General features: G+C 37.4%; 197 protein-coding genes (2 of these 197 cut by a window edge). 105 read left to right on the forward strand and 92 right to left on the reverse strand.

Features of this window, described 5'->3' with window-relative positions; all coding sequences use genetic code 11:
• A protein-coding gene (locus C4F49_RS15570) for a GIN domain-containing protein (protein ID WP_196936759.1) crosses the window boundary here: on the forward strand, nt 1-585 show its 3' portion. The gene continues 84 nt to the left of window position 1, outside the view; only the last 585 of its 669 coding nucleotides appear in the window; its start codon lies beyond the left edge, outside the window; the stop codon is at nt 583-585.
• 23 nt (nt 586-608) lie between these two features.
• Here C4F49_RS15570 and C4F49_RS15575 read toward each other — a convergent pair whose 3' ends face one another.
• Nucleotides 609-3,080, reverse strand: a complete 2,472-nt coding sequence (locus C4F49_RS15575) for a DUF5686 and carboxypeptidase regulatory-like domain-containing protein (RefSeq protein WP_196936760.1) — start codon at nt 3,078-3,080, stop codon at nt 609-611.
• Between the two features lie 191 nt (nt 3,081-3,271).
• Between C4F49_RS15575 and guaA the strand changes: the two genes are divergently transcribed.
• From guaA to C4F49_RS15590, 3 genes are read left to right on the forward strand one after another with little or no spacing between them, the layout of a single operon-like run.
• Entirely contained in the window at nt 3,272-4,822 is a 1,551-nt protein-coding gene (guaA, locus tag C4F49_RS15580) for a glutamine-hydrolyzing GMP synthase (protein WP_196936761.1), read from the forward strand.
• Nucleotides 4,779-6,077, forward strand: a complete 1,299-nt coding sequence (locus C4F49_RS15585) for an ABC transporter substrate-binding protein (RefSeq protein ID WP_231388337.1) — start codon at nt 4,779-4,781, stop codon at nt 6,075-6,077. The genes guaA and C4F49_RS15585 overlap by 44 nt, the downstream gene beginning before the upstream one ends.
• Nucleotides 6,078-6,083: 6 nt before the next feature.
• The gene (locus tag C4F49_RS15590; RefSeq protein WP_196936762.1) at nt 6,084-7,259 is read left to right on the forward strand and encodes an RsmB/NOP family class I SAM-dependent RNA methyltransferase; all 1,176 of its coding nucleotides are present in this window, start codon (nt 6,084-6,086) and stop codon (nt 7,257-7,259) included.
• Nucleotides 7,260-7,261: 2 nt separating this feature from the next.
• On the opposite strand, the gene C4F49_RS15595 is transcribed toward C4F49_RS15590, so the two are convergent.
• Nucleotides 7,262-7,729, reverse strand: coding sequence for a universal stress protein (locus tag C4F49_RS15595; protein ID WP_231388338.1), 468 nt, complete (start codon nt 7,727-7,729; stop codon nt 7,262-7,264).
• 80 nt (nt 7,730-7,809) lie between these two features.
• Between C4F49_RS15595 and C4F49_RS15600 the strand changes: the two genes are divergently transcribed.
• Entirely contained in the window at nt 7,810-8,571 is a 762-nt protein-coding gene (locus C4F49_RS15600; RefSeq protein ID WP_196936763.1) for a C40 family peptidase, read from the forward strand.
• A 48-nt stretch (nt 8,572-8,619) separates the two neighbouring features.
• On the opposite strand, the gene ychF is transcribed toward C4F49_RS15600, so the two are convergent.
• Nucleotides 8,620-9,720: a redox-regulated ATPase YchF gene (ychF, locus tag C4F49_RS15605; protein ID WP_196936764.1), complete on the reverse strand. Its 1,101-nt coding sequence runs from the start codon at nt 9,718-9,720 to the stop codon at nt 8,620-8,622.
• 144 nt (nt 9,721-9,864) lie between these two features.
• Between ychF and C4F49_RS15610 the strand changes: the two genes are divergently transcribed.
• The 8 genes from C4F49_RS15610 (at nt 9,865) to C4F49_RS15645 (ending at nt 16,412) form a co-directional block, all read left to right on the forward strand.
• A complete protein-coding gene (locus C4F49_RS15610) occupies nt 9,865-10,521 on the forward strand; it encodes an outer membrane beta-barrel protein (RefSeq protein ID WP_196936765.1) in 657 nt (218 codons plus the stop codon).
• 10 nt (nt 10,522-10,531) lie between these two features.
• The gene (locus tag C4F49_RS15615) at nt 10,532-11,239 is read left to right on the forward strand and encodes a hypothetical protein (protein ID WP_196936766.1); all 708 of its coding nucleotides are present in this window, start codon (nt 10,532-10,534) and stop codon (nt 11,237-11,239) included.
• 232 nt (nt 11,240-11,471) lie between these two features.
• Nucleotides 11,472-13,262: a translation elongation factor 4 gene (gene lepA / locus C4F49_RS15620; RefSeq protein ID WP_196936767.1), complete on the forward strand. Its 1,791-nt coding sequence runs from the start codon at nt 11,472-11,474 to the stop codon at nt 13,260-13,262.
• 181 nt (nt 13,263-13,443) lie between these two features.
• The gene (locus C4F49_RS15625) at nt 13,444-14,328 is read left to right on the forward strand and encodes a bifunctional 5,10-methylenetetrahydrofolate dehydrogenase/5,10-methenyltetrahydrofolate cyclohydrolase (protein WP_196936768.1); all 885 of its coding nucleotides are present in this window, start codon (nt 13,444-13,446) and stop codon (nt 14,326-14,328) included.
• 49 nt (nt 14,329-14,377) lie between these two features.
• Nucleotides 14,378-14,914 carry a DUF1090 family protein gene (locus C4F49_RS15630; protein WP_196936769.1) on the forward strand — a complete coding sequence of 179 codons (537 nt, stop codon included), beginning with the start codon at nt 14,378-14,380 and terminating at the stop codon, nt 14,912-14,914.
• 58 nt (nt 14,915-14,972) lie between these two features.
• On the forward strand, nt 14,973-15,422 hold the full coding sequence (locus tag C4F49_RS15635) for a GreA/GreB family elongation factor (RefSeq protein WP_196936770.1): 450 nt from the start codon (nt 14,973-14,975) through the stop codon (nt 15,420-15,422).
• A 65-nt stretch (nt 15,423-15,487) separates the two neighbouring features.
• Nucleotides 15,488-15,967: a BON domain-containing protein gene (locus tag C4F49_RS15640; protein WP_196936771.1), complete on the forward strand. Its 480-nt coding sequence runs from the start codon at nt 15,488-15,490 to the stop codon at nt 15,965-15,967.
• A 22-nt stretch (nt 15,968-15,989) separates the two neighbouring features.
• Nucleotides 15,990-16,412: an SH3 domain-containing protein gene (locus C4F49_RS15645; protein WP_196936772.1), complete on the forward strand. Its 423-nt coding sequence runs from the start codon at nt 15,990-15,992 to the stop codon at nt 16,410-16,412.
• Between the two features lie 31 nt (nt 16,413-16,443).
• On the opposite strand, the gene C4F49_RS15650 is transcribed toward C4F49_RS15645, so the two are convergent.
• Nucleotides 16,444-17,430, reverse strand: a complete 987-nt coding sequence (locus C4F49_RS15650; RefSeq protein WP_196936773.1) for a helix-turn-helix transcriptional regulator — start codon at nt 17,428-17,430, stop codon at nt 16,444-16,446.
• Between the two features lie 29 nt (nt 17,431-17,459).
• Here C4F49_RS15650 and C4F49_RS15655 point away from each other — a divergent pair, with 29 nt between their 5' ends.
• Nucleotides 17,460-17,843, forward strand: coding sequence for a Rieske (2Fe-2S) protein (locus C4F49_RS15655; protein WP_196936774.1), 384 nt, complete (start codon nt 17,460-17,462; stop codon nt 17,841-17,843).
• A gap of 45 nt (nt 17,844-17,888) precedes the next feature.
• Here the strand turns inward: C4F49_RS15655 and ygiD are convergent, their stop codons facing one another.
• Both ygiD and C4F49_RS15665 read right to left on the reverse strand, forming a co-directional pair.
• Nucleotides 17,889-18,770 carry a 4,5-DOPA-extradiol-dioxygenase gene (gene ygiD / locus C4F49_RS15660; RefSeq protein ID WP_231388339.1) on the reverse strand — a complete coding sequence of 294 codons (882 nt, stop codon included), beginning with the start codon at nt 18,768-18,770 and terminating at the stop codon, nt 17,889-17,891.
• A 65-nt stretch (nt 18,771-18,835) separates the two neighbouring features.
• On the reverse strand, nt 18,836-19,669 hold the full coding sequence (locus C4F49_RS15665; RefSeq protein ID WP_196936775.1) for a helix-turn-helix domain-containing protein: 834 nt from the start codon (nt 19,667-19,669) through the stop codon (nt 18,836-18,838).
• 246 nt (nt 19,670-19,915) lie between these two features.
• Between C4F49_RS15665 and C4F49_RS15670 the strand changes: the two genes are divergently transcribed.
• A complete protein-coding gene (locus C4F49_RS15670) occupies nt 19,916-21,193 on the forward strand; it encodes an ammonium transporter (RefSeq protein ID WP_418895780.1) in 1,278 nt (425 codons plus the stop codon).
• 141 nt (nt 21,194-21,334) lie between these two features.
• Here C4F49_RS15670 and C4F49_RS15675 read toward each other — a convergent pair whose 3' ends face one another.
• Both C4F49_RS15675 and C4F49_RS15680 read right to left on the reverse strand, forming a co-directional pair.
• Nucleotides 21,335-23,374: a TonB-dependent receptor gene (locus C4F49_RS15675; protein WP_231388340.1), complete on the reverse strand. Its 2,040-nt coding sequence runs from the start codon at nt 23,372-23,374 to the stop codon at nt 21,335-21,337.
• A 74-nt stretch (nt 23,375-23,448) separates the two neighbouring features.
• Entirely contained in the window at nt 23,449-24,342 is an 894-nt protein-coding gene (locus tag C4F49_RS15680) for a 1-aminocyclopropane-1-carboxylate deaminase/D-cysteine desulfhydrase (RefSeq protein WP_336244707.1), read from the reverse strand.
• Nucleotides 24,343-24,383: 41 nt separating this feature from the next.
• Here C4F49_RS15680 and C4F49_RS15685 point away from each other — a divergent pair, with 41 nt between their 5' ends.
• From C4F49_RS15685 to C4F49_RS15700, 4 genes are all read left to right on the forward strand, one after another.
• Complete coding sequence (locus C4F49_RS15685; protein WP_196936778.1) at nt 24,384-25,427, forward strand: RluA family pseudouridine synthase; 1,044 nt, start codon at nt 24,384-24,386, stop codon at nt 25,425-25,427.
• Between the two features lie 15 nt (nt 25,428-25,442).
• Nucleotides 25,443-26,294, forward strand: a complete 852-nt coding sequence (locus C4F49_RS15690; RefSeq protein WP_196936779.1) for an aminotransferase class IV — start codon at nt 25,443-25,445, stop codon at nt 26,292-26,294.
• Between the two features lie 262 nt (nt 26,295-26,556).
• The gene (locus tag C4F49_RS15695; protein ID WP_196936780.1) at nt 26,557-28,260 is read left to right on the forward strand and encodes an FAD/NAD(P)-binding protein; all 1,704 of its coding nucleotides are present in this window, start codon (nt 26,557-26,559) and stop codon (nt 28,258-28,260) included.
• A 48-nt stretch (nt 28,261-28,308) separates the two neighbouring features.
• Entirely contained in the window at nt 28,309-28,761 is a 453-nt protein-coding gene (locus C4F49_RS15700; protein ID WP_196936781.1) for a ferritin-like domain-containing protein, read from the forward strand.
• A 172-nt stretch (nt 28,762-28,933) separates the two neighbouring features.
• Here C4F49_RS15700 and C4F49_RS15705 read toward each other — a convergent pair whose 3' ends face one another.
• Both C4F49_RS15705 and C4F49_RS15710 read right to left on the reverse strand, forming a co-directional pair.
• Entirely contained in the window at nt 28,934-29,410 is a 477-nt protein-coding gene (locus tag C4F49_RS15705; RefSeq protein ID WP_196936782.1) for a hypothetical protein, read from the reverse strand.
• Nucleotides 29,411-29,532: 122 nt separating this feature from the next.
• A complete protein-coding gene (locus C4F49_RS15710; protein ID WP_196936783.1) occupies nt 29,533-30,393 on the reverse strand; it encodes an alpha/beta hydrolase in 861 nt (286 codons plus the stop codon).
• Between the two features lie 166 nt (nt 30,394-30,559).
• Between C4F49_RS15710 and C4F49_RS15715 the strand changes: the two genes are divergently transcribed.
• On the forward strand, nt 30,560-31,861 hold the full coding sequence (locus C4F49_RS15715; RefSeq protein ID WP_196936784.1) for a Gfo/Idh/MocA family protein: 1,302 nt from the start codon (nt 30,560-30,562) through the stop codon (nt 31,859-31,861).
• 8 nt (nt 31,862-31,869) lie between these two features.
• On the opposite strand, the gene C4F49_RS15720 is transcribed toward C4F49_RS15715, so the two are convergent.
• A complete protein-coding gene (locus C4F49_RS15720; protein ID WP_196936785.1) occupies nt 31,870-32,475 on the reverse strand; it encodes a hypothetical protein in 606 nt (201 codons plus the stop codon).
• A gap of 3 nt (nt 32,476-32,478) precedes the next feature.
• Entirely contained in the window at nt 32,479-33,294 is an 816-nt protein-coding gene (panB, locus tag C4F49_RS15725; protein WP_196936786.1) for a 3-methyl-2-oxobutanoate hydroxymethyltransferase, read from the reverse strand.
• A gap of 118 nt (nt 33,295-33,412) precedes the next feature.
• On the opposite strand from panB, the gene C4F49_RS15730 reads away from it, so the two are divergent.
• From C4F49_RS15730 to C4F49_RS15790, 13 genes are all read left to right on the forward strand, one after another.
• A complete protein-coding gene (locus C4F49_RS15730; protein WP_196936787.1) occupies nt 33,413-34,156 on the forward strand; it encodes an RluA family pseudouridine synthase in 744 nt (247 codons plus the stop codon).
• 11 nt (nt 34,157-34,167) lie between these two features.
• A complete protein-coding gene (locus C4F49_RS15735) occupies nt 34,168-34,761 on the forward strand; it encodes a TlpA family protein disulfide reductase (protein WP_196936788.1) in 594 nt (197 codons plus the stop codon).
• A 1-nt stretch (nt 34,762) separates the two neighbouring features.
• Nucleotides 34,763-35,596: an orotidine-5'-phosphate decarboxylase gene (gene pyrF, locus C4F49_RS15740; RefSeq protein ID WP_196936789.1), complete on the forward strand. Its 834-nt coding sequence runs from the start codon at nt 34,763-34,765 to the stop codon at nt 35,594-35,596.
• A 107-nt stretch (nt 35,597-35,703) separates the two neighbouring features.
• Nucleotides 35,704-36,441 (forward strand): hypothetical protein, encoded by a 738-nt coding sequence (locus C4F49_RS15745; protein ID WP_196936790.1) that lies wholly within the window; start codon nt 35,704-35,706, stop codon nt 36,439-36,441.
• Nucleotides 36,442-36,447: 6 nt separating this feature from the next.
• Nucleotides 36,448-37,032 (forward strand): hypothetical protein, encoded by a 585-nt coding sequence (locus C4F49_RS15750; protein ID WP_196936791.1) that lies wholly within the window; start codon nt 36,448-36,450, stop codon nt 37,030-37,032.
• A gap of 253 nt (nt 37,033-37,285) precedes the next feature.
• A complete protein-coding gene (locus C4F49_RS15755; RefSeq protein WP_196936792.1) occupies nt 37,286-38,497 on the forward strand; it encodes an MFS transporter in 1,212 nt (403 codons plus the stop codon).
• Between the two features lie 317 nt (nt 38,498-38,814).
• Nucleotides 38,815-40,470, forward strand: a complete 1,656-nt coding sequence (locus C4F49_RS15760) for a peptide MFS transporter (protein ID WP_196936793.1) — start codon at nt 38,815-38,817, stop codon at nt 40,468-40,470.
• A gap of 192 nt (nt 40,471-40,662) precedes the next feature.
• Nucleotides 40,663-42,258, forward strand: coding sequence for a peptide MFS transporter (locus C4F49_RS15765; RefSeq protein WP_196936794.1), 1,596 nt, complete (start codon nt 40,663-40,665; stop codon nt 42,256-42,258).
• A gap of 237 nt (nt 42,259-42,495) precedes the next feature.
• Nucleotides 42,496-44,400, forward strand: coding sequence for a S9 family peptidase (locus tag C4F49_RS15770; RefSeq protein ID WP_196936795.1), 1,905 nt, complete (start codon nt 42,496-42,498; stop codon nt 44,398-44,400).
• An 86-nt stretch (nt 44,401-44,486) separates the two neighbouring features.
• A complete protein-coding gene (locus C4F49_RS15775) occupies nt 44,487-45,977 on the forward strand; it encodes a peptide MFS transporter (protein ID WP_196936796.1) in 1,491 nt (496 codons plus the stop codon).
• A gap of 121 nt (nt 45,978-46,098) precedes the next feature.
• Entirely contained in the window at nt 46,099-46,821 is a 723-nt protein-coding gene (locus C4F49_RS15780) for a polyprenol monophosphomannose synthase (RefSeq protein WP_196936797.1), read from the forward strand.
• A 26-nt stretch (nt 46,822-46,847) separates the two neighbouring features.
• Nucleotides 46,848-47,870, forward strand: a complete 1,023-nt coding sequence (gene ruvB, locus C4F49_RS15785) for a Holliday junction branch migration DNA helicase RuvB (RefSeq protein ID WP_196936798.1) — start codon at nt 46,848-46,850, stop codon at nt 47,868-47,870.
• 9 nt (nt 47,871-47,879) lie between these two features.
• The gene (locus C4F49_RS15790) at nt 47,880-48,758 is read left to right on the forward strand and encodes a hypothetical protein (RefSeq protein WP_196936799.1); all 879 of its coding nucleotides are present in this window, start codon (nt 47,880-47,882) and stop codon (nt 48,756-48,758) included.
• Here the strand turns inward: C4F49_RS15790 and C4F49_RS15795 are convergent.
• The 3 genes from C4F49_RS15795 to C4F49_RS15805 form a co-directional block, all read right to left on the reverse strand.
• Nucleotides 48,735-49,223, reverse strand: a complete 489-nt coding sequence (locus tag C4F49_RS15795) for a hypothetical protein (protein ID WP_196936800.1) — start codon at nt 49,221-49,223, stop codon at nt 48,735-48,737. The genes C4F49_RS15790 and C4F49_RS15795 overlap by 24 nt on opposite strands.
• Nucleotides 49,224-49,280: 57 nt before the next feature.
• A complete protein-coding gene (locus tag C4F49_RS15800) occupies nt 49,281-51,764 on the reverse strand; it encodes a S9 family peptidase (RefSeq protein ID WP_196936801.1) in 2,484 nt (827 codons plus the stop codon).
• Between the two features lie 95 nt (nt 51,765-51,859).
• The gene (locus C4F49_RS15805; RefSeq protein WP_196936802.1) at nt 51,860-53,278 is read right to left on the reverse strand and encodes an ATP-dependent DNA helicase; all 1,419 of its coding nucleotides are present in this window, start codon (nt 53,276-53,278) and stop codon (nt 51,860-51,862) included.
• 90 nt (nt 53,279-53,368) lie between these two features.
• Between C4F49_RS15805 and C4F49_RS15810 the strand changes: the two genes are divergently transcribed.
• From C4F49_RS15810 to coaD, 3 genes are read left to right on the forward strand one after another with little or no spacing between them, the layout of a single operon-like run.
• Nucleotides 53,369-54,166 carry a DUF3822 family protein gene (locus tag C4F49_RS15810; RefSeq protein ID WP_196936803.1) on the forward strand — a complete coding sequence of 266 codons (798 nt, stop codon included), beginning with the start codon at nt 53,369-53,371 and terminating at the stop codon, nt 54,164-54,166.
• Nucleotides 54,154-54,696 carry an RsmD family RNA methyltransferase gene (locus C4F49_RS15815; RefSeq protein ID WP_196936804.1) on the forward strand — a complete coding sequence of 181 codons (543 nt, stop codon included), beginning with the start codon at nt 54,154-54,156 and terminating at the stop codon, nt 54,694-54,696. The genes C4F49_RS15810 and C4F49_RS15815 overlap by 13 nt, the downstream gene beginning before the upstream one ends.
• A 6-nt stretch (nt 54,697-54,702) precedes the next feature.
• Nucleotides 54,703-55,173 (forward strand): pantetheine-phosphate adenylyltransferase, encoded by a 471-nt coding sequence (coaD, locus tag C4F49_RS15820; RefSeq protein ID WP_196936805.1) that lies wholly within the window; start codon nt 54,703-54,705, stop codon nt 55,171-55,173.
• Here the strand turns inward: coaD and C4F49_RS15825 are convergent.
• Nucleotides 55,170-56,474 carry a DEAD/DEAH box helicase gene (locus C4F49_RS15825; RefSeq protein WP_196936806.1) on the reverse strand — a complete coding sequence of 435 codons (1,305 nt, stop codon included), beginning with the start codon at nt 56,472-56,474 and terminating at the stop codon, nt 55,170-55,172. The genes coaD and C4F49_RS15825 overlap by 4 nt on opposite strands.
• A gap of 1,459 nt (nt 56,475-57,933) precedes the next feature.
• Here C4F49_RS15825 and C4F49_RS15830 point away from each other — a divergent pair.
• A complete protein-coding gene (locus C4F49_RS15830; protein WP_196936807.1) occupies nt 57,934-58,812 on the forward strand; it encodes an OmpA/MotB family protein in 879 nt (292 codons plus the stop codon).
• A gap of 113 nt (nt 58,813-58,925) precedes the next feature.
• On the opposite strand, the gene C4F49_RS15835 is transcribed toward C4F49_RS15830, so the two are convergent.
• The 5 genes from C4F49_RS15835 to C4F49_RS15855 form a co-directional block, all read right to left on the reverse strand.
• Nucleotides 58,926-59,369 carry a hypothetical protein gene (locus C4F49_RS15835; protein ID WP_196936808.1) on the reverse strand — a complete coding sequence of 148 codons (444 nt, stop codon included), beginning with the start codon at nt 59,367-59,369 and terminating at the stop codon, nt 58,926-58,928.
• Nucleotides 59,370-59,452: 83 nt separating this feature from the next.
• Nucleotides 59,453-60,115 (reverse strand): HAD family hydrolase, encoded by a 663-nt coding sequence (locus tag C4F49_RS15840; protein WP_196936809.1) that lies wholly within the window; start codon nt 60,113-60,115, stop codon nt 59,453-59,455.
• Nucleotides 60,116-60,295: 180 nt separating this feature from the next.
• Nucleotides 60,296-60,709, reverse strand: a complete 414-nt coding sequence (locus C4F49_RS15845) for a lipocalin-like domain-containing protein (protein WP_196936810.1) — start codon at nt 60,707-60,709, stop codon at nt 60,296-60,298.
• A gap of 180 nt (nt 60,710-60,889) precedes the next feature.
• Nucleotides 60,890-61,129, reverse strand: a complete 240-nt coding sequence (locus tag C4F49_RS15850; protein ID WP_196936811.1) for a lipocalin family protein — start codon at nt 61,127-61,129, stop codon at nt 60,890-60,892.
• A 43-nt stretch (nt 61,130-61,172) separates the two neighbouring features.
• On the reverse strand, nt 61,173-61,310 hold the full coding sequence (locus C4F49_RS15855; protein WP_196936812.1) for a hypothetical protein: 138 nt from the start codon (nt 61,308-61,310) through the stop codon (nt 61,173-61,175).
• A 189-nt stretch (nt 61,311-61,499) separates the two neighbouring features.
• Here C4F49_RS15855 and C4F49_RS15860 point away from each other — a divergent pair, with 189 nt between their 5' ends.
• From C4F49_RS15860 to C4F49_RS15880, 5 genes are all read left to right on the forward strand, one after another.
• Nucleotides 61,500-62,501, forward strand: coding sequence for a ligase-associated DNA damage response exonuclease (locus C4F49_RS15860; RefSeq protein ID WP_196936813.1), 1,002 nt, complete (start codon nt 61,500-61,502; stop codon nt 62,499-62,501).
• The gene (locus tag C4F49_RS15865; RefSeq protein ID WP_196936814.1) at nt 62,498-64,090 is read left to right on the forward strand and encodes an ATP-dependent DNA ligase; all 1,593 of its coding nucleotides are present in this window, start codon (nt 62,498-62,500) and stop codon (nt 64,088-64,090) included. The genes C4F49_RS15860 and C4F49_RS15865 overlap by 4 nt, the downstream gene beginning before the upstream one ends.
• On the forward strand, nt 64,087-66,534 hold the full coding sequence (locus tag C4F49_RS15870) for a ligase-associated DNA damage response DEXH box helicase (protein ID WP_196936815.1): 2,448 nt from the start codon (nt 64,087-64,089) through the stop codon (nt 66,532-66,534). The genes C4F49_RS15865 and C4F49_RS15870 overlap by 4 nt, the downstream gene beginning before the upstream one ends.
• Nucleotides 66,527-67,168: a ligase-associated DNA damage response endonuclease PdeM gene (gene pdeM / locus C4F49_RS15875; RefSeq protein ID WP_196936816.1), complete on the forward strand. Its 642-nt coding sequence runs from the start codon at nt 66,527-66,529 to the stop codon at nt 67,166-67,168. Before C4F49_RS15870 ends, pdeM begins: the two co-directional genes overlap by 8 nt.
• 336 nt (nt 67,169-67,504) lie before the next feature.
• Nucleotides 67,505-68,374 carry a DUF4145 domain-containing protein gene (locus tag C4F49_RS15880; protein ID WP_196936817.1) on the forward strand — a complete coding sequence of 290 codons (870 nt, stop codon included), beginning with the start codon at nt 67,505-67,507 and terminating at the stop codon, nt 68,372-68,374.
• A 166-nt stretch (nt 68,375-68,540) separates the two neighbouring features.
• Here the strand turns inward: C4F49_RS15880 and C4F49_RS15885 are convergent, their stop codons facing one another.
• The 8 genes from C4F49_RS15885 to C4F49_RS15920 all read right to left on the reverse strand — a co-directional run bounded on the left by C4F49_RS15885 (nt 68,541) and on the right by C4F49_RS15920 (nt 76,156).
• Nucleotides 68,541-68,792 carry a hypothetical protein gene (locus C4F49_RS15885; RefSeq protein WP_196936818.1) on the reverse strand — a complete coding sequence of 84 codons (252 nt, stop codon included), beginning with the start codon at nt 68,790-68,792 and terminating at the stop codon, nt 68,541-68,543.
• Nucleotides 68,793-69,704: 912 nt separating this feature from the next.
• On the reverse strand, nt 69,705-70,319 hold the full coding sequence (locus tag C4F49_RS15890) for a hypothetical protein (RefSeq protein WP_196936819.1): 615 nt from the start codon (nt 70,317-70,319) through the stop codon (nt 69,705-69,707).
• Nucleotides 70,320-70,846: 527 nt separating this feature from the next.
• Nucleotides 70,847-71,290: a hypothetical protein gene (locus tag C4F49_RS15895; protein ID WP_196936820.1), complete on the reverse strand. Its 444-nt coding sequence runs from the start codon at nt 71,288-71,290 to the stop codon at nt 70,847-70,849.
• 176 nt (nt 71,291-71,466) lie between these two features.
• Nucleotides 71,467-72,498, reverse strand: coding sequence for a quinone-dependent dihydroorotate dehydrogenase (locus C4F49_RS15900; protein ID WP_196936821.1), 1,032 nt, complete (start codon nt 72,496-72,498; stop codon nt 71,467-71,469).
• 200 nt (nt 72,499-72,698) lie between these two features.
• Nucleotides 72,699-73,544 carry a hypothetical protein gene (locus tag C4F49_RS15905; protein ID WP_196936822.1) on the reverse strand — a complete coding sequence of 282 codons (846 nt, stop codon included), beginning with the start codon at nt 73,542-73,544 and terminating at the stop codon, nt 72,699-72,701.
• A gap of 213 nt (nt 73,545-73,757) precedes the next feature.
• Nucleotides 73,758-74,492, reverse strand: a complete 735-nt coding sequence (locus C4F49_RS15910; protein ID WP_196936823.1) for a hypothetical protein — start codon at nt 74,490-74,492, stop codon at nt 73,758-73,760.
• A gap of 170 nt (nt 74,493-74,662) precedes the next feature.
• Nucleotides 74,663-75,376 carry a hypothetical protein gene (locus C4F49_RS15915; RefSeq protein WP_196936824.1) on the reverse strand — a complete coding sequence of 238 codons (714 nt, stop codon included), beginning with the start codon at nt 75,374-75,376 and terminating at the stop codon, nt 74,663-74,665.
• A 99-nt stretch (nt 75,377-75,475) separates the two neighbouring features.
• Nucleotides 75,476-76,156, reverse strand: coding sequence for a VOC family protein (locus tag C4F49_RS15920; protein ID WP_196936825.1), 681 nt, complete (start codon nt 76,154-76,156; stop codon nt 75,476-75,478).
• A gap of 323 nt (nt 76,157-76,479) precedes the next feature.
• Between C4F49_RS15920 and C4F49_RS15925 the strand changes: the two genes are divergently transcribed.
• From C4F49_RS15925 to C4F49_RS15935, 3 genes are all read left to right on the forward strand, one after another.
• The gene (locus tag C4F49_RS15925) at nt 76,480-76,770 is read left to right on the forward strand and encodes a hypothetical protein (RefSeq protein WP_196936826.1); all 291 of its coding nucleotides are present in this window, start codon (nt 76,480-76,482) and stop codon (nt 76,768-76,770) included.
• 688 nt (nt 76,771-77,458) lie between these two features.
• The gene (locus tag C4F49_RS15930) at nt 77,459-77,647 is read left to right on the forward strand and encodes a hypothetical protein (protein WP_196936827.1); all 189 of its coding nucleotides are present in this window, start codon (nt 77,459-77,461) and stop codon (nt 77,645-77,647) included.
• Between the two features lie 27 nt (nt 77,648-77,674).
• Nucleotides 77,675-79,525 (forward strand): hypothetical protein, encoded by a 1,851-nt coding sequence (locus tag C4F49_RS15935; RefSeq protein ID WP_196936828.1) that lies wholly within the window; start codon nt 77,675-77,677, stop codon nt 79,523-79,525.
• 7 nt (nt 79,526-79,532) lie between these two features.
• Here the strand turns inward: C4F49_RS15935 and C4F49_RS15940 are convergent, their stop codons facing one another.
• The 10 genes from C4F49_RS15940 to C4F49_RS15985 form a co-directional block, all read right to left on the reverse strand.
• The gene (locus tag C4F49_RS15940; RefSeq protein ID WP_196936829.1) at nt 79,533-80,246 is read right to left on the reverse strand and encodes a phytanoyl-CoA dioxygenase family protein; all 714 of its coding nucleotides are present in this window, start codon (nt 80,244-80,246) and stop codon (nt 79,533-79,535) included.
• 70 nt (nt 80,247-80,316) lie between these two features.
• On the reverse strand, nt 80,317-80,760 hold the full coding sequence (locus C4F49_RS15945) for a DinB family protein (protein ID WP_196936830.1): 444 nt from the start codon (nt 80,758-80,760) through the stop codon (nt 80,317-80,319).
• Nucleotides 80,761-80,800: 40 nt separating this feature from the next.
• A complete protein-coding gene (locus tag C4F49_RS15950; RefSeq protein ID WP_196936831.1) occupies nt 80,801-81,688 on the reverse strand; it encodes a hypothetical protein in 888 nt (295 codons plus the stop codon).
• A 53-nt stretch (nt 81,689-81,741) separates the two neighbouring features.
• Nucleotides 81,742-82,086, reverse strand: a complete 345-nt coding sequence (locus C4F49_RS15955; RefSeq protein WP_196936832.1) for a low molecular weight protein tyrosine phosphatase family protein — start codon at nt 82,084-82,086, stop codon at nt 81,742-81,744.
• A 5-nt stretch (nt 82,087-82,091) separates the two neighbouring features.
• The gene (locus C4F49_RS15960; protein ID WP_196936833.1) at nt 82,092-82,739 is read right to left on the reverse strand and encodes a DUF4272 domain-containing protein; all 648 of its coding nucleotides are present in this window, start codon (nt 82,737-82,739) and stop codon (nt 82,092-82,094) included.
• A gap of 43 nt (nt 82,740-82,782) precedes the next feature.
• Nucleotides 82,783-83,754: an SRPBCC family protein gene (locus C4F49_RS15965; RefSeq protein ID WP_196936834.1), complete on the reverse strand. Its 972-nt coding sequence runs from the start codon at nt 83,752-83,754 to the stop codon at nt 82,783-82,785.
• A 76-nt stretch (nt 83,755-83,830) separates the two neighbouring features.
• Nucleotides 83,831-84,847, reverse strand: a complete 1,017-nt coding sequence (locus C4F49_RS15970) for a cytochrome d ubiquinol oxidase subunit II (protein WP_196936835.1) — start codon at nt 84,845-84,847, stop codon at nt 83,831-83,833.
• Nucleotides 84,844-86,187 (reverse strand): cytochrome ubiquinol oxidase subunit I, encoded by a 1,344-nt coding sequence (locus tag C4F49_RS15975; RefSeq protein ID WP_196936836.1) that lies wholly within the window; start codon nt 86,185-86,187, stop codon nt 84,844-84,846. The genes C4F49_RS15970 and C4F49_RS15975 overlap by 4 nt, the downstream gene beginning before the upstream one ends.
• Nucleotides 86,188-86,368: 181 nt before the next feature.
• Entirely contained in the window at nt 86,369-86,758 is a 390-nt protein-coding gene (locus tag C4F49_RS15980) for a VOC family protein (RefSeq protein WP_196936837.1), read from the reverse strand.
• Nucleotides 86,759-86,762: 4 nt separating this feature from the next.
• A complete protein-coding gene (locus tag C4F49_RS15985) occupies nt 86,763-87,542 on the reverse strand; it encodes a hypothetical protein (protein WP_196936838.1) in 780 nt (259 codons plus the stop codon).
• Between the two features lie 290 nt (nt 87,543-87,832).
• Here C4F49_RS15985 and C4F49_RS15990 point away from each other — a divergent pair, with 290 nt between their 5' ends.
• From C4F49_RS15990 to C4F49_RS16030, 9 genes are all read left to right on the forward strand, one after another.
• Nucleotides 87,833-90,949 (forward strand): SusC/RagA family TonB-linked outer membrane protein, encoded by a 3,117-nt coding sequence (locus C4F49_RS15990; RefSeq protein WP_196936839.1) that lies wholly within the window; start codon nt 87,833-87,835, stop codon nt 90,947-90,949.
• Between the two features lie 31 nt (nt 90,950-90,980).
• Nucleotides 90,981-92,744 (forward strand): RagB/SusD family nutrient uptake outer membrane protein, encoded by a 1,764-nt coding sequence (locus tag C4F49_RS15995; RefSeq protein WP_196936840.1) that lies wholly within the window; start codon nt 90,981-90,983, stop codon nt 92,742-92,744.
• Nucleotides 92,745-92,859: 115 nt separating this feature from the next.
• The gene (locus C4F49_RS16000) at nt 92,860-93,273 is read left to right on the forward strand and encodes a DUF1801 domain-containing protein (RefSeq protein ID WP_196936841.1); all 414 of its coding nucleotides are present in this window, start codon (nt 92,860-92,862) and stop codon (nt 93,271-93,273) included.
• Nucleotides 93,274-93,298: 25 nt separating this feature from the next.
• Nucleotides 93,299-93,673: a helix-turn-helix domain-containing protein gene (locus C4F49_RS16005; RefSeq protein ID WP_196936842.1), complete on the forward strand. Its 375-nt coding sequence runs from the start codon at nt 93,299-93,301 to the stop codon at nt 93,671-93,673.
• A gap of 72 nt (nt 93,674-93,745) precedes the next feature.
• The gene (locus C4F49_RS16010) at nt 93,746-94,501 is read left to right on the forward strand and encodes an SDR family oxidoreductase (protein ID WP_196936843.1); all 756 of its coding nucleotides are present in this window, start codon (nt 93,746-93,748) and stop codon (nt 94,499-94,501) included.
• A gap of 602 nt (nt 94,502-95,103) precedes the next feature.
• The gene (locus C4F49_RS18115; RefSeq protein WP_196936844.1) at nt 95,104-95,736 is read left to right on the forward strand and encodes a TetR/AcrR family transcriptional regulator; all 633 of its coding nucleotides are present in this window, start codon (nt 95,104-95,106) and stop codon (nt 95,734-95,736) included.
• Nucleotides 95,723-97,039: a TolC family protein gene (locus C4F49_RS16020; RefSeq protein ID WP_196936845.1), complete on the forward strand. Its 1,317-nt coding sequence runs from the start codon at nt 95,723-95,725 to the stop codon at nt 97,037-97,039. The genes C4F49_RS18115 and C4F49_RS16020 overlap by 14 nt, the downstream gene beginning before the upstream one ends.
• Before the next feature lie 11 nt (nt 97,040-97,050).
• On the forward strand, nt 97,051-98,160 hold the full coding sequence (locus C4F49_RS16025) for an HlyD family secretion protein (protein WP_196936846.1): 1,110 nt from the start codon (nt 97,051-97,053) through the stop codon (nt 98,158-98,160).
• 10 nt (nt 98,161-98,170) lie between these two features.
• Nucleotides 98,171-99,748 carry a DHA2 family efflux MFS transporter permease subunit gene (locus C4F49_RS16030; protein WP_196936847.1) on the forward strand — a complete coding sequence of 526 codons (1,578 nt, stop codon included), beginning with the start codon at nt 98,171-98,173 and terminating at the stop codon, nt 99,746-99,748.
• Between the two features lie 77 nt (nt 99,749-99,825).
• Here the strand turns inward: C4F49_RS16030 and C4F49_RS16035 are convergent, their stop codons facing one another.
• Nucleotides 99,826-100,212, reverse strand: a complete 387-nt coding sequence (locus C4F49_RS16035) for a hypothetical protein (RefSeq protein WP_196936848.1) — start codon at nt 100,210-100,212, stop codon at nt 99,826-99,828.
• 187 nt (nt 100,213-100,399) lie between these two features.
• Between C4F49_RS16035 and C4F49_RS16040 the strand changes: the two genes are divergently transcribed.
• The 12 genes from C4F49_RS16040 to C4F49_RS16095 all read left to right on the forward strand — a co-directional run bounded on the left by C4F49_RS16040 (nt 100,400) and on the right by C4F49_RS16095 (nt 116,804).
• Nucleotides 100,400-101,902, forward strand: a complete 1,503-nt coding sequence (locus C4F49_RS16040) for a SulP family inorganic anion transporter (RefSeq protein ID WP_196936849.1) — start codon at nt 100,400-100,402, stop codon at nt 101,900-101,902.
• 167 nt (nt 101,903-102,069) lie between these two features.
• Entirely contained in the window at nt 102,070-102,672 is a 603-nt protein-coding gene (locus tag C4F49_RS16045; protein WP_196937298.1) for an RNA polymerase sigma factor, read from the forward strand.
• A 78-nt stretch (nt 102,673-102,750) separates the two neighbouring features.
• Nucleotides 102,751-103,932, forward strand: coding sequence for a FecR family protein (locus tag C4F49_RS16050; protein ID WP_196936850.1), 1,182 nt, complete (start codon nt 102,751-102,753; stop codon nt 103,930-103,932).
• A gap of 199 nt (nt 103,933-104,131) precedes the next feature.
• Nucleotides 104,132-107,434 (forward strand): SusC/RagA family TonB-linked outer membrane protein, encoded by a 3,303-nt coding sequence (locus tag C4F49_RS16055; protein ID WP_231388341.1) that lies wholly within the window; start codon nt 104,132-104,134, stop codon nt 107,432-107,434.
• A gap of 19 nt (nt 107,435-107,453) precedes the next feature.
• The gene (locus tag C4F49_RS16060; RefSeq protein ID WP_231388342.1) at nt 107,454-109,016 is read left to right on the forward strand and encodes a SusD/RagB family nutrient-binding outer membrane lipoprotein; all 1,563 of its coding nucleotides are present in this window, start codon (nt 107,454-107,456) and stop codon (nt 109,014-109,016) included.
• A gap of 24 nt (nt 109,017-109,040) precedes the next feature.
• The gene (locus C4F49_RS16065) at nt 109,041-110,171 is read left to right on the forward strand and encodes a glycoside hydrolase family 18 (RefSeq protein ID WP_196936853.1); all 1,131 of its coding nucleotides are present in this window, start codon (nt 109,041-109,043) and stop codon (nt 110,169-110,171) included.
• A 21-nt stretch (nt 110,172-110,192) separates the two neighbouring features.
• Nucleotides 110,193-111,323: a DUF1735 and LamG domain-containing protein gene (locus tag C4F49_RS16070; RefSeq protein ID WP_231388343.1), complete on the forward strand. Its 1,131-nt coding sequence runs from the start codon at nt 110,193-110,195 to the stop codon at nt 111,321-111,323.
• Between the two features lie 188 nt (nt 111,324-111,511).
• A complete protein-coding gene (locus tag C4F49_RS16075) occupies nt 111,512-112,813 on the forward strand; it encodes a D-alanyl-D-alanine carboxypeptidase/D-alanyl-D-alanine-endopeptidase (protein WP_196936855.1) in 1,302 nt (433 codons plus the stop codon).
• A gap of 145 nt (nt 112,814-112,958) precedes the next feature.
• A complete protein-coding gene (locus C4F49_RS16080; RefSeq protein WP_196936856.1) occupies nt 112,959-114,281 on the forward strand; it encodes an MFS transporter in 1,323 nt (440 codons plus the stop codon).
• Nucleotides 114,278-115,009: a (Fe-S)-binding protein gene (locus C4F49_RS16085; RefSeq protein ID WP_196936857.1), complete on the forward strand. Its 732-nt coding sequence runs from the start codon at nt 114,278-114,280 to the stop codon at nt 115,007-115,009. The genes C4F49_RS16080 and C4F49_RS16085 overlap by 4 nt, the downstream gene beginning before the upstream one ends.
• Nucleotides 115,010-115,027: 18 nt before the next feature.
• On the forward strand, nt 115,028-115,906 hold the full coding sequence (locus tag C4F49_RS16090; protein WP_196936858.1) for a sugar phosphate isomerase/epimerase family protein: 879 nt from the start codon (nt 115,028-115,030) through the stop codon (nt 115,904-115,906).
• Between the two features lie 7 nt (nt 115,907-115,913).
• Complete coding sequence (locus C4F49_RS16095) at nt 115,914-116,804, forward strand: hypothetical protein (RefSeq protein WP_196936859.1); 891 nt, start codon at nt 115,914-115,916, stop codon at nt 116,802-116,804.
• Nucleotides 116,805-117,584: 780 nt separating this feature from the next.
• Here C4F49_RS16095 and C4F49_RS16100 read toward each other — a convergent pair.
• Together C4F49_RS16100 and C4F49_RS16105 are read right to left on the reverse strand one after the other, a co-directional pair.
• Nucleotides 117,585-117,983, reverse strand: a complete 399-nt coding sequence (locus C4F49_RS16100) for an NUDIX hydrolase (protein ID WP_196936860.1) — start codon at nt 117,981-117,983, stop codon at nt 117,585-117,587.
• Between the two features lie 4 nt (nt 117,984-117,987).
• The gene (locus tag C4F49_RS16105; RefSeq protein ID WP_196936861.1) at nt 117,988-118,641 is read right to left on the reverse strand and encodes a CHAP domain-containing protein; all 654 of its coding nucleotides are present in this window, start codon (nt 118,639-118,641) and stop codon (nt 117,988-117,990) included.
• A 50-nt stretch (nt 118,642-118,691) separates the two neighbouring features.
• Here C4F49_RS16105 and C4F49_RS16110 point away from each other — a divergent pair, with 50 nt between their 5' ends.
• Complete coding sequence (locus tag C4F49_RS16110) at nt 118,692-119,621, forward strand: DMT family transporter (RefSeq protein WP_196936862.1); 930 nt, start codon at nt 118,692-118,694, stop codon at nt 119,619-119,621.
• Between the two features lie 7 nt (nt 119,622-119,628).
• On the opposite strand, the gene C4F49_RS16115 is transcribed toward C4F49_RS16110, so the two are convergent.
• Nucleotides 119,629-120,021: a DUF5367 family protein gene (locus C4F49_RS16115; protein WP_196936863.1), complete on the reverse strand. Its 393-nt coding sequence runs from the start codon at nt 120,019-120,021 to the stop codon at nt 119,629-119,631.
• Nucleotides 120,022-120,062: 41 nt separating this feature from the next.
• Entirely contained in the window at nt 120,063-120,569 is a 507-nt protein-coding gene (locus tag C4F49_RS16120) for a DUF4199 domain-containing protein (protein WP_196936864.1), read from the reverse strand.
• 311 nt (nt 120,570-120,880) lie between these two features.
• On the opposite strand from C4F49_RS16120, the gene C4F49_RS16125 reads away from it, so the two are divergent.
• On the forward strand, nt 120,881-121,699 hold the full coding sequence (locus C4F49_RS16125; RefSeq protein WP_196936865.1) for a ZIP family metal transporter: 819 nt from the start codon (nt 120,881-120,883) through the stop codon (nt 121,697-121,699).
• Here C4F49_RS16125 and C4F49_RS16130 read toward each other — a convergent pair.
• The 4 genes from C4F49_RS16130 to C4F49_RS16145 form a co-directional block, all read right to left on the reverse strand.
• The gene (locus C4F49_RS16130) at nt 121,696-122,982 is read right to left on the reverse strand and encodes an anthranilate synthase component I family protein (protein ID WP_196936866.1); all 1,287 of its coding nucleotides are present in this window, start codon (nt 122,980-122,982) and stop codon (nt 121,696-121,698) included. The two genes, C4F49_RS16125 and C4F49_RS16130, sit on opposite strands and share 4 nt — an antisense overlap.
• Nucleotides 122,983-122,984: 2 nt before the next feature.
• Nucleotides 122,985-124,259 carry an adenylosuccinate synthase gene (locus C4F49_RS16135; RefSeq protein WP_196936867.1) on the reverse strand — a complete coding sequence of 425 codons (1,275 nt, stop codon included), beginning with the start codon at nt 124,257-124,259 and terminating at the stop codon, nt 122,985-122,987.
• 120 nt (nt 124,260-124,379) lie between these two features.
• Nucleotides 124,380-124,874 carry a Fur family transcriptional regulator gene (locus C4F49_RS16140; RefSeq protein WP_196936868.1) on the reverse strand — a complete coding sequence of 165 codons (495 nt, stop codon included), beginning with the start codon at nt 124,872-124,874 and terminating at the stop codon, nt 124,380-124,382.
• 79 nt (nt 124,875-124,953) lie between these two features.
• Nucleotides 124,954-127,161: a RelA/SpoT family protein gene (locus C4F49_RS16145; protein WP_196936869.1), complete on the reverse strand. Its 2,208-nt coding sequence runs from the start codon at nt 127,159-127,161 to the stop codon at nt 124,954-124,956.
• 130 nt (nt 127,162-127,291) lie between these two features.
• On the opposite strand from C4F49_RS16145, the gene C4F49_RS16150 reads away from it, so the two are divergent.
• Genes C4F49_RS16150 through bshB1 form a run of 3 tightly spaced genes read left to right on the forward strand, consistent with a single transcriptional unit; the run spans nt 127,292 to nt 129,210 of the window.
• Nucleotides 127,292-127,930: a DUF4294 domain-containing protein gene (locus C4F49_RS16150; RefSeq protein WP_196936870.1), complete on the forward strand. Its 639-nt coding sequence runs from the start codon at nt 127,292-127,294 to the stop codon at nt 127,928-127,930.
• A gap of 9 nt (nt 127,931-127,939) precedes the next feature.
• A complete protein-coding gene (locus C4F49_RS16155; RefSeq protein ID WP_196936871.1) occupies nt 127,940-128,434 on the forward strand; it encodes a glutathione peroxidase in 495 nt (164 codons plus the stop codon).
• 53 nt (nt 128,435-128,487) lie between these two features.
• On the forward strand, nt 128,488-129,210 hold the full coding sequence (gene bshB1, locus C4F49_RS16160; RefSeq protein ID WP_196936872.1) for a bacillithiol biosynthesis deacetylase BshB1: 723 nt from the start codon (nt 128,488-128,490) through the stop codon (nt 129,208-129,210).
• Between the two features lies 1 nt (nt 129,211).
• On the opposite strand, the gene C4F49_RS16165 is transcribed toward bshB1, so the two are convergent.
• The 5 genes from C4F49_RS16165 to C4F49_RS16185 are packed head-to-tail and all read right to left on the reverse strand — an operon-like array spanning nt 129,212 to nt 132,884.
• Nucleotides 129,212-130,192 (reverse strand): bifunctional riboflavin kinase/FAD synthetase, encoded by a 981-nt coding sequence (locus C4F49_RS16165; RefSeq protein WP_196936873.1) that lies wholly within the window; start codon nt 130,190-130,192, stop codon nt 129,212-129,214.
• A 27-nt stretch (nt 130,193-130,219) separates the two neighbouring features.
• A complete protein-coding gene (gene truB / locus C4F49_RS16170) occupies nt 130,220-130,927 on the reverse strand; it encodes a tRNA pseudouridine(55) synthase TruB (protein WP_196936874.1) in 708 nt (235 codons plus the stop codon).
• Nucleotides 130,928-131,722: an undecaprenyl-diphosphate phosphatase gene (locus C4F49_RS16175; RefSeq protein ID WP_196936875.1), complete on the reverse strand. Its 795-nt coding sequence runs from the start codon at nt 131,720-131,722 to the stop codon at nt 130,928-130,930.
• A 5-nt stretch (nt 131,723-131,727) separates the two neighbouring features.
• Nucleotides 131,728-131,976 (reverse strand): DUF3098 domain-containing protein, encoded by a 249-nt coding sequence (locus C4F49_RS16180; RefSeq protein WP_196936876.1) that lies wholly within the window; start codon nt 131,974-131,976, stop codon nt 131,728-131,730.
• Between the two features lie 29 nt (nt 131,977-132,005).
• The gene (locus tag C4F49_RS16185) at nt 132,006-132,884 is read right to left on the reverse strand and encodes a cell division protein FtsX (protein WP_196936877.1); all 879 of its coding nucleotides are present in this window, start codon (nt 132,882-132,884) and stop codon (nt 132,006-132,008) included.
• A 238-nt stretch (nt 132,885-133,122) separates the two neighbouring features.
• On the opposite strand from C4F49_RS16185, the gene leuS reads away from it, so the two are divergent.
• Nucleotides 133,123-136,356: a leucine--tRNA ligase gene (gene leuS / locus C4F49_RS16190; protein WP_196936878.1), complete on the forward strand. Its 3,234-nt coding sequence runs from the start codon at nt 133,123-133,125 to the stop codon at nt 136,354-136,356.
• On the opposite strand, the gene C4F49_RS16195 is transcribed toward leuS, so the two are convergent.
• The 8 genes from C4F49_RS16195 to C4F49_RS16230 all read right to left on the reverse strand — a co-directional run bounded on the left by C4F49_RS16195 (nt 136,291) and on the right by C4F49_RS16230 (nt 144,619).
• Nucleotides 136,291-136,740 carry a hypothetical protein gene (locus C4F49_RS16195; RefSeq protein WP_196936879.1) on the reverse strand — a complete coding sequence of 150 codons (450 nt, stop codon included), beginning with the start codon at nt 136,738-136,740 and terminating at the stop codon, nt 136,291-136,293. The two genes, leuS and C4F49_RS16195, sit on opposite strands and share 66 nt — an antisense overlap.
• A 204-nt stretch (nt 136,741-136,944) precedes the next feature.
• Nucleotides 136,945-137,679, reverse strand: coding sequence for a GIN domain-containing protein (locus C4F49_RS16200; RefSeq protein ID WP_196936880.1), 735 nt, complete (start codon nt 137,677-137,679; stop codon nt 136,945-136,947).
• Nucleotides 137,680-137,792: 113 nt separating this feature from the next.
• Entirely contained in the window at nt 137,793-138,227 is a 435-nt protein-coding gene (locus C4F49_RS16205; protein WP_196936881.1) for a hypothetical protein, read from the reverse strand.
• The gene (locus C4F49_RS16210; RefSeq protein ID WP_196936882.1) at nt 138,212-138,475 is read right to left on the reverse strand and encodes a hypothetical protein; all 264 of its coding nucleotides are present in this window, start codon (nt 138,473-138,475) and stop codon (nt 138,212-138,214) included. Before C4F49_RS16210 ends, C4F49_RS16205 begins: the two co-directional genes overlap by 16 nt.
• Before the next feature lie 87 nt (nt 138,476-138,562).
• A complete protein-coding gene (locus tag C4F49_RS16215; protein ID WP_196936883.1) occupies nt 138,563-139,861 on the reverse strand; it encodes a TolC family protein in 1,299 nt (432 codons plus the stop codon).
• A 43-nt stretch (nt 139,862-139,904) separates the two neighbouring features.
• Entirely contained in the window at nt 139,905-142,304 is a 2,400-nt protein-coding gene (locus tag C4F49_RS16220; RefSeq protein ID WP_196936884.1) for an ABC transporter permease, read from the reverse strand.
• Between the two features lie 142 nt (nt 142,305-142,446).
• The gene (locus C4F49_RS16225; protein ID WP_196937299.1) at nt 142,447-143,145 is read right to left on the reverse strand and encodes an ABC transporter ATP-binding protein; all 699 of its coding nucleotides are present in this window, start codon (nt 143,143-143,145) and stop codon (nt 142,447-142,449) included.
• 238 nt (nt 143,146-143,383) lie between these two features.
• The gene (locus C4F49_RS16230; protein WP_196936885.1) at nt 143,384-144,619 is read right to left on the reverse strand and encodes an efflux RND transporter periplasmic adaptor subunit; all 1,236 of its coding nucleotides are present in this window, start codon (nt 144,617-144,619) and stop codon (nt 143,384-143,386) included.
• Nucleotides 144,620-144,779: 160 nt separating this feature from the next.
• Here C4F49_RS16230 and C4F49_RS16235 point away from each other — a divergent pair, with 160 nt between their 5' ends.
• Together C4F49_RS16235 and C4F49_RS16240 are read left to right on the forward strand one after the other, a co-directional pair.
• Nucleotides 144,780-146,132 (forward strand): sigma-54-dependent transcriptional regulator, encoded by a 1,353-nt coding sequence (locus C4F49_RS16235; RefSeq protein ID WP_196936886.1) that lies wholly within the window; start codon nt 144,780-144,782, stop codon nt 146,130-146,132.
• Nucleotides 146,125-147,453: a sensor histidine kinase gene (locus tag C4F49_RS16240; RefSeq protein WP_196936887.1), complete on the forward strand. Its 1,329-nt coding sequence runs from the start codon at nt 146,125-146,127 to the stop codon at nt 147,451-147,453. Before C4F49_RS16235 ends, C4F49_RS16240 begins: the two co-directional genes overlap by 8 nt.
• A gap of 38 nt (nt 147,454-147,491) precedes the next feature.
• Here the strand turns inward: C4F49_RS16240 and C4F49_RS16245 are convergent, their stop codons facing one another.
• Entirely contained in the window at nt 147,492-148,082 is a 591-nt protein-coding gene (locus tag C4F49_RS16245) for a riboflavin synthase (protein ID WP_196936888.1), read from the reverse strand.
• A gap of 638 nt (nt 148,083-148,720) precedes the next feature.
• On the opposite strand from C4F49_RS16245, the gene C4F49_RS16250 reads away from it, so the two are divergent.
• The 8 genes from C4F49_RS16250 (at nt 148,721) to C4F49_RS16285 (ending at nt 162,539) form a co-directional block, all read left to right on the forward strand.
• Nucleotides 148,721-150,865 carry a glycoside hydrolase family 2 TIM barrel-domain containing protein gene (locus C4F49_RS16250; RefSeq protein ID WP_196936889.1) on the forward strand — a complete coding sequence of 715 codons (2,145 nt, stop codon included), beginning with the start codon at nt 148,721-148,723 and terminating at the stop codon, nt 150,863-150,865.
• A gap of 9 nt (nt 150,866-150,874) precedes the next feature.
• Complete coding sequence (locus C4F49_RS16255) at nt 150,875-152,482, forward strand: beta-N-acetylhexosaminidase (protein ID WP_196936890.1); 1,608 nt, start codon at nt 150,875-150,877, stop codon at nt 152,480-152,482.
• A 6-nt stretch (nt 152,483-152,488) separates the two neighbouring features.
• The gene (locus C4F49_RS16260; RefSeq protein ID WP_196936891.1) at nt 152,489-153,988 is read left to right on the forward strand and encodes an alpha-L-fucosidase; all 1,500 of its coding nucleotides are present in this window, start codon (nt 152,489-152,491) and stop codon (nt 153,986-153,988) included.
• Nucleotides 153,989-154,216: 228 nt separating this feature from the next.
• Complete coding sequence (locus C4F49_RS16265; RefSeq protein ID WP_196936892.1) at nt 154,217-157,408, forward strand: SusC/RagA family TonB-linked outer membrane protein; 3,192 nt, start codon at nt 154,217-154,219, stop codon at nt 157,406-157,408.
• 12 nt (nt 157,409-157,420) lie between these two features.
• Nucleotides 157,421-158,992, forward strand: a complete 1,572-nt coding sequence (locus C4F49_RS16270) for a RagB/SusD family nutrient uptake outer membrane protein (RefSeq protein WP_196936893.1) — start codon at nt 157,421-157,423, stop codon at nt 158,990-158,992.
• Nucleotides 158,993-159,037: 45 nt separating this feature from the next.
• A complete protein-coding gene (locus C4F49_RS18215) occupies nt 159,038-159,211 on the forward strand; it encodes a RagB/SusD family nutrient uptake outer membrane protein (RefSeq protein ID WP_196936894.1) in 174 nt (57 codons plus the stop codon).
• A 220-nt stretch (nt 159,212-159,431) separates the two neighbouring features.
• Nucleotides 159,432-161,750, forward strand: a complete 2,319-nt coding sequence (locus C4F49_RS16280; protein ID WP_196936895.1) for a TonB-dependent receptor — start codon at nt 159,432-159,434, stop codon at nt 161,748-161,750.
• A gap of 3 nt (nt 161,751-161,753) precedes the next feature.
• Complete coding sequence (locus C4F49_RS16285) at nt 161,754-162,539, forward strand: DUF4249 domain-containing protein (RefSeq protein ID WP_196936896.1); 786 nt, start codon at nt 161,754-161,756, stop codon at nt 162,537-162,539.
• Here the strand turns inward: C4F49_RS16285 and C4F49_RS16290 are convergent.
• On the reverse strand, nt 162,534-163,142 hold the full coding sequence (locus C4F49_RS16290) for a polysaccharide deacetylase family protein (protein WP_196936897.1): 609 nt from the start codon (nt 163,140-163,142) through the stop codon (nt 162,534-162,536). The two genes, C4F49_RS16285 and C4F49_RS16290, sit on opposite strands and share 6 nt — an antisense overlap.
• Before the next feature lie 71 nt (nt 163,143-163,213).
• Here C4F49_RS16290 and C4F49_RS16295 point away from each other — a divergent pair, with 71 nt between their 5' ends.
• The 3 genes from C4F49_RS16295 to C4F49_RS16305 are packed head-to-tail and all read left to right on the forward strand — an operon-like array spanning nt 163,214 to nt 165,442.
• Nucleotides 163,214-164,116, forward strand: a complete 903-nt coding sequence (locus C4F49_RS16295) for a ComEA family DNA-binding protein (protein WP_196936898.1) — start codon at nt 163,214-163,216, stop codon at nt 164,114-164,116.
• 8 nt (nt 164,117-164,124) lie between these two features.
• Entirely contained in the window at nt 164,125-164,658 is a 534-nt protein-coding gene (locus C4F49_RS16300) for an adenine phosphoribosyltransferase (protein ID WP_196936899.1), read from the forward strand.
• A 10-nt stretch (nt 164,659-164,668) separates the two neighbouring features.
• Nucleotides 164,669-165,442, forward strand: coding sequence for a TerC family protein (locus C4F49_RS16305; RefSeq protein ID WP_196936900.1), 774 nt, complete (start codon nt 164,669-164,671; stop codon nt 165,440-165,442).
• 52 nt (nt 165,443-165,494) lie between these two features.
• Here the strand turns inward: C4F49_RS16305 and C4F49_RS16310 are convergent, their stop codons facing one another.
• The 4 genes from C4F49_RS16310 to gpmI form a co-directional block, all read right to left on the reverse strand.
• Nucleotides 165,495-166,715 (reverse strand): DUF3999 family protein, encoded by a 1,221-nt coding sequence (locus C4F49_RS16310; protein WP_196936901.1) that lies wholly within the window; start codon nt 166,713-166,715, stop codon nt 165,495-165,497.
• Nucleotides 166,699-169,137 carry a DUF2339 domain-containing protein gene (locus tag C4F49_RS16315; RefSeq protein WP_196936902.1) on the reverse strand — a complete coding sequence of 813 codons (2,439 nt, stop codon included), beginning with the start codon at nt 169,135-169,137 and terminating at the stop codon, nt 166,699-166,701. Before C4F49_RS16315 ends, C4F49_RS16310 begins: the two co-directional genes overlap by 17 nt.
• Before the next feature lie 73 nt (nt 169,138-169,210).
• The gene (locus C4F49_RS16320) at nt 169,211-169,795 is read right to left on the reverse strand and encodes a hypothetical protein (RefSeq protein WP_196936903.1); all 585 of its coding nucleotides are present in this window, start codon (nt 169,793-169,795) and stop codon (nt 169,211-169,213) included.
• Nucleotides 169,779-171,317 (reverse strand): 2,3-bisphosphoglycerate-independent phosphoglycerate mutase, encoded by a 1,539-nt coding sequence (gene gpmI, locus C4F49_RS16325; protein WP_196936904.1) that lies wholly within the window; start codon nt 171,315-171,317, stop codon nt 169,779-169,781. The genes C4F49_RS16320 and gpmI overlap by 17 nt, the downstream gene beginning before the upstream one ends.
• Before the next feature lie 133 nt (nt 171,318-171,450).
• Between gpmI and C4F49_RS16330 the strand changes: the two genes are divergently transcribed.
• The 6 genes from C4F49_RS16330 (at nt 171,451) to C4F49_RS16355 (ending at nt 178,932) form a co-directional block, all read left to right on the forward strand.
• Nucleotides 171,451-171,834, forward strand: coding sequence for a DUF4783 domain-containing protein (locus tag C4F49_RS16330; protein ID WP_196936905.1), 384 nt, complete (start codon nt 171,451-171,453; stop codon nt 171,832-171,834).
• Nucleotides 171,835-171,902: 68 nt separating this feature from the next.
• Complete coding sequence (nadC, locus tag C4F49_RS16335) at nt 171,903-172,760, forward strand: carboxylating nicotinate-nucleotide diphosphorylase (protein WP_196936906.1); 858 nt, start codon at nt 171,903-171,905, stop codon at nt 172,758-172,760.
• Nucleotides 172,761-172,781: 21 nt separating this feature from the next.
• The gene (gene plsY / locus C4F49_RS16340; RefSeq protein ID WP_196936907.1) at nt 172,782-173,432 is read left to right on the forward strand and encodes a glycerol-3-phosphate 1-O-acyltransferase PlsY; all 651 of its coding nucleotides are present in this window, start codon (nt 172,782-172,784) and stop codon (nt 173,430-173,432) included.
• 58 nt (nt 173,433-173,490) lie between these two features.
• Nucleotides 173,491-174,285, forward strand: coding sequence for a M48 family metallopeptidase (locus tag C4F49_RS16345; protein WP_418895781.1), 795 nt, complete (start codon nt 173,491-173,493; stop codon nt 174,283-174,285).
• 121 nt (nt 174,286-174,406) lie between these two features.
• Complete coding sequence (locus C4F49_RS16350) at nt 174,407-175,285, forward strand: ABC transporter ATP-binding protein (RefSeq protein WP_196936909.1); 879 nt, start codon at nt 174,407-174,409, stop codon at nt 175,283-175,285.
• Complete coding sequence (locus tag C4F49_RS16355; protein ID WP_196936910.1) at nt 175,285-178,932, forward strand: ABC transporter permease/M1 family aminopeptidase; 3,648 nt, start codon at nt 175,285-175,287, stop codon at nt 178,930-178,932. Before C4F49_RS16350 ends, C4F49_RS16355 begins: the two co-directional genes overlap by 1 nt.
• Before the next feature lie 48 nt (nt 178,933-178,980).
• On the opposite strand, the gene C4F49_RS16360 is transcribed toward C4F49_RS16355, so the two are convergent.
• From C4F49_RS16360 to C4F49_RS16380, 5 genes are all read right to left on the reverse strand, one after another.
• Nucleotides 178,981-180,177 carry a class I SAM-dependent methyltransferase gene (locus C4F49_RS16360; protein WP_196936911.1) on the reverse strand — a complete coding sequence of 399 codons (1,197 nt, stop codon included), beginning with the start codon at nt 180,175-180,177 and terminating at the stop codon, nt 178,981-178,983.
• A 194-nt stretch (nt 180,178-180,371) separates the two neighbouring features.
• Complete coding sequence (locus tag C4F49_RS16365) at nt 180,372-181,640, reverse strand: aspartate kinase (RefSeq protein ID WP_196936912.1); 1,269 nt, start codon at nt 181,638-181,640, stop codon at nt 180,372-180,374.
• An 18-nt stretch (nt 181,641-181,658) separates the two neighbouring features.
• On the reverse strand, nt 181,659-182,480 hold the full coding sequence (locus tag C4F49_RS16370; protein ID WP_196936913.1) for a DUF3298 and DUF4163 domain-containing protein: 822 nt from the start codon (nt 182,478-182,480) through the stop codon (nt 181,659-181,661).
• Nucleotides 182,473-182,934: a GNAT family N-acetyltransferase gene (locus C4F49_RS16375; protein WP_196936914.1), complete on the reverse strand. Its 462-nt coding sequence runs from the start codon at nt 182,932-182,934 to the stop codon at nt 182,473-182,475. The genes C4F49_RS16370 and C4F49_RS16375 overlap by 8 nt, the downstream gene beginning before the upstream one ends.
• 2 nt (nt 182,935-182,936) lie before the next feature.
• Nucleotides 182,937-183,629 carry a YggS family pyridoxal phosphate-dependent enzyme gene (locus C4F49_RS16380; protein ID WP_196936915.1) on the reverse strand — a complete coding sequence of 231 codons (693 nt, stop codon included), beginning with the start codon at nt 183,627-183,629 and terminating at the stop codon, nt 182,937-182,939.
• 82 nt (nt 183,630-183,711) lie between these two features.
• Here C4F49_RS16380 and C4F49_RS16385 point away from each other — a divergent pair, with 82 nt between their 5' ends.
• From C4F49_RS16385 to C4F49_RS16400, 4 genes are all read left to right on the forward strand, one after another.
• The gene (locus tag C4F49_RS16385; protein ID WP_196936916.1) at nt 183,712-184,383 is read left to right on the forward strand and encodes a DUF4296 domain-containing protein; all 672 of its coding nucleotides are present in this window, start codon (nt 183,712-183,714) and stop codon (nt 184,381-184,383) included.
• A gap of 3 nt (nt 184,384-184,386) precedes the next feature.
• A complete protein-coding gene (locus tag C4F49_RS16390) occupies nt 184,387-186,774 on the forward strand; it encodes an endonuclease MutS2 (protein WP_196937300.1) in 2,388 nt (795 codons plus the stop codon).
• 500 nt (nt 186,775-187,274) lie between these two features.
• Nucleotides 187,275-190,562 (forward strand): TonB-dependent receptor, encoded by a 3,288-nt coding sequence (locus C4F49_RS16395; protein WP_196936917.1) that lies wholly within the window; start codon nt 187,275-187,277, stop codon nt 190,560-190,562.
• A gap of 290 nt (nt 190,563-190,852) precedes the next feature.
• A complete protein-coding gene (locus C4F49_RS16400; RefSeq protein ID WP_196936918.1) occupies nt 190,853-194,137 on the forward strand; it encodes a TonB-dependent receptor in 3,285 nt (1,094 codons plus the stop codon).
• 71 nt (nt 194,138-194,208) lie between these two features.
• On the opposite strand, the gene C4F49_RS16405 is transcribed toward C4F49_RS16400, so the two are convergent.
• Nucleotides 194,209-194,913, reverse strand: a complete 705-nt coding sequence (locus C4F49_RS16405; protein WP_196936919.1) for an LOG family protein — start codon at nt 194,911-194,913, stop codon at nt 194,209-194,211.
• A 131-nt stretch (nt 194,914-195,044) separates the two neighbouring features.
• On the opposite strand from C4F49_RS16405, the gene recR reads away from it, so the two are divergent.
• On the forward strand, nt 195,045-195,659 hold the full coding sequence (recR, locus tag C4F49_RS16410) for a recombination mediator RecR (RefSeq protein ID WP_196936920.1): 615 nt from the start codon (nt 195,045-195,047) through the stop codon (nt 195,657-195,659).
• Between the two features lie 10 nt (nt 195,660-195,669).
• On the opposite strand, the gene C4F49_RS16415 is transcribed toward recR, so the two are convergent.
• On the reverse strand, nt 195,670-196,134 hold the full coding sequence (locus C4F49_RS16415; RefSeq protein ID WP_196936921.1) for a hypothetical protein: 465 nt from the start codon (nt 196,132-196,134) through the stop codon (nt 195,670-195,672).
• Nucleotides 196,135-196,313: 179 nt separating this feature from the next.
• Between C4F49_RS16415 and ligD the strand changes: the two genes are divergently transcribed.
• Entirely contained in the window at nt 196,314-198,812 is a 2,499-nt protein-coding gene (ligD, locus tag C4F49_RS16420) for a DNA ligase D (RefSeq protein ID WP_196936922.1), read from the forward strand.
• Nucleotides 198,813-199,664: 852 nt separating this feature from the next.
• Here ligD and C4F49_RS16425 read toward each other — a convergent pair.
• Complete coding sequence (locus tag C4F49_RS16425) at nt 199,665-200,681, reverse strand: YCF48-related protein (protein WP_196936923.1); 1,017 nt, start codon at nt 200,679-200,681, stop codon at nt 199,665-199,667.
• A 27-nt stretch (nt 200,682-200,708) separates the two neighbouring features.
• The gene (locus tag C4F49_RS16430; protein WP_196936924.1) at nt 200,709-201,365 is read right to left on the reverse strand and encodes a YceH family protein; all 657 of its coding nucleotides are present in this window, start codon (nt 201,363-201,365) and stop codon (nt 200,709-200,711) included.
• A gap of 68 nt (nt 201,366-201,433) precedes the next feature.
• On the opposite strand from C4F49_RS16430, the gene C4F49_RS16435 reads away from it, so the two are divergent.
• Genes C4F49_RS16435 through C4F49_RS16455 form a run of 5 tightly spaced genes read left to right on the forward strand, consistent with a single transcriptional unit; the run spans nt 201,434 to nt 206,196 of the window.
• Complete coding sequence (locus tag C4F49_RS16435) at nt 201,434-202,372, forward strand: histone deacetylase family protein (protein WP_336244710.1); 939 nt, start codon at nt 201,434-201,436, stop codon at nt 202,370-202,372.
• Between the two features lie 12 nt (nt 202,373-202,384).
• Nucleotides 202,385-203,440 carry a nucleoid-associated protein gene (locus C4F49_RS16440; protein ID WP_196936925.1) on the forward strand — a complete coding sequence of 352 codons (1,056 nt, stop codon included), beginning with the start codon at nt 202,385-202,387 and terminating at the stop codon, nt 203,438-203,440.
• Entirely contained in the window at nt 203,441-204,517 is a 1,077-nt protein-coding gene (locus C4F49_RS16445) for a DUF3810 domain-containing protein (RefSeq protein WP_196936926.1), read from the forward strand.
• Entirely contained in the window at nt 204,504-205,379 is an 876-nt protein-coding gene (locus C4F49_RS16450; protein ID WP_196936927.1) for a hypothetical protein, read from the forward strand. The genes C4F49_RS16445 and C4F49_RS16450 overlap by 14 nt, the downstream gene beginning before the upstream one ends.
• A gap of 4 nt (nt 205,380-205,383) precedes the next feature.
• Nucleotides 205,384-206,196, forward strand: a complete 813-nt coding sequence (locus C4F49_RS16455) for an alpha/beta hydrolase (RefSeq protein ID WP_196936928.1) — start codon at nt 205,384-205,386, stop codon at nt 206,194-206,196.
• A 144-nt stretch (nt 206,197-206,340) separates the two neighbouring features.
• Here the strand turns inward: C4F49_RS16455 and C4F49_RS16460 are convergent, their stop codons facing one another.
• The 8 genes from C4F49_RS16460 to C4F49_RS16495 all read right to left on the reverse strand — a co-directional run bounded on the left by C4F49_RS16460 (nt 206,341) and on the right by C4F49_RS16495 (nt 221,746).
• Complete coding sequence (locus tag C4F49_RS16460) at nt 206,341-206,721, reverse strand: hypothetical protein (RefSeq protein ID WP_196936929.1); 381 nt, start codon at nt 206,719-206,721, stop codon at nt 206,341-206,343.
• Nucleotides 206,722-206,939: 218 nt separating this feature from the next.
• A complete protein-coding gene (bglX, locus tag C4F49_RS16465; RefSeq protein WP_196936930.1) occupies nt 206,940-209,222 on the reverse strand; it encodes a beta-glucosidase BglX in 2,283 nt (760 codons plus the stop codon).
• 12 nt (nt 209,223-209,234) lie between these two features.
• A complete protein-coding gene (locus C4F49_RS16470; RefSeq protein ID WP_231388345.1) occupies nt 209,235-210,842 on the reverse strand; it encodes a family 43 glycosylhydrolase in 1,608 nt (535 codons plus the stop codon).
• Between the two features lie 114 nt (nt 210,843-210,956).
• The gene (locus C4F49_RS16475) at nt 210,957-212,324 is read right to left on the reverse strand and encodes a glucoamylase family protein (protein ID WP_196936932.1); all 1,368 of its coding nucleotides are present in this window, start codon (nt 212,322-212,324) and stop codon (nt 210,957-210,959) included.
• Nucleotides 212,325-212,327: 3 nt separating this feature from the next.
• Complete coding sequence (locus C4F49_RS16480) at nt 212,328-213,971, reverse strand: glucoamylase family protein (RefSeq protein ID WP_196936933.1); 1,644 nt, start codon at nt 213,969-213,971, stop codon at nt 212,328-212,330.
• A 58-nt stretch (nt 213,972-214,029) separates the two neighbouring features.
• Nucleotides 214,030-215,454, reverse strand: coding sequence for a RagB/SusD family nutrient uptake outer membrane protein (locus C4F49_RS16485; RefSeq protein ID WP_196936934.1), 1,425 nt, complete (start codon nt 215,452-215,454; stop codon nt 214,030-214,032).
• 18 nt (nt 215,455-215,472) lie between these two features.
• Nucleotides 215,473-218,589, reverse strand: a complete 3,117-nt coding sequence (locus C4F49_RS16490; RefSeq protein WP_196936935.1) for a SusC/RagA family TonB-linked outer membrane protein — start codon at nt 218,587-218,589, stop codon at nt 215,473-215,475.
• 283 nt (nt 218,590-218,872) lie between these two features.
• The gene (locus C4F49_RS16495; RefSeq protein ID WP_196936936.1) at nt 218,873-221,746 is read right to left on the reverse strand and encodes a helix-turn-helix and ligand-binding sensor domain-containing protein; all 2,874 of its coding nucleotides are present in this window, start codon (nt 221,744-221,746) and stop codon (nt 218,873-218,875) included.
• A gap of 93 nt (nt 221,747-221,839) precedes the next feature.
• Here C4F49_RS16495 and ispE point away from each other — a divergent pair, with 93 nt between their 5' ends.
• Nucleotides 221,840-222,643 carry a 4-(cytidine 5'-diphospho)-2-C-methyl-D-erythritol kinase gene (gene ispE / locus C4F49_RS16500; protein ID WP_196936937.1) on the forward strand — a complete coding sequence of 268 codons (804 nt, stop codon included), beginning with the start codon at nt 221,840-221,842 and terminating at the stop codon, nt 222,641-222,643.
• Here ispE and C4F49_RS16505 read toward each other — a convergent pair.
• Nucleotides 222,638-223,489: an ATP cone domain-containing protein gene (locus C4F49_RS16505; RefSeq protein ID WP_196936938.1), complete on the reverse strand. Its 852-nt coding sequence runs from the start codon at nt 223,487-223,489 to the stop codon at nt 222,638-222,640. The two genes, ispE and C4F49_RS16505, sit on opposite strands and share 6 nt — an antisense overlap.
• 106 nt (nt 223,490-223,595) lie before the next feature.
• Here C4F49_RS16505 and C4F49_RS16510 point away from each other — a divergent pair, with 106 nt between their 5' ends.
• Nucleotides 223,596-223,895 (forward strand): DUF2892 domain-containing protein, encoded by a 300-nt coding sequence (locus C4F49_RS16510; protein ID WP_231388346.1) that lies wholly within the window; start codon nt 223,596-223,598, stop codon nt 223,893-223,895.
• 100 nt (nt 223,896-223,995) lie between these two features.
• Nucleotides 223,996-224,685, forward strand: a complete 690-nt coding sequence (locus C4F49_RS16515) for an SIR2 family NAD-dependent protein deacylase (RefSeq protein WP_196936939.1) — start codon at nt 223,996-223,998, stop codon at nt 224,683-224,685.
• Nucleotides 224,686-224,871: 186 nt separating this feature from the next.
• Here the strand turns inward: C4F49_RS16515 and C4F49_RS16520 are convergent, their stop codons facing one another.
• The 7 genes from C4F49_RS16520 to C4F49_RS16550 all read right to left on the reverse strand — a co-directional run.
• Nucleotides 224,872-225,063, reverse strand: coding sequence for a hypothetical protein (locus C4F49_RS16520; protein ID WP_336244711.1), 192 nt, complete (start codon nt 225,061-225,063; stop codon nt 224,872-224,874).
• A 163-nt stretch (nt 225,064-225,226) separates the two neighbouring features.
• Entirely contained in the window at nt 225,227-226,561 is a 1,335-nt protein-coding gene (gdhA, locus tag C4F49_RS16525; RefSeq protein WP_196936941.1) for an NADP-specific glutamate dehydrogenase, read from the reverse strand.
• A gap of 103 nt (nt 226,562-226,664) precedes the next feature.
• Nucleotides 226,665-227,981, reverse strand: coding sequence for an acyltransferase (locus C4F49_RS16530; protein WP_196936942.1), 1,317 nt, complete (start codon nt 227,979-227,981; stop codon nt 226,665-226,667).
• A gap of 7 nt (nt 227,982-227,988) precedes the next feature.
• On the reverse strand, nt 227,989-228,342 hold the full coding sequence (locus C4F49_RS16535; protein WP_196936943.1) for a DUF4180 domain-containing protein: 354 nt from the start codon (nt 228,340-228,342) through the stop codon (nt 227,989-227,991).
• Nucleotides 228,343-228,451: 109 nt separating this feature from the next.
• Nucleotides 228,452-229,096 carry an NAD-dependent epimerase/dehydratase family protein gene (locus tag C4F49_RS16540; RefSeq protein WP_196936944.1) on the reverse strand — a complete coding sequence of 215 codons (645 nt, stop codon included), beginning with the start codon at nt 229,094-229,096 and terminating at the stop codon, nt 228,452-228,454.
• A 546-nt stretch (nt 229,097-229,642) separates the two neighbouring features.
• Nucleotides 229,643-230,320 carry a hypothetical protein gene (locus tag C4F49_RS16545; protein WP_196936945.1) on the reverse strand — a complete coding sequence of 226 codons (678 nt, stop codon included), beginning with the start codon at nt 230,318-230,320 and terminating at the stop codon, nt 229,643-229,645.
• On the reverse strand, nt 230,320-230,686 hold the final stretch of the coding sequence (locus C4F49_RS16550) for a cyclic GMP-AMP synthase DncV-like nucleotidyltransferase (RefSeq protein WP_196936946.1). The gene runs 632 nt beyond the window's last position; only the last 367 of its 999 coding nucleotides appear in the window; its start codon lies beyond the right edge, outside the window — the gene reads right to left on this strand; the stop codon is at nt 230,320-230,322. The genes C4F49_RS16545 and C4F49_RS16550 overlap by 1 nt, the downstream gene beginning before the upstream one ends.

Here is a 230,686-nt window from a genome sequence, read left to right on the forward strand (position 1 = left end):
GAATTGGAAGTAACCGACAAAATCCCTGTAACTGTTATTTTAAGCGACAAAGATTCGCTGATTATTAAAGGCGAATTGGCCAGTCAAGTTGAAGTCATTCAAGGCGATAACATTCTACGCCTGAAAATGGCTGCAGGCAATCTGATGAAGGGCGACCAAGTAGAAGCAACTTTATATACTTCTAATTTTCAGAAAGTTTCGGCGCGCAAAGGCGCAATCGTGCTTTCTGGAAACAGTACATTTACACCCGATTCATTATCTGTTGTAGCGAATGAAGGTGCGAAAATTGATTTATCCGTAAAGACTAATCATGTAGAGATTTACAGCAATTCGGGCTCTAGCATTGAGCTTTATGGAACCGCAAAGCGTCAGAACATTAATATTTTCGCCGGCGGCGCATACGATGCTAAAGCTTTGGTTTCAGAATCAGTTACTGCGAGAGTGAATGCAGGAGGAAAATGCATCGTGCATGCGACAGAATTTGCGGACGTTCAAACTAGAGCGGGCGGAAGCATCCAAGTTTACGGAAGTCCGAAGGAGAAAAAACAAAAGAAACTTGCAGGAGGCTCCATTAGCTTTCTTTAATCATTCGAATCATGGATTTGTTTTTAGAAGTTAATTCCGAAAACAAATCCATCATTAACTTTATTAGCCGCTGGGTGACTATTGAATGACCGTACGTAATCTATCCTAAATAGCCGATATTTTCCAAATCCAACGTTACTAAAACCTATCGTAAATTCTTGATAATTCATTTCTTCTGTTGCAAAGAAGTTATGTCCAAGATTCAAATGCCATTGCAATTCGCTGATTACCGGAATTTTGTTCATGATAAACCCTTTGAAATTATGATTTAAATGTGTTTCGATATAGGGTTTATTGGTGCTGTAGTCATAATAAGGAAGCAAAAAGAACGACTGTATATAAGGTTTGGAGATAATCGTAGTCACTTGGTTTCCATTGAAATGCTTATAATCCATAAATGCAGCATTCTCCCCATTAAATAACTTTCCTGCTATCAAATTGTATTCAAAAACACCTTTATTGCCTAATACAATGCTTTGCCTAAGTCTAGCTTCGATCTGGCTATAATTGTAATCGTCAAGAGAAGAAGCAAAAGCTTGGGTATAATCGATTTCAAAGATTGGGTATTTACGATTTGAAATGCTCACTTTTCGATCAGGCCTTTGAACAAATTTTTCTCCAAAATTAATCACCGCTCCAATATTAAATTTGAAAATTGAATGGTCTGAAAATGCCGCTGTCGTGTAATCATCCGGCAACAATGGATTATTGGAAGAATAGCTCCGTTCTTTATTCCAGAATGAATAATCCGTTGTGTTAAAAAGATTTTGACGATTTTGATAAGATAACGAAGCATTCATAGATAAACCAGCCCAAACATCTTGGCGATAATTTATTTTTGCAAAGCTGGATTCATATAGTTTGATGTAATTGCGCTTCTCAACAAGCGATGTAAACATGTTTACAATTGGAATTACAGGGTTATCTGAATTAAATTGAAATACTTTATTTCCGGCGCTCAATTCTAAAGTTGAATAATTTTGCGTGTTGAATCGATGCCTGAAAAGTCCGTCTGCACGAAGTCTTTGGTCGGAAAATCCATATTGGATCGTACTTTGGATTGTAGATAATTTCCCTTCATCTGATTGTCCAAATCGTGCATCGAAGCCAATTCCAGCATTCCATCCTTGAATGGTATTGAAATTTATCGATGTGACGTTTAGCAGACCGCTATAATGAATGGAATATTTCGAAGGTGTATTTTGATAAGTGTATCCTAAAAAGAGCTTAGACAATTTGAATTTATTAATCGAGCGATCAACAGAATCGATATATGCTGGCGAATTACGAACTTTTTGAACGCTGTCTTTTTTAAAATAATCTTTTATTTCCGTAGTCAATAAAGGAATTGGGCGGTTGCTCTCCCAAAAGGCGCTATCTTTTAAATTCGCTTCCTTTTCTATATTGACCACAGTTTTCCCAAATGTTCCTTTTTCGAAATCACTCACAAATTCGTAATTACTGAAATTACTAGAGAATGAACCTCTAAATTCAAAGCCTAAAAATCCAGCATCAAAATCTAAAAACTGCGAATTTTTCACCCAGCGATTATCCGATTGATTAAATGAGTAATGCTGTGTGATTTTCATCTGATTCATGAAAGGTTGATTCATGCGGTAGCCTTTCAGGTTAAAATCTACTGCATAAATTTCGTAGGTGTCATCGGCAATGTAAACATACCCTTCAACCACAGGCTCCTTGTCGCGCTTTGCGATTACTTTTATTTTATAAATTGTTTTGTTTTCTGCTTCGAAACTGCTTTCTAATCTAAATGAGTAATAGGTAAATGCAATATCCGCTAACGGCGAAATGATAGCCGTACCGAGATTGACATAATTGGTGTAGAAATCAAAATTTGAACCAATTGCCGTATTGAAACTGTATCCACGGTCATTACCGCTTAATTTTGAAGCAATAATATTTTCGTAAAGTTTGTTAGGTTTTTGAAAGGAGATTTTAGAAAAAGTTTCTGATAAATAAATGTAGCCCGAATTGGTTGTATCCATCAGTTCTTTGACTTCCGGACTTTTGTCGTTTTGAACGACTTTTGGCATTTTCGTTAATTTAATATTTCCACGAGAATAAAAATCTGCATCATATTTATCATTCTTGGCTGAGTTCTTCTCTTTTTCGGCAATTGCTTTGCGCATAATCCGGTCGGCAGGGTTTTCGTTATTTTGAATAACAACTTCTTCAATCGTTAGGTTTTCTTGTTCTAAAACTGCATTTTGGACAAATGGAAGTTCGTTTGCTTGAATAGTTAAGCGAGTTGTCTTGTACCCTAAACTTTGAAACAGCAAAACATACTTGCCGGCCTTTGTGATTTTTAGTTGGTAATTTCCATCACTATTTGTAGACGTTCCAATATAAGTCCCTTCAACAGTTACGCTTACATAGGGCATCGGCAAACCTTCATTATTTGTCACTTTTCCCAAAACTTGGGCTAAAAGAGGAGCTGGAAATAGAAATACCAGAAACCAAAAAAACTTACTCATGTATACTAGGTTAAACAATCAAATTTAATTGAAAATTCGAAAACATATCATTTCTTCGGCCCTAAATCTTGTTAATATATGTTAATAATTTCCTTCGTAGGTTTTGACGCTAAATCTAAAATTCATTTTTATTCTAATTTCAACATAAAAATTCCTAAAAAAAATCCACCTCGATTATGTAACTTTGCGCTATGTTAGAAAAAATTATCATTCTTGATTTTGGTTCCCAATACACCCAATTAATAGCGAGACGTGTTCGAGAATTAAATGTTTATTGTGAAATTCATCCTTTTAATAATATTCCTGAATTTGATGATTCCGTTAAAGGAGTTATTTTTTCCGGAAGTCCTTTTTCAGTACGTCAAGCGGATGCGCCACAAATTGATTACGATAAAATTTTAACTAGTTACCCTGTTTTAGCTGTTTGTTATGGTGCCCAATACCTAGCGCAGCAGTTAGGCGGAGAGGTTTTGCCTTCCGAAATCAGAGAATACGGCCGTGCAAACTTGCAGTTTGTATTGCATGAAAATAGGTTATTAAAAGACATTCCATTACATTCTCAAGTGTGGATGTCACATGGAGATACGATTAAAGAAGTTCCTGAAAATTTCGAAATTATTGCGAGCACGGATAAAGTACGCGTAGCAGCTTTCCAAATAAAAGGCACGAATACATACGGAATTCAATTCCATCCCGAAGTGACCCACAGCACAGATGGGCAAATTTTATTGAAAAACTTTGTCGTCGATATCTGTGAGTGTGTTCAAGATTGGACGTCGGATGCATTTGCCGAAAGCACAATTGCAGAACTTAAATCTCAGTTGGGCAATGATCATGTAATTATGGCTTTGTCCGGAGGAGTAGATTCAACCGTTGCTGCAGTTTTGTTGCATGAAGCTATCGGAAAAAATCTCCACTGTATCTTTGTTGACCACGGTTTATTGAGAAAAGATGAATACGAACAAGTGTTGGATTCATACAAAAACATGGGATTGAATATCAAAGGAATCAATGCTAAAGAGCTTTTCTATTCTCGTTTAAATGGTGTTTCTGAACCAGAGCAAAAGCGGAAAATAATCGGTGCTTCATTCATCGACGTGTTCGATGAAGCGTCTAAAGAAGTTCAGAGTCAGTTGCCTGAAGGCGTTGAAGTGAAATGGTTGGGTCAAGGAACAATTTATCCAGACATCATTGAATCTATTTCTGTAAAAGGTCCTTCAGCAACGATCAAATCACATCATAATGTTGGTGGTTTGCCAGATTTCATGAAATTGAAAGTTGTCGAGCCTTTGAAGACTTTGTTTAAGGATGAAGTTCGTCGTGTTGGAAAAACGTTAGATGTGGATCCTAAGATTTTAGGAAGACATCCTTTTCCTGGACCGGGTTTAGCAATTCGTATTTTAGGCGACATTACAGAAGATAAGGTACGGATTTTGCAAGAGGCTGATGATATTTATATTCGTAACTTGAAAGAGTCAGGTTGGTACGATAAAGTATGGCAAGCTGGAACGATTTTCCTTCCGGTGCAGTCGGTAGGAGTAATGGGCGATGAGCGTACCTACGAGCACGTTGTTGCATTGAGAGCCGTTGGTTCTTTGGATGGAATGACCGCAGATTGGATTCATCTACCTTATGATTTATTAGCTAAAATTTCAAACGAAATTATTAATCATGTCAAAGGAATTAACAGAGTTGTGTATGATATTAGTTCAAAACCGCCAGCAACGATTGAGTGGGAATAAAATACAAATAGTAAAATTTTCGTTTTTCGCGTTTATTTTTCTTTTTGTAATCGCTTCTTGTGCGCCGAAAAAAGGTGTACTTCGTTCGCCTGATCCTCGGGCTGGAACCGCAGGGCAAGTAAAGGATGGGGATTCTCCATCTAAAACGGTGACTGAAGTTACTCCTGAAGAAGTTAAGGTCGTTGGGAAAAAGAATTACGAAAATCAGATTGCTTTAGTTTTGCCCTTTCAATTGGACAAAGTTGGCACTGATTCTTTGGGTGCTGATGATATAAAACGTTCTTCTTTAGCTCTTGATTTCTACCAAGGATTTCAGTTAGGGTTGGATGAATTAGCAAAATCTGGAACAAATTTTACGTTAAATATCTTAGATTCTCGAGACAACGTTTCTCAGAATCAAACTTTAGCAAGGTCTGAAGATGTTCAAAATGCATCAATAATTATCGGGCCTGTTTATCCAACTGAAATAAAAACATTTGGATCGAACTTAACGGACAAAAACATTCTGCAGGTAAATCCACTGGCAGCTTCGATGCCTTCCGAATTTAATTTACCAAACCTGGTTTCGTTGACTCCGTCAATACGATCGCACACACGTGCCATTGCAGGACAGGTCGCGAAAGCGTACGAACCTGGAGATGTCGTTATTATTTACAACACTTCTGATGCCGACAACCGCCAGTTTATCAATGGGATGCAATCAGAAATCAAACGTCTTGACGTCAATGCGAATATTATTACCGTAAGTACGATTGAGCAATTAAATGAAAAACTTGTTATTGCAGGTACAAATATTATCGTTACAGGCACAACAAATAAATTTCAGATTAATGCGTTGCTGAATAATTTAGATTCCAAATCGTCTGAAGGATTGAATACATTCAAGTTGTTTGGTCATCCGCTTTGGTCTAAATTTGATTTTTCTGCTAATCAGAATTTCGCGAATTATTCTCCTGTTATTAGTTCGGAATCGATTTTGAAAAAAAGTTCTTCACCGGTCAGAGCGTTGGATGAGTTATATCGCTCGACATACGGCGTCAGTCCTTCGGATCATTCGTATAAAGGATATGATGCTGCTCGATATTTCGGAAAGCTAATCGCGAAATATGGAGATGACTATGCCGCACATGTCGTTGATGAAAATTACAGCGGTATTTTTAGCTCCTACAAATTTTCGAAAAACAACGTTTATGGCTATGTCAATGAATCAGTTTCTTTCTTGCAATTTAGAAACGGTTCATTTCAGCTGCGCTAAATATTAATGGATATTCTAAACGAAAAAAAATTATTCCAATATTATAGAAATTTCGAAAATGCGATTTCTAATTATCGGTTTGATATGCCTTTTTCTAGGTATCTGACTCAGTTTTATAAAGAGAATAGACAGATGGGCTCTTCCGATCGAAGAATGAATACCCGTTTATGCTATGCTTATTTCCGTCTAGGAAAAGCTCTACCTGAATTAAATCGCAAAGACCGCCTATGCGTTGCTGAATTTTTAGTGGAACAGGAAAGTGATTTCGTGAAGTTTCACTATCCTGAATGGGTTGCTCATCAGTATAAATCAATTGAGAACAAATTGGCTTTTCTTGAAGAAATCAATCTTTCCGTTTTGCCGGATAATTTTCCTTTAATTGACGAGGCATCTGACGCAATTGAAAAAGAAAAATTTATAGTCAATCAGTTTGCGCAACCCGATCTCTTTATTCGGATAAGGAGAGGATTTGAAGAAGAAGTTTTAAGAGAATTTGATTTACATTCGATAGCCTACAAGAAAATATCCAATCAAACTATTTCTTTAAGTAATGGCTTTAACCTTCAACAATTCAAAAGGTTAGAAGGTAAATTTGAAGTTCAGGATTTGTCATCACAACGAACTTTTGAATCTTTTGGAGCAAAGCCAAATGAATCATGGTGGGATTGTTGCGCAGCATCAGGAGGAAAATCTTTGATGCTTTTGGACGGCATTCCTACGGTCAAGCTTTTGGTTTCTGACGTTCGGTTAAGTATTTTACGCAATTTAGATGAGCGGTTTGACAAGGCAGCTATTAAAACCCCTTATCGCAAAAAAATCATCGATCTGACTAAAGATGCTTCATCCATTTTATACGACGAAAAATTTGACGGAATTATTTTAGACGCTCCATGTTCGGGTTCGGGAACTTGGGGAAGAACTCCGGAAATGGTTTCAAAATTTACCAGAAAAGATATTAGCTATTACACAAATCTTCAAAAATCGATTGCTGGAAATGCTGTCAAGCATCTTGCAACTGGTAAACCATTGATTTATATTACCTGTTCAATCTTTAAAGCAGAAAATGAAGACATTGTTGACTACTTAACCAATGAACTTCATTTAAAGCTAGAGTATGCAAAAGTATTAAAAGGATATGAAGAGCACGCCGACAGCATGTTTATTGCTCGTTTAATCAAATAAATTTAATCGCATTTTCCTGGAATGACCAATACTGGAACGGTTGATTTTCTTATGATCGATTCGGAAACGCTACCTGAAATAAAATGTTCAAAACCAGTCCGCCCATTGCTTCCGATAATGATTAAATCAGCAGTCCATTCTTGAGCCGTTGTTAAAATTTCTTCCCTAACTGAACCGATTTTATTGAACGTGAACACCTCTGCTGCCCCTAAAAATTCAGCTGCAATCGTATCTAAATAATCTTGCGCAGTACGTTGCTGGATTTCAGAAACTTCGGGAATGATAATGGGTTGCTGCCCTAACAAAGGATCTGCTCCATAACTTGCTGGCGATGTTGGTGGAACAACCGTAATCAAGGCCAAAGTAGATTTAAATTCTGCTACTAGATCTTTCGCATACTCGATTGCTTTTTGTGAGCAAGGAGTATCATCGACTGCCAAAAGAATTCTATTAAATTTTCTGTTGCTCATAACAATTATTTTTTAAGGTATATTTGATGTATAAAACGACTGTATGGGTCGTTTTGTTTTAAATATAAGCATATTATTTTATGAACTTAGCAATTTGTACGCTTTCATTAATTCCGCTTCGCGCCGATAAATCGCATAGGAGCGAGATGGTTTCTCAGCTTTTATTCGGTGAACTTTTTGATGTCTTGAAACAAGAAAAGGAGTGGAGCTATATTAAAATTCTGGAAAATGGCTACGAAGGCTGGCTTCAGAATGGGCAATTCGAATCCATTTCTGCTAACAATTCAAATAAGAAAGTTAAAATTGTTGGTATAAATCAAGCTCGTGCTGTCGAAAATCAAAATTCGATCAACTTAATTCATGGATCTCCCATTGAACTTACAGGAACTGATTCAGTCCTGATCAATGAGAAATCCTATAAGTTAGATGGAGAATTACGTACGCCTAGCCAAGATGATTTTGCCATTGAATTTCCCAATTTAATTGCGCATTATTTGAATGCACCTTACTTGTGGGGAGGGCGTTCTGCTTATGGCATTGACTGTTCTGGACTGTCTCAGCTTGTATATCGGCATTTCGGAATTGTTATTCCGCGAGATGCCTGGCAGCAAGCAGAAGGCGGAATTGTTGTTGATTTTGTTTCAGAAGCGAAAGCTGGTGATTTAGCTTTCTTTGATAACGAAGAGGGAAGGATAACGCATGTCGGGATTATGATTGATTCTGAAACTATCTTTCACGCTTCTGCAAAAGTGCGAATCGACAAATTTGACAGCGAAGGAATTTATAACCAAGACTACAAACATTATTCTCATAAATTCAGAATAATGAAGCGATACTTTTAAACAGAAATAGCTCCAAAAAGGAGCTATTTCTGTTTAAAATATAGTTAATTAAACGTTGAATCGGAAGTGCATGATATCGCCATCTTCAACAACATATGTCTTTCCTTCAACGGATAATTTTCCAGCTTCTTTCACTGCTGCTTCAGAACCTAATTCTACAAAGTCAGCATATTTAATTACCTCGGCACGAATGAAACCTTTTTCAAAATCCGTGTGAATGACGCCTGCAGCTTGAGGAGCTGTAAAACCTTTTTCAATTGTCCAAGCACGAACTTCTTGAACACCTGCCGTAAAATAGGTCGCCAAATCCAATAACGAATAGGCTGCGCGAATCAATTTATGTACACCTGATTCTGTTAATCCTAAATCATCTAAGAATAATTGGCGCTCTTCGTAACTGTCCAAACCTGCAATTTCAGATTCGATTTGTGCAGATATAATCAACACTTCCGCATTTTCTTCTTTCACCGCTTCTTTAACACGGTTCACATAGTCATTTCCATCAACCACAGAACCTTCATCTACATTACAAACGTAAAGAACAGGTTTTATAGTTAGCAACGATAAATCTTCAATAAATTCAAAATCTTCTTCAGAAATTGGAGATGTGCGCGCAGATTTTCCGGACTCTAAATGAGCTTTGACTACTGAAAGAATTTCAAAAGTCTTTTTAGCATCTTTATCGCCTCCAGTTTTAGCCATTTTCTCGACTTTCTGAATACGCTTAACAACAGTATCCAAATCCTTCAGCTGCAATTCTGTATCAATAATTTCTTTATCACGAATCGGGTCAACCGAACCATCTACATGGATTACATTTCCGTCATCAAAACAACGCAACACGTGAATGATTGCATTGGTAGCACGGATGTTTCCTAAAAACTGATTTCCTAAACCTTCGCCTTTTGAAGCGCCTTTAACTAATCCTGCGATGTCTACAATTTCAATTGTATTCGGAACAACTTTTTGAGGAACAACCAGTTCAGCTAATTTATTCAATCGTTCATCAGGAACGGTGATGACACCAATATTAGGTTCAATTGTACAGAATGGAAAATTCGCCGCTTGTGCTTTTGCATTCGACAAACAGTTAAATAGGGTAGATTTACCCACATTTGGTAAACCAACAATACCACATTGTAAAGCCATAGAGTTTTAATCTTTTTTGGAAAAGCACAAAGATATGAAATTTAAGGGCTGTAGGCAGTAAAAAAGTTTTATGTTTTGTCTTTTTGACTCTTTTAAAATCATTGCGAGTTTTTATATTTGTTTTAAATTATAAAATTTTAAATTATGAAAAAAATCCTTACAATTATTTTGTTGCTAGCCTGTTCAACAATTTATGCGCAGCAATCGTCTTTTAAGCCTAGATTCTCTAACAACGTAAGTTTCGGGTTCGGCGTTGCAACTTCGAATACAGATGTAGCTTTTTATGATGATTCTTACGACGACGATGATGATACTTATTTAATGGGGTTACAGTTCGATTATGTCGGTTTGATGCATATTTCTCCCAAAGTTGGGTTGGGGGTAGGAACTGGAGTTCGCCAACTAATTAATTTTGAAGATTATTTTGATAATACAACGACGTTAAATAATTACTTTATCCCATTGTATGCTCAAGCACGCTTTAGATTTATGGATCGCAAAGTTAGTCCTTATTTAAACGTATCCTTAGGTTACAATTTTAACGTTGGAAGTAATTCCGAAGATTTTTTTGATGATGGGGATTCTTACAATGACGTGAAATATAAGCTAGAGTCGGGAGTAATGGGTAATTTATCTGGCGGCGCTTCCATTAGATTTAAGCGTAACATGGCTTTGCAGGTTGGTCCGTACTTGGAATACCAAAGAACAAATGAAAGTTTTGTTTATGATAATGTTACATCTGAATACAATAATGACCTTGACCTTTTTCAATTTGGTTTAAAAGTCGGGTTTTCATTCTAAAAAATCAGCAATGAAATTACATGTATTATTTGCTATCATTATATTGATGGCAGTGCAAACCATGTCTTTTGCTCAACAAAAATTGACATACACTAATCAAGTAAGTTTTGGTTCTAGTTATGGAAAAGGTTCTTATTCGGGTTCATTAAACAATCCAAACGGGACTATCAATTTTGTAAATCTAAATTTTGAGTATGTTGGATCGCTAAAGTTCGATGAAAAATTTTCTATCGGATTAGGAACAGGAATAAAGCATTTCGTGGAATTTTCGAATGATTATAGAACGGATGTGGAATCTCCGAATCCGCAGTATTTGTTTGTTCCTGCATTTCTACAAGCTCAATATCGATTTTCTGACACTAAAGTTAGCCCATTCGCTTCTACAAGTATTGGATACTTATTTAGCTTAGGAGAATGGGAACACGAATACACGCTTAATTCAATGAACTATTCTAACAGTTCTAAATTAGATAACACGGGCTTTGCCAATTTGCATGTAGGTGCTTCGATGAGAATTAATAATAAATTGAACGTATTTGGTGGCCCATATTTAGAATATCTCAGGACTAGAAATACATACAAGTCTGCAGGCGCAACAGATATCACCGAATTGAATATTGACGATTTGCAAAATGAACCCATTTCAATGTGGATGAGAACAGATGAGTATACAATTAATCTGATGCAGTTTGGGTTAAAAGTTGGTTTGATATTTTAGCTTGTTGTATTTAAAACATTCTTTTCTTATTAGATATAGTATGCAATTTTTGCGGTGGATTTTTTTTTAAACACACGATTAAGGTAGTTTAGGTTTTGTGTTGCCGCATACTATTTCAAATTTTAAGAGAATTCGATTAGAGTTTAGCGGAGGCATATTCCAAAATATTTCCCAATAATATCTTCTCTAAATAACCTATCTTTGCAAATTAATAGATTGAATTTATCCCTTTATGAAGCATATTCGTAATTTTTGTATTATAGCACATATTGATCATGGCAAAAGTACTTTAGCAGATCGATTGTTGGAATTTACCAAAACTGTTACCCAACGAGAATCTCAAGCACAATTGTTAGATAATATGGATTTGGAACGCGAACGTGGCATCACGATCAAGAGCCATGCAATTCAGATGGAATATGTCTACGAAGGAGAAAATTACATTTTAAACTTAATCGATACGCCAGGACACGTGGATTTCTCTTATGAGGTTTCGCGTTCCATTGCGGCATGTGAAGGTGCATTGCTGATCGTTGATGCTTCGCAAGGAATTCAGGCGCAGACGATTTCCAATCTCTATTTAGCACTTGAGCACGATTTAGAAATTATCCCTATCCTAAATAAAATGGATCTTCCGGGTGCAATGCCTGAAGAAGTGAAAGATCAGATCGTTGACTTAATTGGTGGCAAACGCGAAGATATTATTCCAGCATCAGGTAAAACGGGTTTGGGAATTCCAGATATTTTAAAAGCAATTATTGAACGAGTGCCAGCGCCGGTTGGTGATCCAGATGGCCCATTGCAAGCGTTGATTTTTGACTCGGTTTTTAATTCGTTCCGAGGAATTATGGCATATTTCAAAGTAGAAAACGGCCAGATTCGCAAAGGTGACCGGGTAAAATTTGTCGCTACTGGAAAAGAATATAACGCGGATGAAATTGGTACCTTAAAGTTAAATCAGGTAGCCAAAGACGTGATCAAGACAGGTGACGTTGGCTATATTATTTCTGGGATCAAAGAAGCCCGAGAAGTAAAAGTAGGGGATACGATTACGCATAAAGACCGTCCTTGCGCAAATGCTATTCAAGGATTTGAAGAAGTAAAACCAATGGTTTTCGCTGGGATTTATCCTGTTGATACAGAAGATTATGAAGAACTGAGAGAATCCATGCATCGCTTGCAGTTAAATGATGCTTCATTGGTATTCGAACCAGAATCTTCTGCCGCTTTAGGCTTTGGTTTCCGTTGTGGATTCTTAGGAATGCTCCATATGGAAATTATCCAAGAGCGATTGGAGCGCGAATTTAATATGACCGTAATTACTACGGTTCCGAACGTATCCTACAAGGCTTTTTTAAGTAAAGATAGAGAAGAAATCATCGTTCATAATCCGTCAGATCTTCCGGATCCGAGCAAGCTGGATTTTATTGAAGAACCATATATTAAAGCAAACATTATTACCAAATCTGAATTTGTTGGTCCTGTAATGTCCTTGTGTATCCAAAAAAGAGGTGCGATTGTCAACCAGTCATATTTGACTTCAGACCGCGTTGAATTGGTTTTTGAAATGCCAATGGGCGAGATTGTCTTCGATTTTTATGATAAATTAAAAACGATCAGTAAGGGTTACGCGTCATTTGATTACCATCAGATTGGCTACCGCCAATCGGATCTGGTTAAATTGGATATCCGCTTAAATGACGAACCTGTAGATGCTTTGTCTTCACTGATACATAGAAGCAATGCTTATGATTTTGGTAAAAAAATATGTGAGAAGTTAAAAGAATTACTTCCTCGCCAACAATTCGAAATTCGTATCCAAGCATCTATCGGCGCAAAAATCATTGCCCGAGAAACCATTAGCGCTTTACGTAAAGATGTGACAGCCAAATGTTATGGAGGTGATATTTCCCGTAAACGTAAATTGTTGGAAAAACAGAAAAAAGGTAAAAAGCGCATGCGTCAAGTAGGTAATGTGGAAATCCCACAATCTGCTTTTATGGCGGTCCTGAAATTGGACTAATCTAAAATTCAAGACGAAATAATTTTATTTATTACTAACGAATAGATCGATTTTATATCGATCTATTAAGTTTAAAGACTATTTATTAAGAATACTTTAACAGAATTTTGATTATTATCCAATAGTTCTGTATTTTTAAAACTTATATCAAATCTACATTCTCAAGCTCTTATTTTATACAATGAAGTTATTAGACGGAAAAGAAGTCTCTGCAAAGATTAAACAAGATATTAAAGAAGAAGCAGCAGCTTTTACTGCCGAATTTGGAAGAAGGCCACATTTAGTTGCTATTTTAGTCGGAAATGATGGCGGTAGTGAAACGTATGTTGCAAGTAAAATGCGCAACTGCGAGCTTGTTGGTTTCGAATCTACAAATATTCGATACGAAAGTGATATTACAGAAGATGCACTGATTGCAAAGATTCAAGAAATCAATAAAGATGAAACAATTGATGGTTTGATAGTTCAATTGCCATTACCAAAACATATTGATCCTGAAAAAATTACTGAAGCAATCGATTATCGCAAAGATGTTGATGGTTTTCATCCAATTAATCTGGGTAGAATGCAACGCAATTTGCCTTGCTTTATTCCTGCCACCCCTTACGGTATATTATTGATGCTGGAACATTATGGAATTGATACCTCCGGTAAAAAAGCAGTTGTTGTCGGAAGAAGTAATATCGTTGGTTCCCCAATGAGTATTTTATTAGCGAGAAATACGAATCCTGGAAATTGCACAGTTACATTAACGCACAGCCGAACTGCAAACTTGAAAGAGGAAGTTTTAGCTGGGGATATTGTTGTTGCTGCAATAGGAAAAAAGAATTTCGTTACGGCAGATATGGTCAAAGATGGAGCGATTGTTATTGATGTAGGTATAAATAGAGAAGATTCAACAGAAACTAAATCAGGTTTTAAGTTGTATGGAGATGTTGATTTTGAGGAAGTTTCGAAAAAAGCATCATGGATTACACCTGTTCCCGGTGGGGTTGGGTTAATGACAATCGTTGGTCTGCTTAAAAATACTTTGCAAGCGGCTAAAGCGGAAGTGTACCCAAGGTAATGTTTGGCTTAAAATTTGTAATCTAACTTAAACTTAAAATAATTAAAACATGAGAAATTTTGCATTATTAGCATTAGTGGCAGCAGGATTAACATTTGCTTCTTGCAACAATGAGAAAAAAACAACGGAAGAAACTCCAGGTGAGCAACTAGATAATACTTTAGCAACTGTAGACTCAACGACAAACGCAATTCAAGTACAGACAAATGCTGAAATTGCCGAAGCGGAAGCTAAAGTTAAAAAGGCACAAGCTGATTTAGACGAAGCGGTTCGTAAGGGCGACAAAAAAGCAGAAACTGAAGCGCAAAAGGCATTGGACGAAGCAAATACATTTTGGGAAAAGACTAAAGCTTCAGCGATTCACACAGCTGACAAGGTTGAATCAGGTGTAACAAATGCAGCCGAAAAAACAGGTGAAGCAGTTGATAAAGCGGCAGAGAAAACAGGTTCAGCTCTAGAGAGAGCAGCGGATAAAACTGGAAAAGCAATTGACAATGCAGTTGATGCAACGGGAAGAGCGGCAAATAAAACGGGTGAAGCGATTGACAAGACAGTAGATAAAGCTAAAAAGGATTTAAAAGATTAATTTTATTTATCATTAAGATAAGCTAATGCGCTATATTGTATAGCGCATTTTTCATTATATGGATTCAATCAAAGAAAAGTTAAAACAAATCTGCCTTGATTTGACAGAAAAGAGGATTCAAGAAATTGAAGTTGGAATTGCGTCTGCCCAGGAAGCCATATTCAGCGATACGAAGAATAGCGCTGGCGATAAATATGAAACTTCTAGAGAAATGTTGCAGCAAGATTTAACGCGCTTCGAAAATCAGCTTTCGTTAGCAAAGGAAGATTATGCAGTATTATCCAACCTGGAAAGTTCTCCAAATAAATTGATTGGCTTAGGCTCATTAATCGAAACTGACCAAGGTTTCTTTTATATTGCTGTGGGTATCGGCAAAGTCATGTTAGATGATGCAACCTATTACGCGGTTTCTCCACAATCGCCGCTTGCCAAAGAGTTCTTAGGAAAGAAAAAGGGCAATAAAGTTAACTTTAACCAAAAAGAATTTTCTGTAAAAGAAATTCTTTAGCGTGCAAACAATTAATGTCATGTTTCGTTTAATCATTAACATAAACGAATTTAAATGATATGATTATGAAATTAAAACAATTCATTCCCCTGCTAATGCTGGTTTTTTGTTTTGCACTGGTTACGTCCTGCAAATCAAAAGTTTCTGATGCTGATATTAAAGCAAAAGTGGAAACAGCAATGAGTCCTAATCCAACAGTTATGGTGGATGTAAAGGACGGCGTTGTGACTTTAACAGGCGATGTGCAAACCGATGAGGACAAACGAAATCTAGAAAATGCGGCAAAAGCAGCTGAACCCAAAGCGATAAAATCAATTGTCAATAATTTAACGGTAGCTCCGATTGAAATCAACACAGACGATGCTGACTTAACGGCGAAAGTTGTGGATGCTACGAAAGATTTTCCAAACGTAAAGGCTACAGTCGCTGATGGCGTTATTACCGTAACCGGTGAGGTAGAACAGGCACGTGTTCAAACCTTGAAAATGAGCCTAGATGCGTTAAATCCTAAGAAAGTAGATTTTACAGGTCTTCAAGTCAAATAATTGGATAATTAAATTTAATAGTATGTCATTAACAACAAAATATCAAGCATTGATTGCGGAAGCAAAATCCGCTGGAATCGATGATTTACAGATTGCAGAAATCGATGGTGTTTTACAAATCCGCGGAACTGCGCCATCTGCAGATGTGAAGAATAAATTGTGGGATATCTATAATCAGATTGACCCAAATTTTCTATCAAGCGATGTGGTCATGAATGTGGATGTTTCCACAGCTGTTGCCGGAAGTAAAGTTAGAGTAATTACCAATAATTCGAACTTGAACATTCGAAAAGGGCCCGGAACGGACCAGCCTATTATCGGAAAGGCAGCTAAAGATGAAATTATCAATCTGATTTCCCGAGCGAATGACCAGTGGTGGTTAGTTCGTACAGAAGATGGCGAAGAAGGATATTGCTATGCGCAATATTTGGAACCCGTTGAATAATTAAATTTATTAACATGGAAAGCTCTTTATCTTAATTTGATAAAGAGCTTTCTTGTTTTGGCTGTGCATCCATTTGATTCATAATTGCTTGCGCCATGGATTTTACTTTCGTCTTTAATTCTTGAGGCTCTAAAATTTCTGCAGTATCGGCAAACATCAAAAACCAGCGTGAAAAATCATGGTCAATGTTGGAAGACTCAAAATGCATCAAAATGTCATCACCAGATTCTTGTTCAGAAACAAAGCCGAAAAAATTACGCTCCCAAATCAAATGCCTTGCGACTTCTTTGCTCACCTTAATTCTTATCGTTGTGGTAACTTTTTTTTCTTTTCTGTTTAAATAGTAAGCTAGGTTTTTATGCTTTTTTGAGTATTTATCTTCTAGTTTTTCAATGTTTTCTATCCTGTCCAATCGGAATTGTCTGTAGTCTTTTCTTAAATGACAAAAAGCCATGAAATACCAGAAATTGCTTTCATGAAATACACCGACAGGTTCTACAATTCTAGTTTCTGCAAATGCAGAGTTTGATGAATGATATGTTATTTTAATTACTTTTTGCGCTGCAATGCTCTCAAATAAGATTGCCAACGCTGAAGGAACTTTTTGATTAAAAACGGGAATCGTCGGTTTCATGTAGACCTCACTTTCCAGAATCATGATATTTTCTTTATCCGATGAGCGAAGAATGGATTTCATTTTATTTAAAGCGGAACTGAAATAACTACCTAAGTCTTTGTCAAAATATTTCTGAACGAGTTTTTCGGCTGCGACAAAACTTAGTGCTTCTTCCTTTGAAAATAAGGTTGGGGGAATTTTATAACCGTCCACTAAGGAATATCCGACAGTTGGTTCACTGACAATTGGAATCCCTGCAAGTTCCAATGATTTCAGGTCTCTATAAATGGTACGCAAAGACACGTCGAACCGCTCAGCTAAATCTTGTGCTTTGACAATCGGTTTAGCTTGTAATTGAAAGTAAATAGCAATTACTCGATTAAATCTTTTCGTTATGTCCATGATTTGCGAATACTTTAAAATTAATTAAGATGCGTAAATTTATGGATTATGTATTTGTTGCGCTAATGATGAAAGACGAAAATTTAGAATGGATTGAAATTCCACCTGATAAACTTGTAAAGGATGGTAAGATTCATTCCCTAACTGTGAATAATAAATCGTTTTGTATTGTATTTACAACAGAATGGCACGCTTTTGCATCGAAGTGTCCGCATGCTTCTGCGCCAATGGCGAATGGATGGTGCGAAAAAAACAAAGTTGTATGCAGTTATCATCGTCGAAAATATGATTTAGATTCAGGAAAAGGAGATGAAGGGCAAGGCGATTTCTTAAAAATTTTCCCATTAAAGGAAATAGGTGACAAAGTATTTATTGGCTTTGCGAAAGGATTTTGGAAGAATCTATTTAAGTAATACTGTGTATTTCATTTGAATAAAATACACAGCATCGTTTGCGTCTTAACCAATTTTGAAGGATGTCATTGTTAGTGCGCCAGCAACAGCTTGGTCATTGAAAATTTGCAACTCTTCATTTTTCTCTTGCAAAGCAATCGCATAAAGCATGGGCATGTAATGTTCTGGCGTTGGGATTGCAGTCTGGAATGCCAATCCTTGTTTTTCGAAATGAATCAATGCCTCATGATTTCCATTTCGCATAAATTCTTTCATTCTCGTGTCAGCTTCCAGAGCCCAGTCGTACGCATAGCCTACGGCGTTTAGATGTTTCCAAGAAACCAAACGAAGATTATGCACAATATTGCCGCTTCCAATGATTAAAACGCCTTTTCGGCGCAACTCGGCAAGTTCTCGGCTCAATGCATAATGATAAGATGCAGGTTTGGTATAATCAATGCTCAGTTGAATGACTGGAACATCGGCATCTGGATAGAGATGGCGGACAACGGACCATGAACCATGGTCTAATCCCCATTTGTCATCCAAATGAACATCTGTGCTCTTAATCAATTCCTGTGTCTCCAATGCTAATTCTGGACTTCCCGGAGCTGGGTATTGTACGTCAAATAATGCTTGAGGAAATCCTCCAAAATCATGGATTGTTGACGGATTTTTCATAGCAGTGACAAACGTTCCTTGCGTTTCCCAATGTGCAGAAACGACCAGGATGGCTCGAGGTTTTTCAATTTCTCGACCTATTTTTCGAAAACCTTGAACAAATTCATTTTCTTCAATCGCATTCATTGGGCTTCCATGACCAAGAAATAAAACGGGCATTTTATCCGAATATCCCAGCGTGTCCGAAAATTTTTTCAATTCTTGCAATTTAGAAGCCGATTGCGCAACATTGTTAGTTGTTAAGCTATTCATTGTGTAATTCTCCATGTCTAGTAACAAAGGTCGCATTAAATGCTCGTCGATAGGTATAAGAAATTGGTAAAAAGGTATAACTATTTTGAGGTTTCACCACGAATTTCATTTCTAAATTCAGAAGGCGTCTGTCCCGCTTTCTTCTTAAATACATGTGTGAAATATGCTTTATCAGAATATCCCAAGTCAAATCCGATTTCAGATATGGTTTTGTCGCTAGTCAGCAATAAATTTTTAGCTTCAATAAGCTTTCGTGTCTCAATCAATTCTGATACAGATTGATTTAAAATGCTTTGAGTAATTTTATTCAGGTTTCTAGCACTCATAAATAATTTTTCCGCATAAAAAGCCACGCCTTCCGGTCTCCGGAAATTTTCTTCTAGGATGGCTAAAAAATTTTTGAAGGTGATGTTCTGATTGCAAAGCAATTCATTGCTGTCGCTTTCCTGTAGTTTTCTTTCGGCTTCAATATTAATAAAGATGGTAACTAATAACTGCCGGACAATAGCTAATTCCGAATCTTCTTCCGCCATTTCATCTTGAATAAGTTTTGCCAATGTATTAATCCGTTCAAATCTATTTTTAGATGTAAACATAAGGCTTGCTTGGTCGTGGTAATATTGATAGAGCTGAAATGTCGTTTCTGGAATAAACTCGCTTTTGAAACGGATTACCCAAAAATCACAGTCATCATCAACTAGTATTGGGTCGACCTGATGAATTTTCCCTTTGGAAACGAAAGAAATAAAAGGGGAGGTGTAGATTTTTGCTTTAAAATCGATAAAATGGCGCAATTGTCCTTTGATTCCGATAATCAATTCTTCATAATTATGCACATGCGGCTTATTTGGACTGTTATTTACTTTAATTGCCTCCGCTCGGTCAACTTTACGAATTGAAAATAATAAATCCATTTATCTTAACGTCTCTGATTTAAAAATCTTAAGATAAGAAAAAATATTTCGTATGCATAATTAAGTTTTTTATAAAATTTTCTTCTAAAATTTGAAAAATAATTCATTCCATTAGCTATTTGTTGACATAAAACTTAAAATTTAAAATATTTTATTAAAATTTTTGATTTTAATTATATATTTGCTCAAAGTTTAGAATTATTTATGCAATCTCTTAAAGTAAAATCATCGTTTCCCTTTATATTAATGCTTTTATTAGTTGTTTTAGCATTATTTTTCCCTGGTTTGCCAAAAAATGGTCAGGATTACACTTATAACAACGCGGATATTGCTTGGATGTTAGCTTCGACAGCGCTTGTTCTGATAATGACACCAGGTTTAGCTTACTTTTACGGAGGTATGGTCAAGAAAAAAAACGTTATTTCTACCATGCTCCAAAGTTTTATCTGTATGGCAATCGTTGCAGTTATTTGGGTAGTCTTTGGTTTTAGTTTAGTCTTTGGCGAATCAGTAGGTGGAGTCATTGGAAATCCTAGTTCATACTTTATGTTTGCCAATGTATTAGATGGTGCGCCCTGGGCAGGCGCACCATCTATTCCGCTTACTTTATTTGCAATATATCAATTGAAATTTGCAATTATTACTCCAGCATTAATAACTGGGGCATTTGCAGAGCGGATTCGATTTACTTCTTACATTTTATTTATTTGTTTATTCTTTATATTTATTTATGCACCATTAGCGCATGCCACTTGGCATCCGGATGGGCTATTGTTCAAATTGGGGGTGTTGGATTTTGCAGGAGGAACGGTAGTTCACATGTCTGCAGGATTGACTGCTTTGGTTTCTGCAATCTATTTAGGACAAGGAAAAAACTACAGAGAACATACACCTGCTAGAATTACCTACGTATTATTAGGGACTGGTTTGCTATGGTTCGGGTGGTTTGGATTTAATGCCGGTTCAGCGTTCGGAGCCTCGGCTTTGGCTGCAACAGCATTAGCAACTACATCAACCGCGTCAGGAGCTGCAGCATTGACTTATATCTTTTTTGATGCAGCGCGAGGCATTAAGCCTTCAGCAATGGGCGTATGTATCGGAGTGGTCGTCGGTCTCGTAGCGATTACACCCGCTGCAGGATTTGTTACTATTCCTCATTCCTTGATTATTGGTGCAGTAGCTGCGATAATCAGTCGCTTATGCATTGCTTGGCGTACAAAATCCAAATTGGATGATACTTTAGATGTATTCCCAAGTCATGGAGTAGGCGGTATGGTTGGAATGTTGTTGACTGGTGTCTTTGCGAATAAAGCAATTAACGGAGCTGTCGAGCATAACGGATTGTTCTATGGAGAAACTGAGTTGTTTACCGCTCACGTAATCGGACTTGTTGGAGCGACGGCTTTTATTGTTATTGTCGCTTATATCTTATTAAAACTTACTGATGTCATAACTCCTCTTCGCGTTTCCGAAGAAGAAGAAGAAATCGGTCTAGATATTTCTCAGCACGGCGAGAAATTATAAAAATATCCCATCATGTTTAACCTAAGTAAAAACCCCACATCTTCCAAAGATGTGGGTGTTTTTTTTATGTTCAGTTGCCATATTTTATTTATTTGCTTAAAATGATAACCTTAAAAAAATGTTAGGTATAACTAATTGGGTTTACCTTGTGATTCTTATCCCCAAATAGTAGTTTCTTGGCATCGAAGCATTGTAATATCTTCCTCCAAATGCATTGATGTCATTTCCCAAGCTATAAGTTTCATTAAAGAGATTATCAATGCCCGCATAAATTTGTAGGACATATTTGGAATTGAGTTTCGTATTCCAAAATGCTTTCGCCTGCATTAAATGATAGTCGTCTGCAAATACAGTATTTGCATCGTCTAATGGGATTCTCGATGTGAAATTATGTTGCAAGTTTAGCCCAAAACCTTTGGGAAATGCAGCAGAAAGGGTATGGGTAAGCATCCATTTTGGAACGGAAGTTACGGCATTACCTGTAAAATCTTTTTCGTCCACTTGATAAGCCTTAAATTTATAATCCTGATGGGTGATGTTGCTGGATAGTGAAAGGTTTTTGAAAAATCCAGAAGAATTCGAAATCAATTGACCAAAAATCATCAGTTCGACGCCTTTCTGGTCGATGACTCCTGCATTCACAAAATATTCAGCTCCAACATCATTTAGCTGTCTAACAATGCCATCATTTAATTGATACGTATAAGCACTGATGTCAGCGATTAACCGCCTGTTTTTTGTTTCAAATCGATATCCAAGTTCGTAATTTGAGCCTGACTCCGGATTTAGATTCGTGTTTAAATTATTGTCTGAAGAACGCACCTCCGAAATCGTAGGGGTAGAAAATCCTTTTGAATAGGAAGCGCGCAAAGCCATTTGCCGCGTAAGCGCATACGAAGCGGCTAATCTTGGCATCCATTGAGAATCAAAATCTAAATTTCCACTTGGATTATTTACGGTTGGAAATAATTTGGTATAAGCAATTGAATTAAAGTTTAGGCCAATGGAGCCTTCTAAAGTCAATTTATCTTTTAGTTTTACCTGCGTTCTATAGAAATAGAAATGCTGGCCGTTGGTTAAATCGTCCTCTGCTTGGGCATCGCCGGGAGTTCCTCCGTTGTTATCGAAATTTCGAATAGCATACCAGCCTTTCTGCCCTTCAGCCCCCAATTGCATTTCTACTTGGATATTATCTGAGGCAGAATGGCTATAGGTAAAATAGGTTCGGAAACCGATATTTTTCTCATCACGAAATTCATAATTTGAAATAAATGGATTTTCAAAATCAGTTTTTGTTCCAAATAAGGTAATACTGTGCGAAAACGAATTATTTATTTGATAGGTATTCGTCAGTCCCGCGAGAAATGTTTTATTGTAAATAGTGGCTTGCTGTTCCACTGCTCCAGGGTTCGGCCCAGCAGCTGGTCTTGCCATCCTCGGGTTTTCCTGATATTGAGCTAATGTTAATCCTCCGGGAGTCTGATACATCAAATCCGAATACAAAACCAACCCTTTTAAATTTCCTCTGGGGCTATAATCCCATTGATGTGCAGTCTGGAAATACTTTTTATTCAAAGCAGTTTGTTCACGGTACCCATCGGAACGCAGAAAAGCTTGGTCAAATGAGAATTTATAGTTTTCGCTGACTTGATAATTTGTTGAAAACTGCTGATGAAACGTGCCGTAGCTTCCAGCGTTCAGGTTGATGGAAGTTTCATTTTTGGCTACGCCAAAGCCATTGGACGAAATGGAAATCACACCACCTGTATTTGGCCCATACAATGAACCATCGGGACCTTTGATGATTTGGATTTGCCCTATTCCGACAGGGTCTAAACTGTTGAAGTAGGTATTGCCTCCGGCATCAGTCAATGGAATTTCATCCAGGTATATTTTGATATTCCGAACGCCAAAGGGAGAACGAATCAAGCTTCCGCGCATAGCAATCCGATAACTTCCAGGCGAACGCTCTTCCATTCGAATACCGGGCGTGCTGTTCATTGCCGATAAAAGTGTGGCGGAATATTGAGATTGAATCTGTTGTTGGGTGATGACTTTTGCAGAACTGGTGCTCGTCAGAATGGGTTGAGATGTGAAATAGGCTTTTATATCTACCGGATAAATTGAATTGATTACACTGTCTTTTTTCTCGTCTTGAGAAAAGGCAAGGTTGTTAATCAACGATAAAAGTGGAAGAAGAAATATAATTTTAATGTGTCGAAAATGCATCGGGTTTGGTGTGTGTTTTTATAGGTTTAGAATGTAAATCGCTCATACATTCCTAGAAATCCAGTTAATCCTCCGGTATGGAGAATTAAAATTTTGTCGTTGGGTCGAAAATAGTCTTTTTGTATCAAATCATCAACAGCATAAAATAATTTCCCAGTATAAGTGGGTTCAATCAGTATTCCTGTCTGTGCAACAAACGTTTTGATAAACTCCAGCAATTCAGGTTTTGACTTTGCATATCCGCCAAAATGATAATCTGTATGAAATTCAATCTGTTGGCTTGAAACACCTAAAGATTCAATTTCAGTTCGAATGAACTCGCCATTTTTTAATACGGGAACGGTATGCAGTGTAGTGGTTAAATTGCTGTTGTTAAGTCCTTTCTGCAAGCCAGCAGTCGTTGTTCCAGTTCCACTAGCCACAAATAGGTGGTTATACTTGTTTGCTAATTCATAAATCAGCTCTTCGCATCCATTTAATGCCAGTGGCCCAAATCCTCCTTCTTCAATAATAAATGTGTCTTTGTCTTTTACAATAGATTTTAATTCTTCTTTATTGCGATAGCTTTCTCTTGAAACAAACTCAAGTTCCATTCCGTAGACTTGACATAAAGATAAAACAGGATTATTTACTTGTTCGCCACGAACAAATGCCTTTGTTTTAAAACCAAAAAGAGCTCCGGCGCATGCAGTTGCCAAGAGGTGATTAGACCAAGCGCCTCCAAATGTGCAAAGTTTTTTTTTCTCTAAGCGCTTAGCCTCAATGAGATGGTATTTTAACTTTCTCCATTTATTGCCTGAAATAAACGGGTGTATTAAATCATCACGTTTTACAAAAACCCGAACACCCTTAGCCAGGTATTTTGTGGAATGTATTTCTTGTTCAGGACTATGGATATCGAATGACAACATATAATCCATAAAGGTAGGGGATTTTGGGCTAATTCAATTACTTTTGTACAATGGCTGATGATTTGGAATTTCAAGAGCAAGAAGATCAGGATTTGTATGAACACCTGAATATAGTGGTCGATAAGGGCCAAGCTCCATTACGTATAGATAAATTTTTATTAAATAGAGTTGAGAATGCGTCTCGAAACCGCATTCAAAATGCAATAGATGCTGGTTCTGTTTTGGTGAATACCAAAATAATCAAAGCAAGCTATAAAGTTAAACCATTGGATGTCATATCGGTTGTGATGTCTGAACCTCCTCGTGACACGGAAGTTTATCCAGAAAATATCCCCTTGGATATTGTATATGAGGACGATGATTTATTGGTTGTGAATAAAGAAGCTGGAATGGTTGTCCATCCAGGATACAATAATTACACCTCAACGTTAGTCAACGCATTAACGTACCACTTTTCACAATTGCCAACCATGCAGGGCAATCATGGACGTCCGGGACTTGTACACCGGATTGACAAAGATACTTCAGGTTTATTGGTGATTGCTAAAACCGAATGGGCAATGACTTATTTGGCTAAGCAATTCTTCAAGCATAGCATCGAACGCAAATATGTGGCTTTGGTATGGGGAGACATCGAAAAAGATGGAACCGTTACAGGCTATATTGGAAGACATCCCAAAGATCGCCGTGTAATGACGATGTATGAAGAGCCTGAACAAGGCAAATGGTCGGTAACACATTATCGGGTTTTGGAGCGTTTGGGTTATGTGACTTTAATTGAATGTGAATTGGAGACTGGAAGAACACATCAAATTCGCGCGCACATGCAATCAATTGGTCATCCATTATTTAATGACGCAAGTTATGGGGGTGACAAAATATTGAAGGGAACAGTCTTTAATAAGTACAAACAATTTGTCCAAAACTGTTTTCAATTGTTGCCTAGACAGGCATTGCATGCTCAAGTGATTGGATTTGAACATCCGACAACTAAAGAATCCGTGCGGTTAGAAGTTCCTATGCCAGAAGATTTTCGTTTAGCATTAGAAAAATGGCGCAATTATTCCTCGCTTTCGCAGGATGGAATTAAGTAATGATTTAAATAGAGCATGTCAGCACAATATATAAATTTTAATGGGAGCCTAGTCTTAGATACGGAAACCATTCTGACAAGTGAAAATAGGGCTTTTCGCTATGGAGATGGTATTTTTGAGACCATGCTTTGGCAGGATGGAACTATCCGCTATTTGCATTTGCATGTAGCGCGTTTGCAGGATAGTTTGCGCATGCTGTACATGGAAGATTTCCAGAAGTACGATGGATATTTTATCAAATCCAAAGTCGAAGAACTGATACGGAAGAATAACTTTATCGGACAGAAAGTCCGCGTTCGTCTGATTGTTTACAGAGAAGGTTCAGGATTGTACAGTCCTGATACCAATCGTTCGGCTTATGTTTTGCAGGTTAGCCGTATGCCAGATACTATACGAGATAAAAAATTAGGTTTGATTGTCGACTTGTATACAGAATATAAAAAACCTTACAGCGAGCTGTCCAAGCTAAAATCAAATAATTCATTGATTTATGTGATGGCTGGATTGTATAAAAAGAAGCATGCTTTTGATGAAGTTTTGATTCTGAATCAAGAAGGTTTTTTGTGTGAAGGGTTATCATCGAATCTTTTCGTTTATTACGAGAAAACTTTATATACACCTGCGCTATCCCAAGCTTGTGTAGCAGGAGTGATGCGTTCAGTGGTAATGGATATGGCTACCGATGAGCAAATTCCAGTCGTTGAAGCTGAAATTAGTCCAGAAATTATGAAGCGAGCCGATGAAATATTCTGCACAAATGCCGTTCAAGGCGTTCAATGGGTAATGGGCTATAAGCAGAAGCGTTATTTCAATAAAATTTCCAGAATTCTTCAAGAGAAATTGACGACTTGGAAATATGAAGATTAGAGATGCGCAATGCGCATCTCTAAAATTGAATTATTTTAAAAAAAACTCTATCAAAGTTTTCGTGAAACCATCAAAATTTTCGATACTAAATATTGTTTTATCCTAAGGTCGTCAATCCCTTATCTTATAACGACTATTGCATTTTAAAGATATGGATAGCATTGGAGATCAACTAAAATTCTTTCATTAGCATAATTATTTATTGATTGGTTAAACTTATTGTTGAAACTATTGTTTACAAGAAAATAATTATTGCCGAACAATGTTTAATCACCAAATTGCTATCGTCGGGACAGGTCCCGCAGCGTTGTATTTTTTACACCATCTTTCACAAAAAGATGCTATCATAGAGAATATTATTTTATTTGAGAAGGGAAATCGCATAGGGTGTGGAATGCCTTACAGCAAATATGGAGCGGGTTTGGAGCATGTTACCAATGTTTCTGCAAATGAAATCCCTCTTCTTTCGGAAAAGCTGGAATCATGGGTTCATGAGCTAACAGATCCTGAGCTAAAGAAATTCAACATGGATAGAAACCAGTTCAATGAGTACAAGGTATTGCCTCGCTTATTCTTTGGAAATTATTTAGAAGACCAGTTTAAGTTGGTTTTGGAAGCGTTGACAAAGAAAAATATCCGAATCGATTTACGTCTAGAAACGGAAGTTGTTGATATTGAAGAACAAGCTGATAAAAGAGGTTTTTTAATTTTGACAAATAAGTCAGAAACTTTTGAAACCGAAAGAGTAGTCATATGTACAGGCCATGTTTGGCCAAGAAAAAATGAGACTAAAATTCCCAATTATTTTGATTCTCCATATCCTCCAAGCAAGATTGATTTAGAAGTAAATTTTCCCGTAGCTTTGAAAGGATCCTCCTTAACTGCGGTTGATGCCATCCGAACTTTAGCCAGAAAAAATGGGAATTTCACAAAATTGGATTCAGGCTATTTAACCTATGCTAGACATAAAGAAAAACCAAATTTCAAAATTTGTATGCATTCCCGTTCCGGACTTTTGCCCGACGTACGAATTCACCTCGACAATGCCCAACTGGGCTTGGCGACTTCTGGTTGGGATATGGAATTTGTTGATGAAAGCAAATCGAGAAACGGAGGCTTCGTTAGTTTGGATGAAGTATTCGATCAGAAATTCAAAAAGCAGATTTTCGAGGAGGATCCAGATTTTTACGAACTAATTAAACATGATACGCTTGAAGGATTTGTAAAGCGGATTATGAATTTTAGGAAATCTATCGATCCATTTGATTTGCTAGCTGGAGAATATATTCAAGCACAGAAATCTATCGAACGGAAAATGGGCATAAGCTGGAAAGAGTCTTTAGCGGTTTTAAGTTATTCGCTGAATTATCCAGCCAAGTATTTTTCTGCTGAAGATGTACACCGCATGAATACGCATTTAATGCCTTTGATTTCGATTATTATTGCATTTTTGCCTCAAGAATCGACGCTCGAGTTATTAGCACTGCATCAGGCTGGAGCTTTGGATATGATTGTTGTCGATGATTCAAGCTGGGTTGAAGCCGATGAAGCAGGTGGCGCAACCTATCATTATGTTTCAGAAAGCAATCAAAAGCATAGCCAATATTATTCCTTATACATTGATTGTACAGGACAAAGTGCGCAATCATATGAAGAATTTCCTTTCCCAGCTTTGCGAGAATCTCAAACGGTAAGTCCTGCCAGAATCAAATATAGAAATCAAACTTACGCGGAAATGCTATTAGAAAATAAAGATCCTCGAATAGAACATATCCAGGATGACCAATATTACTTAAGAGTTCCTGGCGTAGCGATCAACGATTATTTCCAGGCAATCAATCAATACGGAGCGGTTAACGAGAATCTCTATGTCATGGCGGTTCCTTTGATTGCGGGATATAATCCAGATTATTCCGGACTTGATTTTTGCGACACAGCTGCGAGAAAAATTTTTGAAAAATTCTAAACATTTATGCTAATCCGTTGTTGAATAGGTAAACTAATAACAAATACTATGGGACTACAGGAAAAAACAAATTCGATTTTAAATGATTTAATTGAGATTAATAACGACCGTGTTGCTGGATTTGAAAAAGCAATCGAAGATATTGATGATGCCAATCTAGACTTAAAAGTTTTGTTTGAAGCATATATTTTGCAAAGTAAAAAATATGCGGTTGAATTAAGTGCGATTGTTTTGAAGCATGGCGGAAATCCAGAAGATGGAACGAGCGTAAGCGGTGGATTGCATAGAGCTTGGATTGATGTGAAAGCGTTGTTCGGCGGATCAGATCGCAAAAGCATTTTGAGCGAAGCTGAACGCGGTGAAGATGCCATCAAAAAAGCGTACAAAGAAGCTATCGAAAGCCCAGAGATTGCACAAGAAGTTTTGCCTACTTTGTTAGATCAGTCTAAAGGAATTCAAGATTCGCATGATAAAATCAAAGCTTTGCGCGACAGCGCATAAGCGACAAATTATAAAGTAAATGAAAGCCACAAAATTTTTGTGGCTTTTTTGGTTTCAGTATATAATTTACAAAACCAACTTTTGGACTTGATAATAATTGCATAAATAGTCATTAACATAAAAAGCCCTAAATGCAAGGTGCATTCAGGGCTTTATTCTTTTACGAAAAGTACTATTGCAATCCTGCAGCAGTTTTAGCAGCAGCAATCATATCATCACCGTATTTTAAGATCGCATCTCTATCAGCCGTAGTAATCTTGTTATCTAAAGCTTTTTGATTGATTTTAGAGCGTTCTTCAGCGATATGAGTTTCCGCTTTTGTTGCATCTTCTACAGTGGTAGCATTGATTCGCTTAATGATTAAATCCGCTAAAGATTTTGCTAAATCTTTAGACTCATTTTTCTCTAAAGCAGGAGTTTGAATTGTTGATACAGCGTTGTTTGCAGCTGCAATATCCGAATAAAGAATCGCTGCAGCAGCGTTGTTTACAGCAACATCTTCAGCATTAGCCGCTCTAGTTGCAGCAGCATCAGCATGGCTTGCTGCACTTTCGCTAGCATTTTGCGCTTTCTCTTGTGGACTATTATTACAAGCGACTACGCTTCCAATCATGGTACCTAACAATGCAATTTTGACTAAATTTTTCATAATTGTTATATATTTATATTTATAACATAAAATTACATTATTATATTTTAATTTTATTAAGAGTATAAAAAATTTTTGTTAAATATTTTTGATTTGTAGTTATTGAATGATAATTAGCTATTTCAGTTCAGGAATGATTTTAAATCTGCTAAAAGTTTGCTGAGCGAGCCTTCGCCGATTCCATGATTATCTTGATGATAGAATGTTAGCACTGAAACATTTTGCTGTTTCAACCGAGCTTCAAAAGCGGTAGCTTGCCCAATTGAAACCAATTCATCATTTGTCCCATGGACGATATAAAATTTAGGGCTATTGGCAGAAACATAATGTATAGGGCTCGCATCCTGATATTCTTTTGCTTTTTCTTCCTTTGTACCACCTAGAAATTGTTCGACAAACCTCCGTGCATCATCGCTTTCGTTTTCTAAATCTGCTGTAAAATCATACACGCCCGACATCGCTATGCAACCTTTGATGTAACCTCGATCATTGTGTTTCAATGTATGCAAGGCTGCCAGATGCGCGCCTGCGCTGAATCCCGCCATATATGTTTCAGTTGAAACCTGGTAGGCATCTAGGTTTGAATAGATAAAATCCATTGCCATCTGCACATCAATCTCTGCTGCAGGATATTGGTTTTGATTTCCTTTCACTAAGCGGTAATTGAGATTTACCAACGCATAGCCCGGAAATTCTTGCATAAGGCCATTGATTATTTCTTGATTTAGTATGAGATCGTCTTTGTCACCGCCTTCCCATCCACCGCCATGGATAAACACAGCTATTTTAGTCGTGTTCATTGATCTTCCTGGTGGTAAATAAATATCCATTTTCTGAAGTGGATCTTGTCCATAACTTACGTTTTTAAGCGAATAGAGTTGATTCGTAGGGTATATTTCAATATGCTCGTCTTTGCTGCAGGATACAGAAAGCAAATAAATGATCAATATATTAAGGAATTGGAAGGCTCGTAATTTTGTCATAATCATGGATTTATGCAAAAACACGCACAATTATAATGCCGATTTATGTTAAATTCTAACAGCGTAAAATTGATAAATTTTTAAAAAATGCATATAATTATTACATTTAATATGGCATTTATGGCTCTTTCTTTCTTAAATTCGTTAAACCAAAAAACTAAAATGTATGTTTGATTCCAGAAGGGAATTTATCAAAAATTCTTCGCTATTGCTTGCTTCAGCAGGTTTAAGTTCGCTTTATTCAACGAGTTTTGCAGGTCCGCAAGGACAAAAAATCCGGATTGGTGCAATTGGGATCAAAGGAATGGGTTGGTCCAACCTAAGTTCATTTTTGAAATTAAAAGATGTTGAATGCGTAGCCATCTGTGATATCGACCAACAGGTTATTGATGATCGATTGAAAGAATTAGCAACAAAAAATATAAGACCCAAAGTCTATCATCATCATAAAGATTTATTGGCAGACCAATCGATCGACGCCGTTATTATCGGAACACCCGATCACTGGCATTGCCTGCAAATGATTGATGCCTGCGCTGCAGGAAAGCATGTGTATGTCGAAAAGCCTTTAGGAAATTCGATTGTTGAATGCGATGCAATGCTCGCGGCAAAGAATAAATACAATAGCATTGTTCAAGTGGGGCAATGGCAACGGAGCCAGCAGCATTTTAAAGATGCAATTGATTTTGTGCATTCTGGCAAGTTGGGTAAAATACGTATCGTGAAAGCTTGGTCTTATCTAGGATGGAAACATGATGTACCTGTTAAACCAGATACAGCTCCGCCTGCTGGCGTGGATTACCAAACTTGGCTTGGCCCTGCCAAAACAAGGCCTTTCAACCTGAATCGCTTTCATTTTGAATTCCGCTGGTTTTGGGATTATGCTGGAGGCTTAATGACTGATTGGGGAGTCCATTTGTTAGATTATGCGCTCTTGGGGATGAAAGTCGATACACCGAAATCCATTATTGCTTCGGGCGGAAAGTTTGCCTATCCGAATGACGCAAGCGAAACGCCTGACACGTTGTCGACGGCTTATGAATTTGATGATTTTACGATTCAATGGGAGCATACCAAAGGTATAGGCCTAGGTCCTTATTCCAGAGATCATGGGATTGCTTTTATAGGAAACAATGGAACTTTAGTGCTGAATAGAAATGGCTGGGAAGTAATTCCCGAGTCCAATAGGATGGAAGCCGTATCGTTAAAACGCTCGGTTGATAATGGACTTGATAAGCATACTGCAAACTTTGTGGAGGCGATTCAAACTAGAAATGCTTCTATATTGGCCGCACCGATAGAAGTAGGCGCACATATTGCGAAGTTTTCGCAAATGGGAAACATTGCTTACCGAACAGGAAAGAAATTGCATTGGGACAAAGCCAAGAATAGGTTTCACGAAAAAGAAGCCAACGAATATTTAGCGGCTAAATATTATAACAACTATAAAATCCCTAAAATAAGTTAACTGATAGCTTAAATAATCGGAAATAACTTCGATTCGACAGCTATTTTAAAATTAGCATGAAGTGTCTCTAAGAATAATTTGTTTTGCGGATTCTCGGCAACCAAATAAGGAATTTGAATCGTGTCATGCGATAAAATCAGTTCATAATATCCAAAGAAAAGACCTCTGGTATTCTGGACTGATTTTACTTCTCGAACCCGTCTAACATCGTTCAACAAATTGAAATTGATATTTTCTGCATCAATCTGCTCAATGAATACAGCTGAATTTTGTGGATTAAACCAAATCTGCTGTTTCTTCGTCGTCTTCACGTGATTGGACAGCAAAAACAATTGCCCGATTAGGTAAAAACTGATTGGAAGCAAGAAAAGTAATATTTTAATTTTAATCGCCAATACCAAAACGATAATCAATAGAATAAATCCTATACCGACTGTTGTCAATGTGAGGTTTGTGGCTTTGCTAATGATCGTATGTGTCGTATCAATTAGCAAGTATCCGTTATTCTGAATAATTTTGCCGTCGTTTCCCTTTAAATTCGGTTTGATAAAACGATTATAAAGGATGTAAAACAAAAATCCGATTAGGCAGACAATTAAAATGAACTTTAGCATGGTTTAGTATTGTTCTTGTTCGTTGGGAAAGTTCCCGCTTTTGACATCTTTCACATACTGTCCGGCAGCAACTAAGATTTCGTCATATAGTTTTAAATACTGTCTTACAAATTTAGGCTTAAAATCTTTCGTCAAGCCCAAAAAGTCATTCACGACCAAAACCTGTCCATCGCAATCATCACCAGCACCGATTCCAATCGTAGCCATCGATAAGGATGCAGTGACTTTTTTTGCCAACGCAGCAGGTATTTTTTCTAGAACGACGGCGAAGCATCCAGCTTCTTCCAACGCTTTTGCGTCAGCAATTAATTTTTCAGCTTCGGCATCTTCTTTTGCGCGAACGCCGAATGTTCCGAACTTATTAATGGATTGAGGCGTCAAGCCTAAATGACCACAGACTGGAATTCCAGCGGCAATTATTTTCTTGATGTTGTCAATGATTTCGATGCCGCCTTCTAATTTCAAAGCATGCGCGCCCGATTCTTTCATCATACGGACAGCAGATTTGAAAGCTTCGTCCGCAGAACCTTGATAGCTTCCGAAAGGCAAATCAACTAACACCAAAGCATGTTCGGTCGCTCGCACTACGGACGATGCATGATAAATCATCTGGTCCAATGTGATCGGTAAAGTCGTTTCGTAACCAGCAATAACATTTGCAGCCGAATCGCCAACGAGGATAACCTCGACACCGGCATTATCCAGAACTTTTGCAATCGAATAATCATACGCAGTTAGCATGCTGATTTTCTCGCCTTTAGCTTTTAATTCTTTTATAGTAGATGTTGTAATTCGCTTGATTACTTTATTTACGGACATGTTCTGTTCATTTAATTTCCTCAAAATTAGGAATTATTAGCCATACCCCTTTGCTTTTAATGAAATAAGAAGGATAATCTAATCCGATAAAGTCTTTCTGAATTTGTATTTTTGTAAAATGAGTACAAACGAAAACCGTTTATTTAAATTTCCAAAATTCACAGACTTAATCATTTTTGAAGATGACAATCTAATTGTCATCAATAAACCGCCTTTCGTAGCTTCTTTAGATGAGCGCGAAGGAGGAGAGGTCAATATATTGCGCCTAGCAAAAAAATATGTAGACGATGCGCAGGTTTGCCATCGCTTGGATAAAGAAACATCAGGAATCTTATTAATCGCCAAAAATCCAGAAACTTATCGTGCTGTTTCAATGGCTTTTGAAAGAAGAAAAGTTGATAAAACATACCATGCAATCATTTCGGGGACACATACCTTCTCTAATCTGTTGGTGGATTTACCGATTTTAAATCAAGGAAATCGCACGGTTTCAATCGATCGTGCGAATGGTAAACGTGCGGAAACTGTTTTTAATAGCATTCGCTACTTCAACCATTATACCTTAGTCGAATGCAAGCCGGTAACAGGAAGAATGCATCAGATCCGAATCCACTTAGCGACACAGCGCGCTGCGATTGTCGGCGATTCGATGTACCATGGGAAGCCAGTTTATCTATCGCAGATTAAAAAACGCGGTTTTAGTTTAGGCAAGGATCAAGAAGAACAGCCAATCATGAAGCGTTTTGCATTGCATGCAAAAGAAATTAAATTTGAAATTGATGGAAAATTATTTCATTTTGTAGCGGAATATCCAAAAGACTTTGATACGTTGTTAAAGCAATTGGAGAAATTTGATTCTTAATTTGAAAAACAATGAATAAAACTAAATTAAGCCGAGGAAATATCATTCTCTACGTTGTTTTGGTCGTTCTGATCATTTTATTGTTTATTCCTAGCACACGTTCTTTACTTCAGCAGGGATTGATGAAGCTTGGTCTATTCAAACCTACGCTAGAAGCTCCAGTTGAAAAAGCTCCAGATACGCCCGTCGTCGCGCAAGTCAGTTCTTCTTTCTCTAACGAAAAGGGAGAGATTATCAACACAGCATCGCTAAAAGGAAAAGTAGTTTTTATCAACTTCTGGGCAACATGGTGTGGCCCTTGTATTCAGGAAATGCCATCCATTCAGGTTTTGCATGATAAATTGAAGGATAATCCAAATGTAGAATTCCTATTGGTTGAGATTGATCATGAAAATGAATTGGCAAAGGAATTTATGGAGAAGGAAAAGCTAAATATGCCTATCTATTTTCCTGAAGGCGATATTCCGAATACTTGGCTCGGACAATCCATTCCGGTTACGGTGATCTTGGATAAAGAAGGAAATATAGCGGCAAGGCATGAAGGCATGGCGGATTATTCCACAAAGCAAGTAGAACAATTTATAGTAGATTTAAGTAACAAATAAGATGACCCGTTCGGAATTAATCGCTCAGATCAAACAAAAGAAAAGCTTTCTATGCGTCGGTTTAGATACCGATCTAACAAAAATACCTGAACACTTATTGGACGAAGAGGATCCGATTTTCACATTTAATAAAGCGATTATCGAAGCCACTTCCGACTTGTGCGTGGCATACAAACCGAATATCGCATTTTATGAATGTTATGGGTTGAAAGGATGGGAATCCTTGCAACGTACCGCTACCATTTTGCCAAAAGATTGTTTCAGCATCGCTGATGCAAAGCGCGGAGACATTGGGAATACGTCTAAAATGTATGCAAAGGCATTTTTTGATCCTCAAGTTTCTGGTTTTGATTTTGATTCGATCACAATAGCACCCTATATGGGAAAAGATTCTGTGACGCCGTTTTTTGAATTTAAGGATAAATGGGCAATCGTCTTGGCATTGACTTCAAATGAGGGAAGTGCAGATTTTCAGAATATCGAAAATGCAGAAGGCGTTCAATTGTTCGAACAAGTTCTAGAGAAAGTAAATTCTTGGGGTTCGATCGAAAATACCATGTATGTAGTAGGAGCGACTCGCGGAGAAGCTTTCTTAAAGATACGTGAACATGCGCCCGATCATTTCTTATTGGTTCCGGGAGTAGGAGCGCAGGGAGGTTCGCTTTCAGATGTTTGCCAATATGGAATGAATAAAGATTGCGGACTATTGGTGAATAGCACTCGGAATATTATTTATGCTTCCAAAGGAACCGATTTTGCCGAACAAGCGCGCATTGAAGCGCAGAAGCTTCAAAAAGAAATGCAGATTGAGCTTGAAAAAGCGGGTATTTGCTAAGAAATTGCTTGGACTGCGTTCAATACATCTTGTTTCTTTTAAAGTAAATTAATTTTCGGGTAAGGTTTGGCACAATAATTATTCTTTAAGGCTGTTTACGTTTATGTATGAGAAGATTATTTATTGGTTTCCTAGTTTCTAGCAGTGTAATTATCCAAAGTTGCAGTTCGATTTATATGCCGAATGTTCCGGTGACACCGATGTTTAGAAACAAAGGGGAAGGTTATGTCGCTGCTCACGCAAATATCAAGGGCAATGTCAGCGCAAGCGCAGGTGTAGCTGTTTCTGATCATATAGCTGTTCTGGCAAGTGGCTCAATCATTGACAATCAACGGAGCAATCCGAGATTCAGCCAGAAGTTAGGCGAGGCGGCTTTGGGTTATTATACCACAATGGGAAAACAAAATCGCCAAGTCCTGGAATTTTATGCGGGCTATGGATTGGGAAAAGCGATTGACGAAGATGTTCGAGCATCAACCACAGGATATGATGTTGTCGAAAGCCGGGAGCTTGATTTTGATAAGATCTTTGTGCAGGTAAACTATTCGTCCACGCGCAAAAATAAATTAAATCTCTTCGGAGGCAAGAAGGAATTAAACTATGGAACAGCCATTCGAGTCAGTAGAATACAAATGAAAGATTTTACGATTAACGGATTGGACACACAGCATGAAGAGAATCTATTTATCGAACCTGTTTTCTTTACCAGATTGGAATTGAATAAAGGATTTCAATTGCAATATACTTCTGGATTTAATATCGGTGTCGCTGATAATATGTATTTGAAAGCTGGCAATTCTGTGTTTACTTTAGGAGTTACTTATAATTTTGGACGTAAAAAATAATTTGAAATGAAAAATATACTTACTTTATGCATTGCAACGATTGTTTTGTTTTCAGGATGTGAAATCAATAAAAAAGCTCAGATGGAAGCTTTGGGGCAATGTACATATACTATTGAATCCATGGATCGTTTGACAATCGGAGGACAGCCCGTGAATAATTTCATGAAAAATGGACAGGTTAATCTTGCTGTTTTACCAAGCATGGCATTGTTGCTATTAAGTAAAGATGTTCCTTTGGAAGCGCAGGTCAATATGAAAATCACCAATCCTGTAGCGAAAAAAGCGGCTATGAATTCGTTCAAATATCTGATTGAGATTCAAGGAAAGCCTGTGTTTGAAGGAACTGTTGATGAAAATATTAATCTAGACCAAAATCAATCCACTACAATTCCTTTGACCTTTAAAGCAAATATTTTTGGCGTAGCCAAAGAAGCAGGCTTTGAAAACTTCTTGAATGAAATGCTGACACGCAAGAGCGAAGGATTTATCGCTTTGAAAATCAAGCCTTCGATCAAGATCGGAAATTCCAATATTTATTACCCAGGTTACATCACGGTTGATAACAACCTGATGCAGCGAATCAAATTTTAATTCGCTTATTTTCTGGTTTTTACAGTTTAAAATCTCTTACTTCTAAGAGATTTTTTTTATGTTTAAGCAATTTTTATTTAGTTTTGTTCGCAAATGATGACCTCAATAACCAATATCATGTTTTTCTTCACTCGCTTAAGAATTGTTAAGTAAGGGGTTGTATTTGTACTCCAACTTAATCAATTAGGCAAAAAATCAACAATTTTAATTTTTAATCATACAAAATACCTTTGGTATTTTAAATAGCATAATCATGGATAATTCTTGGAAAAGAAAATTCTCAATTATATGGGCAGGGCAATTTATTTCATTAATAAGCAGTTCTGCCGTCAACTTTGCCATTATTATTTGGCTAAGCCTTGAAAAAGGTTCTGCCGAAGTATTGGCTTTTGCTGCGATTGCAGCCATGTTGCCTCAGGCAATAATAGGACCTATTGCAGGTGTGTATGTAGACCGATGGGATCGGAAGAAGACCATGATTTTCGCCGATGGTTTCGTTGCGCTATGTACTTTAGTGATGTCGATCAGCTTTTATTTAGGTTACGAAAGCTTGTTATTGATTTATGTTATGCTGGCTTTACGGTCGGTCGGATCTTCCTTCCATATGCCGGCTATGCAATCATCAATTCCCATGCTTGCTCCAGAATCTGAGCTGTTGCGCGTTTCCGGAATCAATCAAATTATCCAATCGGTTTCCACAATTGCTGGACCCGCTTTAGGTGCATTGGCAATTGGGCTGCTATCTATTGGAAATGTGCTGCTTTTGGATATTATCGGTGCGATAGTAGCTATTGTTTCTTTGCTGTTTGTCCATATCCCGAACCCTCAAGTCGCTGAAAAATCGAAGGCTAGCATACAGCAAGTTATTCAGGATATAAAAATCGGATTTAGAGAGATAACCCGTAATAAAGGCGTTTCTTGGATGTTCTTCTATTCTATTCTGGCGACATTCTGCATTATGCCGGTCGCGGTTTTATTTCCTTTGCTTACGATACAGCATTTCGGTGGCGGGAAATTTGAAATGAGCCTGATCGAAATTATGTGGGGAGTCGGAATGTTGGTAGGAGGAAGCTTGCTCGGGATTTTCAAGCCTTCGATTTCAAAAATCGTAATTATCAATTGCATGCAGATTATCCTTGGGATCACCTTTTCTCTGTCGGGATATATTTCATCAAGTGCATTTATCTTTTTTGTGGTGCTGACAGGAATAGGAGGTGTGGCAGCATCGATTTACAATGCTAGTTTTACCACCGTTCTCCAAGAGCAGATCAAGCCAGAAATGCTAGGTCGTGTATTTTCGATGTATTTCAGCGTGGCAATTTTTCCATCGATTGTTGGACTGATGAGCAGTGGCTTTGTTTCCGATGCGATTGGAATCAACCTGATGTTTATAATTCTAGGATCGATTGTTGCATTTATCGGAATCGTATCGTTCTTTACGCCGTCGCTAATGAAGCTGAAGTAGGGTTTTTGAGATATGAGACAATAGATTTGAGATGCGTGCAATTGGTAAAAATATCGATTGAGATGGCGAAGAAGAAATTGCTTCGCTTTCTTTATCAGAGATAAATTTAAAAGTTGTGAAACTCCTTCGATGGCATATAATATTTTAAACCGATGCATACATAAATAATAAAATTTTAGTTTCTTTGTTTTTTTAAGTATTAAAGCTAACAAGTGCTAGTAATAGTTTTAAGGAACCCAATATTAATTTATCAAAGATTTACTTTTTCAAATTTGCTTGAAGCGCTATTATTTTGAGTTTAAAAATCAAAAATTTTAATGAAAAATAACCACCCTAAAGGATTGCCTTATTTATTCTTCACAGAGATGTGGGAAAGATTCGGCTACTATCTCATTCTCGGTATATTTGTTTTATACCTTATCGAACCCCAAGGTTTACATGGTGGTTTGGGAATTTCGGACAAAGGGGCTGATGATATTTTTGGAACCTACATCGCGCTGACTTATCTGACACCTTTTCTTGGCGGGTTTTTAGCAGATCGTGTTTTGGGATATGTCAAATCCATTTACCTCGGTGGCGTATTAATGGCTGCAGGGTATATAGGAATGGGGCTTTTCAAAGATTTAACTTTATTCTACACGTCATTGGGTTTGATTATTGTTGGTAATGGATTTTTCAAGCCAACGATTTCAACGCTTCTTGGAAATCTGTATTCGGAAGAACCTTACAAAGCAAATAAAGACGCCGGCTACAATATATTCTACATGGGAATTAACATTGGCGCATTTATCTGCAACATTATTGCCGCCTTTATGCGAAATAAATTTGGTTGGGGAGAAGCTTTTATCACGGCAGGCGTAGGGATGTTGTTGGGCTTGGTGATTTTTACTTTCGGCAGAAAACATTATTTGCATGCCGCGAAGATGAAGCCAAAACAAGAAGGAGATACAAAAATATCAGAAATATTAATCAAAGTATTTGCTCCAGCAATAGCCTTTGGCGCAATCGGCTGGATTATTCCGGATAATATATTTGGAAGCGATTCCTCAGATGCCTTTATATTTGCCTGTGTTCCGGTCATCTATTTTTATGTTTCCCTATATTTTAAATCGAATCCAAAAGAGAAGCCAGCGATCAGTGCCTTGCTATCCGTTTTTCTTATCAGCATGTTCTTTTGGGCAGTTTTCAAACAAAATGGGACTGCGCTAACCCGCTGGGCGAATAATTACACCGATCGCACGGTTTCAGAAAGCTTGGAGAAGCCCCTTGAAAAAATCTATTTAGTCGAATCAAAAGAATATGTCGACAAAGAGACTACGGTGTATGATGACCAATTCAGGGCGGTAAAAGAGCCTGATGGAAGCAACAAAAAAGCAATAGGCAAAGACCCTTATTTTAAAAATATTTCGGACGAACAAAGAGCAAGCTTGGAGAGTTCCCCGGATAAGAAAGTCTTTTTATACAATACAGAATTATTCCAATCCATTAATCCTTTCTGGGTAATCGCTCTGACGCCGGTACTGGTAGGAATTTGGTCTTTTTTAAGATGGAAAAGAAAAGAACCGACCACACCGTCCAAAATTGTCTGGGGCTTATTTATTTCTGCTCTGTCTTGCCTAGTCATGGTCTGGGCGGTATCGGCAGGAAACAATGGGATTGTTAAAGTTTCGCCATGGTGGCTGGTGGCGAGTTATGGAGTGATTACGGTTGGCGAACTTTGCCTCTCACCAATGGGCTTGTCCTTTGTTTCCAAGATTTCACCTGCAAGACTTACCGCATTGATGATGGGCGGGTTTTTCTTGGCAAACTCTGTGGGAAATAAACTTTCAGGCATTCTGGCAAGTACTTGGTATTCGTATGAAAACAAAACAAATTATTTTCTTGTGAATTTCGCCTTGCTTATTTTTGCTACATGCATAGGTTTATTTATGCTCAAGCGGCTTAATAAGATTATGAAGAGCGAAGGGCATTGAAAAAGTTGTTTTCACCTAGAATACTGACTTAGCTGTGAGGAATTAGCGATATTCTTGATTGATTTGGCAGTTGAAAGTTGTAATATTTTAAAAACAATGTTTATAATAACAATAAAATTTTAGTTTCTTTGTTTTAAACGATTTCGAAAGTATATTTTAACCATACAAAAGATTTAATATTATTATCAAAATATGATTCAGCAAAATGATGAAGGCTTAGTTAAACATTTAGCAAAGCAAGGAATAGACGATAAAATGGTGATGGGACATCCAGCCAGTTTATTTGTTTTATTTTTTACAGAGATGTGGGAGCGTTTTAGTTATTACGGAATGCGCGCATTACTGACTGTATTTTTAATTACAGAATTGGCAAAGGGTGGTTGGGGTTGGTCAAACGCTGACGCAATGACTTTGTATGCATGGTATACTTCATTAGTTTACTTAACGCCACTTATCGGAGGTTTAATTGCAGATAAATTAACGGGATATAAGAAAGCTATTTTGATTGGAGCATTTGTAATGACTCTAGGTCACGCTTCAATGGCTTTAGAAACTGTTTCTGCAAACTTTTTCTATTTAGGCTTGGTGTTGATGATTCTTGGAAATGGAATGTTTAAGCCAAATATTTCATCGATGGTTGGACAATTATATCCGAACAACAGTTCGAAAAAAGATGCAGGTTATACGATTTTCTATATGGGTATCAATGCGGGAGCATTCTTAGGAATGTTATTGTGTGGATACATTGGAGAAAAAGTAGGCTGGCATTACGGATTCGGATTAGCCGGAGTATTTATGTTCTTTGGTATGTTACAATTCTATTTTGGACAGCATATTTTTGGGAAAATTGGCGTAAAACCTACGAAAGTTACACTAGAAACAGCTGTAGTAGATTCTGTTGTTGCTAAAGATGAAGAAGAAGAGAAATTGCCATCTAATGTAGTACGCGATCGCCTGATTGTAATCGCGGTTTTTATGGTTGCCAGTATCTTTTTCTTTTTTGCATTCGAGCAAGCAGGTGGATCCATGACAATCTTTGCGAAAGATTTTACACAACGCTCATTATCTGGTTCTTCTGGTGAAATCTTTAAATGGATTGATGCTGCATTAACCATATTTCCTATATTAATCGTTACTTGGGTTCTATATGGTCTTGCAAAGAAGATTGCGAAACAATATCCATTGACAATTATTTTTACTGCGATTTCCTTTGCTATTATTTGGATTCTGGGTGGTTGGAAAGTGTACAAAGAATTTAATGCCGTTGGAACAGAAGTAACCGTTTCTTGGTTTCAAATTTTAAACTCTTTCTTTATTATTACCTTAGCATCTTCTTTCAGTAAGTTCTGGGAGCGAGTTTGGAATCCATCTGGACCAGTTAAATTTGCAATGGGGCTTTTATTGGTTGGAATTGGATTTGTAGCCTTAGCTTATGGCGCTAGCGAAATTCCAAAAGGAGCTGCTTCGGCCTCTGTTAGTATGATTTGGCTTATCTTAGCTTATTTCTTCCATACGACAGGAGAACTATGTTTATCTCCAGTCGGTTTATCTTACATCAGTAAATTATCACCGAAATCTTTCGTTGGTTTATTATTCGGATTCTGGTTTACAGCTTCAGCTATTGCGAATTTATTTGCTGGTTTGGCTGGATCATTGATTGACAAAATTTCAGAAGAGCACGGACTAATGGTTTTCTTCTTAGTGATTGCTGCATTGCCAATCGGAGCAGCCTTGTTGTTATTGGTCTTCAACCCGATATTGAAGAAAATGATGCACGGGATTAATTAAGTCAAAATTAAAAAGTAAAAATTCAAAAAAATGTATGGCCGATAATTTTAGGCCATACGTACAAAATAATATAAAAAGGACGCTACAAAGCGTCCTTTTTTTGTTCCTAAATAAGCCCCGTTAAATTCAATGGTTTAGTTATGCGATCTAAACATTAGCTCTTCAATATAGGATCTTGAATTATTTCCTTATTTTGAGTAACTTAGGTTATTATTTCAACTTACTAATTACCTTCTTATGAAATCAGTCAAAATAGTTTCTTTTGCTTTGCTCGTTGTGGGCTTGGCTTCATGTAATCCTTCTGAAAAGGCTGGCCGAACGCCAAAAGAATATAGCAGCGAACAATTGCGAAGCAACACAATAATCAGTGCGGCAGGAATCAGTGCCGATGATTCTCGCGTGTTGGTCAGCAATAATGTTTCGGGTATTTTCAATGTGCACGAAATCACCATCAATGACACGACGGATAATGTATTGACCAAATCTACCAAAGAGTCCAATTTCGCGATTGCTTATCTTCCAGACGGAGAACATTTTCTGTATGCTTCGGATAGTGGCGGCGATGAGAACAGCCACATCTATTTAGCATCAAAAACGGATACATCCGTCGTTGACATCACGCCTTGGCCAGGAAGTAGCAATTCGTTTTTTGGATGGTCAGCAGATAAATCAGCAATTTATGTATTGAGCAATCAACGCGACAAGCGTTTTTTTGATCTATGGAAATTAAATCTCTCAGATTGGAAGCCGACACTGATTTATCAAAATGATACCGGTGACGAACCAGGTTCCTTAAGCCACAATGAACAATTCATTACCCTAACAAAATCAATTACGACAGATAAAAATGAACTTTATCTTTTGGATTTGGTTTCGAAAAAGAAAACAATGATCAGTAATGCTTCCGAATCGAGCTGGATTCCCCAAAGTTTTGAAAAAGATGATTCCTCATTCTATTATTTGACTAACGATTCTAGTGATTTTAGGTACTTGGTCAAATATTCGATCGCAACAGCTGAACGCGAAAAAATCTATGAAACGAAATGGGATGTCGATGGATTCTATTTAAGCAAAAATGGTAAATATCATACACTGTTTATCAATGAAGATGGAAAAAATAAAGTGTTGCTTTATGACCACGCAACCAATAAGCCGATCGATTTTCCTCAAATCGAAGATGGCGATGTCATGAACCTAGTGTATTCGGACAGTGAGAAGAACATTCTATTAACTGTCGGAAGCAGCACGAGCCCTTCCAATTTGTATGTCTACAACACAGATACGAAAGACCTGAAACAACTGACGAATACATTGAACAGCCAGATTGATGAAAATGATTTAGTCAAAGCTGAAGTCATTCGTTTTAAATCTTTTGATGGAAAGGAAATTCCAGCAATCTACTACAAGCCTTTAATCGCAGATAAAAACCATAAAGTACCAGCATTGGTGTATGCACATGGTGGGCCAGGTGGACAAAGCCGTGTCGGATTCAATACTTCCATTCAATTCTTGGTCAATCATGGCTATGCGGTTTTATTGGTCAATAACCGCGGAAGCAGCGGCTATGGAAAAGAATTCTATAAAATGGATAATAAGGATCATGGAAACGGTGATCTAAAAGATTTTATTTGGGGTAAAAAATGGTTGCAAGAACAAAATTACATCGATAGCACAGAAATTGGGATTATGGGCGGAAGCTACGGAGGTAATATTGTGTTAAATGCGTTGACTCTTCATCCCGATGAATTTAAGGTTGGGGTTAACATGTTTGGCGTTGCCAATTGGTTGCGCACGTTAAAAAGTATTCCTCCTTATTGGGAATCGTTTAGGTTAGCGCTGTATGAGGAATTGGGCGATCCATATTCTGCGGATAGCGTTCGTCTAAAAATGATTTCGCCTTTATTTAATTATGAAAAAATCACAAAACCTTTGATTGTTTTTCAAGGAGCGAATGATGTACGTGTCTTGCAAGCGGAAAGCGATGAAATAGTCGCTGGCGTTAAGAAAAATGGTGTTCCGGTTGAGTATGTGCTATTTCCAGATGAAGGTCATGGATTTATTAAAAAGGAGAATCAGATCGAAACCGATAATAAAACGTTGGCTTTTTTGGAGCAGTATTTAAAAGTAAAAAGTAAAAAGTAAAAAATTCATAGTTTCACAAAAAAGGCGCTTTCGGGCGTCTTTTTTGTGTTTAATATTTTCTTAATTTTGCTTCATAATTTCATAACATGTCAGAGCAAAAAGAATTAACCCTAGAGGAAATTCAGAATTTTGAAGGAAAGTATCCAAAACAACTGTGGTATCTGTTTTTAGTGGAAATGTGGGAGCGATTTTGCTTCTATGGAATGCGGGGCGTTCTGGCAATCTTCATGGTAGATCAGCTGTTTTTGTCTGATAAGGAAGCTAACTTAAAATATGGCGCCATCCAAGCCTTTGTATACGCGTTTACATTTGTAGGAGGGATTTTCGCAGATAAAGTTTTGGGATTCAAACGCTCATTAACTTTTGGCGCGATCTTAATGATTTTGGGGAATGCATTGATTGCCGTATCACCTCATGATTTCTTTTATTTTGGAATTGCATTGACGATTATTGGGACGGGATTTTTTAAGCCGAACATTTCCTCTATGGTTGGAGAGTTGTATAAAGAAGGAGATCCTCGAAGAGATGCAGGTTTCGGGATTTTTTATTCAGGAATAAATGTTGGCGCTTTATTAGGTGGCGCATTATGTGTTTGGTTGGGGAAAGAATACAATTGGAGTTATGCTTTTTTAGCTGCTGCGATCGTCATGGTAATTGGCTTGCTCGTATTTCTGATTACAAAAAAATACCTTGGCCCAATCGGGAACAGTCCCATTGCTTTTCTGCCTAAAAAGACTAAATTGGGAAGAGAACTTCTAGTTTATATCGGAGCGCTAATTTCCATTCCTTTAATTTTTATAATGATCCATAATACGCGCTATACGGATATTTTTATGTTTATCATTGGTCCATTGGCGCTGTTTTATTTTTTATATCAGACATTTTCGATAAAAGACAGGATCATTCGTCAGCAGCTTTTTGCAGCTATGGCGCTGATTCTATTTTCAATTTTATTCTTTGCCATATTCGAACAAGCTGGAGGATCTTTGGCTTTGTTCGCCAACAATAATCTGCATTCCGATTTGTTGTTTTTTAGTATTGATCCCAATGTGGTAAATAACGGTGCGAACTCTTTGTTTGTCATTATTTTAAGTCCTTTGTTAGGTTTGTTATGGTTAGCCATGGCTAGAAAAAAAGTCGAACCGAATATGGTTATTAAATTTGGTTTAGGATTTTTGTTTTTGGGTTTGGCTTATTACATTTTCTTTTCCACGCGTTTCTTTGCTGATGAAAGCGGTAAAAGTTCATTGGGCGTATTTACTTTAGCTTATTTAGCCGTGACGATAGGTGAATTGTGTTTGTCCCCGATTGGCTTATCCATGATTACAAAATTATCGCCGAGACACTTAGGAGGAATGATGATGGGACTTTGGTTTCTAGCAAGTGCTTATGGACAATATTTGGCTGGAATCTTAGGAGCTGGAATGTCTACGCCTGATAACAATGCATCGTTATGGGATAAATTATTGGCTTATACGGATGGCTATTATCAATTGGCAATCTATTCTGTCATTGCTGGAGTTATTCTGATTTTACTATCTCCGATGATTAAAAAATTAATGCACGGCGTGAAATAATTTTTTTAAATAGAAATTCGATTTTTCTTTAGAATAAATGACTAAAACCTTACGTTAAGTATTGTTAAATGAAGATTTGTTGGACTAGAATTAGTACCTTTACGAGTATAAATTAATCAACGTGTCAGACAGTTTAGTCATTATTCCAACTTTTAACGAAAAAGAAAATATTGAGAAAATCATACGCAAAGTATTTTCATTAGAGCAAGATTTTGATATTTTAGTTGTTGATGATGGTTCGCCTGATGGAACCGCTGATATCGTTAAGCGTTTGATCATAGAATATTCTTCTCGATTGCATATTGAAGAACGAAAAGGGAAGTTAGGATTGGGTACTGCTTATATTCATGGATTCAAATGGGCCTTGGCTCAAGATTATGAATTTATCTTTGAAATGGATGCTGATTTTAGCCACAATCCCGACGATTTGATCAGGTTGAAAGATGCATGTTTAAACGGTGCGGACATGGCAATTGGTTCACGGTACATCAAAGGTGTAAACGTAGTGAATTGGCCAATGAATAGGGTGTTGATGTCTTATTTTGCTTCGGTATATGTCCGGATGATTATGCGGATCGATATTCAAGATGCTACGGCTGGTTTTGTTTGTTTTCGCAGAAAGGTGTTACAAACGATTCCTTTGGACAAAATTAAGTTTGTTGGCTATGCCTTTCAGATTGAAATGAAATTCACCGCGATAAAATATGGCTTTAACGTTGTTGAAGTTCCGATTATATTCACTGATCGGACAGAAGGAGTTTCTAAAATGAGCCCGCGAATATTTCGGGAAGCATTTTTTGGGGTGATTCAATTAAAATGGGAAAGTTTTTTTAGAAAATATTAGTTAGCATTATTATATTCGAACTTGTGATGAACGAAAATCTAGATCCAAATGCCGAACGATTGCACCCAACTGATAAAGAGTTAGAGCGTGTACTTCGTCCCCAAACATTTGATGATTTTACCGGTCAGCAAAAAATTTTAGAAAACCTTTCCATCTTTGTTAAAGCAGCAAAATTAAGAGGAGAAGCGCTAGACCATGTCTTGTTGCATGGCCCTCCGGGATTAGGAAAAACAACATTGTCCCATATCATTGCTAACGAAATGGGGGTTGGCATCAAAATTACATCAGGTCCAGTTTTGGATAAACCAGGTGATTTGGCTGGTTTATTAACAAATCTTGAAGAAGGCGATATTCTTTTTATTGACGAAATCCATCGATTGAGTCCTTTGGTTGAAGAATATCTGTATTCAGCCATGGAAGATTTTAAGATTGACATTATGTTGGAATCCGGTCCCAATGCACGTTCCGTACAGATCTCTTTAAGTCCATTTACACTAGTAGGTGCTACTACGCGTTCTGGTTTATTGACTGCGCCCTTGCGTGCTCGATTTGGAATCAATTCCAGGTTGCAATATTACGATGCGAAATTATTGACTACAATTGTATTGCGCTCCGCGCAAATAATCAATACGCCGATTACTGAAGAAGGCGCTTTTGAAATTGCGAGAAGAAGCCGGGGAACGCCCAGAATTGCCAATTCCTTGTTGCGAAGAACACGTGATTTTGCACAAATCAAAGGAAATGGACAGGTGGATAAAGCCATTGCTGAATACGCTTTAAAAGCATTGAATGTGGATGTTCATGGATTGGACGAAATGGACAATAAAATTTTGAGCACAATTATTGATAAGTTCAAAGGCGGGCCGGTTGGTTTGAAAACTATTGCGACAGCAGTAAGCGAGGACGAAGGAACGATTGAAGAGGTTTACGAACCTTTTTTGATACAAGAAGGATATATTATGCGTACTTCTCGCGGGAGAGAGTGCACAGAATTGGCCTATAAACATTTAGGAAAAATTAATACAAACAAACCGAATACATTATTCTAATACAAATACATGGATAGGATTTACACCATACTTATATTTTTAGCTGTTCCAATTTTAGGTTATTCGCAATTATTTTGTCCACCAATTGATGGCAAGAAAAATCAAAATAAAAATATAGAAATTACTGCCGGTGGGGGTTTTACTATGTTATATGGAGATATTAACCACACCAATAACTTTGGTTACGGTGCGGTGCTGAAAGGTGACTATCACATTATCAAAGGTTTGTTTGCCGGTCTGGAACTTCAGACAGGTTTGCTTAAATCAAGAGGTGAATCCAATATTTACATCGTAGATTGGGATCCTCGGTTTGTTGAGAATCAATATTTTGCTGGTTCATTAAATGTTACGGCTTATCCGTATCGATTTTTCACAGATGAAAAATTCTTGTTTAAAAAATCTTTTTTCGAGCGCAATATCCTCTATGGGTTTTATGTTGGATTGGGTGTAGGAGGAATTTTCAACAATTATAAAAATATTCAACGTCAGACATCGTATTCATACAGAGACCTGAACACCGGAGCAACGGAAGTTATGGAGATTCCAGAAGGTTCTGTGAACGGTGCTCACGAGAATGTTTTTGTTTACGATGCAGATGGCGAGATGGTTTTGGATGCTGACGGAAATCCGGTGACGACAAAATTATATAGCCAAAAAACAAGAGATAAATTACTGCCGATTGTCAATGTCGGATTATCTATTCCGCTAAATAAATTTTCAACTCGTACTGACGGTTATTTTAGTTTAGTAATCAATAGTCAGTTCAATTTCTCAGGCGGAGAAGATTTAGATGGGTACAATCCGATTAATACGGATGGTTCTCGTCCAGAAGGAGCGAGAAACGATATGTATAATTTTAGCTACTTAGGAATTAAGTATTCGTTTTAGAATTTTATTTCCTCGGCTTGCCAATGCAGGTGTTGGCGTTTTTAGAAATAAATTGATTTGCTCAATCAGTTCATCTTTTATCCATTCGTGTTCTGAACTCAGCTGATATAATATATCCATGCAATTGCATCGAACAGCCAGCGGACAGTCGATGTCAATCATCCAATTAAAGGTATCTTCGATAATGATTTCTTCTTGTTCTTTTGATAGGGAAAATGATTTTTTTGGATTTGTCAACTCCATGAGAATTTTAGAATAACTTCTCAAACTGCTCCAATCTTTCTGAACGGAAAGACTTTCAATCAATTCATCCTGTATCGCTAATAAGTAGGATGGATTTGCTAAGACCACTGTTTCCAAAACCCACGCTGCTCGCCAGCCTACTTGTTTGTATTGGTAGCTGATCGAAAGTTGCAGTAAATCTTTTAATGTTATTCCGTCTAAATCGGATAAAGAAAAGTCCATTGCTTTAAAGTTTCTTAAAACAATGGACAGTTCTTCTATTTTCTTTGCATCAAACACTTACCTCTTCAAAGCCTTGTCCCGATTCATTTCCAGAATATCGACATCATCACTTTTAGATTCGCCTAATAGATGCTCACTAAAATAGTCAGTCATTTTCCAGAAGAAATATTCTGTCATGTTTCCAAAACCGTGTCTTTGTCCCGGAAGCAATAAAAATTCAAAACGTTTATTTGCTTTGATCAATGCATCAGCCATGCGGATTGTATTGGCAGGGTGTACATTGTTATCGATATCGCCAGTTGCTAAAAGCAATTTACCTTTCAGGTTTTTAGCTAATTCTGTATTTTTTTCAATTTGGTAAGAGAAAGTAGTATCTCCTTTAACTGAAACTTTTTCAGCTACTCCATGATGACGCTCGCTCCACCAGCGGTTGTAGATATCATTTTGATGATTTCCGGCACTAGAAACTGCAACTTTAAAAAAGTCAGGGTAAACCAGCATAGCAGCAGTCGACATAAATCCACCACCCGAATGCCCGAAAATTCCGACGCGATCGATATCAATGAAATCATATTTATTCGCTAACTGCTCAGCAGTTACTTTTTTATCTTCTAAACCATAATCACGTAAATTTCCGTATCCATAAGTATGGTACCATTTTGAACGTGCAGGGTGACCACCTCTGTTACCAACCGTCACAACGATAAACCCTACTTGAGCGATGCGATCAATGCGATCCATGCTTCTTCCAAAGGATTTGTTAACGGCTTCCGTTTGTGGACCGGGATAAACATATTCTAAAATAGGGTAGGTCTTCGTGGAATCAAAATCGTAAGGCTTATACATCACCCCATATAAATCTGTAATTCCATCAGCAGCTTTCACTTTGAACGGTTCAGGAAATTTGTAGCCTGCAGCAAATAATTGAGATAAATCCGCTTCTTCCAATTTTAACAGCAATGCACCATTCGCAGCATATAGATTTGTTGCCGGTGTGGTATTGACTCTGGAGAAATTATCGATAAAGAATTTACCTGAGGTACTTGTTGAAATCTGATGATCGAAATCGCCTGGATTCAACAATTTTAATCCAGAACCATTTGCATTGACACTATAAAAATGTTCGTAATACGGGTCTTCATTGATTTCGCGTCCGTTTGCTTTAAAATACAAAGTTTTAGTTGCTTCATCAAAATGAGTCGCGTCTACCGCATTGTAAGATCCTGATGTAATTTGATTGATCAATTGTCCATTATTGCTGTACAAATAAAAATGTCCCCAGCCATCACGCTGTGACCAATGGATCAATTGATTGCCGTTTTGAATTAATGTAGGTTTGCGAACATCTAAATATACATTAGAACGTTCTTCAATCAATGTCTTCACTTCCCCGCTAACCGCATTTACAGAAAGGATATCAATGCGTTTTAAGTCGCGGCTTGAACGTGCAACATAAAATTCAGTATTATTTCCTAACCAATAATTGATGTAGATTTTTCCTTTGTAACTGCTTTTGTCAGCATCTTTTGTCCAAAGACTAATGGTTTGATTTTTAAATGCAGCTACATTTACTTGTTTTGAAGTCAAGCTTTGCGCATCAAAAATATGCAATTCAGCTTCTGTGGAGTCTACTTCACCTGGCATTAAATATTTGTACGTTTCCAAAGTTGGACGTTTATCAGCTACATTGTTGATGACCCATAACGGGGATAAAGTCCGATTATCCTTGCGGCTTAACGAAAAATATTTTCCGTCAGGAGACCAGCTTAACCAAACTGATTTACGCTTCGATTTTTCTTCGTCCTCTTTTCCGCCTGTAGTAATACTGTATTCATCACCGCCCCAAGCATAGCCTTGAACTCCATCTTTTGTGATTTGATGCTCAATGATTGTACTATCTTTATCATCTTTCAATGCTTTCTCATAGTTCTCTTTATCCATCCAATACAAGTTGTAATCTTTAGCGAAATAGACTTTCATCGTATCAGGCGAAAAATTAGCCCAAGGAGCTCTAGATTTTTCTTTCGTACTATCGCTTAATTCGATTAAATTTCTTGTTGCTAAATCGTACTCCAAATAGAATAATTTCTTTTTGATCGTGTCCGATTTCGTTTTCAACTTCGCAATTTCTTCTTTGCTTTTAACTGTATCTTTTGTGCTTAATACCTGAAAACGGATTTTCTTCTCATCATCTGTGAATTTTAAATTCTGTAGAGATAAGTTTTGCGCGTCGAAAGGGTTTTTAACGATTCTAGTGACTTTGGCTGCCATATCTGCATTGTCAAATAGCTCTCTTTTGCTTTTTGTTGCAGGATCAACCAAGTACCATTTTTTGCCATTAGATGTGGAATATTCATACCAAAAGCGATCTGAAAAATTAATCCAGTTTGGATTAACGTCTGTTGAGAATATCATTGTTTTCAACTTATCAGGAGAAAACTTTGAAGCTTGCTGGTAATTTGGTTTTACTAAAGTACTTTTTTCTTGCGCTTGCACTTGTATAGCAAGCAAAATAAATAGTAGGAAGATGGTTTGACGCATGTGTATGATTATTGTTAATAATTAGAAAGCTAAATTATGCGTTTTTGAATGTATTTGCGCTGATTTCTTGTAAAAATTTGAGTATAAATCAGCATTTAATAGAAATGCTGGGAGAAATTGACTAAAAATAGTTCTGTTTTTGCACGTGTAATAGCCGTATACAGCCAGCGGAGAAATTCAGTATTAACCATTTCATCATTTAAAAATCCCTGGTCAACAAAAACAGATTCCCATTGACCACCTTGTGCTTTATGGCAGGTGATTGCGTAAGCAAATTTAATCTGCAGGGCATTGTAATATGGATCTTTTTTAATGGCTTCCATCCGGTCTTTCTTTCCAGGGATATCTTCGTAATCCTTTAAAATCGATTCGTACAAACGTTTTTGGTCTTCATAAGGCAAGTTGGGAGAATCAACATGCAAGCTGTCTAACAATACCCTGCATTGTATGCCATCCAAATCAAGTCCATCTAGAAAGTCTAAGGTAATATCGGCAAATCGAAAGCCATGCATTTCATGTTCATTGCCAAGTTTGCGAATGCTGGCCATATCGCCATTTGCAATAAATCCGGTATTGCTTTCGTCATGCTGTTGCAACCAAAAATAATTGTTGCGGACAACCATGATCAAATCGCCCCCAGTGATTTCTTCTTCTCGAAACAAAATACTATTGCGAATATGCTGATTATATAAATTGGCAGCTTTGTTCGATCGGCAAATCACCATCGAATTCTCTATACCATATTTGTCATAACTGTAATGCAGACCTTCAATCAGTTTCTCTCCCGTCATTCGGAAAATATCTTTAAAAGGTTTCGTAATGAATTTAGGGATAGGGTAGGTCTGATTTTCTTCTTCTAACTTAATTTCCTTCCGGATTTTTGTAGCATTGTATAGAATTCCAGAATCGCTGGCTTGACGAACAACGTCTGTCAGTTCAATAAAATATGGATGTAGATAATAGCTGTCTCGAAGAACCAACGGATCCAAAGCTGGACTTTTCTCCAATCCAACAGGAGGGAGCTGTGCTGTATCGCCAACAAATAACAAACAGCAATTTTGACCGCTGCGCACATAACTGATTAGGTCAGCGAGCACACTTTTGGAAAAAAGAACATCCGATCCATCAGAGAGCATTGAAGCTTCATCCACAATAAACAAGGTGTTCTCATGCATGTTCTCTGCTAATGTAAAATCCAATTGAATGGAGGCGGCCGACTTTTTGCGATAAATCTTTTTATGTATGGTCAACGCTTTTCGGCCACTGTAGGAGCTCATGACCTTTGCTGCTCTACCCGTTGGAGCGAGCAAAACCGACCTTTTTAATAAATTCGATAATGTTTTAACCAAAGTTCCGATGATTGTCGTTTTACCTGTACCGGCGTATCCTTTTAGAATAAAACAGGACTGATTGTCGAATGAGGCTAAGAATGTGGCTAATTCTTCGAAAGCCATCAACTGCTGGTCGGTAGGCTCGAGTGGAAAATTCTGGATTAAGAGATTTTTGATGTGCACACTCAAAGTTATTTAAAAGGTTTGTCAATTCAATTGTAAAAGCTAATTTTGTTAACATAGCTATTTTGCTATGTTGGTTTATGTTTTAGTATGCAATATACATCGGAAAAATTTCAGCTTCACTATTTATCGAGCTACTCTTTATTGATTAAAACAGATGATGTTCATGATGTTTTACTCGTTTTAAATGATGAAAATGAAGTGATTCATGCGCTGGTTTATGAAATTGAAAATCCCATTGCCTCAGCAACAAAATTATTAAGTCTGCCGTTTTCCAAAGTCTATATTTCTGTTGCGCACGAGAGTTTAGTTTTAATTCCGAGCGAAGTGTATTCCGCAGAGGATGAAACACTGTATAGTGCATTTCTTCAGCAGGAAGCGCCGATAAGTAAATATACCACCCATTTAGATCAATTATCCGTAGTCGCTATTTATCAATACGATATCTTAAAATTGAATAAATGGAAGACCTTATTTCCTAACGCTCGTTTTGTTCCAGAATTTGCCGTGCTTTTAGAACAGGCACAGCCAAAAATACCAATTCGGGGTCAAGTTTTAGGTCTTCATTTTAATGAAAATAGAATGGACCTATTTCTTTTTATTCACGGCGAATTTGTGTTGTATACCAATTTTGAAGTATTCAATCAGGCAGATGTCGCGTTTTATGTCTTGCAGGTTTTCCAAAACTTCAATATCACAAATAAAGTGGATAAGCTGTTGCTTTCGGGTATTGCAGAAGATCATGATTATATTTCTTCTTTAAACAATTACGCGGATACTGTAGAATATTTAAGGCATCGCAATCCTGTTCATATTGACGAAACTACCGCTGAGAACTCCATTTTAACGTACAATATTCTTTTAGATACTCCAATATGCGCATCATAGGTGGCCGATTGGGTGGTTTAAGACTAAATCCACCAAGCAATTTACCTGTCAGACCGACAACTGATTTGGCGAAGGAAGCGCTGTTCAATATTTTGCAGAACCGGTTGGATTTTGATGAATTGATCTGTATGGATTTGTTCGCAGGAACTGGAAATATTTCCTTTGAGTTAGCGTCAAGAGGAGTGGAGTCAGTTCTAGCAATCGACATCCACTTCAAATGTTTGGCCTATATTCAAGAGACCGCAAAAAAAATGGCTATCGATTCAATTAGAACGCAGAAAGCGGATGTCTTGAAATTCGTGTCGAGCTGTAAGGATAAATTCAATTTTATTTTTGCGGATCCTCCATATGACCTTCCTCGATTGCCTCAGTTAGCCAACATGATTTTCGAAAATGAATTATTGTTGGAAAATGGATGGTTAGTTATTGAACATCCATCGAATCGAATAATAGAAAGTTCAAGCTATTTCGTAGAAACAAGAAAGTATGGAATCAGTTCGTTTAGTTTTTATCAGTTCACTTCAAATTAATTCAGTATGAATATCGCCGTATTTCCAGGATCATTCGATCCATTTACAAACGCTCATCAGGATTTGGTAGAGCGTGCTTTGGGATTATTTGATGTAATTTATATAGCAATCGGAGTAAATAGCTCGAAAAAAGGTTTAATGAGTTTCGATGATCGTAAACATGCTATCGAAAAGCTGTTTGAAGATAGTATCCGTGTTCGCGTAACAACTTATTCTGGATTGACTGTCCAATTTTGTGAACAGGTTAATGCCAAATTTATCTTAAGGGGCTTGAGGAACTCTGCTGATCTTGAATTTGAGAATGCCATAGCGCAAAACAATTTATTGCTTGCGCCCGCTATAGAATCCTATTTCTTGATGAGCCGTTCTGGATTAGCACACATTTCATCAACAATTGTTCGGGATATTTTGGCAAATGGGGGAGATATCAGTCAGTTAGTTCCAACGAAAATCATTGATTTTATAAAGAAAGATTAAGTCCTTCCAACCCGAATCTTTTTACCTTTAATTTTTCCATTCGTAGCCGTTTGGATTAAGCTTGCTACAATTTTACGGTTGACAGCCACAAAAGATTCATAATCTTTTACTTCGATAATGCCAATATCATCCTTGTGTATTCCATCAATCGAAAGAAAATAACCGACTAAATCAATTTTGTTGACTTTATTCTTTTTCCCCGCACTTACATATACCGTTGCATACTTCGAGCTTGGTGGTAATGGATAATCCCTATCTAATTCTTCTTCGTCAATAATTTCTGGCAGATAGGAGTAGTTGTCTTCTGGTTTCAGGAGGACATATACAGTTCCTTTAGCCAACATTCTTGCAGTTCTCCCATTTCGGTGAATAAAATCATCTTCCTTGGCAGGCAATTGATAATGGATAATTGCGTCTACTTCAGGGATATCCAAGCCTCTAGATGCTAGGTCAGTGGTCAGCAGGATATGGTTGCTTTTGTTCCTGAATTTTAGAAGAGCCAATTCACGGTCTTGCTGTTCTAAGCCTCCATGAAAGACATCATGAATGATTTCTCTATTCTCCAGCAATTCACTGATGTGTTCTACAGCATCTCTATGGTTGCAGAAAACTAGAATCTTTTGGTCTTGAAGCTTACAGATTAGATTAAATAAGCTGATTAGTTTGCGCTGAACTGTAGAAGTAATTTTCTTGTAGCTAATATCTGGCTTTGAGGAAGCTTCATTCAGAAAGTTAACAGAAACTTTGTCATTTATTCGGACGAAATCAGGAATTTCTGTCATTTCTGTGGCAGATGTCAGTATTCGCTTACGAATTGACGTGCACGCGTCAATGATTTTCGTCATTTGGTCTTGAAAGCCATATTCCAAAGATTTATCAAATTCATCAAGAATAATTGTTTTGACAGTTTCTGGGTCGAAATGATTTCGGTCTAAATGATAAATGATGCGTCCTGGGGTTCCAATCAGAATAGCAGGAGCTTCTTTTAAGTTATTTCGTTCAACTTTAGTAGCGTGGCCTCCATAAACACAAGTCACTTTATATCCTTGAATAACCTTGCGGACGACCGTTTCAATCTGCAGAGCCAATTCTCGAGTTGGCACTACAATCAGGCATTGCACAGCATTCGTATTTTCTTCTAATTCTTTTAAAAGCAATAAGGTGAACGCTAGCGTTTTACCCGTTCCAGTAGGGGATAGCAATAAAAAATCCTTGTTAGTATCGTATTGATTAAGAACTTCATGTTGCATGGCGTTTAAATCGGAAATCTGTAGCCGACTAAGGATTGAATCTAATTGCATAGCGCAAAAGTAACGATTAAAAGCGGATAATAGCCGGAATTGTCAGCTAATCGTCTGAATACCGTTAATGTTTTGTTAAAGGCCTCTCGAGAGTCTATTTAATGTCTACAGAGGATGTATATTTGAGCTTCATAATTTAGGTTAATAATTGGTTAGTTAAGCCTTCAATCTCCCCGATTGAAGGCTTTCTTTTTTTAATTTTATTTTAATCTAGTCGATAATCGCTTGTTTAATTACAAAATTGGTCAGTGGGAGCCGATTTGTATAATTTTTAGACATATTTTGTAGTCTTTTAGCTACAAAACTAAATCAGGTGTTTATTCAATATATCATAAACCAACAATACTAGCTAAAAATCCCTATATCAAATGTGTTAATGCAACAAACTTGTGATATAAGGAAGTTTTTTAAGCCAAATTACATTTTGGTATGGTGATTGTATATAGTTTAACTCATAATTTAGGTTAATAATTGGTTAGTTAAGCCTTCAATCTCCCCGATTGAAGGCTTGCTTTTTTTTATCTATTTCATGTCTATTCATTCAATCATTTATTTTTTGTTAATTTCTGTTAAAATATAAGTGCCAAAATAGTTTGGTACGGTCATTGCAATATACTTAGTTCATAATTTAGGTTAATAATTGGTTAGTTAAAGCTTCAATCTCCCCGATTGAAGCTTTACTTTTTTATAGCTTCTAATAAAACGCCATTTTTTTTACGATTAGATTTTCTATGTTAAGTTTATGTTAAGGATTTTGATTCAATGATTTTTGGTACGGTCATTGCAATCTATTTAATTCATAATTTAGGTTAATAATTGGTTAGTTTAATCCTTCAATCTCCCCGGTTGAAGGATTACTTTTTTTAGGCCATTCTGAATTAAAGTTTTTTTAGAGTAAAGATTAAGGGACAACGAGTAAAGAGTATTCCATGTGCTTTAAGAACTAGTAATAATGATATGTTGAATACCTAAGTTGCACAAATTTTATTTAGATAATTCAGCTACAGAACGATAACTTATCGATATCAGTATCCAAACTATTTAGCCAAAAGCAAACCTTCATTGTTGATTGGATAAACACGAACTTTCGTTAATTTTTGTTAAATGGCATCTGTCCAAAAATTTTTGGTATGGTCATTGAACTGTATATAACTCATAATTTAGGTTAATAATTGGTTAGTTTTAAGCCTTCAATCTCCCCGGTTGAAGGCTTAATCATTTTAGAATAAAATTCTTAACCGAATTCAAATTACATATAAACGTTACATAATCCACATTTTTCTGGCACGCTTGTTGAATAATATTTAACTCATAATTTAGGTTAATAATTGGTTAGTTAATGCTTCAATCTCCCCGATTGAAGCATTGCTTTTTTAACACTATTTAGCTTAAAATCGCATTTAGACTATTTGAATACCACATTTGTTTTCCTACATTTATATAAATAAACAAAATGTCTATGACAAAATATCTATCGATACCAATAACTATACTTGTAGCAAGTGTATTATTTTCAAGTTGCGTAAGCAATAAAAAGTTTACGGCACTTCAAACACAACATCAAGATTTAGGTGAGCTTTATCAAAAAGGCCAAGTTGAATTAGCGGAAAGCAGATCAAGGGTAAAAAGTTTAGAAGATCAATTAGAGCAAGAACGCAAAACCAATGCAACGCTTCGCGAAGCTTTGGCAAGATTGCAGTCTACTTTAGATAATAGCATCAGCCAAAATACACAAGGAAACGTCAATATTTCTAAACTAGTTGATGAAATCAATGCATCGAATAAATACATTCAACATTTAGTAAACACGAAAAACAAGAGCGATTCATTGAATATGGTATTGACCAATAACTTGACGCGTTCATTGAGTCGTGAAGAATTGAAAGATGTGGATGTGCAGGTTCTAAAAGGTGTAGTGTATATTTCATTATCGGATAACATGCTATACAAATCTGGTTCGTATGAAATTTCAGACCAAGCAGGAGAGACTTTAAGTAAAATCGCGAAAATCATTCAAGATTACAAAGATTATGATGTCTTGATTGAAGGTAATACGGATTCGGATCCTATCTCGAAGCCAAATATCCGCAACAACTGGGATTTAAGTACATTGAGAGCATCTTCGGTTGTTCAAGCATTGCAGAAAAACTATGGCGTAGATCCAAAACGTCTGACCGCTGGTGGTCGTGGAGAATTTAATCCAATCGCCAACAACGGAACTCCGGAAGGTAAAGCGCGCAACCGTAGAACACAAATTATTATTACTCCGAAATTAGATCAATTTATGGAGTTAATTGATAAAGCTCCTGAAGAAACAGAAGTTCCTACAGGAATTTAATAGCAAATAATACTATTGATAAACGGGATAAGGTTAACTTATCCCGTTTTTTTGTAAATCTATTTTGTATCAAATTATTTGATAATACCATAAAGGCATTAAGAAATATGAAATTAGAATCGCAAACGCACACCCGCAGTCGCAATATTTGGATTGACGTTTGGAATTCTTATACGAGTCGTGTTGATAGTCGGCTCTAATAAAATTGCCTTTTCTTTATGCTTTTTGGAAACAATAAATACAGGAATACTGCCTAAGCTTAATAGGCCTCCGCCAATTAACGTGACCCCAGTTGCACCCACTGCTCCAAGAGTTAAAGGATCTATGACATCTGAGCCATGTGAGCTACCATCATAATATAGTACATAGGTTAAAAGGCCACTTCCTACAACTACTCCTGTGGCCCCAAAAATCAACATGTTCTTAGCGGTTTTGCGTTTTTTTATCGAAGACTCGAGGTAATATTCCGCATTGCGAACCTCTTCTGTTTGTGCAAAGGCTACTGAGCAGGATACTGAAATTGTCAATAGGACAACAACTAATTTTTTTAGAAACATAACAGGCTAATAAGTGAAAATAGAAATGTATTTTTCTATCACAACTATTAACGAATAGGAATGTTTTTACGCTACAGGTTAAATTAGTTTTCTATCATCAACTCCTTCACCCATTTGGCATCAATGTCTGTATAATCGTTGATGTATGCTTGGCAGACTGGCAAATCTTCTTTTTTGTGGGAGCTTAGTACGCCGACGACTTTCATCCCTGCATTTAATCCTGCTGTAATTCCGGAGAATGAATCTTCAAAAACCAAACAGTTTTCAGGGGGAATGCCTAGATTTTCGGCTGACTTCAAATACACTTCAGGGTGAGGCTTGTGCAAATGTATATCTTCGCTCGCCAGAACAGAATCCATCAATGGGAACAAATCCAATTTTGTCGCAATCAAATCCAAATTCGCCCGTGGGGCGGAAGTGGCGATTCCTGTCGGAATGCCCGCTTCTTTTAACGAAGCCAAGAAAGGCAAAAAGTTATGAATTGGGTCTATCTCTGTCGCATAGATTTCACGAAACAATGCTTCCTTCTCGTTTTCAAGCTCGACCAATTCTTCCCTGCCAATTTTACGGTTTAAGAAATGCGAAAAAATATAGCTGTTGTGCTTGCCATACATGTGCAGTTCAAATTCTTCCTGCGAAGGATTCAGCTCGTAGGCAGTAAAAAGTTTTCTGAATGCTAAAGAATGGTAAGGATTAGTATGGACGATGACACCATCCATATCGAAAATTACGGCGATTTGTTGCATGCAACAAAAATAAGGATATCCATTTGCATTCAATTACATAATCTCCATCAATTAACAAAACAAATCAAAGTAGTGATGCTGGATAACTTTGTCGAGAACAATTGGATAATAGAGTTTATATCAAAAAGGCAACGAGCACGATGCTCGTTGCCTTTCTTATCTATTTAAAAGGGAAGAGAATTACCGCTTTAAATGCCATTCTTCACGATATAGGATTCCATCTTCCGTGTATTCTTCCGCAAAAACAAGTTCTGTAGAAGTTAATTTAAGAATCTTAAAAACTAGAGCTCCCGCTAGGTCATCGCCTTCCGACATGGTTAATGTTTTGTCCTTTACGGTGTACTTGCCTGCATTATTTTCATTTTCAATGTCAATAGATGTTATTGATAGTGTCCCATCTGAATTGAAGGTAAATTTGACTCGTGCAAGATTGTCATTTAAACGCGTAAACTTATTGTTTTCGTAATAGTCAATCTTAACGCCAGCCCATGTTCCTAATATTAATAAACTATCATCGTCCTGTTCATCTTTTCCGCACGAAAAGACAGTCAGTAGCATAAACAATGCAATCGTTAGTCTCAAAAATTTATTCATAATTAATTTATTTATAACTGTTCAATGATAGGCTAATGTTTCTTATCATGATAATAAATATCTGCGCTTGTGGTTTTTCGACTACATTGAGCAGTTGTTTAATGCTCCAATAGCTACAGCAACTCGTTGAAGCTAATTTTGCGATGTAACAACAGCTAAGATCTAAAGAATTTAAAATAATTACCTCCTTAAATAGGATTCTTCACGATACGAAATGCCATCTTCGGTATATTCTTCCGCAAATACCAATTCCCTAGAGGTCAGTTTAAGAATCTTAAAGGTAACATTATCAGCCGGATTTTCGCTTAGCATAATGGTCAATACATTGTCTTTTAATGTGTAATTCCCTACTTCATCATCTTCATCATTTCCATCGTATATGTCGGTTATGCTAACTGTGCCATCTTGATTAAAAATCATTTTAAATTGATTAATGTAGTCATCAGAATGCGTAAACTCATTATTATTCGAAATAATCTATTTGGACGCCGGTCCATGCGCCTACTAAAAGAAAATTTTCGTCCATCTGCTCATCTTCTCCACATGACACGAAAGACGCAAACGCAAGAAATAACACAATCAACTTCGATATTTTATTCATAATTAATTTATGTGTTTATAATTCTATAAAATTACTATAAAATTTCGAAATGAAAGCACAGTAGAGCGACTGTCGGCAGTCGATAAAAACTCAACCTATCGAGTGCAGCATTTCCAATCTCGATTATATATAAAACTTTTGGACTCGATGACTGTTTTAAAAAGACAAAAACGCACAGAGAGCCAGTATATGAAATTACTTACAGTCAACCAGAAGGGTCTTTATTGCAAACAGGCTGATGTCTATTTGGATCCTTGGAAGCCGGTCGATACCGCTCTGATTTCACATGGGCATTCGGACCACATGCGCTGGGGAATGAAGAATTACATTTGTCAGGAACAAACCGTTCCGATCCTAAACCTGCGGATCGGAGCGGAAAATAATGTGCGTGCGGTTGCATACAATGATCCGTTTGAGATTAACGGCGTGAAGATTTCTTTTCATCCTGCTGGACATATCATTGGCTCTTCGCAGATCCGCCTAGAATACGAAGGCGAAGTGTGGGTGTTTACAGGCGATTATAAAATCGTTTCGGATGGAGTCAGCCAGCCTTATGAACTAGTGAAATGTGATCATTTTATTACCGAATCAACTTTCGGATTGCCGATCTATAATTTTCCGGATCCGCATGAGATTTATGAAGATATCAATACCTTTTGGCGCAAGAATGTGGCATTGGGTTACAATACTGTTTTGCTCGGCTATTCATTGGGCAAAGCCCAAAATATCTTAGCACATTTGGATCAGAGTATCGGTGATATTTATCTGCATGGTGCTGTCGCAAATACCAATGAAGCGTTGGCTACGATAGGCTACGATTTTCCGGGCGTTCGCATTACGCCCGAGAATGACCGGAGCAAGATCAAAGGTGCGGTCATTGTGGCTCCGCCTTCGGCTTCCGACACGCCTTGGCTCCGGAAGATGACGCCCTACAAGATTGCGATGTGTTCGGGCTGGATGCAGTTGCGCGGTGCGCGAAGAAGGCGAGGAGTGGACAAAGGCTTTCCGCTTTCGGACCATTGTGATTGGCAACAATTAAATCAAGCGGTTCAGGATACCGGAGCGAAACATGTGTATGTGACGCATGGCTATGAGAATAACTTTTCAAAATGGGTTTCTGAAGAATATGGCATTAAATCATCCATCTTTAAGACCTTGTACAACGATGAAGAAGAGGAGGTTTCGGAATGAGGGATTTTGTCAAATTATTCGAAGAAATCGATGGCACGACCAAGACCAACCAGAAGATCCAAGCAATCGTGGATTACCTGCAGGTTGCGCGTGAGGAAGATAAGGTATTCGCGATAGCGGTCTTGACGGGAAATAAACCTTCGCGTCCAGCGAAAACTACCGACCTTCGGCTTTGGGCTTCCGAACTGGCGAATATTCCGCTATGGCTATTCGAGGAAAGTTATTACATCGTCGGTGACTTGGCAGAAAGCTTAAGCCTGATCCTTCCGAAAACTTCGGCGGAAGCTGATTATTCGTTGGAACAGATCATTACCGAAGTTGTTCGCTTAAAGAAAGTGACTGTCGAAGAACAAAAAGAAGTGATCACTGGTTATTGGAATCACCTTTCGGGCACGTCCTTATTTGTGTTTAATAAATTGATGACCGGAAATTTCCGTGTTGGTGTGTCCAGCAAGATAGTCGTGAAGGCGCTTGCAAAATATTTAGATAAAGATGAAGCGGTGATTGAACATCGCCTGATTGGGAAATGGGATCCATTTACCGAGACGATGGCGAGTTTGTTCGAAAGCAACCTGGCCGAAGACAAGCATTTCTTGCCTTATCCTTTTTATTTGGCGTATGCGCTGGAGGGCGATCCAAATGATTTGGGTGACCTGTCGGAATGGGTTGTCGAGCCAAAACTGGATGGCATTCGCGGTCAGCTGATCGTAAGGCAGAATGACTTATTTGTCTGGAGCCGGGGGGAAGATCTGATGACCGAAAAGTTTCCGGAATTTGCGAAGCTCAATCAAATTCTTCCTGACGGAACGGTGATCGATGGAGAAGTCATTCCGTGGAAGGATGGCCATGCGCTGGATTTTAATGTTATGCAAACACGTATCGGTAGAAAGAATCTTTCTGCCAAGATATTGCAAGAAGCTCCTTTGGTCATGGTCTGTTATGACTTGTTGGAATGGAATGGGGAAGACATCCGAACCAAACCTTTATACGAGCGCAGGGCATTGCTCAAGGCAATTTTGGAAACATATCCATTGGACAATATCCTGATTCTTTCTGAACATAAACAGTTTGCAAACTGGGAAGAAGCCAAAGCCTTTAGAGAAAACGCGCGCGTGCATTTTGCCGAAGGCTTAATGCTCAAAAGAGCGGACAGTCCCTACGAGGTCGGTCGCAAAAGAGGAAATTGGTACAAGTGGAAGACCGAACCGATGAGCATCGATGGCGTATTGATTTATGCGCAGTCGGGGAGCGGTCGAAGAGCGAATCTATTTACGGATTATACCTTTGCGGTTTGGGATCAGGAGCAATTGGTTCCGTTCACAAAAGCTTATTCTGGTCTGACGGATAAAGAATTGATCACGATCGATAATTGGATCAAACGTAATACCATTGACAAGTTTGGACCGGTGCGCTCGGTGAAACCCGAATTGGTTTTTGAGCTTGCATTCGAAGGCATCAACCTTAGTACGCGCCATAAATCGGGCGTGGCTTTGCGCTTTCCAAGAATTTTGCGCTGGCGCAAAGATAAGCTCGCGAAAGACGCAAATACCAAAGAAGATTTGTTGGATTTGATCAAACAGAAACCATGAATCAGTTAGCCGACGTTTGGTTTTACAATCAGGGATGGACTCCGCATGCTTTTCAGAAAAAGGCATGGTCGGAGATTCAGAAAGGACATTCTGGCCTGCTCAACGCACCTACAGGTTTTGGAAAAACCTTCGCGATCTGGTTTGGCATTATCGATCATTATTACAATAACAAAGCCTATCAGAAGAAAATCAAGAACAAAAAGTCAGCTTTGCATGCGTTGTGGATTACGCCTTTGCGGGCATTGTCCAAAGAGATCTACAAAGCGACAACGCAGGTTTCGGAAGATTTAGACCTAGATTATAAAATCGAATTCCGAACAGGCGATACCAGCATTTCCGACAGGCAAAAACAGCGCAAGAATCCACCTCAATCGTTGATCACGACGCCCGAATCTGTTCATTTGCTATTGGCTTCCAAAGGGAGCGAGGAGTATTTTAAGCATTTGGAATTTATTGTGATCGATGAGTGGCATGAACTGCTTGGAAGCAAGCGGGGCGTGCTGGTCGAACTGGCTTTAAGCCGACTGAAAGTCCTGAATCCTGACCTCAAGATATGGGGGATCTCGGCAACGATCGGCAACTTGGCCGAAGCGCAGGAAATCCTTTTGGGACAAAATCATCAAGGCGTGATGGTTAAAGCGAATCTGAAAAAGAACATTCAGATTGAAACCGTCTTGCCCGATACGATCGAAAAGTTTCCGTGGGCAGGGCACCTGGGCATCCGCCTGCTCGATAAAGTCATTGACATTGTCAAGCAATACAATTCGACGCTGATCTTCACGAATACACGTTCGCAATCCGAGATCTGGTACCAGCAGATTATTTCCAACTATCCTGAATTTGCCGGTATCTTGGCTATTCATCATGGTTCTTTAAGCGATGAAATCCGTCTTTGGGTAGAGGAGGCTTTGCATGAGAATAAGCTCAAAGCTGTAGTCTGCACCAGTTCGCTGGATCTGGGCGTTGATTTTCGTCCGGTGGATTGCGTGATACAGATCGGTTCGCCCAAAGGCGTTGCGCGCTTTTTGCAACGTGCTGGCCGTTCGGGGCATCGCCCGCATGAAACGTCTTATATCTATTATGTACCGACGAATTCCCTTGAAATCATCGAGGGCGACTCGCTAAAGTACGCGGTCAAGGAGCATATTATCGAACAGCGCATTCCTTATATCCGAAGTTTTGATGTATTGATCCAATACCTAATGACCTTGGCGGTGGGCGATGGTTTTGTGACAGATGAAATCTTTGAAGAAGTCTCGCAGACCCATTGCTTTGCATCCATTACGCGGGGCGAATTTGATGAATGCATGAGCATGTTGCTTCATGGCGGAAAAACGCTGACGGCCTACGATGACTTTCATCGGTTGGTGCTCAAAGACGGACGTTATAAAGTAGAATCTCGCAAACTGGCGATGCGTCATCGGCTAAGCATCGGTGCGATTGTGTCGGATGCGATGATGAAGGTCAAGTTTATGTCGGGCAAATACTTGGGGAGCATCGAGGAAGGATTTATTTCGAAGCTCAATCCGGGAGAGACCTTTTGGTTTTCGGGAAGACAGCTCGGCATCGTGAAGGTGTCCGGCATGGAAGTCATCGTAAAGCCTGCGTCCAATAACAAAGGCATTGTGCCCTCCTGGATGGGCGGTCGCTTTTCCATTTCGCCCGACCTCGGCATTGCCATTCGGCATTCCTTTGCCAATATCCACAAGACCAGCGGACAGAGTCCCGAACTGAAATTTATGAAACCGCTGTTTCAGGAGCAGGCGAAGCGCTCCCTCTTGCCTCAGGAGAATGAATTACTGGTGGAATACATCCATACCAAATATGGCTATCACCTTTTTGTCTATCCCTTTGAGGGCAAGCTGATCCATGAGGGCATGGCGCAGGTGCTGGCTTATCGCTTGGGGAATATTACGCCAGCGAGTTTTAGCATCGCGACCAATGAATATGGGTTTGAATTGGTTTCCGCAACGAAATACCCTGTCGATTTGGATTTTATTACCGAACTCTTGTCGCCAAAATCCCTGCACTCGGATATCAATTCGGGAATCAATGTGCAGGAGATGGCGCGCCGGCGTTTCCGTGATATTGCCGGTATTGCGGGATTGATTTTTCAAGGATTTCCAGGCAAGCACATGAAGACCAAACACATGCAGGCCAATTCGGGACTGTTCTTTTCGGTCTTTGAAGAATATGACCCAACAAACTTGTTGCTCCGCCAGTCGTATGATGAGGTCTTTGATTTTCAGCTCGAAGAGGGTAGGATGCAACGTGCTTTCGAACGCATTGAAAACCACAAAATCCTTTTGTCCTTTCCGAAGAAACTCACGCCTTTTTCATTTCCTATCTTCTCGGAGTCATTTCGCGAAAAATATAGCAATGAAGATTGGCAAAGTCGCTTAGAACTCGTAAAATTACAGCTCGAAGGAGCAGACAATGGCTAAAAAGTTGGATTTTAATGGAGTTGAGGTTTTTTTATTGCCACAGAAAGCGGTCTTTGTGCCGTTATACAATACACTCGTGATTTCCGATTGGCACTTGGGCAAGCTTGGACATTTCCGTCAGGAAGGGCTTTTTGTACCCCCCATGCAACTCGTCCATGAGTTTGCCCGCGTCGAAGAGTTACTGCTCGAACTGCCTGTTAAGAAGGTGATTTTCCTCGGAGATTTATTCCATTCCAATTGGAATACCGAATGGGATGAGTTTGTGCTTTTCCTAAAGAAATATCCGCAAATCGAGTTTATCCTGACCAAAGGAAACCACGATATCCTGCCGAAAGATATGCTCCATTCTGCCCTGCATATTAAAGATGAATACCTGCTTACCGAAGGCCTGGTATTCTCCCATCAACCGATTATCGGACTTCCTGATTATATCTACAATATCGTTGGCCATATCCATCCCGGCTGTGTGATCACGACCAAAGGCCGTCAGCATTTCCGCTTGCCTTGCTTCCATCTGGAAGATAAAGTACTGACCGTTCCCGCCTTCGGCAAATGGACAGGGCTCCATATTTTGCATAAAGATGAGGACTCAAGGATCTTTGCAGTAGTCGGGGATGGGGTGGTGGAGGTTTAGTTAAAAATTAAAAATTAAAAAGTAAAAAGTAAAAATTCAAAACCTTCTAATTCAAAATTCAAAAGTAAAAATTCAAAAGGGAGGAAAGACTTTCTGGCGGAAATGCGTAACCTTTAGTTTGCACATAACCCTCAGAACTTTTTTCACCGTTCACTCATTTGTAGATAAGTATTTACATTTTTCTTAAAAGTTAAATATTTTTTTGGAGTATTATTTTTTGATTTGCATATTTACCAATCTTAATATCAAAGTGATAGATTTATCTACTTAGCTTAAGTTAGTCGTTAATTATTAACAATCTTATAATATAAATTATTTTAATGTATTCAAAATAAAATGAGTGTATCAAAAGACTATTGCCCAAACTGCAGGCAAATAACTAATCATAAATGCTTATTCAATATTAAAACAAGCTCTGATCCTCAATCCGCATTTGAATTTGAACATAATTATGAAACTATACAATGTCTTGGTTGTGAAATTATTCAATTCAGAATCCGTTATAATGATGAATCAATGATTAGATATGATGATTATGGATATACGGAAGTTTATGATGAAATAAAATATTATCCAAAGAAATTGAGTAATCACTTTCTAATTAATAACATCTATGATCTTCCTGATAAAATAAGGATTATTTATATAGAAACAATTGAGTCCTTAACAAACAATTGTTATTTATTAGCTGGAGTTGGTTTAAGAACTATAATTGAGGCAGTTTGTATTGATCAAAAAATAACTGGGAGAACTTTAGAAAATAAAATTAATAATCTTGTCAAAAACAAATTAATTACAGAGAAAGACGGACAAAGACTTCATAGCATTAGATTTTTAGGAAATGATTCTGTTCATGACATGGATGTTCCAAATGAAAACAAATTGAAAACTGCTCTTGAAGTTATTGAAAATTTATTAAAAAGTTTATATTTAATAGATATTGAATTGGACCAGCATTTAGATACAATTATTGTAAAATTTGAGGATTTTAAAAATTTAATATTTAGAAAAGTAAACTCGAACTTAATAATAGTTGGAGAAGAGAAAAATTTAGTTGAAATTTTAGGAAAAGATATGCGAAGAATTGAGAGATCCTATTTAACAAATTTTGTAAGTCAATTAACTGAAGAAATTGAAAATAACATTATAAAATCATTATCTATTGGTAAAATTGAAAATAATCAACAATATTTTATAAAAAGATAGTTACAATTAATAAGCTGTTCGATAATTTCCGCCGAGTGGTAGCTAAACTAAATAGACAGGATTTGCAAAAAAAATAGAAGGAGCAATCAGTTCTTGTGAAAGGTAGCAACCTTCCTGTTGCTCCAAAAACTGACGCTCCTTCCTTTAGCTTGCGAAAGGGAACAGGCTAAATACCGATCTTAGAAATCGCGAGGGTGTATACTGTCGTTTCGACGGTATCATTGAGCACGCCATATAAGATCAGTTTAATCGAAACGTCGCCAGCAAGAATACCCAAGTCAATGTCCTGTTTGGACTTGTTCATTGGTTTGGAAAAATAGGGCAGACTTGGGTCTAATGTTTTATTTTCCAGGCTATAGATAACCATGCCCGAAGCTACGGATGCCTGGAATTTGTAAGAAATTTTAAATACGCCCAAATTTTTTGTGTAGTCGATCTTAAAGTTTTCAATCGGTATAAGAAAGGTCGCTGATGTAGATCCTTCAAGGTTAAAATCGAAACATTTGCGCTGGCGCAAGGCTGTGACTTTTGCGTAGATAATAACCCGCGCGAAACACTTGCGCTAGCGGGGGCAATTGTCACTCTGAGTTTATTCCCCCTTCGGGGGATAAGCGGTTGTGCCTACGGCAAATTGATTGGAAAATGTGCTGTCTTTTCAATTGCTCCGTAGGAGCAAAATATTTGTAGCCATGATTATAAAAAATCTATTTTTGCTCCGTAGGTGCAAAACCGTCGGGATAGGTTGCGTACCTACGGCACGCTTGTTCTTCTACTCAATATATTGTCTATAAACATTCAACCTCTACGAGGTTTTAAAGTGCAATTAACTGAACAAAGGGCAAATAACAGTCTCAAACTTGTGTCTTAGATTCTTCGATATAATTGTCACTCTGACGGAATGGAAGAGTCTCATTTTAAGTGAGTTTCTCAACGGGAAATATGCACACGCGAAACGCGTGCGCTAGCGCGAAGGGAGTTTACGATTGAGATTCTTCACTGCGATCTGAATGACAGGCGGGTTTGGGAGTGATTTTTTTAGGGAATAAGGAGCAAAGAGTAAGGAGTAAGTATTTCCCCCTAGCCCCCAAAGGGGGAACAGTGAAGAAGGGTTTTATCGGCGTATGGTATTTTTGAAAGTTGTTCCACGGAGTCGCGCGGAGGAGGCTCGGAGTTTCGCGAAGTTGGGGGTCAGTGAAATCACATGCGAAACGCGTGCGCCAGCGAAGGGCAAGTGAAGTGAGATTCCGAAATGAGTCGGAATAACAACACTGTATCACCGATTCAATCATCAATTTCTAGAAAGATGTCAATTTCGTGTAAGTACTATAGCTTATTTTTGATCTCCTATTTTTATCGTTTTTAAAATTTGGTCAAATTCGCTAGTGCAATCTTCTCCAACTTGTCCATCAGTGAAATTTATTTGAAAAAAATAATTTTTATATGGAATTGCATATCCTCGACTTCGAACTTTAACTTCTTGACCGTCTTGTGTATTCATTGAGAATTTTGCAACAAAGTAAATGCTTTTTATTCCTGAAACTTCAACCTCTGTTATATCTTTGATTAATTCAAAATCTGGAAAATAGTTTTTAAAGCTTTCTGTACTTTCAGCCATGCTTCTCTTAAATTGTTCAAAAGTGGTGTTGCCTTTTGCTCTTACATTTACTTGAATGGTAGGTATCAGTCCTGGATGAGTTTGCGGATTATATTTATAATAAGAGGTCAATAAGAGAGAGCCTTTGCTGTCTGAAATAAGTTTCGATAAACTCTCTTCTGTTAATTCTAAATTCTTCAGATTGCTGATCAATCCCTCATTGCTAACTTCAATCCAATTATCAGGCTCTTGCATTGCAAATTCATATTCCTTATTTACAAAGATTTTTTGTCCAAAAACTAAATTTGTAGCGTGGAGTAGGATAAAGGAAAGTAAAATTAATCTTTTCATTTTTTTAATTATGGTTAAATAATTGGCCACAGCAAAGGTAAATAATCCAGTATATCTAAGCAATGATATTAAGCTTGAAGATAAATATTTAATTTTTTAAATATGTAATACGCTTGATAGCTTTAAAGAGGTATGTGTTTAATACAATCGAATTAATGTAATGATGTAATCATAAGTTCGAAGTTATAGAATCTTTGTGCTAGTTAGAAAGAGTAGAAGTTTTTTCTTGAGTGCAAGAATAAAAACGGAACAGTATTATGAAAAAAAATAAAAAAAGTCGACATTTAATCTTATCCATTTTGCAGATTCTATTTAACCAGAGATTCAAAATGACCCTTCATAACTTATCCAATTTAAAATTCGAAAAGGCCTAATAAGCTACAGGCTTTAGGCTGTATGCCGTAGGCAATTTGCTATTACAAGCGTTGGATAATGATGAGAGCGGATTACAAATCCGTATTTATCAGGAATTCTAGCGGAACTCAGAAAGTTTTTAACTCTTTACATTTGAGATTTTACTTATTTACTTAGTGCAATCCTTGCGCATCGCGCATGCTGATGATCTGATCTACGATAAAAACCGTATTGCCGCGCCATGGTAGGCGGCCGTGGTATTCTTTGTAATGCAGGTCGAAGACTTTTCCGCTGTTCAGTTCTAGGATATTAAAAATCGAATCGTCTTCAACAGAAAATACAAATTCATTGCTGCTGATTCCTGTGGTTCCTGCGGCGCCTGTGCCTGTACGGAATCCTTCTTGGATTAGTTTTCCTTCGTATGTTTTGAATAAATTTCCTTTTTTGACTGCGAAATTCAGCTGTCCGGATTTCACGCCTTCGCCAAATACAAAATAAAACTGGAAATAAATAAAAACGGCTAGCGCTAATACTAAGACTACGCTTAACCAACCGAATATTTTCTTCACGCCTGAAAATCTATTTTCATTTTTGACCGTACTTACATTCTTTTCCATATCCTTTTAGATAATAAAGTTAAATATAGCTTTTCTTTTTATTTTTTAAAATAGAATATCCTGCCAAAAGAAATTTAGCTGCTGTTGTTTTGGCTGTTCTCTGACCTAAGCTAATCTTATTTCGGGAATTTTTCCAATATACACAGAACTTTCAGGCAATCCTGCAATATGTCGGTCTAGCTATTTCTTAAAATGCCTTTGCAGATATCCGCCACCAAACCTGGTCCTTTATAAATAAATCCGGTATACACCTGGATCAGGCTTGCTCCGGCATTGATTTTCTCAATTGCGTCTTCTGCAGACTGTATGCCACCGACTCCGATAATCGGGAAGGAGCGGTTTGATTTTTCAGCAATGTATCGGATCACTTCTGTGGAGCGCTTTGTCAATGGCTTTCCGCTAACACCGCCAGTTTCCTGAACAATCTTTGGGTCGCTTTGCAAGCCTTCGCGCGAAATGGTTGTGTTCGTCGCGATCAGTCCCGCAATCTTGCTCTCCTGAACAATCTCGACTATATCGTCCAGTTGTGTATTTGTCAGATCGGGTGCTATCTTTAGCAAAATAGGTTTTGGTTCGTCTTTTTGGTTGTTTAAGTCCTGAAGTGTATTCAAGATGTGCAACAAGGGGCCTTTTTCTTGCAATTCGCGCAGTCCAGGTGTATTGGGCGAACTTACGTTGACCACAAAGTAATCTACGACATCAAACAAGGCATCGAAACATTTGACGTAGTCATCCACTGCCTGTTCATTTGCTGTGACTTTATTCTTTCCAATATTGCCACCGATAATCAAGCCATTTTTGTTTTTCAGCGCTTTTAACTTTGCGGCAGCCACTTCAGCACCTTTGTTGTTAAAGCCCATGCGATTGATCAACGCTTCGTCCTGAACCAAACGGAACATGCGGGGTTTGTCATTTCCTGGCTGAGGTTTCGGGGTCACTGTGCCTATTTCGATAAAACCAAATCCAAGATTGGCCATATCTTCAATGTGTTCTGCATTCTTGTCGAAACCAGCCGCCAATCCGACTGGATTTTTAAATTTCAGTCCAAATACTTTTCTTTCCAATCGAGGATCATTGACCGTGTAAATGGATTTAATCAACGATTTAGCGCCCCATATTTTTGAAAAAGCAGCTAATCCACCGGTTACCTGCTGATGGGCAGTTTCGGGATCCATGGTAAAGAATAATGGTTTGACAAGTGTATACATAGCTGCAAATTTAGGAATTATGCAGGATGAATTATCAAATAATTCCAAAATCAAATTCTGTGTTGCAGCGAAGCTGAATGATGGGTAGACCACACGTGATTCAACCTTCTCACTAAACTCATTTTTGCACAAATAAAAAATGCGAACTATTCCTAGCTAGAATATTTCGCATAAGTATTGATTCGATTTGTTTTCGCTTCCTATATATCTTCATCTTCTAAGAACTCTGCAATAAAACGATGGTTTATTTTTCCCACGGAATCCACAAAAGGGGAGTTTTCGATAATAGCACTCTCTATAATTAGAATGCGATTACGCGCATCTTTGATCAATAGATCTCCATTTCGATTAAAGCGGTAGGAATTCAGATAATTTCCGTCCGCGTCTTCGATGACTTCTTCTCCATTTTCGTCCACATAAAGTTCCCTGATCTTATCCCGATTTTCATTTTCGACGATCTCTTCCCCAAAGATATTGACTTTGTAGGTTCTGATCGTTCTGCCCGAGCCATCAACCACTTGAAGATTGTCAAAAATATCTGTTTTTAGCGTTCGCAAGGTTTGATGATCACCGTTTTTAATGATCAAATCGCCAAAAATATTAAGTTCATATTTCCGTTTGGTTCTGAAGCTTCCATCCATAAGTTGCAGGTTGTTGAAAATGTCTTTTTTAAACGGAATGATCTCCGGTCTATTGCCATGATACCAGTGGAGCGGAGGGTCAGTCTTCCCTTTATCGATCAAATTCCCTTTTCCGTCAACAATCCGATGATTTCCGAAGATATCAGTTTCATATTTCATTAGCACATTTCCTCTTCCGTCCTTGATTAGGTCGTTCCCGAAAACATCTGTTTTGTAGGTTCGGATGGTGGTGCCAGCTAGGTCTTTTACGATGATTTCCCCAAATAAATCTGTTGCGACCGACAACTTATGGTCGCGGCGATCTTGCTCGATTCGGTCTTTGTATTCCTGCCGGAATGGATTTTCTTGGCTATAAGCAGAAAAAGAGAGCAATATGCTACTGGTTATTGACAAAAGAAATTTCATGTTCACTGAATTTAGAGATCTAATCTGTTTGTTAAATCTTAGAGCATGAGTTTAACTAAGAGTTTAGTGCAGGGAAAAATAATTTTTGGGAATAAATGCTTGGGTCATGTAAAAGCTCCTTACACAAAAGCCATTGGATTACAATAGGCAAAAGAAACCCGTATCAAAATCCAATGCAATTCTGATATATCAAATTACTAGGATTTTTAAGTATTAATCTTCAAATTTGTTTTCCTGAAGCATTTGCATTAGGAATTGTCCCAATTCAGGGTCGACGTAATTTATTCGAGTTAGGTAGGATTGCCCTATCCGGTTAAATGTAGGATTCACAAAACCTCCAGTCGTTGTTACGCCAAAACTGTATCTTTCAAAAGCAATATACGTTATGCCTTCATCTTTTCTATTTTTAACAGTTTCGGTAGAAGGCGAAAATTTACCAGTTTGCAATTTTGATTTGCCATCTTCATCATTATCCAATACATAATAGGTATAAGGTTTTATGGAATATTCTTTGTCATCAAACTTAAATTCCTTTGCTAATTTATCGCCTATAATCGTTCCGAAAATTACAGTTTTATTTTTTGGGAAAAGTTCATAATTCTGCTCAATTTCTTGATCATCGAGGAAATAGACGGTTATCGTTGTGTAGATCGTATCCCTAGACATTGACGTTGTATCAACACGGTATGCATTTGCTCCCAATTTATGGGAAAAACTTCGGAATGCCTTGAATAATTTAACAATGTTTGGGCCTCGATGATACACATAATAGCTCTTTAACGTTGCGATTTTTGGAATGGAGCCAAGTGGAAAGTCCTCACTAAGAAAATAAAAATCAGAAACTTTATCTTTCTTGATGTCTTGATATAGACTAACTATTTCTACTTGCTGTGAATAGGAAGTATAAAAAGAGGCAATTAGCAGAATGCTGGTAACTAACGTTTTCATGGTATATAAATTAAAAAGAAATATTTAAGCAATAAGTATTTTTAATTAGCTACCCAAATATACTCAATAATTGATAGTATTAAAGAATTTGACACTATTTTTGGCTTGTCTTTGAAAACTTTGGAGCTCTATTGGTTTATGTACTGATGGTTTGAAAACGATGCATATGCTTAAAGCTTATTCTGCTTAAGCACATGGATTAAAAACCGGGCAAAATTAAGAGGCACCAGATGAAATGTTCCGTTATTAAATCCTATTGTAGGCTGACCATAAGTGTATGGGGCATCAGTAAGGCTAAAGCCCTTAAGGGAATAGTAAAGTGATTCTTTTTGTTCTCTTCCAACAATAGAGCCTTTAGTACCTATGAGCCCACCGATCGAGATGGTTGATTTTTCTCCGATCTCGTTTTGATGAGAAACATATTCCATTGGGTTGACAATAATTTTATCTCCATTAAATCTAATATTCTTGCTTTCTGGTTTATTATCTATATCTCCAAAGATGCAGATCATATTATAAGGAATCAATAATCGATTTTCAGCAAGTTCATGTTTGTCCAGGTAAAAAACATTGATCTTTAGAACGATCGAGTCTGCATTAGACATAAACTCTTCAATGGTAAATGCATTGGCTCCAAGCTCATTCGCTTCGGCAGCAAGTTTATAATACAAGGATTCAAGATTATCTTTTTTTAGTTTTTGGGATATTCCTTTTAAGATCGATAGGGGCTCTTTCTCCGATAGATCGAAATCTTCTTCGATCAAATGAAACTCATTTTTGGATAAGTGTTGGATAGTATCTACCTCTTTCAAGACTTGTATTTCTTGTGCTTTGCTAAAAAGCAAAGAGGCTATAAAAAAGAATGAACATGCAAGAAGCTTCATTTCGTTATGTATTAAGATAATAATTTACCTATTGGTTATATAAGATTGCTCAAATATATAAAACATTTACAAACTTGCGATTCAAAAATAAAAAAGAGGTTATTCCATTTCTCGGCTCGTTAATACATCATTTTTGTACTCTACTGCATATTGACGATTATTATTTTTGATAACTGCCTCGAAAGGGGAGGCTTTTATTTTGATTTGCGTGGGAAACCAAGTTTCTTTCATGTGGTAATCCGCTAATAGAAACAAACCTTCTTGAGAGCCATGTGCAGCGAACCTTGTTAGATCGCCTTTCCATAAATTGACGTCCATTTCTTTTTTCAGTTGCTGATCAAAGGCAGGGATTGACGATGTTCCGATGCCAATCTCATTGACGCACAATAGATCCGATAAGTTAAATTCTGTTCCGCTTTCATTTTTGAGCTCATGCCTTACGATGCATTCCGCAATGTTTCCCGCGCCATCATAGAAATAGAACGAATCCGCATTCCAGGAGTCAAAATGAACAGTTTTACCGCCATCCTCAAGCGTGACTGTCTCCAGTCGCTGATCAAACCATTTCAAACCTTCCTCTAGCTTGTTAGAAGGAATCAAAAAGCAATAATGGTATGTATGGGGTTCAACCGACTGGATAAATGTCAGGTATGTCCATCCGACCTGAATGCTGAATTGAGTGTCGCTCTCTTCGATCAGCTCAAATCCTAACGTAGTTTTATAGAATTCTTTTTGGGCTTCTAGTTTATTTGTCAATACTTTTAATTCTTCAATTCTCATGTTCATCTATTTTTTGGAGCCTTTTAATTAAATTTTAAAAATGGCTATTGTTAACGATAGTATAAATATAGTTGGAGGCCGCTGTCATTCACAAATAGTATTTTTCTATGCACTATATGCTATTTTTATAGGAATAGATAAGATGTTTTGTGTCAGTTTTTAAGACTTCTTATTTTTTTTTCAAATTTATTTGGAAGGACGTGAATTAATATTTTACTTTGTATATCAAAGTACTTTTATATTTATTATTTAAACAACAACTGATCAGGAGTAGGATTGCAAACTAAGTTGATTTGCAGTTGAATCCATAAAAAACAAAGCATATGATTACTCAAAAAAACAGATTTAGCTACATGGTGCTTGGCATCGCATGTCTATTATTAATTCCATTTGCAGCGATGCAATTTTCAACAGAGGTGAATTGGAGTTTGTTCGACTTTATGGTTATGGGGGCCTTACTTTTTGGAACCGTTTTATTAATTGAGCTTGTTCTCCGCACTGTTAAAACGAAGAAGAACAGGATTGCGCTCTGTATCGTTCTTCTGCTAGCTTTTCTATTTATCTGGGCGGAATTGGCTGTAGGGATTATTGGATCGCCTTTCGCGGGAAGCTAGGGCGAAGTCATTTACTTGGTCTAATTTGCGATTATTGCACGCTGTAAAGTAAATTATTATTGTCTACAACACCTGCTGTCTTTTAGAATTAGATACCTCATTTGTTCTGACTTAAGAAAAATGAGGTATTTCTATTTATTGCGCATAAGATTTAATTTAACTGACTATTTGAAAGAATACAATTTTTCAAAGTATACTTAAATAATTTCTAGTTAAAATTATTTAAGTATTTTTAAAAATATCCCAACAATAAGTCAGTATTTATTTGTTATTTATTCCAGATTGATTGTTATTCTTAGAAAAATCTACTATTTTGAACTATGTAATTATTGCGTTAGTAAGTTAAATTTCTTTTTGCTTATATATATAAAATTTAGAGAAATTGATATTCAGTTTTTATAACTTTTAATATTTTATAACTAAATTTTAATTCATTAATTACTTTGTTACATAAAATACGCGGTAACATATCTTAAAGTTAATATTTATCGTATAACTATGCATTTGTCGATGCATTTCTACAGTGCCACATATTTCCAAAAAAACTTGAAAATTTCTGTTCTATACCAATATACATTTGTAAAAAAAATAAATTTGATTCGCTTAACCATTGAGCTTTTACAAGATTCTATTATCAAGAGCACTCGAATTAAATGTAAAAACTGGTGACAAGAAGAGGGTAAAGACAATGAGAACTGAAAAAAAGTTAAAGTACACAGCATTGCTATTTGAATTACAAGTAATTTATCTTGAACAAGGAATCGCTACAACTTCGCAAGCAAATGTGATTCCGGGAAGCAATTCGAATGCTTCTTCGCCCGAAGTGGAGGATTGGCAGACTAATACGACTTCTACTAATAAAGTTTATCTGTATTAAAAAAATATATACAACTAATTCTATTTTATGCAAAATAAGGTTACTATATCATTATTGAGTTCTAGATGGAGTATAAAATTTGGCCTTTTTGTAGTTCTATCAGCAATCTTATCTTTTCAGACCTCTTGTAAGAAAGAAATGCAAAGTGAGGAACTTTCAGATGGATCTAATGTGGTGTTTACACTGGAAGGTATTAATGAAGATGAATCCTTAGACCTGTTAGCATCGACTTCTAAAGGATTCTCAAATAGTTTAAGCAGCTCCTCGAACCAGATTTCCACCAATAAAAATAATATTGTTAACATGAATGGGCTGGTAGCCTCTTTTACTTTACAAGAATCCTCGAATTTCTCAACAGCAATTGATTCGACGAAATTAGTTTCATCGTCGAAAAGTATAAACAAACTCGCTGCGGTAAGCATCCTACCCAATACAGTAAAGTATCGGCTTATTTTATATGATAAATCTACTAATCCATCTACCTTCGTTTCGTCGACTTTAGCAACACCAGGCACAGCAATTGCTATTCCGGTTGTAAAAGGGAAAAACTACGACTGGGTTGCATTTTCATTTAATGATAATTCGGATCCTGGATCTTCCTCTACGAATATTGAAACAGACAATCGTGATTTGCTGCACGCATTCGGTACGACAGGCGTTATCCCAGGAGTTGGGGGGGATGGAACGGATGTGAGTGTTCCTATAAAAATTACGCTAAAGCACAAGCTTTGTAAAATAACCGTAGAAATAAATGCAGCGAATTATGTTGGAAATATTACAGCTTTAAATGCTAGTTTGGCCTCAGCTAATTATTTTTCGAAAGGAACTTTAGATCTGAAGACTGGAACTATTTCCGATATTTCGGCTTATACTGTACCACAAGCAATTACATTTACACCAGCCACCGCCGCTTCCATAAAAACAGCGACTTACTATACTGCAGGCACTACTGCAATAAATCCATTTTCTGTGAATTTGAATAACATATCCATTTTGAGTAATTCAATAACTCGAGCTATGGCAACCACGCAACCATTTACATGGACGACGATAGTACCAGGGCCAAGTAAAAACTATACTGCTAAAATCGAATTCCTCAAATTAGATCGATCAAAATTGAAGATTATATCTGCAGGTTCTTCCATATACGGCATTTATAATGACTCTAGGAGTGGACTTTATCAAGCGTTGGTTTCTACGCCAAATAATTTTGGACCTGATGGAATTGTTGCTACAACTAGTGCAAATTGGAGCATCACAAATTTCGATGCTACGTCTGGATCACTTTCAACATTAAATACTGGTGGATATAAGTTTTTATATCTCGGCTATGCTTATCAAATCAGTGCTGCGGAAGCAAATGCGATTATTGCTTTTCTCGATGCTGGGAATACCGTTTTTATTGCTACGGAACGACCTGGATCGACAGGTGAGAGCTCATTATTGACAATATATGCCGGAACCAATTCATATACGTCTTGGAGTTATTTGGCGACGAACACCAGCAACGCTGTCTTGAATGGACGGTTCGGGGATGCAAGAGGCAAAACAATCGGTAACGATGCTGGGCTAGGATATGTTATGACGAATACAAACTCTGTTTTAATAGATGTATTAGCTTCGAGTTCCAGCAGTCCTTTTTATGTGGCATTTTTCAAATCTAAAACTAGAAAACTATATTGGGTAGGCGATGGTGGTTTCACAGTTTATTCATCAAGCTATGCAACGCCTGGCTCAGCAAATGGAGCCGGTTCATTTCCATTTTTAATGAATGGATCAAAAGTACCCTACATTGGAAATTGGTATACATCTTCGAATGTTTCTAATTCCACAGTTGTTTTAAATATTCTTACACAAGCTTTAGTTGAAGCCCAATAATTTGATTTTAGTTTTTCTCTGACCAATTCAATCCATCCGGTAATTCTGTATTGGAAAACTCGATATGGATCACTCTTCTCTTTTTTTGATTCGTGGTTCGGGCGGAACTATGGAGAAGCAAAGGCTTCATCAGGATAATTCCGCATTTATTGACTGCGCAGATTGTTTCCTTTTCAACTGACCAATCAATTTCTTCTGGTCGATAAACGCCTTTTAGGTGAGAGCCTTCGATTACACGCAATGCTCCATTGTTTTCGTCTGTTTGGTCTAAATGGATGCGTATGGTGAAATTATTTTCAAGTATAGAAATCGGAGGCTGAACGGCAAATTGATTTTGCTTTGTTGTCCATGGCCCGTAATTTTTAAGCTCCAGCTTTCGATCCACAGAAATCGTCAAATCTTGATGATAGGCGACATACCAATTTGATGTTGCAGGTTTGTCAAAATAAATGCTTTTAACGACGAAATAGTCTTTCCCAAATATATTATGTATAATCCTATTCAACTTTTCGTTGAATATAATTGGTTGTAGTTCTGGAAATTCTTTTAAGAACTGCCGAATGGCAAATAAATCTGCAGATTGCCTGAATGTTTCTTTGGATCGATCGGCTTGCTGTATAGCCTCAAGGATTTTGTTGATTTCATCATCAGTATAGATGTTATCAATAACTGCAAAACCTCTGTTTGTCAATTCTATTTGTTTTTCTGAGAATGTTTGCATGCAATTAGCTAAATCAATCTATTATAAATTTACTATTGTTAATTGAATCGGACAAAAATAATTAGCTTATTTAATAATTCACCAGTTGTTTTAGGTGATGCTCCAAGTGATCCACATAATCATTAATTAGAAATGCGAGGGTATGCGTGCTACCATCTATCATTTTACAGCTGTTTGTCAATTTTTCTTGAGGAATAGCAGTCATTATGTGAACTAAATGGCTATTATATGCTGTCCAAAAATCAATTAGCTGCCTTTTATCTGCTGCTTGATAATTTGAAGTTTGCACCCATTTTTCTTGGTCATAAGAAATCAAAGGATTTTCTTCGAATTGGCATCGAATAAAACGTTGATGATTATTTGTGGCGCTGTCGATTAAATGTCCTAATATCTCTTTTTTGCTCCACTTATTAGGCATTGATCGCTCAGAAAATATATTCTCATCAATTTCTTGAAGTTTAGTTGGAATTGTAGCCAATAAGAATTTTAAGCGGTTTATCGTATTTTCAATCATCGTGAAACTTGTTAATCATCACTTTTTTTTGAATTCTTCTTTAAATCTTCAATTGCATAATTTTATCAATCAATGGAGGAAGACCATTTTGATTAAGCTGATCATTGTTCCAATGGCTCATAATACAGCTGATATAGTTTGTTCCGGAAGGTACCACGACGTAATATGCGGTTAACGTTTTTGTGCCTTCTGACAAATTTAGTTCCGTCACTCGTTCCGAAACATCAAAGACAATTTTTCTAGCGGTGGTTTCTTTTCCTTCAAAAATAACTTGAATACTTGTATCGGTCACTAATTTTCCGAATTTGTTCATTTCCGTTGTCGCCGCAAAATTGTCCAATACATCTTGCGCACTTCTTAGGGTAGGGTGCAGACTCCAATTAATTTGTCCACATTTGGGACACTGAAGACTATTGACATCCATCCATTGGCATGGGAAATCCAATAGCAATTGGCGTCCTGCGAAATTAACGGTGTCCGTAGTCATCTTGTGATAAACACTTTTCGGTATTGCATTATTTCGTATAAGGTGCACAAGCTCTCTCTCCAGTTCTTTTTCGGATTTATCAACAGAAGCAAAGGAAATGGCAATGATTTTATTGTTTTCGCTTTCAATAAAATAAGTCGAGAAATAGGAAATGAATCCCAAAGAATCTTTATGCTGATCGGCTACATGATAATTTTTAAAAGCCAGTGTTTCGTCCGAAGATGCAAGCTGTTCTTCTCTCAAGTCATTAAAATTAGCGAGTATATTCTGCTTGGAAAAATCAAGGTCGATTGCATAGGAATACAACTTTATGCCCTCAATGTTGTAATAGTTCACCCCATTATTGGAAATTCCGCTCAATCGTTCTAGCGTTCCTGGACTGTTCTGCGCGGAAGCAACTCCGAACATAAAAATAAATAAGCTAAAGAATAGGTATTTCATATGCATCAGTTGATTTTCGTTTACCTATACAACGGATTTCGTTGTTTTTGGTTTTATAGATTGAATTTTGATTGAATCTGATGGCTTATTTTATCCGTCAATAGCTCAATAAGTTCGGGATCTAAATAATCATAGTCGTCAGGAATCTGAAGGACCTCGATGTCTGCCAAAGCAAGATAACGATAAGCTTCTTTGATTTTGGATTTTTGCTTAAATTCCATAACAAAAATCAAATCTGCCCAAGCCAAATCTTTTTCCGTTAGCTTATGGTCGCTCTGAGGACTTAATCCAGCGGAGCGGATAGCAAACTGGTTGCTGTTCTTGAAGATGTGCTCGGCAGTTCGGCTCCGTCGCTTGTTTCTTCCGCAAATCACTAAAATATTAGGCCTGTGATTCATATTTTCTAGGTGCTCATTTCAACATTATCCCAATCATTCGATCGGTTAAATGCCCATTCTAGCGCTTTGCGTCGTTCATATACAATTCCCTCATTGAGTTTGACCTCATAGCTATTTAGTCGTCCGTCAACACAATACCAATGCAAGCGATAATAATAGTCAAGCATAGTGTACAATTCGCGTTCATTGCGAATGCTCTTCAGGTTGTCAATTTTACGGTTTGATTCCCCTTGTTCTAGGTTAGGCAACAATGAGGCTGCATGGTCACTCACATATTCTTCGGCAACAAGTTTATCGCACATCTCCGTTAACCACATCAGCGCCCACAAACCTTCTGCATACCAACTTAAGGAATTCAGTTCTTGCTCTTCAAGTTCGTAATTGTCTTTTTGCAAAAGTTCCTGCTCCGTTGCCGAAAGAAAATTGTTAAGTTTCTGTGCAGCAATCCAATCTTTGATGATGTAAATCGGAGCATCGAAAGCAATGTTAATTAAAGCATTCATGACCGACATCCTTCCCTTAATTTGTTTGATATCCCTCATTTGGGAACTATCTAGAATCGGAAGCCAATCATTGACCTTATAACCTTGTTCTTTAATTTTTAAGTCATTATCGCGCTTTATCGCAATTTTATCTTCTACTGTTATCGCCATTTGGAACTAAATATAGGCAAAGAAAAAGAAATGGAGCTTCAGATTATTCATTTTCTGAGCGGTATTTTTCAACCTGGAGAATGTTGTTCTGAATATCTTTCATAATATTTTTTGCCCACCAGCTCGCATAAAAATTAAAACTCGTCGTCAATTTGAAGTTGCTATAGAGATGAAGGCGGTAGGTTTTATCGGTTAATTTTTCCAATTCGTAAGTGCCGTTTAACACATCAAAATATTTTCCTCCGACAACCAAGTGCTCGTCCATAGTCGTTAATGGAATTTCATGTGGCAATGCCCGGATGGAAAATGACATTTTCTTATTGTCTTCGTAATCAGTTACCGTTTCATGAAAAACTAATCCATTCGTAAATATCGCTTGCCTGTAAGCGCCCACGCCTTCATAATTTAATTCTGCTTTAACAGGTCTTGGAAAATTCAATAATTTCGTAAGCCATCCTTTGTCTTGCTTTTCATCAATTTCTCTAACCCTCGTCACATTATCCCAGATTTTTTCGGCAGGAGCATCTATATCAATGTACGTATATGCCTGATAAGGTTTTGATTGAACGCCGATATAACTTTCTATTGGCGAAGCGAACAAAGGAAGAACCAATAGAATGGATAAATAGGCTTTGCTATCTTTTTTCCTAAGCTTGAAGTATCCGCCGAGCAAACCACCTAAGCTCGCTGAAAGCATAAAAATTGGCAGTATCATAACAAGACAAGGCCATCCTTCAATCGCAAAAAGGAACGTGATAATGAAAAATGCATAAATCGGAATCCATGGTGCGATTATACGATAAGCTAATTTCTTTACATTCTTGATATCGGAAAAATAAACAGTTAATGCACCCACAATACTCGGCAATAAAAACAGAAAAGTAACGGACATCATGCTGAATACCGCCTCCCAATCTTTGGCTCCAAATATAAATCGAAGGAATAATGCGTAGACAGTAGGGATAGCGACTATTTTTAGAAAAGATTTTAGCCTGTCTTTTGTTTTCTGATTCATTTTTTAGTCTTTAATCGGTACAAAAAATTTTATTGATTTTATTGTTCCATCAAAAATATAAAAAAAGCTCAATTATTTATTCCGACCCTCTCGCGTTTCTTCGCCCAAATGAATACATCAGGTAAAATAAAAATGGCAAAATAAATATACTGCCAAGCATTAATGCCCATGCTAAGAAACTAATGGTTTTCTCAGGCGCGCTATCGGTAAGCAGGGATAAGTGATTGCCATTTTGCAACAAAATAATATCTGGATAAAGCTGATAGGTCGCCGCGACTAAAATCAGAATAATTTGTCCAGCAGCTAGCACGCGAACGATAATTAGTTTTCTTTGCTTGATAAAATAGTATATCATTGGCAGAAAAATTGTCGCTACACTTACCGCGACAATACCAATCCATCCGCCAAATATTCTTTCCAATAAAGGGATTTTTGAATAATAAGCCGCAATGAAAACAATTAGGCCTGTAATAACGACAAATACCGTTGACTGTTTTGATTTTCGAATCATTAAACGGAGATTATTTGCCTCATAAGTTTCTCTCAAGCTGTAAATGGAAGCCAGATAGGCGCAGATGGATACTGTGAAAAATCCGACTGCGATTCCGAAAAGATTGAACCAATCTAGTACGTAGAGATCCAAGAAATTGTTCGCATCTGGATTCAATGATCCAGATATGGCAGAAGCGCCAATCATTCCGAAAAAGAACGGTGTTAGCAAACTTGAATAATAGAATATTTGTGTGTAAACTACTTGCCAATTATCATCGACGGCATCGTAATGTCTAAACGTAAAAGCTGTTCCGCGCGCAATGATTCCCACCAGCATCAACACCAGCGGAATGTGTAGATAAGTGGATGCGAAACTATAAATTACAGGGAAACCGACAAAGAGAATAACGATCGCAATAATCAGCCACATGTGGTTAGCTTCCCAAATTGGAGCGATTGATTCATACATGATTTTCTTAGTGAATTTCCGCTCTTTCTTGGTCGTAAAAAGCTCAACAATTCCAGCTCCAAAATCCGCTCCGCCTAACACAAGGTATAGACAAATTGATAACCAAAGAAATCCGATAACAATGTAAATCATGACTTTTTGGATTTAGTTTGATAATTCGGGTCAGTTGGGTCGTAGAGTTTAGGGACCATTTGGATCTGTCTTTTTAGAAGAAAAATAATAATCAGAGAAAGGGATACAAAAACTGCTGTAAAGAAATAAAATGAGTATTGGATGCCTGGCATAGGTGTCACGGCATCGGCCGTTCGCATAATGCCGTAGATAATCCATGGCTGTCTTCCGACTTCGGTTACCGTCCATCCAGCTTCCAACGCTATGTACCCAAATGGAATTGCAACGACAAAGGTCTTTAAGAACCAATGTTTCGTCAGCCATTCTTTTTTAAAGAAGAATGCGATCAGGTATACTCCGCCGATAGCCATCATGACCATTCCAAAGAAAATCATGATCTGAAACGCATAATGAACCACTGCCACAGGAGGCCATTCATCCCTCGGGAAATCATGAAGACCTTTCACTTCAGCATTAAAGTCATTCGTCGCCAAAAAGCTCAGTAACTTCGGGATTTTAAGCGCATATTTTACTTCTCCTGTTTCTTCATTCGGAATACCACCCAAAACAAAAGGAGCGCCTTTCTCTGTTTCAAAATGAGCTTCCATCGCTGCCAGTTTAATGGGTTGCCTTTCAGCAACAGATTTCGCTGCAATATCACCGCTTAAAGGAGCGCCAAAAGCGCCAATCAATGCAAAGGCAACTGCAATGCGAAAAGCTTTGGTATGAAATTCAACATTTTTCTTTTTGATGATTAAATATGCATGTACACCAGCAACCGCAAATCCTGTGGCACAAAATGCCGCCACGGTCATGTGCAAAGCCTGTGGAAACCAAGCGTCATTCAGCATGGCTTGAATCGGATCGATGTTTAGGTACTGTCCGTCTATAAAATCAAAACCGCTGGGGGAGTTCATCCAGGAATTCGCAGCAACAACAAGAACTCCAGAGGCAAGGCCACTGATGCCAACCAATAGGCCACAAAACCAATGAAACCATTTGTTGAATTTGTTCCAGCCGTATAGGAAGAATCCCAATGCAATGGCTTCGATAAAGAAGGCTGTTCCTTCTAAAGAAAAAGGCATTCCGAAAATCGGTCCAGCATGTTTCATGAATTCAGGCCACAGCAATCCTAATTCAAATGAAAGCATGGTTCCTGATACAGCTCCGGTAGCAAATAGGATAGCTACGCCTTTGCTCCAAGCTTTCGTCAGCCCTTTATAGATTTCGTTGCCGGTTTTTAAATATTTCCAGTGAGAGAAAGCCATTAAAAAAGGCATCACCATTCCCACACAAGCAAAGATAATGTGGAAACCTAATGACATGGCCATTTGCGCGCGAGCGGCAATAAAATCATCCATAGGGCATCGTATTTTATGTCTTAAAGATAGGGATTATTCGCGGGGAAGGCTAGTGTTTTACACGGGATTTGTGGTTTTATTTTTAGTTTTTAATGTAAAAAGTTTATTTTTTTACATTCATGAAATACAAGAATATGGTTAAGGCACGAAATGCAATAAAGGAAATGGCTAAGATTTTGTATTAGTTGCTTTGAGTCAAATGGACAATCTCCCAATGATGTCCATTAATGTCTTTGATCACTACCGAATAGCCCCATTCTTCATTCAATTTCTTTACTTGTACAGCGCCCATTTTTTCAGCGCGGCTAACCAGCATGTCGACTTGTTCGGTCGAATCCAAACTACAACTCAAAATAAATCCTGAAGAACGCTCTGCAGGATTTTGATTGTCTCGCTGTTGCAAAAAATCGGCTTTCGTTTGGATCACAAAATAAAATCCATTTTCCATATCAAATAGGCACAAATCCTCGCTTTGTTCAGCAATTTTGAAGTTGAAAACCTGCTGATAGAACTCGATTGACTCTTGCATATCCTCAACAGCGACCGTGATGAAATTAATTTTTGGCGTCATAAAATCATTTTTTTCTAATCGTAAAGCTATAAAAATCAAAGATCGGATTTTGACTTTTATCGTAATTAACGATCTGGCTTAACAAAAGGGTTTGATCATTTATCCAAAAAGAATCTTTGATCACACAGAGCCATTTTCCTGTTGACTTTTCAAATTCTTCATCCAGCTTGCTGATTTTATTCCATTCTCCGTTTTGGATTTTTTGGATAAAGTAGGTCGAGCATTCTTGTCCCCCGAAATGGCCATTCAATCGGAATGATTTATTCGGAGAAAATACAATCATATCAGGATTTCCGGTTTCCTCCGTCAGTTTTCCGTTCTTTAGGTTATAGCTAACATCCGTAGAATGCCCACCTTCGCAAAGCAGAATGTCTTCTGTTGGAAAAAAGGCGATAAACGATTCTTCAGTGTACTCGCTGGGGTTCTGATAGACCGTTCCATTCCTAAAATTAATCTTTTGTATTCCATTGTAATATTCGGTTTCTTGAAATTCTACGATGCCATTCAATAATTTCTTTGCTTGCTTGAAATCTGTAATTTTCAATAAAGTGTCCGATTGGTGACTAACCTTTTTTTTACTTCCAAAAAAACTGGCAGAATCTATTTTGGCAATCGATATCGTATAGGTTTCGGAAAGTTTGTTGATTTCCTCGGAATTTTGTACAGAATCCATGGTTTGCATAGGAGCTTCTATTTCATTGTCGGAGACTGTATCCTTGCTCTTTCGCTCTTTGCAAGAGATGAGGAATAGAAAAACCAGGCAGGCTAGGAACTTTGCTTTCATTTTTATTGATCTAATAAAGCATTAAGGTAATAAAAAATGAGTAAAGATTGAATTATTGAATTTTTGAAGATTAAATCCTTCTTGTAAAAATTGGACAAACGATTGCGTTTACGTTGTGCTTATTTTATATAAAATTATATTATATAATTGTAGTTAATATTATAACCTATTATAAATATTAGTGTGTGCTTGGTTTTAGTGACAACGAAATCTTGTAAAAAATAATTTTTATTAACTTAATTAATGTCAAAATGAATGATTTCTTAAAATGTTGTTGTTTATTGATGTGTATGTTATTTGCTGTGCATCCATCATTTGGACAACAATCTGTCACAGGGATTGTGTCAGATGCTACCGGTAATCTCGCTGGTGTAACAGTTTCGGTAATTGGGACATCTCGAGTAACTCAAACGGACGAAAATGGTTTTTTCAGTATTCAAGCTTCAAATGGTGAAAAAATAAGATTTTCCAGTGTGGGATATGTTTCCCAAGAATTAAATGTAGCAGGATCGAGGTTAGATGTAATTCTAGTTTCAGATGCTGAAATTGATGAAGTTGTAGTAATCGGGTATGGTACTCAAAAGAAAACTACAGTTACTGGTGCAATTGCAACGGTTTCGGCACAGCAACTCGAAGGTAGACCGGTTAATCGCTTGAGCGAAGCTTTGCAGGGTATGGTAGGAAATTTAAATATTACTACGACCACCGCAGGAGGCGCACCAAATGCTACGCAAAATATTAATATTAGGGGATACACTGGTTTCGGTGTGAGTTCATCTCCTTTAATTGTTATAGACGGAATCCAAGGAGGTAATATCAATAATATTAATCCAAATGATATCGAAAGCATCTCGGTGATTAAAGACGCTGCGACCGCGGCAATTTATGGTTCAAGTGCACCAAATGGCGTAATTCTAATTACTACAAAACAGGGAACAAAAGGTGGAAAGCCAAAAATTACTTATTCAAATAATTTAAATTGGAATACACCGATCAATTTGCCAAAAATGTTGAACTCTTTAGATTTCGCAACGATCTATAATGAGGCATCCATCAATGCAGGTGGATCTGCAATATTTAATGATGAGACACTGGCTAGGATTATTGCTTATCAAGCTGGAACAATTACTACAGAAACTGTTCAAACTGGATACAATACATCTACTCCTTCCGATACTTGGGCTTCTTGGGAAACATCAAATGCAAATAATGATTGGTTCGAGATTTACTTTAAGGATGTAGCTTTCAGCCAACAACACAATTTGAGTGTAAACGGGGGTTCTGAAGCGTCCAAATACTTTATTGGTGTAGGATATAATGATAGGCAAGGGATGTACAATTTTGGAGATGACAAATATAAAAGATTTAACGTCAGGAGTAATCTTAGTTCAAATTTGACGGATTGGTTGAATGTAAGTTTAAGAACAACTGCTGCTCGCGAAAATTACAATACTCCAAATACCTATAGTGCCAAAACTGGCGGAAACTACATGCACCAAATCGCTCGAAAATGGCCTACAGTGCAACTATTTAATCCTGATGGTTATTATTCGGATGAAAGTGACGTCAGACTACACATGGATGGTGGCAGAGACATTACACGAACGGATGATATAGGCATTACAGGAGAGGTAAATCTAAAACTGGCGGAAGGCTGGACAGCAACTGCAAATTATTCGTTTAATGGAATCTTTGCTCAACGAGACATTCATACCAAAACTATTTATGCTTATAGACCAAGTGGCGCACAATATATTATGACAGGTAATCCTAATGGCTATTCAAAGCAAAATTACCGAACAGAAAATCAAGTTGTGAATCTGTTTTCTCAATATCAGAAGAATGTAGGTGATCATTATCTTAGTATTTTGGGAGGTTTCAACTCTGAACTTAAATCGTATGAAACTTTCTTGGCGAGCGCTAGCCAGTTATATTCAGATAATATACCCTCCCTTTCATTAAGTTATGGAACCACGCCTAGTGTAGCTGACGCGGTAAGAAAGTTAGCTTCTATGGGTTATTTTGGTAGATTCGAATACAACTATCAAGAAAAATATCTGTTAAAAGTCGATGGGCGTTACGATGCAACCTCACGGTTTTTAGAAGATAATAGATGGAAATTTTATCCTGGAGTTTCCGTTGGGTGGAACGTTGATAAAGAATCTTTCTTTGAACCAATTAAATCTACTATGAATATCTTTAAATTAAGGGGATCCTATGGAGCATCAGGTGATCAAGGATTTTTAGATACCGACCCTAATAACCCGAATTGGTATCCGTTTTATCCAAGCTTAGGTACTAGTAGACCAACCAGCAACGCTTGGCTATTTAATGGAGCACAACAGGCGTTAGTTTCAGCTCCAGGGTTAGTTAATCCCGATTTAACTTGGGTAACAACAACTCAGTTAAATATAGGTACAGATATGGGCTTTTTAAACAACAAATTGGAAGCGTCTTTTGATTGGTATATTCGAAAATCAGACGACTTTGCTTATTCTGGTACTCCTGTACCTTCTGTTCTTGGAACAGGCGTGCCCGTAGAGAACAATGCGGGATTGAAAACCACGGGATTTGAACTTAGTTTAGGCTGGAAGGATCAAATCGGAAAAGTGAATTATTCATTACGAGCAGTATTAAGTGATTATCAAAGTGAAATTACAAAATTCGACTCAAATCCAACAGGTTCTATAGGAAGTTACTATGTTGGGCGTCAACAAGGAGAGATTTGGGGATATACAACGGAAGGTTTATTCCAAAGTACCGATGAAATAGCTAACGCTCCTTCTCAAACCGCAATTTCCACTAATGCATGGACTCCAGGCGACGTACGCTACGCAGATATAAATGGAGATGGAGCGATAACATTTGGTAACCAAACATTGGAAAACATTGGAGATTTAAGTATTATCGGAAATAATACACCACGATACGCTTACAGTTTTACAGGAAATGTGGGGTATAAAGGGTTTGATCTATCCATTTTCTTACAGGGAATTGGAAAACGTGATGCCGCAATCACTTCAAACTATTTCTGGGGCATTGTTGGTGATCAATGGCAAAGTTCCTTATTTGACGTCCACATGGATCGATATACGGCAGAAAATCCTGATGGCTATTTTCCAAAGTTCTATATGAGCGGTGAAAATAGTAAAAATACACAAACACAAACTAGGTATTTACAAAATGCTGCGTATCTACGAATTAAAAATTTGCAGGTTGGTTACAATTTGCCTCAGAGTGTTTTGGAAAGAGCTAAAATTGCAAATGTTCGGTTATACTTTAGTGTGGATAATTTAGCAACATTTACAAAACTAATTAAAACCATGGATCCAGAACTGTCAATCTCGGATTCCAAGATATACCCATTACAAAGAGTTTATTCATTTGGAGTAAACATTGGTTTATAAAATATTTGATTACATAAAAACTTGTAATAACATGAAACACATAAGTTTAATATATATAATCCTTGCCAGTTTATTAATAGGAACAAGTTGTAAGGAAAGTTTTCTAGATCGGGCGCCCGAGACCAGTATAAGCGATGCCGAGTTTTGGAAATCAGCTAGTGATTTGCAACTGTATGCAAATAACTGGTATACCATTTTCCCAACTTATACAGGTTTTGGAACACTTGGTGTCTATGGTATAGACGCAGATGGAGGTAGTGATAATATGATTACGTTGAGCTACAATAGCATGTTAAATGCTGAACGTGTTGTTCCTGCGACTGGTGGTGGTTGGGATTGGACTAGAGTTAGAAATGTCAACTATTTCTTAGCAAACTATAGCAAGTCAACAGAAGCTTGGGATGTGATAGGCCCATATGTTGGTGAAGCTTATTTTTTTAGGGCGTATTTTTATTATACGCTATTAAAGCAATTTGGCGACTTACCTTGGATAAACCAGCCCTTAGTTCCAAATTCTCCTGAGTTATACGACGCAAGAATTTCAAGAGGCATTATTGTTGATTCCATGTTAAATGATCTGGATAAAGCAATAGAATACCTTCCAAGTAGAAATGCTTCAACGACTAGAATATCGCGAATAAACAAACAAATCGCACAGCTTTTTCAAGCGAGAGTTGCTTTGTATGAAGGAACTTGGGAAAAATATCATTCAGGAACTCCTTTCGGGGTTACCGGATCTACAGGAGAAAAATATCTACAGAAAGCAGCTCAAGTAACTGACAATTTAATTGCTAATCCAGGAGGAAATGCGTTGGATCCATTGACAGCGACAACCGCAAATAACAATATGGGCTATTGGGGATTATTTAATCAAACAGATTATCGAAATAATACCGAAGTTATGTTATTTAGGCATTATATTATAGGTGTTAATGCAGGACATAACTGGCACCGGTACACTCTTTCTGGAGCTGGACGTGGAATCACGAAAAATATGGTTGATGCGTATTTATGTACCGATGGAAGCCCAATAAGCACAAGCTCACTTTATCAGGGGGACAATACATTACTCGATGTCGTAAAAAATAGAGATCCACGAATGGTTCAATCTATTTATATCAATGATAATCAACATTACATTACGACAGGAGGTTCAACAGTCATATTTCAAGTGCCGACTTTTAGCCTTGCGAACGAATATAAGTCAGCAACAGGTTATCAACTATACAAAGGACATAATCCTAGTTCAACACAGCAAGTGTCCGATCAAGGAACCACTGGTGCTATTTATTTTCGTTTTGCAGAAGCTCTTTTGATAAATGCAGAAGCTAAAGCAGAGTTAGGGACTGTAACTCAGCAAGATTTAGATAATACGATAAATAAACTAAGATCAAGGGTTAGTATGCCAAATATGATTTTGTCAAGCTTACCCTCAGATTCATCCCCAGAATTCCCCGCTTTATCAAGAATAATTAATGAGGTTCGGAGAGAACGACGAGTTGAACTAGCTTTCGAAGGATTTAGACTTGATGACCTATTCCGGTGGGCAGCAGCTGATGAAAAAATATTCGGACTAAAGCCTTTGGGGGCTATACGGAGTCAATGGGACGGGATAGTTCCAGCAGAAACCTTGAATACATTCCCAATTAATAGCGGAGGCTATATTGAACTATTTAGAAATGTTGCAGCTATGTCTGCTGGATACAAATTCAATGTCGCTAGAGATTATCTATATCCATTACCAACGGATCAATTAACACTAAACCCAGCATTAACACAGAATCCAGGCTGGTGATAGTTTCATAAATGTTAATTTTAGAGACATTATTCCTATTGGGGATAATGTCTCTTTATTTTTAGTATTTAATCCCAATTTTACTAAATTCGTGTGATTATTAAACTATAGCCCGATGGGAAAGCTCGCTGATATAAAAACAAAACCTACTGAAATCGATGCTTCTGAATTTTTGGCGTCTGTTGAGGACAAACAGAGGCGAGAGGATAGTTTTGCTATAGTTCGTTTACTAGAAGAACTTACAGGTGAAGTAGCTAAAATGTGGGGAGCTTCTTTGATTGGATTTGGACATTTGATCTATAAAAGTCCGAAAACGGGAAGAGAAGTGGAGTGGTTTAAGGTTGGCTTTTCTCCACGTAAGTCGAATTTATCGATTCATCTGGTCGCTGATTTAAATTTGTATTCCGATTTATTTGACAAACTTGGAAAACATAAGCTCGGGTCGGGATGTTTATACATCACGAAATTAAGCGATGTGAATGTGGATGTATTGAAATCGATCCTCAAAGGAGCTTTTGAAACGAAATAATTCTTTTGTCTTTAGATGACAAATTATGGAAGAAAAAGTGAAAACTAATAGAAGAGCTGACGAAATCTCGAAAATGTACTTTGCGTTTTTGGATCAGCATATACAAGATGTTTCCTCCGGAAAGCTGGACGATTTTATGGAACTTAACCAGATTGCCAGCGAATTGTTTATCTCGCATCAGCATTTATCCGATACGATACAGCGCGAAACAGGCCATCATCCTTGCTATTTCTACGACAGTAAGATTATTGAGCAAGCTCAGAAACTGCTGTTGGAAAATGAACTATCTGTTGCCGCTGTCGCAAGAACATTGACTTATGATCCTTCAAATTTCTCTAAGTTTTTTAAGAAAATGGTAGGCCAGACTCCGAAGGCCTGGGTCTTAAAACATAAAAATTAATATTCCGAAAAGTTCACCATTAAAGCCATGATCTATTCGTGAAATTTGATGTATTCAAATAAAAAATAGATTATGTCAAGAAATGATTTAAACGGAAAAGTAGTTTTAATTGCCGGAGGTGCAAAAAACTTAGGTGGTTTGCTGAGCAGAGATTTTGCGGCAAAAGGAGCGAAGGTAGCCATTCATTACAACAGTGATGAAACAAAACCAGAAGCAGAGCAAACATTAGCCGACATCGAAGCTATCGGTGGACAAGCATTTTTGTTTCAAGCGGATCTCACCCAAATCGAGCATATCAAAGCATTCTTTGATCAGACGAAAGCACATTTTGGTGGAATCGATATTGCCATCAATACAGTAGGTCGTGTCCTAAAGAAGCCATTTACGGAAACTACCGAGGAAGAGTACAACAGCATGTTTGCTATCAACTCTAAAGTCGCTTATTTCTTCATCCAAGAAGCCGGAAAGCAGCTGAACGATAATGGCAAGATTTGTACGATCGTGACTTCATTATTAGCAGCCTTCACCGGATACTATTCTACTTACGCTGGCGCTAAAGCTCCAGTTGAGGATTTCACGAGAGCAGCATCGAAAGAATTTGGCCCACGGGGAATTTCTGTTTCCGCGGTTGCTCCAGGCCCGATGGATACGCCGTTCTTCTACGGACAAGAAAGTCCAGAAGCGGTTGCTTACCATAAATCAGCTTCGGATTTAGGTGGTTTGACGGATATTAAGGATATCGCGCCAATCGTAGAATTTTTAGTGTCAGATGGATGGTGGATCACTGGCCAAACTATTTTCGCCAATGGCGGTTATACCACACGATAAGGTTTAGCCAAAATCTATTCCCTTCCTTTTCGTCAGAGCAAAGAGGAGGGGAATTTGATTCGAATGACAGGTGAAGGCCGAATTTACTAAAATAATCAATACAGGTTTTATTCTCGTCGCTCGATTTATAACCTTAACAAATCAGTGGAGTATTTCCAAAAATATTTGTTTTGCGGAATTTTTTCGTGGAGCAGGTGCTTTAATGATTATTTGTATGTAAATCAGTCTAAAGGAATTCATCGAAGTGACAATAGAAACTCCATTTTTATTGCTCAATCTTCATGTATCTAATTGCAATATCCCAGCAAAAAATTAGAAAGTATTATTTTTCTGCTGCGGAAGAAAATTTCTTCTAATCTAATCAATTCCGGTAATCGTTTTGTGTATTCTTAAACTCCCAAATCGCGGTCAGTTTAACAGCCTGGAAATTTCAGCTTTGTGTTTTTTTGTAAATCGATTATCTGTATGTATGAAATTAATTGTGTAGCTAAGTGGCTACAATCAGTGTTTTATTTCTACACTTTTCATTTATTTGTCATAAAAATCAAACAAATGTTTGATTGAATTTGTAAAACATTTACATTTGTGCACAAATTAAATTTATGGCAACGAAAGAGGAACACATATTATTGCATGCGGAACAGATAATCGCAACGCAAGGATATAATGGAACGTCTGTCCGAGATATTGCCGCTAAGGCAAAAGTCAACATTTCAATGATTTCGTATTATTTCGGTTCGAAAGAAAAATTGATGGAGGCGCTGTTCAAGTGGCGCATGGATTCAGGAATTCATTTTGCGCAAGAAATCCTTGAAAATCCTGATTATTCAGAAGTCGAAAAGATTGAATTGATTTTATACAATTATGTCAATCGTGTAAAAAAGCTGAAAAACTTTTACCTGATCATGCAAACGCAACAGGTTATTTCCCAGAACAAAATCATTAATGATCTTTTGAAAAATTACAGGTTGAGGTATATTCAACTCTTGCAATTATTGATTGAAAGCGGTCAAGAGAAGGGCATTTTTAAAAACAACCCAAATTTATTCTTTATCCATACCACGCTCACTGGAACTTTATTCAATGCTATTAACGGCATGCAATTGTACAAAGATTTTGCTGATGACGAAGTCAGCAAATTATCCGAAGCGAAATTCAAAGACTATTACTTTGAAAATCTATTCATTCATTTAAAATCACTATTAAAAAACCTTTTGGGTTATGAAAACAAGTAATAAGCTGTCATTGCTATTGGTGTTTTTGTTCGCGTCGCAGACTATTCTTGAGGCGCAAACTGTAAAGACACTTCGATTTGAAGAAGCTATCGCCATGGGCATGAGCAATAGCAAAGTACTAAAAGTAGATGAGGCAAAAGTAGACCAGTCTATGGCGGATTTGTTGGAAGCAAAAAATCAACTTTTGCCAAATCTAAACCTATCTGGTTCGTACTTACGTTTAGCGAAGGCTAACGTGAATTTCAAAATTCCGACTGGTTCTGCAGAGGGAGGTTCGGTTCCAGATGTCAATTCAGCATTGTATGGTTCTGCGAATTTATCATGGCCGATTTTTGCAGGTGGACGAATCCAATATGGGATTCAATCGGCAAAGTATCTCGTCGAAGCATCTAAACTGGATGTCGAAAATCAGAAGGATCAGGTGGCTTATACCATTGCAGAAGCATACAACAACTTATTCAAAGCCAATAAAGCAATTGAGGTTTTGGAAGAAAGTTTAAGGACGGCTCAAGCACGCGATTCATCATTTTTAAAATTGGAGCAAAATGGCATTCTGGCAAGAAATGACCGGTTAAAAGCGCAGTTGCAGACATCCGACATTGAACTTCAATTGTTAGATGCTAAAAACAATTATGCTGTAGCCAACATCAATATGGATTTGTTGCTAGGCTTGCCAGAAGAAACGTGGATTGAAGTTGATTCAAATTATTTGGACCAAAATAATAACCTTGAAGCGAATGATTATTATTTGGAACAAGCATTCAAAAATAGAAAGGACATTCAGGCGTTGGATTTGAATAGAAAGGCAGCAAGTTTGCAAACGAAATCAGCAAAATCAATTTATTATCCCACTATTGCTTTGACTGGGGGTTATGTTGCCGCAGATATTCCAAAAGTGTTAACGGTTACGAACGCGTTGAATGCCGGTATTGGAATACAATACAATCTGAGCAGTTTGTATAAAAAGAATTCAGGGCTGATGCGTTCGAAATCCATTGAAAAACAATTGAAAGCGAGCAATGACCTATTAAGCGATCAAGTGACTTTGGCTGTGAAAAGGGATTTTCAAAATGATGTTTTTGCAAATCGCAAGACCGAAGTTTTTGAACGTGCTTTGGTACAGGCGGAAGAGAACTATCGGATTACACACAATAAATTTGATAACGGATTGGCAACAATGACCGAATTATTAGACGCGGATACCGCGCGGCTAGCGTCACGAGTGAACCTGACAAATTCAAAAGCTGATGCAAGTTTAGCACACAAAAAATTATTACAAACATCAGGACTTATCAACCAATAAAATTCAAGACCATGTCTACAGAAATAAATACCACAGAATTAGAAGTTAAAAAGAAAAAGAACCCACTGTCTTATGTCATCATCGCAATTGTGCTGGTCGCTGCGATTTCGTACGGAGTACATATTTACCGATACGGACAGGTTCATGAAGAAACAGATGATGCACAAATTGCAGCTGATGTTAGTCCGGTTATCTCCAAAGTGTCGGGATACATTGCAGAAGTGAAAGTCAATGACAATCAATTTGTGAACAAGGGCGATACGTTAATCGTTTTGGACAACCGCGACCAACAGATTCAATTGGCACAAGCAGAAGCTGCGTTGGAAACTGCAAAAAGCAATGTAAATTCTGCACAAGCTGGCGCGAGTGCGGCTTCACAAAATATCAATACTTCAAAAGCGGCTATTGCGACAGCAAACGCACAGATAGAAGCAGCAAAGGTAAATGTTTGGCGTACGACGCAGGATTTGGCTCGCTACGAAAATCTAGTCAAAGACCATTCAATTACACAACAGCAATACGAACAAGCTTTGGCAGCTAAAGAAACCGCCGATAAGCAATTGCAAATTTTAGTTGAACAAAAGAATCAAGCTACGCAACAAACAGGAAGTGTGAGCTCGCAGTCAAATGCAACTTCACAACAAATCGGAATTGCAAATTCCATGGTGAAGCAACGTGAAGTGGATGTAGAAATAGCAAAACTGAATCTTTCCTATACTGTTATTCTCGCGCCTGAAAGCGGCTTTGTTTCCAAAATCCCAGTGAACAAAGGCCAGTTTCTTCAAGCCGGTTCGCAGCTGTTTAGTTTAGTGATGAGCAACAACAAATGGGTAGTGGCGAATTTTAAAGAAACGCAGATTACCAAAATGGTTGAAGGCCAAAAAGTAGAGATAGAAATCGATGCTTACCCAGACCAAAAATTTGAAGGAATTGTAAGTTCTTTTTCTCCAGCTACGGGTTCTACTTTTTCATTGCTTCCGCCAGATAACGCAAGCGGAAATTTTGTAAAAGTTGTACAGCGTTTGCCTGTAAAAATATCGTTTGAACATATCGACCCTAAAGTAACGGAAAAATTGCGCGTGGGCATGAATGTCAAAGTTAATGTATCCTTAAAAAGTTAAATAACCCATAATGGAAGATTCATTAGTCGAATACGGATTTCGACGTGGCATCATTACCATTACCGCGATTCTATGTGCTTTATTGGAAATTGTCGATTCGACAATTGTCAATGTCGCATTGAATGACATGAAAGGTAATTTAGGAGCCACTTTATCCGAAGTAGGTTGGGTAATTACAGCATATGCCATTGGTAACGTGATTATCGTTCCGATGACAAGCTGGTTGTCCGCACAATTTGGAAGACGGAATTATTTCGCAGCATCCATTATTATATTTACGGTATTTTCTTTTCTATGTGGAAATGCCAGCAACATTTGGGAATTGGTGTTTTTTCGTTTATGCCAAGGAATCGGAGGCGGTGCATTGTTAGTGACTTCACAGACGATTATCACCGAATCCTATCCACTGGAAAAACGGAGCATGGCCCAAGCAATTTATGGTCTAGGTGTGATTATCGGGCCGACATTAGGGCCACCGTTGGGCGGATACATTGTCGATAATTACAGCTGGCCATATATTTTTTATATCAATATTCCGATCGGGATTGCAGCAACGCTGATGACTTTGCAGTTTGTGAAGAGCCCAAAATATGCGGAGAAACGAAGTGCTTCGCAAGTGGATTGGTTGGGGATTGTCCTGTTGGCGATCACGGTTGGATCACTGCAATATATTTTGGAAAAAGGGCATGAAGATGATTGGTTTGAAAGCCAAACAATTGTTATTCTAACGATTTCAGCTGTTGTCGGATTTGTTCTGTTTTTATGGCGTGAATTGACCTTCAAATTTCCAATTGTTGAACTGCGTGTGTTGAAGAATGGTAATTTGCGGATAGGTACATTGATGTCATTTATTTTAGGATTTGGTCTATATGGTTCTACATTTATTGTGCCCTTATATACTCAAAGTATCTTGGGATGGACGGCGTTGCAAGCTGGCGCGCTAATGATTCCGGCTGCATTGACCACAGCTTTCATGATGCCGATTATCGGACGCTTGCTGACCAAAGGTGTGAAACAGCAAGTGTTGGTTGCTTTGGGTTTGCTGATCTTCTTTACTTATAGCTTCTGGGGTTACAAAATATTGACTCCAGACACTGGAAAAGATGCATTCTTTTGGATGCTGATTGTTCGCGGAATGGGATTGGGACTATTATTTATTCCGATTACATCCCTGTCGTTAAGTACTCTAAAAGGGCAGGAGATAGGACAGGGCGCTGCATTTACAGGAATGATGCGCCAATTAGGCGGTTCATTCGGTATTGCTGCAATTACTACATTTATCGCGAATAGAACCATGCTTTTTAGAAATGATTTAGTGGGAAAATTGGATGTGAATAGTCTGGATGTACAACAAAGGGTTGCTGCCTTGAAAGCTGGATTTATGGCTAAAGGAATGACCCCAGATGTTGCTTTGCAATCTGCTTACAAATCGCTGGATTATGCCGTGACGAAGCAAGCAACAGTTTTATCTTACATGGATGTATTTCTTTATTTAGGGCTGGTATTTTTGGTTTGTATTCCTTTTGTGCTGTTGGTCCGTGAGAAAAAAGGAGGTGCGAAGGTGGATTTAAGCGAGGCGATGCACTAAAAATTCAAAAGTAAAAAGTAAAAATTCAAAAAAATGGGCAGAGACTAATCTGCTCATTTTTTTATGATAATCATGAGTTACTTGATCTCTTCTAAACTACTAATGATCTTCGATGTATGATCTTTGATGCGCATGTTCACACGAGCATCTTTGTCAGAGCTGTTTTTTACCTTGATGTTCGAATTTGCAGAAATAACCAAATCAAAATCTTGTTTCGGCTCAAGGGTTATTTTACTCGATGGAGTTTCCAAAACGATAAGTTGAGAAGATACGTTTTTTCCTCGGATAGAAAATGGTTGATTGTCCTCAGTAGAAATGATAAAAACATTATTTTTTGGAATAATTTTATTGATTTGCAGCACATTAACTTCAATGTCTTTTTTAGTTGCACAGTTCGTTAATAAAAGAGTTAATGTTAGACAAGCCATTAATTTCACAGACTTTAAAATGGTAACAGATTTCATGTATGGATTTTTGGATAAAAGATTTAATTTTTCTGACAAATATAGAAATAACACGAAATATTTTTCCATAAGGATAGAGGCAATATAACAGTTCGGTTAGTTTGCTATCTCAATTAAATTTCTACTGATCTACGATTTGAAAATGCACAAACTGCAAAATAAATTTACCTTTGAAAAAAATAGCTAGATGTCGACGCGAACACCATTCTTTGATTTTTCTCAAAAGATAAATTATAAAACCGAATTATTAGCGGGAGTCACGGTCGCAATGACCATGATGCCAGAATCTTTGTCCTTCGCCATCTTGGCTGGATTTCCTCCTTTAGTCGGATTGTACGCAGCTTTTATTATGGGTTTGGTTACGGCAATCTTTGGAGGAAGGCCGGGATTGATTTCTGGTGGAGCCGGAGCGACAGTTATAGTATTGATTGCCTTAATGAAATCACATGGTTTAGAATATGTTTTTGCTGCTGTTGCGTTGGCCGGAGTGATTCAGATTTTGATAGGCATTTTTAAATTAAGCAAGTTCGTTCGCCTGGTTCCACAACCAGTGATGTATGGATTTGTGAACGGTCTGGCTGTGGTTATTTTCCTATCGCAGTTAGAACAATTTAAGACGGTGGTGAATGGCGAAGAAGTTTGGCTTTCGGGTGCTGCATTGTGGACCATGCTCGGATTAGTTGCGGTGACAATAGCTATTGTTTTTGTTTTTCCCAAAATCAGCAAGGCGGTACCTGCTTCTCTAGTTGCGATTATTGTGGTGTTTGCGCTTGTTTTAGGTTTTGGAATAGAAACTAAAACCGTGAACGACATTGCCTCTGTAAGTGGCGGATTTCCTCCTTTTCATATTCCGAATGTTCCTTTAACTTTCGACATGCTAAAAGTTATCGCACCTTATGCATTGATTATGGCTTGTGTCGGCTTGACGGAAGGATTGTTGACTTTAAATCTTGTCGATGAGATCACACGAACTAGAGGAAATGGTAATCGGGAATGTGTTGCTCAGGGAAGTGCCAATATCCTAAATGGATTCTTCTTTGGCATGGGCGGATGCCCAATGATTGCGCAAACCTTAGTCAATCTTTCTGCTGGCGCGAGAGCACGTTTATCTGGAATAGTAGCTTCTCTAACCATTTTATTAATTATTCTTTTTGGTGCCCCAATCATCGGGCAATTGCCAATGGCAGCGTTGACAGGAGTGATGGTTATGGTCGCTATCGGAACATTCGAATGGATTAGTTTTCGTGTCATCAATAAAATGCCGAAACAGGATATTTTCGTCGGAATTTTAGTTGCGTTAATAACCATATTTCTTCATAATCTGGCGCTAGCGGTACTTATAGGAGTGATTATTTCCGCGCTGGTTTTCGCTTGGGAAAGTGCGAAACGCATTCGGGCACGGAAGTTTATCGACGAGCACGGTATTAAGCACTATGAGATCTATGGGCCTTTGTTTTTCGGTTCGGTAACAGCGTTTATAGAAAAATTTGAAATCGATGAAGATCCCGATGAGGTTATTATAGATTTCAAAGACAGCCGTGTCAGCGATATGTCTGCAATCGATGCATTGCACAAGATATCCGACCGCTACCGTAAAGCTGGTAAAAGGGTGCGTTTAGCGAACTTAAGTGAAGATAGCCTCGTGTTGTTGGAAAATGCAAAAGAAGTTGTTGATGTGGAACTGATTTGATAAAATTAACACTAAAAATAAAAACTTTCACGCTTGTATATTTTATTTCCACTAAAAGTGTTTAATTTATAACTTTGATTTTTGCTTTGTAATAAAGTGTGGGTTATTGGGCTGTTCCAATTTTTGCTAATTATAAATTTGCTTTCTTAATTATATTTTTTAAAACTTTGAAAATTATTGCACCGAAAGATGAAAACGCTTTACTTGTTGCTATTAAACATGGCGACCAAAAGAGCTTTGAAAGTTTATTTAATCACTATTCGTCTCCGTTCAGCAATTACATTTATAGAATTTTAGGAGATAAGCAACAGACGGAAGATCTAGTTCAAGAAATCTTCCTACAAATTTGGGTGGAAAGAGATAAGTTAGATACTATCCTTAGCTTCAAGGATTTTCTATTTGTCCGGGTTCGAAATCGTGTATACTCCCTGTTAAAGGAAAATGCGAAACGCAATGCTCTTTTCAATCTAATTGATCTAGATTCCATATTGGAGGTGGAAGATGAGCTTTTTGAAAAGGAAGAATTAGAAAAATACTACGTTTTTTTGGAAGAGCAGATTGAAAAACTTCCCCCACAACAGAAAGCCGTTTTTACATTGTCAAAATATCAAAAATTGAAGTATGAAGAAATTGCCCAGCAACTTAATATTTCAATTGAAACGGTTAGGAAGCATATGTACGTTGCTCATAAAACATTAAAACAGCAACTAAAAACTAAGTTTGGTTTTATTTTATTTGTACTGATATACAGCAGCTTAATAATTTTCTAACATAAAATTCATATTTACACTACCACTTTATTTTATTTCACTGTCTTTATACCAACTAAGTACAAAAACCAATTTTAGATGGTAGAAGACAGAATAAATAATTTGTTCGCCAAATATTATGATAAAACAATTTCTTTTGACGAAAGGAATGAATTGTTTCGCTGGATTCTTGATGATAAAAATAAATCCCAAGTAGAATATTTGCTAAAGACTTTCTATGACAAAGAGTTTGAAAATCCAAATTCTATCTTAGTTGAAATTGATAATCATCGCATTCTAAATTGCATTTTTGAACAAAATCATCTACAGGAACAAAACAATTCTAGCAAAAAAATAGCTTGGATCAGACCAATCTTGGCTGTGGCATGTACTATTCTCATTTGCATGTTTTTTTTATTTAAATTCAGTGATAGAGATAAGCAGATAATAGATCCAAATGCTTCTGCTGTAAATGATATTCCAGCAGGAGGAAATAGAGCGATCTTAACTTTAGGAAACGGTGAAGAAGTTTTGCTTGATTCTTTGAATTCGGGGGAATCTTTAACCGAAAGCAACATCTTGATTACAAAATCAGCCGACGGATTACTTACTTATACAATGCCAAATGGAATTGATAACATAAATTCTTACAACACGTTGAGTACTCCGATTGGCGGTTTTTTTCAAATTGTGTTATCTGATGGAACGAAAGTTTGGTTGAATGCTTTATCCTCTTTGAAATTTACGCCGTCATTTCCGAAAAACGAACGAAGAGTAGAACTGACAGGCGAAGCTTATTTTGAAGTCGCTAAAGATGCTACCAAACCTTTCATTGTTGATGTAAACGGAACTTCGGTGAAAGTTTTAGGAACCCATTTTAATATAAATTCTTATGAAACAAATTCAAATACATCCACAACTGTTTTGGAGGGGGCGGTATTGGTTTCTAAAAATGATTTCAATAAGAAAATTATCCCTGGACAACAAGCCTTGACATCAGAAAATGGAGAGATGCTGCTTAATAAAGCAGTTGATTTGTCAGAAGTAGTGGCTTGGAAAGAAGGCTATTTCAGTAAGGGTAGCATTCAATTTAAAATATTGATGGATGAAGTTTCACGTTGGTACGGTGTGAAGCTAGACTATAAAGATAATATTGACACTGAATTTGTGGGGAGGTTTCCAAAAAACTTAAGCCTGCAAGAATTGATCAGTGTCTTGGAGTTAACCAAAGTAGTAAAATTTGAATTGAACAATAAAACCCTAAAAATTATGAAGATGTAGCATAGAAAAAAAAAATTTTAGGATCAAATAAAAAAAACCGATTTGTCTGCAAACAAACCGGCCGTAAAATTTGGCCTAATAAATCGAGTGTTGTATGATTTTATAAACCTAATTAATCTAATTTATGCATTTTTTTAAGAATGTAAGAAGTAATTATTATTTATTTCAAACTAGCAGTAAGGCACAAGTCTTTTTAGTTATGAAGCTAACCATTATTTTAATGCTGTCATTTGTGACGATGAGTTTTGCTCGTAGTTACTCGCAGAATATTTCAATAAATCTAAAGAATGCACGCATGGACGCTGCATTAAAACAGATTGAAGATCAGTCTGATTATGTATTTGTATATGAAAAGAAGCTATTAGCAAATACAAAAAGGCTAAATCTAGCGATTAAATCGCAAGGTTTAAATGAAAGTTTAAATCTATTGTTTAAGGATCAACCAGTAAGTTATACCGTTACAGGGAATTTTATTGTACTGACTCCAAAAGCAGAAAACCGAAATTTATTGGCTATCGATGAAACGGTTGCTAAGCAAAGTAAATTATCAGGAACAGTCGTTGATTCTTTGGGTAATAAATTACCAGGGATTACGGTCACAAATACTAAGAATGGTTTAACTACTCAGACAAATCAGCTTGGAGAGTTCTCGGTTGATGGAAATTCCGGAGACATCTTGATACTATCTTCTATCGGCTATCAATCAGTCCGTATGACTACTCAATCAAATTCTAATCTTAGAATTGTACTATTAGCCGAAAATCAATCCTTAGATGAAGTGGTTGTGACAGCTTTAGGTATTCGTCGTTCCGAAAAATCACTGAGTTATGATGTTCAACAATTAGATGGAGAAGAATTAACAACAGTTAAGAGCACAAATTTTGTCAATTCATTGATTGGTAAAGTTGCTGGAGCACAAATCAATACGAGTGCGGCTGGACCAGGTGGTGCTGTTAAAGTTGTATTGCGGGGGAATAAATCAATTGAGTTAAACTACAATGCTTTGTATGTAATTGATGGAGCTCCGATGAATAATTACCAATCGACAGGAGGTGATCAACCTATGTCTGGGCAACCAAGCTCCGAAGGTATTGCTGATCTTAATCCGGATGATATAGAGAGTGTCTCTGTATTAACAGGTCCTTCGGCGGCAGCTCTTTACGGAAATGAGGGTGCCAATGGCGTAATATTAATTACAACTAAAAGAGGAGTTGCAGGCAAATCATCTGTATCCTTTAGTCACAACTCCATGTTTTCTGACCCTCTTCTTATGCCTAAGTTTCAAAATACCTATGGCAATGAGCTCGGGTTACAGACCAGCTGGGGAGAGAAGACTTCTATGAACTACAATCCTTCAGATTTTTTCATTACAGGAACTTCAATTAATAATGTGCTTGCTTTGTCAACTGGTAATGATAAGAGCCAGAACTACTTCTCAGTAGCATCTAACAATTCAACTGGCATATTGCCAAATAACAAATACAACAGGTATAATTTCAGTTATCGTAATACGACAAATTTTCTTGATAACAAATTTATCTTGGATGTAGGAGCGAATTACATCATTCAAGACAACCTAAATATGGTGTCACAAGGACAATATTTTAACCCTTTGCCTGCACTTTACTTGTTTCCGAGAGGAGAAGATTTTTCAAGCATCCAATTATTTGAAAGGTTCAATCCAACTACCGAGGTAAACAATCAATATTGGAATTTTGGAGATCAAGGTTTGTCTATCCAAAACCCTTATTGGACCATGTATCGAATGAATCGAAATACAGATAGAAAAAGGTATATGTTAAGAGCAAGCTTGAAATATAACATTACTGACTATTTGGATATCATCGGTCGTGTAAATATTGATAATTCAAACTTGAAAAGTACTGATGAGCGTCATGCTAGTACCTTAGGAGCATTAGCAGGTCCAAAGGGTAGGTATACTTTATTGACGCAGGACGATAACCAGACCTATGCAGATGTGATTGCTACTTTCAAAAAGAACTACAATGATTTTAGTTTTAACATTAATGTCGGTGGAGCCCTTAAGCATGTATATTACGATCAATACAGCTTAGAAGGAGATTTGGATAAAATCACGAATTATTTCAGTATCGAAAACTTAAATCGTTCGACAGGAACATTTAAGACAGATGCAGAAGGGTTTAATAGGCAAATACAATCTGTTTTTGGTAATGCAGAAGTAGGTTACAAAAATTATTTGTTTTTAACCTTGACCGCAAGAAATGACTGGGATTCTGCTTTAGAAGGGTCACAATCCAAAGAACGTAGTTTCTTTTATCCATCAGCAGGCCTTTCAGCTGTTTTCAGTGATATGTTCAACCTACCAACTTGGTTTACTTATTTAAAAGGAAGAGGGTCTTACACTCAGGTTGGAAAAGGATATGAACCAAACTTAACGAGAGAACGGTATATTTATAATCCTCAAACAAATACGTATGCGTTGACAACAACCCGTCCAAATTTTGATTTGAAACCTGAAATAACTACAAATACTGAGTTTGGTTTGGATATGCGTTTCCTAAATAATAAAGTGAACTTAGCTTTGACTTATTACAATTCCAACACAAAGAATCAGACCCACTATATTTTAGAAAGCGGTACAGAATACAATCAAGCGATTATTCAGACTGGATCTGTCAACAATAAAGGTGTTGAGATTCAATTAGGATATGAAAATACCTGGAATAAATTTAGCTGGAGCACAAACGCGACATATTCGTACAATAAAAATACCGTTGATAAGCTGTTTAATGAGGATCTGTTAAACGCTAATCCTGCTATGGAAAATTATGTAGATAAAGCTGTTTTGGGAAGTACGGGTTCACCAATAGTCCGTCTTACTGAAGGTGGAAGTATGGGAGATATCTATATGACTTCTGATTTCAAACGAGATAACAACGGATATGTTTATCTAAATCCAACCACTTTGCTACCAGAAATGGAAACATTATCTTCTGATGAATACAAAAAATTGGGCTCTTTATTGCCGACAACGTTTGTTGGTTGGAAAAACTCCTTCAAATATGATAACTTCCGTTTAAATGTCGTGTTGAGTGGACGGTTTGGCGGATTAGTCGTGTCCAATACACAAGCATTTTTAGACCGTTATGGTGTTTCTGAAAATTCTGCGACGATGCGCGAGGCTGGACCTATCAATATATTAGGACATGATGTTTCGATTAAGGATTATATGAATATCACCGCTGAAGGCACTGGAAAGGCAGATTTCTATGTTTACAAAGCAGATAATATTCGGTTACAAGAAGTTAGTTTAGAATATACATTCGATAAAACCTTTATGAAGTATTTTCCATCGGCTACTATTGGAATCGTAGGAAGTAACTTAGCGATGCTATATAATAAAGCGCCATTTGATCCAGAGGCAGTTCCATCTGCAACAAGCAACTTTTATACTGGGGTTGATTACTTTATGCAACCTAGTTTAAGAAATATAGGTTTCAATCTTAAATTACAATTTTAGTCTAAAATTTATGAAACGGATGACATTTCAAAAAACGATAACATGGTGCTTTGCATCACTGATTATACTATTTTCTTCTTGCACTAAAAATTTCGAAAAATATAATACAGATCCATATAATCCAATAGAAGATAATCTTACAAATTCTGAGGTATTGGGTATTTTGTTCCCTACACTTATTTCTACGATGCATTTTGCACAGGAGAATCGGAGCCAAATGAACGATCAGATGGTTGGAGGTCAATATGGAGGGTATTTTACAACAACGAATAATTGGTCTGGGACTAACTATGGTACCTTAAATCCTTCTTTGGATTGGGTCGAAACACCCTTTAAAGATATAATGGTGGATTTCAATTCCAACTATGTAAAGATTAAACGTGTAACACAAAGCACGGGCTATATTTATGCTTGGGCAAATATCATTCGTGTTGCTGCGATGCTTCGCGTTGTAGACACATACGGTCCTATTCCTTACACACAAATTGGTGAACTGACTACTGATAACGTTCCTTTTGATGATGTAAAAACAATTTATTATAAAATGTTTGAGGAGCTGAATAGCAGCATCACCGCGTTGAATAATTTTAATACCGAATCTAAAAATTCCACAACGCATCCAATGGCAACTTATGATGTTGTTTACAATGGAGATTTTTCAAAATGGATTAAGTTTGCTAATTCTTTGAAAATGCGTATGGCTATGCGCATCTCAGCTGTTGATGCAGAATTTGCCAAAACCAATTTTTTAGAGGCAGTAGCTTCTGGTGCAATTGAAACAAATGCAGATAATGCATATATTCCAACTCAAGATAATCCTTATTATAAAGCATCTGTAAGTTGGGGTGATTTAGCAATCAATGCAACCTTGTCTGCTTACATGAACGGGTACGCAGATCCAAGAAGAGCAAAATACATGACTACGATCAATAGAGGAGTAAGAATGGGCATTGCGAATATCAATAAAACAAACTACAGCAGTGCTTCATATTCTAAGCCCGCGTTTACAGCTAGTTCACCGCTATTGGTGTTCAATGCTTCTGAAACTGCTTTTCTTAAAGCTGAAGCCGCTTTGTTAGGTTGGATCGCAGGAGGTGATACACAAGCGAGAACATTTTATGAATCTGGTATAACTCTTTCCATGTCCCAAAATGCGGTTACAATCGGAACCTATTTGACAAGCACAGCTAATCCTGCGCAATATACAGATCCGTCGTTGAGTAGAGCTAACATTAGCGTTCCAAATCCTATTTCTGTGAGCTGGACAAACTTTGGAACAACGACCAATACAAAACGCGAAAAAATTATTACACAAAAATGGTTAGCGAATTACCCATATGGTTATGAAGCTTGGAGTGATTACAGAAGAACAGGATTTCCTCAGATTTTCCCAGCTTTAGATAACTTGAGTTCAACGAGTTTCATTGGTAGTGTTTCTAATACATATGGTCGCTTAGTGCGTCGTTTGCCTTATCCACAGTCTCAATACAGAAGTAATTCTACAAATGTAATGGCAGCTGTCAGTTTATTGGGAGGCGATGATGCAGCTTCAACTGATTTATGGTGGGCTAAGAAGAACTAATAAAAACAATTTTATTTAATTGAAATGAAAAAGATAAAGAACATTGCTAGCTACATATTTTACTTTGGATTTATTCTGTCATTACAGTCATGTAAAGATTGGACTGAAGTAGAGAGCATAACTGACAAGTCAGTTGATCTAGATGCAACAATAAAAACAGACGAGTATTTTGCGTCTTTAAGAGAATGGAAAAAAACGCCAGGTTTACCTCAAATATTTGTTTGGTTTGATAACTGGAATGGCGTTGCTCCCACAGGAGAAAATAGTTTGCGCGGTCTCCCAGATTCAGTAACTATTGCTTCCAATTGGGGAGGCCATCCAAAATTTGATTTAAGCCCTGAACGTAAAGCTGATATGGAATATGTCCAAAAAGTAAAAGGAACTAAAGTAGTAGTCACGCTTTTCTCAGCAAAAGTAGGGGATGATATGCCTGAAGATCCAATTTATAACATAGGAAATAGTTCTGACCCAGCTGTTATCCGACCTGCTATCCGAAAATATGCAGAAGCCATTTACGATGCAGTGGTTGCGACTGGATATGATGGATTTGATTGGGATTATGAGCCGATTTACGCAGGTAATGCGACAAATTATTTATGGCGCAACATAGCTCAGAGAACAATGTTCGTGGAGGAATTAGGTTATTATTTTGGAAGAGGTTCACAACGTACAGAACGGGATGGAAGAAAGCCAGCTATACCAGGTCTACTTTATATTATAGATGGAGAGATTGGTATCGGGGATGGAATGGATAAAAATTGGGAATCTCAATATGTCGATTACTATGTTCTCCAAGCATATGGGTCAACCACAATAGCAAATCATACTTCAAGAGTATTGGGGGTGATTAATGATATGAGCGATCATATTGCTGCGGGAAGAATAACAGCTGAAGAAGTTGTTTCACGTACAATAATGACCGAAAATTTTGAATCTTACGCGAACACCGGAGGAGGATTTTTATCTATGTCCAGCTTCGTTTATAATAATTTAGGAGTCGAACATCAGATCGGTGGAAGCGGTTTATATAGGTCTGGTTTTGATTATTTACCAAAAGGTAAAGGTGATTATGATGGCTCTCCTGAATATTATTTTTTGAGAAGAGGTATTACTAATTTGTATAAAGTATATAATGAACGTAAAGTGTTGAATTAATTAACTTTAATGATTTATAAAATGAAAAATATTAAATATTTTACTCTCGGTATTCTTAGCTTATTTATTTCGTGTAATAATGCAGAATATGAGATTTTGGACAATGCAGTGTACATCAGTGCGGCGGCTTCAAGCTCAGAAAAGGCGGAAACCATAACTATGAATAATGGAGCTACAATTCAATTGTTGGTACGTTTAGCAAAAGCAGTCGAAGAGGATGTTGAAGTGGAAGTGGTCTTGGACCAATCTCTGCTTACACCCTACAATGAAATGGCGGGAACTGAATATCTTCCAATCACTAACTTAACTTTACCAGCTGGTGCCAAAGTTGTTATTCCGGCCGGTGAAATTAGCGCTGCCTATACAATTCAGGTGGAAGATTTTGATACGGGTTCAGATAGGTATGCTGTAGGAGTTTCTTTAGGAAAAGTTTTGAAAGGGAATGTACCTGTCTCCACTTCTCAGGCTAGTTACCTGTATATATTAGCTAAGCCCTTAAATGTATCAGTGCCTGAAATGACTGGGCCTAACGCTGTAATTGCCGCGCCTTCTACGAATTGGGGTATCAATGTTAATCAATGGACTATTGAATGCTGGGCTAAAATGTCTGCATATAGCATAAACAATCAAGCTATTTTCTATACAGGAAGCAATGATCATGAGATATACATCCGATTTGGAGATGCCAACAGACCTTATAATTATCTTCAAATCAAAACGCTTGGAGGCCAGGTTCAAACGGCTTCAGATTTAGTTGCGAATCGCTGGTACCATTGGGCATTTGTTTATGATGGCACTACATTAAGCATTTATCGCGATGGAGAAGCTGATGTCAAGTTTAATCCACCTGCTCCTCTTGGAGGAAGCGTGCGAATAGATTTTCTACAAATGATAGCTTCCGGAACCTATTTTAGAGATAGAGCACAAATGGGTGAAGTACGTTTATGGAACACCGCAATCTCTCAAACTCAAATCAAGAATAACATGTATTTTTCAATTAATCCTAAAAATCCGAATCTAATTGGGTATTGGCCTATGAATGAAGGGACAGGAAATACATTCAATGATATCACTGGAAACGGGCACAACGCAACAGCAGGTGCAAACGTGATTCGTAGCTGGATACCTAATGTTAATTTCAGAAATTTATAATATTATTTAGTTGGATGATTAAGTGGGTGCTATTGATTTAGCACTCACTTTTTTTTAATCAATTTTTTTAGGCAGAACTCTATTCCTCCATATTCAAAACGCTACTCAAGAGTTTCAGCCAATTTTCTGCCATTGTATCAAATTTGATCCTATTTCCATTTTTGTTCTATTTTTCCTATGTTTAAAAAATGAAGCATGTCTTGTTGATTGCTTTGCTTTTTGCAAACATCTTATTTTTAAAAGCCCAAGATCCGTACAAATTAGATTCCCTTTTTGCTAAATCCAAATTGCTGAATCGCCATTTTGTGGGATTCTCTTTGTATGGCGTCGGCCAGGATACGGTTGTCTATGCCCGAAATGAAGATAAAGCATTTACCCCAGCGTCGAATACCAAAGTATTTACGCTGTATACCGCATTACAGAACTTAGGGGATTCTATTCCCGGCTTAGAATACATCGAACGCGGAGATTCCCTGATTTTTTGGGGAACGGGCGATCCCACTTTTTTACATAATCGCTTAGATACCCGCAAGGTCTATGATTTTCTGAAATTCAGCACGAAGAAACTCTATTATGTGCCGACGGAAAGTGCTGAAGATTATTACCGGAACGGATGGTCGATTGAAGATTACGACAAATACTATCAGCCCGAAATAGCAACCTTTCCGATTTATGGAAATGTAGTTACATTCCGAGCTCCGGAGAAAAACAGTTTAAAGGCAAGCCCTCCATATTTCGACAAAAATCTCGTCATTTCCGACAGAAAATATAAAAGCTTCTGGATCACACGCAAAATGAATGAGAATGTCTTTCAACTTTCTTCGATCTATGTTCCGAAAAATTATGTCAATGAAATTCCCTTCCATTATAGCGACAGCTTATTTACCAAACTGCTGATCGATACGTTAAAAAGGGATGTAGAAATGATTGCGTACGAGAAAACGCCTGATACGCGCATGATCTATTCGATCGATACCAAAAGCCTATTGCGCGAAATGATGCTGCCAAGTGATAATTTTTTGGCAGAGCAGTTTACAATGCTTGCTGCGCAAAGCCGTTTTCACGCGTTTAATACAGATGAATTGCGCGATAGCTTAGCTAGCGTATACAAGACGATCCTGACGGACACGATCAGCCTACATGATGGGAGCGGCCTATCTTCATACAATAAAATCACCCCTAGAAGCATGGTGGAATTGCTGAAACAGCTGCAATCCCAGATTCCAAACGAACTGGATCTGCACTATTTGTTTCCTGCCGGAGGGTTAAGTGGCACCCTGCGCTCGGCCTATCCCTTATTTAATGGCGAACCGTATGTTTGGGCGAAGACAGGTACGCTAACTTCTGTCTACTGCCAGTCGGGATACATCACTTGCAAGTCTGGGAATAAGTATATCTTTTCCTTTCTGAACAATAATTTTCTCGGAGCGGCTTCTTCCGTTAGGAGGGAAATGGTTTCCATTATGAATTACATCCATGAGAATTATTAGGGTAAAGCAATGAGCCTGAATCCTGTGGACTGGCTCAAAAAGAATCTGTTTTGATTAGAACCATAAACGATTTTTTTCAGCTAAATAATTCTTAAATTTAAAAGTCCAAAAAATATAAATCTATTGGTATATTCGTGTTCTAAACATGTCGAATAACGAAATTAAAAAGAACGACAAGCGATTGATTCGCTCTTGGTCCATGTATGATTGGGCCAATTCCGCTTATAACCTAGTTATAACTTCCACGATTTTTCCCGTTTATTATACGACAATTACCAAAACCCAGGAACATGGCGATAATGTCACTTTCTTTGGTTTTAGCTTTATCAATACGGCTCTATCCAATTTCGCATTGGGCATCGCCTATTTGATCATGGCTTTGGCATTGCCGTTCTTATCTGCTTATGCGGATGCGGCGGGGAAGAAGCGATTCTTTATGAAACTCTTTACCTACGTTGGAGCGCTCTCCTGTATGGGCCTGTTTTTCTTCAAATTGGAAACGCTCGAGTTGGGGATTATCTTTTTTGCCTTAGCGGCAATGGGATATATCGGTGGTTTGGCATTTAACAATTCGTATCTTCCGCAGATTGCAACGCCCGATCAACAAGATCGCGTGAGTGCGCAAGGCTTTGCGTATGGCTATGTGGGTTGTGTGACGCTTCAGTTGATCTGTTTTGTTTTTATCTTTAAGCCCGAATGGTTTGGCATAACCGATCTGTCTTTTCCGGCAAGATTTTCATTTTTCTTGGTAGGTCTATGGTGGATGGGCTTTGCGCAGATTCCTTTCCGTAAGCTGCCTGCCAATAAACCACAGGTTAAGGATCCAGAATTGGGTTTCTTCCAAAAAGTCAATAAAGAATTTCAGCACGTTTTCGGGCACATCAAGCAGATCAAGGCGATCCGCCTATTTTTGCCGGCCTATTTTTTCTATGCCATAGGCGTGCAGACCATTATGGTCGTTGCGGCAGCATTCGGAGAAAAAGAACTTGAGCTTGGAGCTGACAAACTAATTCCTGCGATTCTGCTGATCCAGCTAGTCGCCATTGCTGGCGCTTATTTGATGTCCTTTTTAGCAAATAAGATTGGGAATATTCCTGTGCTGATGATTGTGGTTTGTATGTGGATTGGCATTTGTATCGCGGCTTATTTCTTATCCAGCGAATTTGAGTTTTATGCAATCGCATTTTTTGTTGGTTTGATGATGGGTGGTATACAATCCTTATCGCGAAGCACTTATTCCAAATTGATCCCACAAGATATCGGCGACACCACCGCATTTTTTAGTTTCTATGACGTTACGGAGAAGCTCGCTATCGTCGTTGGTTTATTTTCATTTGCCTTTATTGAACAAATAACACACAATATTCGCTATTCGGCACTATTTTTATCCGTATACTTTATCATCGGATTGCTTTTGTTATTCCGAGTGTTAAAGTATAACAAAACAATCTTAAAACCCGTAAAATGACGAAAGTACAACTGTTTGTTCCTTGTTTTATCGATCAGCTTTATCCCGAAACAGCATTTAATACCATAAAATTGCTGCGCAAAGCCGGTTGTGAAGTGAGCTATAACCCGAACCAAACCTGTTGTGGACAGCCGGCATACAATGCAGGTTTTTGGGACGAAGCGAAATCCATCGGATTGAAGTTCTTAAAAGATTTTAACGAAAGCGACTACATTGTCGCTCCATCAGCGTCCTGCGTCGGAATGGTCAAAAATGGCTATGATGACTTATTTACCAATTCCATGGAGCACAATACCTGCCGGAATATGCAGCGCAATATCTATGAGCTAAGCGATTTTCTGGTAAATGTGCTCAAAAAAGAATATTTTGGTGCTGAAATGATGGGCACAGCAGTCTATCATGATTCTTGCGCAGCACTCCGCGAATGCAAAATTAAAGACGAACCACGTAAATTGCTTGCACAAGTTGGCGGTCTAGAAGTTTTGGAAATGCGCGATCAGGAAACCTGTTGCGGATTTGGCGGAACGTTTGCCGTGAAGTTCGAAGGAATTTCTTCGGCGATGGCTGAACAGAAGGTACACAATGCACTAGAAGTAAAAGCGGATTACATTATATCGACCGATTCGTCCTGCTTGTTACAAATACAGAGTTATATTGATAAACATAAAATGCCCATTAAAACCATGCATCTTACTGATGTGTTAACGACCGGATGGGCAAATATTTAGATTTTAAATAATAATATTATGAATTCAAGAAGAGAGTTTCTTAAAAATGTTGGCTTGGCAACCGCAGGGTTAGCCATCGCACCCAACTTAGATTTATTCGCTGCAAAGAAAGAATGGTTTCAGATTTCGTTGGCCGAATGGTCATTGCACCGCACTTTATTTAAAGGCGATCTTAAAAACATTGATTTCCCAGAATTCACTGCAAAGAATTTCGGCATCTATGGAGTTGAATATGTAAATCAGTTCTTCAAGGATAAGGCTCAGGATATGACTTATTTAAAAGATCTAAATAACCGTGCAAAAGATAATGGCGTGACGAATGTGTTGATCATGATCGATGGGGAAGGTGATTTGGGCGACCAAGATGAAACCAAACGCAACAAAGCCATTGAAAACCATTACAAATGGATCGATGCGGCTCATTTCTTAGGCTGTAAAGCGATCCGCGTGAATGCGGCAGGTAAAGGAACGCCAGCTGAAGTTAAAGGTCAAGTGGTAAAAAGCCTAAGCAGCTTAGCTGACTATGGCAAAAAAGGGAAAATCAATGTGATTGTCGAAAATCATGGCGGCATCTCTTCAGATGGAACATGGTTATCGGATGTATTGAAGACGGTAGGTAAGAAAAACTGTGGAAGTTTGCCTGACTTTGGTAATTTCTACGAATACGACCGCTACAAAGGTGTTGAGGAATTAATGCCATTTGCAAAAGGCGTCAGCGCTAAAGCGAATGTATTTAAAGAAGATGGTTCTGAAGCCAATTACGATTACGACCGCCTAATGAAAATCGTGAAAGATGCAGGCTACAAAGGCTACATCGGAATAGAATTCGAAGGCGATAAATTAAGTGAAGTAGAAGGAATCAAGAAAGCAAAAGCTTTATTGTCTAAATACTTGTAATAGCTACATGAAGTATATCTTCAAATCGATTTATATTTTACTATTCCTAGCAATAGGAGAAAAAGCATACTCCCAGACTAGCGCCGACGCAAAGATGCTAGTCTGGGAAGATAGCTTAAAAAACCTTGGCGAAGGGATTTTTAAGCAAAATGCCGAACCCGAGCGCCTCGACAATAATTTCAAATTTGTCAAGACATTGGTTTCTGCACTCAAAGAAAATCAATCCTTTGGGCATGATTTTACTTCCCTGAAAATGATCTCCATCATTTCTTCGCCAGCAAAAGATTTCCGGATTTTCTCTTGGAATGTCCCGCTGGATGACGGTTCATATCTTTATTACGGTTCCGTCCAATTCAAGACAGCAGATGGCAGCTTGAAGCTTATTCCACTATTGGATAAAACATTTGAGATCCAGGAACCTGAAAAGGAAGCATTATCAAATAATGAATGGTATGGAGCGCAGTATTATGAACTTATCCCATTAGGAACAAATCAATATGCCTTATTGGGATGGAAAGGGCATACGCCTACTTACACGCAAAAGGTAATTGATATTCTGACCGTAGATAAGGGGACTGTATCTTTCGGACAGGCTGTGTTTTCGGACGATAAGGCGCTAAAGCGAAAGATTTTCAACTATACCCGCGAAGCGAGCCTGATCCTCAAATACGAATCCGAAAACAAGCGCATCGTATTTGACCACTTAGTGCCCGCAGATCCTAAACTGATCGGGAACTATCGATATTACGGCCCGGATTTATCCTATGATGCTTACGAAATCAAATCCAGCACACTGCATTTTAAAGAAAATATTCCGCTGACGAATCCAGTCCGTGGCGATGAAGATCAATACCTCGCGCCAGACCGCAAGAGAGTAGGCAAGGAGTCGGGCATCTAATTGGATTGTTTTTTTTATTCCCCGAAGGGAAATGATTTTGTGGACTTTTTAACTATAGGAAATAGGCTATGCTTGTTTAATTAGTAAATTGCAATGAACGTCAGTTATAAAAAACAGAACATTATCTTCCAATAACCCTTTAAGAAATCACAATAACCCTTTAAGAAATCACAATAACCCTTCAAGAAATTATAAAACCTCTTCGAGAAATTATAAAACCTCTTCAAGAAATTATAAAATCCCTTCAAGAAATTATAAAACCTCTTCAAGAAATTATAAAATCTCTTCAATAAATTATAAAAAAGCTTCAATAAATTATAAAAAATTGACAATATTTTAGTGACAATTCTCGCAATTCTTTTAATTAAAAACTTTATGTAAGGATTGTAATTAATTAAAATATAATAACTTGTAATTTTTTATCGTTTTTTTGAGGTGTTATACGGAAGAAATGCCAAAAATTTAGTTTGTCATTTAAATGTAAGTTTTTCAATTCCCAATTATGCTAAATTTATTTCTTCATCGATTTAGTATACTTGGCTATAATAATGCGAAACGAATTGGCGATAAAAGCAGCGTATGGTAGTTACGCAACGTATAGATTGCTGTGTTATGCTCTTGTCACTCTGAGTGAAACGAAGAGTCTCGAATTTACGTTTTAGATTCTTCAAGATAAAACATGCACACGCGAAACGCGTGCGCTAACGACCAGAAAGGTTTTTTATTTTTTACTTTTTAATTTTTACTTTGTAAGCCCACTTCGGGGCTAGGCGGAGAAAATCAATCCAATAAACCTTGCTGATGCAAGTAATCGAAAATCAATTTATCCACTTCAGAGATTATCTCTTTATCGGCGTAATGTAGCCACCTGATTTCTTCGATCTCGGAATCGGCATTTAATTCTCCATCATATTCTGCAGAATAGCAGGTCATTTTTACAAGCGTACCTTCGGGATGGCTATGTGCTTGAGCTTCAAAAGTGCCGATAAATTGTAAACTGTCAGGAATCAAATCGACCTGCAATTCTTCCTGAATTTCGCGGATTAATGCTTCTGCGTCAGATTCCCCGGATTCTCTTTTTCCTCCCGGAATGTAATATTTGTCCTTGCCGTAACTTTTGGTCGAGAGAATCGATTTATTTTGAATCTCAATCCAAGCTAATTTGTCAATTATTTTCATCGTATTAATTTATAGGAGCAGTATCTTCTTTTCTTAACCAGCCCAAAATATTGTCATTCTTAATCGTCCATTTGTTATTGGCATATTCCAGCGCATAACGTGCTCTCGAATTCCCAAAAGGTCCTGGATTTTGCTGAATAATCTCCATTTGGTTTTCAAAAACATTAGAAACAATGGCGACATGGCCAAAACGATTGATTAACGTTCCATCAAATATCAGCAGATCATCGATTTTCGGTTTCGTCTGGCTAGAATTGGCGTATTGAATCAAATTTCGTTTGACGTTCAATGTGCCATCGGCCAAGGTATCAATATAAAACTGTTTGGCATGGCCATAACTATCTGGCATTTTATGGTTAAGGTATTGGTAATAATAGCGCTTTACAAATTCTACGCATTGGTATTTCAGTCCAAGGTTATAGCCATCTTCTGTGGTATCACGCTCCAAAACATGATCTACACCTCCATTATAATACACGAAAACACCATTTAAGCTATCCAATTTCTGTCCAACCACATAATCGCTATTGAAATTGAATTTCTTAAAAACCCAAACACCCATATAACTTAAAATCAATATGCCAATTACGGCATACATCCAGCGTTTCGATTTTATTTTCCGTAATTTTTTGTCATTCGGATTATCGCTTAAGAGCATAGTTAAAGTTAATAATAAATTTCATTTTTATGATTTTCTAATCTCTATCTTTGTCGCATAGATTAGACCACTTGAAAGATTACAAACTCATTTTCGCCGTACTTATCGTTGCAATTGTTTGGGGAACTACTTATTTGGCTATACGGGTCGCCGTAGAAACCATTCCCGCCTGGTTTGTCGCAAGCATTCGTCAATTGTTAGCTGGATTGATTCTGTTTTTGGTGCTGATTGTACGGAAAGAGTTAAAATGGATAGGGAGGGAGAATTTAAAATACCAATTGCTTTTTTCGTTCCTGATGCTGATTGTAGCGAATGGGCTTACAACGGTTGCTGAGGAAAGTCTTTCGAGCAGTTTGACTTCTTTAATCGCTGCCTCGACACCGATTCTGGTTTTTTTGGGAACTGTGGCAATCGGACTGGAACGGTTTAATTATCGTTCGCTGACTGGCGTATTGCTCTGTTTCTGTGGCATTGTCTTTATCTTTTGGGATGGACTCAAAGATTTTTTGAATCCAGATTACCGAATGGGCATTTCCTTGATGTTCTGTGCTATTTCGGGATGGGCTTTAGGCATTATTTTTACCAAAAAACTCAATATCCAAAAAGGAAATATTGTTTTGAATCTATTCTATCAGTTTATGTTTGCTGGAATTGTTCAGTTGGTGTTCGCCTTTCTTTTTTCAGACAACTATAATTTTGGAAGCTGGACATCGAAAAGCATTTCGGCGATGATTTACTTATCTGTTTTTGGTTCAGTATTGGCATTTTTTGCATTCCATTACGCACTAACCAAAATTTCACCTGTCAAAGTCTCCATCCTTGCTTACATCAACACCATCATTGCTATTTTCTTAGGCTGGCTGGTTTTGAATGAAGAAATTTCACTTAAGTTTCTAATCGCCGCTGTCTTGATTATTTTGGGTGTATTTATTACAAATTACAAACCTGGAATGTTTAAACGGAGCCCTGCAAAAGTTTAATTGTTGATTATTTATATCGGGCAATGTTTCGTTTTCGGATTAACCCGAAAACTAAAACACATGCGTATGCCCACATTAGCCATGAGCTAAAGATTGTTCCATCTGTCGATGGAAGGGTCGGAAATACGAGGTCAAAAAAGAACAAACAAAGACTATCCAATAGCATGCCCGGCAAAACCAATAGGGCGGCAGCGTGTACGGACTGAGGTTTTGATAACCTGAATTTATTAAAAACGATGTGAGAAATAATACCTAAAATTAATGCCGTTCCGGCAAATAGGGTGATGACAACCCATTGCCTATCCGTTAGAAAAAAGAGATGTCCAAAATAACGGAATGCAAATGTGGCTATCGCCCAAATAAAAAATCCTAAACAAAAACTATATCTTTTGTAGTTCATTTAGACTTGTTTAATGCTTTATTTATAGTCGGCAAAAGGAATTATTCCACCTCTTGCACCAATTCTCCATCTTTTGTTCTGACAAATATCATGACGATTGCTGTCGTTATGATGCCCATTGTCAAGGCTCCAATCATTCCTTGCAACGCATAATTCTTATAATTTAAATTCGCTTCAGCAATTTCAGTACTTTCATAATAACCCAATTCAACTGAACGTTTGATTACGTTTGGAAAGAATTCAGGACTGATCACGTAAGTGATGACCCATTGGGTGAACGGACTGATCAATGTGATAATCAGTGTTAAGATAATTCCAGAAACCAGACCCTGTTTATAGTCCATTTTACCTTCATAAAAGTTCTTCTTTTTGTCCTGTAAAGCTAAAACATAAGTCCAAATCGCGGGGATAGCAAATAGATTGGTCAGATACATGTGGTAGTCTATGTTTCTGTCGTGTAGGCCACAAAGTTTTTCTAAAACCATCCATAACAAACTCATTATGGTGAATATAATTGCCCACTTAAATTCAATTCCGATATTTTTCATATTTAATTTAAATTAGTTAAATACTCTGTTTTCATTAGGGAGCTTCACTATAAAACATGCTTGAAGGCACATGTTTAAGCTATATAAATTTACGGAATAAATTATGAGTATAGAAAAATAAATTTTTATCAAGACGGTTCATGTAAAATTCGACGGATTTTCTGCCGTCAAATTCTTCAATTAGGTAGAATTTTAGATTATTTTCATTTGAAATAAAGATGTCTTTTAATTGTGCAAAAGATAGTTATATTTGCTCTGTCCAAATTAATTAGGTGCTCATTTAAGGTATGCAAATCTCAATTTTTTAGCTGATGTTTGATAGTATAGTTGATTACTTTTCGGGTATAGATCCCATTTTGGCCGCGCTTTATGCAGGGCTTTTTACCTGGGGAGTTACGGCATTGGGTGCTGCTGTTGTGTTTCTGTTTAAAGGAGTGAACAAGAAGCTGCTGAATGGCATGCTTGGCTTTACTGGAGGGGTAATGATTGCGGCGAGTTTTTGGAGCTTGCTTTCTCCAGCTATTGATATGAGCGAAGGTGAAAGCTTCGAAAAGGTAATGCCTGCGGCAATCGGTTTTATTTTGGGAGCCTTGTTTATCTTCGGATTGGACAAGATTATGCCCCATCTGCATGTCAATTTTAAGAAAGCAGAAGGTCCTAAAACTTCCTTGCAACGCACGACATTATTGACGATTGCAATCGCTTTGCATAATATACCTGAAGGATTAGCTGTAGGAGTTTTGTTTGGTGCTGTCGCTACAGGTTCGCCTGACGCATCCATCGCAGGCGCTGTACTCTTAGCAATCGGAATCGGTTTGCAAAACTTTCCAGAAGGAATTGCGGTTTCTATGCCCTTGCGCAGAATGGGATTGAGCAGGCGAAAAAGTTTTATGTATGGACAGGCCTCCGCAATTGTAGAACCTATTTTTGCAGTCTTAGGTGCCGTTGCTGTTGGTTTCTTTCTTCCGATTTTGCCTTATGCTTTAGCTTTTGCTGCTGGTGCAATGATTTTTGTTGTTATCGAAGAAGTTATTCCTGAAACGCAACAAGACGAACATTCGGATATTCCAATGCTGGGCTTTGTGCTAGGATTTGTGATGATGATGGTTTTGGATGTGGCTTTAGGCTAATCTTCCAAGGACGTCCCGAAAACTTTCAGAATCGCTTCAGCTTTAACTAGGCATTCTTCATATTCTTTTTCTACTTCGGAAGCATTCGTGATTGCACCGCCTGTATGAAACGATAGATAACCAGTACGTTGATTATAGACAAGTGAACGGATAATCACATTGAAATCGAAATGTCCATCTGGCGCAAAATAGCCTACAGCGCCTGAATAAATTCCGCGTTTCGAATTTTCATATTTTTCACACAATTCCATCGCTGAAATTTTAGGTGCGCCGGTCATAGAACCTGCCGGAAATGTATTCTTGATTGCTTGCGTTGCGGTGATTTCTGGGTTGAGCTGACAGGTTATCGTCGAAACCAATTGATGGACTTGCTGGAATGATTGAACTTCTAATTTTCGTTCAACTTGAACGGTTCCTAACACGGCACTTTTGGTAAGGTCATTTCGGACCAAATCAACAATCATTAAGTTTTCCGCAATTTCTTTCGGGTTATGAAGCAACGCTTGCTTGATGTTCGTATCCTCTGTATCCGTCAATCCTCTTTTCGCGGTTCCTTTGATTGGCTGTGAAATTAATTTCTGTCCACGCTTTGCTAAAAATCGTTCCGGCGTAGCCGAAATAATGTAATTGTGCTGCTGTTTAAATAAAACAGAAAATGGCGTAGGAGAGAGCTCATCCAATTTTAGGTAGGTTTGAATTGGGTTGATTTTTGTTTGCTCCGCAAAAAACTCTTGGCAAAGATTTACTTCATAAATATCACCCAACTGAATATGGCGTTGCATGTGTTCAAACGCTTCAAAATAGGATTTTTTCGACATCCGTTTTTCAAATGCTCCTGAAAAGGGAACCCTAAGCTCCGGAATCAATTGTGCATTAATTTCCTGAAAGATAATGGATGGATTTTCGGAATCAATATTCACTCGATTTTGAGCAAACGACAAAGTCGTTTTTGGAATAAAGAAGTAAGCTTCGGGAAAATCAAGGTAATTTGGAAAGCGAGTTGCCAAATCTTCAATTTCGTTCTTCAGGTCGTAACTAAAAAAACCGGGTATCCAATGATTTGGATATCCGGTTTTAAATTTTTCTATTTTCTCAAAAGTTTCTTCTCCATCATATTGAAAGCTATCTAGTGCTTCAACGGCAAGAAAAGAAGTTAATTTTGAATAAACATCGTCAAAATTATTTGAGTTGTAGTATGCGAAATCTTGAAATTGATTTGCCCAAAAAAGTGCTTTTTCTAAGAATTCTTTCGGATTCTCAACTTCAAAACTGGCAGTAGCCATTGTTACTTTAATTCAATCGTTTGTATTCTGTCAGGGCCAACTGATAAATATTTAATCGGCACTTCTAACGCTTTCTCTAAATAGTCGATGTAATTTGCTAAAGCTGTAGGGATTTCTCCTGTTGTACGAATGCCAGTTAAATCCTGTTTCCAACCTTGTATCTCTTCATAAACCGGTTCTGGTTTAATCGCAATAATATCGTAAGGCATGTAATCAATTACTTCGCCGTTGTATTTGTAATGCGTACAAGCATAAATCTTGTCAAAAGTATCTAATACATCGGCTTTCATCATGACTAATTCAGTCACTCCATTCAGCATGATTGCATATTTCAACGCAGGAATGTCAATCCAGCCTGTACGTCTCGCACGGCCAGTAGTCGCGCCAAATTCATGACCTAACTTTCTTAATTCTTCACCAACTTCGTTATCTAATTCCGTTGGAAATGGACCACCTCCGACACGCGTACAGTATGCTTTAAAGATTCCTAAAACCTGCCCGATTTTATTCGGAGCAATTCCTAAACCTGTACAAGCACCAGCAGTTGTCGTATTGGAAGAAGTAACAAAAGGGTAAGAACCAAAATCAATATCCAATAAAGTTCCTTGAGCACCTTCAGCCAACACTTTCTTTCCGTCTTTCAAATATTGATTCACCAAATGTTCAGAATCAACATGAGGAATGGTTTTGATAAATTCGATTGCATCCAAAAACGTTGCTTCACGTTCCGCGAAATCAGGGATTTCACCGTAGTGCGAAAGAATGTTCAAGTGTTTTTCTTTCAGTTTCTCGTAGCGCTCTTTGAAATCAGGAAGTGTCGTATCACCTACACGCAAACCGTTTCTTCCGGTTTTGTCCATGTAAGTAGGGCCGATTCCTTTCAACGTTGAACCGATTTTTCCATCACCCATTTTAGATTCGGAAGCAGCATCCAATAACTGATGAGTTGGTAAAATTAGGTGCGCTTTGCGAGCAATAACCAATTTGCCATTTGCAACTGGGTCAAAACCTGCAGCACGCAGATTATCCAATTCTCTTTTTAAAATAATCGGATCGATTACAACGCCATTACCAATTAAATTCAAAATTGTTGGGTTAAAAATTCCTGATGGAATTGTGTTTAACACAAACTTTTTGTTATCAAACTCTAATGTGTGACCCGCATTTGGACCCCCTTGGAATCGGGCTATTAAATCATATTGTGGACATAAAACATCGACAATCTTGCCTTTTCCTTCGTCGCCCCATTGTAGGCCTAAAAGCACATCAACTTGCATAGCTTTTTAAATAATGAATTTTGTAGTAATGAATAAATAATGAATTACGGTATCAAAAGTACAAATTTAAACCATTTGCCAAAGGTACTTTTGATAACTTATTCGTTATGTGGAAAAAAATTAATTTGAGAGCGTGCTCTCTTCGTATTGGATTTTTGTTGCAGATTTTTTGTTTTGGCAATCTTCGCAGACACCATACAGATTTAATGAATGATGCTTGATCTCAAATTTTAACAATTCGCCCATCATACTTTGGATCTGATGGATCCTAGGGTCACAAAATTCAACTACTTTATTGCATTCGATGCAGATAATGTGGTCATGCTGCTTGTATCCATAAGATTTCTCAAATTGAGCCATGTTGCGGCCAAATTGATGTTTGGTAACTAAGTCGCATGAAACCAGCAATTCTAACGTGTTATAAACTGTTGCACGACTCACTCGGTACTTCTTGTTTTTCATGTGGATATACAGAGATTCCACATCAAAATGATCTGTTCTTGAATAGATTTCTTCCAAAATCGCATAGCGTTCTGGAGTCTTTCTTAGGTTTTTATTTTCTAAGTAAGCTTCAAAAATCTTTTTGACAGTTTCGTAATTTTCGCCTTGATTCATAGTATAAAATGATTCTATACAAATTTACCATTTTCTAATCAAACTTCAATACCTCTAGAAATTCTGATTTTCGAATGATTTAACTTTCGTATTCAAATCGGGTAACTCCTGTGATACCCGGTATATGTTTTAAATTAATGATTAAATTATCCAATTGTTGCGTGTCATTCACGAAGACCATGATATTTCCTTCGAATATTCCTTCGTTGCTAGAAATGGACAATGAGCGGATGTTGACATTGAATTCATGAGAAATAACCATGGTTATTTTATTCACCAAACCGACATCATCAATTCCAACAATCCGTAAGCCGGTCAAGAATGCCACATCATTTTTCGACGAAGCCCATTTCGCTTTCAAAATACGATAACCGTAATTAGCCATCAATTTTGATGCATTCGGACAACTCGTGCGGTGGATTTTGATGCCATCATTCACTGTTAAAAACCCAAAAATATCATCACCTGGAATTGGATTGCAACAAGGTGCTAGGGTATAGTCGACTTGCTGATAATCATCTCCAATCAAGATGGTGTCAACTTCTTTTTTGTTGATTTTCTCAACTAAACCATTGATATGTGCCTGAAACTGATTGTGGTTCGGGTCTTCTGATTTTTCGCTTGCGACGAATTCGCGCAAGTTTTTGATATCAATTGAGCCTTTGGCAACATTATAAAACAGCTCCTGAGAACTAGGGAACTTAAAGTAGTTCGATATTTTATTGATGTTGTCGGTGTTGTATGTAATTTTTAACGATTTTAATTTTCGTTCTAAAATCTCTTTTCCATCTTCAGCGACACGGCGTTTTTCTTCTTTAAGCGAAGAACGGATTTTTGATTTCGCTTTCGCGGTAACGACAAAATTAAGCCAGTCTTCTTTAGGGGTCTGCTTGCTGGACGTAATGATTTCGACTTGGTCGCCGTTTTGCAATGTATGGCTAAGCGGTACCAGTTTATGATTTACTTTCGCTCCAATACAGGTTGCGCCAATGTCTGAGTGAATTTCAAAAGCAAAATCCAATGCTGTAGCACCATTTGGCAATTGAACCAATGTTCCTTTTGGAGTGAAAATGAAAATTTCATCCGAAAACAAGTTCATTTTGAAATCATCTACGAAATCCAATGCACTTTGCTCGGAATTGCTTAAGATATCGCGAATCTTTTGAATCCAGTTGTCCAATCCAGAATCAGAATTTGATTCTTTGTATTTCCAATGCGCAGCGAAACCTTTTTCAGCGATTTCATTCATTCTGCGCGTCCGAATCTGTACTTCCACCCATTGGCCGCGAGGCCCCATCACCGTAGTGTGCAGGGATTCATAGCCATTTCCTTTCGGAGAAGAAACCCAGTCTCGCAGACGGTCAGGATTCGGACGATACAAATCCGTAATGATGGAATAGACTTTCCAACATTCGGTTTTTTCTTTGTCATCATCCGTGTCAATAATCACACGAATTGCAAATAAATCGTATACCTCTTCAAAAGGAATGGATTTTTTGCGCATTTTATTCCAAATCGAATGGATCGACTTCGGCCTTCCAAAAACAGACGCCTCAATGCCTTGTTCGGCTAATATTTCATTAATAGGCGTAATGAAGTCTGTTACAAATCGTTCACGTTCAGCCTTTTTCTCGTTTAATTTTTTTGCAATGAATTTATACGTATCCGGATCGGTATACTTCATCGATAAATCTTCCAATTCAGATTTAATCGCATACAATCCCAAGCGATGCGCTAGGGGAGCATACAAGTAACTCGTTTCGGAAGCTATTTTAAGCTGTTTATGGCGAGCCATAAACTCCATCGTCCGCATGTTATGCAGTCTGTCCGCCAGCTTAATCAGAATCACGCGCACATCATCCGCCAGTGTCAATAGCATTTTACGGAAATTTTCCGCTTGCATTGAACTGTTCGGGTCAAAAATTCCTGAGATTTTAGTCAATCCATCAATAATTCGGGCAACCTTTTTGCCGAATTGTTCTTCGATGTCTTGTAAAGTTAAATGAGTGTCTTCGACTACGTCATGCAATAATGCACAGACAATTGAAGTTGTACCCAAACCGATTTCTTCAGCAGCGATTTGCGCTACTGCAATTGGATGGTAAATATAAGGTTCGCCTGACTTCCGGCGCATGTCTTTATGACATTCTAAAGCTAGATCGAAAGCTTTACGAATCTGTTGTTTGTCCCCTTTTTGAAGTGTTGGTTTACAAGCTCTTAATAATGCGCGGTATCTTTTTCGAATTTCTTTATTTTCTGCATCTATATCAATCACATATTCTTCCATATATTGCCCTATAGTATTAGGATTTATCCGTTTTAATGTTTAAATTTAACTGTTTAATAATATACAGTTTAATAACTATAAATATACGCATATTTTGTGGATTATTCAAGCTGACTTATTTATCTTAAAAATGAAAAGAGGAATACTTTTTACGCTATTTCTTTTAGGTTTCGTTCTTATTGGTAAAGGACAAACCTTAATTATGCCCCATTATGGGGGAGGTGCTCCCGATACGGTGGGTGTGTATCATACTGCAACATTGGATGATGGGGAAGTTGTGCCACTATTTCCGATTGAGGAAGTTGTCGTGCGCGCGAATTATGTTTGGAAAAGTGAAGATGCACGCCAGCAATATTTGCGTTTGAAACGCAACGTTTTGCGCGTTCTTCCTTATGCGATTTATGCTCAGAAACGTTACCAGCAACTCGATCATGATTTAGCTCTGGCGACAAACAAGCGAGAAGAGAAGCGATTGATTAAAATCTGCGAGGACGAAATCAAATATAAATTCAATACAGAAATTAAAAACCTAACAATTTCTCAGGGAAAAATCCTGATTAAGCTTATCGAACGCCAAACGGGAAATACGAGTTATGAGCTGGTCAAGGATATGAAAGGAGGGATGACGGCCTTTTTGTATCAAGGTATTGCGAAAGTTTTTGGACACAATCTGAAAAGCACCTACAATCCTCAAGAGGAATTTGAAATAGAAAATATCATTCGCTCATACGAACGCACACGTCCGATGGGTGCTCCACCTTATAACTAATTGTTGCCTATGTCTAACAGTATTTACGATTACGAATCTCTTCAGTTTAATGGAAAATTATTGCCATTGGATACGTTTAAGGGCAAAGTTATTTTAATTGTAAATACCGCAAGTCAATGTTACTTTACCAAGCAGTTCAAATCATTAGAAAAGCTGTATCAAACCTATAAAGATCAAGGTTTTGAAATATTGGCTTACCCTTCAAACGATTTTGGCAATCAAGAACCAAAAACAGGATTAAATCTAGAAACTTTTTGCCGAGTCAACCAACAAGTTACTTTTCCTGTATTCAAACGGATTCATGTGGTTGGAGATTATAAAGACCCATTATATACCTATTTGACTGACAAAACTTTGAATGGAACTGTCGATTCTAAACCTAAGTGGAATTTTCATAAATACCTGATTAATAAGGAAGGAAAAGTTGTGGATTTTTATTATTCATTTACGAGCCCGCTTTCGTCAAAAGTCAAAAATAAAATAGAAGAATTACTTTCCGAATAAAGAAAAATCAATTGTTATCTTTGATTTTTTAACACTTAAACGAGCTTAAGAAAATGCAGTTAGATTTATTGGTGATGACCGTCCATCCGGATGATGCTGAATTAGGCGCAGGCGGAACAATTGCAAAATATGTTGCCGAAGGCAAGAAAGTGGGCATTGTGGACCTGACTCGAGGGGAATTGGGAACTCGAGGAACTGCTATAACAAGAGCGAAAGAGGCGGAACATGCGGCTGCGATTCTTGGCGTTTCAGTTCGCGAGAATTTAGAATTGCGCGATGGCTTTTTTATCAATGAAGAAGAAAGCCAGCTTAGGATCATTGAGTGCATCCGTAAATTTAAGCCTGAAATTGTTATCACGAATGCTTTGGACGACCGTCATCCCGATCATGGCCGAGCTAGCAAATTAGTTAATGATGCGCTGTTTTTGTCAGGTTTGAGAAGGATTGAAACCGCAGATAAACATGGAGTAGCGCAAGAAGCATTTCGTCCACGATTGCAATTGCAACTTATTCAAGATAAATACATCAAGCCTGATTTTGTAATTGATATTACAGATTATTGGGACATTAAAGAGCGTTCTATTTTAGCTTATAGTACCCAGTTTAATTCGCAAACCGAAGATGATGAGCCACAAACTTACATCTCAAATCCTGGTTTTATGGATTCTACGCGTGCAAGAGGGCATGAGTTTGGACGTAATATCCAGGTGAAATATGCAGAAGGATTTACCGCAAGAAAAATTTTGGGTATCGAAGATATTTTTACGTTAAGTTAAATTAATGCGTATCGAAGTAATTTCGAATCGCTTCCTCATCCTTCTTAATGTTTTCTTGAAGAACTTCTAAACTTTCAAACCATTCATCGTGACGGATGAAATGCAAGAATTTGATTCGCAATGTTTTATCGTATAAATCATCCTTGAAATCCAATAAGTTTATTTCAATTTTGCGGTTCATGCCATCGACTGTTGGACGTGTTCCGATGTAACACATTCCTTTTGCCATGCGCTCTGGCTGAGGGGTGATGTAATCGCCAGCCGCAATAGATGGTACTTGAGGATAAATTTCCACTTCTACCGCATAAATTCCATAAGCAGGAATCAATTTATGCGACTCATGAACGTTCAGGTTTGCCGTTGGAAAACCAATCGTACGGCCAATTTGGTCACCGCGAACAACTGTTCCTGTCAATTCGAATGAATAACCTAAATATTTATTTGCTGTTTCTACATCGCCTTTGATCAAGGACTCGCGGATACGGGTCGATGATACAGCAACATCTTCAATATCTTGCTCTGGAATCTGCTCGACCTCAAAGTCGAAAATAGAAGACATTTCTTCCAAGTCTTTAATCGTTCCTTGCCTGTCTTTCCCAAAATGGTGATCATATCCAATCACAATCCGTTTACAGCCTAATTTGTTGACTAACACATTGGTAATGTATTCTTCTGGTGTCTGAATAGAAAAATCCCTAGTAAATGGAGTAATGATCAAATGATCAATGCCCTCCAACGCCAATCGATGTGTTTTTTCTTCAATATCATTGATCAATCGAAGACTGTCATCATCTGGATTAATGATGAGGCGTGGGTGAGGGTAGAAGGTCAATAGAACTGTCTCACCTTCGCATTCCTTTGCATTCTCCTTTAAACGACTTAATATTTTTTGGTGACCAATATGAACCCCATCAAATGTACCGATGGTTACAACAGCACTTTTCAACGCTTCAAAATCGTTTAAATTTCTATATATTTTCATTAATACTGGTTCTATTCGTAACTGGATTTATTGGTGCTTCTGCAATTTAATAGCATTAATTAAATCTTCCAAATTCCATGCATTTTCTACCGAAAAATCGCCGCTTTTAGTTCTTCTCAATGAAGAAAGGTAAGCGCCATTATTCAGCTTTTTACCAAAATCACTTGCAATCGACCGAATGTATGTTCCTTTAGAACAGGTAATTCGGAAATGCACTTCTGGTAATTCGATTTTCTCTATAACAAAGTCCTGGATAAAGACTTTACGTAATTTTAATTCTACTTCTTCGCCTCGGCGAGCCTTCTCATACACACGTTCACCATCGATTTTAATCGCCGAATGAGCAGGTGGATATTGTTCATGATCGCCTAAAAATGTCTGTGCTGCCTCAAGGATATCCTGATCTGTAATCGATGAAATATCAAATGTTTGATCGACTTCGGTTTCTAAATCGTAGGATGGTGTCGTCGCACCTAAGGTAATAATTCCCGTATATTCTTTGTCTTCGGCTTGAAAACTGTCGATCTGCTTGGTCATTTTGCCCGTGCAGATAATCAGTAAGCCAGTCGCCAATGGATCTAATGTTCCCGCATGGCCGACTTTTACTTTGACTGGTTTTATACTATTGCGAAGCTTCCCGACAACATCAAAACTTGTCCAGCTAACTGGTTTGTCTACCAATAACATTTGCCCTTCGACAAAGGTAAATTCTTGATTCTCTTTAGTTTCTATCATTTATATAATCTGTAAACTATAGTCGCTCAATAACAACGCTATAATTACAAGCCCAAGCACAATCCGATACCAACCGAAATATTTAAATCCATATTTTGTCAATACGCTGATAAAGGATTTGATGGCGATAATAGCAACTACAAATCCTACTAAGTTTCCGATAACCAATAGATTGATTTCTTCGCCAGTAAACGTATGGCCATCTTTGAAAAACTTCAATAACTTAATGACAGATGCACCGAGCATCATTGGAATCGCTAAAAAGAAAGAGAATTCTGCAGCCGCTTTCCTCGTTAATTTTTGAGTCATCCCCCCAACAATTGTACTTGCCGAACGAGAAGTTCCAGGAATCAATGCTAAACATTGGTACCAGCCAATAATGAATGCTTGTTTGTAAGAAATGTCATCAGAATTGTCAATTGTCGGCTTGTTGAACCATTTGTCAACGAATAATAAAATTACGCCACCAACTACCAGCATCACTGCAACAGTCATTGGGCTTTCCAACAAAGAATCAATAAAATCATTTAACACCAAACCCAAAATAGAAGCTGGAATCGCAGCAACTACCAGTTTGTAATAGAAATCCATTGACCTAAAAAAACGTTTCCAGTAAAGTACCAATACCGAAAGTATGGTTCCTAATTGGATGACAATGGTAAATAATTTGACGAATGCGGTAGGCTCAATTCCCATTAAAGCCGTTCCGATAATCATGTGTCCTGTAGAAGAAACAGGTAAAAATTCTGTTAATCCTTCAATAATTGCTAAAATAATAGCTTCGAAATACGTCATTCTGATTAAATATCCTTGGTTTTAGGTTTGTATAAAATTGCGATGAAACCAATTGCAAATCCAAGAACAACTACGATAGGAGCTAAGGTGATTTTAGTGAAACTATAAATATCTTCTTTTCCCATCATTAAGATAAAGCCTAATGCAACAACAGCGATACTGATAAGAAATAATTGATAATTGATTTTCTTAAATACAAATCCTGCTTTTTCAGAATTGCTAGTTAATGAGGTTTTTTTTGATGTCTGTGCCATTTAAATAGGATAAATAGTTAGTTTTTTGATTAACGATACAAGCTGTTCGATTTGGCTCTTAAATATTTCGTAACCGCAAAATAGGTACTTGCACTTGATATTACAATTCCCAAAAGGATTACAATAACAAAAATCATAGCGAATTCATACCAATCGCGTAAAATTACCAGTTCAGGAACTTGTCTTTGAGCAAATTGAAGCGTAAACAATAACAATAGGATTGCGATAAGTGCACCAATCAATCCATGGATAATCCCATACATGATGTAAGGTCTGCGGATGAAACTTTTAGTAGCACCGATTAATTGCATGCTTTTGATTAAGAAACGTTGAGAATAGATTGCTAAGCGAATCGTATTATTGATTAACGCAACTGCAATCACTAAAAGAATCAAGGTAAACGAAAGTACCACAATACTGATAACGCGAATATTCTTGTTGACCATGTCAATCAATGACTCTTGGTAAACCACTTCTTTAATTCTACTGTTTTTTGAAACTTTATCGATAAACGCATGGATGCTGTCCGTATTTGCGTATTGTTCCTTCATGTAGATATCGATTGAAGGAAGTAAAGGGTTGTGTCCCAAATACTCAACGAAATCTTCGCCCAAATCTTCTTTCAGATTTTTCGCAGCTAATTCTTTGCTAATGTATTCTGTACGCAAGATGTAAGGATCTTTTTCCAAGTCTTTTTGTAAAGACAGCACATCTCCCTCGTTCACATTATCATTCACAATCACATTTAGAACGATATTTTCCTTCACATAGCGCGACAAGTTTTTAGCATGAACTAAAATCAAACCCAATAAACCAGTCATAAGCAATACCAGCGCAATGCTGATTACTGTTGAAACATACACGGATTTTGTTCTTTTTCTTGGCGAGCCCTGATCTATTACTGACATAAAGCTTGTTTAAATATTTATATGATGCGAAAGTAACCATTTCAGATGATTTTTAGAAAAATAATATTGTAAGAAGCTTAAAAATAGCCAAATTGCCTAAAATGTTACAGTCCCGAAAAATTACCCTAATTACTATAACAACGTTTGGGCTTAGATTATTGTTCATAATAAAAAAACGTTACTTTATTTGTGCCAAAATCGCTATTTTCGCATTCTTATAAAAGATGCAAAGGGAATTATGGATTACAATCATCAGTCGATAGAAAAGAAGTGGCAAAAATTTTGGGCGGATAATCAAACTTTTAAAACTGAAAATCAACCTTCAAAACCTAAATATTACGTTTTGGACATGTTCCCATACCCATCCGGAGCTGGTCTCCATGTGGGTCACCCGCTGGGTTACATTGCATCAGATATTTTTGCTCGCTACAAACGACTAAAAGGTTTTAACGTTTTGCATCCCATGGGCTATGATTCGTTTGGTCTTCCAGCAGAACAATATGCTATCCAAACAGGTCAACATCCAGCAATTACGACAGAAACGAATATCAATCGCTATCGCGAACAACTAGATAATATCGGATTTTCGTACGATTGGAATCGTGAAATACGCACTTCTGAAGCGGACTATTACAAATGGACGCAATGGATTTTTACACGTTTATTCAGCTCTTGGTACAATAAAAAATCGGATCAAGCCGAGTCAATCGATGCTTTAGTTGCGTATTTTGAAGTAAATGGTTCACAAGGAATTATTGCTGAATCAGATGATGATGTTTTACATTTTTCTGCGGATGAATGGAAAGCCTTTGATGAAGAAAAACAACAACGTGAATTATTAAAATACAGACTAGCTTATCTACGTGAAAGTACGGTTAACTGGTGTTCGGCATTAGGAACTGTATTAGCAAACGACGAGGTGATCAATGGTGTTTCTGAACGTGGAGGATATCCTGTAGAACAAAAGAAAATGATGCAGTGGTCTATGCGTATCACGGCATATGCAGACCGTTTGTTGAAAGGATTGAATACGGTAGATTGGCCGGATCCTTTGGTTGAGATGCAACGGAATTGGATTGGGAAATCTGTTGGCGCCTTGGTGAAATTTCCGTTATCCCCCCAACCCCCCGAAGGGGGGCTTCCCGATAAAAAAAAATTTGGGTATCTAACCGGTGGAAATAACGCTCATCTTTTACATCCAAAAGCGGTTGAGATGAGAAACAATCCTACTGAAGCAGAAAATGTGCTATGGTTACGATTAAAATCGAAGTCATTAGAAGGTTTCAAATTTAGACAGCAACATTTGATATCCGATTACATAGTTGATTTTGTTTGTTTATCTGAGAAGCTTGTTGTTGAAGTGGATGGAGTTATTCATGACACTCAGGTAGAAGCTGATGAAGAAAGAACGAAGCATCTTAACGATATGGGCTACCAAGTTTTACGCTTCAAGAACGAAGAGGTAATACACCATATTGAAGATGTATTGCAAAAGATAGTATTGAAACTAAAATCAATTCAATCAGATTCTAGCAAGACTAATATTTCTTCGGAAATTGTTCCCCCTTTGGGGGTTAGGGGGATTGAGGTCTTTACAACTCGAGTTGATACGATTTTTGGGGTTTCTTTTGTTGTTTTAGCGCCTGAGCATGACTTGGTGGATGAATTAACGACTGAAGGGCAGAAAGAAGAAATCCAAAATTACATTGATAGAACAAGCAAGAAATCTGAATTAGATCGCATGGCAGATACCAAAACGGTGTCCGGTGCTTTTACAGGTTCTTACGCAAAACATCCAATCACGGGTGAAGATGTTCAGATCTGGATTGCGGATTATGTATTGGCAGGTTACGGAACAGGTGCTGTAATGGCGGTTCCTTCAGGCGACCAGCGCGATTATTTATTTGCAAAGCATTTTAATCTGCCAATTATTGCGATTTCTGATGCTCAAAATATAGATGAAGAGGCCGATCCTACTAAAGAGGGAAAATACATTAATTCAGATTTTATCAATGGAATGGGTTATGACGAGGCTGTCTCGGCTTTAATTCAGCGATTGGAAGAATTGAATTTAGGAAAAGCGAAAATTAATTTCCGCATGCGTGATGCTATCTTTGGCCGTCAGCGTTACTGGGGAGAGCCAGTTCCAGTTTATTTCAAAAATGGATTGCCTTATTTAATCAAGGATGAAGAATTGCCTCTATTGCTTCCAGAGGTTGATAAATATTTGCCAACAGAATCTGGCGAACCGCCTTTGGGCCGTGCTGAAAATTGGAAATACCAAGATCAGTATGAGTATGAGTTAAGCACCATGCCAGGTTGGGCGGGTTCCTCATGGTATTGGTTCAGGTATATGGATCCTTCGAACAATGATGCTATTGCCGATGCTGAAGCAGTAGATTATTGGAAAGCTGTCGATTTATACATTGGTGGTTCTGAGCACGCTACAGGCCATTTGCTATACTCACGCTTTTGGAATAAGTTTTTAAAAGATATTGGATTCCATAATGAAGAAGAACCTTTTAAAAAGCTGATTAATCAAGGGATGATTCAGGGTCGATCTAACTTTGTTTATCGGTTGCTAAATGATGAAGGTCAGGCCACGAGTACGTTCGTTTCAGCAGGATTGAAAAATGAATACAAAACAATTCCATTACACGTTGATGTAAATATTGTGCACAACGATATTTTGGATTTAGAGAAGTTCAGACAATTCAGACCGGATTTTTCTGATGCAGAATTTATTTTGGAAAACGGAAAATATCATTGTGGTACGGAGGTTGAAAAAATGTCTAAATCGAAGTACAACGTAGTAAATCCAGATGATATCATCGAAACTTACGGTGCTGATACCTTACGTTTATATGAAATGTTTTTGGGTCCGTTGGAACAAGCAAAACCTTGGAATACAAATGGCATCGAAGGCGTTTACAAATTCTTGCGCAAACTATGGCGATTGTTTCATGATGCTGAAGGTAATTTTTCGGTATCGGATGAAGAACCAACCAAAGCGGAATACAAAGCCTTGCATAAAATCATTAAAAAAGTGGAAGATGATATTGAACGGTTTTCGTTTAATACCTCCGTTTCAGCTTTCATGATCTGTGTAAATGAGCTAACAGATTTGAAATCCAATAAACGCAAGATTTTACAAGATTTAATCATCGTATTAGAACCTTATGCTCCGCATATCGTCGAAGAATTGTGGTCACTTTTAGGAAACGAAGCTGGAACAATTTCTTACGCTGATTATCCGGTATTTAATGCAGATTACTTAATTGAGTCTGAATTTGCCTATCCTGTTTCAATTAATGGTAAAATGAAATTGAACCTATCGCTAGCATTGGATTTAGACGCAAAAGCTGTAGAGGAAATTGTGCTGTCAAATGAATCTGTGCAAAAATATCTAGATGGAAAGCCGATTAAAAAACTGATTTTCGTTAAAGGCAAGATTATTAATATTGTAATCTAAAGAAAATGACCAAGCTAATACTTGGTCATTTTCGTTTTCTGTAGCTTTTTCATCCGATGAGCCATTTTGATAGCGAATCATGGTTCTCATCATCAGAAATTTTTTATTTTGGTTATCCGCATTGCTTAAGATTGCTAAGAATAACCAACCATCTTTTGCCATAAAATTGAATATCTGCGCTTCGTTGGCGAAGGTTTTGATATTGCCGTAGGCATCCTTAATAAACAGATTATCTTTGTCTAAAATAATTGCGTGATAATTTCGACTGCTTTTATCGTAAACAATTTCTAAGACTATATATTCTTCTTTCTGAGTGCGATCTGGCTCTTGTGCTTTTAATTGCATCGCAATTAGGAGCATCATTGTTGCTAATATTATTTTCATTTTAGTAATATTTATTGGTACTAAAATATAGAAAATCAAAACATTGAATTCCTTTCGTTCGGACTTTAAATTAGATTTAACTAATTTTTACTTTGATTTACAATCTTGGAAATTAGGGCGTTAATAATTTCCATATGGAAGAATTTTTCAAAAAAAATCGGATAAGTGTTGAAGGCTTATCCGATAGCTAGCTTTTGAAAAATATTAGTTCGCAACGACTTTTCCAGAAGAACTCGTGTCGACCGTTTTTGTTTTTGGATTTCCAGTATAGACAATTCTGGCACTTGAGCTAGCTTTCGCCGTTATCGCGTCAGACACTGATATGGAAGCATCGCTAGAAGAGCTTGCATAAATAGTCGCGTTTTTGGTTTTTAATCCAGAAAGGTCGGCTGTTCCGCTTGAAGAACTTTCAATCGTTGTGTTTTGTGCTGAACCTCTTATCACAGCATCTGCACTGCTTGATACTTTGCATGCCAAATCCGATACTTGAACAGTCGCTTTTAAATTCGCAGAAGAACTGACATCAACAGCCAGATTAGAAGCTTTAACGTTTGCCGTCAATGTGCCCGAAGAATTGACTGAAAGGCTTACATTTGATGATTCGACCAATGGTGCGATAGTCAATCGTGCTGAAGATGATACTGAAATATTTTTCAATTTATTCGGGCCATATACTACTGCTCTTACATTTCGGATTGATTTGCCCTGATTGTTTTCAATTCTGATTTCTAAAGTTCCATTGACTACTTCTGTTTTTACGTATTTTAGATGATCTGCATTATCTGCAGAAACAACAACTTCATTTTTATCTGAATGAATATAGTCAGCCTGAATGGAAGTCGCTACCATGATGCCCGAGAAATGTCCTACTTTACGGGTTTGTTGTGCAAAAAGAGTTGTCGAGATAAAAAGTACGAGCAGAGTTAATGTTGTTTTCATTTAATTTGATTTTAGTGATATAATTTGTTTCAATCTTAACAGAACATATTGTTAAGACGCAAAGATTCATTATTCGTTGCATGTGCCAAATGCAAAATAAATTTTATTTATCATTAATCTTGTTTGTAAACTACTAAGTTTCTAAAATGCGCCTCAGTATCTGGACCAATCCACAAACCAATACTGCCTTTAAGAGCAGGTCCATGTTTCAAATCGTTTACGATTAATGAAGGCTGAGAAGCACCATGTAAATAGAGCTTAGCCGAACTGTTTTCGACAACAATCTTGACTTTTGTCCATTTGCCCACTTCCAAATCGGAATAGGACTCGTATTTCTTTGGTGTTTCTTCTCTTAATCTATGCCAAGGATATTCTGGATATGAAATGTATTGAAGGGAATGATTTCTTCTGACCTGATCATCCGCTCTTCCATTGGAAGGTCTTAAATAAAAACATTCAAATTTGGAATTCTGCTCATCGATTCTAAATGCAATTCCAACAAACCCTCGCGCATCTTCGGACGAATTCGGCATCACATCTCCTGCCAATTCGACTTCGATAACACCATTATGAAAATTTCGGGTGTCAATTTTGCAAAGCGCAATTCAGAATCTTGTCCACGGATATTATCTATAACTTTTATCCCATGCTTTGCTTCAAATTTTTCAAGAAGCAAAACAACATTAACCGGAGTCAGTTCTTCAGTATTTCTTAATGAATAAGCGGATTTGCTTGATTGGCAAATTGCTGAACTGCAAATAAATAAAAATAAAAATGAGTGCACTATTGTTTTCATGTCTACAGTGAATTAAGTAGACTAATTTAATGAAATTACCATAAAAAAAGGCATAGAGTAGCCGAATCAATTATTTTGTCTGAAAAATTATTCTGAATATAATACCTTAATCACTTCAGCTGTCATTTCCTTTGAAAATCCATTTGTCAACAGTTCGTACGAAGAACTTAAAACTTGGTTTTTTGCTAAGCGATATGCGCTGATATCAACTTTTCCAAATTCAAATTTTGATTCGGTAGTTTCTAAAGAACGTTTGGAATAAGCTAGACTTTCGGCTAAAATCGGTTCTAGCGACTGGAATTGAACAAGTTTTCTTCGCTCATTTTGAAACTGATTGTGTACCTCAATTTCTGTCTTTTTAATCAACTGTTCTTGTTCCAAAATCTGTATGCTTTTCTTTGTGCGATTGCGTAAGTTGTCTCCACGGGAGTAAATAGGAATACTCAAACCTAAGCCCAAGAATTGATTTTTGTTATCCTTTAATTGTGAACCAAATTGAAAAGACGTGCGGAAAATATTGTCGATGGCATTGGAATAAAAGGTGTTGTATGAATATGAAAGCCTTAAATTGGGCAGATACGCGCTAAGAAGCTGTTTATATTCCTCTTCTAGTTTTAATTTAGCGAGTTCCTCTTTGTGAATTCTAGGGTCATTTGTGATCGAGTCTGCTAAAGCAATCAAAGAAATTTCTGGATTATTCAATAGCAAGGTTTCATCGGCTTTGCCATCCGAAACATTTAGCCATTGCAGTAAAATCATTTTTTTATTCAACTCATCTTGTACAGCTTGCTCAACAAGTTTCTTTTCATTGCTATACAATACCTGAATATCGTATTCATCGCTGACCGGCTTTGCACCTTCCAATACTTCATTTTTGATGCGATTGACTTGCTCTTCCGAATTTATTATTTGCTGTTGGATAACTTTTTTCCATTCTTGCGAAGCAAGAGCTTCATAATAATACGTTATCAGCGTCAAAAGGTATTCTTGTTCGACTATTTCTTTATTGGCCAGAGCCAGCTGATAATCTTTCTCTTGAATTTTGGATTCTCTCAACTCAGAAAAGTTAAACAAATTGACTTCCGATTGTACAAAGAAATTGTCGTATTGAAAATTTGCCGTAATCCGATTATTTGTTGCGGGGTCGATGGCCGAACCCAAATCGTAATTGTGGTTTATTCCGCCCGCAAGTCTTGGTAAAAAACGGGATGCTGTCGAACGTTTGCTTTTTTCTGCAAATGCAATGCGCATCTGTTCGATTTTAAAAGTCAGGTTATTCTCGATTCCTATCTGCATGCATTCTGCTAAGGTCAACTGCTGTTGAGCGACTCCCCAAACAGGAAGCCACAACAACAGTACTAAAACTAAACAAAATTTGTTATTCATATTTCAAATAATTTATTGCTTTTAAACGCGAAGCACGATTGGCTTATTCGTATTTAAGGTAAGTCAATGCATTGATTTTTGTCGCGCGATAGGCCTTAGATAGCACTACCGATAAAGTCAAAATCAATAGAGTCACAAACGAAATAACAAAAGCATTTATGGGCATATCGATGCGATAAGCGAAATTATTCAGCCAGTCTTGCATAAAATAATATGCAGGAATGATGGCAAGTAAAAAGCCGATGATGCACATCAGGATATATTCTTTAGAAAGGCTTCTGAGCAGGGAAGGAGCTTCAGCACCCAAAACTTTGCGTATCGAAATTTCTTTATACCGTCGCTCAATAGTGAATGATGCCAAAGCGAATAATCCAAAAAGAGCAATACAGACAACGACTAGACTAAGTGTTGCAAAAAGGTTTCGTTGTTTAACAAAATCACCGTAAGTTTTAGCAAACTTCTTATCCACAAATTCATAATCGAAAGGATAAGTTTTATCAACTCTGCTTTTCCAAAATTCTTCGATCGACGAAATAGTTTTTTCCATATCATCTTCCGAAATTTTGATATGGATTGTGTTGACAAAATTGCCCATCCATGCGATGGTTTTTACATGAGAAATCAAGATTGGAGAAACTTTACGCTCAAGGCCAGAGACATAAAAATCTTTTACTACGCCGACAATTTTAAATTGCTGATCTCCATTCCACACAAATGTCTTATTCAAAATAGTTGAGTCGTTTGCCTTTTTGACAAAGGCTTCATTCACTAAGACATTCTCCACGGAGTCAGACGTTATTTTAGCATCTAAGCCTCGACCTTCCAAAATTTTAAAATCTAATAGTTTGTCGATTGCGAAATCAGTGGCGAGGTTGGAAACAGCGATATCTTTTTCCCCATATTTTCCGCTGGTAGAAATATAGATTCCGGAACCAATATTCATGGTACTGATATTGACGTCTAGAACGCCTGGAGTTTTTAGTAAGTCATTCTTAAAGCTCTCGTAAAATTGATATTTATCTTTGTTTGAAGCGACTTTATATTTTACATCAATCACTTGTGCTCCCGAAAATCCAAGGTCTTTCGTGATCATATAATCGACTTGCTGGTAAATAATGTATCCGCAGATTACAAATAGAAATGAAATCGCAAATTGCACTGTCAGAATAGATTTCCTGAACCAACTGTTCTTTTTGCTTGAAGAAACCTGTCCTTTTAGCGCGTTTAGTAAACTGTATTTTGCAAAATAAATGGATGGTAAAATACCAGAAATAATAAAAACGCTTAAAAATAGAGGAACTAATAGTTTGAATGAACTAAAAATATTCAAACTTAAATTTTTTGTCAGCAAGTCGTTGTAAGCTGGTAGACTGAGTTCCGAAATTGTCAGGCCAATTAAAAATACACAAGAAATGACTAAAAAGGATTCAAAAATAAATTGTGCGGATATGGATTTTCTATCAGCGCCATTGCTTAAACGGATTCCCATCTCTTTTATCCGTTTAATTTGTTGGGCAGTCGTTAGGTTTATGTAATTCATGATTGAAACCAATAAAATCAACAAGGATACTGCAACATTTACCACTAAAAATTTGTAGTTCGCGTGTCCTAGATGGAATCCCGTTATTTTAGCTTCAAGTCTTAACGTAGATAATTTATTCAAATCATATTTTGCAGGTGAATTCTTTTCTAAATACTCCTCCAATGTTAGACCCTCATCTTTTGCATAAATTGCATAGGTATTTTTTGTTTCTAATGCTTCGATTTCGTTAAGCATTTCGCTTTTAGAAAGTACATCGCTTTTCAAAAGAAGGCCATATGTAGACCAATTCCATTCGCTCGACTTTTCAGCCAATACGTTGTCCATTCCTAACCTGATGGAAGAAGGGCTTAGCGTTGTGTATTTGGGAAGTTTATAGACAAGCTTAACGACCGATGTAATCGTATCCTTATTAGCTATTATTTTATTTATTGCTGGCTTATCTTTGAAAAGTTTACTAGCTTCCTGCTGTTCTAAAGCAATAGCGTTTGGATTATTTATAAAATCCTGCACCGACCCTTCTATAATTTCAAATGGAAAGAAGTCGAAAAAATTTGTTTGTACCCGGATACCATTTTCGTTATCAAGCCTCCGGTCATCCGCAAACAGCAAGTCGAGTTGCTGATCATTTTCCCAATAGGAGTAATCTAGTCTATCACCAAAATGATCTTTTAAAGCTGGGCCCAATGGTGCCTGAACGGTAATTCCACCTCCACCTCCTACAACTTCATAAATTTCATCTTTGTAGGGATTCCATTGGTCGTATTGATGTTCTTCAATCCAGTATAGACTGCTCAATACTACAGCTGAAATTCCAATTCCTAATCCGAATACTGTAAGCAAAAAGTACAATAAATTATGTCTTGTATTGTACAGAAATATTTTAAACCAGTTCTTTAACATAGCGTAGTGTTATTTTAATAATCTAATCCCCATAACCCCCGAAGGGGGAACTATTTCGGAAAGTTTTTTTCCCTAACCCATAAAAGATTAATTATCGTTTAAATTCTTTCCACTTTTTTACTTTTTACTTTTGAATTTTTACTTAACCAAAAACATCCACCACCTTATAATTTGCTCGTTCTGATAAAATTTGTCCATCTTTCATCAAAATGATTTTTTGAGAAAATGAAGCATCATGTTCTGAGTGGGTAACCATTAAAATAGTTGCGCCTTGCGCATGTAAAGAAGTTAATAGCTCCATTACTTCATTTCCATTTACGCTATCCAGATTTCCGGTAGGTTCATCCGCAAGAATAATTTTCGGATTATTGATCAAGGCGCGAGCTACAGCTACACGTTGTTGCTGACCACCAGATAATTGTTGAGGGTGATGTTGCAGACGATGTACAATATTTAGCTTTTCAGCAATCTCATTGACGCGAACTTTTCTTTCAGAAACAGGAACTTTATTGTAAATCAATGGCAATTCAATGTTGTCATACACATTCAATTCATCGATCAAATTAAAATTCTGAAAGATAAATCCAATATTCGCCTTGCGGATTCTCGAGCGTTCGGTTTCATTCAAACCTGCAATCTCATTATCCAATAATTGATACGATCCTGAATTAAAATCATCCAATAAGCCGATAATATTCAGCAATGTCGATTTTCCGCATCCAGAGGGTCCCATAATGGAAATAAATTCTCCAGATTTAATTTGTAACTGAATAGCATTCAATGCTTTTGTTTGTATTTCTTCAGTCACGAATACTTTTGTTAGGTCTTTAATAGTTATCATCCCCCTATCCCCCGAAGGGGGAACTATTGTTGAAACTCTTTCCATATTTTTTACTTTTTTTTTCTGCTTTTTTTTAATTTCATCAGTATCTTTTTTTTGGCTAACCACAAAGCTTTACAAAGATTTTTTCACAAAGAATTGCAAAGCTAGCCTCAAAATCTATATACTAAATACTAGCTACTATATACTTTAAAATAGTCTTTCCACATTTTTTACTTTTTACTTTTGAATTTTTACTTTAAAACTCCAATTTCTCCACATTTTTATAGTCATCATAGTTTGAAACAATGATCTGTTCATTTTCTTTTAAGCCTGAAATTACTTCATAATAATAGGGATTCTCACGCCCTAATTCAATGATTCTTCTTTCGGCAGAATTACCGTTTACGACAAATATCCATTTTCCTTGCGAAGCACTGTTAAAACTTCCTTTCGGAATCACCAATTTTTGTTCTTTTCCGGATAAGATCAGTTTAACTCCGAATGATAAACCTTCCTGCAAACCTTCTGGCTGTTTTTCAATAAATTGCAGTTCTATTTTAAACTGTCCATTTTTTACCTCGGGCAAAATTTTTGTCACCTGAATTTGCGTTACCTTTCCCTTCACTTCAATTTGCCCATTCTGTCCGGTATTTATTTTATCTAAATAAAATTCATCAACCATCGCTGTCAGTTTGTATCCTTTCAATACATCTACTTTTCCAATGCTGGTACCAGCAACTACAGTTTCTCCAAGATTAGCTTCAAATGAACTCAATCGACCAGAAACTGGAGCAAGCACCAAAAAGTTCTTTTTATTTTCTCTTAAAGCTTCTAAACTTCGTTCCATCGTTGCCAAAGATTGATTGATTTGATTTACCTGTACTGAATTTGCTTGCTGTTCTCTTTTTAAACTTTCTTGGATAATTGCCTTTCTTTCCTTTTGGTAGCGCAGTTTTTCTTCTGTCGCTTCCCACTCATTTTTAGCTAAAATTTTCTTGTTATAAAGTTTTTCATTTAAGTCATACTCCAATTTGCTGTTGTTATAGTCATGGTCTATCAAAACCAATTCTTTGTTCATTTCCAGCTCTTGATTTCGGATAGTCAGTTTGGACACATTAAGTTGATTCATCTGTTCGATTATCGCTGTTTCTTGCGAAAGATAATTAAACTCTGTGTTTGGGTTATATAATCTTGCGATAGGCATTCCCGCTGTGACTATTGCTCCATTCTCAACAAATAATTCTTGGACCGCTCCGCCTTCCACAATATTGACAAGCATGGAATGCAGAGGTTCTACCTGCGCCTGAAAAATCACAAAATCCTCAAAACTATCCATTTTCACTGCCTTGATTAATAATTCTTGCTTATTTACTTTTAGCGTTTTTGGTCGGGTTATCATGTAAGCTCCCAAGCCGACCAAGCTAAATATTCCAATAAAAGCAAGGGCAATGTATTGTTTTTTTTTATTTTTACGAGGAATTCTAGTGTCCATTAAATCATGTTGTTAACTGATTTTTGTGGACGAAAATTTATGCCACGCGACTTAAAAATTGTAATGAATTGATTTATAGCGAAGGCATGAATTATGGAAAATATAAATTGTCCGAATACGGACAGCGAATCGTACGGAAACGTACATCAGCTTTATACAAATGAAAAAAATTGATACGAGGATTTTAGTTGTGGATGATCAAGATGAGGTGTTGATAGCTTCGAAATTGATTTTGAAGCGAACCTTTGAGTATGTGTATACATTAAACGATCCGAAAAAAATATTAGCATTTCTCGCCGAATGCTCGATAGACATTATTCTTTTAGATATGAATTTTCGGGTGGGTTACGAAGATGGGAAAGAAGGCATTTATCGGTTTAAAGAAATCAAAGAACATTTTCCGGCGATTAAATTGATATTAATGACTTCTTACGGAAATGTTGAAACTGCAGTTGAAGGAATTAAATTGGGAGCGATAGATTATATTCTAAAACCTTGGGATAATGAGAAGTTGATTGAAACAATCAAACAGACTGTCAAGCAGATTCGTAAAACAAAATCCAACCCGACTGTATCCGAGACGAAATATTTTATCGGCGATTCAATCGCTATCAAAGAAGTGTATAAGCTTGGTGAGCGTTTGGCAAAAACGGATGCAACTGTTCTAATCCTTGGTGAAAATGGTACTGGAAAATTTGTGCTTGCCGATTATATCCATAAAAATTCAGCTCGAAAAGATAAACCCTTTGTGCATGTAGATTTAGGTGCGTTGCACGAAAATTTATTTGAAAGCGAATTGTTCGGTTATTCAAAAGGAGCGTTTACGGATGCATTTCAGGATAAAGCCGGAAGATTTGAAACGGCGAACGAAGGGACGATTTTTTTGGATGAAATCGGAAATATTCCTTTGCATTTGCAATCAAAATTGTTGCAAGTTATTCAAAATAAATCGGTAACGCGCTTGGGAGAATCTAAACCTCGATCCTTAAACGTCCGTATTATTACTGCGACAAACGTTGATTTGCAAAAAGCTGTTGATGAAAAGCTATTTCGTGAAGATTTGTTTTATAGAATCAATACCATGTCTTTGTCGCTTCCGTCGCTAAAGAATCGTTTGGAAGATTTGGAAGCCATGACTAATTTTTTTATTGATCAGTTTTCTGAAAAATATCAAGTCCAAATCAACCCTGTTGCTCTGCAGTTAATCGAAAAATTGAAGCGATATAGTTGGCGAGGAAATATTAGAGAATTACAAAATAGGGTAGAGCGGGCTGTTATTTTAGCAGAACGCGAAGAATTAACTCTTGAAAATTTAGGATTTTCGGATGAGAATTTTTCGTCATTTCAAAAATCAGATACAACCCTAAGCGAAGTCGAACGTCAGTTTATTGTGCAAGCGTTGAAAAAAAATCATGGAAATATTTCTAGATGTGCAGAAGAGTTAGGTGTTTCTAGACCTGCTTTGTATAGGAAATTAGAAAAGTATCATATAGAAATCCAAAAAGATGAATAGCAAAAAAATCACTTGGTTAGTTGTCGTACGAATTGTTTTTGCATTATTTCTTTTAGCTCTGGGAATTTGGCTGTTCACCGTTGGTAAGATGTATTCTTCTATTTTTATTGGTCTATTGTTTTTACTTGTCATCATCGACTTATTCAAATTGCTATATGACTATTTTAATCAAATTGATAAGGTGATTCTTTCGATGCTGTATGATGATTATACCATTGATTTAAAGAGAACCAGCCATGATCATACGTACAACCATTTGGTTGACCTTTTTGAAAAGAATAAAGAAAAGGAAGCAAATCGGGCATCAGAAACATTAATATTTAATCAATTATTGAATGGGATTGATTCAGGTATTTTGATTTTAAAAGGAGAGCATGTCGATCGAGAAGTGATTTTGGTCAACCAGTATTTTAAGAATTATTTTGATTTGCCGAATCTTACAGATTGGCGGTTTCTAAAGCCATTCATTCCTGCATTCTGCCAAGTAATCGAAGAGCGCAACTTTACGGAATTTAAAACAACGCTGGATATTCAGGTCGACAAGAAGGAACGTCAGACGTTTGTTGTGCAAACTTCCCTTTCAAAGATTCATGGCGAGACCTACTACATTATTTTGTTAGATTCTATACAACGGGTAATTGATTCGAAAGAGAATGAGGCTTGGATTTCAATCATGAAAATCATTTCACACGAGCTGATGAATTCATTGGCGCCTATTCATGCGCTGGCCTACAATATTCAAGAAATAAGTAAACAAGAAGATATATCAGAAGAAGATAAAGAGGACATTCAGACGAGCGTTTCGACCATTATCAATCGGAGTAACCACCTACAGGAATTTGTTGAGCGATATAGGAAATTGACCATGCTTCCGACTCCTCAAAAGAAAAAAGAAAACTTAGCTCAGGTCGTTGATCAGGTACTTCAGAACTTCCTGCTTCTCGCAAAGAGTAAAGGCATTGATTTAAAAACAAGTATACCAGAAGGAATTGATTTTTTAGTGGATGTTTCCCAATTTGAACAAGTATTAATCAATCTAATGACCAATAGTTTGTATGCAGTTGAAAATGCAGAAAAAAAGGAAATCGCTATTGCTAGCTACCTCCAGCAAAATAGATTATACATTGAATTATCCGATACAGGAACTCTAGTCGATACAGAAATTGTCAAGAAAATCTTTTTGCCATTTTATACTACCCGAAAAAATGGCGCTGGAATAGGGTTGACGCTCTCCAAAAGCATCATGGAAGCGCATAAGGGGTATCTATTTTATCAGCAAAAAGAAGAGAAGAATGTATTAGTGATGGTGTTTGTTCTTTAAGTAATACAATATCCCAATTCTGGTTTTAAGAAATTACGTTACGCTTGCCTAGTCACTAATTTAGCCACATATTTTCCAATAATGTCAAATTCCAAGTTCACTGTAGAGCCGACCTGTACACTTTTTAGATTTGTGTTTTCCAATGTGTAGGGAATAATTGCAACCGAAAAACTGTTCTCTTTGGAATTAACAACCGTTAGGCTAATCCCGTTCACAGTGATTGAGCCTTTCTCGACGGTGATATATTCTTGTGCAGGTGAATAACTAAATGTGTATAGGAAACTTCCATGCTGATCTTCTATGGATTCACAGGTTGCGACAGTATCCACATGACCTTGTACAATGTGTCCATCAAATCGACCATTTGCAACCGTACATCTTTCTAAATTAACGACATCATCTACCTGCAACTCTTTGAGATTTGTTTTTTCTAATGTTTCATGAATTGCCGTGACTTTGTAAATCTTATCTTCTAAACCTACAACTGTAAGGCAAACTCCGTTATGAGAGACACTTTGGTCGATTTTTAGTTCATGTGTAATAGGAGATTCTAAAAAATAGTGGATATTATTCTCATCATTTTCAATTTTTTTTACAACAGCAATTGCTTCAATAATACCTGTAAACATAGTTCTAAGCGGATTTTTAACAAAGTTAGGCATTATATTATGTAAGCCATTTAAAAAAAATAAAAATAAATTTTGCATAGTGTATAAAATACACTATCTTTGTGTCATCATAATTTAGGTTTATAATTGGTTATAAAGGTTTTCATTCTCCCCGTTTGAAAACCTTTTTTATTTCCCTGACTATGAGATTCTTAAAGAAAAATTAAAAAATAATTCAATTAATAAGATAAAAATATTTGCAAGATATATTGTTTATTATATATCTTTGTTCAGGTTTAGGTTGATTACCTCTTACAAGAGGTTAATTTTAAGGCCTGAGCAGTCGCCCGACTGTCTCAGGCTTTTTCTTTTCAAGCTATCGTGAATTCGTTACTAATATCCTTAACGTGATTTAAATGTGGTTTTTAAAAGGAATAATGAAATCCTCTAAACTGGTCATGCTTTCTTAATTTAATTTATTAGTTGGATTAATAAATCAAACTTTAACAAAAAGTACTATTTTTATCGTTTGTAGTTTTTTAACCACAAATTAAAAGTTAGATACATCTAATTATTTTTCATATTCTTCTTCAACTATAACGTTTTCGGAAATTATGCAAACGGTTGTGTTTGTCGATTAAATATTTTGAAGACTAATTATGAATATATTTAAACCAGATTATTTACTGAAGTCCTTTTTATTTATTATGATTTATAAAATAGCAGTCTTTTTATTTTTTATCTTGCTTTTTAGCAATAAGCCCATTCTAGCTCAATCAAGACAGACGATTTCTTTCAATACCGATTGGCAGTTTTACAAAGCCAATAACGGTACGTTTTTTACAGAATTTGATAATGGAGCTAAATATATTGAGTCCCAAGGTCAATGGACTGGGCTAGAAGTTTGGGAGAAGATAAGCTTACCCCATACTTTTAATAAAGATGACATGCAGTTGGATCGCAATTTCTTTGAAGGTAAAGCAGTTTACAAAAAGAAATTCACTACGGTTGCGAATCAACAAAATAAACGAACCTTCATTAAATTCGAGGGCGTTGGTTCCGTTGCCCACATTTATATCAATAACAATTACATCGGGGAACATAAAGGCGGTTATTCGATGTTTGTGTTTGAAATTACCAATTCGATAAAATACGATGCTGAAAATACCATTGTTGTGATCGCAGATAATAAAGCGCGCAAAGATGTACTTCCAATAAACCAATTTTTATTTCCAATGTATGGTGGAATTTATAGGCCAGTCTCATTAATAACTACGGAAAAAACAAATTTTCTGGTCACGGATCAAGCTTCTGCTGGAATTTACATTCGTCAAAAAAATGTGTCAAGTAAAAGTGCTGATTTGTTAATTGAATCAAAGTTAGAAACAAAAGAAAAAAATATTCAGCATGCTGAGCTTATACTTGAAATTAAGGACCATTCCGGTAAAATTATTCAAACTCAAAAAAATCCAGTTCAAATTTCACCTCAAGGAACTACTTACTTGAATCAGAAATTAACCGTAAAAAGCCCACATCTTTGGGACGGTGTGCGCGACCCGTATTTGTATTCATTGACGGCTAAAATAATCGTCAATGGCAAAGAAATGGACAACATTACCGAACCTTTAGGAATTCGTCATTTTGAATTAGTTGCTGGAAAGGGAATGTTTTTAAATGGAAAACAGTATCCTATGTATGGCGTTTGTCGACATCAAGACGAATGGGGATATGGTTCTGCGTTATCCTTTTCTCAGCATAAACGCGATATGGAAATGATTCGGGAGATGGGCGCGACGACTTTGAGATTAGCACATTATCAACAATCCTCTGATATGTACAGTTTGGCAGATTCGCTAGGATTATTGGTTTGGGCAGAAATTCCATTCGTTAACCGTGTTTCATATTATGAAAACGACAATGCAAAGCAACAAATGACAGAATTGGTCAAACAAAATTTTAATCATCCTTCGATTTACATTTGGGGAGTACATAATGAGGTGTATTCTTCGACTCCCGATGAACAGGTTCCAGTTTTATCGAGAGAGTTGAATGATATTGCAAAGACTTTGGACCCAGACCGCTTAACAGTTGCGGTTTCTGGTTACAATGAAATTAATCGTCCTGCGAATTTATCGTCTGATGTTCAAGGCATAAATCATTATTTCGGATGGTATGGAGGTGAAATTGAAGATTTAAAACCTTGGGCAGAATCCCTACAGCGGGATTATCCCGAATATAAAGTCATGCTTTCCGAATATGGTGCAGATGGCAATATAGATATCGGTGCAGAAAAAGTGGAAATGCCAAAAGATGTGGTTACAGGAAAATCATTTCCAGAAAATTATCAAACGGAAACACATATCCAACAATGGGCAATCATCGAATCGCATCCAATTATCGTTGCGTCATATGTGTGGAACATGTTTGAATTTGCGGTTCCTGCATGGAATAGAGGTGGCGTCAATGCGAGAAATTTAAAAGGTTTGGTAACATTTGACCGCAAGCGCAAGAAGGATTCATTTTTTTGGTACAAAGCCAATTGGAATCCAGAACCGATGATTTATTTAGCAAATAGAAGAGATAAAGAGAGGACAGAAGCAAGCACGAAAATTCAGGTTTTTTCTAACCTTGAAGCTGTGACTATTCGTGTAAACGGTAAAGAATATCAAGCCGTAAAAGGTGTAAATTCAAGACATTGGGTTGTAGAAAATGTATCGTTGAATAAAGGCGAAAATACCATTGTGGCAACTGGAAAAAATAAAAATCAAGAATTATCGGATGAGATGAAATGGAATCTCAATTAATTAGTAGAAATGTATAAGAGCGGATTATTATTTTTTATTCTTTTCATTAGTCTGAATGTCAATGCGCAGTTTGTTGGCATTATCCCACAACCTCAAGAAGTCGTTGAAGCAAAGGATAGTTTATCCGTTAAAGGATATTTGAATATTGCGTATGGTAGTGAGACGAATGTTTCGACCATTCAATATGTAAGAAAAGAATTGGCAAATAAATTTCAATTGCTTAGTGCTACAAATTCAAATTCCAAAACCACTATCACTTTTAGGCAAAGTAAATCGAAAACTAAAACTAATGGTGCATATTCATTAACTGTTAACGATAATGGAATTTTCATTGAGGCATCGACTCCCGAAGGGTTTCTTTACGGAGCTTCAAGTTTGATACAACTATTATCTTATCATCAATCAAAATCTGGAATCAAAATTCCTTATGTAAAAATAACAGATGAACCTTCGAATCAATGGAGAGGTTTTATGCTCGATGAGTCAAGGCATTTTTTTGGAAAGGAAAAAGTCAAACAGCTTTTGGACTGGATGGCTTTTTATAAGTTGAATAAATTTCATTGGCACTTGACAGATGAACCAGCCTGGCGAATAGAGATTAAACAGTATCCATTCTTGACTTTGGTCGGTGGCGTTGGGAATTACACAAATCCCATTAGTCCGGCACAATATTATACCCAAGAAGACATTCGGGAGATAGTTTCGTATGCGTCTGATTTACAGATAGAAGTAATTCCAGAAATTGATATGCCGGGTCATGCGACTGCTTCTAATCGCGCATATCCACAATTTTCTGGCGGAGGAACAAAAGACCATCCTGATTTTACTTTTCATCCTGCCAAAGAAGGAACATATCAATACCTCAACAATATTCTCCAAGAAACAAATAATTTATTTCCTTCGAATATGTTGCATTTGGGTGGTGATGAGGTTTCTTACGGAAGTGATGCGTGGAATCAAGATTTGAGCATTCAGAAACTGAAAGCCGATAAAAAATTAGAAAATAACAAAGCCGTTGAAACGTACTTTATGCAAAGGATGGCGGATTCAGTTTATGCAATGGGAGCCAAAGTATTGGTTTGGGATGAAATGGCAGAAGCCGATTTGCCAAGAGATAAAACCATACAATTCTATTGGCGACATGATAAACCAGCGCAATTGGATTTGTTGTTAAAGAATGGTTTTCAGGTAATTATCTGTCCTAGAATTCCATTTTATTTTGATTTTGTACAAGAAGATTCACATCGATACGGACGTAAATGGAACAAGGATTTTAATTCATTGAGTACGGTTTATCATTTTGATATGGAGAATATTAAGGCAAAAGAAACTTTTCCAAATCAGATATTGGGCTTGCAGGGAAATTTGTGGACCGAAAGAGTGACGGATACAGACCGATTCGATTTTATGGTTTTTCCTCGTATTTCTGCTTTGGCAGAAAGTGCTTGGACAAATAAAAATCGTAAAAACTTTGCTAATTTTCAGACCATTTTAAGAAAGCATTTGTTATTGTACAAATCGGCTGGGCTCTATTATTTTGACCCGTTTAATCCTCAAAATAATCCTGAACCCAACGTAAATAATAGCACAAAAAAGTACATTGATAACCCAGAATAAAAAATTATGATTAAGAAAATTCAAATTTCTCTCTTATGTCTATGCCTATTGTCAATATCGGTTTCTTATGCACAATGGACAGGCCCAAAGAGAAAGCCAGCTCAACGAATTGAAGTCAAATACGGGCCAATTACTCCAAAAAATCGCACGGATGAAAATATGGAACGTTTTCGTAATTATGGTTTGGGTCAATTTATCCATTGGGGATTGTATGCTATTCCAGGGAATGAATGGGAGGGTGTAAGTGCACGAGGCGGCGCGGCAGCATCGGAATGGATTCGATCATGGGGTGGTGCAACGGCTCCAAAGGATTGGAAAAACACCTACGATAATTTATACAAACAGTTTAATCCTAAAGATTTTGATGCCAAGAAATGGGCTAAACAAGCTAAAGATATGGGTGCTCGGTACATGATTTTTACGACAAAACATCATGATGGTTTTGCAATGTGGCCAACGAAATATTCAGATTACAACATTTCTAAAACTCCCTATAAAAAGGATGTGACGAAAGAAATTGTGGATGCTTACACGGCAGAAGGAATTGATGTTTATCTTTATTTTTCTGTATTAGAATGGAATAATCCTAATTATATGGGAGCTGAACCAAAAACACCAGAAGAAAAAGAAAAATTTCAAAAGTTTTTGGATTATACACGCAATCAGCTGTTGGAACTATTGACAAATTATCCTCAAACAAAAGGTCTTTGGTTTGATGGCACTTGGGATAAATCTTGGATTATGGCCTATGAATTTACCTATAATTTAGAGAAGGAATTGCGTACCAAATTTCCGGGAATAATCATTGGTTCTCGTTTTCGCAATGATGAATTTGGCAAAAGACATTTTGATTCTAATGGTGATATTTTAGGAGATTACGAACAAGGTTGGGAACGAAAACTGCCTGCGGAATTTGAATGGTTAGACGGAAATACATGGGATTGTGTAATGACCGTTCCGCCAAATGGTTGGGGATATATGAAAGATTGGAGTGGACTTTATACCAAAACTTCGGATGATTTAATAGATATGCTGATGCATTGTGTTTCAATGAATGGAAATCTTGTTTTGAATTTTGGTCCTGACGGAAATGGTAAAATGCATCCTGGTGAAGATATTTTGGCAAAAGAAATCGGAGAATGGATGAAAGTTAATTCTGAAGCAGTCTATGATGTTCGGCATGCTGGACTTTCTCCTTCGAAATTAGGCTATTTTACTCGCAAAGAAAACAATTTATACCTCACTGTTTTCAACCGTCCGGTAAACAATATTGTTCGTATTGCTGTTCCTAAAAAGTCAACAGAGGTTCCAAAAACTGCGAAACTTTTAGTTGATAGCAAAGAACTTAAAGTAGTACATTCAGATATTGGCCTTGACTTAGATCAGAGCACTTATTATGATGTGGTCTTGCCAGAAAATTTTAACGCTAAAAAAGCATTCGTAATTAAAATGGAACTTGGTGCGCCTAAAACTGCAGCAGAAAAGTTGATGGACGCGAAGATGTAACATCTCAATTCGAGCTAAGTAAAAGCACTAAATGAAAGTTTAGTGCTTTTGTCGTTAAATATCGTGGTAAACAGAATTATTTAAAAATCGACTATAACGTTTTCGTGGATTCAACAAACGTTTGCGTAAATATTTCGATTATTAATATTGAAATAAAAATTTAATTTTATTTTAATAATCTATTTATCTGTGCGATTATAAAGTAATAACTAACCTAAGTTTAAATTTATGAAAAAACTAACGACTTTCAATTCGATAGATTTAAAGATAGTCTATCGGAAAATTCCACTCCTGTCTACATTGTTTATTTTGCTTATTTCAAATCCTCTATCATCTAAAAATCTTGCGGTAGGTGATATGGTTGTGTCCAAGGATTTTAAACAGAATACGATTATTGGCAAAATTGTAGATAAAAATGGAGCGCCGATTCCTGGAGCTACTATTCAAGAAAAGGGAACAAACAACACCACTTCATCCGATATTGATGGAAATTATGCGATTAATGTTTCATCGAACGCAGTTATAATAATAATTCGAATTATAGGACACAAAACCGTTGAAGTAAAAGCAACTAACGCCTCCTTGATTACGATGGAAATTGAAGACAATAGCTTAGAAGAAGTCATTGTTGTTGGTTATGGTACTCAAAAAAGAAAAGATTTAACAGGTGCAGTGGATCAAATTGGAGCAGAGGCTATTGGAAATCGACCCACAACAAGCTTTGGTCAAACTATGCAGGGATTAATACCTAACTTAAATGTGGGTATTGCGAATGGTAATCCAAGTACTAATGCTTCTTTTAATGTGCGTGGTACTACCTCTATTGTTTGGAACACGAGTACTAGTGCATTTGAATCCTCTTTAGGATCTCCATTGATTTTGGTTGATGGTGTTACTGGAGATGTAAACAATATAAATCCTGAAGATATAGAAACTGTAACCGTTTTAAAAGACGCTGCCTCAGCATCAATCTACGGTGCTAGAGCAGCTTTTGGGGTTATATTAATTACCACGAAATCTGGTAAATCTGGTAGATCTCAAATTGATTACTCCAATTCTTTTCAATGGAGTTCGCCTACAGCTATACCAAATATCCTAGATGCAAAAACTATTCAAGAAGGGATTATTGGTGCTTACGCGAATCGGGGATTATCTGTACCAACAAATGAAGAACTAAAATTGGAAAAAATAATTGAATATATGAATGATCCAGTAAATGTCGACCCATATTTCATGAATGGCAATAGCATAGTTTGGGTTGGTAATGTAAATCCATATGAAGAAGGTTTAGCAAAATCCGCTCCAATGCAAAAACACAATCTCTCGATATCTGGAGGAAATGAAAATACTACGTATTATGGTTCGTTCGGGTTTCAAAATCAGGATGGAATTTATAAAATTAACACGGATAATTTAAAAAGAATTAATGCAAATTTGAATGTTTCGTCACAGATTAATAACTATTTCAAAATCGATTTTAGAACGCAATATAACAATTCTACTTATAATGAGCCCCGATCTCCAGTTGGTAAGGGGGGATGGTGGACAGCAATGTCTCAGGATCCCGGAAGAAATGTAAATATGCCTATGAAAACTCCTGAAGATTCCCCCGTCGGTGTCATGTATACCGACAATATTTTATCATTTATGGATTATGGTGCTACCGAAGGAGAAAATATTTCAAATTTGATACTTACGGCTTCTCCAAGAATTACAATTTTACCACAGTGGAGTGTCCAGGCTGATATTTCATACAAAAATTATGAACTTGATAACAAGCAGTTTGTACCTTTATTAACCCGAGTAGAGAATAGTTGGACGTCATTTACCAATGTTCACACTAATCCAAGCTACGTGTCAAGGTATAATGCACAAAGCAATCAATACACCATAAATATTTTTTCAGATTACAGTAAGACAATAGCTAAAGACCATAATTTAAGGGCGATGTTAGGGTTCAACCAAGAATGGTACACTGATTTTTATACTGATGCAAGTAGACAGGATGTAAATCCAAATATTCCAACGATGAGTCAAGCTCAAGGTGTTCAGACTGTAACAGATGGTGAGTCGCATTGGGCTATTCGTGCAATGTTTTACAGGCTTACATACGATTATAAAGGAAAATATCTCATTCAATCCAATGGTCGTTACGATGGGACATCAAGATTTGGAACAGAAGATAGGTTCGCTTTTTTTCCAACAGTGTCCGCTGGATGGGTTGTTTCCGAAGAGGAATTTGCAAGCAACTGGAACCCTTATGTAAGCTTTTTTAAGTTGAGAGGTTCGTATGGTAGTCTTGGAAATCAAAATGTACCAAATTATTCTTATTTGCTTTATTATAATACTCAAAGTAATTTAGCATATCTTTTTAATGGCGTAAGAACATTATATGTACAGCCTCCAGGATTGGTAGATCCAAATTTAACTTGGGAGACGGCCACTTCAGCTAACATTGGAGTTGACTTTCAGTTATTTAATAAATGGGATTTTACATTCGATTGGTATTCAAGGACTACATCAGATATTTTAGCGCCTGCGGAGCAATTACCAGCTACATTAGGTGCAAATGTACCTTTATCTAATTCTGGTGAAATTCAAACTCAAGGTTGGGAATTTTCAACAACTTATCGAAACAAAACCAACTTTGGGCTTTCTTACGATTTTAGACTTACACTAAGCGATTACAAATCAAAAGTTAATAATTTTAATGGAAATGATAACAAATTATTAAGCCAATTTTATGATGGCATGAATATAGGGCAAATTTGGGGATTCGAAACCTACGGGTTATTTCAGACTCAGGAAGAAATCGATAATGCTCCAAAGCAAACAAAAATTAGCTCTTCAATTTGGTATCCTGGCTACGTCCGATATACAGATTTAAACGGAGACGGAGAGATTTCTACAGGTACCAACAATGTAAATGATCCAGGTGACAGAAAAGTGATTGGGAACAGCACGCCAAGATACCAATATGGATTTACTACAAATCTAAACTACAAGGGCTTTGATTTTAATCTTTTCATTCAAGGAGTTGGTAAACGTGATCTTTGGATTAGTAACAACTTGTTCTGGGGAGCGGGCACTACAGGAACTTATGAAGTGTATAATGATTCTTGGACACCAGAAAATACAGATGCTTATTATCCTATATATGTTAACGCCGGTCAAAATAGAAATGTTCAAACTCGATATTTGCAGAACGGCGCATACTTAAGAATTAAAAATATTGCTTTAGGTTATACTATTCCAAAAGAAGTTACTGAAAAAATGTATTTTAAAAAATTAAGAATATTTACTTCTGCATTTGATTTATTAGAATTCAAATCCGTGCCGGACACATTTGATCCAGAGTTAACGGGAATGGATTATCCAATTATGAGGTCTTATGCATTTGGAATTCAAGCATCATTTTAGAGAATTATCATCATGAAAAAAATAACAATAAATACATTTTTAGGCTTATTAGTTCTTTTAATGTTAAGTCGTTGCAACAATGACTTTATGGAGCGTTATCCATTGGACAAAATAACAGATATAAATTACTGGCAAACAGAAAACGATTTAACTCTATATGTAAATAATTTCTATCCAATATATGTAGTTGGATTTGGATTTCAATGGCAAGATCAGACTATCCAACCTAGGGGTGTAAACGTCGGGATGACCGTTTATGGGGATATGCTATCTGATAATGCAGCCCCCTTATCTCAAAACCTCTACTCATCGAATTTGTACACTTCCTATTTAACTAGCGATAGCAAGGCTATCGGTTATAGTTATGAAAATATTAGATCTTTGAATATTTTTTTGGAAAATTATAATAGAGTTCAAATTGATCAGACAATAAAAAATCGATACAAAGGCGAAGTCTTATTTTTTAAAGTATATGACTATTTTGACAAGTTAAAAAACTGGGGTGAAGTTTCATGGTTAAGTAACTCATTACAGACAAATTCTGAAGAGTTATATCTTCCAAAAACTTCTCGAGAGGAATTGTTAGATTCAATGATTACAAATTTAGATCTAGCAATAGAGTATCTACCTGAGGGAGGTTCAGAGTCAAATAATAGAATTAACAAGCAAATGGCATTATTTCTAAAGGCGCGTATTGGTTTATATGAAGGCACATTTCGCAAATACCATAATGTGGCGAATGATGCAAATAAGTTTTTGGAATATTGTGTTGACGCATCTGAAGAAATTATGAGTGGAGGCAAATACAATCTAATCCAGGGAGATAAAAATGCTGTATACTATAATCTGTTTGCTACAAACACGTATGTCGGTAACACTGAAGTTATTCTAGCAAGAGAGTATTCTACAGCTCTTTCTTACGGATCGGCATTTAGTCGTTATTTTACGCAGAATTTAAGACATCAATTTGGAGCTACCAGAAGTCTCGTTGATGATTACCTGTGCGAAGATGGTTTGTCAATATCGTCAAGTCCATTATTTTTGGGCAAGGAATCAATCACATTGGAATTACAAAAACGAGATCCTCGGTTAACACAAACTATTGCAAATTACGGGACATATAATTTAGCTGTAGGCGTTTCGCAAGGAGCAGATAATGCGCCTTATCCAAATCTGCAAGGGATGAGTGGAAATAAATGTCCTACTGGCTATCGGCTTGCGAAATGGTGGTACAATAACCCCACTGATTGGAATGCTACTACAAATGGTCAACAGGCAGGTTTAATGTGGAGATATGCAGAAGTGCTGTTAAATTATGCAGAAGCAAAATTTGAATTGGGTGAAATCTCTCAAACAGTTATAGATAACACGATTAACAAATTGAGAGATCGGGTTAAAATGCCTCACTTGATTATCGGTAATGAACCATCTGACACACGACTTGATAATATTTATACGACGTATCTAGGCGGAACTATCAATGCAACATTAAGAGAAATTAGAAGAGAACGCAGGGTAGAGCTAGCGTTCGAAAATACAAGATGGGATGATTTAGTTCGCTGGAAAGCAGGGAAATTACTTTAGGTACCAGTTGAAGGAATTAAGTTTGTCCAATCTGAATATCCCAAATTGACGATTAACAAAGATGTTTTTGTCAGTAATGAGGGCTTTATTAGGCCTTATGCTCAAATCTTGCCAAATGGCAGAGTCTTTGAAGACAGACAATACCTTTTTCCATTTTCGATGACTGAACTAATTTTAAATCCAAAACTAGTTCAAAATCCAGGATGGGATAAACCCTAATCAATATTTATCGATTTGAATGCAGTTAGATTTGAAGAGTTCTAACTGCATTTTTTTACGTATTGTTTTTTTAAAAATATTAGTTAATCAAATCAATTGATGAAAAATTAATTGACGATATACAACTAGTTATTAAAATACTATTCCCAATACGAAGCAAAATTAATACTCGATATTACATCTAAATGTTTAATTTTATAGCTTTTAGGATTGACTATACATGACAAAATATTTTTTAGTTGCTTATTTCTTTTTAATTTCTGCTGCTACCTATTCCCAAGAAAAAATAATCTTAAGCGGTTTTGTTAAAGACGCTGGCTCAGGCGAAAGCTTGATTGGCGCCTTGATTCAACAAGAAGGAACGAATAATGCTACGAGTAGCAATAGTTATGGTTTCTTCTCATTAACGCTAACGAATCCCAATGCCAAAGTTAGCTTTAGCTTTATAGGATACGAAACACAAGTACAGGATTTAAAGCTCACGAAAAACAGTCGAATTACGGTGGAATTGAAAGCTAAGAGCAATGAGATTGACGAAGTTGTGATTACAGGAAATCAGAAGAATGGTAACGTGACAAGCCCACAAATGGGAAGGGTTAATTTTACCATGGAAGAAATTGCAAATGTTCCCGTAGTTTTTGGCGAAAAAGATATTTTAAAAACGATACAGTTGCTTCCCGGCGTAGCATCGGGAGGAGAAGGAACTTCGAACTTCTATGTCCGCGGTGGCGGTTCAGATCAGAACCTAATCCTGTTGGACGAGGCTACCGTGTACAACGCCGCGCATTTGTTGGGTTTCTTCTCAACATTTAATTCAGATGCGATCAAAGATGTAACCTTATACAAGGGAGGAATTCCCGCTCAATATGGAGGAAGAATATCCTCTGTTTTAGATATTTCGATGCTTGACGGAAACAACAAAGAATTCGGTGTCGAGGGCGGTTTGGGATTGATTGCTTCTCGGTTGAAAGTCGAAGGGCCAATTGTTAAAGATAAAAGTTCATTTATGCTAAGCGGGCGGAGAACCTACGCCGATCTTTTCTTAAAGCTTTCGAACGATGAAAAAGTCAATTCAAGCAAGTTGTATTTTTATGATTTGAATGCAAAAGCAAATTATAAATTCAATGATCGCAACACCTTGTATGTTTCTGGTTATTTCGGAAAGGATGATTTGAGCTATTCTGATTTATTTAGTTTCGATTGGGGAAATGCAACGGCGACTGCGCGTTGGAACCACATCGTGAACGATAAATTATTTAGCAACACAAGTTTGATATACAGCGATTTCAGTTACAATGTCAATGTCAATAGTGACGATACAGATTTCACAATCGCTTCTAAAATCAGAAATTTTAATTTTAAAGAGGATTTCGCGTATTATGCGACTCCGGTCAGCACATTTCGCTTTGGATTGAATGTTTTGCATCAGAAGATATCTCCTGCAAGCATTGATTCTGGCGACGATTCAAACGTAAATTCCATCAGCGTAGATTCGCGTCAGGGCTTGGAAGCAGCTGCATACATCTCACATGATTGGAAACCTTTGCCTCGCTTAGGCGTTATCTATGGTTTGAGACTGACGAATTTTTCAGTGTTAGGTCCAGGAACTTTTTATCAATTTGATCAAGATGGAGAAGTTCGTGACCAGAACAATTACGGAAGTGAAATTGTGAAAAACTATTTGTATTTAGAACCAAGGCTTTCACTGAGCTATCAGATAAGCGATCAGAGCAGTGTGAAAACCTCCTTCAATCGCATTGTTCAGAACCTGCACCAATTGACGAATACAACTTCAAGTCTTCCGACTGATCAATATGTTGTTAGCAGTGAGAATATTAAGCCTCAGATTGCGGATCAAGTTGCCATTGGTTATTTCAGAAATTTCGCGAATAACACCTATGAATTCTCGATGGAAGCATATTACAAATCCATGCACAATCAAATTGATTTCCGAAATGGAGCTGACTTGCAGGCAAATGCTTATTTAGAAGGCGAACTCCTTTATGGAATTGGAAGATCATACGGTTTGGAATGGTATTTTAAAAAGCAGAGAGGGCGATTGACGGGTTGGCTAAGCTATACCTTAGCAAAATCAGAGCGTCAGTTTGACCAGATTAACGAGGGAGAGTGGTTTAATGCGCGTCAGGATAGAACGCATGATATTTCGCTTGTCGGCATATATGACTTAAGCAAGAAATGGACTTTAGGTGCCACCTTCGTGTACAACACCGGAAATGCAGTCACATTCCCTAGCGGAAAATATGTGGTCGATGGACGGACGACATACTATTACACAGAACGCAATGGTTATCGCATGCCTGATTACCACCGCCTTGATTTATCGGCGACCTATGACCGCAAATTAAAAAATAAGAAGTTTAGCTCAAGCTGGACTTTCGGTGTCTACAATGCTTATTTTAGAAAGAATGCATACATCATCGACTTTAGAGAAAGCGAGGATAACCCGAATGTCACTGAAGCTTATAAAGTAGCTTTATTCGGGATCATACCTTCTGTTACTTGGAATTTTAGATTTTAATAGATGAACTTACAACGATTATATATTTTTCTGATAGCATTAGTAATCTTCACATCTTGCGAAGATATTATTGAAATCGATTTGAATACAGCGAATCCAAAAGTGGTGATTGAAGGCGATATTTCGAATATAAGTTCTGCTCAGACCATTCGCGTTTCACGCACGGTAGCTTTCACTGCTACCATCAACAGCGAGCCAATAGATAATGCCTCTGTGCAAGTCCGGGATCAGTCTGGACGTAATTATGTCTTCAGTTATGTTGGAAATGGAAATTATCAGAATAATAACTTCATGCCTACGGCAAACAACACCTACAATTTAACAGTCGCTATCGATGATGAATTATTTGAAGCCAGTTCTCGCATGTATGATTATGTGGATATTGATTCCATCGGTTTGGTAGAAGAAAACCTATTTGGGACGGATTATTATTTTATCAATTTAAAATTTACAGATCCGATTAATCAAGCTAATTATTACAAATACAATTTATCGGTTAATGGTAAGCCATTTCAATTCAGTACCGTGTTTAATGATAAATTTAACGACGGATTGAATGTCACGCATCAGATTACGAACGCAAATAATGATTTAGCTTTGGGCGATTCCGTTATTATCCGCAGGCAAATAATCGACCAGAATGTGTATAAATATTGGAGTGACCTGCAGTCGATAAACCCGGGTTCAGCGGCGCCAGCAAATCCAAAATCAAATATTAGCAATGGTGCGCTTGGCTATTTCAGTGTCAGCAGTGCAAAAGAATTTGGCTTAACAATTTTTGGATTATAAGGTTTCAAAAACGTAACCTCTTGATAGCAATGTCTCTATTGCTTTCGGCAAAGCATATTCAACGCGCGGGACAGCTTTAATGTTGTCATGGAATACAATGATGGATCCATTTTCTGTATTGTCTAGAACATTCTTCAGGCATTTTTCAGGACTTAACGATAAATCGAAATCACCGGATAATACATCCCACATAATGATTTCGTAATCTTTTTTAAGTTCTTTAAGCTGGGATTTTTTAGCGCGCCCGTAAGGTGGCCTGAAGAGATTTGTCTGCGTAAGTCGTTGGCATTTAGCTATGTTTTCTAAATAATCATCATTCTCTTCACCCCAACCTTTTAAATGGTTGTATGTATGGTTTCCGATGCGATGGCCTGCGTTTTTTACATTCTCAAATATTTCTGGATGCTTCGCAACGTTTTCCCCGACGCAAAAAAAAGTGGCTTTGATGTCGTATTTTCTTAAAACTTCCAAAACATAAGGTGTCAGTTCCGGGATTGGTCCATCATCAAATGTTAAGTACACTTTTTTCTCTTTTCGTGATTTATTCCAAGTGAGGCCTTGATAATATAAACGAAGAGCAATGGGTGATTTAACTAAATACATATTGCAAATTTGAAATTTTTAGTTGAAATTTAAGTAACAAATACTTCATATTTTCATAAATGCAGTAAAGAATGAAACGGTTTTTTGAGTTTTTCTCTATAACTCGCTCAGAACGCAATGGTTTTTACGTACTTTTTTGCATTATCCTTTTACTCATTTTTATTCCTGTTCTGTATCAAAAATTTACACCTAAATCAAATCCATCTTACACATTAGTTGAGTTTCCAGAAGAGGAAAAAAATGATTTTCGCTATGCTGACAGCAAGAATCATTATGATTACTCGAAACGAGAAAGTACAGCGAAGAATAATCATGTAACCTATTTCCCATTTAACCCCAACAATCTTCCAGACAGTTCTTGGCTAAAATTGGGCTTAACACCAAGACAAATAGCCGTTATCAAAAACTATGAAAAGAAAGGAGGGAAGTTCTATAAGAAAGAAGATTTGGCTAAAATCTATTCAATTTCAGAGAAAGACTACGCTCGCTTAGAACCTTACATCAATATTCCTTCGAAGAATTCCGAAGTTCCCATTCCAGATAAAAAGATTGAAGTCTATCCATCAAAAAGTTCAACGGTCCGAATCGACATAAATTCAGCTGATACAACTGACTGGAAACAATTAAAAGGCATCGGCAGTTCGTATGCGAAACGAATTGTCAATTACAGAATTGCTTTGGGAGGATTTTATAAAGTCGAACAACTTAAAGAAGTGTATGGTTTGCCAGAAGAATTGTATCAGCAAATCTATCCGCAGCTATTCGTTGGCAATACTGGAGTTTCTAAAATCAATATCAATTCCGCTGATTTGGATATGCTGAAAAAGCATCCGTACATTTCAAATAAAGAAGCTCAGTTGCTGGTCAGTTACAGAACGCAACATGGTGATTATAAATCGATGGATGATTTAAGAAAGATTTTAGCGATAAATGAAAATTTTTTTCTTAAAATTGAGCCATATTTGGCATTTTAAGGATTTACATGTTAGAAGAACAATTAAAAGCATCCATTCGCGATGTGGAAGACTTTCCTCAGGTAGGCATTACTTTCAAAGATATCACCCCGATTTTAAAAGACCCAGAACTTTGTCATCAAGTTGTTGTTGAATTTGCAGAGCAACTAAAAGACATTGAAATTGATGCAATCGCAGGAATTGAAAGCCGTGGTTTCTTATTTGGTTTTATGTTGGCCAATTACATGAACAAACCATTTATTCCAATCCGTAAACAAGGAAAATTACCCTACAAAACAATTTCGGAATCGTACAAATTGGAATACGGACAAGCAACAATTGAAATTCATGACGATGCATTTGAATCTGGGCAGAAAATTTTAATCCATGATGATTTATTGGCTACAGGTGGTACTGTTGTTGCGGCATCGAAGCTTATCGAAAAATTGGGTGGTGTGGTTGCGGGCTATTCTTTTGTCATCAGCTTAGATTTCTTAAATAGCCGAGGCCGTTTGACACGGTTCAGCGATCAGATTGTTACTTTAGTAAGTTATAACCAATAAATAAAAAATTATGGAATGGATATCGGATCCTCAAATTTGGATTTCTTTTTTGACACTGACAATACTCGAGGTTGTTTTAGGTATTGACAACATCGTTTTTATTTCGATTCAAAGTGCCAAGCTTCCGCTCGAACAGCAAAAGAGAGCACGTCAGATTGGATTGTTGCTTGCTTTGGTCATGCGGGTTGGACTCTTGTTTTCGATCAAATGGATCATGGGTCTTACCGAACCTTTTATTCATTTTGGGAAAATTTTCGGGATTGATAATCCGGATTGGCAAAGGTACTTGGAGCTATCTGGAAGAGATCTGATTTTATTTATTGGTGGACTTTTCTTAATCTATAAGAGTACAACGGAAATCCATCATAAAGTGGAAGGGCATACGGAGGTTGTCAAAAAGAATGCAAAACCAATGACGTTTACCCAGGTCATTATTCAGATTCTGATTTTGGACCTTGTTTTTTCGTTAGACTCTGTAATTACCGCAGTCGGAATGGTGGATCAAATAGGCGTAATGGTAGCCGCAGTTATTGTTGCTGTTACAATTATGTTGCTTTCGGCAGAGAAAATATCTTCGTTTGTTAATGATTATCCATCGGTGAAAATGCTTGCTTTGGCATTTTTGTTATTGATTGGTGTGTCGTTGACTGCCGAAGCTTTCGATCAGCATATTCCAAAAGGTTATATTTATTTTGCAATGGCATTTTCAGTTTTGGTAGAATGGTTAAATATTCGATCCGAAAAGAAAGCAATTGCCGCGAATGAAGAAATCGCAAAGAAATAAAACTATCAGAATTCGGTTGAAGATTACCCAATAGTTTTCAACCGAATTTCTTTTAGTCTTCTTTTTTCTTCATGTCTTTTAACAGGCTGTAGCCAAAATAAAAGATAATCAAAATCCCAGTAAATATCCCTATCCACAAAATTACTTTCCCCGAATTTTCATTCAAAGTTTGGTCACCCTGTTTGATAGAATTGTTCGACGATAAACTTCCTATCGAAGCATTTTGCAAACTATCGCTCAAAGCTAAGTTCATTGAGGCGATATCATAATCCGGACTTGTCCAGTTCGTGTCAACCGTCAGCTGATAGATTTCATTATGCTTTAATTCCGCAATAATTTCGACTGGAATTTGATACAGCATAACTTCGGTTATCGACAATGGCTGGTTGTCTCGATCGTCTATCGATAGAAAAATTTTGTCGCTGATGGTTGAGTTTGTCGGGAAAAAGGCTTTTTCATTTGAGTTGATCATAAATTCCGTAATAGGTTGCTGATAAACGGAAGTTTTGTTTTTAACTGTGCGATTCGCATTGACGAAAAGTGTCGCATTTCGCTGATATTGTTTTGGATTAGTAATCGTTAATTCAATGAAGTCAATCGGTGCTTTGTTTTTTAGCGTTATATCAACAGTAGATTGTTTTTTCTCGCGATTTTGTTTTGTTTCAAAGGACACACCAGTAAGCAATTCATACCTGATTTTCTCCCGTTCAATAAAGTTCTTTCCAATCGCTAGGATATTTAGCGGACTCGAATTCTTATCGTCCAATTTAATCCGAATGTATTTATACGATGTCAATGGAAAAGAAATATTCTTTTCGGTATAAGTTTCATTGATAGAAGTCAAATCATCTAAATAGCCGGAATTCAAAACAGCATACCAAGTCGATTGATCATTGCTTCCATCGATCTGATAATTTTTTGTAGCCGTTGTATTTGAAATTTGTAATGTAAGTGAATTAATCTTTGATTGCTCGCTATTTTCCAAAAGAATAAATGTGGCGCTATCTGGAAGGATTTGCGTATTAATGGACGAATTTTTTATAAATACGATATTACTTTTCGACTTTTGTTGCACATAAGGAACTTCGTTTCCATTCTGATCCAAGATCCGAACCATCCCCAAGTTATTTCCGATAATTGACCGGATATCTTGCGGAATTTTAATTTTCTGATAACCATCGGTTTGAGCCGGTCGAACAGCTGCGCTATAATCTTGTGCGAAGAGTGCACATGAAAATAGGATACAAGCGATTAAATTAATTGTCTTTTTCATCTTTGGGAGAAGGATTGTCAATGACTAATTTTTTAATTTTTTGGTACACGAAAGAAATGATTAAAATCACGATTCCTAATAAAATAAAAGCAATAATTTTACCTGTTTCGGATGCATCCTGAATGTCGTAGATAAACAATTTCAATATCGTAACGCCTAACAAAACTAAAGCGACAATGCGGATGATTTTTGAATTTTGCCGTACACCATAACTCAAGAATCCGAAAGACAAAATTCCCCAAAGGATTGGCAAAATGACTTTTAGATAAACAGATTTTGTGTCGTAATACTGTTCGGTTGAATCAGCAAAAGATTGAATGGCGATGTAAATTTCTTTGCTCAGCAGAAAAACAACCAAAAACGACAAGGCCCAAACCATACTTTTCTTTGTGAAAAACTTTGGAGTCAAACTTGATTGAGTATCTCTGACCAAAATCCAAGCTTGATAAATCAAACATGTGACCGACATCAAATGAACAAAAAATCCTGTCGGAAATGCATAAACCTCATCATACAATTGATAATAGATTTCGCTGATGATAATGGACGAGCCGAACAGCGCATAAAACGCACAATTGAAAAACGCCAAATAGTAGGCGAGGTTTCGATTGACTTCAATAGATTGAATGCCATAGAACACAATCGCCGTCGTATAAAGCATATGGAATGCATACAGATAGGTATTGAGAAATTGAGAGTACTCAAAATAATTTATTAAATCTAAAATGGGAACAATGTATCCTAAGACCAACGCTGTTGCCAATGCTATCTTGCGATACAATATTCCATCAAAGTTCAGCTCGTAGAAGCTAAACGAGAAATTATAGACTTTAAATAATTTGTATGAACCAACCAGCGAACCGATAACTAGTAGTCCAGTCAAAAAGAGTCCATTGAAGAATAGCATATCGTTATTTCCATAGCTTAACCAATCCATCGACAAGCTAATAATGGAAAGAACCTGAACGATAACCCCAGCAATTGTAAATCCGCGCATATTGGATTTGCTACTTAACCAGAATAGTAAGTACGCTTCGCAAGCCCAAAACATCGTGATGTAATTGCCGCTAAATTGAATGGGAATGGTAAGCGTTGCCATCGTTAGGGCAATACCTATCAGAACATAAACGATTGTGTAATCGAATCGATATTTCTTGTAGAGAATGCCTGCATAGACTAAATTGTAAGCTCCTAATCCTATAGCGAACAAACCTTTGCTATTTGGTGCAAAGTATTCAAATGCATAGGTGCTGAATCCAAAATAAAAGCAGGTGTTAACCAAAATAGCAATGATTTCGTAAGTAGAAAACTTTGTTTTTTCTACTGTATTGTTTAGCGCAAATGCGATACTGAAAATGATGTAGAAGACGGTCGAATACAAAAATGCGTTTCTTGCCACTACTGCGTCCGAAAAGTCGGCAGAAAAAAACCATCCTGCGTATATAAATAAGGTGCAGACAAATGCGGTAAAGTTTACCCAATTCCAGCGTTTATAGTAGGAAATAATAAGCATTCCCACATTCAATATCGCTAAATAGCTCAATAGCACATGGTAATTTCCTTCACCCGTACTGACCATAAAAGGCACGCCAAAACCTCCAATTAGAGCTAAAACGGCCAATTCCTGCCGGTTATAAGCGATGGATACAAATGCACTAAATGCAGTAATGCAAATCATTATTATAAAAGCCGTCGTTTGGCTGAACAGCTGATAATCATGAAATGCGATGCCGATGGTTAAATAGAATACAGCGATTCCGCCGGCTACAAATACCGAACTAAAGGCTTGAAATTTAGTTCGCAAGCGGTGAGCGAGCGTCAATAATATACCGCCACAAAGAAGGCCAATGCCGACGCGAGCCGGTTCATTTATCCAATCGCGGTCGATTGCATATTTTACAAAATAACCAATTCCCAACACCAAGATTAAAATCCCGATTTTATTGATTAGGTTTTCGCCGATAAATTTTTCGACATCAGGATTGTCTTGTTTGAATTTTGTAAACCAGCTGATACGCTCTGGCTCTGGAATAAATGGTTTTACAGGTTTTTGTAAATTGCGTTGCGGAACTGCAGCTGGAATTGACTGTGTAGCTTGGACGACAGGCTTTTCTTCTTTTGGATTTTCAGTCGGCAAATCTTCAAAACCCAGAACGATTTCTTTGGATTTTGCGGGCTCGATTTTTTCCTCTGGAGTAGGCAGGGGAACCTCCTTTATAATTTCTTTCGGCTTGAGCTCTTCGGCAGGTTTTTCAGCTGCTTTTTGACTAAGTTGTTTCTTTAACGATTCAACTTCCTTCTGAAGATTTCGGATATAAGCCTGAACATCGAATATTGAATTTTGTAAATGTGTGATTGTAGACCTCTGGGTCGTCAAGAGAAATATAATCGCAACAACTCCTATAATGATTAATATATCCATGTATTAGTTTATTATAATTGATTACCGTACTTAATCAAATTTAAACTAATATTCCGATTTTTATTAAGAATAGTTATTTGGAAATAAAATTGCCTTGAATTATGTAACGATTATCGCCTAAAATTAAAATGGATTGATTTTTTTCTACACTGTATTTGGCTCCTTTGGCATAGCTCAATTTTTCATCTGTCGAATACAGCATATTTTTAGTCGATTTCTCAACAATGATTTCGATAGGATTTTTCGCTTCATCCAATAGTATGCTTACGCGCTGCACATCCAACTCTGGATTTTTTGCCGTATAATTTATCTGATTCCCAATCGTATCAATCTTAAATTCCGAAGAATAAGCGGGCTTCCGTAAATCGATTGCGGTAAAACTGCTCAATTCATTTTCCCAATTTTTGATTTTTAGAGTTTTGGTCTCCGTTTCATTTTCTTTTGAAACAGTTTTTTCGACTTCAGGATTAGCCTGCTTCAGGCTGTCAACTTCCGTTTTGAAAAATAGCTCCGTATCAAAATAATCATTCTTGATAAAAGAAGCGGTAGGGTCCGAAGGCTTAGTGTCCGAGCAGGATAGGAAAAAAACAGCACTGATAGAGATAATCAGTGCTGCAGTAGAATATTTTGTATACAATTTTTTAACTGATAAGGACATTTCCACTCATTTCTAAAGGAATTTCCACTCCTAATAATTTTAAAATCGTAGGAGCGATATCGCCAAGCTTTCCGTCAGCAATATGATGGTAATCTCTGTCGATTAAGATGCAGGGAACTAAGTTGGTCGTATGTGCAGTGTTGACCGAACCATCTTCGTTCAGCATAAATTCTGAATTGCCATGGTCAGCAAGAATAATAAATGAATACCCATTTTCTAAACCTGTTTCCACCACTTTTTTCGTACAGCCATCGACAGTTTCTACCGCTTTTACAACTGCTTCGAATACGCCTGTGTGACCAACCATATCTGGGTTAGCGAAATTCAGGCAGATAAAATCTGGTTTCGTAGTCTTCATATCTTCACAGATAATGTCTGTGATTCCTTGTGCACTCATCTCCGGTTTTAAATCGTAGGTTGCAACTTTCGGAGAAGGGATTAATTGACGGTTTTCACCTTCGAATACATCTTCGCGACCTCCTGAAAAGAAAAACGTTACGTGCGGATATTTCTCTGTTTCGGCAATACGTGTTTGTGTTTTGCCATTCACTGAAAGCACTTCGCCTAAGGTATTGACCAAATTGTCTTTTTGAAAAACAACATGCACATTTTTAAACGTATCGTCGTACGAAGTCATCGTGACGTAGTACAAGTTTAAAGGATGCATGTCATATTCTGGAAAAGATTCCTGAGACAAAGCAATAGTAATCTCGCGGCCTCTGTCTGTTCTGAAATTAAAACAGAAAACAACATCGCCTTCTTCGATAACGGCTAAAGGCTGGCCTTCTGCATTCACATGGACAATTGGTTTGATGAATTCATCAGTCACCTCATTCGCATACGAATTTTGAATGGAAGCAACGATATCTTGTGTTGGCTCGCCAATTCCTTTTGTCAATAAATCGTAAGCCAATTTCACACGCTCCCAGCGATTATCGCGGTCCATGGCATAATAACGACCAATAACTGAAGCAATTGTTCCTACAGAATGCGTTAAGTGGGAGTTTAAATCCCTAACGTAATTGATTCCTCCATTCGGGTCGGTATCCCGTCCATCTAAGAACGCATGGACAAAAACTTGCTCATTCGTTAGATGTGCTTCTTTCGCAGCATCACAAAGGGCTTTGACATGTTCAATATGTGCGTGCACACCGCCATCGGACAATAACCCGATAAAGTGTACTTTTTTGTTGTTTTCTTTAGCGTAGCTAAATGCATCTTGAATGGTTTGCTGCGTATTAAAAATACCATCTCTCGCAGCTTTATTGATTCTGCCTAGTTCTTGATAAACAACTCGCCCTGCACCCAGATTCATGTGGCCTACTTCTGAATTTCCCATTTGACCTTCAGGAAGGCCCACAGCTTCGCCAGATGCTTCCAGCTTTGAATTTGGGTATTTCGCCAATAAATAATCTAAATAGGGGATATTTGCTGCTTTGACAGCATTGGAGTTATCGTCTTTTCCATAGCCTAATCCATCCAGAATTAAAAGAGCTACTTTTTTATTTTCTTCGTTAAACACACACAAATATAATTTTAATAAAGTTTGGAATCAATTTCTTTCCCAAAAAAATAAAAAGTTTCAACGTTTATTTGGCATCATTTTAGCATTCGAACTACCAAACCATTTGTTATGTGTTTTAATATTAGAATTTATGCTTATCGTACAATTTATACTATTTAGTTTAACTGGATATTCTCTAGGCTATCCATTTCAATCCGATATAAGTGCCCAAATATACCAAAGCTTTAGAGCTGGGAATGCAAAAGAATTAGTGAAGAGTTTTTCTGATAACATTTCATTGACGATAAATAAGGATGAAAATTATTATACAAAATTTCAATCCGAGGTCACACTCGCCGACTTTTTTAGAGCAAACAACGTAACTAGCGTTAAAGAAATTCAGAAAAAATTAAGTGCTTCCAACAATTCGTATTTGGTTTACGAACTCAAGACTTCCAACAAAACATTTCGTGTTTTTATACGTGTTGTGGAGTCAAATAAACAATATAAAATTTCAGAACTCCGCATAGAATAGCATGTTAAAAATTTTAATTTTAAATTGAAATATATTTTTTTCATCTTCGCTTAAACTTTAGCGTGATAATGGAGAAAGAATTTAAGAAAAAGTTAACCCAATTTATTGAACTTGCCCTTCAAGAAGATATTGGTGCAGGCGATTACACAACCTTATCGACCATTCCTACAGATAAAACAGCGGAAGCCAAATTGCTCGTTAAGGAGAATGGTATTCTTGCTGGGGTTGAGGTAGCTGAAGCAATTTTTAAATTCGTAGACCCGTCGTTCCAAGTCGATGTTTTATTGCAGGATGGCCAAGAAGTCCAGGCAGGCGACCTTGCATTTATCTTAAAAGGAAGCATTCACCATATTTTAATGACCGAAAGACTGGTGCTCAATGTTATGCAGCGCATGTCGGGCATTGCAACCGAAACCGCAAAATATGCCAAACGCATCAGCCACACCAACGCCAAAGTTTTAGATACACGCAAAACAACGCCTTTAAATCGCTTTCTCGAAAAAGAAGCTGTTAAAATAGGAGGGGGAACAAATCATCGGTTCGGCTTGTATGACATGATATTGATTAAAGATAATCATGTGGATTATTCTGGTGGCATAAAGCAGGCTTTAGAAAACGCGTTTAAATACAAGCAAGAACATAACCTGAACATACCTATAGAAATTGAAGTTAGAAATTTCAGCGAATTAGAAGAAGCTTTAGCTTTTTCTAACTTAGACCGGATTATGTTTGATAACTTTAGTCCCGAAGATGTTGCAAAAGCTGTTGAATTAGTCAATGGCAAGGTAGTGACGGAAGCTTCTGGGGGAATAACATTAGAAACAATTGCAGGATATGCAGAGGCTGGAGTTGATTTTATATCAATTGGCGCGCTGACACATTCTGTGAAAAGCTTAGATTTGAGTTTAAAAGCAAAACTAATTTAGTACATTCGATAAATATCATATATGATTTCAATTTATCTCGTAGGTATTGTCATATTGGCCTATTTATTTGGTTCGATTCCGACTGCGGTCTGGTTCGGCCAAGCATTTTATGGGGTCGATGTTCGGGAATATGGGAGTGGGAATGCGGGAGCGACGAATACATTTCGAGTGTTAGGACCTAAAGCTGGTGCCATAGTGATGTTCATCGATATCTTAAAAGGCTGGACAGCCACGAACTTGCCTTATTTATTAGACCCGACAATATTTGGAAGCCATGCGGCGCCTCAGTTTGTCAATTTTCAATTAGCCTTGGGTGTTATCGCCGTATTAGGGCATTTATTTCCAATATTCGCTGGTTTTCGCGGAGGAAAAGGCGTAGCGACTTTATTCGGAATGGTCTTAGCAATTCATGCCCCAGCGGCTTTATGCTGTGTGACTGTCTTTATTTTGACCTTAATGATTACGCATTATGTGTCGTTAAGCTCAATTCTTGCCGGATTTACATTTCCATTAAGCATCGCCTTTATTTTTAAAACAACCATACCTTCTGTTTTGCTCTACGCCATAGCAATCTGTGCCTTAATCTTGGTCACTCATCAGAAAAATATTGAACGCTTATTAAAGGGCCACGAATCAAAAATATATTTATTTAAGAAAAAGAAGCCCGAATAAACATTTAGGTATAACATTTGTTTAGTATAAGTAAATTAATTTTAATTAAATGAAAAGCATGTTAAAGTTTTCGTCGATTGTATTGTCTGGGTTTATCCTGGCGGGATGTAGTACTGTTCCGCTATCAGGAAGAAAGCAGTTGTCTTTAGTAGATGATAACCAGATTCAGCAGCAGGCTGCTGTCGCATACAAAGAATTTCTGTCGGACCCTTCAACGAAAGTTGTTACAGGAACGGCAAATGCAGCTTTAGTTAAAAAAGTAGGAAATAACATTGCGGCAGCGGTGAATCGTTACTTAACCGAACAGAACATTGCTCAAAACTATAATTTCAACTGGGAGTTTAATCTAGTCGAAAGCAAAGACGTAAATGCTTGGTGTATGCCTGGCGGTAAAGTGGCTGTGTATACAGGCATTCTGCCAATTACAGCAAATGAAGCAGGTTTGGCTACAGTGATGGGGCATGAGATTGCGCATGCAATTGCTCGTCACTCGATGGAACAAATGTCGAATCAATATGCTCTGCAAATCGGTGCTCAGGTTTTAGGAGCTACGACATCAAGCAAAAGCAGTATTTATACCGGCATCTTAAACCAAGCTTATGGTATTGGAGGCCAATTGGCTTTATTGAAATATTCGAGGAGCAACGAATCCGAAGCGGATAAGTTAGGATTGATTTTTATGGCGATGGCGGGTTATAATCCTGAAGCGGCAGTTCCTTTCTGGGAACGAATGGCTCAAGGAAAATCTGGCGGAGCGCCTCCAGAGTTTTTAAGTACACACCCAAGCGATGCGCGACGGATTTCGCAGATTCAGGCTTTGATTCCTGAAGCAATGAAATATTATAAAAAATAACACATTAACAAATTGTTTTTGAAGCTGTTAGCGATAAGTTAACAGCTTTTTTGTTTTTATGTGTAACTTTCCGGTGATTAATCAGACTAATACACTGTATCAATATTTAACTAAAATTGAAATGAGCTTAAAAATAACTAATCTTACAAAAACATATTCAAATGGTGTAAAAGCCTTAGATTCCATCAATTTAGAAATCGGAAACGGCATGTTCGGGCTCTTAGGGCCAAATGGGGCAGGCAAATCTTCGTTGATGCGAACCATCGCAACCATTCAGTCACCCGATTCTGGTTCCATCGTCTTCAATGACATCGATGTCTTAAACGACAACCAAGGCTTGCGCAAAGTGCTAGGCTATCTTCCTCAGGAATTTGGGGTGTATCCGAATATGTCTGCTGAAGATTTACTGCTTTATTTCGCAGAATTAAAAGCAATTTCTAATGCCTCGGACAGAAAGAAGATTGTCAATGAAGTTTTAGAAATCACGAATCTTTCTGAAGTACGCAACAAAAGCGTGAGCGGGTATTCCGGGGGTATGAAACAACGTTTCGGAATTGCGCAACTGTTATTGAACAATCCCCAGCTGATTATCGTAGATGAGCCGACCGCCGGATTAGACCCTGCGGAAAGACATCGTTTCTTAAATGTGCTCCGTGAAATCGGAACAAACCATACCGTGATTTTTTCTACACACATCGTGGATGATGTCCGTGAGCTTTGCAATGAAATCGCGATTATGAATGGGGGAAAAGTGCTCCACCGAGGAAGCACGAGAAATAGCCAAGAACATTTGGAAGGCAGAATCTGGACTAGAATCATCGAACGTGCTGAATTTGATAGCTACCAATCTAAATACAACATCATCTCATCAAATTACAACCAGGACAATACATTAAATATCCGCGTGTTGAGCGATGAACAACCTGAATTGAGTTTTGTGTCTGCAAGACCGATTTTGGAGGACACTTATTTTGTTGCACTTAAAAACGACAGAGCCTAATGTTCAGCACCATTTATTTCTTCGAACTAAAACGCTGGTTTAAGAATCCTGCGTTTTATATCTACGTCGCGCTGTTTTTTAGTTTAAGTTTGTTTATCGTGGCTTCTTCTTTGGGAGTTTTCGATGGCGTGACGGCTTCGACTTCCGGAATGACCACCATCAACTCAGCGATTAACATTGCAGGAATTCTGAATTCCCTGTCGATGTTTATTTACTTTTTGTTGCCAACGATTATCGGTGCTTCGGTTTACCGTGATTTCCAATACAATGTGCATAGCTACTTGTATTCGTATCCGATAACCAAACTGTCTTATTTATCCGCTAAATTCCTGAGCGCGCTGACGATTATTACACTGGTCAGCCTTTCGTTGGGATTGGGATTTTATGTTGCGCAGTATTTGCCTAATGTCAATCAAAATTTATTAGGGCCTAATAACATCATGGCTTATTTACAGCCATTTATTTACTTTATTATTCCAAATTACATCCTGTTTGGTGCGATTATTTTTGCCTTGGTGACTTTTACGAGGAACGTGTATTCAGGAGTTATTTTCGTGCTGTTTTTGTTTGTCTTGCAGACTTTCTTGAATATGCTGACCAGCAACATGGACAACCGCGACCTTGCTGCGCTGGTAGACCCTTTTGGTTTTGAAGCTTTGTCGCATTATACAAAATACTGGACGATTGACGAACAAAATAACTCAAATTTGCCGTTTACGGGGGTTATTTTAAATAACCGCCTGATTTGGATGGGAGTTGCGGTCGTCATTTTGGCTTTGTTCTACAAATCATTTAGTTTCAATTACCAAACATTTAGTTTCCGCAAAAAAGGGGAAGGCAAGCGTTTGACCAAAAACAATTTCGGTAGCATCATCAATGTCAGCCTTCCGAAAGTCAATTTCGATTATTCATTCCTAAGCAGGTTAAAAACTGCCTGGTCGCTTTCGAATTACGATTTCAAATACATCGTCAAAAACTGGACATTCATTATTATCATGATTGTGACTGTTTTGATGGCGCTTGTGGTCGCTTCTTTTTCTGGGCAGATATACGGCACCGAGATTTATCCCATGACTTGGAATGTATTGGATACGCTCGGCAACATTTATGGCTTCTTCTTGCAGATTTTAATTTTCCTTTTCGCTGGAATGCTTATTCAGCGTGCCCGAATGGCGAATATGAGCAATTTAGTGGACGCAACAGCAATTCCAAACTGGACCTTGCTATTCTCTAAATTTATTGCTTTAGTCAAAATGACCTTGCTGGTCTTGCTGATTAGCATGCTGACCGGTATCATCTATCAGGCTTATCAAGGCTATTATCATTTCGAGATAATGCATTACATTACCGAGCTATTCGGACTGAAAATGCTTAATTATTTGGTGCTGATTTTCTTTGCGATTTTTGTCCAATCATTCTTCAAAAACTATTTCGTCGGATTTTTTGCTTGTTTGGTTGTCTTCTTGATTATTCCTTTTCTATCAAGAATCGGCATCGAGCAGTCAATTTATAAATTCAATCAAGGGCCTGGTTTTAGCTATTCGGATATGAATGGATATGGCGATGTACGTCATTATCTGTACTATAAATTGTACTGGCTATTGTTTTGTGTAGTGCTTTACATCATTACTTTGTTATTTTGGAAGCGCGGTGTCGTTCAAGGATTCAAAGAGAAATTTGCAAATGCAAAAGCTAGGTTCACGCCCGCGATTGCGACAGCAATAATCGTGTTTCTAGTGGCTTTTGTCGGATTGGGCTATGCCATCTATTACCAGAAAAATGTCAAAGAGACCTTCGTTTCTCAAAATGAAACCGAAAAAATAACCGTCGATTACGAGAAGAAATACAAGAAATACAGCAAACTGCCGATGCCGAGGATTGTGGATGTCAAAGTCGACATGAACATTTATCCAAAGGAGCGAAATTATGATGCGACGGTGCATTATCAAACAGTCAATAAAACTGGAAAAACCATAGATACCTTGTTTTTATCGTATTCCGACGAGTTGCAAACGCTGGATATTTCCGGAGGTTTTAAAGAAGTCATTCGCGATACGGTAACCGACATCCGGGTCTTGGCTTTGAATACAACCTTGCAACCATTGGATACCTTGCGTATTACCTCTACGTATCAGAACAAACCGAACAACTTTTTGTACGATGTGTCGCCGATTCTAGAAAATGGAACCTTCATTAATAACATGATGTTCCTGAGCATTGGCTATAATGATGGCGGAGAATTAGTGGATAATAAGATTCGTCAGAAATACAATCTGCCAGACAGAGACCGCATGCCTGACCCGACGGATTCCTTGGCTTTGCAGAACACCTACATCTCCCAAGATGCCGACTGGATTAACTTCGAAACGACTGTGAGCACCTCGGATGACCAGATTGCTATTGCGCCGGGCTATTTGCAGAAAGAATGGGAAAAAGATGGCAGAAGGTATTTCCATTACAAAATGGATAAAGAAATCTTGAATTTCTATTCCTTTATGTCTGCTCGCTATGAAGTCTTGAAGGACAAAGAAAATGGCGTTAATCTAGAGATTTATTACCATAAGGGCCATGAGTTCAACTTAGAACGCATGATGAAGTCGATGAAAGCTTCCTTGGCGTATTATGGCAGTAGCTTTAGTCCTTACCAGTTCGACCAAATGCGTATTATTGAATTTCCGCTGACACATGGAACATTTGCCCAGGCATTTGCCAATACTGTTCCGTTTTCTGAAGGCATTGGATTTATTGCCAATGTAGACGATGAGGACCCGAATAAATTGGATTATCCATATTCGGTCATCTCGCATGAATTTGCGCATCAGTGGTGGGCGCATCAGGTAATCGGAGCGGCGGTGAAAGGAGCGACCATGCTTTCCGAATCATTGTCTGAATACAGTTCGCTAAAGGTGTTGGAAAAAACCTATGGCCAAGACCAAATGCGCAAGTTTTTAAAAGAAGCGCTGGATAGTTACCTGATGGGCAGAACAAGCGAAATATTAAAGGAAAATCCATTGATGTACAATGAAAACCAGCAATATATTCATTACAACAAAGGTTCGCTAGTGATGTATGCCATGAGTGATTTTATGGGAGAGACGGTTTTTAATAACTTTTTAAAGGAATATGTACAGCGCACGGCTTTTCAATATCCTCCATATACCACGTCGATTGAATTCGTCGACCTGTTAAAAAGTAGGACGCCTGATTCGCTTCAATACCTAATCAAAGACATGTACGAAACGATTACGCTCTATGATAATGCGGTCGAATCGGTTACGTACAAAAAAATAAATGATAAGAAATACCAAGTAGATATTACATACAAAGTGTCTAAATACCGTACGGACGACATGGGAAAACGCTCCTACGAAGACAAAAAGGGCGAAGGCTTGACGCAAAAAATCGGTAAATCCGAAGTCAAATCTCTTCCTTTAAATGACTACGTGGAGATTGGAATATTTGGCAAGCAAAAGGATAAAGGCAAATTTAAAGTCGACAATCAGATTTATCTGGCAAAGCAGAAAATCAACAAGATAGAAAACAAAATTACCTTATTCGTGACCGAAGAACCGGTGGAAGTCGGTGTAGACCCGTATAACAAACTGATTGATACGGATTCCAACGATAATCGAAAGACTGTTTTATAATAGGAATTATCAAAGCCTTCCAAAGAAATTTGCGAAGGCTTTTTTTAGCTATTCACTTGCCGCAATCGCTTTTTTTGCCGCTATGCAAATCAGCTTTTCATCCTTGTCTGTCGTAAAGAACAGGTAAATCTCATTGCCATCTTTGATTTTAAATTTCTTGCGGATTTCATCCACTTTAAGCGGAAAGTTTTTGCTCTGCACATGCGCCTTCGGATAGGGATTGTTCTTCTTCAAGCTCGCGAATGGAAGAATGTCCAAGATATGAAAACTCCGTCCTATAAAGTCAGGTATCCATTCTGATGAACTATACAAATGGCTATGCTGATGAAGTTTATGAATATTATACTGCTGCGCAATGGTCTTAAATGCACCGGCCTTGAGTACGGCGACATCCGGGTCGTATAAATAGTTCAGCGGTTCGGAATAGCTCAATTCGATTTCTTTTTCCTGCCGGAATGGGTAGGAGAGTTCGTAGACCTGCTCGCGGATAAGCGCAATCACTTGAATCTTCACATGGCCCGAAAAATCCCTTTCCTGTACAAAAACCAATTCCTTGCAGTCCCCATCTACACTCACGACCGTGACTGATTTGCAGTGCTTCAGCTGGCTGATGGCTTTGGAAATATCCAGCAATGGCGACACCTTGCTAATGACCGTTTTTGCCTTCTGGAAAAAGACATCTTGCAGACCGACAATATCGGGTTCGCATTCCTCCAAAAGAAAAAACCGCTGGTTTTTGTTGCGCCTCGAAGGGTCTACATAAATGTAATCCAGACTCCCATCTTCCTGCTCGTTTAGGATTCCTAAGCCATCGGCTTTTAAAAAACGGATATTCGTTGCACCTAAAATGCCCGCATTATAAGCTACGATTTCCGCCAACTGTTCATTCAGTTCACAATAAAGCACTTCTTTGCAGCTAGTCGAAAAATAATAGCTGTCTACGCCAAATCCTCCTGTAAGGTCGATTAACCGACTGTTGGCTTCGATTAGGCGAAGCTTTAGAGCGCCTGTTTTTTCGGAAGAACTTTGTTCAATATTGATTTTATCTGGATAATAAATCCCTTCAGTACTAGCCCAAGTCGGCAGTTTGCTGACCGAGCGCTGATGGCCATCGAGTTGATTTGCCAGTTCGCCCGAACTCACCAAAGGGAATGGACTTTTTTGAAGAGCGATTTTTTGCGGATTTTCGGCAGCCTTTTCCTTTAGAAAAACCTGTACCTCCGGCTCTAGGATATGCTTATTCATGATTATCCCAAAAGTAAAGATTATAAGTCAAAAACTATTTCCCTTTCAGGTATGAAATAGAAATTGATTACCGTTAGCCAACATGTGGACAATAAATCCCAATCCAGTAAAATTGCATCGCCTTACTCAATCGGGATAATTTTTCGCCTTTATAAATTGAAGTTTGAATTAAAATTAAACGTCTGAGTTTTCAATTAATCTTCTCGCTTCTTTACGAGCATTTGGCAGGTATAGCTATCTTTTAGCTCGCGAATGATCTGTTTGTCGACCAACACGCGATCAATCGTTTCCTGGTTATAATAGCGTATCGTAATCAATTCCAAACCCGTCGCCACGGTCACTTTGTAGCGCTTCTCCAAGTTTTCCAATAGATCCAATACATTTTCGCCCGTATCATCCACAGCAACCGAAAAACTAATCGCGCTATTGTGCATCATATTGATTTTCACCCGATGCTGATGGAATTGATTGAAAATATAGCTTAGGTTGTCTTCGACAATAAAAGAGAAATCCCTTGGCTGTATATTGATAAAAACTTGGTTGACCTTAAAGATAAAGGAGGGAACCGGAAGCTTTTGATTCGTGGTTTTGATTTCTGTACCAGGTTCTGAAGGATTAACAAATGATTTGACATTCAAGGTAATCTTCTTGTTTTGCAAGGGTTTAATCGTTTTGGGATGGATGACAGTCGCTCCGTAATAGGTAAGCTCAATGGCATCGGTGTAGGAAAGCTCAGGAATCAATTCGGTCTTCTCAAACCATTTTGGGTCTGCATTCAATACACCCGGAACATCTTTCCAGATTGTAATGTTTTCAGCATTTAAGCAGGAAGCAAAGATAGCCGCTGAATAATCCGAACCTTCGCGCCCTAAAGTCGTTGTGAAGTTTTCGGAGGTCGAACCGATAAATCCTTGCGTGATTACCACCTGTTCGTCCAATATCGAAGGAATTTCACGGCGAATCTTTTCTTCCGTCTTTTCCCAATCCACATTCGCTTCACGGTAGGCATTGTCGGTAAAGATATAATCTCGAGCATCCAGCCAAACGGTATTCAAACCGATATGCTTGCCGTAGGCCGCAATGATTTTCGTAGAAATCAATTCGCCCATCGACACGATCTGGTCATACAGGTAGTCGTAAGCATCTTGGGGTTCTTCTTCGAGGATCCATTCGATCTCGACAAAAGCATTCGCCACTTCATCGTAGATAGGATGCACTTCGACCTCAAAAAGCTCATGCAACAAAATATTGTGTTCTTGTTTAAGTTTTTCCAGTAAACAAAATGCGTCACCTTCGCCTTTCACATAAGCGTTAGTGATTTCCTGAAGGCGATCGGTTGTCTTTCCCATTGCCGAGACGACCACCAAAAGGGGTTCATCCTGATAGTTTTGAATGATCGAGGTTACATTTTTTACACTGGTAGCATCTTTAACGGATGCTCCCCCAAATTTGAATACTTGCATGAAGGTTAAAACTCTAAATTAATTTGCAATACTTTTGATGTAGTTAAGTCCTTTAGCATTAAATAAATCCTTTATGGAATCGTAAGGAATCTTTAATTCTGTGGGGCCGTCGGCGTATGATTTTATTTCATACGGATTGTAATAGAAGATGATCGAATCTTTCAACAAGCCAAAATTTTCAGTCAATGCAAACTGATGGTTATCGAAGAAATATTGATCGCTATAACTTGCCGTGTCGGACAACTTCTCTAACATCCGAAAATGTTTTTCTGCAATTTTAACTAATTCTTTTCTTTTATAATCAGGAATTATGGATTTAAGCTCAATTTTTTCATTATTGATCGGGTCATAATTTGTCCATAAGGAATAGTAATTGCCATGCGCACCGCCTGTAAATTCGTAAGTAAAATTGCTGATGGAAATGACTTTTGGAGAATTTACATGGATCTTCAAATTGATTTTCTTGAACCAAGTTGCTTTCGAAATGCGGTCGTCATTGTCTTCGACAAATTCATTATAACCTGACAAGAAACTATCAGATGCTTCATCAAGCGTGGATTCACCATCGACCAACAGGTTCTTCTGAACAAATGAATCGACAACAGGATTTTCGAACTTAGGATAAAAAACCTCGAAATAGGTAGTGTCCAATTGCTCCTCATTTTGTTGAAAATAAGGACTGATGCGCTTGAACTCCATCATGCTATATTTGGCCGTGTCCGATTTTTGGACAGCAGCCTGTTTTGGCTCGTTTTCTTCTTCGACTTCTTTTTGTTTTGCAGGCTGTTGGCACGAATAGAATAGACAAACCATGGAAATAAGGAATGCATATCTAATCATAGTCAGGAAAATTTAAACTTACATTCACCCATTCACCGTCAAAACTGGCCTTATATTTTTCGTAGAAATGAATAGCAGGTTCGTTCCAATCCAATACTTGCCACATCATCCCGCTATATTTCTTATCCTTTGCATATTGGATCGTATGATCCAGCAATTGCTTTCCGTAACCGTTTCCGCGCATTTCTTCGGCCACGATCAAATCCTCCAAATACAAGCGCCGACCCTTCCAAGTCGAATATCGCACGTAATACAGGGAAAGCCCAACTATGTACCCATTGATTTCTCCCACAAAAGCACCCCAAACGGGGTTTTCGCCAAAACCGGCATCCATGAACTCAAAAATAGAAACGGTTACTGCATCCGGTTGTTTCTCGAACACAGCCAACTCACGAATCAATTCCATCATCCGATCTACATCTTTAACAGTAGCTTTTCTAACTTTAAACGACATGTTTAATCTTTCAATTTAAAATGTTTTGTAACTCTTTTTCCAAAAATTGAACTGCCCAAGCGAACGAGGTTACTGCCTTGTTCGATCGCCAGCTCAAAATCTGAAGACATGCCCATCGATAAAATATCGAAGGAATCCTCCTGACGGAAATAAGTGACCTTGACGCCATCAAAAAGCATCTTCAGTTCATAAAATTCTTCTTTCACCACCTTCTCGCTGTCGGTATTGGTAGCGATGCCCATCAACCCGCGAATGCGAATGTTCTTCAACATGCGGAATTCTTCATCGCGAAGCAATTCGATCAGCTCGGCATGATCTAAGCCAAACTTACTGTCTTCGTCAGTAATGTATACTTGCAACAAGCAGTCGATCACGCGTTTATTTTTCAGTGCCTGCTTATCGATTTCCTTTAATAATTTTACTGAATCCACTGAGTGGATCAAGGAAACAAATGGTGCTATGTATTTTACTTTGTTGCTTTGCAAATGGCCAACCAAGTGCCATTCAATATCTTTCGGTAAGGCTTCTTCTTTCTCGACCATTTCCTGTACCATGTTTTCGCCAAAAGCGCGCTGGCCTGCTTCGTAAGCAACAAGGATATCTTCGTTGGGTTTTGTTTTTGATATAGCGACTAATTTGACGTTTTTAGCGTCTAATTCTTTCTTTAAGGTTTGAATGTTCTCTTTTATACTCATTATTTATGATTATTTAACGAATTCGAAAATTAGGGAAGTCGCTTATTGAATGTGTTTTCTTATTTTTGTACAAATTTACAAAATGCAACGTTTATTATACAGTATACTTTTATCGTTTTTTGTCTTTATTTCGTGTACCAATTCCTTGCCAAAAGGAATTCTATCCGAAAAAAAGATGACTTCCTTATTAAAGGAGGTGCAAGTGATGGATGCATATTTGTCGACATTGCCTGTGGATAGTGCTAAGAAAGTCATCAATAGCTATTATGATGTTATTTTTGACAAATATGATTTGGATTCGACCTCGTTTGCAACGAATTTGGATTATTATTTAAGCCATCCGACGGAAGCCGAAAAATTATACGACAATGTATTGGTTAGTTTACGTGAAGAACAAACGCAAATCAATAAAACGGATTCAATTCGCAATGTGGTGATTCAGGATAGCGTGAACCGAGTTGCTCGTCTTCACGAAGATATGATGTATAGAAGGTCATTGATTACCAATGTTCATTTGGATAGTACGGCATTGACCTACCAAGATGTACAGCGTATCGTATATACCCAAATTCCTTTCCGCCTGAATGCATATGGTTATGATATTCAGCCATTGCCTCAGCCCGTTCCGGCTCAGGTTCCGCTGGAAACTATTCGGGAACAGCCTGCGCAACCCGATGCATTGATTGAACGACCAGCACTTCCAGCGCCTTCAGAGACTAGAATACCGTTGCAAACTAAACCCGTGATAAGATAGATGATGAAGGTATATCCGCAGAATGCGAGTGATAAGCTAGGTTTTCTTGAGATTAAAGAGTTTATCAAGCTTAAATGTTTGAGTGAGGCGGGACGCGAAATGGTGGATAAAATCCAGCCTCAGAATAAATTGGATCAGATCGATCGATTCCTTCGCCAAACAAATGAATTTAAAGATTTAATCCAGAATGATTCCCCATTGCCGGTGGATCATTTTTACCCGATAAAAAATGTTGCCGAAAAGGCGAGGCTAGAAGGTGCTTTTCTTTCGGAAGAAGAATGTTACCGCATTTTGCTTTCGCTAAGAACAGTGTATGCAATTATTCGGTATTTTAATGATCGCCAAGGGCTTTATCCGCATTTGGAATTGCTCTTCGAGCACCTTCCGATCGAGACAAAGATTGTTCGCAGCATCGAGTCCGTTATCGACGACCACGGCCGAATGAAAGACAACGCTTCGCGATTGCTTTTGGATTTGACACAACAGATTCTCAAGAGCGAGCAGGAAGCAAGAAAGCGCCTGGAAACTGTTTTCAAGCAAGCGCAAAACAATGGCTGGACGGCCGATGGCAACCTGACCATTCGGGATGGACGTTTGTGTATTCCGATTCTTGCGGAAAACAAACGCAAAGTCAAAGGCTTGATCCACGATGAATCGGCGACTGGCCAAACAGCTTATATCGAGCCGGATGAAGTATTTCACCTGAATAATAAAGTTAGGGATTTGACTTTTGAACGCCGAAGGGAAGTAATTCGAATCCTGACGGAGTTAACTAGCGAATTGCGCCCGCATGTTCCATTGCTATTAGCTTATCATGGTTTGCTGACAAAATTGGATTTTGTTCGTGCAAAGGCGTTATTTGCTTTGGACATCGAAGCGGAAATGCCTGAACTGGTGAAGCAAGCAGAATTTAATTTAATCAATGCGCGGCATCCATTGCTCTTCCTAAACCATAAAAAGGGAAATCAAGGAACTGTCGTTCCATTGAACATTAAAGTAGATGCAATAGATCGGGTCATCTTAGTTTCGGGACCAAATGCGGGTGGGAAATCGGTTTGTATGAAAACGGTAGGCTTGTTGCAGCTGATGTTGCAGTCAGGTATATTGATTCCTGCAGATGCGACCTCCAAAGTTGGTGTGTTCAACCAGCTGTTTGCTGATATAGGCGACGATCAATCCATAGAATCGGATTTGAGTACGTATAGTGCCCATTTATCTAAGATGAAGTATTTCGCGGATTTCGCAAATGCGAATACATTGGTGCTGATTGACGAATTTGGAACCGGCACGGACCCTCAGTTCGGTGGGCCTATTGCGGAAGCTGTTTTAGAAACACTGAATAACAAGAAGATCAGAGCGGTCATTACCACACATTATTCCAACTTAAAGCTGTATGCAAGCCATACAGAAGGATTACAGAATGCGTCCATGCTTTTTGATAATGTGCAGATGAAGCCACTATATATCCTTCAAGTTGGAAAACCTGGAAGTTCGTACGCGTTCGAAATTGCTCAAAAAATCGGATTGCCGAAAGAGGTACTCGAGCTTGCAAAACAAAAGATTGGTGTGCAACAGAAAAAAGTTGATACGCTATTGGTTGATTTAGAACGCGATAAAAAACAAGTCTACGACACGAAGATTGCCATCAACAAGCGAGAGAAAGAAATGATCTTGCTCAAAGAGCAATACGAAACATTGAATCATGATCTGCAGGAGAATAAGCGCCAGCTGATCAAAGATGCAAAAGAAGAAGCCCGGCAGTTGCTTAAGGATGCGAATAAGTTAATCGAAAATACCATATCTGATATTAAATCGGTTGCGGCAGATAAAGAGAAAACGAAAGAAATCCGTTCAAAGCTGAATCAAGCCATCGATCAGCATACTGAGAAAAAGAAAAAGCCAAATCCCACAGTGGCTAATCAAAAAGAAATAATTGATCAGGGCATTGAGATAGGAGATTGGGTAAAGATTTTGGATTCAGGCGCAGAGGCGCAAGTTTTGGAAGTCGCTAAGAATAATAATTTGATCTTGGCAATGGGAGAGTTGCGCACCGTTGTGAAGCAGAATAAGGTTGAAAAGCTTCGTGGTAAAGAAAAGGCAAAGGTCGTTCGTAAGAGCCATGCGGCTTCGACCTCTTCAATAGCTGATTTTCATCCTGAAGTTGATTTGCGAGGCATGCGTACCGAAGATGCTTTGCAAAAAATGGAATTGGTACTTGACCGTGCGGTAATGATTGGCTACCCTAGCCTTAAAATTATCCACGGAAAGGGGGATGGAATCTTGCGGAGGTTTATCCGGGAGTACCTTCGAAAATATAGCCATGTCTCTCGTTTCGAAGATGAGCATGCGGATCGTGGTGGTGATGGCATAACTTACGCCTATATCGGATAGAATGTTGCCGTTTTACCAAAAAATAGGAAAAACTTGTTAGTCCTTAGGTTGGATTAACAAGTTTTTGTCTTAAATGGATATGCATTTCGGTAAACAAACGAAATTCTTGAGCATGTTTGCTCCTAAAAAGAGAAAAACTCAGATTTTGAACCGACAAAAGGGAGGAACTTAAAATCTTTTTAGTCTAAAAAACAGATAGTTTAGGATTCAAAAGATACAATATGATGTTTATCGAAAAAAAATAACAAAAAACTTATCCACATTTTTTGAATTGTTAATTTTTGTTAAAATTTCAATAAACCGTTCAAATAATTTACAAACTTTAAATCCTCCATTAAATGATTTATGATTTTTTAATTTATCTCAAAGATTAAAAGATTTATATCGTTAGAAAAATCATTTGATTTTTAATAAGTGAATATTAAGTTTCTGTTAACTCAATCTATTTACCAATAGACTTTTTACTTTTGTGGCAGATATTATTATTCTAAACAAAACACATGAAGAAATCTCTACTTTTCTTTGCTTTGGTTCTTGCGAGTTATGGTACCATCCAAGCTCAAGTAACCACTAGTAGCATGACGGGTGTCGTTACGGAGTCTACAGGACATGCCACCTCGGGAGCTACTATTAAAGCTACACACGTACCTTCCGGAACCGTTTACTCTGGATCAGCAAATGTTGCAGGTCGTTTCAACTTATCAAACATGCGCGTAGGAGGTCCTTACCGCATTGAAGTGACTTACGTAGGACAAAGTCCTGTTATCTATGAGGATGTATTCTTACAGTTAGGTCAGCCGTTTATCCTTAATCCAGTTTTCGCAGACAGCACGACATCGATCGAAGAGGTAGCTGTGACTGGAAGAAACTTAAGAAGTACTGAAAAAAATGGCGCTTCGACAGTTGTTAACCGTAATCAAATTGAAAATTTACCTTCAATTTCACGTAGTGTAAATGATTTGACGAGATTAACGCCACAAGCAAATGGAACATCAATCGGTGGTGGAAATTATCGTTCAAACAATTTCTCTGTGGATGGTGCGAACTTTAACAATCAATTCGGTATCGGTCAAAACATCCCTGCGGGAGGTTCTCCTATCTCAATTGATGCGATCGAACAAATTGCTGTTAACGTAACTCCATTTGACATTCGTCAGTCAGGTTTTACAGGCGCTGCGATTAATGCGGTAACTCGTTCTGGTTCTAACAAGTTTTTTGGATCAGCTTTCTACACAGGAAGATCGGACAAACAGCAAGGTACACGTGTTGGAGATGTTCAGGTTCCATTCAGTGACATGAGCGAAAAACAATATGGATTTAGCTTAGGTGGCCCAATCATCAAAAACAAATTATTTTTCTTCGTTAACTTAGAGCAAACTAAAACAACGACTCCTGGCCCGACAAAAATTGCTTCCATTAATGAATCGGATTTTGGTACAGAAAGTTTTTATGCTAGACCAACTGTAGCATTTATGAACGAGGTTAGCAATTACTTAGTGAATAATTATGGCTACGATCCAGGAGCTTATCAGGGATATTCAAACAAAAGCAACAACGACAAGATATTTGCTAAAATAGATTGGAATATTGCTGAAAACCATAAAATTAACTTTAGATACAATCAAGTTCTTGCGAAAAGCCCTTCTTCTTTAAGTAACTCTTTTAGTGGGTCGAACTTAACAGGCTTAAGCCGTACAGGTTCGAATGCATTGCACTTCAGCAACTCAAACTATTTTCAAGAAACTAACTTATATGCAGCTGTAGCTGAATACGCTGGTGTATGGGGAAATACAAGCAACACAATCCGTGTTTCTTACGTTAATCAAAACGAGCCAAGATCATATGATGGTGGTGCATTTCCTTTAGTGGACATTAAAAAGGATCAAGACGTTATAACAACTTTTGGTACTGATCCATTCTCTTATGGAAATCTGCGTGATGTAGAGACATTAACTGCATATTGGGATGGGAACTATTCATTCCAAAAACATGATTTTACGTATGGTGCTCAGTTCGAAACAAGTACGACTAAAAACGGATTTCAACGTTTTGGAACTGGATACTATTTGTTTAACTCTTGGGAAGATTTCGTAAACGGAAATAAAGCTGCTAATTATGCACTTACCTATTCTCTAAATGCGGATGGATCACAAGCATTCCCTTCATTTAAATTCAATCAATTATCATTCTTCGTTCAAGATCAATTTAACGTCAATGATAAGTTGAAAATTACTGGAGGTTTACGTTTGGAGCTACCAAGCTATCCAAATGTTGATCAGATGAAAACTCATCCAATGGTTGCTGAGCTTGATTTAGCGGGTGGTTTGAGATTGAATACTGGAAATATGCCTAAAACAAGACCGATGTTATCACCAAGAATCGGTTTCAACTACGATGCATTCGGTGACCGTTCTTTAATCTTTAGAGGTGGAACAGGTATCTTCACGGGACGTATTCCTTTTGTTTGGATCGTTGCTCAATCTGGTGATGCTGGAATGCTTCAAGCTTCTCAAGTTTACACGGGTTCAGCTGTTCCTGATTTTAGCCCTGATGTTAGTGCAAACGTTCCTGCGACATTACCTACAGCAGGTACTTTCATTCCTTCAGCTGTTTCTGCGATGGATGAGAATTTAAAATTCCCTTCGACTTGGAAATCAAGTTTTGCAGTTGATTACACATTGCCTTGGGGTATTCAAGCTACATTCGAAGCTATCTACAACAAGGATATCAATGCTGTTGTAGCAAAGAATGTTAACTTAGTTGAGCCAACAGCCTTGAATATTGATGGATATGCTGATAACCGCTTCATTTACCCAAGCGCAAACAGAGATAAGTACATTTATACATTGACTGACGCTGGTCAACTATCATCGCTTCCAACGGACAGAACAAATTCATTTGTTCCTACTTATATGACTAATGCTAAAGGCGGTCATTATTGGTCAGCAATGTTACAGTTACAAAAATCATTTGTAGACGGATTCAGTGCCTCAGTTGCTTATACAAGATCTGGAGCTAAAAACTTTGGCGATGGTTCAGGAGATCAAATCGCTAACTTATGGGGTATTCCTCAACAATTTAGCGGAAACTCAAATCTTGCATCGTTGAGTTACACTACGAATGTTTTGCCTGATCGCGTTGTGGGATTTGTTAGTTACGAAAACAAATGGATTAAAAACTTAAATACTGCAATTACGTTATTCTATTCAGGTTCTTCTACAGGAAGAGTTTCATACATGTATAGTGCCGATTTCAATAGAGACGGACAGAGCAATGATTTAGTTTATGTTCCTAAAGATGCAAGCGAAATAACTTTCGTTGATATTACCGCTGCTAACGCATCCAATTATGGTGGAAATACTTACACTGCTGCTGAACAGTCTGCTATGTTTTTCGATCTAATTGATAATGATAAGTATTTGAAATCAAGAAAAGGTCAATATGCAGAACGTAATGGTGGTATTATGCCTTGGAGAAATCAATTTGATTTAAGATTGCAACAAGAGATTCTTAGCAACATCGCTGGTAAAAACAATTCTCTTGAAGTTTTCTGGGATGTGTTCAACGTAGGTAACTTATTTAATTCAGATTGGGGAGTTTATAAAACTGCCAACACTGCAATTTTAAGACCGATGAATACTTCGGCATTAACTCCAGATGGAACGACTAAACCAACTTTCAACATCGGTTATGCTAACGGCGATGCAATGAAATCTACGTCGTTTACAAATGAGTCTATTACTTCAACATATTACATGCAATTTGGAGTTAGAATTAATTTCAAATAAGCTATAATCAAAAAGAAGCTTTTCTCTAAAAGCTAAACTTTTTTTCCACATAAAGCCTCGGACTTGTCCGGGGCTTTTTTGTTTTCAGAAATAAAATATCAATTTGATTACTAATATTTCTATATGAAATAGTTTGTTATTTTTTAAGAATATTATTTTAGTAAAAGTAAGTGTTATTTTATGTGTAATTAACTTAAAATAAGTTAGTTATCAACATTAGATTATTGTTAAGTTGCTGAGCTTATTACAAACTATACCTAGCTTTGTAGTACTAATTAACAACTAATTGAATGAAAAAAATACTTTTACTATTCTTCGCTTTAATGGGTGTAACAATTCTTGTGAATGCTCAAATTACTACAGGAAATCTTTCGGGATCAGTAAGCGACCATTTGGGAGTTCCAATTGAACAGGCTACTATTCGTGCAACGCATTTGCCGACCGGAACTGTTTATACAATTTCGTCCAACGCTACAGGACGATTTAATTTGGCCAACTTAAGGGTGGGAGGGCCTTATAAAGTTGACATCTCCTATGTAGGAAAAGAACCTTTGGTTTATAATGACGTATATATCCAATTATCTCAGCCTTATCTGCTAAATGCTATTTTCGGTGATAGCAACACAGCAATTGAAGTTGTTACCGTGACTGGTCATTTGTCAAATACACAAAAGAACGGGACTTCTACTGTCATAAATCGAACGCAGATTGCCAACCTGCCTTCCATATCCAGAAGCGTCAATGATTTTACGCGATTAACGCCTCAAGCTAATGGAACGTCGATTGGAGGAGGAAATTATCGGTCGAATAACTTTTCTGTCGATGGAGCGAATTTTAACAACCAATTTGGCATCGGGCAGAATATTCCGGCAAACGGCTCGCCAATATCCATCGATGCGATTGAACAAATTGTAGTCAATTTAACGCCGTTCGACGTTCGTGAATCTGGGTTTACTGGTGCTGCAGTAAATGCTGTAACCCGATCAGGAACAAACAATTTTTTTGGATCGGCTTTTTATGCTGGTCGATCGGATAATCAGCAAGGAACTCGAGTAGAAGATGTTTCTGTACCTTTTAGCAAATTACAAGAAAAGCAATATGGTTTTAGTTTGGGAGGACCAATTATCAAAAACAAACTCTTTTTCTTCGTCAATTTAGAACAAAATAAAACGCTTACTCCAGGACCAACGAAAATTGCTTCTATTAATGAGTCGGATTATGGAACTGAAACTTATTTTGCCCGACCAACTGAAAAGTTTTTGAATGAGGTAAGTAGTTATTTAATCAATTCGTATGGTTACGATCCAGGTCCATATCAAGGTTATTCTAACAATAGTAATAATGATAAAATATTTGCTAAAATTGATTGGAACATATCAGACAATCATAAAATTAATTTCAGGTACAATCAAGTTTTAGCTAAGACACCTCAAACAATTAGTAGTTCTTTTACGGGATCTGGTATAAACAGTACTGGATTAAGCAGAACTGGTGACAATACCATACATTTTAGCAATTCAAATTATTACCAAGAAACAAACTTGTTTTCGGCTGTTGCTGAATATACCGGTTTATGGGGAAATACCAATAATACGGTACGGCTTTCTTACGTCAACCAAAATGAACCACGTTCTTATGATGGTGGTGAATTTCCTTTAGTGGATATCAAACAAGATGAAAATATTATCACAACTTTTGGTACAGAACCATTTTCCTATGGTAATCTGCGCGATGTGGAAACTTGGACAGCTTATTGGGATGGAAAGTACTCCATCGGAAAGAATGATTTTACTTACGGGGCTCAATTTGAAACCAGCACCACTAAAAATGGATTTATGCGATTCGGAACTGGCTATTATCTATATAATTCTTGGGATGATTTTGTAAATGGCACGCGGGCTGCAAATTATGTGATTACCTATTCGTTAAATCCAGATGGGTCGCAGGCTTTTCCTTCGTTCAAATTCAATCAACTTTCTTTCCTTTTGCAAGATCAATACACTTTTAATGATAGATTTAAATTAACTGGGGGATTACGTTTGGAAGTTCCGATGTATCCAAGTGTTCCAGAAATGCAAACACATCCAATGGTTGCTGAATTGGAGTTTGCTGATGGCTTAAAATTAAATACAGGTGCCATGCCCAAAGCTAGCGTGATGGTTTCTCCAAGGATTGGATTTAATTATGATGCTTTGGGAGATCGCTCGTTGATTTTACGTGGTGGAACTGGAATTTTTACTGGCCGTATTCCTTTTGTTTGGATCGTTGCACAATCAGGCGATGCCGGAATGCTTCAAGCAACTCAAATATTTACAGGAGCAGACGTGCCAGCTTTTAGTCCCGACATTAAAGCCAATATTCCTTCGACATTGCCTGCTGCAGGAACATTTATTCCATCTTCTATTTCAGCGATGGATGAAAATTTAAAATTCCCATCCACATGGAAATCAAGTTTTGCGGTTGACTATAAATTGCCTTGGTGGGATTTGCAGGCAAGTGTTGAAGCCATCTACGATAAAGACATTAATGCTGTTGTGGCAAAAAATGTAAATTTAGTTGATCCAACCCCAATGAATATCCCAGGTTACAATGACCATCGAATGATTTATCCAAATGCAACCGCAGAAAAATACATTTATTCATTAACTTCTGCGGGGCAAGTTTCCGAAACGGGTACGAATTCATTTGTGCCTACTTACATGACTAATGCGGAAGGTGGACATTATTGGTCAGTGACTTTGCAGTTGCAAAAAGCATTTGACAAAGGATTTTCTGGATCCATTGCCTACACAAAATCTGGAGCTCAAAACTATGGCGATGGCTCAGGTGACCAAATAGCTAATTTATGGTCGATTCCTCCAAATTCAAGTGGAAATTCAAACAATCCTTCACTAGGTTACACCACAAACGTACTGCCTGATCGTGTTGTTGGATATGTGTCGTATGAAAATGCTTGGATAGCAAAATTAAAAACATCTGCAACACTGACTTATTCCGGTTCTACATCTGGAAGAGTATCATATATGTATAGCTCAGATTTCAATCGTGACGGTAATACGAATGACTTAATTTATATTCCAAATGACCCAAGTGAAATCACATTTGTAAATGTCTCATCATCTAGCGCGGCGAATTATGGTGGAATTGCATATACAGCGCAGGAACAATCGGATATGTTCTTTGATTTAATTGAAAGTGATAAATATTTAAGTTCAAGAAAAGGTCAATATGTTGAACGAAATGGAGGTATTTTACCTTGGCGTAATCAAATTGATTTGAATTTAACACAAGAAATCTTACATAACATTGCTGGTAAAAATAATTCGCTTGAAGTATTTTGGAATGTTTTCAATATTGGCAATTTATTGAATCCAAATTGGGGAGTGTACAAAACTGCTAATGTCTCGCTATTAAGACCTCAAAATGTTTCATCCATAAATCCAGATGGAACGGTTGTCCCAACCTTTAATATTGGATATGCTAATGGTGCCGCAATGAGTGCAACAAATTATACTACAGCATCCATTTCTTCAACTTACTACATGCAATTTGGTGTCAGAGTAAATTTCAGATAAGATTTCTTTTCTCTTGGCAGAAAGAGAAATTTCTTAAACACAAAAGCCACGATTCGTTCGTGGCTTTTGTTTTAGAAATTTGGTTTCAACAAGTACTTATCGTAGAACCTAAAGATATGTTCAACAGCATCTTCGGGCGTATCCACAATTCGATAAAGATTTAAATCTTCTTCCGAAATATTTCCATGTGAAAGCATGGTGTTCTTAATCCAGTCGATCAATCCGCCCCAATAACCAGAACCGACCAAAACAATTGGGAAACGCGCAATCTTACCGGTTTGGATTAAGGTAATTGCTTCGAACAATTCATCCATTGTTCCAAATCCTCCTGGCATCACAATGTATCCCTGAGAATACTTCATAAACATTACCTTGCGGACAAAGAAATAATTAAATTCCAACAGCTTATCGCGATCAATGTATCGGTTATGGAATTGTTCAAATGGAAGGTCTATATTCAGGCCAACAGATTTTCCTCCAGCTTCATACGCACCTTTATTGGCGGCTTCCATAATACCAGGGCCTCCTCCAGAAATCACGCCATATCCCTTTTCAGCTAATAAGCGGGCGATTTCAACCGTCAGTAAATAACTTGGATGATCTTCTGCTGTACGCGCTGAGCCAAAGATGGAAACACAAGGGCCAATCTTTGCTAATTTTTCAAATCCGTCGACGAATTCCGACATGATCTTAAAGATCTGCCAAGAGTCTTTTACTTTTATTTCCTGCCAAGTTTTATTGGCAAATGAATTTCTTATTCTATCTTCTTTAATCATATATTTTGACGATTAGGTTTACAAGATAATCAAATTATCGGGTAAAGGAAATAGGCCGATTGCTAAAAATGCGTCAATTCCTTTTATTTCTTTGAAGTATGTTATATTTGTAAACGATTTAATTTTATTGCATGCATTTCTCTTCCAAATTATTAGAACAAGCTGTAGATGAGTTTGGCAGACTTCCCGGAATTGGCCGTAAAACAGCCTTACGCTTAGTTTTGCACTTGCTCAATCAACCTGATGCCGATGTCAATCGCTTCACAGCTTCTTTGAATAATTTGAAAGAACATATTAAATACTGCAAGACCTGTTTTAATATTTCTGACCTCGAAACCTGTGAGATCTGTGCGACGGCCAAAAGGGATCATGGATTGATCTGCGTAGTTGAAGATACGCGTGATGTGATGGCCATCGAAAATACGAATCAATACAATGGTGTCTATCACGTATTGGGTGGATTAATTTCGCCAATGGATGGTGTCGGACCTTCCGATCTTAAAATCGATGCTTTGGTCGAGAGAATGAGAAATGAAAAGGTTTCTGAAGTGATCCTAGCTTTAAGCGCCACGATGGAAGGTGACACAACTATTTTCTATTTGTACAGAAAGCTAAAAGAGTTCAACATTCACATCAGTACCATCGCACGTGGAATTGCATTTGGTGGTGAACTAGAGTATGTAGATGAAATCACATTGGGCAGGTCCATTGCTACTCGGGTTCCTTACGAAAGGAATGTAGGGTAAGAACAAAACCCTATGGTTTTTTTGTAAAATATAAGGTGTTCTCCGTCACTTCATCATTTTGACTTTCGTCGTTTGCGTTGAGATCAAATAAGACTAAGCTAGTTTTCGTCATGGATAAAATCTCATAAGCTTCTTCGCCTTCATATTCAGATATTAAATTCAGCCGCTTGCCGTCCGCTGACACAGTGTATGAACCATTATCCATTTGAAGAATAATCAAGGTTATTACATAGTTTCCGTTATTATCAAAGTTGTATACGATTTCCCCCAATTCAGGTGTAATTTTAGTATCCTCCACAGATCCGTTTGGATGCGTGATTTTCTTTGCCGTGTAATCCCATTTCCATTTACCTTCTATACCCGTTCCTTGTTCGCCAGTCCCTGTTAATGTATTCGGCATGATGTAAGAATCATCTGAACAAGAAACGACGGAGACCAACAGCAAGACTAAAAAAAATAGATTGCTTAATTTCATAATTTAAGAAATTAGTTAATATGTAAATTATTGCAAAAATAAGTAAATTATTGAAATGCATTAAAGGTATTGCTTGTAGATATTAATCTACACGATCAATAATGTTCCTGCTTATTCGCTAAAAATAGAAGAAAATCGAAACCAATGAACAAATCAATAATTCTTGATGTTATTGAAGTATGCCATCTTTAGAAAAATACAACAAGAAGCGAGATTTTAAAGCGACTTCCGAACCAGAAGGGAAAGAAGCTGTCGGTAAATCCAAATTTAGATTCGTGGTGCAGCGCCATGATGCTTCACGCTTGCATTATGATTTGCGGCTGGAAATAGGCGGTGTTCTAAAATCATGGGCAGTGCCTAAAGGACCATCATTGAATCCCAAAGACAAAAGGCTCGCCGTGATGACTGAAGACCATCCGTTAAAATACTTGACTTTTAAAGGAGAAATTCCCAAAGGAAATTATGGTTACGGAACCATGAGTATTTTTGATTCGGGCACGTTCAAACCTTTAGACAAACGGGCTGATGATGCCCAATTGCAAGAAGATTTAGAAAATGGATCTTTGAAATTTGTGCTTAATGGAAAGGTGCTTAAAGGTGAATTTGCTTTAGTGAAAATGAAATCTTCTGATGACAATGCTTGGCTATTGATCAAACACAAAGATAAATTCGCTGTGTCAGAGGGATATGATTCAGAAGATTTTGTGGATAAAGAAATTAAAGACTGGGGAAAACAATTTAAAGTTGCTAATAAAGGACGAAAAGTTTCAAAAAAAACAGCGAGTAAGTTAGAAACCTCAACTCCTGATGAACAAGAAACTTCTGCAAAAAAAGACAATATTCATTCGCCCATGTTGGCAACGTTATCCGAACGTATTCCTGATGATGGAGAATGGATTTTCGAACAAAAACTAGATGGGTATCGCGCCATTGCGAGCATCGCAAAAAAGAAAGTGAGCTTAAAATCAAGAAATGAGTTATCTTTCGCAAAGCAATTTCCTAGTATTTTAAAAGCTTTGGAAAGCATTCCCCATGAGGTGATTCTGGATGGAGAAATTGTAGCATTCGATAAAAACAAACAATCAAATTTTCAGATTCTAAAAAGTGGAGAACCTTTACCTGCTAAATATCAGATTTATTATGTAGTGTTCGATATTCTTGCTTTGGATGGAAATGATTTGAGGGATTTTACTTTAGTTGAACGAAAAGAATTGTTGGAGCTGTTGCTGAGAAATAATCCACACCCTCAAATTCAGTTGCTGGAAAGTCTGGACATGACGATTGAAAAGGCATTGGCGAAAGCCAAAAAGCAAAAATGGGAGGGTATTATTGCCAAAGAAGCTTCAAGTCGGTATATTTCTGGAAAACGTTCTTCGCTCTGGCGAAAAATCAAATTTCAACAAGCTCAGGAAGCTATTGTTGTCGGTTACACCAAACCACAGGCAGGAAGAAAGTATCTCGGGGCATTAGTGCTCGCTGTTTATGAACGGAAAGAGCTAGTTTACATCGGCAACTGCGGAACTGGATTTACAGATGCAATTTTAAAAGAAGTTTATGAAATCTTGAAGCCTCTGGAAATCAGCAAAAAACCGTTTAACAAGTCAATCGTAGTGGCAAATGAACGCAAAGTTATCTGGACAAAGCCCAAACTTGTAGCTGAAATTGAGTTTGCCGAATGGACGGCAGATCATCATATGCGTCATCCCGTTTTTAAAGCAATTCGAGAAGATAAAAATCCTGAGGAAATCCATCGCGTAATTCCTGTGCGGGATGTGGTGAATGAGCGTGAGCTGGTTTTTGGGAAAAGGAAAGTGAAGTTGACCAATCAAAAGAAAGTGTATTGGCCCGATGACCATCTTTTAAAATCTGATTTGCTGAACTACTATGAGGCCATGGCTGAACTGATTTTGCCTTACCTAAAAGATAAGCCTATATCGATGAACCGCTTTCCGAATGGAATCGATGAACCCAGTTTTTTCCAAAAAGATTTGGACACCAAAAACAGCCCTTCTTGGATCAAAACTGCTTCATTAACGTCAGAGAATACGGGGAAAACGATAGATTACTTGATCTGCAACGATGAAGCAACGTTGTTATGGATGGCAAATTTGGGTTCGATTGAGATTAACCCTTGGCTTTCTAGTTATAAAAAGAAGCAGTTTCCAGATTTCGCTGTGTTGGATTTAGATCCAAATGGGGTGGAGATGGAGAAAGTTGTTCAGGTTGCGCTCTTTGCTCATGAAATTCTGGAATCCATACAAGTTCCAAATTACGTTAAAACATCAGGCTCGGAGGGTCTTCATATCTATATTTATTTAGGTGCTCAATATGACTATGACGTTTCCCGAACATTTGTCCAGATGTTGGCTGAACTAATCAATGAACAATTTGAAGATATCACCAGTGTTGAACGTTCTCCGAGCAAGCGCAAAGGAAAAATCTATTTGGATTATATGCAGAATAAAAAAGGTCAGACCATTGTCGCGCCATATTCTGTTCGCCCTAAACCGGGAGCTACAGTTTCTACTCCGTTAAATTGGGATGAGGTAAATACCGACCTTACAATTGCTCAGTTTACCATGCAAACCGTCGTCGAACGCGTTGGGAAAATAGCAGATCCCTGGCAAACGATTTTTGATGTGAAAGTGAATTTAAAGAAAGCTCTGGAAAAAATTTAGATAACGCATAGTCAGCAGAAAGAATTTTTAATTTTGTGTAATCATTTTGGGATTAAGGATTTATCTCTAGGAAACTCTGCGCCATTCCGCGGATAACCTCTCCAAACAAAGACCACAGAGGACGCTGAGAAGGCACAGAAGGCACAGAGAAATTCAAAAAAAAATAGCGCTTTGATTGCGGTTCTATGCCTTGTCACTCTGAGTGAAACGAAGAGTCTGAAATTTAAGTCTTAGATTCTTCGCTGCGCTACCAATGACAGATTTAATAATGGCTAAGCCATATAGATATTGCTCCGTAGGAACTACCGCTTTGGAACAAGATTAATTGATAAATATATGTGTGCCGTAGGTACGCTCCTTTTGGAAAAGGATTGTACCTACGGCACAAAATATTTCGCTGGCTTTTATTTGCTACAAAGCGGTTGTGCCTACGGCACATTGAGTGGAAAATGTATTGCTTTTGAAATTGCTCCGTAGGAGCAAAATGTTTGTAGGAAACGGATAGGTAATAATAATAGCGTGCCGTAGGTACGCAACAATTTATTTTAAAGCTATATAAATCTTTTCGATTGGTTTGCGTACCTACCGCACGCATTTAATTCTCTTAACTATTTCTACAAACATTCAGCCTCTAACGAGGCTTTAAAATAAAGTATAATCCAACCTCTATTCATTATACTTTACTGCGTTAGGAGTATAGTATTTAGACTTGGGCTGAACAGTCTTTCAGAATTTATTCCCCTTTCGGGAACTGTAGAATCATGCACACACGAAACGCATGTGTTAGCGAAAAATTAATACCCAGAAAGGTTTTTTACTTTTTACTTTTGAACTTTTACTTTGAAAGGCTTTTTACTTTTGAATTTTTACTTTGAAAACCCCAATATTCCCATTGCCTCCGGCAAAATAAACCAAACTTCCAGAAGCTGATTTAGACAGGACATTGTAGCTGTCTTTGGATATGGTTTTCCAGTTTCTTCCGCCATCGGTTGACAGGTCGGTGCCTGAGGTTCCTGTAGCTAAAACAGTTGTTGCATCGATATATTGTACACAAGAACGGTAGCCACCTACAGTAGTGCTCGGCTGTTCCCAGCTTAAGCCGCCATCGAACGTTAATTGTATGGAATTTTGATTGTCTAAGTCGTTTAAATAGTTGCCGCCAACCATAATCCCTGTGTTGTTGTTTATAAAATCGAGCGAGAAAATACCCATGCTGGATTCTCCATGCAAAATCGGAACATCTACTTTGTCGATAGCCAAGGCTTTCTCATCCCGTCGATAAAGACAAGCATATTTACCACCAGTTCCAACCCATAGAACAGTATTCAGCAATTTAATCGAAGTTCCGGATGCGGCAAATCCTGCTTCGCCTTCGTCGGCAATTAAAAATATAAAATCGGTAACGTCCGTCCATGTTTTGCCTTTATTTTTGGTTTTCCATAACTGGAATTTTCCATCAATTGGATCGCCGAATGCGAAACCAACTTTGCCTTCAAAATCAAAACCGTCCATAAAGATTTCCGCACGATCGTCACGAATCACTTCTTTCCATGATTTTCCGCCGTCTGTCGTCCGAAGTATTACTGTCGGAGAACCTGCATTGATAATCAAGGCTTCCTTTTCGCTAAAAACTTCGATATCTCGAAAATCATATTTTTCATAGCCTTTTGGATTGACCCAAGTCCATGTTTTTCCGGCATCCAAAGACTTTCCAACCGTCCCTTTAGAACCACTGACCCAAACAACATGCTCCTTATATGTTCCTAATCCCCGAAAACTAGCATCGTTATTTGCTGATAAAATTTCGATTTCTTGACCGAAAGTAAATAGGGGAAATACGATTGTCAGAATAAAAGCAAGTATTTTCATCAGGATAAATTTTCTAAGCGGTTTAAATTAACTTAATTGTTGCATCAACGCATCAAATTCCTGACGCAAAGCAGCCAGTTGCTCTTCTAAAGATTGAACGCGTTCTTCAAGCTGTTTGTTGTTTTGAGAAACGGATTCAGAACTGCCCGTTGAAAAATCAAAATCGTCTTCGTTGACTTCAGCAAACAAATGCACATAGCGAACTTCCTTTTGTCCAGGTCTTTTAGACAACTGTTTGATATAAATAACTTCGCCTTCGCTAAGCTTAATCAATAGTTCTTGTACCTCGTCTAGGTTTTCAAAATCGTACAAACGGCCAGCGTTGCTATTGATTTCTCCTGCAGTTAATGGCCCGCGAAGAATCAATAAACACAGAATAGCCAGTTCTTGAGGCAACAACGGAAACTGAATAGCTACATTATGTTTGTACTTGGTCACTCGGCTTCCGCCGCCCACGACCGTAGAAATCAATCCCCTGCGTTTTAATGCATCAAGTGCAGAAACTATGGTACTTTCAGAATAATTGACAACAGGTTTTCTCGAACTCTTTTGATTACATGCCGTTTGAAGACTGTTTAGTGTCATCGGATAATATTCTGGAGTGGTTTTGGATTTTTCGATCAAACAACCTATTATGCGTAATTCTTCGGCTGATAATTGGGGTAATGTGTTTGTTTCTTCCATGTGTGCAAGTATAATGAATGCCTAAGATAAAAAAAACAAAACTGTAATCATTTTAAATCACATAAATTTTGAAATTTGTATCTTCGTTCAAGAATTCAAAATTGATAAAAATCGCATTTCATAACGCATACATACATCCTTTGAAAGAGGGGCATCGTTTTCCTATGGCGAAGTATGAGCTGATCTATCAGCAGTTGCTTTACGAAGGTTTGTTTTCGATAGCGGATTTTTTCGAACCTGGTTTGGCGGATAAAAAGTCTATCTATTTGGCTCATGATCAGCAATATGTCGATCAGTTATTGGATTTGAGCTTGGATCCTAAAATGGTTCGCCGGATTGGTTTTCCATTGTCGAAAGAATTGGTTGATCGTGAATTGTACCTTTCGCAAGGCAGCATCGAAGGGGCGGTTTTTGCGTTGGACAATGGAATTGCTTTCAATATTGCCGGAGGCACACATCATGCAGGATATGATTTCGGAGAAGGGTTTTGCCTCTTAAATGACCAAGCCATTGCGGCAGCGTATCTGTTAGATCGTGGATTGGCTAAGAAGATTTTGATCATTGATTTGGATGTTCATCAGGGAAATGGAACGGCACATATTTTTCGGGGCAAGGATCAAGTGTATACTTTTTCGATGCACGGCGAAAAGAATTTTCCTTTTATCAAACAATCGTCTGATTTAGATATTCCGCTTGCGGATGATTTGGGAGACGATGCCTATCTGAACTTGTTGGAGCATAATTTAAAGCTTGTTTTCGAACAAGCAAAACCTGATTTTGTATTTTACCAAGCAGGAGTAGATGTATTGGAAACGGATAAATTGGGTAAACTAAAACTTTCGATGGACGCCTGCAAACAGCGTGATTATCAAGTTCTCCAATATTGCCATAAATTAGGAGTTCCCCTTCAGATTAGTATGGGCGGGGGATATTCTACGGAAATTAAAACTATTGTTAATGCACACGTCAATACTTATCGCGTGGCATTGGATTTATATACACATTAAAAGAAAATAAAGATGTTTTATCATCAAGATGCAGAATTAGACGGTTTGATTATCCATCGGGTTGGAAATAAATCGCAGGACGAATTTTATTCTTTATCCGAAAAACCGATAGACATATCCTTTGACTTGATATTGCCCGATTTGCTGAAGCAATATTTTCTTTCTCCATTTTCAAAACTGAATGAAGTTTATCGCTTTTTTCATCCGAATGAAGAGTTGAACCTGAATGAGGTTTATCATTTTACAAAGCAATTTTTCGAAGAGAAAATCGGTTTTCAAGATTATTCCGAACAGGTGGTGAAACATTTGTACGAAGCGTCTACACACCCTAAGATTAAGCCGGGCGAAGTGTATGTTGTGAATCTAAAAAATGTGCAACAAGAAGGAGAGGAGCTCAATGCTGTCGGGATCTTTAAATCGGAGAATAAAGAAACTTACCTGAAGGTCTATCCCCAAAACGGTGGTTTTGAATTGGATTATGAGCAAGATGCAATCAATGTTAATAAATTGGACAAGGGTGTGATCATTATCAATACGGAATCAGAAGAAGGCTATAAAGTTTTGGTGATCGACCAGACTAACCAAAGCGAGGCCGTATATTGGAAAGATGAATTTCTTCAAATCCGTCCAAGAAATGATGCTTTTCAGCAAACAGGAAACTTCTTAAAAGTGTACAAGAACTTTGTAAATGAAAAGCTGGAAGATGCTTTCGAGATGGATAAAGCGGATAAAATCGATTTGTTAAACCGATCGATGAATTATTTCAAAACAAAGGAAACATTTGATAACGAAGAATTTCAAGAAGAGGTTTTGTCAAATCCTAAAGCCATTTCTTTGTTCAACGATTACAAACAAGAAGCGGAAGAAGATTTTGATATTGCATTCCAATCGAACTTCTCGATTGCCAATCAGGCCGTAAAGAAAATGGAATCCACGTATAAATCCATCTTGAAATTAGACAAGAATTTTTCCGTTTACGTGCATGGAAAACGAGAGTTGATTGAAAAAGGTTTCGACGATGAGAAAGGAATGAACTATTACAAGCTTTATTACGAAAACGAAAAGTAAATGAAGCAGAAAAGGCAACTAGTAAAAAAATATGCTTTGCAGCTTGGTATCGGCTGTTTGCTTTTGCTGTTTCTCTATTTTTATAAACAGCAAACGCTTTGGGTCGAAGCGTCTTACAGCCGCGCATTTTATCCTGCCTTTTCGTTCCTTCATAAAATCCTATTTTCATGGATACCATTTTCGGTAGGCGATATTTTCTACATACTTGCCGTTGTGGTTGTTATTGGATTATTTGGCAAAATGATCCAATCCATCTGGAGAAAGAATTGGAACGTCTTGCTACTCCGCTTTCTTCAGCTAATCAGTTTTTGCCTAGCGCTATACCTTTACTTTTATGCAAGCTGGGGCTTGAATTACTATCGAGTGCCTTTGGCAAAGCAATTGTTCTTAAAAACGGATACGATTACCTTAGAACAGCATGTTTTTGTGCTCGACAAATTTATCGCAAGAGCGAATGAAATCCGACCGCAAATCTCATTTGCAGAAGATAGAAAGGCGATGGATCAGGAATTAAGTTTGCTGATGAAAGATGATCAGGCATTTAAAGGAATCCTTTCGAAAACTCAGGTCAATGTAAAAAAGCCCTTATCCAGTACGCTAGCTTCATATTTTACCGTAACTGGCTATTTTAATCCGTTCACACAAGAGGTACAGGTTAATCAGAAAATACCATTAGTTTCCTATCCATTTACTGTTGTGCATGAATTATCTCATCAAATGGGAATTGGATTCGAAGATGAATGTAATTTTATTGCTTTTTACAAATTGCGAACGCATGCAAATCTCCAATACCAATATGCAGCTTACTATGAAGCGATCAATTATCTGTTACGAACACTATACTTGACAGATCCTAAACTTTTTGCTCAATACAAACAAAAATTATCTCCTTTGATACTAAAGGATTTTGAAGAAGAACGCCTTTTCTGGGATAACTACAGAGGATGGGTCAACACCATCTCCGGTGCATTTTATGACGGATATTTAAAACACAACAATCAACCAGAAGGAATGGCACGTTACAGTTTGATGAGCCGGTTGGTGATTGCAAATGAATTGAAGAATGAAAATCAGTAAAATTTTATTTTATATACTCTGCTTGCTAATAATCTGTTACCAATCGGTAAATGCGCAGGAACTTGATGTAAAGAGAAGCAGTCTAGGTAAACTTTCTGCACCTGCGCTGAATGAAGTTTCAGGTATGGTTGCATCACGAGAGAACCCCGAAAGCTTTTGGGTGCATAACGATAGTGGAGATGAGGCGCGGTTCTTTTTGATTGATAAGCAGGCGAATTTAAAAGCGACCTATTACTTAGATAGTATAGAGGCCGTCGACTTTGAAGACATCGCTTGGCTTCAGATGGATCAGACAAATTATTTGTTGCTAACAGATATCGGCGATAACCGAGCGGTGCGAAATGAAATTAAGCTATACTTGATTAAAGAGCCAAAACCGGATTCTGCTGATTCAATTTATCATATTCCTTCGGAAGAAATAAGAACGATCGTGTTAAATTATCCTGACAAAGCACGTGATGCAGAAGCGATATTTGTCGATCCGGTGGACCAATCAGTTTTTATTATTTCAAAACGTGATTTCAAAAGCGCACTTTATCAGGTCAATCCTTTTACCGCTGTAAAAAAGGATTATTATGTACTGAAAAAATTAGGCGAATTTCCTTTTTCATTTGTTACCGCAGCGGATATTTCTCCTGATGGTTCAGAAATCTTATTGAAAAACCTAGTTAATATCTATTCTTATAAAAGAGAGAAGCAACAGCCCGTTCAACGTATTTTGTCTAAAAATTATGTATCAATTCCATACAGTCCCGAACCACAAGGAGAATCTATTACTTTTGATTTAAATGGAAAAGATTTTTACACAGTTAGTGAACGGCCTTTTGGTTTAGATGCTTATCTTTATCTCTACAAACGTTAATCTTATGAAGAAAATCAACTTATTCGTCTCTTTTATTCTCCTTGTAAATTATTGCCTCGCAGCAAAGGTGGATACAGTCAATGTATTTAGCCAAGCTATGCAAAAAAATATAAAAACCGTGATTATTCAGCCTGAAGTCAAGGCTGCTGGAGCAACGGCGACTTTATATTTGCTTCATGGCTATTCCGGGAATTATAAGAATTGGGTGGACAATGCTTCTCATATAAAACAGTTGGTCGATCAATATGGATATACGGTTGTTTGTCCAGATGGAGGGTTTGGTAGCTGGTATTGGGATATTGAAGGCGATCAGAATTTTCAATACGAAACTTTTGTTTCAAAGGAATTGGTTGATTATGTTGAATCGAATTACCCAGTGTTGAAAGATCGCAAGCGACGGGGGATTACAGGATTGAGCATGGGCGGACATGGCGCATTGTATTTGGCGATAAAGCATCCCGATGTGTTCAGCGCCGCTGGAAGCACAGCAGGAGGAGTGGATATACGTCCATTTCCAGATAATTGGGACATGGCTAATCGATTGGGCACCTATCGCGAGAATGCTCAAAAATGGAATGAGCATACCATTATGGAATTAACACATTTAATCGCACCAAAATCGTTGGATTTGTTTATCGATTGTGGAACGGGGGATTTTTTCTACGGAGTTAATGAGGAATTACATAGAAAATTAACGTATTTAAATATCCCGCATCATTATTTAACATTGCCTGGAAAGCACGATTGGGATTATTGGCGGAAGTCCATTGTTTACCAGATGGCTTTTTTCGATAGCATTTTTTCGAACAATAGATAGGTTTTGTCTGAATTCAATAAAAGTTTTGCTTTAATGAATAAATAACTATATTTGCTTCGCAATAAGCTACTAATTTATAATAAACTTAATAAAAGCCATTTCGTCCTGAAATGGCTTTTTTATGTCTAATAAAGTGAAATCGAATTAATAAACTCTTGGATTCTCGAGCAAGTCTGTAACATAGCCGAGCACTTCATACTCATTTGCTCCGTCTTCGAGCATAGAGAACGTCAGGTAGGTTGCATAAATTTCTGCACTGAATAAGATATGCTTATCCGACAAAATGGTATCTATTATTTCTTCACGAATAGAAAAACCGATATGATCTAACTCATTATGGATATTTGTAGAAATCGTGCAATGTTCTTCGCCAGAGGCGAAACCAACAATAATATAAAAGATTAATTTGTCTAATACTTCGGGATCCAGGTTGCGGAATTTGTTCGAATAAAGCTCAAAGTCGAATCGACCTTTAGCGCTATTTACAATTTTGTCCCAAATTAAATATTCTGTTTTTGAATGCATTACAGTAGGTTTATTTATGAAAGACTAAAGTAAAAATAATAAAAAATAATTTGTTAATTACTTGAAATTCTGATTTTTTTATCTTTTAACTACTTAGTTAACGACTAAAGATCCTGGATGCAAATAGTATTTTACAAGATGTAATTAAATAAAAAATGAGCTGAATTATGCAGCTCATTAAAATTTATTTCAAAATAGAATGCCCTCAGTTCATTCGATTATTTTATAAGTTTAAATTGCGTTTCCTTTAAATCCCTTGAATTTCCGCCAATAAATAAGTTAAAATCCCCAGGCTCGGCAACGAAATCTAAATCGTAATTATAAAATTTCAAATCTTCATTGCTCAGCGTAAAGGTGATTGTTTTGGATTCTCCTTTTTTCAGAAAAACTTTTTGAAAACCTTTCAATTCTTTCACGGGGCGTGTAACAGAAGCAACCACATCACGGATGTACAATTGAACAACTTCTTCCGCATCGAACTTTCCTGTATTTGTCAATTGAATGCTAGCTGTTATTTTTTCTCCTTCGGAAAATGAATCCTTAGAAAGCTGTATTTCTCCGTAAGTGAATGTCGTGTAGCTCAAACCAAATCCAAAAGGATACAAAGGTTCATTCGTCACATCTAAATAATTTGAGCGGAATTTCTGAAACCAAGCATCTTTTGCTAAAGGTCTTCCTGTCGTTTTCTCTGCATAATAGATTGGAACTTGACCGACGTTTTGAGGAAATGTCATTGGTAATTTTCCTGACGGAATCACATCACCGAACAATACATCCGCAACTGCTTTTCCTGTTTCTGTTCCGCCAAACCACACGTTCAAAATCGCAGGAACATGTTCATTCTCCCAAGTCAGCGTTAATGGTCTTCCTGTAAACAAAACCAACACGACAGGTTTTCCGGTTGCTACTAATGCTTTCAGCAAATCTTGCTGTACATCTGGAATATTCAATTCCGTACGGCTTGAGCTTTCACCGCTCATTTCAGAAGTTTCGCCTAGAGCAGCCACAATCACATCCGCATCTTTTGTCGATTGAATCGCTTCATCTATGATTTGCTGAGCCGGACGCTCATCGCGAGCAATGGTTCTTCCAAACATCGTCGCACGTTCCTGATACTTCGCATCGGCTAATACATTCGATCCCAAATGGTAAGAGAAGCTGACTTTATTTCCCAATACTTCTTTTAATCCATCAATTAGAGATTGCGTTTTATCCAATTCCGCAGAGACGCTCCACGTTCCAGGCATATTCGCTCCTGAATTTCCTAATGGACCTACAACGGCTACTTTTCCTTGTTTTTTTAACGGTAAAAGCTGGTTTTCATTTTTTAGCAATACAAATGATTTGCCGGCAACTTCTCTCGCTTTTTTAAGATGTGCTGGACTTAGCAATTCTTTTTTTGCTCTTTCTTCACTGCAGTATCGGAACGGGTCTTCAAATAAACCGAGCTTATATTTTGCTTCCAGAATGTAGCGGCATGCGCGATCGATTTCTTCTTGGCTCACTTTTCCTTCATCCAGCGATTTTTTCAAAGTAGTCAGAAATCCTTCACCCACCATGTCCATGTCCACTCCAGCTTTTAAGGATAAAGCCGACACTTGCTGCAAATCTCCTAAACCATGATCGATCAGCTCATTGACAGCTGTATAGTCGGTTACGACCATGCCTTTAAAACCCCATTGATTGCGCAGCACATCCGTCATCAGCCATTTATTCGCTGACGCAGGCAAACCATTGATGTCATTAAATGAAGTCATAACGGTTTCAGCTCCTGCTTCAACTGCCGCTTTGTAAGGCGGAAAGTATTCATTGTACATGCGGTGCAGACTCATATCCGTCGTATTATAATCGCGTCCGGCTTCGGCTGCTCCATACAGAGCAAAATGTTTTACACAAGCCAATAGTGTATTTACGGCTGCTAGATCTTCGCCTTGATAGCCCTTTACCATTGCTGCCGCAATGCGAGAGCCGAGAAATGGATCTTCGCCAGAGCCTTCGCTCGCACGGCCCCAGCGTGCATCGCGTGAAACATCGACCATCGGAGAGAAGGTCCAATTAATTCCATCAGCTGTGGCTTCTGTAGCTGCGATCCTCGCAGTTTCTTTGATTAAATCCATATCCCACGATGAAGCTAATCCCAATGGAATGGGAAAAATAGTTTTGTAACCATGAATAACATCCATTCCAAAGATGATCGGAATTTTCAATCGGGATTGATTCACCGCTAATTCCTGTGCCGCACGAATTTTAGCCGGAGAACTCATGCTAAAAATTCCTCCGATATTTCCAGTTTTTATTTTCTCTTCAACACCCGTACTGACAACAGAACCGGTAGTCGCTTCTCCGCCGGTAACTAAGTTGAGCTGACCAATTTTTTCCTCGATTGTCATTTTGCCCATCAGTTCAGAAATAAACTGATTCATTTTATCTTGATTTGCCTGCGCTGATGCTTGATGGTGCAAGCCAACTAAAATCGTGAATATTAATAGGTATATTTTCATAGTAACAATAATTTAATCAATTTTTAAGATTTCAGAACGGGTAGAAATTCCGTTCTCATTGAACGATTCAATAGCAAAATAGTAGGATTGTCCTTTGGTCAAGCTTCTTAAATCCAATTTGTCTTTGCCATAGATTAGCCAAGAGCTGTATAGTTTATCAGGAGCAATTCCCCACAGTATATTATAGCCATTTGCTTTCGGATCGTGTTCCCAAGTAATATCGGCATTGCGTTCATCAGCTTGGCGTTTGACTGTAAATTTCTTAACCGCTTTAGGAACTTTTCCATTTCCTCTTCCGAAAATTCGGATATCCGAAATAGCTAGGTGAGGAGTAGGCACTTTCAGATGTTCGTACCGAATGTATCGTGCCTCTTTTGCTTGCTCCAATTGTACATAATCATTCGGAACGTCTTTTGTGTTTGCCGATTTATCGACAAGCATAAACCAATCTTTTCCGTTTAGCGAACCTTTAATCACATACTGATGCATTAGATTAGGGATTCGTCCGTATAAGTTGGATTGGTAATCGTGAAAATTGATTTGCAAAGCATAAATGGAAGAGACTTTTTCAAGATCAATCTCAACCCATTGCGAAGCATCCGTATTTTCCGCTAACCAAAATGTCTTGATGTTTTCGTCGGTCAATAAATTCCCTGTGTATGCTGCTACGGCAGAAGAAGTTTCGACTTTTTTGTTGTAGGACAATAGCATCCAGCCTGTAAATTCTCCAGCTTTTTCTTTTGCGTTTGGTGCATAATAGGGATAGTCACCAAAATAACTATCGCTGTACAGCAAGCCATCTGCATCAAAATAGGTTGGAAATAAAGAGATCCTTCGTTCCCAATTCACATTAACGGAAACTGCCATGGTAGAGAAATGCCAATATTTGCCCTCAATATCGTCAACCGTACTACCATGTCCAGCACCATTAATAAACCCACCGGGTTTGAAGGAGAAGGGGTTATTTGCCATATACGTGAATGGCCCCAAGGGCGATTTGCTCGTGTAAGCTCCATCTCCATAAACATTAAATTCTGTTCCAGGCGCAGCGTATTGGAGGTAATAGCTGTCCTTATATTTTGTCATCCAAGCTCCTTCGATATAGCCTGAAATTTCTCCTTCATTGTCTTCACCAAAACGTTCCCAGCCATGCTGAAGAGCATTTAATCCAAATAAGGTATCGGTTTGAATGGACGGTTTAAAATTTTTATTCTTATCCACTGTTTTTGCGCGAATGGGAAACACATTCGAAGATCCCCAATACACATAAGCCTTTTCGTCGTCGTCAATAAACAAGGCTGGATCTTGCAGATCAAATAGGAGAGCAGGAGTCGCTTTCCAATCGCCTTTCTTCGGATTATCCGTGTAAAGTACAGACATCGTACCTGAAGGATCGCCCATCACATACAAGACAGAATCTTTGTAATTATGCGCCGCAGGTGCATTCGAACCTTGAAAATACCATTTTTCTGGCGTAATGAAATTCCAATTCGTAAGATCTGTTGAATGCCAATAACCCATTGAACGCGTGACAAATAAATAGTATTCGCCTTTGAAGCGTACTACAGCAGGGTCAGCTCCCGAACGGTACGAAATACCATCATTGGCATTGTATATCATGTATGTATAATCCAGATTCAATGGATTACAATAAGTTTGTGGTTGTTGCGCATAGCAGAACGCATTTGCAAAAAGCAAAAAAATAATCAAACTATGTTTGTACAACGAGCGCATTTACTTGATATAAGGAGTCGTAAAACCTAACTTTTTTAATCCATTTTGCACATCAGGTGCATTCATAAATAAATCCCACAAAAGTTTTGATCGATAGTTTTCGATCATAACAACAATTGGGCCTTGGTCAATCGCTAAATATTGTTGAGGAAACCAATTTTCAGTTTCGCTATAGGCGTCATAAAATCCATATTCCCCCCAAAGTTTATCCCCTAATGAAAACGCATATTTTGCGAAAGCCATACTTTCCTTCGGTGTATAAGGCATGGACGATAAAGCCGCTGTCGGCGAAATAACCGATTTGTCATTATCTGGGTGATGTGCATTGTAGCCATCAATGGAATAACTCGCGGTCAATCCCCAGCCTTTATCAGGACCGTAACCCACATACTTATTTGGATTCAGCTTTGCATATTCGATATTGATCAAAACATGATTTTTGGTTACATCTTCGTAATTTGCGTATTGATCAGTCAGGCCATTTGGATTTAATCCCAAATAGGAATAATGTTCCCAGAACAATGGTCCAACTTCATTTTCTAAAGCATTGTGTTTTAATAGAACAGGAATACCATATTTTTTAGCATCTGTTTTAATCGCTCCATTTCTTGCCCAACCTTGGTGATAAGTAGAAGCCGGGATAGCGTGTGTAGGAGAGGAAGCTGCCACTACATAGGTAATCAGACATTCATCATACCCTTTAATAGGATGGTTCATTTCCCATTCTGATGTCGGACTCCAATGCCAAGACAGCACATCTTTGCCATTTCTATAAAAATCAAAATCAATTCCTTTCCAAAGCTCATCTGCTTTTGAGGCTAAACTTTTTTCTTCATCTGTACTATCCTTGTAATACTCACGGATGCAAATTAATGCTTGCGCCATAAATGAAGTTTCAACCAAATCTCCACCATTGTCATTTTTGCTAAAAGGCTTTGCTTTGCCGGTAGTCCCATCGTACCAATGTGCCCAAGCTCCATGAAACCGTTCGATCTTGCCAAGAAAATCCAAGGCTTTTGTCAATCGTTCAAAGCCTTGTTCTTTGGTAATGAATTGCCTCTCCATCGCAACTAGGATACCCATCAATCCAAAACCAGAACCTCCAATTGTGATAACGTGTTGATCGTTCAGTGGATAAACACCATCGATATGGATGCGTTCGCGTGCTAATCCTGAAGTTGTTTCAGCTCCTTCCCAGAAATACCTAAAAGTCTGCTTTTGAATCAGATTTAATAAGGAATCATCAGGTGTAGAGGTCAAAGAAAGACTATCTTTATTATCGGTGTTGTCCTGCTTGACTTTTTGGTTACAAGAGGAAAAATAAGTAAGCGTAAGGAATAAAAATGTAGCGGTAAAGGTAGATTTCATGTATTATAGATTAGGAGACTCAAAGTTTAGATTTTTGAGTCCAGTTTTCAGTTCAGGAATTTGCATAAATAAATTCCATAAAAGTTTAGAACGGTGATTTTCAATGCCAATAATAATCGGTCCTTGATCGATAGCGATATAAGAATCGGCAAACCATTGCTCGTGCAAAGAAAAGGCATCGTAAAAGCCATACTCACCCCAAATTTTGTCGCCAAGTTTGTAGTAGAAAAATTCCAAGGCTTTTTGAGATTCGGCAGGCGTAAAGGCGAAAGAAGTTAAAGCAGCGGTAGGGGTAATTACGCTATTGTCATCTGTCGGAGAGTGCACTTTATAGCCGTTTATATCATCTGACGCTGTCAATCCCCAAACATCTGCGGAGTAACCAAAAAAGTTCTTTGGGTTAGCAATGCTATACGCTCGATTCGTTAAGCTGTGATTTTTCGTTTGCAATTCATAATCCGCATAGGCATCTTTTAAACCAATTGGGTTAATGCCAAGGAAGCTATATTGAGAAATAAATAATGGGCCACCCATTTGAGGTCCAAGCGGTAAGACCAAATTGTAGTTTGTAGTCCCATTTTTCATCGCGCCATTATTTGCCCAGCCTTGATCGTAGACCGTTTTAGCAATTGGGTGTGTTGGTGACGACGCTGCTAAAACATAGACGATCAAGCTTTCGTTCCAGCCTTGAATTTTTAAATTAATCTGAAATTGATTATTCGGACTCCAATGCCAAAAAAAAACCTGTTGTCCGTTTTGAAAGAAAGTCCATTCAACATCCGTGTACAGTTTTAAAATATCGTTTCTTAACGATTCATCAGCCGCCGTTTGAAAATATTGTCTAGCAGTTAACAATCCTTGAAGTAACAAAGAAGTTTCCACCAAATCTGCTCCATCATCTACGTCAGAAAATTTTTGAGTTCTGCCTGTATTTCCATTATACCAATGCGAGAATGCACCGTGAAATTTATCCGCAGTTTTTAGGAAATTCACAATTTTTTGAATTCTTGCTTTTCCTTCTTCTTTTGTAATAAATCCACGTTCGATCGCAACTAGAATAGCCATCACACCGAAACCTGTTCCTCCAGAAGTGACTACATCTCCCGACGAATTTCGTTCACGAGCCATTCCTGAGCTAGGATGTCCAAAATCCCAAAAATACTTGAATGTCTGTTTCTGAACTAAAGTTAGTAATTCATCCGTGCTGATTCTAGAAAATTTATCTGTTGAATCAATGGTTGTGTACACGGCAATAGATTTTTCAGGACTCAGCTTATTCCCATTTACGTCTTCTAAACCTGACTTAAAAAGCAATGTATATTTTGACAAGTAAGAAAGGGGCGAGGAAGGTTTTATCGTTGCAGTCTTTGCATCCGCAGAAAAGCTAACTGTCAAAGGGATATTTTGGAAATCCTTGTTTTGAAGCTGAATGTTATTCTGATAGGAAGATGGAGAAATAGCATTTGGGAATTTCACCGTAAATTCAGGAAGAACGGGACTATTTCTAAATTCCGTTGATAAAGTCTGCTTATTGATTTCGATAGAAGCAATTTGAAAACTTGATCCAGTCGCAGGTTGATCGGTATTGGATTTGGAACAGCTAAAAAAAATAAAAAGGAAACTGCTAAAGAGATAGATTATGCGCATGCCTAAAATTTAAAAAACTACAGTGAAAGAATGTCTTTCACTGTAGAAATACAGGTGATTACCAACCAGGATTTTGCGTCATCTCTGGCGTTTGATTTATTTGTGCATTAGGAACAGGGAACAAGTTATGCTTGCTTTGAAATGGTTTTCCAGCAGCAGTCATTGCCGCTTCAGCTTGACCAGTACGTATCAGATCAAACCAACGGTCATGTTCAAATCCTAATTCTAAACGACGTTCTTTATAAATTAATGTTCTTAATTGTGTCTGATCAGTCGTAGTAACCGCTGCTAATGAAACTCTGTTTCTAACTCTGTTTAAATCAGCTAATGCTCCTGACGAATTTCCTAATTCATTAGCAGCTTCTGCAGAAATCAGGTAGATTTCTCCTAAACGCAGATAACGAATGTTTTTATCGCCATCTGCTGCTCCTGCATTTGCCGATGAATAAGCTTTCTCGTTGTACATGGGGTTTTCAACACCAACATCCACAACACGGCCATCGTACATTACCTCTCCTCTGAAAATAATAGTTGCGTCTCTCCGGATAGCATCGCCTTCTGCATTATAAGCATCTAATAAGTTTTGAGATGGAGTATTGAAACCCCAACCCCAACCAGAAGTTCCGCGAGCACCCTGAGTTTCAGAATACTGTTGAATACCATGTGCAATCGCGACACCGCGGCCTTGGAATTCGAATAAACTTTCTGTGCCATTTTCTGATGTTACTCTCCAAAGAACGGCATAATCTGATTCTAATCCATATTGGCCCGAGTTAATCACTTCTTGAGCCATGTCATAGGCTTGTTGCCATTTCTTTTGGTATAAATATACTTTTGCAAGCAAACCCTGAGCAGCGCCTTTTGTAGCACGACCTAAATCAGCGGAAGCATACCCAGATTTTAAAGGTAGTACAGCGATCGCATCCGTTAAATCTTTCTCAATATAATCGTAAACTTCAGCAGCAGGTTTACGTTCGATTAAATCTAATTCTTGAATGGTGACATCACCCCATCCACGCACTAAGAAAAAATAATTTAATGCTCTTAAGAACTTAGCTTCTCCGATTAATCGATTTTTGTAGCCTTCATCGGTAAGTCCATAATTTTCTGTGTAAGTAATTGCCTCAGTCGCTCTTCCGATCGATTTATACCAATGAGACCATAAACTTTCAAATGAAGGTGTGGTGTTTGTATAAGTTAGATTATCGAGGACGTCTTTATCCGTTCCAGAATCTGTTGGAGACGAGCCCTTGTCCGCATTATCCGACAGGATTTCTGTTATTCCCAAGTACGCAAATGCATAATTCCAATCAGTGAACATGCCATAAACACCATTTACATACTCTTCTGGTGTAATGACATCCTCGCTATCACCGGCCTCAATAATTTCCCTCGATTCCACATCGAGAAAATTTGAACAAGAGGTAGTTGTTAAGAACCCTGCTATTAATACGACTGCTATATTTAATTTATTTAATTTCATGATTTTAGTATTTAAGAATTAAAATGACATATTAACACCGAAAATAAAATTGCGGGTTGTTGGATATGCGGATAATTCGATTCCACTTGTTTCTGCTGGATTTCCATTGTCAGTTCCAGTTATTTCAGGAGAAAATCCTGAATATTTAGTGAAGATTAATGGATTTTGTGCCGTAAAGAAAACCCTTAGATTAGATGTGTTTGAATATAAATTTCTGAATGTATATCCAAGTGTCACATTATTAATTCTAAAATATGCACCAGATTCTAAATAATAGCTGGAAGCATAGGAATCTCTAGCAGCTCCAGGATCTGTGTTGCTAGAATTAGGGCCAGTCCAACGATTTTCAAATGTCGAAGCAGCAATATTTTCACCGCCATCAATTCTTGTTCCTTTTAATCCATTGTATATTTTGTTTCCTCCAACACCATAACCGTCGATAGAAAAGTCAATCGCTTTATAATTGATCCCAAGATTTACTCCGTAAATTGAAGTTGGAATATAAGAGCCTAAGAACACTTTGTCACGATCATCAATTACATTATCGCCATTTTGATCTTTGTATTTCAAATGACCTGGTCTAGGAGACCCGTACTTAGCACCAGCGTTAATTTCGTCTTGTGTTTGCCATACGCCATCTGTTTCCCACATCCACCAAGCATAAATTGGTTGACCCTCTCTCAACTGTTTAGTGATTTGACCATTTGCAAGGCTACCGCCGGTGTTACCATCGTAAGTTGGCTTCACATCCGTAACTTCATTCTTGTTGTATGAGTAATTCACACCTACGGTATACGATAGATTTTCATTGACAGATTTATTCCAACTTAGGTTAGCTTCAAATCCACTATTCAAGATTTTTGCTCCATGATCATAAAAATTTTGAGAAAATGTGGAATTCAATAATGGCTTAACACTTAAAATCGCATTTGTATTTAATTTATGATAATAATCGAATGATCCTGTTAAATGTGAATTAAACAAAGTAAAATCAACACCAACTCCAGTTTCTTCTGTTACTTCCCAACTTAAAGGTATAACAGGAGTAGCATAAGCTGCTCCAAAAATTAAATCTTGGTTTGGTCCAAAAACATAGTTCACATTTTCGTTACCATTAGTCCCTGTCGACTGTAGAACTTGTGAAACATTAAGTGGGATGGCTTGATTACCTAAGCGTCCCCAATTTGCTCTAACCTTTAAGAAATTTAACCAAGAAATATCTTGTGCGAAACTTTCATTTGAAATTGTCCATCCAGCTCCGAAGGATGGAAATACATCATAATAATCTCCCGAAGCTTTGAATGTACTTGTTCCATCGTATCTAACCGTTGCTGTAAAATAGTATCGGCTATCGTAGTTATACTGACCCCTAGCGAAATACGATTGCAATGCAGTAGGCGTGATGTATGTTTGATTAACACTCTTATTGTATCCAGAGGAAGCCATATTAATATTCCAATACTGCTCTTGATCTGGAACATCATATCCCGTAGCAGAATAGTTATTTCCGATGTTGAATTTTTCTAAAGATGTTCCGGCTATAAGCTCCAAGTTATGTTTGTCAAAGCTTTTTTGGAACGTTAGGAAATTTTCCCATGCCCATCTGAACGATTCTGATTGACCAGTAGTTAATGTATTATTTACATAGGTCAATGACGTTGGATTTGCAAGTTTTAAAGCTTCAAACTCAGCTTCAGTTCTTCTCGGGTCAGCATTTAGCCAAGCTTCTTTTACATTCGAAAAATTGCGGTTTTTATTATAAACTTTCGTTCCTGAGAATCGAGAATTGAATTTCAAATAATTCGTTATTTGGTATTCTCCTTCAAAACTTCCTTGAATGCTTACCGTGTTCAATAATTCATTGTATCTGTAGTTTTCAAATACTGGATTACCTATAGAGTTTAGGTTGCCGACAGTTTGTCCCGCAGTAGATTCGTAAGTCACCAATCCGGTAGTTTGATTTACAAATGGTCGGCCGTAGCGTCCATTTTCATACATCACCGGCACCAATGGCGATTGTTTATAAGCCGCGTCGAAGGCAGCTAAAGGTTTAGGTGTAGCGTTAGTCATCGTCAAGTTCAACGTTTGCATAAACTTTAATTTATTGTCGAAAAACTTATACGTATTATTATTTCTTATCGTATGACGTTGGAATTTTGAACCTTCCAAAACACCCTTTTCAGTTAGGTTGTTGTAACTTAGGTAATAATCAACTACCTCAGAGCCACCGGAAAGATTAATAGAATTATTATAGACTTGTCCATTTTGGATCAATTCATCGTACCAATCTGTATTATTTTCTTGATTGGGTTGCAAAGTCCAGCTTTGTCCAATTGCTGCGGCATTTTCGTTGAAATAGGTAATGAATTGATTGGCATCAGCCATATCAACTCGATTTAAAATTCCTTTTATGCCAAACGAACCGTCATAAGAAATTTGAGTACGGCCGGCAGATCCTTTTTTCGTAGTTACCATAATAACGCCGTTTGCAGCGCGGATACCATAAATAGAAGCTGAAGATGCATCTTTTAGCACATTAATGGATAAGATGTCAGACGGACTGATATTATTGATGTTATCAGCAGGTATACCATCTACCACATAAAAAGGATTGCGTCCTCCAAGTGCTGAACCCATACCACGAATCAAAACTGTTGGAGACGAACCTGGTTGTTCGTTTGCCACAATATTTAATCCTGATACCTTACCTTGAATAGACTGCATAGCTGAGGTTGCTGGTTGCTTTGCGATATCGCTTGCTTTAACTGATCCGATTGACCCGGTTAAATCAACTTTGCGTTGTGTACCATAACCAACGACGACTACTTCGTCAATCGACTGATCTTCCTCATCTAAGAAGACATCGATTGTCGTTAGGTTGTTAACTGATACTGATTTATCAGAAAAGCCAATAAAATTAAATAGCAGGACATCTGTTCCTGTAGCATTAATGGTATACTTTCCCGAAGCGTCTGTCTGCGTAGAGATCGATTTTCCCTGAACAGTGACAGTTACTCCTGGTAGGACCATTTGACTGTTGCCATCCTTAACTGTTCCTGAAACGGAACCCGTTTGTGAATAAGCAAATGGTATCGTACATACCATAAATAGAAGAAGAGTAAATAAATTCCTCATATAGTTTATAATTAAATTAAGAAAATAATAATTTGAAAGATTTTAATTTGGTTTATAATCTCAAACTACGGTGTAAAGATGTGATGTATTCCTGAAATGTTAAAATATTGTTAATTCACATTATTACTACATGTAAAATATTACTTTCTCAATTTTGTTTTAATAAATAGCAAAAAATTGATTATTAATCACTTGAAAAATTTAATAACTTCACAAAATCGGTTGCTTTGTGTAATTTTTACACACTACAGTGTGAGAGGTAATGATGTAGTGAATTTAGGTGTTATCGTTCTAGTAAGAACTCGGTTAGGTTTTTGTCCTTGGTCAAATTTAGCTTTTTACGCAATCGATAGCGACGAATTTCAACACCGCGAGTGGTAATGTTTAGTAATGATGCAATTTCTTTACTCGACATATTTAATCGTAAGTACGCACAAAGCTTCAAATCATTTGGAACTAATTCAGGAAAGTCTGCCCGTAATTTTTTAAAGAAATTTTCGTGGGCTTCGTTGAAACTTTTTTCAAATAAATCCCAATCTCGGTCATCGCTGTGGGCTTCATCGATTAACTTGTTTACTTTACGTAGCTGTTCGTTGGAAAGCTTGTTGCCATCGGAGTCTTTTAAATCCAATAATTCCGTATGAAGATTATTGAGCATTTCATTCTTGTAGACAATATTCATTGCCGCATTCGCCAATTCCCGATTTTTAATCTCTAATTCTTGTTCCAGCTGGGTATTGCGAAGCATCATCAATTGCTTTTCATTCTCTTCCAGTTCACGCTTGCGCAACACTTTTTGTTCTTCCAACACGTGCTCTTTCACTTTTCGCTGATGTTCTTGGAGCTTGTCTTCATAACGCTTCCTTCCCAACCGAATGATGAAAAACAGCAATACAACATAAATGATTAAAGCGGGCCACTTAAGAAACCAGGGCTTTTCTACGCTAAACGATAAAGTGGTTATTTCAGAAATCTGTGCTGCGCTATTTTTCGAACGCACTTTAAACGTATAATTTCCCGCTGAAAGATTCGTGAAATCATTGTAAGCAACCTCAGACCATTCTGACCACTCCGTTGAGTAACCTTCTAGATAAAATTGATATTGAACTGCGCTAGAGCTATAATAGGGCGTAGCGTAGGTGATTCGAATATTACCTTTTTTATTCGGCAGATTGAGATTGTCTGAATATATAGGTAAAATGCCCGCTGAAATATTGTAGATATCACGGATTATCGGACTTTGTAACGTTAAATTTTTGTTTATTTTTTCTTTGTCAAATAATGCAAACCCGTTGTCTAGGCCAATCAAAAAGATTGAATTTCCCAGCGCTTGAATATTCTCATAGTAATTCATCATTTTACCATTGAGATTGAAAAGGCTGGTAGAGTCAATCTGAATATCTCCGTTCTTATTAAAATCTACGACTGCAATATGTGACTTATTGATAAACCAATATGACTCGTTGTTTATTTTAATAACTTTATTTGCGAAAGCAAATGAGCCGACTTTGGCATTCAATTCTTCGTATCTTACAAATTTCTGCAAAATATTGTCAAAGGTATACAGACCTGAATCACTTGTAAACACGTAATCTTCGCCCAGCTTATACACTTCCACAACATTTGAAGTAGGCATGTTGTTGTGTTCTTTGCTAAATGACTTGATATTTTCAATCTTCGAATAATCAGCGTTAAAAATTATTTCCTTGACACCATTTTTTACTGTTGCCCAATAGGTTAGTCCATTTTTCTGTAACAAACCGGAAACTGAATATTGAATTTCGGGAAAGAACTGTTCCAATTTCCATCCGCCCGAATTTCGGTAAGACGATAAACCCACATAATTTGCTTGGAGAAATACGTTAGGCTGATTGGCAATTTTAGCAATTTGCCAACCTCCAGATTTATTTTGCAATCGCTGCAGTTGATTTTCAAGCACAATAAAGGCACCTGAATTGTGACTGCAGATGAGCTGATTATTCATGATTTTTAAATCCCAAACTTGACCTTCCGACCCGGGAATGAGCCTGAAATTTAAGCGATTAAAATTATTCAATCCATTCCACTCACTTTGAAAAAGCCCTTGATTGGTTCCTAAATATATCTTGTTATTCAGCACTGCAGATGTGTATACCGTTCCGATGTCTCTGGTAAAATCAGAATAGTAGTATAGGGGAGAATTGATTTCTATCCGGTCGATGCCGTTATCTAAACCTGCCCAAACATTGCCCTGTTTATCCTGTACAATGCTTAAAACGGTATTGTTCTGTAATCCATTTGTTTTGTTTATATGCTGAATCAAATCGCCGTTTTTGTTCAGGATAAGAATTCCATTTTGGATAGTTCCAAATACAAAATATTGATTATACAGCACAATGCCGTTATTAATCTGTGATTTCTTTAGAATATCTTGTGCCTGATTCTCCCAAACGGAAATATTACCCTCTTTGTCCAAAAGATACAGTCCATCTTTGTCTGTGCCGATTAGATAAGTATCTCCTTCAAATGGTAGTATTGCAAGGATATTGCTTTTAATCAGTGATTTATCTTTGATTGCAAGAAAATTGTTTGATTCATCTAAGCGATGCAATCCCGAAGGGATTTTCTCAAAATACAATGACTTTCCGACCAAGTGAGGATACAAAAAAGGTTCTCCATCTCCATCAATAATCGTAATGGTATTATTTTCATAGACATAACATTTCGAAAATGAATGAAAATAGATTTTGTTGTTAAACTCAATGATTTTCCAGATTTCATCATCATTGAACAGCTCTTGGTCGACTAGTTTGGAGAGTTGTGTGTAAGTAAGTTTGCCGAACGCTTCCAATTCCCAAAACCCAAAATCTGATTTTCCACCAGTATAGATTTTTCCATCTTTTCCAACGGTCACACTTCGTAAGATGCCTTTGTTTTTAGAGGGATTCAGTTTCCAATATTGGCCGTCGAAAGATAGAAGGCCTTCGGTATTGGCCACATAAATTATTCCGTTTTGTCCAACAGCAATTCCCCAATTTTGATTTCCCGCATTATAAAGGCTTTTGTTATACTGTTTTACAAATGGCGTTGCATTCCTCATAATTTCTTGAGAAAATCCATTTTTGTACAAAAGGCTACTGATAAGTAGTATTAAAACCTGTAAAACTTGTTTTATCATGTAAGCGGAAACCGTTTTGGTGAACTAAATTACCATTTATTTTGAATAAGCCTATAATTTCAAATTATATTAGAAAATATGTTACTTTGTTTTATGATATCATTTGCAAATGCGAAAATTAACATTGGCCTCCATGTGACCGATAAAAGGGAGGATGGCTACCATTCTATTGAGACTGTTTTCTATCCTGTCAAATTGTATGATGTCATCGAAGTTTTTGAGAGCGAAAACACAAAAGCTAAAAACTTTGGAATTGACCTTTCGAGTGGCGATAACTTGTGCCTGAAAGCTTTCGAATTGCTTAGAAAAGATTTTGACTTGCCAAACCTGCAGATTAATCTATTGAAATCAATTCCTGTAGGAGCGGGCTTGGGGGGCGGTTCTTCAGATGCAAGCCATGTATTGAAACTTATCAATACTGAATTTTCGTTGGATTTAAGCGACGAAGAATTGGAAAAATATGCTGAAAAATTAGGTGCAGACTGTCCATTTTTTATTAAAAATAAAGCAGTTTTTGCAGATGGCATTGGTTCAACTTTCCATCCAATTGATTTAGATTTATCCGATTACTACATCGTTATTGTGTATCCGGAAATACATATCTCAACGTCGGAAGCATACGCTAATGTTATTCCCATGACTCCAGTTGCTGATTTGCAAAGAGCCATTCAATTGCCCATTCAGGAATGGAAATACCATATCGTCAATGATTTTGAGTTAGGTCTGTTTCAAAAATACCCAAAGCTCGAAAATATCAAACATGCTCTGTATGAACAAGGGGCAATATATGCGTCCATGACAGGCTCAGGCTCTGCCTTGTACGGGATTTTTGATAACGAATTGGAATTAAACGATTTAGAATCTTTCGGGAAGATATTTTATCCAGTAGCCCTATAGTTTGATTGCCTTATTCAACGGCATATTGATTAATTCTTGTGCTTCCATTAAAATTCTTTTTTTGCGCTGATTATCGATTTGTAAACCTTTAAGAAAGTCAGGTTTATCGATTAAGTCAAGAACCAATATACATTGCTTTTTCATCAAGGTGCTTTTTTCTTGATCACCTAAATTCGTTAGGCAGGTAATCGGATATAATCCTTTGTGGTCTACGCGAACTTTTATGCTGTTATCTTTAGGGTAGTCCCAAGACAATAAATTAATGTTGTAATATTCTCCAAAGGTTTTTGAATCGGAAGTTAAATAGGCATTGGTCACTAACCATCCATCTGTGAAGGATACGTTTTTGTTGAAAAATGAATATTGAATCCCTGAAATATCGGTAAATCTTGACTTAAAATACATGGGCGTGGTCACCGAAATTTTGGCATCTACATCATTTCTGAATTTGCACTCAACCGCCAGAAGCTTATCGTCTTTGTATGCTACCACATCCAGCTCGTGGCTTACTGCATGGCCTTGTACGGTTTGGCTTGTAATGGCTAAATAGCCATCTTGGGCAAACAGCCGTCCAATCCATTTTTCGAAATAGAATCCTTCAGGACCCAAGTCCTTTAATGCTTTTTTCAAACTGTATCTTGCTGCATATGAATCACGCTGATTTTTTAAACTGTCGAAGGCCAATTCATACAATTCCCTGGTACTTATGCCATCATATAACCGAGTTTTGATTTCTGTATAGACACGTTCGACCTGGCTTTCAGATGCTCCTGAACGCTTTAGCGAATGTGTTAATGCATCAGGATTAAAAGGTACTAATTCACCGGAATGTTTCTTTACGTTCATCAAATTCAATTTTTAATTGTCTACGAATAAACGAAAAATCTTTCATTTTAAAGTATATCGCCAAACATTATAAATGATTGATTGTTTTAATAAAAAAATAAAGATTATGAGCGTATTAAATTTTGTATTCAATCAACTTAAGGATAAGCTAGATGATGCTTGCGAGCATGGAGAAATTGGTAACTCTGAACGGATTTTGTCTGTTATCTCAGGAGGATTTATTTTGGGCGTTGGACTAAAAAAACTTTTTCATAGCCCATTGACCGGATTTTCTGGAATGGCTTTGGGTGGAGGTTTGATTTATCGCGGCATTTCAGGCAAATGTGCAATCAAAGGTGCTATTAACGCTGCAAAGGAAGAAGATGAAAAAGTAACTGTTGTTGAACACCGTTATTTTGTAAAGTAGGACAGTAGGTTTTACTGTAAATAAAGCATACAAAGTGGTTATAGTCATTCGACTATATACCATTTTTTTTGTTTTTGATGAAAAATATTTATCTTGAATAATGGAACGATTAAAAATTGTGGTGTTTACAGGCGCTGGTATTTCTGCCGAAAGCGGGCTGAAAACTTTCCGAGGAACGGATGGTTTATGGGAAGGTCATCGTGTCGAAGATGTCGCTACACCATCTGCTTGGCAAAAAGACCCAGAGCTTGTTCAGGAGTTCTATAACATCCGCAGAGCACAATGTATCCAAGCCAAACCGAATCAAGCTCACATCCATCTAGCTGAATTGGAAGATGAATTTGATGTACAGATTATTACGCAGAATATTGATGATCTGCATGAGCGCGCAGGCAGTAGCCGTGTTCTGCATCTTCATGGTGAAATTAGAAAGTCTCAATCTTCAGTAGATCCATTGCTCGTTTATCCAATACAAGGAGATACTCTAAAAATGGGAGAGCTGTGCAGCAAAGGTTCTCAATTACGGCCACATGTAGTTTGGTTTGGCGAGCAGGTTCCTAACATGCCCAAAGCAATGCAAATTTCGATGGGGGCGGATGTATTTGTTGTGATCGGAACATCACTTCAAGTTTATCCGGCTGCTCAATTAGTTTATGAAGTTTCGGACGCTTGTAAAATAGTCGTCATTGACCCTCAAGCAAATTTATTCGATCTTCCGAATGGAGTTATTCGAATTAGCGAAAATGCAACCGCTGGAGTCAAAAAACTACAAAATTTGCTTGCCAAATAATATTTTGTTAACTAAAATAAATTTTTGATAATCAATGTTTTATTTAAATTAACCGAATGTGTTTGTTTATGTAAAATATTTTTTAAATCTCAACCGTATATAGAATGCCAAATTAAATTTGGTTTTTCAATAATTGTAACTATAATTATATAATTTTCAGTATATTATATCATCTATTTAAATTGTTTAGTTATATCGTTCATAACTTTCGAAAAATGCTTTTCGCATCGTGATAAATTGGGCGACCACCTCTTTGATAAAGGAATCATCAAGCATTTCAAACACGCCATTGATACCATCGACCACATCAGTTTCTGCAATTTTATAGGACTGTTCCAAGGTGCCTTGTTCAAACTTGATTATAAATTTTTGATTCATTCCGAAGATTGTAATTTTACAATCAGGGTGGGGAAGTTCTGCTAAAGTTCTCATCTGTTTTTCAGTTTCTGTGTTTTTTCAAAAGTAATCTTTTGAAAATATATTGAGGACATAAAAAAAGCTCGAATTTTAATTCGAGCTTTTGTATGACTATTTAATTTTTTTAAACTACGCCTTGAGCCTTCATTGCATTCGCGACTTTAATAAAGCCACCGATATTTGCACCTTTTAGGTAATTAATGTATCCATCATCTTCTGCGCCATATCGCACACAGGTTTTGTGGATGTTCACCATAATCTGCTTTAATCTGGAATCTACTTTTTCCGAGTTCCATTGTTGACCAATTGCATTTTGAGACATCTCTAAACCAGAGACCGCAACACCTCCAGCATTCGCTGCTTTTCCAGGTCCAAAATGGATTTTTGCTTTATGGAAAGCTTTGATGGCTTCAGCTGTAGAAGGCATATTCGCGCCTTCAGCAACGATTTTACAGCCACTCTTAATCAATTGTTTCGCATCGGAATGATCCAATTCATTTTGGGTGGCACAAGGCAAAGCAATGTTGCATTTAAACTGCCAAGGCTTTTCTCCCGAATGAAATTTTCCGGTTTTAAACTTCTTAGGATACTTATCTAAATCGCGGCCTAATGAACTGATATAGGTTAGTTTCTCGATCGTAAATCCTTCCGGGTCATGAAGCGTTCCTGAACTATTGGATAAGGTAATTACTTTAGCGCCTAAAGAAATTGCTTTTTGCGCAGCAAAATAGGCTACATTTCCAGCACCGGAAATAGTGATTACTTTGCCTTTAATATCGTCTTTATTATGATCTAAGACGCATTCTACAAAATATAAAACACCATAACCTGTCGCTTCAGGGCGTATAAATGAACCGCCCCAATCTTTTCCTTTACCAGTTAAAACTCCGGTAAAATGGTTTTGAATTCGTTTATACTGACCAAATAAATAGCCAATCTCACGTTCGCCCACGCCAATGTCTCCTGCGGGAACGTCAGTATTGGGACCAATATGACGGTATAATTCGGTCATAAAGCTTTGGCAAAACCTCATGATCTCTGCATCGGATTTTCCTTTTGGATTAAAATCCGAACCGCCTTTGCCGCCGCCGATTGGCAATCCAGTCAGGCTATTTTTGAAAACTTGCTCAAAAGCTAGAAATTTCAAAATACTCAAGTTTACTGTAGGGGAGAAACGCAGTCCACCTTTGTAAGGGCCGATTGCACTGTTCATCTGCACTCGATATCCTCTGTTTACCTGCACTTCATTGCTGTCATTTAACCAAGTGACTCGAAAAGAAATCACCCGCTCAGGTTCAACCATGCGTTCCAGAATTTTCAAATCGTTTAATTCCGGTTTTTTTGAATTGATGTAGGGGATTAGGTCTTCGGTAACTTCTGTTACTGCTTGTAGAAACTCCGGCTCATGGCCATTACGTTCTTCAACGTACTTGATAAAACTTTTTAATGTTAATGACATGTATTGAGAATATTCAATTAAAAGAATTGCTAATTTAATAAAAATTCATCGGATTAAGCAATATTATGCATTATTAACAATGTCATAATCGAATAAGGATTGCTTATTTTTTCTTTAGCAGGCTATCAAATTCAGTTCTCAAGAAAGTAGAAAACCACTCATTGTTTTTTGATTTTTTCTTAATGGCTTTCGCTAAATCTCCTGAAAAATAAACCATCACGCCCTCATCTGCTTTCGGCGAAGGCCAAAATTTTATTTGATCTTTTAAATCATTCGGAAAGACATAAATGGGTTTTCCAGATCCAAAATCGACATCATAAACTGGAAACTTCAATAGATTATTGCAGTAAAAGCTGGAGATGTTATTACCCTCCATTGCTTCTACATCAAAAGGAACATAAGGTATCTGCAGTTCAATTGCTCGACTATTTAGCTGCACGGAATCACTTAATTCTTGCCCGTTATTTTTAAATGAATCTATCAATGATTGATTGATTTTTTCGGCAATCTCCGCCAAATTTTGGCTGTTAGAAAACTCAGGGCTGATGGAATGCGCTGTTGCGTTGCCGACAAAAGTTTCAGGAAGAGATGCGATTCGCTGGCGTATATCAACCACCGAAATCTGCCTAAAATTTTGATTTGATGAAGAATTCAAAATATGCATTGAAAATTTTGAGACAAAAGATGACAACGAAACATGTCTGCCATAAGTTTCTCCATTATGTGCCTTTATTGCATTGCGCATCGCAATCAAATTCGCGTTAGAAATAAATAATGATTCGATTTTAGAAGATTTCTGAAATTGTTGGACAATTGCTTTAGCAATAAATTTCCAGCTTATTTTATGCCAATTCTTCAGCTTGACTTCCTTTAGCAATTGAACTTTATCCAATTTAACCGGCTGAGGAATTAATTGTTGGTTTAGTAGAGGAGGATCGATCGATTGTTGCTGCGCAATATCTGCCCAGTTTTTCATAAATGCATAAAAAGAGTTTCCATCCAAACAAGCATGAGATGCATGGACGCTCAACAAATACCCATCGCTCATTTTGGAAAGCTGAATCGATAGGGGAGCGATTTTTCCTTTTTTTAGCTGCGCGATAGAAATTCCAGGATTGTAACTATCTAAGGGATTTTTCTCTTTGTAAATATCCTCAATCGGGGTGTTTTCGTAAGCGAATAAATGCAAAGGAACACCCTCGTTGTTCATTTCTATATAGGATGATTCAATCAACCGCCCAGACAAATGGGGGTAATAGGACAATAACTTACCTAAGGATTTTTTGAAATCAGCTAAATCAATTTCGCAGGAATAAATCCAGGTTCCTTTAATCAGCAAATCCAAGCAAGCTTTGTCTGTCGGTAATAACATCCACTTTTCGCGAACGTCTTGAATAGCCTCAGCTCTGATAATTTCCATGAAGCCCTTAACTTTTTTGTGATATTTCCTCGATAGATTGCACAAAGTTAATATGCCCAAGTCTATTGCTTTCTCGAATAAAGTCGTTTAAGGCATTGCTTTCAGTCTTTAATTCCGGAATTATGATGGATAGTTGCATCCTATAATTCGAAAATTTCTGCAAAATATCTCCAGCCAACTTTGTCTTTAGCTCAAAAAAATCAGGATTCAATTGTTCCTTCTTCAAAATAATATGGTCGAATCCTTGGTAATACAGATCGGCCATCAGATCAATTGCGTCTTGTAAATCGTTGATAAGGGTTTCATTGGCAGTAAGTTCTGCTACTTTTTTATCTCCGAAGGCATGTTCTATTAATTGCATATAACTTGTTTTAAATAGCCAAAAAAATGACTAAATAGCATGATTTGCACTAAGATATGACTTCTGGATAAATTATCACTATTTAAAAGGGGAGAGGTTGCTGAAATATTTAGGAGGCTAATTTTTTAATATCTGAGATTTCAAGATTATGTTTTGTATAGCCTTCTTCGACAACATTCACCATTACGGAAGCGATTTTATTCAACTTAAGTGATTTCCCAGGTGCAATTAACGGAAAAATGGTGCTAAACAATTTGTAAGCAAAACTTACATTTTGTTGGCCACTCACCGGTTTGATAAAGCCAGGCCTGAAATTGTATACAGCTTTAAAAGGTAGCTTCAATAACGAATTTTCTGTTTTGCCTTTAACGCGAGCCCACATGATTTTACTTTTTTCTGTAGAATCTGTATGACTGCCTGAAACATAGGTAAATACGCTGTTTGGATTAAAAACTGCAATCCGATATGCAAAATGAATAGTCGTATGGTACGTACTTTTCATATATTCTTTTTCACTTTTGCCGAATGAACTAACACCAGCGCAATAAAAACAAGCATCGTAACCGGAAACAATGGATTCGTATTCTTCAATATTAAAAAAGTTTGATACGACTAATTCTTTTAATTTCGGATGTGAAATTGCAACATGACGACGATTGATCATCAAAATTTCGGTGATTTTTGCATTGTTAAGACAACTTAGCAATACACCTTCACCAACGTACCCAGAAGCACCTGTAAGTATAACTTTCATAATAAAATAACCCAAAAAAGACCGTTAATAATTTTTTATTTGAAGAAGCAAAATCTATGGTTTAGGTGCTGTTTCAAATACGCCGTAAATGCAACAATTTAAATGTGAAAACAAATAAATAATAAATACGTGATTTTTATTTTTTTGTTTAGACTAATTCTTTATCATTCAAATCAATGCAAATAATACAGTGTATTATAGTTTACTTGCATTATGTTATATACCTAAGTTATTTAATTTTTTAGAGGAGAAGGAGATGAAAATTTTTATTTCATAAACAAACCAATGTAAGGGTTGAAATTGCGTCTCATTTCAAGCAATTTTCAACCTTTACATATAGCCGTTTCTACGAAAAATAGGTAAAGCCAGCTAAGGTTTTGCAGGGTAGAGGCTTTACTTATTTTGAGTGCGTGAGGGATAGTAGCGTCATCCTTTTGCGAGGTACGAACAAAAGATATAGCGGATAGCCCGACCTCTGCCGTGTAGGATTTGTGTAACAGCAGAGCAGGGGGCATGCCCTGATTATTCTTAATGTGCCTTGTCTCATTATATATTTGGAAGCTTGAAATCTGGAAAACGAGAATACAATTGATGGAGCACTTCAATATCCTGAGATAATATCCAAGATACATCCTGTAACTCAACGAAAACATTTTTATGGCATCTTCTAAATTTGGATTTATGGCAAAATGGACATATTGAAGTTCTGTAAGGATTGTATCCTTTTAGGATTAATGCTATCATCTGAATTAATTGTAAAAGATTCTGCGCCTTTAATTTACTTTGATAAAACTCAACTCGTCCCATAATGCCATGCGAGTATTCACCGTACAAATAATATCCTTCTCGCTTCCTATAGGTTTGATTGGCTAAATATGGAATTGCAAAACGCTGAATGTATTCCAATACATTCAGCCCTTTTTTACATATTAAAATCTCATTAGGAGTAACATCAACACAACAAGATTTATCATCAAACTCATACACATGCCAATCTACAATCTTTGGAAAAGCATCTCCTTTTTCAAAAAGTTTGGGAAATCGAAAAGGATATTCTTCACTAGAACGTATCTCAACCTGGTAGACGTCCCAAACTTTACCTTCATTATCTATTATATCAACCTCACCCTTTAGAAACTTTTCGCCATCTGACTCAATAATTTTTAGCTTATTGAATGTGTCTGGAATCACCAAAATATCATTTTCAAACTGTATATTCTTCATTATTCAGCATAAGGTCTTGTAGTCACAGGGATTATTGCCCCTAAGCCAACAGAAGAATTGGTCGTTTCTTCCTTATCTTCTCCCAAAGGAAACCTATTACTTAGATGTTTTCTCCATGAATCAGTCGCCTTGCGGATATTCTTTTCTTGTAAAGCTTTTTTAGCATCATCAATGAATGATGCGAGACAACTCATAAAATAGTCTTTGTGAGCATAATCCTTTAATAAGTTTTCACCTTTTGGAGTTGTCGGACGATAGCAAGCAAAGTTGCTTATTAAAGCAGCTTGAATATTCACTAGCGTTTCTTTTAAAGCGATATCATCTCTGTCATTTCTGTACACTGCATTCTCAGCAATTAAAATCGTC

The sequence above is a fragment of the Sphingobacterium hungaricum genome (assembly GCF_015210005.1).
Classification (GTDB): Bacteria; Bacteroidota; Bacteroidia; order Sphingobacteriales; family Sphingobacteriaceae; genus Sphingobacterium; species Sphingobacterium hungaricum.

Excerpts from the sequence above, each read along its gene's own strand:
- C4F49_RS15575 (WP_196936760.1), bottom strand. The coding sequence starts at position 3,080 with ATGAGTAAGTTTTTTTGGTTTCTGGTATTTCTATTTCCAGCTCCTCTT.
- guaA (WP_196936761.1), top strand. The coding sequence starts at position 3,272 with ATGTTAGAAAAAATTATCATTCTTGATTTTGGTTCCCAATACACCCAA.
- C4F49_RS15585 (WP_231388337.1), top strand. The coding sequence starts at position 4,779 with ATGATATTAGTTCAAAACCGCCAGCAACGATTGAGTGGGAATAAAATA.
- C4F49_RS15590 (WP_196936762.1), top strand. The coding sequence starts at position 6,084 with ATGGATATTCTAAACGAAAAAAAATTATTCCAATATTATAGAAATTTC.
- C4F49_RS15595 (WP_231388338.1), bottom strand. The coding sequence starts at position 7,729 with ATGAGCAACAGAAAATTTAATAGAATTCTTTTGGCAGTCGATGATACT.
- C4F49_RS15600 (WP_196936763.1), top strand. The coding sequence starts at position 7,810 with ATGAACTTAGCAATTTGTACGCTTTCATTAATTCCGCTTCGCGCCGAT.
- ychF (WP_196936764.1), bottom strand. The coding sequence starts at position 9,720 with ATGGCTTTACAATGTGGTATTGTTGGTTTACCAAATGTGGGTAAATCT.
- C4F49_RS15610 (WP_196936765.1), top strand. The coding sequence starts at position 9,865 with ATGAAAAAAATCCTTACAATTATTTTGTTGCTAGCCTGTTCAACAATT.
- C4F49_RS15615 (WP_196936766.1), top strand. The coding sequence starts at position 10,532 with ATGAAATTACATGTATTATTTGCTATCATTATATTGATGGCAGTGCAA.
- lepA (WP_196936767.1), top strand. The coding sequence starts at position 11,472 with ATGAAGCATATTCGTAATTTTTGTATTATAGCACATATTGATCATGGC.
- C4F49_RS15625 (WP_196936768.1), top strand. The coding sequence starts at position 13,444 with ATGAAGTTATTAGACGGAAAAGAAGTCTCTGCAAAGATTAAACAAGAT.
- C4F49_RS15630 (WP_196936769.1), top strand. The coding sequence starts at position 14,378 with ATGAGAAATTTTGCATTATTAGCATTAGTGGCAGCAGGATTAACATTT.
- C4F49_RS15635 (WP_196936770.1), top strand. The coding sequence starts at position 14,973 with ATGGATTCAATCAAAGAAAAGTTAAAACAAATCTGCCTTGATTTGACA.
- C4F49_RS15640 (WP_196936771.1), top strand. The coding sequence starts at position 15,488 with ATGAAATTAAAACAATTCATTCCCCTGCTAATGCTGGTTTTTTGTTTT.
- C4F49_RS15645 (WP_196936772.1), top strand. The coding sequence starts at position 15,990 with ATGTCATTAACAACAAAATATCAAGCATTGATTGCGGAAGCAAAATCC.
- C4F49_RS15650 (WP_196936773.1), bottom strand. The coding sequence starts at position 17,430 with ATGGACATAACGAAAAGATTTAATCGAGTAATTGCTATTTACTTTCAA.
- C4F49_RS15655 (WP_196936774.1), top strand. The coding sequence starts at position 17,460 with ATGCGTAAATTTATGGATTATGTATTTGTTGCGCTAATGATGAAAGAC.
- ygiD (WP_231388339.1), bottom strand. The coding sequence starts at position 18,770 with ATGGAGAATTACACAATGAATAGCTTAACAACTAACAATGTTGCGCAA.
- C4F49_RS15665 (WP_196936775.1), bottom strand. The coding sequence starts at position 19,669 with ATGGATTTATTATTTTCAATTCGTAAAGTTGACCGAGCGGAGGCAATT.
- C4F49_RS15670 (WP_418895780.1), top strand. The coding sequence starts at position 19,916 with ATGCTTTTATTAGTTGTTTTAGCATTATTTTTCCCTGGTTTGCCAAAA.
- C4F49_RS15680 (WP_336244707.1), bottom strand. The coding sequence starts at position 24,342 with ATGGATTATATGTTGTCATTCGATATCCATAGTCCTGAACAAGAAATA.
- C4F49_RS15685 (WP_196936778.1), top strand. The coding sequence starts at position 24,384 with ATGGCTGATGATTTGGAATTTCAAGAGCAAGAAGATCAGGATTTGTAT.
- C4F49_RS15690 (WP_196936779.1), top strand. The coding sequence starts at position 25,443 with ATGTCAGCACAATATATAAATTTTAATGGGAGCCTAGTCTTAGATACG.
- C4F49_RS15695 (WP_196936780.1), top strand. The coding sequence starts at position 26,557 with ATGTTTAATCACCAAATTGCTATCGTCGGGACAGGTCCCGCAGCGTTG.
- C4F49_RS15700 (WP_196936781.1), top strand. The coding sequence starts at position 28,309 with ATGGGACTACAGGAAAAAACAAATTCGATTTTAAATGATTTAATTGAG.
- C4F49_RS15705 (WP_196936782.1), bottom strand. The coding sequence starts at position 29,410 with ATGAAAAATTTAGTCAAAATTGCATTGTTAGGTACCATGATTGGAAGC.
- C4F49_RS15710 (WP_196936783.1), bottom strand. The coding sequence starts at position 30,393 with ATGACAAAATTACGAGCCTTCCAATTCCTTAATATATTGATCATTTAT.
- C4F49_RS15715 (WP_196936784.1), top strand. The coding sequence starts at position 30,560 with ATGTTTGATTCCAGAAGGGAATTTATCAAAAATTCTTCGCTATTGCTT.
- C4F49_RS15720 (WP_196936785.1), bottom strand. The coding sequence starts at position 32,475 with ATGCTAAAGTTCATTTTAATTGTCTGCCTAATCGGATTTTTGTTTTAC.
- panB (WP_196936786.1), bottom strand. The coding sequence starts at position 33,294 with ATGTCCGTAAATAAAGTAATCAAGCGAATTACAACATCTACTATAAAA.
- C4F49_RS15730 (WP_196936787.1), top strand. The coding sequence starts at position 33,413 with ATGAGTACAAACGAAAACCGTTTATTTAAATTTCCAAAATTCACAGAC.
- C4F49_RS15735 (WP_196936788.1), top strand. The coding sequence starts at position 34,168 with ATGAATAAAACTAAATTAAGCCGAGGAAATATCATTCTCTACGTTGTT.
- pyrF (WP_196936789.1), top strand. The coding sequence starts at position 34,763 with ATGACCCGTTCGGAATTAATCGCTCAGATCAAACAAAAGAAAAGCTTT.
- C4F49_RS15745 (WP_196936790.1), top strand. The coding sequence starts at position 35,704 with ATGAGAAGATTATTTATTGGTTTCCTAGTTTCTAGCAGTGTAATTATC.
- C4F49_RS15750 (WP_196936791.1), top strand. The coding sequence starts at position 36,448 with ATGAAAAATATACTTACTTTATGCATTGCAACGATTGTTTTGTTTTCA.
- C4F49_RS15755 (WP_196936792.1), top strand. The coding sequence starts at position 37,286 with ATGGATAATTCTTGGAAAAGAAAATTCTCAATTATATGGGCAGGGCAA.
- C4F49_RS15760 (WP_196936793.1), top strand. The coding sequence starts at position 38,815 with ATGAAAAATAACCACCCTAAAGGATTGCCTTATTTATTCTTCACAGAG.
- C4F49_RS15765 (WP_196936794.1), top strand. The coding sequence starts at position 40,663 with ATGATTCAGCAAAATGATGAAGGCTTAGTTAAACATTTAGCAAAGCAA.
- C4F49_RS15770 (WP_196936795.1), top strand. The coding sequence starts at position 42,496 with ATGAAATCAGTCAAAATAGTTTCTTTTGCTTTGCTCGTTGTGGGCTTG.
- C4F49_RS15775 (WP_196936796.1), top strand. The coding sequence starts at position 44,487 with ATGTCAGAGCAAAAAGAATTAACCCTAGAGGAAATTCAGAATTTTGAA.
- ruvB (WP_196936798.1), top strand. The coding sequence starts at position 46,848 with ATGAACGAAAATCTAGATCCAAATGCCGAACGATTGCACCCAACTGAT.
- C4F49_RS15790 (WP_196936799.1), top strand. The coding sequence starts at position 47,880 with ATGGATAGGATTTACACCATACTTATATTTTTAGCTGTTCCAATTTTA.
- C4F49_RS15795 (WP_196936800.1), bottom strand. The coding sequence starts at position 49,223 with ATGGACTTTTCTTTATCCGATTTAGACGGAATAACATTAAAAGATTTA.
- C4F49_RS15800 (WP_196936801.1), bottom strand. The coding sequence starts at position 51,764 with ATGCGTCAAACCATCTTCCTACTATTTATTTTGCTTGCTATACAAGTG.
- C4F49_RS15810 (WP_196936803.1), top strand. The coding sequence starts at position 53,369 with ATGCAATATACATCGGAAAAATTTCAGCTTCACTATTTATCGAGCTAC.
- C4F49_RS15815 (WP_196936804.1), top strand. The coding sequence starts at position 54,154 with ATGCGCATCATAGGTGGCCGATTGGGTGGTTTAAGACTAAATCCACCA.
- coaD (WP_196936805.1), top strand. The coding sequence starts at position 54,703 with ATGAATATCGCCGTATTTCCAGGATCATTCGATCCATTTACAAACGCT.
- C4F49_RS15825 (WP_196936806.1), bottom strand. The coding sequence starts at position 56,474 with ATGCAATTAGATTCAATCCTTAGTCGGCTACAGATTTCCGATTTAAAC.
- C4F49_RS15830 (WP_196936807.1), top strand. The coding sequence starts at position 57,934 with ATGACAAAATATCTATCGATACCAATAACTATACTTGTAGCAAGTGTA.
- C4F49_RS15835 (WP_196936808.1), bottom strand. The coding sequence starts at position 59,369 with ATGTTTCTAAAAAAATTAGTTGTTGTCCTATTGACAATTTCAGTATCC.
- C4F49_RS15840 (WP_196936809.1), bottom strand. The coding sequence starts at position 60,115 with ATGCAACAAATCGCCGTAATTTTCGATATGGATGGTGTCATCGTCCAT.
- C4F49_RS15845 (WP_196936810.1), bottom strand. The coding sequence starts at position 60,709 with ATGAATAAATTTTTGAGACTAACGATTGCATTGTTTATGCTACTGACT.
- C4F49_RS15850 (WP_196936811.1), bottom strand. The coding sequence starts at position 61,129 with ATGATTTTTAATCAAGATGGCACAGTTAGCATAACCGACATATACGAT.
- C4F49_RS15855 (WP_196936812.1), bottom strand. The coding sequence starts at position 61,310 with ATGAATAAAATATCGAAGTTGATTGTGTTATTTCTTGCGTTTGCGTCT.
- C4F49_RS15860 (WP_196936813.1), top strand. The coding sequence starts at position 61,500 with ATGAAATTACTTACAGTCAACCAGAAGGGTCTTTATTGCAAACAGGCT.
- C4F49_RS15865 (WP_196936814.1), top strand. The coding sequence starts at position 62,498 with ATGAGGGATTTTGTCAAATTATTCGAAGAAATCGATGGCACGACCAAG.
- C4F49_RS15870 (WP_196936815.1), top strand. The coding sequence starts at position 64,087 with ATGAATCAGTTAGCCGACGTTTGGTTTTACAATCAGGGATGGACTCCG.
- pdeM (WP_196936816.1), top strand. The coding sequence starts at position 66,527 with ATGGCTAAAAAGTTGGATTTTAATGGAGTTGAGGTTTTTTTATTGCCA.
- C4F49_RS15880 (WP_196936817.1), top strand. The coding sequence starts at position 67,505 with ATGAGTGTATCAAAAGACTATTGCCCAAACTGCAGGCAAATAACTAAT.
- C4F49_RS15890 (WP_196936819.1), bottom strand. The coding sequence starts at position 70,319 with ATGAAAAGATTAATTTTACTTTCCTTTATCCTACTCCACGCTACAAAT.
- C4F49_RS15895 (WP_196936820.1), bottom strand. The coding sequence starts at position 71,290 with ATGGAAAAGAATGTAAGTACGGTCAAAAATGAAAATAGATTTTCAGGC.
- C4F49_RS15900 (WP_196936821.1), bottom strand. The coding sequence starts at position 72,498 with ATGTATACACTTGTCAAACCATTATTCTTTACCATGGATCCCGAAACT.
- C4F49_RS15905 (WP_196936822.1), bottom strand. The coding sequence starts at position 73,544 with ATGAAATTTCTTTTGTCAATAACCAGTAGCATATTGCTCTCTTTTTCT.
- C4F49_RS15910 (WP_196936823.1), bottom strand. The coding sequence starts at position 74,492 with ATGAAAACGTTAGTTACCAGCATTCTGCTAATTGCCTCTTTTTATACT.
- C4F49_RS15915 (WP_196936824.1), bottom strand. The coding sequence starts at position 75,376 with ATGAAGCTTCTTGCATGTTCATTCTTTTTTATAGCCTCTTTGCTTTTT.
- C4F49_RS15920 (WP_196936825.1), bottom strand. The coding sequence starts at position 76,156 with ATGAGAATTGAAGAATTAAAAGTATTGACAAATAAACTAGAAGCCCAA.
- C4F49_RS15925 (WP_196936826.1), top strand. The coding sequence starts at position 76,480 with ATGATTACTCAAAAAAACAGATTTAGCTACATGGTGCTTGGCATCGCA.
- C4F49_RS15930 (WP_196936827.1), top strand. The coding sequence starts at position 77,459 with ATGAGAACTGAAAAAAAGTTAAAGTACACAGCATTGCTATTTGAATTA.
- C4F49_RS15935 (WP_196936828.1), top strand. The coding sequence starts at position 77,675 with ATGCAAAATAAGGTTACTATATCATTATTGAGTTCTAGATGGAGTATA.
- C4F49_RS15940 (WP_196936829.1), bottom strand. The coding sequence starts at position 80,246 with ATGCAAACATTCTCAGAAAAACAAATAGAATTGACAAACAGAGGTTTT.
- C4F49_RS15945 (WP_196936830.1), bottom strand. The coding sequence starts at position 80,760 with ATGATTGAAAATACGATAAACCGCTTAAAATTCTTATTGGCTACAATT.
- C4F49_RS15950 (WP_196936831.1), bottom strand. The coding sequence starts at position 81,688 with ATGAAATACCTATTCTTTAGCTTATTTATTTTTATGTTCGGAGTTGCT.
- C4F49_RS15955 (WP_196936832.1), bottom strand. The coding sequence starts at position 82,086 with ATGAATCACAGGCCTAATATTTTAGTGATTTGCGGAAGAAACAAGCGA.
- C4F49_RS15960 (WP_196936833.1), bottom strand. The coding sequence starts at position 82,739 with ATGGCGATAACAGTAGAAGATAAAATTGCGATAAAGCGCGATAATGAC.
- C4F49_RS15965 (WP_196936834.1), bottom strand. The coding sequence starts at position 83,754 with ATGAATCAGAAAACAAAAGACAGGCTAAAATCTTTTCTAAAAATAGTC.
- C4F49_RS15970 (WP_196936835.1), bottom strand. The coding sequence starts at position 84,847 with ATGATTTACATTGTTATCGGATTTCTTTGGTTATCAATTTGTCTATAC.
- C4F49_RS15975 (WP_196936836.1), bottom strand. The coding sequence starts at position 86,187 with ATGGATGATTTTATTGCCGCTCGCGCGCAAATGGCCATGTCATTAGGT.
- C4F49_RS15980 (WP_196936837.1), bottom strand. The coding sequence starts at position 86,758 with ATGACGCCAAAAATTAATTTCATCACGGTCGCTGTTGAGGATATGCAA.
- C4F49_RS15985 (WP_196936838.1), bottom strand. The coding sequence starts at position 87,542 with ATGAAAGCAAAGTTCCTAGCCTGCCTGGTTTTTCTATTCCTCATCTCT.
- C4F49_RS15990 (WP_196936839.1), top strand. The coding sequence starts at position 87,833 with ATGTTATTTGCTGTGCATCCATCATTTGGACAACAATCTGTCACAGGG.
- C4F49_RS15995 (WP_196936840.1), top strand. The coding sequence starts at position 90,981 with ATGAAACACATAAGTTTAATATATATAATCCTTGCCAGTTTATTAATA.
- C4F49_RS16000 (WP_196936841.1), top strand. The coding sequence starts at position 92,860 with ATGGGAAAGCTCGCTGATATAAAAACAAAACCTACTGAAATCGATGCT.
- C4F49_RS16005 (WP_196936842.1), top strand. The coding sequence starts at position 93,299 with ATGGAAGAAAAAGTGAAAACTAATAGAAGAGCTGACGAAATCTCGAAA.
- C4F49_RS16010 (WP_196936843.1), top strand. The coding sequence starts at position 93,746 with ATGTCAAGAAATGATTTAAACGGAAAAGTAGTTTTAATTGCCGGAGGT.
- C4F49_RS18115 (WP_196936844.1), top strand. The coding sequence starts at position 95,104 with ATGGCAACGAAAGAGGAACACATATTATTGCATGCGGAACAGATAATC.
- C4F49_RS16020 (WP_196936845.1), top strand. The coding sequence starts at position 95,723 with ATGAAAACAAGTAATAAGCTGTCATTGCTATTGGTGTTTTTGTTCGCG.
- C4F49_RS16025 (WP_196936846.1), top strand. The coding sequence starts at position 97,051 with ATGTCTACAGAAATAAATACCACAGAATTAGAAGTTAAAAAGAAAAAG.
- C4F49_RS16030 (WP_196936847.1), top strand. The coding sequence starts at position 98,171 with ATGGAAGATTCATTAGTCGAATACGGATTTCGACGTGGCATCATTACC.
- C4F49_RS16035 (WP_196936848.1), bottom strand. The coding sequence starts at position 100,212 with ATGAAATCTGTTACCATTTTAAAGTCTGTGAAATTAATGGCTTGTCTA.
- C4F49_RS16040 (WP_196936849.1), top strand. The coding sequence starts at position 100,400 with ATGTCGACGCGAACACCATTCTTTGATTTTTCTCAAAAGATAAATTAT.
- C4F49_RS16050 (WP_196936850.1), top strand. The coding sequence starts at position 102,751 with ATGGTAGAAGACAGAATAAATAATTTGTTCGCCAAATATTATGATAAA.
- C4F49_RS16055 (WP_231388341.1), top strand. The coding sequence starts at position 104,132 with ATGAAGCTAACCATTATTTTAATGCTGTCATTTGTGACGATGAGTTTT.
- C4F49_RS16060 (WP_231388342.1), top strand. The coding sequence starts at position 107,454 with ATGACATTTCAAAAAACGATAACATGGTGCTTTGCATCACTGATTATA.
- C4F49_RS16065 (WP_196936853.1), top strand. The coding sequence starts at position 109,041 with ATGAAAAAGATAAAGAACATTGCTAGCTACATATTTTACTTTGGATTT.
- C4F49_RS16070 (WP_231388343.1), top strand. The coding sequence starts at position 110,193 with ATGAAAAATATTAAATATTTTACTCTCGGTATTCTTAGCTTATTTATT.
- C4F49_RS16075 (WP_196936855.1), top strand. The coding sequence starts at position 111,512 with ATGAAGCATGTCTTGTTGATTGCTTTGCTTTTTGCAAACATCTTATTT.
- C4F49_RS16080 (WP_196936856.1), top strand. The coding sequence starts at position 112,959 with ATGTCGAATAACGAAATTAAAAAGAACGACAAGCGATTGATTCGCTCT.
- C4F49_RS16085 (WP_196936857.1), top strand. The coding sequence starts at position 114,278 with ATGACGAAAGTACAACTGTTTGTTCCTTGTTTTATCGATCAGCTTTAT.
- C4F49_RS16090 (WP_196936858.1), top strand. The coding sequence starts at position 115,028 with ATGAATTCAAGAAGAGAGTTTCTTAAAAATGTTGGCTTGGCAACCGCA.
- C4F49_RS16095 (WP_196936859.1), top strand. The coding sequence starts at position 115,914 with ATGAAGTATATCTTCAAATCGATTTATATTTTACTATTCCTAGCAATA.
- C4F49_RS16100 (WP_196936860.1), bottom strand. The coding sequence starts at position 117,983 with ATGAAAATAATTGACAAATTAGCTTGGATTGAGATTCAAAATAAATCG.
- C4F49_RS16105 (WP_196936861.1), bottom strand. The coding sequence starts at position 118,641 with ATGCTCTTAAGCGATAATCCGAATGACAAAAAATTACGGAAAATAAAA.
- C4F49_RS16115 (WP_196936863.1), bottom strand. The coding sequence starts at position 120,021 with ATGAACTACAAAAGATATAGTTTTTGTTTAGGATTTTTTATTTGGGCG.
- C4F49_RS16120 (WP_196936864.1), bottom strand. The coding sequence starts at position 120,569 with ATGAAAAATATCGGAATTGAATTTAAGTGGGCAATTATATTCACCATA.
- C4F49_RS16125 (WP_196936865.1), top strand. The coding sequence starts at position 120,881 with ATGTTTGATAGTATAGTTGATTACTTTTCGGGTATAGATCCCATTTTG.
- C4F49_RS16130 (WP_196936866.1), bottom strand. The coding sequence starts at position 122,982 with ATGGCTACTGCCAGTTTTGAAGTTGAGAATCCGAAAGAATTCTTAGAA.
- C4F49_RS16135 (WP_196936867.1), bottom strand. The coding sequence starts at position 124,259 with ATGCAAGTTGATGTGCTTTTAGGCCTACAATGGGGCGACGAAGGAAAA.
- C4F49_RS16140 (WP_196936868.1), bottom strand. The coding sequence starts at position 124,874 with ATGAATCAAGGCGAAAATTACGAAACTGTCAAAAAGATTTTTGAAGCT.
- C4F49_RS16145 (WP_196936869.1), bottom strand. The coding sequence starts at position 127,161 with ATGGAAGAATATGTGATTGATATAGATGCAGAAAATAAAGAAATTCGA.
- C4F49_RS16150 (WP_196936870.1), top strand. The coding sequence starts at position 127,292 with ATGAAAAGAGGAATACTTTTTACGCTATTTCTTTTAGGTTTCGTTCTT.
- C4F49_RS16155 (WP_196936871.1), top strand. The coding sequence starts at position 127,940 with ATGTCTAACAGTATTTACGATTACGAATCTCTTCAGTTTAATGGAAAA.
- bshB1 (WP_196936872.1), top strand. The coding sequence starts at position 128,488 with ATGCAGTTAGATTTATTGGTGATGACCGTCCATCCGGATGATGCTGAA.
- C4F49_RS16165 (WP_196936873.1), bottom strand. The coding sequence starts at position 130,192 with ATGAAAATATATAGAAATTTAAACGATTTTGAAGCGTTGAAAAGTGCT.
- truB (WP_196936874.1), bottom strand. The coding sequence starts at position 130,927 with ATGATAGAAACTAAAGAGAATCAAGAATTTACCTTTGTCGAAGGGCAA.
- C4F49_RS16175 (WP_196936875.1), bottom strand. The coding sequence starts at position 131,722 with ATGACGTATTTCGAAGCTATTATTTTAGCAATTATTGAAGGATTAACA.
- C4F49_RS16180 (WP_196936876.1), bottom strand. The coding sequence starts at position 131,976 with ATGGCACAGACATCAAAAAAAACCTCATTAACTAGCAATTCTGAAAAA.
- C4F49_RS16185 (WP_196936877.1), bottom strand. The coding sequence starts at position 132,884 with ATGTCAGTAATAGATCAGGGCTCGCCAAGAAAAAGAACAAAATCCGTG.
- leuS (WP_196936878.1), top strand. The coding sequence starts at position 133,123 with ATGGATTACAATCATCAGTCGATAGAAAAGAAGTGGCAAAAATTTTGG.
- C4F49_RS16195 (WP_196936879.1), bottom strand. The coding sequence starts at position 136,740 with ATGAAAATAATATTAGCAACAATGATGCTCCTAATTGCGATGCAATTA.
- C4F49_RS16200 (WP_196936880.1), bottom strand. The coding sequence starts at position 137,679 with ATGAAAACAACATTAACTCTGCTCGTACTTTTTATCTCGACAACTCTT.
- C4F49_RS16210 (WP_196936882.1), bottom strand. The coding sequence starts at position 138,475 with ATGAAAACAATAGTGCACTCATTTTTATTTTTATTTATTTGCAGTTCA.
- C4F49_RS16215 (WP_196936883.1), bottom strand. The coding sequence starts at position 139,861 with ATGAATAACAAATTTTGTTTAGTTTTAGTACTGTTGTTGTGGCTTCCT.
- C4F49_RS16220 (WP_196936884.1), bottom strand. The coding sequence starts at position 142,304 with ATGTTAAAGAACTGGTTTAAAATATTTCTGTACAATACAAGACATAAT.
- C4F49_RS16225 (WP_196937299.1), bottom strand. The coding sequence starts at position 143,145 with ATGATAACTATTAAAGACCTAACAAAAGTATTCGTGACTGAAGAAATA.
- C4F49_RS16230 (WP_196936885.1), bottom strand. The coding sequence starts at position 144,619 with ATGGACACTAGAATTCCTCGTAAAAATAAAAAAAAACAATACATTGCC.
- C4F49_RS16235 (WP_196936886.1), top strand. The coding sequence starts at position 144,780 with ATGAAAAAAATTGATACGAGGATTTTAGTTGTGGATGATCAAGATGAG.
- C4F49_RS16240 (WP_196936887.1), top strand. The coding sequence starts at position 146,125 with ATGAATAGCAAAAAAATCACTTGGTTAGTTGTCGTACGAATTGTTTTT.
- C4F49_RS16245 (WP_196936888.1), bottom strand. The coding sequence starts at position 148,082 with ATGTTTACAGGTATTATTGAAGCAATTGCTGTTGTAAAAAAAATTGAA.
- C4F49_RS16250 (WP_196936889.1), top strand. The coding sequence starts at position 148,721 with ATGAATATATTTAAACCAGATTATTTACTGAAGTCCTTTTTATTTATT.
- C4F49_RS16255 (WP_196936890.1), top strand. The coding sequence starts at position 150,875 with ATGTATAAGAGCGGATTATTATTTTTTATTCTTTTCATTAGTCTGAAT.
- C4F49_RS16260 (WP_196936891.1), top strand. The coding sequence starts at position 152,489 with ATGATTAAGAAAATTCAAATTTCTCTCTTATGTCTATGCCTATTGTCA.
- C4F49_RS16265 (WP_196936892.1), top strand. The coding sequence starts at position 154,217 with ATGAAAAAACTAACGACTTTCAATTCGATAGATTTAAAGATAGTCTAT.
- C4F49_RS16270 (WP_196936893.1), top strand. The coding sequence starts at position 157,421 with ATGAAAAAAATAACAATAAATACATTTTTAGGCTTATTAGTTCTTTTA.
- C4F49_RS16280 (WP_196936895.1), top strand. The coding sequence starts at position 159,432 with ATGACAAAATATTTTTTAGTTGCTTATTTCTTTTTAATTTCTGCTGCT.
- C4F49_RS16285 (WP_196936896.1), top strand. The coding sequence starts at position 161,754 with ATGAACTTACAACGATTATATATTTTTCTGATAGCATTAGTAATCTTC.
- C4F49_RS16290 (WP_196936897.1), bottom strand. The coding sequence starts at position 163,142 with ATGTATTTAGTTAAATCACCCATTGCTCTTCGTTTATATTATCAAGGC.
- C4F49_RS16295 (WP_196936898.1), top strand. The coding sequence starts at position 163,214 with ATGAAACGGTTTTTTGAGTTTTTCTCTATAACTCGCTCAGAACGCAAT.
- C4F49_RS16300 (WP_196936899.1), top strand. The coding sequence starts at position 164,125 with ATGTTAGAAGAACAATTAAAAGCATCCATTCGCGATGTGGAAGACTTT.
- C4F49_RS16305 (WP_196936900.1), top strand. The coding sequence starts at position 164,669 with ATGGAATGGATATCGGATCCTCAAATTTGGATTTCTTTTTTGACACTG.
- C4F49_RS16310 (WP_196936901.1), bottom strand. The coding sequence starts at position 166,715 with ATGAAAAAGACAATTAATTTAATCGCTTGTATCCTATTTTCATGTGCA.
- C4F49_RS16315 (WP_196936902.1), bottom strand. The coding sequence starts at position 169,137 with ATGGATATATTAATCATTATAGGAGTTGTTGCGATTATATTTCTCTTG.
- C4F49_RS16320 (WP_196936903.1), bottom strand. The coding sequence starts at position 169,795 with ATGTCCTTATCAGTTAAAAAATTGTATACAAAATATTCTACTGCAGCA.
- C4F49_RS16330 (WP_196936905.1), top strand. The coding sequence starts at position 171,451 with ATGCTTATCGTACAATTTATACTATTTAGTTTAACTGGATATTCTCTA.
- nadC (WP_196936906.1), top strand. The coding sequence starts at position 171,903 with ATGGAGAAAGAATTTAAGAAAAAGTTAACCCAATTTATTGAACTTGCC.
- plsY (WP_196936907.1), top strand. The coding sequence starts at position 172,782 with ATGATTTCAATTTATCTCGTAGGTATTGTCATATTGGCCTATTTATTT.
- C4F49_RS16345 (WP_418895781.1), top strand. The coding sequence starts at position 173,491 with ATGTTAAAGTTTTCGTCGATTGTATTGTCTGGGTTTATCCTGGCGGGA.
- C4F49_RS16350 (WP_196936909.1), top strand. The coding sequence starts at position 174,407 with ATGAGCTTAAAAATAACTAATCTTACAAAAACATATTCAAATGGTGTA.
- C4F49_RS16355 (WP_196936910.1), top strand. The coding sequence starts at position 175,285 with ATGTTCAGCACCATTTATTTCTTCGAACTAAAACGCTGGTTTAAGAAT.
- C4F49_RS16360 (WP_196936911.1), bottom strand. The coding sequence starts at position 180,177 with ATGAATAAGCATATCCTAGAGCCGGAGGTACAGGTTTTTCTAAAGGAA.
- C4F49_RS16365 (WP_196936912.1), bottom strand. The coding sequence starts at position 181,640 with ATGCAAGTATTCAAATTTGGGGGAGCATCCGTTAAAGATGCTACCAGT.
- C4F49_RS16370 (WP_196936913.1), bottom strand. The coding sequence starts at position 182,480 with ATGATTAGATATGCATTCCTTATTTCCATGGTTTGTCTATTCTATTCG.
- C4F49_RS16375 (WP_196936914.1), bottom strand. The coding sequence starts at position 182,934 with ATGTCGTTTAAAGTTAGAAAAGCTACTGTTAAAGATGTAGATCGGATG.
- C4F49_RS16380 (WP_196936915.1), bottom strand. The coding sequence starts at position 183,629 with ATGAGTATAAAAGAGAACATTCAAACCTTAAAGAAAGAATTAGACGCT.
- C4F49_RS16385 (WP_196936916.1), top strand. The coding sequence starts at position 183,712 with ATGCAACGTTTATTATACAGTATACTTTTATCGTTTTTTGTCTTTATT.
- C4F49_RS16390 (WP_196937300.1), top strand. The coding sequence starts at position 184,387 with ATGAAGGTATATCCGCAGAATGCGAGTGATAAGCTAGGTTTTCTTGAG.
- C4F49_RS16395 (WP_196936917.1), top strand. The coding sequence starts at position 187,275 with ATGAAGAAATCTCTACTTTTCTTTGCTTTGGTTCTTGCGAGTTATGGT.
- C4F49_RS16400 (WP_196936918.1), top strand. The coding sequence starts at position 190,853 with ATGAAAAAAATACTTTTACTATTCTTCGCTTTAATGGGTGTAACAATT.
- C4F49_RS16405 (WP_196936919.1), bottom strand. The coding sequence starts at position 194,913 with ATGATTAAAGAAGATAGAATAAGAAATTCATTTGCCAATAAAACTTGG.
- recR (WP_196936920.1), top strand. The coding sequence starts at position 195,045 with ATGCATTTCTCTTCCAAATTATTAGAACAAGCTGTAGATGAGTTTGGC.
- C4F49_RS16415 (WP_196936921.1), bottom strand. The coding sequence starts at position 196,134 with ATGAAATTAAGCAATCTATTTTTTTTAGTCTTGCTGTTGGTCTCCGTC.
- ligD (WP_196936922.1), top strand. The coding sequence starts at position 196,314 with ATGCCATCTTTAGAAAAATACAACAAGAAGCGAGATTTTAAAGCGACT.
- C4F49_RS16425 (WP_196936923.1), bottom strand. The coding sequence starts at position 200,681 with ATGAAAATACTTGCTTTTATTCTGACAATCGTATTTCCCCTATTTACT.
- C4F49_RS16430 (WP_196936924.1), bottom strand. The coding sequence starts at position 201,365 with ATGGAAGAAACAAACACATTACCCCAATTATCAGCCGAAGAATTACGC.
- C4F49_RS16440 (WP_196936925.1), top strand. The coding sequence starts at position 202,385 with ATGTTTTATCATCAAGATGCAGAATTAGACGGTTTGATTATCCATCGG.
- C4F49_RS16445 (WP_196936926.1), top strand. The coding sequence starts at position 203,441 with ATGAAGCAGAAAAGGCAACTAGTAAAAAAATATGCTTTGCAGCTTGGT.
- C4F49_RS16450 (WP_196936927.1), top strand. The coding sequence starts at position 204,504 with ATGAAAATCAGTAAAATTTTATTTTATATACTCTGCTTGCTAATAATC.
- C4F49_RS16455 (WP_196936928.1), top strand. The coding sequence starts at position 205,384 with ATGAAGAAAATCAACTTATTCGTCTCTTTTATTCTCCTTGTAAATTAT.
- C4F49_RS16460 (WP_196936929.1), bottom strand. The coding sequence starts at position 206,721 with ATGCATTCAAAAACAGAATATTTAATTTGGGACAAAATTGTAAATAGC.
- bglX (WP_196936930.1), bottom strand. The coding sequence starts at position 209,222 with ATGAAAATATACCTATTAATATTCACGATTTTAGTTGGCTTGCACCAT.
- C4F49_RS16470 (WP_231388345.1), bottom strand. The coding sequence starts at position 210,842 with ATGATATACAATGCCAATGATGGTATTTCGTACCGTTCGGGAGCTGAC.
- C4F49_RS16475 (WP_196936932.1), bottom strand. The coding sequence starts at position 212,324 with ATGAAATCTACCTTTACCGCTACATTTTTATTCCTTACGCTTACTTAT.
- C4F49_RS16480 (WP_196936933.1), bottom strand. The coding sequence starts at position 213,971 with ATGCGCATAATCTATCTCTTTAGCAGTTTCCTTTTTATTTTTTTTAGC.
- C4F49_RS16485 (WP_196936934.1), bottom strand. The coding sequence starts at position 215,454 with ATGAAATTAAATAAATTAAATATAGCAGTCGTATTAATAGCAGGGTTC.
- C4F49_RS16490 (WP_196936935.1), bottom strand. The coding sequence starts at position 218,589 with ATGAGGAATTTATTTACTCTTCTTCTATTTATGGTATGTACGATACCA.
- C4F49_RS16495 (WP_196936936.1), bottom strand. The coding sequence starts at position 221,746 with ATGATAAAACAAGTTTTACAGGTTTTAATACTACTTATCAGTAGCCTT.
- ispE (WP_196936937.1), top strand. The coding sequence starts at position 221,840 with ATGATATCATTTGCAAATGCGAAAATTAACATTGGCCTCCATGTGACC.
- C4F49_RS16505 (WP_196936938.1), bottom strand. The coding sequence starts at position 223,489 with ATGAACGTAAAGAAACATTCCGGTGAATTAGTACCTTTTAATCCTGAT.
- C4F49_RS16510 (WP_231388346.1), top strand. The coding sequence starts at position 223,596 with ATGAGCGTATTAAATTTTGTATTCAATCAACTTAAGGATAAGCTAGAT.
- C4F49_RS16515 (WP_196936939.1), top strand. The coding sequence starts at position 223,996 with ATGGAACGATTAAAAATTGTGGTGTTTACAGGCGCTGGTATTTCTGCC.
- C4F49_RS16520 (WP_336244711.1), bottom strand. The coding sequence starts at position 225,063 with ATGAATCAAAAATTTATAATCAAGTTTGAACAAGGCACCTTGGAACAG.
- gdhA (WP_196936941.1), bottom strand. The coding sequence starts at position 226,561 with ATGTCATTAACATTAAAAAGTTTTATCAAGTACGTTGAAGAACGTAAT.
- C4F49_RS16530 (WP_196936942.1), bottom strand. The coding sequence starts at position 227,981 with ATGGAAATTATCAGAGCTGAGGCTATTCAAGACGTTCGCGAAAAGTGG.
- C4F49_RS16535 (WP_196936943.1), bottom strand. The coding sequence starts at position 228,342 with ATGCAATTAATAGAACATGCCTTCGGAGATAAAAAAGTAGCAGAACTT.
- C4F49_RS16540 (WP_196936944.1), bottom strand. The coding sequence starts at position 229,096 with ATGAAAGTTATACTTACAGGTGCTTCTGGGTACGTTGGTGAAGGTGTA.
- C4F49_RS16545 (WP_196936945.1), bottom strand. The coding sequence starts at position 230,320 with ATGAAGAATATACAGTTTGAAAATGATATTTTGGTGATTCCAGACACA.